Consider the following 224,466-nt stretch of genomic DNA (forward strand, 5'->3'; position numbering starts at 1 on the left):
TCCGGTGACACGCACTTGATCATCCTGCACCTGAGATTTTACTTTCAGTCCGGAGTTTTTGATGATCGTATTGATTTTTTTTGCGTTGTCCTTGTCAATGCCTTGAACAAGCTTTGCACGCTGGCGCACCGTTCCGCCTGACGCGTTTTCAACCTTGCCGTACTCAATGTTTTTTGTCGGTACGTTTCGTTTAATCAATTTGCTGACCAGCACATCTTTCAGCTGGCTTAATTTGAAGTCGTCATCAGAAACGAGGACCAGCTCCTCTTTATCTAATGAAATGTCGCTTTTGCTGCCTTTAAAGTCGTATCGGGTACTGATTTCCTTCAGTGCGATTTGGATTGCGTTTTGCACTTCAGGCAATTCCACCTTGGATACAATATCAAATGAGCTTTCTTTTGCCATATGAAAACCTCCATAACATTTAACTTATGTGTTGATTATAGTAGAATAAAGAGAAACTTCCAACAGAACAAAGAATCAATTTGTGATGATTGGAAAAAATGTTAACAAAATCCGCAGAGAATAAGCGGAACAGGAAGGACGATAGCATGAGACCAGGGCAGCAATTAACCTTGAGTATAGATCACCAAACCGACTTCGGTTACTTTTTAACCGATGGGGAAGATACGATTCTCTTACATAACAGTGAAATGACTGAGGATATCGAGGACAGAGACGAAGTAGAAGTCTTTATATACGTAGACCAGCAGGAAAGGCTTGCGGCCACGATGAAAATTCCGGTCATCAGCGCGGATGAATATGGCTGGGTTGAAGTGGTGGATAAAGTGGAAGATATGGGCGTTTTCGTTGATGTCGGTTTATCGAAGGACGCACTAGTCGCAACTGAGCATTTGCCGCCGTACGAAGATGTCTGGCCGCAAAAAGGGGACAAACTTTACTGTATGCTGAAGGTGACGAACCGGGGGCGCATGTTTGCGAAACCAGCGCCGGAAGATATCATCAGCGAACTGTTTAGCGACGCTTCAGAAGATTTGATGAATAAAGAGCTGACAGGTACGGTGTACAGGCTGATCGCATCGGGTTCATTCGTGATCACGGATGACGGTATCCGCTGTTTTATTCACCCGTCAGAAAGAAAAGAGGAGCCAAGACTCGGTTCAAGAGTCACAGGCCGGGTGATTCAAGTGAAAGAAGACGGTTCAGTCAACTTGTCGCTGCTTCCAAGAAAACAGGATGCAATGTCAGTTGATGCTGAGTGCATTCTAACGTATATGAGAATGAGAAACGGTGCCATGCCGTACAGTGACAAAAGCCAGCCTGACGATATCAGAGAACGTTTTAATATGAGCAAAGCCGCCTTTAAACGCGCGCTGGGCCATTTGATGAAAAACGGAAAAGTGTATCAGGAAAATGGATGGACATACGAGAAAAAATAGCATGAAAACGGCTCGCCTGCAGCAGACTGCGGAGCGAGCCGTTTTTTTATGTCTAGTTTAATTCATCAACCAGCGTTCTGATTGCCATTTCGCGATCCACATTGTCTGAAATCGCAATCGGCGTAATATCAATGGCGAGAATGATCAGAATCAGGGCACCTGCTGCAGCAACATAGGAAACATAATAGAAATAGTTAGCGGTATCAACAGTGTTGACAAGCTCGGCCTGAACTCTGGATGTATCATCCTTGGAAGCGGCGATTTCCTTTGCAGCTTCTACTTTTTCTTCAACGATTTGACCTGCTTTTTTCAGCAGTTCATCCACTTTCAATGCATCTTTGCTGTAAACAGCTTTCTTCAGGTTATCAAAAAAGTCAGCATCCTCTTTTTTAATATCAGCGACAACCTGATTGGCAAAAGCCTTTGCCTGTTTTGTGTTGAGTTTGTCTGTCATCGCTTTATTAAAGACCTCTGGAAGCTGTTTGCCAACTTCCCCTTGGGCAAACACAAAGCCTTTAAAAATTTCCTCACCTGAATACTCAAGCTGCTTTGCCTGTGCCACACTTTCTTGCTGCTTCACCAAAAACACAGTCGTCACCAATACAACCGACAAAAATACTAGAAACGCCTTCTTCAAACTGAAACCTCTCCCTTCTTGTGTTTTTTATTCCACAACAGTCTGCGAATATATGTAAATTGAATCGTGGAATCGATAGGAGTGAGATACAATATCAAAATGCCGGCCATGATAATGGAAAAACTGATAAGGCCCAGCATGATTGCAAAAATCTCATGCATAAAAACAGCGATGATCAAAATCAATCTCCAATGCTTCTTCGGCGCAAACAGCGCCGCGAAGATGACAATTTGAACCAGCAGCGTTCCCCATGTCGGAATCACCACGAACGGACTTGTTACAATTGGCTTCGTTAACGCCTGAAAAAAGCCGTTGAAGCCAATGGTTTTTTCCTGGGAAAAATAATAAACGGCCGTTCCGTCCACCCATTCCTGCTGAGACAGCTTAGCGACGGTAGAGTGAAAATAAAGCACCGCCACTTGGATTCTGATCACAAAATAAGAAATAAAAGCTGTTATTTTTCCAAGTGTTCTTTTGCCCTCTATAGGTCTCGTGCTCCAATGCCATTTTCTCGGATCGGTCAGCGTGATGGGAAGCAATAAAAAGGTCATGACGGCTGCTGCCTGCTCGCCTCCGTCAATGACGATCAGCGATGACTGCAGGCTGTAACTGACATACCAATGCAGAACCCCGGTGATTCTGGGGCGCCAGCCAATGACAACAAGCACCAGAATGGCAATGCAGACCCATCTGAAAAGATTTAACATCATATAGTTATTTTCACCAAGGCAAAAGAGACTGAGATTCATTTTACAAGCTGGATAGCTGCTGATACCGCTGGCTGGCTTCATAATGAGGCTCGGGTGATTGATGAGCAGCGTCAGCAGGCTGGATAGCGCAATGATGCTTCGCGCGAGGCCGTATACATTTGTCCACGGGTTTCTTTCGTCCCATCTGGTGATGGTCTGTTTTATGTTTTCGAGCATGAAATCACAACCTTGACTATGCTTTTTACCTGATAAGACGAAGGGGTGTATTTAGAATAGCTCCAAGGAACAATATCCTCTTTCGTCAAATAGTAGCTGCCACAAAGCAGCGGGCGGGGAGCGGGTGTTTTTAATTGCACGGTTTTGGCTTTGCTTTTGCATGCGCCGAGGTCCTTTTCTTTACATGCTGTCCACTGTTCCTTGCCGACTTGGCTGTAGATCACGCCCATTTCAACGCCTTGTGACCGCCCATACCGATACAGGCCGAATAGGTTGTCAGCCCTCATATTGGGCCATCTGACCTTGGCGCTGGCATTTTCAGCCTCATATAAGCCGATTGCAGTATCACGCGGATTTTTGCTAAAAAAGCCCCAGCCCTGAGGGAGGATGCTGGACATGAGAAATTTGGAGTCCTTTGTCAGCGGAATCGGGGTTGTCCCTAAGCTGCCAATAATAGAAAACAGAAATAGCGAACCCCAAAGGATTGAAAAAATGACAAAAAATGATATCGGTTTCTGCATTCGACTGCTCCTTTTAACCTGAAGAATCGTTTTTACACTTTTCATAATATAAAAACACTTATGTAATAAAAAGGTTAAAAAGTATGAGAAATTCCATTTTTGTTAAAAGGAAAAACAGGACATTTTACACTGCTATATGTGATTGATATATAGTGGTTTTTTCGATATATTTAAACCATGAAAACGAATCAAGTTAATGACCGCTGGATTGTTCAATTTCGAAAAGGGATTTTCGAGCTGGCCATCCTATCCCTTCTGCGTTCTAAACCGATGTATGGTTATGAGCTGACGTCATCCTTAAAAACCACCTCGGCGCTGGCTATTTCAGAGGGAGCGATTTATCCGATTTTGAAACGTATGACCGAGAAGGGATGGATCGAATTTTTTTGGGAAGATTCACTGGACGGCCCGAAAAGAAAGTATTACAAAATGACGCAAAAAGGAGAAGAAATGTTAAAAGAACGGCTGGAGAAATACCTGGAAACCCATCAAGCCTTACTGTCTTTATCGGGGGATTTGCTATGAAGGGACAGCTTATCATTGACCGATACATGGAGGAACTAAATGCAGAGCTGGCGAATATGCCTGATGTAGAGAGAGAAAACGCTATCGACGAATTAAAGGGGCATATCACCGCTTTCGTTCAAGACAGAATCAAAGCCGGCCTTAGTGAAGAGGAACTGCAGAAAGCTGTTGAATCTGAATTTTCTCATCCGAAGGAGCTTGCCGAATTGATGATGGGTGATGGGGGAGAGACGAAAAGGAGGAGGTCTTTATTGGGCAAAAGCTGGCTTTCGTTCCTTCTCATTGTCACGATTATCGCCCTGCCGCTGCTGCCGTCCGACTTCAGACATCTGCCGCTGGCTGTTTATTTAATGGTGCTCGCCGGATATGTATGGAAGCGAAAAAAATTGATGATGTTTGCAGGTGTCAGAAAAAACAAAATGCGCTCTCAAAAGGAGATTGTTACGATTTCGCGAGTCGGTGCGGTTTATCTGCTGTTTTTAGCAGTGCTGCTTCTTTTGAGCCCGTTCCTCAATGCGCTTGTCGTCCTGCTGCTGATTGCAGTAAGCTGTGCCGCTTTTTTTCTTTTTCTTAACATCAAGTAATCTTGTAGGAGGCTGTAAGATGGAAATCAGCATCAATTATCTATTAATTGTCATCGCGCTTTTATTCTTTGTGGTTGCCTATTTTGTCGGAATCAAAAAACAAACCTGGATGCTGGCTGGGTTTAACGAGGCGCGTATACGGGATAAAGATCGGCTGGCCAGAATAGCAGGCTACTTTTTCTTGAATTCCGGTTTGTTCATTTTGCTGAATAGTTTTATCTCATTTCAAGGCCAGGAGCAGCTCATACCTCCGCTTATACTGGCATATGGAGCAGGGGTTATTATTTATGTCAATAAAAAATTAGTAGAGTAGAAAAAGAAGGGCAGAGCGAAATATCTCTGCCCTTCTTTTTTGGGAAAATAAGAACGAAGCACCACATACAAGTTTTTGTATTTTTGATAGGATGAAGAAAAATGATAGATTCCAAAATAGGAAGGATGTGGTGTTTTGCGCAACCTGACCAAGACATCTCTATTACTGGCCGGCTTATGCACGGCGGCCCAAATGGTTTTTGTAACACATGCCTCAGCTGAACAAAGCATCGAATACGACCATACGTATCACACCCCTTCATACATCATCGAAAAGTCACCGCAGAAGCCGGTACAAAACACAACCCAGAAAGAATCGCTATTTTCCTATCTTGACAAGCATCAAATGCAGTTTAAGCTCAAAGGGAATGCGAACAGCCATTTTCGCGTTTCGAAAACCATAAAGGATCCAAAGACAAAACAAACGTTTTTTAAATTAACGGAGGTTTACAAAGGAATTCCGATTTACGGCTTTGAACAAGCGGTCGCGATGAAGGAAAACAAACAAGTGAAAAGTTTCTTTGGAAAGGTGCATCCGCAAATCAAGGACGTCTCCATCACACCGTCTATTTCTGAGAAAAAAGCAATACATGCAGCAAGGCGTGAGCTCGAGGCTTCCATTGGAAAAATCGAATATCTTGATGGGGAACCAAAAGGCGAATTATATATCTATCCACACGACGGTGAATATGATCTCGCCTACCTTGTGAGACTCTCGACATCTGAAACTGAGCCTGGCTATTGGCATTATTTCATCGATGCCAAAAACGGAAAGGTCATTGAGTCCTTTAATGCCATTCATGAAGCGGCAGGTACAGGAATCGGCGTGTCAGGTGACGAAAAAAGCTTTGACGTCACAGAACAAAATGGGCGCTTTTATTTGGCTGACGAAACAAGGGGAAAAGGGATCAATACGTTTGACGCGAAGAACCTGAACGAAACCTTGTTTACGCTTTTGTCTCAACTGATCGGGTATACGGGCAAAGAAATAGTCAGCGGCACGTCCGTATTTAATGAACCTGCGGCTGTAGACGCACACGCAAATGCGCAAGCCGTTTACGATTATTACAGCAAGACATTTGGCCGTGATTCTTTTGATCAAAACGGAGCAAGGATTACGTCTACCGTGCATGTCGGCAAACAATGGAACAATGCTGCGTGGAACGGTGTCCAGATGGTATACGGGGATGGAGACGGTTCGAAATTTAAGCCGCTGTCTGGATCGCTCGACATTGTCGCGCATGAAATCACACACGCAGTCACACAGTATTCCGCCGGTCTTTTATATCAAGGAGAACCCGGTGCATTAAATGAGTCCATTTCTGACATTATGGGCACGATGGCTGACCGTGACGATTGGGAGATCGGCGAAGATGTCTATACTCCTGGTATTGCAGGAGATTCATTGCGGTCATTGGAGGACCCATCTAAGCAGGGAAATCCAGATCATTACTCGAACCGCTACACAGGAACAGAGGATTATGGCGGAGTCCATATCAATTCGTCCATTCACAATAAAGCAGCTTATCTTCTTGCAGAAGGAGGCGTGCACCACGGTGTACAGGTTGAAGGGATTGGGCGTGAAGCAAGTGAACAAATTTACTATCGGGCTTTAACATATTATGTAACGGCATCTACAGATTTCAGCATGATGAAGCAAGCGGCGATTGAAGCTGCCAATGATTTATACGGTGAAGGCTCGGAGCAATCAGCTTCAGTCGAAAAGGCGTATGAGGCTGTCGGCATTCTATGAGCAAACAAAAACAGTCAGGACACAGAGTCTGACTGTTTTTGTTTGCTCATTTTCTTAAAAAGAATATCGCCAATGTACCTGGACCGGCATGCGAGCCGATTGCTGAACTGATTGGATGCATAATGATTTCTTTCGGGTTGAACGCTTCCTCAATCAGGTGTTTCATGTCCGTGGCTTTTTCTTTGTTCGCGGCGTAGCTGATCCCAACGGTTTGATTGCTCCAATCATCCCCGCGCTCTTTCATAAGTTCGATGATCCGTTTGAAAAGTTTCTTCTGTCCGCGGATTTTTTCCAGAGGCACAAGCTTGCCGTCCTCCATCTGAAGCAGCGGTTTAATATTCAACAGGCCGCCGACAAAAGCGGACGTTTTGGATATCCGGCCGCCCCTCGCGAGATATGTTAAATCATCAACGGTAAAAATGTGTTCAAGCTGGCTGCAAAAGTTCTTTACAGACGTTTCAATTTCTTGTATTGTATTCCCGTTGATACAGAGATCGGCAGCATGCCGGACAGCCAGACCGTATCCTAATGAAGCGCATTTGGAATCAATGACCCGCAAATCGAAATCGGGGAATTCCTCCTTCACTTCATTGGCGATCATTACAGCTGTCTGATACGTGCCGGAGAGACCTGAGGAAAAGGCAATGTAAAGAGCGGGATCACCTGTTTCGGCATATTGCAAAAACACATTTTTAATCGTTTGCGGTGAGGCTTGGGACGTCTTAGGCGTTTCTCCATTTTGCATCGCTTCAAATATTTGATCCGCTTGAATTGTGACTGCATCTTCGAATTCTTTATCGCCGAGAGAAACCCTGAGTGGAATAAAGCCAATGCCTTTTTCTTCAAAATAAGAACGAGGCAAATCAGTGGCGCTGTCAGCGATGAGATGAACTGTCATATTGCTTCCCTTCTTTCCGTTATCGCTCGTTATCATGAGAGTTAAGCCAACTATATCATATTAATTTGCCAAAATCGTGTTCAAATATTTGTTTTAAGGGAAAACATAATAAAGAAGAAAGAGCGGAGGAACATGCCATGGTACTAGATCAAACAAAAAAATTACTCATCGTCATCATCGGCGCTTTACTCAATGCTGCCGGGCTGAACTTATTTTTGATTCCGGCAGATGTATATGCCAGCGGATTTACAGGTGTTGCCCAGCTTTTATCAAGCGTCGTTGATCAATATGCCCCCTTTTACATATCGACGGGAACGCTCTTGTTCCTCTTAAACATTCCGGTCGGTATTTTAGGATGGCTGAAGGTCGGCAAATCGTTTACAGTGTACAGCATTTTAAGTGTCGCACTCACTACTCTGTTTATGGGGATCCTGCCGGAAACAAGCCTGTCACATGACATTTTGCTGAACGCGGTGTTCGGCGGCGTCATTTCCGCAGTCGGTATCGGCTTAACATTAAAATACGGAGCTTCGACAGGCGGGCTTGATATCGTCGCCATGGTGCTTGCAAAGTGGAAGGATAAACCCGTCGGCACGTATTTCTTCATTCTGAACGGGATTATCATCTTGACGGCAGGATTATTGCAAGGTTGGGAGAAAGCATTATATACCCTGGTTACGCTGTATGTGACAACGAGGGTGATCGACGCCATTCACACTCGCCACATGAAGCTTACGGCAATGATCGTGACGAAAAAAGCGGACGAAATCAAGGAAGCCATTTACGGAAAAATGGTGCGCGGCATCACAACTGTTCCGGCAAAAGGAGCTTTTACGAACGAACAGAAAGAAATGATGATTATCGTCATCACGAGGTATGAACTGTACGATTTAGAAAAGATCGTCAAAGAAGTTGATCCGAAAGCATTTACGAACATCGTTCAAACGACAGGGATTTTTGGTTTCTTTAGAAAAGACTGACGAAAGCAGGTGGAAGTCGTGAAACGGCTGCTTGTGATGCTCCTCCCCGTGCTGCTTTTGATAGGCTGCGGGAAAGATGAGCAGACAGAACCCGATAAGGAGGTATCAGGCGGAATGGAGAATCAAGAGGTTGTTTTATCTATTGACGCAATTCAGGAGCCTGAACAAATCAAGTTTAACATGTCGCTGAAGAACCAAAGCGAACGTGCTGTCGAGTTTCAATTCAGCACAGGGCAAAAATTTGAACTTGTCGTGTATGATTCTGAGCACAAAGAAAGATACCGTTATTCGAAAGACAAAATGTTTACGCAGGCTTTTCAAAACCTGACGCTTGAATCTGGAGAAACATATGATTTCTCTGATGTGTGGAAGGAAGTCCCTGAGCCCGGAACCTATGAGGTCAAGGTGACATTTAAGGGCAGGGCGGAAAATCTCAAGCAGGTTCAGGCTGTTCAGCAGTTTGAAGTCAAATAAGAGGCTATGGCGAGTCGCCATAGCCTTTTTTTATTGCAGTTTGTCCAGCTGATTTTGAAATTGATGCAGCTGTTGACGTTCCGCATCTGTCGAATTGGCATACGCAGAAGATACAGCATTTTTGGCTCTCAGAATCGCTTGCTCCTGATCGCCTTCCTCAAAGCCGTTTGTCACCATGACCGCCTGTTGAACAAATGATTTTGCCTGCTGAAACAGTTCATTTCTCATTTAATATTCAACCTGGCTTTCGGCCGAGTCTCGTGCCGCGGCATGCTGGTGAGCTTCTTCTAAAGTAGACCGATATGGAAATCTTGCGGCGTGTAGCCCGATGGAGTCTTTACCCTGCTGAATAAACCTTCTGGATTTGCTTCGTTTACCCATTTTGAGACTGCCCCCTTCCATACTTTGACGAGATGAGTCGTCTTCAATAGTATGGTGGGGTAAAGTAAGGTTTATGAGTGGGAAAAATTAATACGGACCTTCTTTAAAGTGAGAAATATTCTTTCAAAAACCTTGCCACGCCGTCCTCTTCATTTGTGGCCGTAGTTCGGTTGGCAATCTGCTTGACCGCGTCAATTCCATTTCCCATTGCAACGCCGCAGCCTGCAAATTCAAGCATTTCCAAATCGTTATCCTCATCTCCAAAAGCAATGATCCGCTCCCTAGGCACGCCGTAATAATCGCTGATTTTCTGCAGGCCGACCGCTTTATTCATGCCGCTTTTGATAATTTCAATGACATGCCACGGAGCGGCCCATCTTCTATGGTCGATCACCTCGGCATGCACATCCGATAAATATGAGCGTATTGCCGGCACATCCTCTTCCTTTGCATGTATGAGTACGGACGTCACATCTTCACCAAGATTTTCCCGCAAGTCTCCGACCGTTACATTTGTTGTGTTCATGTTAAAGGCATCTATCAGGTGCTCATCATGGTAATGAAAGTATACGTCGTCAATCACTTCAGCAAGCACGTTATGTACGTTGTAGCTCTCGCTGATATCCACGAGCTGTTTGACAACATCAAGCGGCAGTGACGTATGATGCCGTCCCCAGCTGTCGTCCTGCGGATGATGGACAAATGCTCCGTTAAAATTGACAATTGGCGTTGTCAGCTCCATCTGCTGGTAGTACATGGAACTTGAACGATACGGACGGCCTGTTGAGATGCAGACATAATGCCCGTCATCTTTTAGGCGCTGTATCGTCTGAAGGGTGTTTTCAGATATGGTTTTATCATCCTTTAATAATGTTCCATCTAAATCTAATGCGATTAAATAGGGTTTTGTCTCCATGAAAAGCTCCTTTAACCTTAGATTTTGCTTGTTTTGCCTTACTTACAGTGTAGCTTTTTACCATCTTTATTGTCTACATGTTACACTTATGATTATGGTTATCCTAAGGAGGGGCACATTGTGATACAAATTGAGAATCAAACCGTTTCCGGTATTCCGTTTTTACATATTGTAAAGGAAGAGAACAGGCACCGCGCTGTTCCTCTCGTGATCTTTATACATGGTTTTACAAGCGCGAAGGAACACAACCTTCATATTGCTTATCTGCTTGCGGAGAAGGGTTTTAGAGCCGTTCTGCCGGAGGCTCTGCACCATGGGGAACGGGGAGAAGAAATGGCTGTCGAAGAGCTGGCGGGGCATTTTTGGGATATCGTCCTAAACGAGATTGAAGAGATCGGCGTACTTAAAAACCATTTTGAAAAAGAGGGCCTGATAGACGGCGGCCGCATCGGTCTCGCAGGCACGTCAATGGGCGGCATCACAACGCTTGGCGCTTTGACTGCATATGATTGGATAAAAGCCGGCGTCAGCCTGATGGGAAGCCCCAATTACGTGGAGCTGTTTCAGCAGCAGATTGACCATATTCAATCTCAGGGCATTGAAATCGATGTGCCGGAAGAGAAGGTACAGCAGCTGATGAAACGTCTCGAATTGCGGGATCTCAGCCTTCAGCCGGAGAAACTGCAACAGCGCCCGCTTTTATTTTGGCACGGCGCAAAAGATAAGGTCGTGCCTTACGCGCCGACCCGGAAATTTTATGACACGATCAAATCCCATTACAGCGAGCAGCCGGAACGCCTGCAATTTATCGGAGATGAAAACGCTGACCATAAAGTCCCGCGGGCAGCTGTGTTAAAAACGATTGAATGGTTTGAAACGTACTTATAAAGCACTAAGTTATTAACAAGAGCTGAATTTACGTTATACTGTAGAAAAAAGGAGTGAGGGAACGTGGAAGAAGCATTAAAAGAAAACATCATGGGCGCCTTGGAACAGGTTGTCGATCCAGAGCTTGGCGTTGATATCGTGAATCTTGGCTTGGTATATGACGTTGATATGGATGAAGACGGCTTAACGCACGTGACGATGACACTGACATCAATGGGCTGCCCTTTAGCGCCGATTATCGTGGATGAAGTGAAAAAAGCGTTAGCGGACATTCCGGAAGTAAAAGAGACGGAGGTTCACATTGTGTGGAATCCGCCATGGACAAGAGATAAAATGTCCAGATACGCAAAAATTGCGCTTGGCATTCAATAAAACAAAAGAGGACAGCCTGACATGTGAGGCTGTCCTTTTTTACAGCTGAAAGGAGTGAAAGGAAATGATGTACCTGCTGGCAGTTTTATGCCCGCCGCTTGCTGTTTTGTTTTCGGGAAAACCGTTTCAGGCCTTGCTGAATCTCATATTGACCTGTATCTTTTGGCTGCCGGGCGCGATTCACGCCTGCTTTATCGTCGCCGACCGCCGTGCCGAAAAACGGGCTAGAAGATAATTTGGAAAAATGAGGACGCAGTCATGGTATAATGGTCATAAAAAACAGCAGGGAGAGCACTATGAAAAAGAAATTGCTTGCATTCGCGCTTTGTACTGGCGCGTATGCGGCCCTGTTTGCGTACTCTGTGAACCCAGAGCAAAAAACAGACACAAGCGAGATGACGGATGTCAGCCGCCTGATGCCTGTAAAAATAAAGCAGACAGTGAAAGGGCAGGAAGAGGAAACGCTCATTGACACAGTCAAAGAGGCAAATCGAAAAAACATAAAAATTTCAATCGCTGGGGCCCAGCACTCCATGGGCGGCCATACATATTATGAGGACGGCATCGTTCTCGACATGACGGGCTACAACAAAATCCTGTCACTCGATCAAGAGAAGAAAACCATCAGGGTGCAAAGCGGTGCAACGTGGAATGATATCCAGAAATACGTGAATCCATACGGACTCGCGGTAAAAGTCATGCAGTCACAAAACATTTTTACAATCGGCGGATCTCTCAGCGCAAATGCACACGGGCGTGATATTCGCTACGGCTCGCTGATTGATACAGTTAAATCATTCCGGCTTTTAAAAGCTGACGGGACGATTATCACTGTCACTCCAAAAGATGATTTGTTTACGGCGGCCATCGGAGGGTACGGCCTTTTTGGCGTGATTCTTGATGTAACGCTTGAACTGACAGATGATGAGCTGTATGTCATGAAGACAGAAAAAATGAATTACAGCAAATACGCAGACTATTTTTCAAAGCATGTAAAAGGAAATCCAGATGTCCGAATGCATCTGGCGCGAATTTCAACAGCGAAAAAAGGATTTCTGAAAGACATGTATGTCACAAATTACGTATTGGCTGATCACCAGGATCAACTGCCATCATACAGCGATCTCAAAGAAGATGAGTATACGGGAGCCACAAAGTTTGCACTCGGTTTGTCAAGACGGTATGAATGGGGCAGGAATTGGCTGTGGGACACACAGCAATCCTATTTCCTGAGCCAAAACGGCACAGAGATTTCACGCAATAACGTCATGCGGTCCGAATCTAAGTTTCTTGAGTATGAAAACAATGACAACACAGATGTTTTGCAAGAATACTTTGTGCCCGTGAAGGAGTATGGGTCCTATATTGATGACCTGAGACAAACGCTGTCGGACGAAGATCTGAACCTGCTGAACATTACGATCCGCTACGTGCAGAAAAATGAAAAGGCCGACCTTTCCTATGCGAAGGACGATATGTTTTCGCTCGTGCTATTAATAAACGAGGGCTTTTCAAAAGAAGACCAGGCGGATACTGCCCGAATCATCAGGCGCATGACAGACGTTGCCATCAAGCACGGCGGCAGCTATTATCTGCCTTATATGACCTACCAGACAAAAGCGCAAATGAGGCAGGCATATCCGAAAAGTGAAGCGTTTTTTCAGAAAAAACGAACCTATGACCCGGATGAGCGCTTTATGAATTACTTTTATCAGAGGTATAAATAATGGGGAAAAACAAATTAAAATGGCTGACATTATCACAAAGCAGCGTGTTTTTCGCAAGCAGCTTAATCTTTCCGTTTTATATTCTGTTTGTGAAAAATATCGGCTCAAGCTACACACAGTTCGGTTTTTCCTACGGATTGTTCGGGTTGAGCGGAGCGCTCATTTACCCGCTCCTCGGACGGCTGTCTGAAAGGTTTGACAGCCGTTATTTTCTGCTTCTGAACTCGTGGGGGATGGCTGTTCTGCTTTTATATGTCCCGCATATCGGAAGCGTCGTTCAAGTGTATATCGTCCAAGTGCTGTTAGGGCTCTTTGGAGCGATGCAAAAGCATGGAGAAAAAGTGCTGATCGCTAATTTTACAGACAGCGGAGAGCGTGGAAAGAAGATTGGGAATTACCATTTTTGGACAGCTGTCTTTTCAGCAGCAGCCATTATGCTCGGGGGCTTTCTCGCGGACTTTTTTACAGTGCAAATGATTTTTTATGCAAGCTCTATTCTATATTTTTTGAGTGGATTGATGATGATGAAAACAGGCTGACGCGGTCAGCCTGTTTTTTTATGCGGCTGAAATGCGGCGCCGCATCAACGTTTTTGTGCTGGAGTCGTGCTTATTTTTTTGAGCGGAATTTCCATTGAACAGAAAATTTATAAATGAATAAAAATATTAAATATACGATTGAATTAATTTTTATTCATGTTATAATGTTAAATAATTTCACAAAGACCAAGAGGGTGAACTTGTTTTGAAAATAGGAATTGTAGGTGCTACAGGATATGGAGGCACCGAACTTGTCAGGATTCTCTCGCATCATCCTCATGCAGAGGAATGCATACTTTATTCATCCAGCGGAGAAGGGAATGTCTATAGCGAGGGTTATCCTCATCTTACCGGCTTAGCGGATCAGAAGCTGAAGCCGATTGATATGAATACGATCAAACACGAAATAGATATCATGTTTCTCGCTGCGCCGCCCGGAGTCTCAAGTGAATTGACTCCAAAGCTAGCAGACGCGGGAATTCCGGTTATTGATTTGTCAGGTGATCTGAGGATACAAGAACCGGCTGAATATGAAAAATGGTATAAACGGACAGCGGCACCTAAGGCAGTGATTCAAGAGGCGGTATACGGTCTGGCAGAACTGAATCAACAGCAAATTCAACAGGCGAAACTCATTGCCAATCCCGGCTGTTTTCCAACAGCTGTTTTGCTTGGCCTCTCGCCTTTGGCTCAAAAGAAACTGCTCGATGAATCTTTCGTTATCGTTGACGCGAAGACGGGTGTTTCCGGAGCGGGAAGAAAAGCATCCATGGGAACCCATTTTTCTGAGCTGAACGACAATTTTAAAATTTATAAAGTCAATGAACATCAGCACACGCCGGAAATTGAGCAGGCGCTGAATGAATGGCAGCCAAGTCTCGGGCCCATTACATTTTCGGCTCACTTGGTTCCGATGACAAGGGGCATCATGGCGACGATGTATACCAGATTAACCGGTGATCTATCCGCAGATGACCTGCATGATCTATATTCGGAATTTTACCAAGATTCATATTTTGTGAGAGTGAGGCCAAAAGGTCAGTACCCGCAAACGAAAGAAGTGTACGGCAGCAATTTCTGTGATATCGCCGTGACCCTCGATGAGAGAACGAACAGAGTCACGATCGTCTCGGTAATCGATAATTTAATGAAGGGTGCCGCCGGTCAGGCAGTGCAAAACTTTAATTTGATGAATGGCTGGAATGAAGAAACTGGACTCACCATCACGCCAATTTATCCATAGAACGGGAGAGAATCGAACCATGATTCAGTTAAGTGAAGATCAAATTGTAAAAGTAACAGGTGATGTATCCTCGCCAAAAGGGTTTGAGGCAAAGGGTGTGCATTGCGGGCTGCGCTACTCGAAAAAAGACCTCGGCGTCATTATCAGCGAGACACCGGCTGTGAGTGCAGCAGTTTATACCCAAAGCCACTTTCAGGCTGCTCCGATCAAAGTGACACAAGACAGCTTAAAGCACGGACCGACACTGAAAGCCGTCATCGTCAACAGCGCCATTGCCAACGCCTGCACGGGAGAACAGGGCTTAAAGGACGCATACACAATGCGGGAGAGCTTTGCTTCACAGCTTGGCATTGAGCCGGAGCTTGTCGCTGTTTCATCAACGGGTGTCATCGGCGAGCATTTAGACATGGAAAAAATCCACGCGGGGATCGAGCTGCTGAAAGAAACACCTGCGGGATCAGGCGATTTTGAGGAAGCGATTTTAACAACTGATACGGTGATCAAGCAGACGTGCTATGAACTGGAAATCGGCGGAAAAACAGTCACGATCGGCGGAGCGGCCAAAGGCTCAGGGATGATACATCCGAACATGGCCACGATGCTGGGATTTGTGACAACTGACGCGGCAATTGAAGAAAAAGCGCTGCAAAAGGCGCTTCGGGAAATCACTGACGTTTCATTTAACCAAATCACAGTTGACGGAGAAACATCCACGAACGACATGGTATTAGTTATGGCGAATGGCTGCGCCGAAAACGAGTGCCTGACAGAAGACCATCCAGACTGGCCGGTCTTTAAAAAAGCGCTCTTGCTCACTTGTGAGGATCTGGCTAAAGAGATTGCCAGAGACGGAGAAGGCGCGACAAAACTAATTGAAGCCCAAGTACAGGGAGCGAAAAATAATCTTGATGCAAACGTCATTGCCAAAAAGATTGTCGGCTCAAATCTTGTAAAAACGGCAGTATACGGAACAGATGCCAACTGGGGGCGGATCATCGGAGCCATCGGACACTCCGCAGCTCAAGTGACGGCAGAAGAAGTAGAGGTTTATCTTGGCGGCCAATGCCTGTTTAAGAATAACGAACCTCAGCCATTCTCTGAATCCTTCGCCAAGGAATACCTTGAAGGAGATGAAATCACCATTGTCATCAAGATGGATGAAGGGGACGGAAACGGGAGAGCGTGGGGCTGTGACCTGACCTATGACTATATCAAAATTAACGCGAGCTATCGCACGTAATAAAGGGGAGCGAAATGAAGAAAACAATCGTTTTTAAATGCGGGGGAAGCGTCATCCGTGAGCTGTCGGAGGAATTTTTTCAAAATCTGAAAGAGCTGATGGCGTCAGGCTGGAAGCTGGCGATCGTACATGGCGGGGGACCGGAAATCACGAATATGCTGAAACGGTTAAATATCAAGACAGAGTTTTCGGGCGGACAGAGGAAAACAACGAAGCCGGTGCTGGAAGTGGCGGAAATGGTTTTATCCGGTTCTGTCAATAAATTTTTCGTTGCTGAGCTTGCCAAACACGGACTGCGAGCCGCAGGCATTTCTGGTAAGGATGGAGGTCTTTTGGAGGCTGATTATCTAGATCCGGAAACATACGGAGAAGTGGGAGAAATCAAAAAAGTCGATGCGTCCATGGTGAACGCGCTGATGGAAAATGGCATCATCCCCGTTATTGCGCCGCTGTCTATGACAAGCGACTGCAAAACGCTGAATGTAAATGCTGATCTGGCTGCTTCAGCAGTCGCCGGAGCGCTTGAAGCCGATAAGCTGATGTTCGTCACGGATGTCGATGGAATCATGAAGGAAAAGCAGCGTCTGGACGTCCTGACCCCTAAGGAGATTCAGATGCTGATCAAGCAGGAAGTGATCACAGGAGGGATGATCCCGAAGGTCAATTCAGCCTTGTCAGCTTTATCAGATCAGGTGTCTGAAGTCATGATCGTAAACGGAAAAGGATCATTCTTCGCAGAACAAACCTTTCAAGGGACAAAAATCGTCAAAGCAAAGGAGGCTGTTTCATGAGCAGCTTGTTTCAAACCTACGGCCGTTGGGATATTGACATCAAAAAAGCAAAGGGAACGTACGTTGAGGATCAAAACGGCAAAACGTACCTTGATTTCATTCAGGGGATTGCGGTATCAAATCTAGGACACTGCCATGAAGCGGTGACAGAGGCAGTCAAAAAACAGCTTGACAGCGTATGGCACGTATCCAACCTGTTTCAAAACAGCCTCCAAGAGCAAGCAGCGCAGAAGCTGGCGGCGCATAGTGCGGGAGATCTTGTCTTTTTCTGCAACAGCGGCGCGGAGGCGAATGAAGGTGCGATAAAGCTTGCCAGAAAAGCAACTGGAAAAACAAAAATCATCACTTTTCTTCAGTCGTTCCATGGCCGCACGTATGCAGGGATGGCTGCGACCGGACAGGATAAAATCAAAACAGGCTTCGGCCCGATGCTTGAAGGCTTTCACTACCTGCCATACAATGATCCTTCTGCTTTTAAAGCTCTTGGGGAGGAAGGCGATATTGCCGCGGTGATGCTTGAAACAGTGCAGGGAGAAGGAGGAGTCAATCCGGCGAGCGCTGAATTTTTATCAGCCGTACAGTCGTTTTGCAAGGAAAAGCAAGCTCTTCTCATCATTGATGAAATCCAGACCGGCATCGGACGGACGGGAAAAGGCTTCGCATATGAGCACTTCGGACTCTCACCAGATATCATCACAGTCGCCAAAGGATTGGGAAACGGCTTTCCGGTCGGCGCTGTCATCGGAAAGAAACAGCTTGGAGAAGCGTTTACCCCTGGTTCTCACGGAACGACTTTCGGAGGAAACATGCTGGCGATGGCTGCTGTAAATGCCACATTGCAAATTGTATTCCAGCCTGACTTTTTGCAAGAGGCTGCTGACAAAGGGGCGTTTTTAAAAGAACAGCTTGAGGCGGAGCTAAAGAGCCCTTTTGTTAAACAAATCCGAGGTAAAGGATTAATGCTTGGAATTGAGTGTGATGGCCCGGTTGCTGACATTATTGCTGAATTGCAGACATTAGGCTTGCTTGTATTGCCGGCCGGCCCGAACGTGATTCGGCTGCTGCCGCCGCTCACCGTGACTAAGGATGAAATAGCAGAAGCCGTCAGCAAGCTGAAACAGGCAATCGCTCATCATTCCGCTGTAAACCAGTGATTTTTTTTCGATATAAAGGCATAAAAATTCATTTTTATAATTAATTATTCATCAAGAGGTGGGCTGTTAGATGGAAGGTTATTTAGTGTTAGAGGATGGGACATCGTTCAGCGGCGAGCTGGACGGTCATGAAAACTGTACGGGAGAAGCTGTTTTTTTCACAGGAATGACAGGCTACCAGGAAGTGCTGACAGATCCATCATATAAGGGACAGATTATTGTATTTACCTACCCGCTGATTGGCAACTACGGCATAAATGAAAAGGATTTTGAAAGCAAGAAACCGCAAGTAAAAGCCGCGGTTGTCTATGAGGCGTGTGATCACTTTTCTCATTATGAAGCGGTATACAGCCTCAAGGAGTATTTACAGAAATGGAACATTCCGCTGTTAACCCATGTTGATACGAGGGCTGTCGTGAAGAAAATCCGGGCAAACGGGACGATGGGTGCGACAGTCACAGCCTCTAAAAAAGGAGCTGAGATTGCCCTTCAACCAGAGAATGTGGCAGAGCAGGCTTCCGCCCAGGAAATCAGCACATTTGGCGACGGGAATAAACATATCGCTCTCATTGATTTTGGCTATAAAAAGTCAATCGCATCATCACTTGTCAAACGAGGCTGCAAGGTTACCGTGGTGCCATACCAGCAAATGGAGGCCGTATACAACATCAAACCCGATGGCATTGTGCTATCGAACGGACCTGGAGATCCGAAAGCAATCCATCCATATTTAGGAAAGATCAAAAGCATCATCAGCCGCTTTCCGACTCTAGGCATTTGTCTCGGACATCAGCTGATCGCGCTCGCGTTTGGAGGGAATACTTTTAAGCTGCCATTCGGGCACAGGGGAGCTAATCATCCGGTCATCGACCGTGAGACGAAACGGGTCTTTATGACAAGCCAAAACCACAGCTATGTGGTTGATGAACAGTCGATTAATGAAGAAGAGCTCACCATCAGGTTTCATCATGTCAATGATACGTCAGTTGAAGGGCTTGCCCATAAAAAACTGCCTGTCATGAGTGTTCAATTCCACCCGGAAGCCCATCCCGGACCTGCGGAAAGCGAATGGATTTTTGATGATTATCTAAAGAATGTGATACCAGCAAGGAGAGAAATCGCGCATGCCTAAAGACACCAGTATTTCAAGCATATTAGTAATCGGCTCAGGCCCGATCATCATCGGGCAGGCGGCAGAATTTGATTATTCAGGCACTCAAGGGTGCATCGCGCTGAAGGAGGAGGGCTACCGGGTCATTCTCATCAACAGCAATCCGGCGACAATTATGACTGATGAAGCCTTCGCTGATGAAATTTATTTTGAGCCTCTGACAGCAGAAAGCCTGACAGCCATCATTAAGAAAGAACGGCCTGATGGGCTTCTTGCCAATTTAGGCGGTCAGACCGCGTTGAATTTAGCGGTGGAGCTTGACGAAACGGGTGTTTTAAAAGAGCACGGTGTCAAACTCCTCGGCACATCCGTTGAAACGATACAAAAAGGAGAGGACCGGGAAAAATTCCGTTCGTTAATGAATGAATTAAAACAGCCCGTGCCGGAGAGTGAAATTGTTGATAACGAGGCCGATGCCCTCCATTTTGCGGAATCCATCGGTTTTCCTGTTATTATCAGACCAGCTTACACATTAGGCGGAAAGGGCGGAGGAATCGCCCCTGATAAAGAAGCCTTTACAGCTATGATTAAGCAGGCGCTATTAGCAAGCCCGATCAATCAATGCCTTGTCGAAAAAAGCATTGCCGGTTTTAAAGAAATTGAATATGAAGTCATGCGTGACAGCAATAACACATGCATTACCGTCTGCAATATGGAAAATATCGATCCGGTCGGCGTGCATACAGGTGACTCTATCGTTGTGGCGCCGTCACAAACATTGACAGACGAAGACTATCAAATGCTGCGGACAGCAAGTCTGACGATCATCTCAGCACTTGATGTTGTAGGCGGCTGCAACATTCAATTCGCGCTTGATCCATTCAGCAAGCAATATTACGTCATTGAAGTGAATCCGCGTGTAAGCCGGTCATCGGCTCTCGCATCTAAAGCGACCGGTTATCCGATTGCGAAGATGGCCGCGAAACTGGCAGTCGGATACACCCTTGACGAGCTGAAAAATCCTCTCACAGGCTCGACTTACGCAAGCTTTGAACCGGCACTGGACTATGTGATCGTCAAATTTCCGCGCTGGCCGTTTGATAAATTCAAAAACGCAGACCGCAAGCTTGGCACAAAAATGAAAGCCACCGGTGAAGTGATGGCGATTGAACGGAATTTAGAAGCGGCGATACAAAAGGCAGCCGCGTCGCTTGAATTAAAAAATATCGGGACACACCTTCCAGAGCTCAGCGGGTTGTCAATTGATACGCTATGGGATTTGGCAATCACTCCGGATGACCGCAGATTTTTCGTTGTCATGGAGCTGTTGAGCCGCAGCGTCTCGATTGATGACATCCATGAAAAAACAAAAATTGATCCGTTTTTCCTTCATACCTTTGACAACATCATCAAATTGGAAAACCGCCTGATGGAAGCAGGGAGCGATCTCTCTTTTGAATTATTGAAGAAAGCAAAGGAAAAGGGATTCTCAGACGCAACGATTGCCTCGCTGATCGGCAAAACAGAAGAAGAGGTGCGCGCGCTTCGCAAGGAGATGGGCATTACGCCTTCCTTTAAAATCGTAGATACATGCGCGGCAGAGTTTGATGCGAAAACAAACTATTTTTACTCCACATATTTCGGAGAGACCGATGGAGACATCAGCCGCAAAGAGAAAAAACGCGCGCTCATTATCGGATCAGGCCCGATTCGGATCGGCCAAGGTGTTGAATTTGATTACAGTGCTGTTCACGGTGTGCTGACACTGCAAGAGCTTGGATTCGAAACCATCATGATTAACAATAACCCGGAAACAGTCAGCACCGATTATGAAATTGCGGACCGCCTGTATTTTGAACCGATGACAACGGAGCATATTGTAAACGTGGCGGAGCAGGAAAATATTGATTTTGCAATTGTGCAATTCGGCGGCCAAACTGCAATCAATGCTGCTGAAGCACTCGAAAAAGCCGGCATTACCCTTCTCGGCACTTCGTTTGAAACGCTCGATGTGTTAGAGGATCGGGATCAATTCTATCAGCTTCTTGACGAGCTGGGAGTGAAGCATGCAAAAGGAGAAATTGCCTATACAAAAGAAGAAGCCGCTTCAAAAGCGAGTGAGATCGGCTATCCGGTGTTAATCCGCCCATCTTATGTTATCGGCGGAATGGGCATGATCATTGTTGACTCGCAAGCCCAGCTTTCTCAGCTGCTGAATGATGAGGACAGCATGCCATACCCGATTTTAATTGATCAGTATGTGTCTGGAAAGGAAGTCGAAATTGATATGATTTCCGACGGCGAGGATGTCTTTATCCCGACATATACCGAGCATATTGAACGGGCGGGTGTCCATTCAGGGGACAGCTTTGCCATTCTTCCGGGACCGTCCATCACAAGCGGGCTGCAGCAGGGCATGAAAGATGCGGCACAAAAAATTGCCCGAAAACTTTCATTTAAAGGCATCATGAACATTCAATTTGTGATCGACAATGGAAACATACTCGTTCTTGAAGTGAATCCGAGAGCGAGCCGCACGGTTCCTGTCGTCAGCAAAGTAATGGGCGTTCCGATGATTCCGCTCGCCACACGTCTGCTGGCGGGAGCGTCCTTAAAAGATCTAAATCCGGCAGTTCAAAATCATCATGGAGTTGCCGTGAAGTTCCCTGTTTTTTCTTCTCATGCGATCCAGGATGTGGATGTCAAGCTTGGGCCGGAAATGAAATCAACGGGAGAAGGCATGTGTGTCGCATATGATGCTAACAGCGCCTTGAAAAAAATCTATACAAGAGTCTGGAGTCAAAAAGGCAGCATTTATTTGCAAAACGTTCCGGAAGATGTGAAGGAGTTAGCAGAAAACGCAGGTTTTACAATACATGAAGGAACATTTGCCTCATGGATGGAACAGGAAGGAAAATCGCTCCACATTAATCTGAGCGGTTCTGAAGAAGCACGCAAAGAACGTTTGGAAGCCATGACGCACGGCATCCCCGTCTTTACAGAAGAAGAAACTGTGCGGGCGTTTTTACAAAGCGGTTCAGGCCATCCGCAGCCTGTATCTCTCAAAGACCTCTATAAAAAGGAAGTGGCATCATGCACACAGTGACGCAAACCAGTTTATACGGAAAAGATTTATTAACGTTAAAGGACCTTAGTGAAGAGGATATAAACGGCTTGCTCGCAGAGGCCGGTGAGCTGAAACAAAACAAAATTCAGCCTATATTCCATGGCAAAACCTTGGCGATGATTTTTGAAAAATCATCAACGCGGACACGTGTTTCATTTGAAGCGGGCATGGCGCAGCTCGGCGGGAACGCCCTCTTTCTAAGCCCGAAAGATCTGCAGCTGGGGCGCGGTGAGACTGTCGCTGATACGGCAAAAGTGCTGTCAGGCTATGTGGATGCCATCATGATCCGGACCTTTGAACATGAAAAGGTGGAGGAACTTGCCAAAGAAGCTGACATTCCGGTGATCAATGGACTTACCGATAAATACCACCCATGCCAGGCGCTGGCGGATCTCTTGACGATTAAGGAGATAAAAGGGAAGCTTAAAGGCATAAAAGTCGCATACATCGGTGACGGAAATAACGTGGCGCACTCCTTGATGATCGGCTGCGCGAAAATGGGCTGTGATATCTCGATCGCTTCACCAAAGGGATATGAAGTGTTAGATGAAGCAGCTGAAGCGGCAAAGACATATGCACTTCAATCAGGCTCTTCTATCACGCTGACAGATGATCCGATTGAAGCTGTAAAAGACGCGGACGTGATTTATTCTGATGTGTTTACAAGCATGGGGCAGGAAGCGGAAGAGCAAGAACGTCTTGCTGTCTTTGCGCCTTATCAGGTGAATGCGGCGCTGGTCAGCCATGCCAAACCTGACTATACATTTTTACATTGTCTCCCTGCGCATCGTGAGGAAGAAGTGACTGCGGAGATTATTGACGGGCCGAACTCTGCAGTGTTCCAGCAGGCGGAAAACCGTCTTCATGTGCAAAAAGCACTGCTGAAGGCCATTTTATATAAAGGGGAATCATCAAAAAACTGCTGAGCCAAACTCAGCAGTTTTTTTGATGGCAACATATTCACAGCCGCTTAGGCGCATACTACAGCAAAAAGGAAAAGGAGGAAAAACAGTGGGACAGCAGCACCAATTCCGGCCCGGACAGAAAGCGCCTAATAACGGTGTCTACGTAGAAATCGGCGAGACAGGGAGCATGGTTAAAAACCCTCAAAAGGTCCATCTGTCAGCAGGGGAAATGTTTCCCGAAACATCAAACCACAACCGGCTGTGGACCTACAAAAGAAAGCCGTGACCACTAAAAAACCCAAAACAATAAATGTTTTGGGTTTTTTGGCTTTTTAATGCTGGCTTGCATTTTTGTTCATAGGCATGATTTCTGCTAAAACCATGATTAAGACATACAGTACAACAGCAATGACAGATGATGTTTTGAAATTATACGTAACGCTGTTCATGCTTGCAACCAAGTAGCATGCCATATGTGATAAAAGGAACGTCCAAATAAAGGCAATAATATATCGCACGTTTCCACCTCGTCCTTCTCATTCTATTCTAAAAGTTATCATACCATACAAAAAGCGAAGGGGGAATCCAATTTTAGCAGAAAGTGAGGTGACAAAAGAGTCTGATTCGTCACACTTTAATGGTAAAATATAAAACGTCAATCAGTATAATAGCCAAAAATGTAAAAGGCTAGGACTTTACCTTATTCGTTTCTTTTCTATTTACATAAGATAGCGTGAGATGAAGTGTGAAAGGAGGCGGGCAAGCGATGGGAATAACGGAAAGATACTTTCAACTGGGAACGGAGCATAATGTCATTCATCTGCCCTATCGCCCGAACGGCTTCGGCATCTTTATCTTGGGGGACAGAACCCACTTTGTCGGACATGATTCAAGCTTTTGGCAGCAGCATTATGGCAGAAATCAGCTTCTGAGCATGTTGATGAATGAAGGATACACTCTTTTTAACAGCAATCTGTTCGGAAGGCATTGGGGGGCGGAAAAAGCAGTCACCTATGCCAAACAGCTGATACATTCTGTGCTGAAGCAGGAAATCCTCAATCCGAAGATTCATATTTTAGCAGAAGGCATGGGTGCTCTCGTGGCCGATGAACTGCTTCGTTTTTCCCCGGATCATATCCGCTCAGCCGCAATGTTGAATCCTTGTCTCGATCTTCAGGCACATTATGAATCGGAAAAAGAAAATAAATTTTTCTATAAGCAATTTTTGAAAGAAGTTTCGAAAAGCTACGGAATTTCTGAAAAAGAAGCGGAAGCGCTTCGTTATAAAACAATTCAAAGCTACCCGAGCGGCGTACCGGTTCATATATGGCAGCGTATGACCGGAGCTCCATATCCCTACAGTGTACATGCGGAAGTTTTCAAGGAAAAACAGCAAAAGCAAGGCTCACCGGTCGACATGACATTTCATTTATTTGAGCATCCAAGCAGAATTTATGCATCAATTTGCAAATTCTTTCACAGTCATGAAAAAGAATTATAGAGAATATAATGACAACAGCCTTCTCTTTTGCGGAGGCTGTTTTGTTTTGGGAAATGAAAAACCGGAAGGGCGGCAGATGCAATGGAATCAACGCTGATTGTAGGTGCGGACGAATTTTTCGGCCTTTCATTATGTGAGCGAATGATGGATGAAGGCATACATGTTGACGTTGTTCTGGCGGAAACAGAAGATAAAATGAGACAAATGTACTTAGAAGAAAGACTCATGTGGCTTGGGAGAAATGAACTCTTTCGCCAGCTTGAGCACATTGGAGATCAAAAGTATGATACAATTTGTATCCAGTTCGGAAGTTTTTTGCCTTTAGACCAATGTGATTCTCCTTATATTTTAGTATATGAAGAAGACCGAAAAGAATGGGAAAAACGTGAAAAAACAGGCTCGGAAAAAACCGTGATCCTGCCGAAAATGTATGGGCCATGGAAAGAAGAAACAGAGGAAAAAGGCTATTACACAAACGACGTGGCTGACGAGTTGCTGAGATTCCTGTTAGAACCAAGCCGTCATAGCAAAGATCAGCTTTTTGAATTGCAAGTCACAGAGAAAACCTCAAAAGAAGAAGCAAAAACAAAAATTATCGAGTGGAAAAGACAATTTTCATCAATTTTCGACAAATATTAAGAAAAACCTTCCATGTTTCGAGTTTTCTAGATACAATAAACGTATAAAAATAATACATGTTATAGCTTGTCAAAAGGAGTTGAACATGACTTGATCACAAGGCTTGTCATGATCTTTTCTGTCCTCCTTTTATTGAGTGGATGTGGACAAACTCCGTTCAAAGGAAAAATTGAGAAGGTCGGCATGCTCTTTCCTGATACGATTAATGACCTCGTATGGGGCACAAAAGGGTATAAAGGATTACTGAATATACAATCCAAATACAATGTGGACGTCTATTATAAAGAAGGCGTTAAAACAGAAGAAGATATCATAAATGCGATTGAGGATTTTCATAAGAGGGGCGTCAATCTGCTCTACGGCCATGGGAGTGAATATGCTGAGGTGTTTAACTTGGTCGGCGAAGATTATCCAGATATGGAATTCGTCATTTCCAATGCGAAAGCGAAAGCTGATAATGTAACGAGTGTCCATTTCAGCGGGGAAGCAATGGGCTTTTTTGGAGGAATGACTGCTGCCCATATGTCGAAAACGAATCAGGTCGGTGTAATTGCCTCCTTTACGTGGCAGCCTGAGGTTGATGGTTTTATCAAAGGGGCCAAGTATGAAAATCCGGATATAGAGGTAAATACGAAATATACGGATCATTGGGATGATGATACAACAGCAGTAAAGCTTTATCAGAAAATGAAGAACGAAGGCGCGGATGTTGTGTATCCCGCCGGAGACGGGTATAATGTTCCTGTTATTCAGCAAATCAAAAAAGACGGTCTTTATGCCATTGGCTACGTCACAGATCAATCGGATCTGGGCGAGAATACCGTATTAACCAGCACGGTGCAAAATGTGGACAAGGCCTATGAAATCATTGCTGAACAATTTAACAAAGGCACCCTTGAGGGCGGCGATCATTACTACGACCTGAATACGGGAGTCGTTGAGATGGGAACATTCAGCCCGCTCGTCGACAAAGACTTTCAGCAAAGAATCACCAAGCTGATCAAAACATACAACAAAACAGGCGAGCTGCCAAAAAACGAGTAATGGAGTGACGTCACATGCAGCACGAAAAATCACTTGAATTCTTGCAAATTGCCATGAAATATCTCCCTGAAGCGAAAGAACAGCTTGAGAAATCAGGCATTGAGCTCTCAATGGAGGCCATCCAGCCGTTTATGAATCTATTTACAACGGTAATGGCGGAAGCTTATGAGCTTGGCAAGTCTGACGCTAAATCTGAAACAGAATAAGAAGAAGCCACTTTTTTGAAAGTGGCTTTTCACATGATTTTCTTTTTAATAGCGGAGAGCATGGGCGCAAGCTCCTTTAAAGCGGGCTTGATTTGATCAAGAGAGTTCATAATTGAACCGATTTGGTCCATAATATGCATGTAATGAATCGTCTCTTCGTCGTTTGTCTGAGAAACCTCCTCTTGCTGTTCCTCCTTCTCTTCTGTTGGTTTTGCTGCATCGCCGAACATCATTCTTGAAAACACATCCAACTGCATACGCCTCCTTTCCATATACCATACTCTATGAGTAAGATGAACTGATAGTTTAGACGAATATATTGCCATGTGAAAAAAAATAGGATAGAATTAGTACCTGATACTAATAATTGATCACAACCTGATTGATCTTCTAAATTTAAGATATAAAGGAGTCTTCCCTTATGAAAGCTGGAATACTTGGTGTTGGACGTTACATTCCTGAGAAGGTTTTAACAAATCATGATCTTGAAAAAATGGTTGAAACTTCTGACGAGTGGATTCGTACAAGAACAGGAATAGAAGAAAGAAGAATCGCAGCAGATGATGTGTTTTCATCACATATGGCTGTTGCAGCAGCGAAAAATGCGCTGGAACAAGCTGAAGTGGCTGCTGAGGATCTGGATATGATCTTGGTTGCAACTGTTACACCTGATCAGTCATTTCCTACGGTCTCTTGTATGATTCAAGAACAGCTCGGCGCGAAGAAAGCGTGTGCTATGGATATCAGCGCAGCTTGTGCGGGCTTCATGTACGGGGTTGTAACCGGTAAACAATTTATTGAATCCGGAACCTACAAGCATGTTCTAGTTGTCGGTGTAGAGAAGCTCTCAAGCATTACCGACTGGGAAGACCGCAATACAGCCGTTCTGTTTGGAGACGGAGCAGGCGCTGCGGTAGTCGGGCCAGTCAGTGATGACAGAGGAATCCTTTCATTTGAACTAGGAGCCGACGGCACAGGCGGTCAGCACTTGTATCTGAATGAAAAACGACATACAATCATGAATGGACGAGAGGTTTTCAAATTTGCAGTCCGCCAAATGGGAGAATCATGCGTAAATGTCATTGAAAAAGCCGGACTTTCAAAAGAGGATGTCGACTTTTTGATTCCGCATCAGGCGAACATCCGCATCATGGAAGCTGCTCGCGAGCGTTTAGAGCTTCCTGTCGAAAAGATGTCTAAAACTGTTCATAAATATGGAAATACTTCTGCCGCATCCATTCCGATCTCTCTTGTAGAAGAATTGGAAGCCGGTAAAATCAAAGACGGCGATGTGGTCGTTATGGTAGGGTTCGGCGGAGGACTAACATGGGGCGCCATTGCAATCCGCTGGGGCCGATAAAAAAAGGTGAGGTGCACACAAGATGACTAAAAAAAGAGTAGTTGTTACAGGACTTGGAGCATTATCTCCACTTGGCAACGACGTCGATACAAGTTGGAATAACGCAATCAACGGTGTGTCCGGAATCGGTCCGATCACTCGTGTTGACGCTGAAGAATATCCGGCAAAAGTTGCCGCTGAATTAAAAGATTTTAATGTTGAAGATTATATGGATAAAAAAGAAGCCAGAAAAATGGACCGCTTTACACAATATGCGGTTGTGGCTGCGAAAATGGCAGTTGAAGACGCAGATCTTAACATTACCGATGAGATCGCGCCGAGAGTTGGTGTTTGGGTAGGCTCCGGTATCGGAGGACTTGAAACACTAGAGTCTCAATTTGAAATCTTCTTAACAAAAGGCCCAAGACGGGTAAGCCCGTTTTTCGTGCCAATGATGATTCCTGACATGGCGACAGGCCAGATTTCTATTGCATTAGGAGCAAAAGGGGTGAACTCTTGTACGGTTACAGCATGTGCTACAGGAACGAACTCCATCGGTGACGCGTTTAAGGTTATTCAGCGCGGTGATGCAGACGTGATGGTCACAGGCGGAACAGAAGCACCGCTGACAAGAATGTCATTCGCCGGCTTTAGTGCCAACAAAGCGCTGTCTACTAATCCAGATCCGAAAACAGCGAGCCGCCCGTTCGATAAAAACCGTGATGGCTTTGTCATGGGGGAAGGTGCAGGGATTATCGTTCTTGAAGAACTTGAGCATGCCCTGGCCCGCGGCGCTAAAATTTACGGAGAAATTGTCGGCTACGGCTCAACCGGAGACGCTTATCATATCACAGCGCCGGCCCAAGACGGTGAAGGCGGAGCGAGAGCGATGCAAGAAGCCATTAAAGATGCAGGCATTGCACCTGAGGAAATTGATTACATCAATGCTCACGGGACAAGCACGTATTACAACGACAAATACGAAACAATGGCGATTAAGACCGTTTTTGGCGAGCATGCGCATAAACTTGCGGTAAGCTCTACAAAATCGATGACAGGCCACCTCTTAGGAGCAGCCGGCGGTATTGAAGCCATTTTCTCTATCCTGGCCATTAAAGAAGGCGTGATTCCGCCGACAATCAATATTCAAACACCTGACGAAGAATGTGATTTGGATTATGTGCCTGATGAAGCCCGCAGACAGGAACTTAATTATGTTCTCAGCAACTCATTAGGATTCGGCGGACACAACGCAACATTAATCTTTAAGAAATATCAATCATAATCAAGCCAAACCGGCTGCCATTAAAGGGTAGCCGGTTTTTTTTGTGTGCATAGGATTAAAAGAGGAGGCGATCACATGAGTGTAGAACAAACATATAGCTGGCTCAGGAAGGCTGATTCAATAGATGATTTGGCGCATTACATTATCCCGCTTTTTTCAGGTGCGAAGAAAAAGAACTGGAAGGGCATTCTGGGGCACCTTCAGTATCATGGGATGTTTAAAAACATAAAAGAGGGTATTCAGACTGTTTCCAAGCTGAAGGAAAAAGGTTTTTACGGTCATATCCAAAAGGAAGAACAGTACCTCAAAAACAAATGGCAAGGTCCTGATGTACCAATTGTCACGCTGCCGGTTGATGAACGAAACAGGAAAATCCGTTTAGAATTCGGATCAAAATCAGGACTCGCCTTTCAAGACAAAATGTTCCTTTTTCTTTCGTCAGATTTAGATTTTGGGTCGGTATCGGCCCTTATGACGCATGAGTATCATCACGTTTGCCGGTTAGGTCATCTGACAAAAGAGGAAAAGGATGTCACATTACTTGATACAATCATCATGGAAGGGCTGGCGGAATATGCTGTTTATGAGAGGTTCGGCCGAAGTCAAACGGCTGAATGGACGACTTGGTATACACCGGAGCAGCTTCAGGCTTTATATGAAAAAAAGATTGCGCCCCATCAGGATATCAAACGGGATAATCGATTATTCCCCCAGCTGTTATTCGGCAAAGGATATCAGCCAAAAATGCTTGGATACGCAGTTGGATTCAATATTGTAAAAAAATATTTAACCGCCAGCAAGGCAAGCACCGCAGACGGGCTGTCCATTCCTGCTGAAACCTTTTTGGATGCAATGCTTTAAAAGGATAAAATAATGGAATTTCATTAATAATATTACAATTATCCTAAAAAATTCTTGATTTTGCAAAATGATTGTAATAATATACAACTATAAAATTTTGATAATTCAATATTATTTATTATTTCTGAATAAGGGGATTGCTTTCTCTTGAAAACGTTTGACAACAAGAGGGGGGAAAGGGGAGCTAGCATGAGCACACTTTTAGAAGTGAATAATTTAAAGACTTATTTTTTCAGGAAAAAGGAGCCGATCCCTGCGGTTGACGGAGTCGATTTTCACATCAGCAAAGGCGAAACCGTCGCGCTTGTAGGTGAATCGGGCTCCGGAAAAAGCATTACTTCTTTATCAATTATGGGCCTCGTCCAAAGCTCAGGCGGAAAAATCATGGACGGCTCTATTAAACTCGAAGACAAAGACCTCACCTCATTCACTGAAAACGATTATTGCAAAATCCGCGGTAACGAAGTATCCATGATCTTTCAGGAACCAATGACCTCCCTTAATCCGGTGTTAACAATCGGAGAACAAATTACCGAAGTGCTGATTTACCATAAAAACATGAAGAAAAAAGAAGCCCGTCAACGGGCTGTTGAACTCTTGCAGATGGTCGGTTTCTCCCGGGCGGAGCAAATTATGAAAGAGTACCCGCATCGGCTGTCCGGCGGTATGAGACAGAGGGTGATGATTGCCATCGCACTGAGCTGTAATCCTAAACTGCTCATTGCCGATGAACCAACGACAGCGCTGGACGTGACAATACAAGCCCAGGTGCTGGAGCTCATGAAAGATCTCTGTCAGAAGTTCAATACATCGATTCTTCTGATCACACACGACTTAGGTGTCGTGTCTGAAGCTGCCGATAGAGTGATTGTCATGTACTGCGGACAAGTCGTGGAAAATGCTACCGTTGATGACTTATTTTTAGAACCGCTTCATCCGTATACAGAAGGCCTGCTTACGTCAATTCCTGTTATAGATGGAGAGATTGATAAATTAAATGCAATTAAAGGCAGTGTGCCTACACCGGATAATCTGCCGCCGGGGTGCCGTTTTGCCCCAAGGTGCCCGAAAGCTATGGATAAGTGCTGGACAAATCAGCCTTCGCTTTTGACACACAAAAGCGGAAGAACGGTGAGATGCTTTTTATATGAGGAAGAGGGTGCCGAACAATCATGACAGCAGCTAATCAAGAAACAATCTTAGAGCTTCGTGACGTAAAAAAATACTTTCCGATCCGGTCAGGCCTTTTTCAAAGAAAAGTCGGTGATGTAAAAGCGGTGGATGGTGTTTCATTTTCGTTAAAAAAAGGAGAAACACTCGGAATCGTTGGAGAGTCGGGCTGCGGAAAATCGACTGCCGGCAGAACGATGATCAGACTGTACAAACCGACAGAGGGCCAAATTCTTTTTAAAGGGCAGGATATTTCCAATCTGTCAGAGGAGAAGCTGCGGAAGAGTGTCCGCAAAAATATTCAAATGGTTTTCCAAGATCCATTTGCTTCGTTAAACCCGAGAAAGACCCTGCGTTCCATCATAAAGGAGCCGTTTAATACGCACAACATGTATACCATGCGTGAACGAAACGAAAAAGTTGAAGAGCTGCTTGCAAGAGTAGGGCTTCACCCGTCGTTTGCCAGCCGTTATCCCCATGAGTTTTCAGGCGGCCAGCGTCAGCGGATCGGCATTGCCAGAGCACTCACTTTGAATCCAGAGCTGATCATTGCAGATGAGCCGGTTTCCGCACTTGATGTATCCATTCAGGCCCAAGTGATTAACTTGATGGAGGAATTACAGGAAGAATTTAATCTTACGTATCTATTTATCTCTCATGATCTGAGTGTCGTCCGCCATATCAGCGACAGAGTCGGAGTAATGTATCTTGGCAAAATGATGGAACTGACCGGCAAGCATGAGCTTTATGACAACCCGCTTCACCCATATACCCAAGCGCTTTTATCCTCCGTTCCGGTTACAAGAAAAAGAGGATCTGTCAAACGTGAACGCATTGTCCTGAAGGGAGAACTGCCTAGTCCGGCCAACCCGCCAAAAGGCTGCGTATTCCACACAAGATGTCCTGTTGCAAAACCGATATGCAAGGAACAAATACCAGAATTTAAAGAAGCTGCTCCCAGCCACTTTGTGGCTTGTCACCTTTATAGCTAATGTTGCCCGCACAGCTTTGAGAGGGGGTATGCACACTACATAAACAACAGCTGAGAAGAACGAACATTTCAAGAGGGGGAATATCTAATGAAAAGACGGAAAACCGCACTGATGATGCTAAGTGTATTGATGGTTCTGGCCATCTTTTTATCAGCCTGCTCGGGATCAAAATCGAGCAACAGCAGCGAGAAAAAATCCACAGGCAAACCGCAGCAAGGCGGGGATTTGGTTGTTGGTTCAATCGGAGAACCCACACTTTTTAACTCTCTGTATTCTACGGATGACGCAAGTACGGATATTGAAAATATGCTGTACAGCTTTTTAACGAAAACGGATGAAAAACTAAATGTGAAATTGTCACTCGCTGAAAGTATTAAAGAATTAGACGGCGGCCTTGCATATGATGTGAAAATTAAAAAAGGCGTTAAGTTTCATGACGGAAAAGAACTGACTGCAGACGACGTCGTATTTACGTACAGTGTCCCTTTAAGCAAAGATTACAAGGGAGAACGCGGTTCAACATATGAAATGCTGAAATCCGTAGAAAAAAAAGGCGATTACGAAGTCTTGTTTAAGCTGAAATATAAAGACGGTAATTTCTACAACAATGCGTTAGACAGCACAGCTATTCTGCCGAAACATATTCTCGGTAATGTTCCGATTGCCGATTTAGAAGAAAATGAGTTTAACAGAAAGAAACCAATCGGTTCAGGACCATTTAAGTTTAAGGAATGGAAACAGGGCCAATATATTAAGCTCGAAGCGAATGATGATTACTTTGAAGGAAGACCGTATTTAGATACTGTGACGTATAAAGTCATTCCTGACGCAAATGCTGCCGTTGCTCAGCTGCAGGCAGGCGATATTAATTTCTTTAATGTGCCCGCCACTGACTACAAAACGGCTGAAAAATTCAACAACCTAAAAATCGTTACTGATTTGGCATTAAGTTATGTGTACATCGGGTGGAATGAAAAAAATGAATTATTCAAGGATAAAAAGGTTCGTCAAGCGCTGACAACCGCTCTTGACCGCGAGTCAATCGTCAGCCAAGTATTAGATGGAGACGGCGAGGTAGCTTACATTCCGGAAAGCCCTTTATCTTGGAACTATCCTAAAGATATAGATGTTCCGAAATTTGAGTACAACGAGAAAAAAGCGAAACAGATGCTTGCAGAAGCCGGCTGGAAAGATACGAACGGTGACGGCATTCTGGATAAAGACGGAAAGAAATTCTCGTTTACCCTTAAAACGAACCAAGGAAACAAAGTCCGTGAAGACATCGCTGTCGTCGTTCAGGAACAGCTGAAAAAAATCGGCATTGAAGTGAAAACCCAGATCGTTGAATGGAGCGCTCTCGTTGAACAAATGAATCCTCCGAATTGGGATTTTGATGCAATGGTCATGGGATGGAGTTTATCCACATTCCCGGATCAATATGATATCTTCCATTCAAGCCAGATTAAAAAGGGTTTGAACTACGTTTGGTATAAAAATGCCGAAGCGGATAAACTCATGAAAGATGCAAAATCAATCAGTGACAGAAAGCAGTATTCAAAAGAATATGAGCAAATCTATCAAAAAATTGCGGAAGATCAGCCGTATACGTTCTTGTATTATCCTAACAACCATATGGCAATGCCGGAAAATCTTGAAGGATACAAATATCATCCGAAACGTGATTTGTATAATATTGAAAAATGGTGGCTTGCAAAATAAATTTCCCTTAAAGGGGAGGGAGAGCGTTTTCTCCCTCTTCTGTTTTTAATAAGGAAAGTAAAGGGGGACAAGTATATGGCTGCATATATTATCAGAAGAACCTTAATGTCTATCCCGATTTTATTGGGAATTACGATTTTATCATTTGTTATCATGAAAGCCGCGCCCGGAGATCCGATGACATTAATGATGGACCCGAAAATCAGCCAGGCTGACAGAGAGCAGTTTATTGAAAAATACGGTCTGAATGATCCTCAGTACGTTCAATATTTAAAGTGGCTAGGCAACATGGTGCAGGGTGATTTCGGAACGTCTATTGTCAGAAAAGGAACGCCTGTTTCAGAATTGATTATGGCAAGACTACCCAATACGCTCCTGCTGATGCTGGTTTCAACGATTTTGGCTCTTATGATTTCTATTCCGTTCGGTGTCCTGTCGGCAAAGCGGCCGTATTCAAAAATCGACTATGGCATTACATTTACCTCGTTTATAGGTCTGGCTATTCCAAACTTTTGGTTTGGATTAATTTTGATTATGGTGTTATCGGTAAATCTCGGCTGGTTTCCAACCGGGGGTGTCGAGACGCTGAATACCGAATTCAATATATTTGACCGGATTCATCATTTAATTCTGCCTGCATTCGTTCTAGCTACAGCTGACATGGCCGGACTGACGAGATACACGAGATCCAATATGCTTGATGTATTAAATCAAGATTATATTCGCACAGCGAGAGCAAAAGGATTTAAAGAGAACAGAGTGCTATTTAAACATGGATTAAGGAATGCATTATTACCCGTCATTACAATTTTCGGTTTGATGATTCCTTCATTTATCGGCGGATCTGTCGTTGTCGAACAAATTTTCACTTGGCCGGGATTAGGAAAGCTGTTTGTCGATTCAGCATTCCAGCGCGATTATCCGGTTATCATGGCAATGACTGTGATCTCGGCGGTTCTTGTCGTTGTCGGAAACCTCATTGCAGACATCCTTTACGCGATTGTTGATCCGCGGATCGAATATTAAAAGGAGGGAAACAGAGATGTCAGAGCTGCAAACAACTCCCTCGCCGGAGATCAGGCTGAAAGAAAATATTTCGAAAAAGCCAGAAACAATGACAAAGATTTTCTGGGAAAAATTCTCGAAAAACAAACTGGCCATTTTAGGTGCCGTTATTCTTTTTATCATTATTATGTCTGCTGTTTTCGCCCCTTTAATTGCACCTTATCCCCAAGAGCAGCAAAGCCTGCTTGATAAATATAAGGCGCCGGGCCTTGAACATCTGATGGGAACGGATAAATTTGGACGTGATATTTTCAGCCGGATCCTATATGGAGCGCGTGTCTCTTTATTGGTTGGATTTGCGTCCGTAGTCGGTTCGATTTTGATCGGAACGGTTTTAGGAGCATTAGCCGGATATTTCAGAGGAATAGTGGATGCTGTCATTATGCGTGTAGTTGACATTGTGTTATCCATTCCTGATATTTTCTTGTTGATCACGCTGGTCACCATCTTCAAGCCGGGTGTGGACAAACTGATTTTAATTTTCTGTCTCACAGGATGGACCACAACAGCACGATTAGTAAGGGGAGAATTCTTGTCGCTCCGTTCAAGGGAATATGTTCTTGCTGCTAAAACAATTGGAACAAAAACGCACAAAATTATTTTTTCTCATATCCTGCCCAATGCGTTAGGGCCGATTATCGTGTCAGCTACGCTGAAAGTAGGGTCTGTTATTCTAGCTGAATCGGCGCTAAGCTACTTGGGCTTTGGAATCCAGCCGCCAATCGCTAGCTGGGGGAACATGCTTCAAGACGCACAGAATTTCACAGTAATGATTCAAGCATGGTGGTACCCGTTATTTCCCGGGCTATTTATTTTAATGACCGTTTTATGCTTCAACTTTGTCGGTGATGGCCTGCGGGATGCGCTTGACCCGAAAAATATTAAATAAAAATGAATATCATATCTGTTATAAAATATCACCAAATCAGAAAAAAAGCAGATCTCCTTTTGTCAGAAAATATACAAAGAGATCTGCTTTTTGTGATTCTTGCATAAAACCAGTGATTCCAGATTTCCTCAATCTCTTGGAATAATTTCTCTATCCCTTGCCTATACTGTGGACAACAGTTTTTATAAAAGTGAGGGGTTAGAGATGTTATTTCTTCATGATGTGTGGGTCAATTGGTTTGAAGGGGAAGAAAATGGCTACAATGTATGCCACTTTCACGAATGGCGCAAGGAAGATACGGTTGAGCTTTTGGATCAGGTGCCGCTGTTAAGGGTGCCGTCAGTACTGTTTCATTACATAGAAAACGATTTGTCAGAGCTTCCGAAAGGTTTGCTTGAAGACGTACATCAGAAATCGTACATTCGGAAAAATCATGAGCGGACAAAGCTTGAGTATTGTTTTGTCGTAACAGATGGAATCGGCATTTTGGCTGTCGACACGATCGGCTACACGATCCCTGTCAGGAAAAGCCGTTTAATCCCAAGACAGGAGCAGCTCGTTTATGAAATGGTAAAAGATGTAGAGCCTGAAGCATATGAATTTGAGCCAAAGAAGCTGGAATCCTCCAAGGAATATCACATCTTATCATTAGCACCAGAACATGTCAGAGGACTGACGAGAAAAGAACGGCAAATCAAGCAGCTGATGTTTATGGCGCTTGACCAATTAAAAGGGCTGAAAAACCGGGCTGAAATCGGCTACTGGTACACAGAGTGGAATCCGCATATGTATGAACAAATCAAAAGGATGAGCTTTGAAGAGATTTGGGACATGCTGTATAACGAAACAATTGAAGGCTGGTCGGACAAGCACCTAGCTTTTTGCGAAAACCTAATAAAAGGACAGCCTTTTTTCGAAAAGTTATGGGAAATGGAAAACGAATCAAAGGTCAACTAAAAAAACCGCTCTTTGCAAAGAGCGGTTTTTTGATTAGCGTCTTTTTCTTCCAAGACCCATGGCATTCTCCATTTTTTTCAGCATTTTGTTTGCTGTCCGGTTCGCTCGTTCCGCGCCTTCATCAAGAATCCGGTCTAATTCTTCAGATTCTATCAGCTCGTAATAGCGGTCCTGGATCGGTTTTAATGCGTTCACCACGACTTCTGCCAAATCACCTTTAAACTCGCCGTAGCCTTTTCCTTCGTACTTTGCTTCAAGCTCTTCAATTGTCGTATTGCCGAGGATTGAATAAATTGTAAGAAGGTTTGAAACGCCCGGTTTGTTTTCCTTATCAAATTTCACAATGCCTTCAGAATCCGTTACAGCGCTTTTGATTTTCTTTTCAAGCTGCTTCGGCTCATCCAGCAATGTAATATAAGCTTTCTGATTCGGATCAGATTTGCTCATTTTCTTCAGCGGATCATTCAGAGACATGATACGTGCACCGACTTTTGGAATTTTCACTTCCGGAATCGTGAAGATGTCGTTGTATTTTTTGTTGAAGCGTTCTGCAAGATTCCGCGTCAGCTCAAGGTGCTGCTTTTGATCCTCACCGACAGGCACAAGATCCGTTCCGTACAGCAGAATATCAGCGGCCATTAGCGGCGGATATGTTAACAGGCCGGAGACGACAGCTTCATTGCCTTTGGATTTGTCCTTAAATTGAGTCATCCGCTCAAGCTCGCCGATATATGCGACACACTGCATCATCCATCCGGCCTGCGCATGCGCGGGGACCTCTGACTGAATAAACAATGTTGCTTTTTCTGGATCAAGTCCGACAGCTAAGTAAAGCGCCGCGAGATTGCGGATATTCTTTCTAAGCTCAAGCCGGTCTTGAGGAACAGTTATCGCATGCTGATCGACGATGCAAAAATAGCTGTTATAATCATGCTGCAGTTCGACAAACTGCTTCATTGCACCGATATAGTTGCCGAGCGTCACTGAGCCGCTTGGCTGAATGCCTGAAAAAATCGTTTGTTTCATGAAAACATCAACCTCATTTCTTAAAACATAATAAAAAAGGCTCATTCATCCCCTGTAAAAAAGGGACGAATGAACCGTGGTACCACCCTGATTATTCCATTAAAATGGAATCACTCTGACGTTTGTAACGGAGACTGCTCCGGCTGAGCCTACTTTTTTCCAGTTCGGTCAGCTGCTCCAAAGTCCATTCCACATTGCCCGTTATCTGCTCCCAGCACCGCAGACTCTCTTCAAACAGGTGAAATGTGTACTACTCTTTTTCATAGCAAGCTTTTCTTTTGATTGCTTCATTATAAATCAATTATAACCAATTGTCATCATGAAAAAACATTCTTTTTTCCAGTAAAATTGTAATAATATAAATAACACGAGTGCTGTAAAATCCTTAAATGATAACTGCTATCAGCGTAAAAACAGGCAGATATTATATGTAAAAAGCAATATGGGCAGAAAACACATGAAAAAGTTTTTAATCAATTTATGCTTTAAATGGTAGAAGGATATTATGTTCATGGAAGAAAAACTAACGAAGTTTAAATATTTTAAATTGATAAAATAATATTGCAATAAATTATTTGTTTCATTATAATGAACTTGTTCACTCTATTGTTACAGCTTTTTTACAAAAATAATCAGAAAAGACGGAACAGAATAAAAGTTGTGGAAACTCAGGTTCATTTGTCTGATATTTCTGAGGATTTAGCCGTAAGGAGCTGAAAATTATTATTAGGGGGTTTGCGAATATGAAAAAACGTTGGTCGATTGTCACGTTGATGCTCATTTTCACTCTCGTGCTGAGCGCGTGCGGCTTTGGCGGCAGCGGATCAAACGGTGAAGGGAAAAAGGACAGTAAAGGAAAGACGACACTTAACATTAATATTAAAACTGAGCCGTTCTCCTTACATCCGGGATTGGCAAATGATTCAGTATCAGGCGGTGTCATCCGTCAGACTTTTGAAGGATTGACACGTATCAATGCAGATGGTGAGCCTGAAGAAGGCATGGCTTCTAAAATTGAAACGAGCAAGGACGGAAAGACATATACATTTACCATTCGTGATGGTGTGAAATGGTCTAATGGAGACCCTGTAACAGCACAAGATTTTGAATATGCTTGGAAATGGGCGCTTGATCCTAATAACGAATCACAATACGCTTACCAGCTCTACTACATAAAAGGTGCTGAAGCGGCGAATACCGGCAAAGGCAGCCTAGATGATGTGGCAGTAAAAGCTGTGAATGACAAAACGCTGAAGGTTGAATTAAATAACCCGACTCCATATTTCACTGAATTAACTGCGTTCTATACGTATATGCCGATCAATAAGAAAATTGCAGAGAAAAATAAAAAGTGGAATACAAATGCCGGAGATGATTATGTATCAAACGGGCCGTTCAAAATGACGGCATGGAAACACAGCGGTTCTATTACTCTCGAAAAAAATGACCAGTATTGGGATAAAGACAAAGTCAAACTGAAGAAAATCGATATGGTTATGATCAACAATAACAATACGGAACTGAAAAAATTCCAAGCTGGCGAACTTGATTGGGCCGGTATGCCGCTCGGACAGCTTCCGACAGAATCTCTGCCGACCCTGAAAAAAGACGGTTCTTTACATGTTGAGCCGATTGCAGGTGTGTATTGGTACAAATTCAACACTGAAGCTAAGCCGTTAGACAACGTAAATATCCGTAAAGCTCTAACATATTCGATTGACCGTCAGTCGATTGTTAAAAACGTTACACAAGGAGAGCAAATCCCGGCAATGGCTGCAGTGCCGCCTACAATGAAGGGATTTGAGGATAACAAAGAAGGATACTTCAAAGACAATGATGTCAAAACAGCAAAAGAATACCTTGATAAAGGCCTAAAAGAAATTGGCTTAAGCAAGGCGTCTGATTTGCCAAAAATCAAATTGTCTTACAATACTGATGACGCACATGCGAAAATCGCTCAAGCAGTACAAGAAATGTGGAAGAAAAATTTAGGTGTTGATGTTGAGCTTGATAACTCAGAGTGGAATGTCTATATTGATAAGCTCCACAGCCAAGATTATCAAATCGGCCGTATGGGCTGGCTCGGCGACTTCAATGATCCTATCAACTTCCTTGAATTGTTCCGTGACAAAAACGGAGGAAATAACGATACAGGCTGGGAAAATCCAGAATTCAAAAAGCTTCTGAATCAGTCACAAACTGAAACAGATAAAACAAAACGTGCAGAGCTGCTGAAAAAAGCAGAAGGTATTTTCATTGATGAAATGCCGGTTGCCCCAATCTATTTCTATACTGATACTTGGGTACAGGATGAAAACCTAAAAGGTGTTATCATGCCAGGTACTGGTGAGGTTTATTTCAGAAACGCATATTTTAAATAAGGCTACGTCTGAAAATAAAAGACCTCAAGGTATATGGGGAGAAAAGCCCCATATACCTTTCTTACTGATGGAGTATAAAAATGTAAAAACCATGGAGGTGTTCCCCCTTGCTAAAATATATCGGAAGACGTTTAGTCTATATGATTATCACACTATTTGTGATTGTAACTGTGACATTCTTCTTAATGCAAGCAGCACCGGGCGGGCCATTTTCAGGTGAGAAAAAGCTTCCGCCTGAAATTGAAGCAAATTTAAATGCGCATTATGGCTTGGACAAGCCGCTGTTTGTACAATATGTCAGTTATTTGAAATCAGTTGCAATGTGGGATTTCGGACCGTCATTTAAATATAAAGGTCAGAGTGTTAACGACCTGATCAGTTCAGGTTTCCCCGTTTCATTTACTCTTGGAGCAGAAGCTATTCTCCTCGCTTTAGCGTTAGGTGTATTGTTTGGGGTCATTGCAGCCCTTTACCATAATAAGTGGCAGGATTATACCGTCGCGATTTTAACGATATTTGGTATTTCGGTTCCGAGCTTTATCATGGCGGCTGTTCTGCAATATGTGTTCTCCATGAAGCTTGGGCTGTTTCCGGTCGCGGGGTGGGATTCCTGGGCATACACCTTTTTGCCTTCAATCGCACTTGCTTCCATGCCGATGGCGTTTATTGCCAGACTTTCCCGTTCAAGCATGATCGAAGTGTTAAACAGTGATTATATCCGCACAGCGAAAGCGAAAGGGCTGTCCCGCCCAGCGGTTACAGTGCGGCACGCCATTCGAAACGCGCTTTTGCCGGTTGTTACATATATGGGCCCGATGGCCGCACAGGTCTTAACGGGGAGCTTCATTATTGAAACCATTTTTGGGATCCCGGGGCTTGGTGCACACTTCGTCAACAGTATTACAAACCGTGATTATACGGTCATTATGGGTGTAACGGTGTTCTTCAGTGTCATCCTGCTATTGTGTGTATTAATCGTAGATGTGTTATACGGCATTATTGATCCGAGAATCAAGCTTTCCAAAGCAAAGAAAGGAGCCTAGGCCATGCAGAACATTCCGAAAAACATGTTTGAACCAGCCGCAGCGAATGCCGGCGATGCAGAAAAAATAAGTAAAAAGAGCCTTTCCCTCTGGAAAGATGCGATGCTTCGCTTCCGCAGCAATAAGCTTGCAATGGTCGGGCTTATCATTATCGTACTTATTATCCTTATGGCTATTTTTGCGCCGATGTTCTCAAGGTATGATTATTCAACTACTAATCTCTTAAATGCGGATAAGCCGCCTTCAAAAGATCACTGGTTCGGAACAGATGATCTTGGACGGGACATTTTCGTCCGTACATGGGTAGGGGCGCGAATCTCAATCTTTATCGGTGTTGCAGCTGCTGTTCTCGATTTGCTGATCGGCGTCATTTGGGGGAGCATTTCAGGCTTCCGCGGAGGCAGAACGGACGAAATCATGATGCGTATCGCTGATATCCTTTGGGCAGTTCCTTCATTATTAATGGTTATCTTACTGATGGTTGTTCTTCCGAAAGGTCTATTTACGATTATTATTGCCATGACGATTACAGGCTGGATTAATATGGCCAGAATCGTGCGCGGACAAGTGCTGCAGCTGAAGAATCAGGAGTATGTGCTTGCTTCACAGACACTGGGTGCAAAAACATCCCGTCTTCTGTTTAAACATATCGTGCCAAACGCAATGGGTTCTATTTTGGTCACGATGACACTGACAGTTCCTACTGCGATTTTCACAGAAGCCTTTTTAAGCTATTTGGGACTTGGTGTTCCGGCTCCGCTGGCAAGCTGGGGAACGATGGCTTCTGACGGATTGCCTGCATTGACCTATTATCCGTGGCGTTTATTCTTCCCTGCCGGATTTATCTGCATTACAATGTTTGGCTTTAACGTTGTCGGCGACGGATTAAGAGACGCATTGGATCCTAAGTTACGTAAATAAGGGAGTGATACGGGTGACACGCCTATTAGAAGTAAAAGATTTAGCAATTTCATTTAAAACATATGGCGGAGAGGTCCAGGCGATCCGCGGAGTGAATTTCCATCTGGATAAAGGGGAGACGCTGGCCATTGTTGGAGAATCAGGTTCCGGAAAAAGTGTAACCTCTCAAGCGATTATGAAGCTGATTCCAATGCCTCCGGGTTATTTCAAACGCGGTGAGATCCTGTTTGAAGGAAAGGATCTGGTGCCGCTGTCCGAAAAAGAAATGCAAAATGTCCGGGGAAAAGAGATCGGCATGATATTCCAAGATCCGATGACCTCTTTAAATCCAACGATGAAGGTCGGTAAACAAATTACGGAAGTGCTTTTTAAACACGAAAAGATCTCGAAGGAAGCGGCTAAAAAACGCGCGGTTGAACTGCTGGAATTAGTCGGTATCCCAATGCCGGAAAAGCGGGTGAACCAATTTCCGCATGAATTTTCAGGCGGGATGAGACAGAGGGTTGTCATTGCCATGGCGCTTGCAGCGAATCCGAAACTTCTGATCGCCGATGAGCCGACAACTGCTCTTGATGTAACGATTCAAGCGCAAATTTTGGAATTAATGAAGGATTTGCAAAAGAAAATTGACACGTCCATCATCTTTATCACACACGATCTTGGTGTTGTGGCTAACGTTGCTGACCGGGTCGCTGTCATGTACGCGGGACAGATTGTAGAAACCGGTACGGTAGACGAAATCTTCTACGATCCGAGACATCCGTACACTTGGGGGCTTCTTGCATCCATGCCGACACTGGAAAGTTCAGGAGAGGAAGAGCTGACTGCAATTCCGGGCACGCCGCCTGATTTGACAAACCCGCCAAAAGGAGATGCTTTTGCCCTGCGGAGTCCTTACGCGATGAAAATCGATTTTGAACAGGAGCCGCCAATGTTTAAGGTATCCGATACTCATTATGTCAAATCGTGGCTGCTTCATCCTGACGCGCCAAAGGTAGAGCCGCCTGAAGCGGTAAAAGCGAAAATGCGTAAACTGGCAAACACGTTTGAAAAACCTGTCTTAGTGAGAGAAGGTGAATAAATTGACTGAAAAACTATTAGAAATCAAACATTTAAAACAGCACTTTGTCACGCCGAGAGGAACGGTTAAGGCTGTAGATGATTTATCATTTGATATCTATAAAGGTGAAACATTAGGGCTGGTTGGTGAATCTGGCTGCGGTAAATCGACAACAGGCCGTAGCATTATCCGGCTGTACGAAGCAACCGATGGTGAGGTGCTGTTTAACGGTGAAAATGTGCACGGGAGAAAATCGCGGAAAAAGCTGCTGGAATTCAACCGCAAAATGCAGATGATTTTCCAAGACCCCTATGCATCCCTGAATCCGAGAATGACAGTTGCTGATATTATTGCTGAAGGCCTTGATATTCATAAGCTGGCGAAAACGAAAAAAGAGCGGATGCAGAGGGTTCATGAACTATTGGAAACAGTTGGTTTAAACAAGGAACACGCGAATCGCTATCCGCATGAATTTTCCGGCGGCCAGCGCCAAAGAATCGGGATTGCCAGAGCGCTTGCTGTTGATCCGGAATTCATTATCGCGGATGAGCCGATTTCCGCTTTGGATGTATCCATTCAAGCGCAGGTCGTGAATTTAATGAAAGAACTGCAAAAAGAAAAAGGGCTCACATACCTGTTTATTGCCCACGATTTATCGATGGTCAAATACATCAGTGACCGCATTGGCGTCATGTATTTCGGGAAACTGGTTGAGCTTGCGCCGGCAGATGAGCTTTATGAAAATCCGCTTCACCCATATACAAAATCATTGCTTTCTGCGATTCCGCTTCCTGATCCGGACTATGAGAGAAATCGCGTCCGCCAGAAATATGATCCGTCCGTCCATCAATTAAAGGATGGGGAAACGATGGAATTCCGTGAAGTCAAACCGGGACATTTTGTGATGTGCACGGAAGCCGAATTTAAAGCTTTTTCATGATTCATCAATCCTTCAAGAGATTTCTCTTGAAGGATTTTTTTGCGTCCTCATAGAAAGTGAGAATGATAACATTTACAATTAGAGGAAAAAGCGGAGGCGAAATACGATCCAATTTCTGCATAACAAAAATGTTTTTGTGCTATTGCTGTCTCAATCTTTTCAATCTTTAGCAGGAGTCCTCGTCACAATCGTTTTAATGGTCCGGGTCTATCAAATGACTGACTCCGTTTTTTTGGCGGGCCTTATTTTATCGTTCATGTCGTTTGCGAGTATAGCAGCAAGCTTTTGCGTCTCTCCGGTGCTTCGCATTCTCGGTTTTAAAAAGGTGCTTGCGGGAGCGAATCTGCTGAGAGCGGTCTTTACAATACTGATGGCATACAGCGTCACTCATCACGGACAGGCATTCTTTTGGATTACGCTGCTGTTTGTGTTTTGTTTTTCCTTCGCGGGCGCTTTTTTTCAGCCGGCAAGATTTGCGCTGCTGCCGATTATTGTTCCAAAGAAGCAATATGTAAAAGCGAATGGTGTGATCTCCCTCTCGAATCAATTGTTCTTAACAGCAGGCTGGGGCCTTGGAGGCCTTCTGACGTACGCCGTCCCTTTTGAACTCGTTGTCGGCGCTGCCATTTGCCTGTTAGTTCTATCGGGAGCTTCCATCAGTGTGCTGCATGTAAATGAAGAAGAGGCTGTAGGAACTGCTGAAACAGCATCTGTCAGAAGTATATGAAAGGATTTAATGATCATCCCTATTGTAAGAGACATTACTGTAATGGACATGATAGAAGCTTTGGCGGGTTCCGTATGGTCATCTGCTATTCTCCTCGCATTTACTGCGGCTGTTTTGCATGAAACAGAGGTGTGGTGGGGGATGTTTAACGCTTCCTATTTTATAGGCGCAATTGTCGGCAGTGTGATTGCCATTCGTTTTTCTTCTTTTTTTGAGCGGAATATGGGTTATGCCATTATGTTCAGCTCGCTTGTAATGTCGGCGCTGACCCTTTTGTTTTCATTTTCTCCAGTCCCATTTGTATGCGCTCTGGCTTGTGCTGCAATGGGGCCTTTTTATCAGGTGCGTGATATTTGCCAGGAAACCATGCTGCAGGAGGTTATTCCCGAGCAGAAACGAATCGGAATCATGGCTGCAAAAAATGCGATTTTGACTCCTTGGTCAGGCGTCACCTACTCCATTATGGGGCTAGTGGCTGATGCTGCTGGTGCGAAAATAGCTTTTATCGCGGCTGCTGCATTATATATCATGACATTTCTGATTGCACTGGCGCAGCCCCGCCTGATTCATTACAGGCGGGAAAATCGAGTTCAATGAGAAACACTTCAAAATGAACGGAGCAGCTGGCTCCGTTTTGCTGAAAAAAAAATGAAACCATGGCGGAAGTTCGCACGTCTTTATAGATGTAAGGCTGTTTAAACAAGAAGAAATGGGGTATATCTAAAAGTATGAAGACAACGAACTCATAAGGAGCAAATCAATGAACTGGTATGAAAAGCTTAGCGAGTACTTTCCAATTGAAGAAATGAAATCAAAAGCGCATATGGAAGCTCTTCTGAAAGAGCGAAGCGATATTTATCATAAAGATGAAGGCAAACATCATATTTTAATGTTTGCGGAATTCGATTCTTTTATCTTCGTTGATTATCTGTATGTGTCTAAGGATGCAAGAGGGCAGGGGCTTGGCGGCAAATTGATCGCGAAGCTGAAAAAGAAAAATAAGCCCATATTGCTCGAGGTGGAACCTGTGGATGAAGATGATACTGATACAGAAAAACGCCTGAGGTTTTATCAAAGAGAGCATTTCAAGCATGCTCAGTCAATTGGGTACCGGCGCCGGTCATTGGCTACGAATGAAGTAAACAAGATGGAGATTCTGTACTGGTCACCAAAAACAGAATCCGAAGAAGAAATTCTTGAAGCCATGAAACAGACATATGAAAACATTCATACTTATAAAGACGAGAAATGGTACGGGGAATCGTACGAAAAAACGGATGAAGTCCTGAAACTCATTGATGAAGAAAAACAAAAAAATATTTTCGATCAGTTAAGCTAATTGAGAATTAGAACATATCATGGACATTAAAAATTTGCTGGATTGACACATTTTTTTCTTAGGATACTGTTCACACTTACTTTTTTATAGTATAATACCTGTAAAGATTCCTTTTTTAGAGTAATTTCAATTTAAGAATAAAATAGATGTTCATCCTACTAATTAGAGGAGTGAAGATGAATGGTTACACTATACACATCACCAAGCTGTACTTCATGCAGAAAGGCGAGAGCGTGGCTCGAGGAGCACGATATTCCATTTGTAGAAAGAAACATTTTCTCTGAACCTTTATCAATTGATGAAATAAAACAAATTCTTCGAATGACTGAGGATGGAACAGATGAAATCATCTCAACCCGTTCAAAAGTATTCCAAAAACTGAATGTGAACGTTGAATCTATGCCGTTGCAAGATTTGTACCGCTTGATCAACGAGCATCCAGGGTTGCTTCGCCGTCCGATCATCATTGACGAAAAACGTTTGCAGGTCGGATATAACGAAGACGAAATCAGACGTTTCCTGCCAAGAAAAGTTCGCTCTTTCCAATTAAGAGAAGCACAGCGTTTGGCAAACTAATAGATCGTATCATCAAAAGAAGGCTGAGTCATCAGCCTTCTTTTATTTTTCAACCTGCTGGTAATAAATGCTCGCAAGGATGACAAACGCAACCGTCAAAATGGGGAGGAGCGTTTCAACTGTGCCGTGCTGCGCCATAAAAAGAGACAGCTTTTTGTCTCTGACAATCATTTCTCCGCCAGTATAAGCAAGCAGCCCGCTTCCCGCGTAAATCAGAAGCGGTATTTTCTCTAGTGCAATATGGATGAGTTTGCTGCCCCAAATAATAACCGGAACCGATACACACAAACCTATAACAACGAGAGAAAACTCACCGTGTGAAGCTCCCGCAACTGCGATGACGTTGTCCAGGGACATAAAGAGATCTGCAAGCACAATCGTTCGTATCGCTCTCCACAGGGAGGTGCTGCTTTTAATGTGCTTCGTGTCTTTTTTTTCAATCAGCAGCTGATATCCTAAATACAGCAGGAAAATTCCGCCGGCGCACTGCAAGAACGGAATGTTCAAAAGATATACAGCTGCACTTGTTAATCCGATTCTCATGGCAACGGCAATAAATGTTCCGAGAATAATGGCCTGCTGTCTTTGCTTGTCCGGCAAATGTCTGCTGGCCATGGCAATAACAACCGCATTATCTCCGCCGAGGATCAGGTCAATCCCAACAATGACAAGCAGAGAAATCAGATAGTCATGCTCCATGAAGCGGCACCTCGCTTTCAGTTCTTCGCTTGTACTACTACTATATGAGACAGGTCGTATTTTATGATATCAGCCGCCTGAACTGCCATTTTTTAGGCAAAGGTGCATTTTTATTTCTTTTGTGACTGTTTTATCATAAAATAGAAATACAAAGGAATTCACACTGGCCTTGGTTAAGGTTAAGATGTGGACGGAATGGGTAAAGTGTAGTAAAGTACAATTAATCGGGAGCTTAGATGTCCCTTCAACATCTTATATAGAAGGGAAGGTTGGCAAATGGAAATTGAAAGAATTAACGAGCATACAGTAAAATTTTATATGTCTTACGGAGATATTGAAGATCGCGGTTTTGACAGAGAAGAAATTTGGTATAACCGTGAGCGCAGTGAAGAACTTTTCTGGGAAGTCATGGATGAAGTTCATGAAGAAGAGGAATTCGCTGTGGAAGGCCCACTTTGGATTCAAGTTCAGGCACTGGACAAAGGATTAGAAATCATCGTCACAAAAGCCCAGCTTTCCAAAGACGGACAAAAGCTCGAACTGCCGATTCCTGAGGATAAAAAGCAAGAACCAGCATCTGAGGATCTTGACGCCTTGCTGGATGATTTCCAGAAAGAAGAGCAAGCCGTCAATCAGGAAGAGAAGGAGCAAAAGCTTCAATTTGTCTTGCGATTTGGCGATTTTGAGGATGTTATTTCTCTATCTAATTTGAACGTTAACGGAAGCAAAACGACTTTATATTCGTTTGAGAACCGATATTATTTATATGTAGATTTTTGCAATATGACTGATGAAGAGGTTGAAAATCAGCTAAGCATCCTGCTGGAGTACGCAACTGAATCCTCAATCAGCATACACCGTCTTGAAGAGTACGGCAAGCTGATTATTTCAGAGCATGCTCTAGAAACGATAAAAAAACACTTTGCATCATAGCAAACCGATTTCCTTCCGGAAATCGGTTTTTTTTATGCACGAAAATGCCATTTTAGAGATGTGAAAAATCAAAAACATATAGACAAGCAGAAAAAACAGCGAACAGGAGTTGATCATCTTTTCCAGAAAGTATACTTCATCTGGAAAGGAGAGATGACAATTGTTTAGTGCTGTGACTGAAGACGGCCAAATGTTTCACCTTCTAGGCGCTCAGCAAAACCAGAAATTAAAGCGGAGACGGTTCTTCTGTCCGGTATGCGGAGGAGAGCTAGCTGTGAAGCTCGGACTTCAAAAAGCGCCGCATTTTGCCCATAAACAGAACAAGTCCTGCTCCATAGCCATCGAACCGGAAAGCGCCTACCACTTAGAAGGAAAAAGACAGCTGTATGTATGGCTGAAAACACAACGGGCTTCACCAATATTGGAGCCGTATATAAGGACAATCAACCAAAGACCGGACGTCATGGCAAGAATCAAGGAGCATATGCTTGCTGTTGAATATCAATGCGCCACTATCGCTCCAGATGTCTTTCAAAAGCGGACAGAGGGCTTCAAACAAGAAGGAATCATCCCGCAGTGGATTATGGGTTACAGCCGCTTAAAACGGACTGCTTCGTCCTTTTATCAGCTTTCAGCTTTTCATTGGCAGTTTATCAATGCAAGTCCATACAGAGAACTGATATGTTATTGTCCTGAAAGGCGCTCTTTTCTCCGGCTCAGCCACATCATTCCATTCTACACAAACCATTCTTATTCCTCAGTCCAAACGATCCCTATCCATCGGGCAGGTGTAGGCGATCTTTTTTTCACTGAACCGAAACCCTCAATTCAATATTCAGGCTGGACGAAAGCGATTCACCGTTTTCGCCATAAACCCCATCGGTTTAACTCAAAGGAAACAAATCGCCTTAGGCTGCTGTTTTATGAGAAGCGGCAGACGCCTTTTTCTTTTCTGCCGACTGAAGTGTTTGTTCCTGTTAGAAAAGGGGCAGTTTTTAAGAGTCCGGTTTTTGTGTGGCAGGGGTTTCTTTATTTGTTTATGACGGATCTTGGAGATAAACGTGCGCCAATTCATTTTTCAGCCGTTTTGCAGCAGTGCAAACTGCACATTCATAATAAGAACATTGCACTCAGGTTTGAATGCAGCGAAGAGTGTCTTTCAGAAGCGGTTAAACAGTATATTGATTTTTTGTGCAAGAAGGGATTTTTAAGGGAGACTCAGAAAGAAGTATATGTGCTGAATCAGCCTGCAGGCGGCATACACACAATGCAGGATCTCATAGAAAGAGACCGCAGCTGGTTTATAGAATGAGTTTGTCTTATTTGGCTCACCCTAAGACAAAGGTGGTGGGCAGGCTGTGAAAGGCACAAAAGGAAAGGTTTTTCGTGTTTTTACTGCTTTTTTGGCATTCGTTCTCTTCATTACTGCATATGATTTGACAAAAGGCAGTGAAAAACCGGAAGATATTCACAACACAAGTTTATTGAGAAACAGCTGTTTTTTCAATTGGCTTGAATCAAAGAAGACGAGGGGGATCACCATGGCTGAGGAAAAAAAAGCAAACCAACTGCCTGACAGAAGTGAGGTAAAGGCAGAAGACACATGGAGACTTGAGGATATTTTTCCTAGTGATGAGGCCTGGAATAAAGAATTTCAAGCTGTAAAAGAATTAATTCCGAATTTATCTAAGTATAAAGGAAAGCTGGCAGATTCAGCTGATCATTTATACGAGGCTCTTACGTATCAAGATAAAGTGATGGAGCGGCTGGGTAGGCTGTACACATATGCGCATATGCGCTCTGACCAGGATACTGGGAACTCCTTTTACCAGGGGCTGAATGACAAGGCGGGAAACCTGTATACACAGGCCGCAAGCGCGACAGCTTATTTGGTTCCGGAGATTTTATCCATAGAAGAAGACAAACTTCAGCAGTTCATTCTTGAAAAAGAAGAATTAAAGCTGTATTCTCATGCGATTGAGGAGATTACAAAGGAACGTCCGCATGTGCTGAGCGAGAAGGAAGAGGCACTGCTTGCTGAAGCCTCCGAGGTACTGGGGTCATCTTCAAATACATTCAGCGTGTTAAATAACGCAGATATAACGTTTCCGTCCATTAAAGACGAAGATGGGAATGAAAAACAGATCACTCACGGCAACTTTATTAATTTCTTGGAAAGTGAAAACCGTGAAGTCCGCAAAAATGCGTTTGACGCAGTGTATAAAACGTACGGACAATATAAAAACACAATGGCCACGACGCTTAGCGGCACTGTGAAAAAGGACAACTTCTACGCGAGAGTGAAAAAGTACAAGTCCGCGCGTGAGGCTGCGCTTTCTAACAACAGTATTCCTGAGGAAGTATACGATAACCTTGTTAAGACGATTAATAAGCATTTGCCGCTCCTGCACCGCTATATTGCGCTAAGAAAGAAAGTGCTTGAGCTTGATGAAGTGCATATCTATGACCTGTATACACCGCTTGTGAAAGATGCTGGGATGAAGGTGACATACGAGGAAGCCAAAGATTACATGCTGAAAGGCCTCGCACCTTTAGGGGAAGAATATGCCTCTATCCTAAAAGAAGGACTGGAAAACCGCTGGGTGGACGTTTACGAAAATAAAGGCAAACGCAATGGGGCTTATTCATCAGGAGCTTACGGCACGAATCCGTATATTTTGATGAACTGGCATAATAACGTCAATAATCTCTTTACGCTCGTGCACGAGTTTGGACATTCCGTACACAGCTACTATACGAGAAAGCACCAGCCTTATCCATACGGCAATTACAGTATCTTTGTCGCGGAAGTTGCCTCTACGACAAATGAAGCGCTCCTTGGCGAATATTTGCTGAACAATTTAGAGGATGAAAAACAGCGCTTATATATTCTCAACCATATGCTTGAAGGCTTCAGGGGAACGGTTTTCAGACAAACGATGTTCGCTGAATTTGAACATCTGATCCATACAAAGGCGCAAGAAGGCGAGCCGCTTACACCTGAGCTTCTGACAAATGTCTATTACGACCTGAATAAAAAGTATTTTGGAGACGGCATGGTGATTGATAAGGAAATCGGCCTTGAATGGTCGCGTATTCCGCACTTCTATTACAATTACTATGTGTATCAGTATGCGACAGGGTACAGTGCTGCCCAAGCATTAAGCAGCCAGATTTTGAAGGAAGGAAAGCCGGCGGTTGACCGTTATATTGACTTCCTGAAAGCGGGAAGCTCACAATACCCGATTGATGTCCTGAAAAAAGCGGGTGTTGATATGACGTCTCCAGAGCCAATCGAAGCCGCGTGCAAAATGTTTGAAGAAAAACTTGATGAAATGGAAGAGCTGCTGATGAAAGTCAAGCAGTCTTAAAAAAGTAAGCCTGTGCGGAAATGACGCACAGGCTTTTTTAAAACCCTTTAAAGGTTTTCCGGTGATTCAAGCGGTAGAGGGTAAACAAAATAGACAGAAACAGCAGAGGAGAGGTAATATAAAGCGGCAGCATATGCATCATGCCTAAGATATTCAAGCAGAAAAAAACAGCAATGCACACAATTGAGATCAAAGTAGACATCATGGCGGTCCTCCTCGTCCTTTTTCCATATAAGGATATGAGTGAATGCACTTCGTTATGTTTTGTGACAAAAATATGAACATTAAGCATAGAGGTTGTCAAAAGTCGACATCTTTTGTTATCATAAGGATGTGAAATTGATCACAAACAAACATTACCCCTTTGTTTGACCGTGAAAAATTTCTCCCATCCCCTTTGTTGTCGTTAAGACATATGAAACCGCGCTTATCCCGGCGCGGTTTCTTTAGTGCTAAAAACGGAACGTACGTTTGGTTATGGCGTAAAAAAACAGCCTCAAGCATATGCACGCCTGCGGCTATTTTTCACATGATTGATATTCATCAGAATAAGTGCTGAGAGACTTCCAAAACATTCCGTGTTTGGCTTCCACTTTGGCAACCTTTTTAGCAAATGCCAGTTTTTTCATTTCTTTTTCTACCTCTTCAAGGCTCAGGTCATATACAAGAGCAATTTCCTTCGAGGCAACGAAGCGGAAATATTCAATAAAACATTCTAAAGGCGGTGTTTCCGACGGCTTCGGCTCGTCGCCAAGCATCTCAAATAAAATTTCTTCATATACATCATATGAGTAGCTGCCAGGAACTTTAAGCCCTTCATCCTCATGCTGCGTATTAAAAAACGTCAGTGTCGGATTAACAGAAACATCCATCTCAGCAGCAATTTTCATGTCACATTGAAGCGCCTTGACCGCGCTTTGAGAATGCAGATCTTTTTTGAATTCTTCAAGATCGAGACTTGTATTTTCAGCAATCTCCAAAAGCACGTTTTCATCCGTAATATTTTTCTTTGAAACAAATAGGCTCTCCTGCATATTTCTGAGAAATTGCATGCCGGCTTTCCGTCCTTGCAATTCGGCTGCTTTAAAAGCGAGAGCAGCCATATAAGGCGATGAAAGCGGCTGATCCTGTTCGAACCAGACATTGCCGTCACATGACATGCCAGAGCGGCTCGCGATCTTTTCCCATGCTTCTGCGAGAAGATGCTTTTTTCGCTTTTTATTTAAAGCGGTAAGGCTTGCGGAAGCGATAATGCGTAAGGTGAAAAAACGTCCGTATCTGATTTTTAGCTTTTTGATGACGGGCTCTAAGGACCAGCATTCAGGACATAAAGGGTCTACAAACATATAAATTTCAAGCGGTTTTTTTGGATGACCGTGGCAATGGGCGAAGTATAGCTCATGCTGATAGTTTGTCAAGATGATCGATCCTCCGCTTCCGTTTGATTCACCATATGCCTTGCTGTCAACTCCAGCCGGCCAAACAAAAACTCACGAATTTCGCCCTCCAGCCCTACATGGTCCATTGCGTCCTTCATACAGCTGAGCCACGCATCAGCTCTCTCGTTTGTAATTGGAAAGGGAAGATGCCTTGCTCTGAGCATAGGATGGCCGTGCTCCTCAGTATAAAGAGGAGGCCCGCCTAAATACTGAGTTAAGAATTGCTTCTGTTTCCTGGCGGTTTCTGTCAAATCGCTTGGAAAAATCGGCTTCAGCAAAGGATGAGACGCGACACGCTCATAAAAAGTATCAACAAGTTGCGATAGAAGTTCCTCTCCAATCGCTTCATAAGGTGCGTTAAACGATTGTCCCATGTTGACTACTCCTTTAAATATGGCTAATAGGAATCATAAATCCTATTGCAAAAAGTAATTTTCTGTATTTCATTGTTTCATCTAGATTTATTTTAGCAACAAGGCATCATTTCTACAAACAAACTGCCTTTTATGCGTTTGATGACTCATTTCGGCTGACAGCCGGGGTTTGTATTTCATATCATATCACATAAAAATCAGGAATGCGTAAGATTTCACTTCGCAAAAAAACCAGAGGGAAAGAGCACCTCTGGTTACGCGTAATAAGCTGAAGTTATTTTTTTTACATAGTTTTGCGTTTCTCGGAAAGGAGGAATGCCTCCGTATCGGTCAACATTCCCCGGTCCGGCGTTGTAAGCCGCTAATGCCATAGACACATTGCCGTCGTATTTATCCAGCATTTGTTTTAAATATTTCGTTCCGCCCTCCACATTTTGCTGTGGATCAAGCGGATTGGAAACGCCAAGTGAGCTTGCTGTTGACGGCATCAGCTGCATGAGGCCCATCGCACCTGCTCCGCTGACCGCTTTTGCATTAAAGCCTGATTCCTGTTTGATGACGGCACGGATCAGTTTTTCATCAACGCCATATTTATCAGCGGCTTTTTTAATCGCACTGTCAATAGAGAAGTCTCCCGAACTGATCTGATTTGCTTCATGTTTGTTTGAAGCTGAATCTGCAGCAGCTGTTTCAGTGCTTTCTGCCGCTTTTGTGATTGAGCCTGAATTGCTGCTCGTATATGAGTTAAGCCCATACGCTGAAAGCAGTGACGGCGCTGTTGTATTCGCGCTGTTCAGCATGCTGAGCGGGCTTGGCGATGAAGAAGGTGCTGATTGTTGAGATGTCAGACCGTTTGTATATTGGCTGAGCAAAGAACTGAAACTTGAAAGCGGGCTTTCCGTATTCTGAGTGTCCGTGCTGCTGCGTGCATTAGATATGGACTGTAATGCCTGAAGCTGAAGTAATGCTGCCCAATTCGTTACATTCACGATGTCATTCCACCTTATATAGACTTTCGTTTTTCTTCATAAAAACGCAGAATTTTATTTTTGGTTTCGCGCTGAGGAATGCTGAATTGCTGAAGCAGCTTTTCGAAGGCTTGTCTGCCCTCATGCCAATCCGCAGCCTCAAATTCAATTTCATAGTCCTCTTTATTTAAATATCGGCTGTGGTCTAAAACTATTAAGCCTTTTTCTGTTTCTTTTTCCGCACGGTTTGTTGCTAAAGATCCAAAGTATTGAATGGCATCCGTATCGATCTGAAGCTTGTGCAGCTGGTCCTTCACAGGGCCCTCGGGAACTGAAAATCCAGCGAGATCTGATACCTCTGAAAGCTGCTGGTGCGTTTCCAGAAGTCCCACATCAGCCGGCTCCTTTAATGTAAGGACATACTTTCCGTTTTTTCTGCGGATACGAAGCGCAGCTTGTTTTTGTTTCAGCGCGAAGCTGTCTGTATCAAAATAATGATTCTTTTGATCTGTAAAATCTTTTTCTGTCAGCTGGAGTGCCGCTGCTATGTTTTTGAATTCTTGTTTGGTCAGCATGTTTTTAAATTCGATTTCAATTTCTTGGCTCATGATGCTCTTCCTTTCCGCCCTGTAAATCTTATTTTTACTATTATCTCTTTAGATGTTAGGTTTATCAATATCGAGCTCGATATGATAAAATGAATCTGTACTTTGTTTAAAAAAGGAGAGCATTATGCAAAACAGAATCGAAATTTTGAATGTAACATTATCGGATGATCAGCTTCGCCTTGCCTGTCAGACAGGAGGAAACGAAGCGGAACGCAAGCCGTCAGGTCAAATGCTTGTTGATTCTGACCACTTTGCTTTTGTATACATACTTGAATTAGCTGATTCTTTTGAATATGTCATTATAAAGGAACATGTATGGCCGGAACTGAAGCAGGCCCATGCACACAAAACACCGGTTGTTTTAGAGGCAGGAGACCAAACAATTGAACTGGCAGGCCTGCATGAGGAGCTGGAATATCTTTTAGAAAATATAAAAGATAATGCAAACTATGGAGAAGAAATGGAAGAAAAAGTGAAACGCGTGTTTTTATAGAAACTGGTTCGGAATTGGGGGATGTATGATGGATGACAAACAATGGGAGCGTTTTTTAGTGCCGTACCGCCAGGCTGTCGAAGAGTTGAAAGTGAAGCTCAAGGGGATCCGCACACTATATGAATACGAGGACGACCATTCACCGATCGAATTTGTGACCGGACGCGTCAAGCCTGTGGCGAGCATACTTGAAAAAGCGAGACGGAAAAGCATACCGCTGCATGAAATTGAAACCATGCAGGACATTGCTGGCCTTAGAATCATGTGCCAATTTGTCGATGACATCCAAATCGTAAAAGAGATGCTTTTTGCCAGAAAAGATTTCACCGTTGTGGATCAGAGGGATTATATTGCGGAACATAAAGAGAGCGGATACCGGTCATACCATCTTGTTGTGCTGTACCCTTTGCAGACGGTATCCGGAGAAAAGCATGTTCTCGTGGAAATCCAGATCCGTACACTGGCGATGAATTTTTGGGCGACCATTGAGCATTCATTGAATTATAAATACAGCGGAAACATTCCTGAAAAAGTAAAACTAAGGCTTCAGCGCGCTTCTGAAGCGGCTTCCCGGCTTGATGAAGAGATGTCGGAGATCAGGGGTGAAGTACAGGAAGCTCAAGCTGCCTTTTCAAGAAAGAAAAAAGGAAGCGAGCAACAATAGGTAAAGGGGAAGAAGAGCATGAAATTTGCCGTATCATCAAAAGGAGATCAAGTTTCTGATACGCTGAAAAGCAAAATACAGGCGTATTTATTGGATTTTGATATGGAACTGGATGAAAATGAACCGGAAATCGTTATTTCAGTCGGAGGCGACGGAACGCTTTTGTATGCTTTTCACAGATACAGCGACCGCTTGGACAAAACAGCATTTGTCGGCGTTCACACAGGTCATCTGGGTTTTTATGCCGACTGGGTTCCTCATGAAATTGAAAAACTTGTTCTTGCCATCGCGAAAACGCCGTATCATACAGTCGAATATCCGCTTCTCGAAGTCATTGTGACCTATCACGAAAACGAGCGGGAAGAAAGATACTTAGCTTTGAATGAATGTACGATTAAAAGCATCGAAGGAAGCCTTGTTGCTGATGTGGAAATCAAAGGGCAGCTCTTTGAAACCTTCCGGGGCGACGGCCTCTGCCTGTCAACTCCGTCAGGCAGCACAGCCTACAATAAGGCGCTGGGCGGAGCGATTATCCATCCGTCTATCAGGGCGATCCAGCTTGCGGAAATGGCTTCAATTAATAACCGCGTGTTCCGTACGGTCGGGTCACCTCTGCTTCTCCCATCCCATCATGATTGCATGATTAAGCCGAGAAACGAAGTTGACTTTCAAGTGACGATTGACCACTTAACCCTTCTCCATAAGGATGTAAAGTCGATCCGCTGCCAAGTTGCATCCGAAAAAGTGCGGTTTGCGAGATTCCGTCCGTTTCCATTTTGGAAAAGAGTCCAGGATTCGTTTATTGGAAAAGGTGAATAGAAAGAGGACATATCGTGGAGCATTTTTTTATCAGAAAGAACATTACTTCCGCTGAGGACGGGATGACTGTAAAGGAATATGCCAGTGAACTGGGAATTTCAAAACGTCTGCTGACCGATATTAAGTTTGGCGGGGGCGACCTGCAGATTAACGGTGAGCATGTGACGGTCAAATACGTTTTGAAAGAGGGAGATCTTCTTATCGTGAAGTTTCCTGAGGAGCAGGTGAGCGAGACGCTGTTGGCAGAGCCTGTTCCGCTCGATATCCTTTATGAGGATGAACATGTGCTTGTGATAAACAAGCAGCCGTATGTGTCATCAATCCCTTCGAGAGAGCACCCCTCCGGCAGCATTGCCAATGGAATTATTGATCATTATCAAACAACCGGAGTGAGGGCGACAGTTCATCTTGTCACCCGGTTAGACCGGGATACATCAGGTGTCATGCTTGTTGCCAAGCATCGATTTGCCCACTCCATTTTATCGTCTGCGCAAAAAAACGGCCTTGTGAAACGCCGGTATGCGGCAGTGGTTCACGGGCGGATGGCACAGATGGAGGGAACAGTCGATGCTCCGATTGGCAGACATCCTGACAGTATAATTGAACGGACGGTAACGCCAGACGGCCAGAAGGCTGTTACGCATTTTTACGTCACATGTGCAAATGACGATATGACCTCGGTGACGTTGCAGCTTGAGACTGGACGAACCCATCAAATTCGTGTTCATATGAGTTATCTCGGGCACCCGTTGTGCGGCGATACACTGTACGGCGGAACGAGACAGGAAATTGGCCGGCAGGCTCTGCACAGCGAGCGTCTTTCGTTTATCCATCCGCTGACACAGAAGAACATGACGTTTCATGCTCCACTGCCTCAGGACATGAGAAAACTGATAAAAGGAGAGAATCATTGATTCTCTCCTTTTTTATATGGGGCGAAATCTTGATTCGTCGTAAGGCAGGGAGCTTGGAACAGAGACGGTTTCTATTTCTGGAAAGCGAAAGCCTGTCAGTTGATTTCCGAACACGCAGCCTGTATCAATGTTGATGGTGCGATTGACCTTCCGAGGCTCTTTCACAGGTGTATGACCGTATACCACCCAAGCCTTTCCGTTATAGGCTGCCGCCCAATCACGTCTGATGGGTCTGCCGTCCGGATATGTTTCACCCGTCACGTCACCGTAAAGCACAAAGTCCTTCACTCTGCGGGTATATTTGCCGATATCGTCAGCTCTTATGCCAGCATGGGCGACAACTAATTCTCCATTATGTAAGATGTCGTAAAGCGGCGCTGTTTCGTACAGCTTCATAAACTGTTCGCTGACTGATTTTCTCTCATCTTTGGAAAGTTCCTCAAGCTCTGCCGCTGTTGTTTCGAGACCATGCATCACTTTTACCGGATTTCCTTTTAAGTAACGATATAATTTATTGCAATGGTTTCCCGGGACATAACGCACAGCGCCTTTTTCGTAAGCGCCGGCTACAAATCGGATGACCTCTATCGATTTGGGCCCTCTGTCAGTTAAATCTCCGGCAAAAACAAGCACTCTGCCTTCTTCATGGACAGGTACTCCATTTTTGATTGTATAGCCAAGCTTTTGGATTAATGCAGTCATTTCGTCATAGCAGCCATGAATATCGCTGATGATATCGTAAGCCATGCGGTATCCTCCTTACCGATTGTTTTATTTATTATGAAGCAAAGTGTTGTGAGTCATCACAAGCTTTTATGTGCAAATTATAGAAGAAGAATCATTTTCTAAACAGGATTAAGACCTTATCACTTTATTTTTCATCATCACCCTTGTTAAAATCGCGTTATGTTTTTTAAAAATGAGGTTTTGTTCTCTGAGTGAGAACTAGCATAACCCTGACTTAAAAAGGAGGTTCTGATTATGGCGCATACATCTGTCGCATCTTTAGTTGTTGTACTTATCGTTGCATTTTTGACACCCATCCTTTTGCATCGGTTTAAACTCAGCATCCCGGTTGTTGTTGCTGAAATCATTATGGGGCTGATTATTGGGAAAAGCGGCCTTAATTTAGTTGTGGAGGGTGACACCTGGCTCCAGACACTCTCTATGCTCGGATTTATCTTTTTAATGTTTTTAAGCGGGCTTGAAATTGATTTTTCGTCGTTTGAGAAAGGAAAGAAAAAGCAGTTCCTGCCGAATGGCAAGGAAGCGCCGAATACGTTTGCTGCGGCATCTGTTATTTTTGTCGGTATTTTTATTTTATCATTGCTCTTGTCCTATGGGTTCGTCTTGGCCGGATTTATCCAAAATGCTTTTTTGATGACCCTTATTATTTCAACGATTTCATTAGGCGTTGTCGTTCCAACATTAAAAGAAGAACGGATCATGAATTCGAATATCGGGCAGATTATTTTGCTTGTTGCTGTTATTGCTGATTTGGCCACGATGATTCTTCTTGCTGTTTTTTCTTCTTTATACGGAGAGGACAGCGGAAACATGTGGCTCCTGATGATTCTGTTTGCGGCTGGAGTGGTGCTTTACTTTTTCGGCCGGGTCTTCAAACATCGCTCTTTTGTTCAATCCATGTCAAAAGGGACGATCCAGATCGGGACGCGTGCCATTTTTACGTTAATCATTGTACTCGTTGCCCTGTCTGAATCACTTGGGGCGGAAAATATTCTCGGCGCTTTCTTAGCGGGGGTTCTCGTTTCCCTGCTTTCGCCAAACAAAGAACTTGTTCAGCAGCTGGACTCATTCGGTTATGGGTTCTTAATACCGATTTTCTTTGTGATGGTCGGTGTGAAGCTGGATATTTGGACTCTTTTTCAGGATAAAACAATTTTAATCATGATTCCGCTCCTGCTGCTGGCGCTGTTAGTCAGCAAAATCATTCCTGTCATGTACTTAAAGAAGTGGTATGATAACCGAACCATTTTCGCGTCTGGTTTCCTGCTGACATCAACGCTTTCGCTCGTGATTGCCGCTGCAACAATCGGCCAGCAGCTTCACGTGATCAGCGCAAATATGTCAGGAGCGCTAATTTTAGTAGCCGTCATTGCAAGTATTTTTACGCCGATCTGTTTTAAAAAGTTATACAAACGGGAAGAGCAGCCGGAGGAGAAAAAGACGATTACGTTCATTGGCGCCAATCAAATGACTTTGCCTGTTACACTTGAATTGCCAGAGGAAGAGTATGACGTGCGTGTTGTACACGTCTACCAAGAGAATGCGGAGGAAAAGCTGTCAGAATCAGTGTTTGCTGTTGAAACAATTTCTGACTATGAACACGAGACGCTTGAATCACTCGGCATTTTTGAAACGGATATCCTCGTTGTGGCGACAGGAAATGAAGATATGAATGCAGACATTGCATTACTTGCAAAAGAAAAAGGCACAGAAAGAGTCATTGCAAGCGTAGGATCACCGGAGCATGAAGCAGCCCTGAAGGAGCAGGGAATCAGCATCTTTTCTATTCTGCTGTCGACAAAAACGCTGCTTCGCGCACTGATTGAAGCGCCTGGCGTCATGAAGCTGCTCACGAACCAAGAGTCTTCGCTGTATCAAATTAATATGGAGAACAGTAAATATGATGGTGTCATTTTACGGGAATTCCCTTTAACAGGTGACGTCATCTTTGTCAGGATCTTCAGAGGTGTGGACAGCATCGTTCCTCATGGGGATACAAGGCTGAAACTTGGAGACCGTTTAATTGTCACCGGATCTCGGGGGTACGTAACGGATCTTAAGAAAACATTGGAAGGATAAATCTTGACCAAATAAGGATTCGTGTTAATATAGAGGTGCAGAACAATTCAATATGTATTCGTTTAACCACTAGGGGTGTCCTTCATAAGGGCTGAGATAAAAGTGTGACTTTTAGACCCTCATAACTTGAACAGGTTCAGACCTGCGTAGGGAAGTGGAGCGGTATTTGTGTTATTTTACTATGCCAATTCCAAACCACTTTTCCTTGCGGGAAAGTGGTTTTTTTATTTTCAGAGGGGGAATGATTTGTGAAGTTTTCAGAAGAATGCCGCAGTGCAGCCGCAGAATGGTGGGAGGGGAGCTTTGTCCATCCGTTCGTTCAAGGAATCGGTGACGGAACGCTTCCGATTGACCGTTTTAAATACTACGTACTTCAGGATTCCTATTATTTAACGCATTTTGCAAAGGTGCAGTCATTTGGCGCCGCTTATGCGAAGGATCTTTATACAACGGGGCGGATGGCAAGCCATGCCCAAGGTACATATGAGGCGGAAATGGCGCTTCATCGGGAGTTTGCCGAGCTGTTGGAAATCAGCGAGGAAGAGCGTAAGGCGTTTAAGCCGTCTCCTACTGCGTACTCTTATACATCCCATATGTACCGTTCGGTTTTGAGTGGGAATTTCGCAGAAATCTTAGCGGCCTTGCTGCCATGCTATTGGCTCTATTATGAGGTTGGTGAGAAATTGCTGCATTGTGATCCGGGGCATCCAATTTATCAGAAGTGGATTGGCACATATGGCGGTGATTGGTTTAGACAACAGGTCGAGGAGCAAATCAACCGCTTTGATGAGCTGGCGGAAAACAGCACGGAGGAAGTGCGTGCCAAGATGAAAGAGAATTTTGTCATCTCCAGCTACTATGAATATCAATTTTGGGGAATGGCCTATCGAAAAGAAGGCTGGTCTGACAGCGCCATAAAAGAGGTGGAGGAATGTGGAGCTTCACGCCATAACGGATGACAGCAAGCCGGTAGAAGAGCTAGCGAGAATCATCATTACGATTCAGAATGAAGTTGATTTTATTCATATTCGGGAACGCTCAAAATCGGCGGCGGATATTTTGAAACTGCTCGAGCTTATTTTTGAAGGCGGTATAGATAAACGAAAACTGGTGATGAACGGGCGCGTGGATATTGCACTTTTCTCTACTATTCACCGCGTGCAGCTGCCAAGCGGCAGCTTTTCACCGAAGCAGGTCAGAGCCAGATTTCCACACCTTCATATCGGGAGGTCGGTGCATTCACTGGAGGAAGCGGTTCAAGCAGAAAAGGAAGACGCGGACTACGTGCTGTTCGGCCATGTGTTTGAAACGGATTGCAAAAAGGGTCTTGAAGGCAGAGGAGTATCTTTGCTGTCAGATATCAAACAGCGGATTTCCATCCCGGTTATAGCCATCGGGGGGATGACGCCGGACAGGTTAAGAGACGTAAAACAAGCAGGAGCAGACGGCATTGCTGTTATGTCAGGAATTTTCTCTTCCGCTGAGCCCTTGGAAGCAGCCAGACGATATTCCCGCAAGCTAAAGGAGATGCGCTATGAAAAGGCATTATGAAGCAGTGGTGATTGGAGGCGGAATTATCGGTTCCGCGATTGCTTATCATTTGGCAAAGGAAAACAAAAGCACCGCATTGTTTGAAAGCGGAACAATGGGCGGCAGAACGACAAGTGCCGCTGCCGGAATGCTGGGCGCCCATGCCGAATGCGAGGAACGTGACGCGTTTTTTGATTTCGCCATGCACAGTCAGCGTCTGTACAAAGGTCTTGGAGAAGAGCTTTATGCATTATCCGGTGTGGATATCAGGCAGCATAACGGCGGTATGTTTAAGCTTGCATTTTCTGAAGAAGATGTGCTGCAGCTGAGACAGATGGACGATTTGGACTCTGTCAGCTGGTATTCAAAAGAAGAGGTGTTAGAAAAAGAGCCGTATGCGTCAGGTGACATCTTTGGTGCATCTTTTATTCAGGATGATGTGCATGTGGAGCCTTATTTTGTTTGCAAGGCATATGTGAAAGCAGCAAAAATGCTTGGAGCGGAGATTTTTGAGCATACGCCCGTCCTGCATGTCGAACGTGACGGTGAAGCCCTGTCCATCAAGACCCTTAGCGGAGACGTATGGGCTAATCATGTTGTCGTTGCCAGCGGGGTGTGGAGCGGAATGTTTTTTAAACAGCTTGGACTGAACAATGCTTTTCTCCCTGTAAAAGGGGAGTGCCTGTCCGTTTGGAATGATGATATCCCGCTGACAAAAACGCTTTATCATGACCATTGCTATATCGTACCGAGAAAAAGCGGCAGACTGGTTGTCGGCGCTACAATGAAGCCGGGGGACTGGAGTGAAACACCAGATCTTGGCGGATTGGAATCGGTTATGAAAAAAGCAAAAACGATGCTGCCGGCTATACAGAATATGAAGGTGGATCGTTTTTGGGCGGGACTCCGTCCGGGAACAAAGGATGGAAAACCGTACATCGGCAGACATCCTGAGGACAGCCGTATTTTATTTGCGGCTGGCCATTTCAGAAATGGGATCCTGCTTGCTCCCGCAACGGGCGCTTTGATCAGTGATCTCATCATGAATAAAGAGGTCAACCAAGACTGGCTGCACGCATTCCGAATTGATCGCAAGGAGGCGATTCAGATATGATCCTACAGCTGAACGGTAAAGACGTGAAGTGGGAAAAAGACACAGGTACAATTCAAGACCTGCTGGCGTCGTATCAGCTTGAAAATAAAATCGTTATCGTGGAAAGAAATAAAGAAATAATCGGGAAAGAACGCTATCACGAGGTTGAGCTTTGTGATCGTGATGTCATTGAAATTGTCCATTTTGTAGGAGGCGGATGAGCATGTTAACAATTGGCGGAAAATCATTTCAATCAAGATTGCTGCTGGGCACGGGGAAATACCCATCGTTTGACATTCAAAAGGAAGCAGTAGCTGTTTCTGAGTCTGATATTTTAACATTTGCTGTAAGGAGAATGAACATCTTTGAAGCATCTCAGCCGAATTTTCTGGAACAGCTTGATTTATCCAAATATACGCTTTTGCCGAATACAGCGGGCGCCAGCACTGCTGAAGAAGCGGTTAGGATTGCAAGGCTGGCAAAAGCGTCAGGCCTTTGTGACATGATTAAAGTTGAAGTCATCGGATGCAGCCGTTCCTTGCTGCCTGACCCTGTTGAGACATTAAAAGCGTCTGAACAGCTTCTTGAAGAAGGCTTTATTGTGCTCCCGTACACGTCGGATGACGTTGTGCTGGCGAGAAAGCTGGAAGAGCTCGGCGTTCATGCCATCATGCCGGGTGCATCTCCGATTGGATCGGGACAAGGAATCTTAAATCCTTTGAATCTGTCATTTATTATTGAACAGGCGAAAGTGCCGGTCATCGTGGATGCGGGAATCGGCTCGCCTAAAGATGCGGCATACGCAATGGAGCTTGGAGCGGATGGCGTACTGCTCAATACGGCTGTATCGGGCGCTGACGATCCTGTGAAAATGGCTCGTGCCATGAAGCTCGCGGTGGAAGCAGGACGCCTTTCTTATGAGGCGGGCCGAATCCCGCTTAAGCAATACGGAACGGCAAGCAGTCCGGGAGAAGGTCTTCCTGTATGACAGGCAGGTATTCAAGGCAGGAGCTGTTTGCTCCGATCGGACCATCCGGCCAGAAAAAATTGAAAGAAGCGCGCGCCGTGATTATCGGCGCCGGCGCGCTCGGAACAGCCAGTGCAGAAATGCTGGTGAGAGCGGGAGTCGGCTCTGTGAAAATTGCCGACAGAGATTATGTTGAATGGAGCAACCTCCAGCGCCAACAGCTTTATACAGAAGATGATGTCAAAAAAGAAATGCCGAAAGCAGCCGCTGCGGAGCGCCGTCTCCGTTCGATTAACAGCGATGTTGATGTGACCGGACTTGTCATGGATGTGACAGCAGAAAATATCTTCGAGCTGATTAGGGATGCATCGATTATTGTGGATGCGGCTGATAATTTTGAAACCCGCCTGATTGTAAATGATGCTGCGGTAAAGGAAGGGATTCCTTTTCTTTACGGTGCCTGTGTAGGGAGCTACGGCCTCACCTTTACCGTGGTGCCGGGTTCTACTCCTTGCCTGCATTGCTTGCTCGATACACTTCCGATTGGCGGAGCAACATGTGACACAGCCGGCATCATCAGTCCGGCTGTTTTGCAGGTAGCAGTCTTTCAGGTAACAGATGCACTGAAGCTGCTGACGGGAGAGGAGTGCGAGCCGGTGCTGCGCTCCTTTGATTTGTGGAAAAACGAGCGGTCAGAAGTGAGAGCGGCCAGTCTCAAACATGACGCATGCCCAAGCTGCGGCACAAAGGATTTTCCGTTTTTGTCATATGAAAATCAAACAAAAGCGGCTGTATTGTGCGGCAGGAACACGGTGCAGATCAGATCATCCATTACGAAAGAAGCGGATCTTGAAGCGCTTGCCGGTCAGCTGAGGCAGGCCGGGCTTGAAGTAGCTGCGAACCCGTATTTAATTTCCTGCCGCTCGGATGATATGAAAATGGTGCTGTTCCGGGACGGCAGAGCTTTGATCCATGGAACAAATGATATTGCCCGGGCAAAATCTATTTATCATAAATGGATCGGGTAATAAAAGGAGTGTAGTGTAATGAGTATATATAAAGCATTGACAATCGCCGGATCAGATTCAGGCGGCGGCGCAGGGATACAGGCTGATATTAAAACCTTTCAAGAGCTTGATGTATTCGGAATGTCTGCGATTACAGCGGTAACCGCTCAAAATACGCTTGGCGTTCATGGGGTGCATCCGCTGACTGTAGAGGCGTTGAGACAGCAAATTGACGCTGTTGCTGAGGATTTGAGACCGGATGCAGTTAAAACGGGAATGCTCTGGAATGCCGACATGATTAAAGAAGTGGCAAGAAAAATTGACGAGTACGGATTCAATCGTGTAATTGTTGATCCGGTTATGATCGCAAAGGGCGGGGCATCCTTGCTGCGTGATGAGTCAGTTGCCACCTTAAAGGAGTTGCTCATTCCAAGAAGCTACGCGATTACGCCGAATGTCCCGGAAGCAGAAACGCTGACAGGAATGACAATCAGCTCGCTGGATGACCGAAAAAAAGCAGCGGAGCAGCTCGTCAAGATGGGTGCGCGGCATGTCATTATCAAAGGCGGGCACCAGCCTGAGGACAATCACATTACTGACCTTCTTTTTGATGGAAGCATGTTTATGCAAATCACCCATCCTTATATCGATACTAAGCATACGCATGGCACAGGCTGCACCTTTGCTGCGGCTTTAACAGCCCAAACGGCTAAAGGAGACAGCATCCATCAGGCATTTGAGGTTGCGGCCAACTTTGTCCGCGAAGCGGTGGAAAATACGCTTGGCATCGGGTCGGGACACGGGCCGACAAACCATTTCGCTTTTAAACGAAACAGCTTAAATACAAGCCGATGAGATCACCAGCTGATGGTGATCTCTTTTGCGTTTGCTACGGTATGCGCTTTTCATCTGGACAAGGTTATGATATGATAGGAATTAAGATCAGGTACTAATACTATGTCTTTATTAAATATAGGAGGCTTTATACATATGAATTTTTCACTTGAAGGCCGTAACATTGTTGTGATGGGGGTAGCCAACAAACGCAGCATCGCCTGGGGCATTGCGCGTTCTTTACATGAAGCGGGTGCACGTTTGATTTTCACATACGCTGGTGAACGCCTGGAGAAATCCGTTCACGAGCTTGCTGGAACATTAGACCGCAACGATTCCATCATCCTCCCTTGCGATGTTACAAACGACGCAGAAATCGAAACTTGCTTTGCAAGCATTAAGGAGCAGGTCGGTGTAATCCACGGTATCGCGCATTGTATCGCGTTTGCCAACAAAGAAGAGCTTGTGGGCGAATACTTAAACACAAATCGTGACGGCTTCCTTTTGGCTCATAACATCAGCTCATATTCTCTGACTGCTGTTGTCAAAGCGGCACGTCCGATGATGACTGAAGGCGGAAGCATTGTCACTTTGACGTACCTTGGCGGAGAGCTTGTGATGCCAAACTACAACGTCATGGGTGTAGCAAAAGCTTCTCTTGATGCAAGTGTGAAATATTTAGCTGCTGACTTAGGAAAAGAAAATATCCGCGTTAACAGCATTTCTGCCGGCCCGATCAGAACATTATCTGCTAAAGGCATCAGCGATTTCAACTCTATCTTAAAAGACATCGAAGAGCGTGCACCGCTTCGCCGCACGACAACACCTGAAGAAGTGGGCGATACAGCTGCGTTCTTGTTCAGCGATATGTCCCGCGGGATTACAGGTGAAAATCTTCACGTTGATTCAGGTTTCCATATCACTGCCCGCTAAGCAGGATCTATATCAAGCAATCCCGAATAGGGATTGCTTTTTTATTTCTTCTGATTTTCAGCTTTCTGTCATATAGATAGAATATGACACAATCGGAGGGATGAAGATGTCTAATAAGAAAAGAAACGCGGATAAAAAACCGCTCATGTATATTGTTCAGCCGGATTATGCAGAAACTACAAGATCATCCATGCAGGAGATTGTCATCAAAAGAAAGGCCGACAAACCCGCTCCGCCAAAAGCTGAGGAAAAGCCGGCTTACCATGAGAATCAGCAGGAGGAAGCCGTGGCACAGGATGTCCTGCAAGAAGACCAAAAGCCTGCAGCCGAACCAGTGAGTCAGCAAACACAAGAGGCGAGAGAGCCAGAGAACATAAAAAGCCAAGAGGAACAGAAAGCAGAGCCGCAGGCCGTAGAAGAAACCGTTGAACACGAGCCCCCGAAAGCAGAAAAAAAGGAAGAGCCTGCACTTGAGACCCGGAAGCCTGAGAAAGAACCGGAAGCTGTCCATAGTGCTGATAAAGCGGAGGAAAAAGCACCGCCGGCACGAAAGGTGAAAAAACCGATGAGCAAGATGACGATCCACGAAAAAATTGATTTTTTAACAAAGCTGCCTCATAACATGCCGAGAGCGCTTTGTTTGATTGAAGCCAATGGAAGAACGTACAGGGGCGTGATTGTCGGAAGAAGAAATGATTCCGTCCTGCTTCGAACAACCGGAAACGGAGCCCCAACCGAACTGGCAATCGATGATATTACCTCTTTGCACCCGCTCGGTTTTTAACGAAAAAGAAAAAAGCTGCCCGGCTGATGTTGCCGGACAGCTTTTTTACATAGAGAAAAGCCTGCAGGCCTGCAAGCTTTTCCAGCTTATGATTAATGATGATGATGTGTACGATTGATTAATCGAGGATTTAAGCAGTTGATTGCGCAGAAGCAGTCTAAGTCCACTTCAATACAGTAGTTCGTTTTTTCAAGTCGGAAGACTTCACACACCGTATCTTTATCGGTGAAGTCCAAAATGTGTTTGTGTTCGTCAAATGCGATTAATAATGACAGTGTTGCGCAGCTTCCATGCACTCTTTCGACCCTGAAAAATACTGTATTAAAGCAAGGGCCGTTATCGAGTTCGCCGACATTTCCGAAGGCGACTAATGGCGTTGATTTTGATGTAAATATTGCAAAAGGCACTGTGTCGCCTAACGAATGGCTTACAGATAAAAGCTTAGAGTGGCAGCCGGTTGGGCAGTCCTCTTCAACAGCGTTTTGCAGTTCTTCAATATTTTCTACAGCTTCACGCACGCAGCTTGATGTTTTCTGGCTCATATTATCCCTCCTGCCTTATAAATTTGAGACTGGCGAAATGATGGAGAGTCAGCTGCCTCACGCTGGAAGCAGCTGAATGATTTGCACCTGTAATAGAGTTTGGAAGGGGATTCCTCTTTACAAGTGTTTATCCATTGTGATGATGCTTTTTATCTTTATGAGGCGATGTTCTGTCAACTAACTCTGGTGATAGGCATTGAATCGCGCAGAAGCATCCGAGATCCACTTCAATGCAGAAATCTGTTTTTTCTAGCCCGAAGAAATCCGGGTCGCAAGGGTGGCAAACACTTAAGGTATCGCCTTTGACATCGACCGGGCGTAAAATAGAAAGTGTTGCACAGCAATCGCATAATTTTTCGACGCGGAAGAAAATGGATTCAAAGCATTGCATATCATCCACAAATCCCCCCACGTTTCCGAATGTGGAGAACAATCCGCCTTTTTTATCAAAAACGAGAAACGGAATTGTGTCTTTTCCAGCAATCGTAGGGTTTAAAAGGTTGGTATAGCAGCCAGTCGGACACTGTTCTTCAACTGCCTCCTGCTCTGCTAAAATCTTTTCCACTGCATCGCATACACAGTTCTCATGCCGGCCATGGGTTTTTCCGCAGCTCATTGATTTCAGCTCCTTCTTTATAGGGTATTTGACTTTAGTCCTTAACAACATATGTACCCGTGCCCCACTTGGTGTGGGTGAACGTCTATATATTCATCATATGCTTAGAAAATAAGAAAAAGCAGAGCGTTTTTAGCTCTGCTTTTAGGTTCTAAAGGACAAGAGTGATAACTAGGATGGCTACGAGTGTATTTGTTGCTGTAGAGATAAGGGTTGCGATATCGGCATCTACTGTTGTGACGTTTACGCCGCGGGAACATTCGATGAGAAGCTTTTGGCGATTTACTTGTTTGTTGGCTGTAAGCTGTAACAAATCTTGTGCGACTAATTCGGCAATTACGCCGTCTGCAATGGATGTCAGAGTTGCCGTTACGACAGCGGCATTAAGTGCTGTTACAACTGATGTTACGGCTTGAACGTCTGTAGATGTAACATTGATGTCACAAGAATCTCTAATAATAATCGTTTCATCTGAAACTTGTTTGTTGAGATTTGCTTGAGCTAGATCTTGGTCGATGAAGGCATTGTCGTTGCCAAAAAAACCATTGCCATTACAGCAAACGTCGCAATGACATTTTCTTTCGTGTTTTTCTTTATCTTTCTCTTTGTCATCTAACGGATGGTCACAGTCAGGATCAAGTGCAACCCAAGAATATGGTCTGCTTTCCATATCTATTCCTCCTTTTCTTTTACTGTTATTAAATGAGCGAGCCTCTTATTTTGACTGAGTCATATATCCTGATGAAGAACCCTATTTTTTTATGATTGGCTAATTGTTATCGTTTTTCCGTCTTTGTCTGATCTGTTCAATGAGCTGCTCTCTGCGGCTTAATGGTTTTGTGTTCTTTTGCTCTTGCACGGCTGCTTCTTCTTTTTTCTTCTTTTGGTTTTCTATTAGCGCTTGTGATTTAGCTTGTAAGTCTTTCACAAGATTTAGGAGCATTTCTTTTTCTTCGTCTGATACTTTTTTCATTTTGTCTTTCGTGACACCATGTTTAGAAAATATATTTTGGACCAGCATTTTCGTCATTGGATCAACTTCTGGAAGCTTTGCAAGCTCTTCTTTGAATTTATCGTTATCTGACATTTGTTTTCACCTCGTCTTTTAAGTTTGTGAAAAAGAAAGGGTTAAAGGACGTCAAGTTCACTGAGAATGCTGTTTAACACCTGAAGCAAGATTTGTACAAAGGTTATTATCTCGTCGGCAGACAAAGTAATTTTGATGTTGCGGCTGTTGATAATTTTAATGATGGTTCTTTTTTTGATTTGGGAGCTATCGAGAATAAGAATTTCACTTGCCACTGCGTCAGCCAAATCCTCGTCGGCGATGACGAGCTGAGTCGCCACGATAATCATGGTTGTCACAAAGGCTTGTATAGAAAGGGCAGCTGTTATATGTGACGTGTCAATTGTGATATTTTCGCAATCAATCACTTCGATCTGCTGTTCGAATTCGCTTGATAATTGCTCAAATATTGCAGGGTGCAGGGATTCGACTTTTTCTTCAAATGACATAACCTTCACTCCTTTCTTATCCATACTCTATATAATGCAAATGGGGTGCCGAGCGGAATAATAAAAATAACCAATTTTCTGCCGGACAAGATACAATTCATGAAGAATAGGGTTTTCGCATATATGTGAAGGGATCAGGATTGGCAAAGGAGTGAACGAGTGGTTATAAATGGGCTGACAATTGTTCTTCTATCGCTTGCGGTCTTTCGGCTCGCCCGCCTGCTGGTGTTTGACACGATTATGGCGCCGCTTCGCAGTCTGTTTCATGAAGAGAAGGAAGAAAAGGATGCGGACGGGAACATTGAAACCTATATCGTGATTAAAGGAACCGGTGTCAGGGCGTTTATTGGTGAATTGCTGAGCTGCTATTGGTGCACAGGCGTGTGGTGTGCCGGCTTTTTGATATTATGCCAGGCGTTGATCCCGCAAGCGGCGCAGTGGCTGATTTTACTTTTGGCGATCGCCGGCCTTGCCGGCATCATAGAAACGCTCGTATCAAAATGGCTGCAAGAATAAGGCGTTACCACCAGCAACTTTCTGTCAGAATACGCATAAAGTAGCATATATGACATAAGGAAAGGAAGGGGACAAAAATGAATCAACATAATAAACCTTCCCAAAAATCTCCATATACAGATTCATCGTATCAATCAAAAAAGATAAAAAAGAAAGGCTGCGGGTGCGGAAATAAAAAGAAAAAGCCTCAATAGCCTGGCAAAGAAACCGGAGAACTCCGGTTTTTTGTTTTTTTAACGGGGCGGCCTCGCTCAGCATATATCATAAGCGGGGGGATAAAAGTGAATGAGTTTGAAAAATGGATAGAAGGAAGATATATACCACACGAACAAAAGCAAAAAGAGCATGAAAACACGATGGGCAGTATCAGAAAAGACTTGGATGCATTTGATAAAGCCGGTCTGGAATTTGAAGATGAGATTGAAGAGCTGGCTGAAAAAACGGAGGCCTTACTTAAAAAACATCAAGCTCAATATGATCAATCGTAAATCCGCAAACGCCCTATGCGAATATCCAAGCCGATCCAAGCAGCTCACATAGTGTATAGAGAGTAAAGGAGGTGCTTATCTATGGGCTTTGGATACGGATTCGGCGGCGGCTACGGCGGCTGTTATGGCGGTTATGCTGGCGGTTACGGCGGCGGCTATGGTTCAACATTTGTTTTGTTGGTCGTATTATTCATTCTCCTCATCATCGTAGGTGCATCTTTCTTTTAAGATGTATTGAGGAAGTACGGGTTATAACCCGTGCTTCCTTGCCTTGTGTTTATTTTTAAAAATGTTGGAAAAGCACATTGTATTATGTGCATTCATACAATACCGTATTACTCCGCCAAAAGGAGGCGCATTATGGATAATCAATTTTTTAAGAATATCGAAAAGAAAACAGGTGTGAAGATGCAGGATGTAATGAATCTTGCCGGATCACTCCAAAACGCTAATTTTAAAGATGAAAATACAGTGCGCAGTGTGATTAACCGCGTAGCACAGATGGCAAACAGACGCGTGCCAAAAGAATTAGAAGATAAAATTGTGGAATCTATTACAAGCGGAAAAGAAAAGCTTGATTTTGGCACGATTTCTAAAATGATGGATAATAAATAAGTGGATGGCCTGGCTGACTCACTGCAGCGGGCCTTTTTTTACAGTAAAAACCCGGCAGTTATCTGCCGGGCTGTTAATGATGCAAGGGCTGTCTTGCTTTCTGTAGCAGGGGATACAAAAATCTTGAGCGATTGGCTGTTTTGCCGCGCCTGTTAGCGGGGCAAGACAAATATAAATGCTGTTTCGCCCGGGTCATGGCTACATATAAAAGGCGTCTTTCCTCCTCAAGAGCGGCCTCGTCTCCTTTTCTTGCCGTTTCTAATGAGAAATCGTGCGGAATCGAGCCGTCTACAGTGCCTAACACGTAGACTGTTTTGAATTCAAGGCCTTTTGACCGGTGAATGGTCATCAGCTGAACGCCATGTTCATCCGTTCTGTTTTTCTCAGCGGCCCTCATATGGTCTACGTGGGCAAGAAAGTCAGGAATCGTTTTGAACTTCTTGGCGACAACCTTGATGTCGCGCAGGTCATCAGAGCCTTTTTCCAGCTTGTTGCCCTCATTGCCCCGCTTTTTTAAATACTCGGAGAAGCCCATTTTTCCTTCTGCAAAGGTGATGGCTTCTACGGGCTTCATCGTGCGGAGGCTTGCAAAAAACGGTACGATTTTCTTGATTTTGTCCAGCTGGAATGGCTTCAGATCAGGCAATTTGGCCAGCGCTTTGATCATGGTACAGTCCTCTGTAATCGAGAGCGCCTTCAGCGTATTCAAAGCGGACTGTTTTAAAAACAAGGCGGGAAGCAAGTGTTTAATCGCTTCGGTGTCATCCTCATTTTGGCTGGCATACAAGTAGGCGAGAATCTGGCGGACGATCCGTCTGCTGTAAAACGATTGGACGCCGCGGTCAGCTGTATACGGAATTGACGATTGATGAAGCCTCTCATATATAGCACGGCCTCCGCTGTTTGTACGATAAAGAACCGCAAAGTCATCTGGACTGGCTCCATTTTGAATTTTTTCTTTGATATCGGAAACGACCATTGTGGCTTCTTCCTCTTCATCATAGGGATAAAACAGCACAGGGACCTGAATGTCATCGCGGGCCGCTTCAAGCGTTTTGGCATATCTGTTTTTGTTCTTTTTCACAACGATATCAGCACTAGAGACGATCGGGTGCGTAGACCTGTAGTTCGCAGTTAAATAGATCGTCTTCGCTCCCGGATAATCCTTTTGAAAATCAAGAATGAAAGACGGATTGCTTCCGCGAAACGCGTAGATGGACTGGTCATCGTCTCCGACACAGCACAGGTTTTGCTCCGGGCTGGCGAGCATTTGCATGATTTTGTATTGAACCGGATTAATGTCCTGAAACTCATCAATTAAGATATACGTAAACCGAGATTGATATTGTTCCAGAAGGTCAGGCCGCTCGATAAACAATTCATAGCAGGCTGAAGCCATGTCATCAAAATCAAATTGGCTGTGTTCTTTTTTCTGGCGTTCATAATGTTCATATAAACGATAAACTTGTTTTTCCCACTCATCTTTTAGAGGGATGCGTTCATTTGGGACATAAGTGTTTTTCCAAAAACCGATCTGCTGCAGAGCTTGGTCAACTGGGAATTCTTTCTCATCGATGCCCTCTTCATAGAGTGCTTTTTTGATATATTGTTCCCGCTGCCACTCCATTTTCAGCAGATGCTCACCGTTCCATTTAGCAGAATTAGAGTGATACAAGATCTTATAAAACAGACTGTGGAATGTTCCTGTCACAAGTCTTCTGACTTTTGCCGGCTGTAATCCGTACTGGTTCGCCATACGCTCTTTCATTTCAGCGACAGCTTTTGTTGTAAAGGTGACAAGCAGCATATTTTCAGGCGGTATGCCTAAGTGTTCGATCATGTGGGCGGCACGGGCTGTCAGCACCCGTGTTTTTCCGCTCCCCGCACCTGCAAGCACGAGCAGCGGGCCCTCTGTTTCCGTGACAGCTTTCAGCTGATCCGTGTTTAAACCGACAGACGGAAAAAGGTTTGTATCGGGTTCTATTGTTTTTGGCACAAATGGTGTTTCTGGTTTAATGCTTCTAGGACGGTGCCATTCCGTAACAGCTGGGGACGGGTCAGCGGCGATCGCTTTTCCCTTGGGTAAACGAATGACACCAGATTCCTGATCGTCTTCTTTTTTTTCCTCTTTAGAAGGCTTCGGTTCGCACGCCTCCTCACATGCCGGAAAATCGCCTGGCTGGCGATGGATAAACTCTGGCGGATCGGCGATGTTAAGCCGTAACAAAACGGGCTTTCCGCAATGAGAACAAAATAAATGTCCTTTTATTCCCTCTTCAAAGAGGAATTGATAATGTTCTCTCGAATATGTATGTAAATGTATGATTCTATCATTCAGTCGGGCGCATTTCAAAAAGGGGTCCTCCCTATCAAAAGGTGTTCATTACAGACAATGACTATCATATCAAAAGAAATGTGTTTCAAAAAGTAAGTTTAAGGGAAAAGAGACAGCAGAGGGGTGGGTATTGTATGATATATGCAGGTCAAATTCAGAACCAGCAATACGCTCAATATGCTAATAGAACGATTGGACATAAGCAGGATTATGCTGGAACCGAAAAAATCAGCTATGTCCCGTTTCAGCGGGTATACAAAGAACTGGAAAAGCAGCAGGAGAATCAAACGGCAGCTGAAAGAAAAGTAAACGAGATGAAACGTAAGCGCTCTCTTTATAAGAGATTGCGAGAAAAAGGAATGGGCACATATATTAATCGATATGTATAAAAAACCGTTCATACGAGAGAACGGTTTTTTTATATGCAGTAAAAATCCGGATCTCAAAAGATCCGGATGCGTTCAGTCCTTCATCATTTGTAAGTGCGGAATGCCGGCATCGAGGAATTCTTTTTCAGAAAGCACGCGATACCCGTGTTTCTTGTAAAACGGCACAGCCTGTGTTTGCGCGTTTAAAATGAAACCGGAAGCGCCTCCGTCTGCCGCGGCTTTTTCGAGCGCTTTCATAATGATGCCGCCGACACCGGCTGAGCGGTGACTTTTCAGTACGCAAATCCGCTCTAACTTGCCGTAGCCGTCCTTCATGCGCCATCTTCCGGCACCGACAGGCTTTTCACCGTCATACACGACGATATGCTCTGACTCATTTTCAAGTTCGTCAATTTCTTCTTCAGCAGGCACGTTTTGTTCTTTGACAAAGACTTCTTCTCTTACATAGAATGCATCTTTCAGTTGTTCTTCATTTTTTGCGATAACTGCTTTCAAACATTATTCTCCTCTGCCTAGCAAGAAGGTTTCATATACTGTCCACGATCCGTTTTCCAGCTGGTAAAGCAAGTGGAAACGGTCAACGATTTCTTCATGCGACACTTCCTGCATTTTTAATTGTCCCAGCACATCTGAATGCTCATCGTCGGAAAGATTTTGGCCGACCGTCACATGCGGAACGAAATTATATTCCTGTTCTCCTGCCAACACACCGGTGTATAGCTTTTCATTGAGTGTTTTTAACTCTTCCGTCGGTTCTGCTTTGATGTAAATGACATTATTGACAGGCGCAAATGAGCTGTATTTTGTCATTTTGAGAACGAGTGGGTGGGACTCTTTTGCGATGTTTCTTAAATGTGATACGAGCTGATCCGCTTTCTCCTCCGCGCATTCAAAGGATGCTCTCAGCGTCAAATGAGGCGGGATCAGAGAGTAGCTTGGGTCATAGCGCTTTCTGTAAGAGTTTGCAAGGTCTTGGAGCTTTTTTGATGGAAATAAAACGATTCCATATTTCATATTATGTCCCTCCTGGAAATAAAGTATGATAGAGTGTTAAAGCATTTTTTTCAGCGCCGGGGTGATGAGCGGCTGCCAGTATGTCCATTTGTGGTCTCCGTCAAATGGCTCGAAATCATAATCGGAAAGCTTTTTCTCCAGCAGCTGCTTCAGCTCCTGGTTCGGTTCTGTAAAGTCCAGAATGTTCCCGTCTGTCGTGTGGACGTCAGTTTCTTTTGTTCCGATTTGGTGATAAATAGAGAGGTGTTTGATATCGTCAGACTGTTTCACGGCTTCTAGTACATGTTTGTCAACATAGGGAGACTGCATGATGATGTTGCCAAACATATTCGGATAATCAAGCGCTGTCATAAGTGACACGGTCGCTCCGAGCGAATCACCGATCAGCGTTCGGCCGTAACCGATCTGATAGGTTGGATACTCATCATCTGCAAAAGGAACGAGTTCATGGGCGATGAACCGTTTATACGCCGAAAATTTTGAACCCTCCGGATGATAGGTGTTTCTGCGCTCTTTTACATCCTTATAAGGAACACCGATAATAATGCTCCGGTCTATTTCGCGTTTCGACAGCAATTCCTCAACCTGTCTGCCAATTCTCCCCAGCCTGAAATAATCGTGGCCGTCCTGCGCGATAATGACATGGTATTTATAAAGCGGGGAGTAGTTGGACGGCAGATAAACAAGCAAGGTCATTTCCTCGTTAAGCTCTTTTGAAAAGAATTTCTTTTCTTGCACTGTGCCGTTTTTCGGTGCCATAAAAACATTCCTCCAGGACATCACTATACTTTCTTGCATTTTCAATTATTGTACCATGAATTATTAGAAATTTCTCTCTTTAAACGGTTCGGCATACGAAGAAAAAAGTGTTGAAATAAACTGTGAATTGCGCTAATATAAAACAATCAGAAAATTGAAATCGATATTTCTTATCGTGAGAGGTGGAGGGACTGGCCCTTAGAAACCTCAGCAACCGGCTTGTTTTGCATGTGCAGACCGCCAAGGTGCTAAATCCAGCAAGCGTTTTTTATGCTTGGAAGATAAGAAGAAGCGTTAAACCCCTTCTTCTTATGAAGAAGGGGTTTTTATTTTGAAAAGGGAAGGTGTCAGCTATATGTCACAGCACGTTGAAACGAAATTAGCCCAAATTGGGAACCGAAGCGACGAAGTCACGGGGACAGTGAGTGCTCCTATTTATTTATCAACAGCATACCGCCACAGAGGGATCGGAGAATCTACCGGATTTGATTATGTCCGCACAAAAAATCCGACACGCCAGCTTGTTGAGGACGCGATCGCTAACTTAGAAAACGGCGCAAGAGGGCTTGCCTTTAGTTCGGGAATGGCTGCTATCCAAACGATTATGGCGCTGTTTAAAAGCGGAGATGAACTGATCGTTTCATCGGACCTATATGGCGGCACGTACCGTTTATTTGAAAATGAATGGAAAAAATACGGATTGACTTTTCATTATGATGATTTCAGCGATGAGGACTGTTTACGCTCTAAGATTACGCCGAATACAAAAGCGGTGTTTGTGGAAACGCCGACAAACCCCCTCATGCAGGAGGCGGACATTGAACATATTGCCCGGATGACAAAGGAGCACGGTCTTTTGCTGATCGTAGATAATACATTTTATACACCGGTCTTGCAGCGGCCGCTTGAGCTGGGAGCTGACATTGTCATTCACAGCGCAACCAAGTATTTAGGCGGGCATAACGATCTGCTTGCTGGACTTGTCGTGGTGAAGGATGAGCGGCTCGGAGAGGAAATGTTTCAGCATCAAAATGCGATCGGCGCCGTCCTGCCGCCATTTGATTCGTGGCTTCTGATGAGAGGAATGAAGACGCTGAGCCTCAGAATGCGTCAGCATCAGGCAAACGCGCAGGAGCTTGCGGCGTTTTTAGAAGAGCAAGAAGAAATTTCGAATGTGCTGTATCCCGGAAAAGGCGGCATGCTGTCCTTCCGTCTGCAAAAAGAAGAATGGGTCAATCCGTTTTTAAAAGCGCTGAAGACCGTTTGTTTTGCAGAAAGCCTCGGCGGGGTGGAAAGCTTTATTACATACCCTGCGACCCAGACGCACATGGATATTCCTGAAGAGATCCGCATCGCAAACGGAGTGTGCAATCGTTTGCTGCGCTTTTCTGTCGGAATTGAACATGCGGAAGATTTAAAAGAGGACCTAAAACAGGCATTATCTCAGGTCAAAGAGGGAGCTGTTTCATTTGAGTAATCACAATTGGACGCTGGAAACCCAGCTCGTGCACAATCCATTTAAAACAGACGGCGCAACCGGGGCGGTCAGTGTGCCGATTCAGCACGCCTCGACTTTTCACCAATCTTCATTTGAAGAATTCGGGGCATTTGATTACAGCCGCTCTGGCACGCCGACAAGAACAGCTCTCGAAGAAACAATTGCCGCATTGGAAGGCGGAACAAGAGGATTTGCTTTCAGTTCAGGCATGGCTGCCATCTCAACAGCATTTTTACTGCTGTCACAGGGTGATCACGTTCTTGTGACAGAAGATGTATACGGCGGAACCTTCCGTATGGTGACAGAGGTGCTGACCCGGTTTGGCATTGAGCATACGTTTGTCGACATGACGGATCGTAATGAAGTGGCGCGGAGCATCAAGCCGAACACAAAGGTCATTTATATGGAGACGCCATCAAATCCGACACTTGGGATTACGGATATTAAAGCAGTTGTTCAGCTTGCAAAAGAAAACGGCTGCCTGACCTTTCTGGACAATACATTCATGACGCCGGCACTGCAGCGTCCGCTTGATCTCGGCGTGGATATTGTACTTCACAGCGCGACAAAATTCTTAAGCGGACACAGCGATGTGCTCTCAGGTTTAGCTGCTGTCAAGGATGAAGAGCTTGGGAAGCAGCTGTATAAGCTGCAAAACGCGTTCGGCGCCGTCCTTGGCGTGCAAGATTGCTGGCTCGTGCTGCGCGGCTTAAAAACGTTGCAGGTCCGTTTAGAAAAAGCGAGCCAAACAGCGCAGCGGCTTGCGGAATTTTTCCAGAAGCACCCGGCGGTCAAGCGCGTGTATTATCCGGGACTGGCTGATCATCCCGGCGCTGAAACCCATAAAAGCCAGTCAACGGGAGCGGGCGCCGTACTATCTTTTGAGCTTGAAAGCAAAGAGGCCGTTAAGAAGTTAGTCGAGAATGTGTCACTGCCGGTCTTCGCTGTCAGCCTTGGCGCCGTGGAATCGATTTTGTCCTATCCGGCAACGATGTCTCACGCGGCAATGCCTAAGGAAGAGCGTGAAAAACGCGGTATCACTGATGGCCTGCTCCGTCTGAGTGTGGGAGTCGAACATGCAGACGATTTAGAACACGATTTCGAACAAGCGCTGAAAGAAATTGCTCCAGTTGCGGTTCGTTAAAAAAGAAGCCGGGGATGGCCCGGCTTCTTTTATTATTGTTCGTCATCAGGATTCAGAATCGCGAGGACTTGATGATCCTCCCAAACGCCATTAATTTTTACATTTTTTCGGGCGATGCCTTCTTTATGAAATCCCGCTTTTTCTAAAACACGCATGGACCCGAGATTACGGGGCATCACACCGGCTTCAATCCGATGCAGTTTCAATTCGTGGAACGCATAATCAACAACCAATCTGACTGCCTCTGTCATAATGCCCTTTCCATTATGGGCTTTGTCTAAAAAATACCCAATGAACGCAGTTTGCAACGCTCCACGGATGATTTGAAAGAGCGAAACCGTCCCGATTAATCTATCGTCTGGCGTTGTAAAGATGCCAAAATGATATTCTTCATCTTTCTCAAGTCTTTCCTGATACTCGGTTATTCGTTTTCTTTGCCCCTCAACCGTATAGTAATCGTCTGCGCGTATCATAGAAAACTGTTCGGAAAAATCCCGATTTTCGCTTTGCAGCCGCAAATTTTCTTCGGCATCCGTTACTTCTAAAGGTCTAACATAAATGGTTTTTCCTTTTAACATACAGTGATCTCTCCGTTCTCATGTCAGCATTCCTCTTACATTATTCTCAGGGGAAAGCAACTATCCTTTTTATAAGAAGGAATAAAACCAATTTCCCATAAAAGTGCCAACATAGTTGCCGATTAAGTAGCCGAGCGTACCGACAAGCATGATCGGGGCGACAAGCTCCCGCCATCCCTTGGCAATTGCCATCGCAGCCGCAGTCGTCGGTCCCCCGACAGTAGCGTTGACGGCGAGCAGAATTTCTTCAAGCCGCACCCGGAACAATTTTCCGGCAGCTAAGGAAACTGCTAAATTGCTGATCGCAATGATAAACACGAATAATAGAATAAGAGGCGCATTGGTGACGATTAAGCGCAGATCTGCAGGAATGCCGATCACCACAAAAAATAAATAAATCAAAAAGGTTCCAAGTTCCTGAGATCCATTGAGCCTTTCAAAAAAACGCGGAAAAAGAAAAATGATAAGAACAGTTAAAGACGTAAGCACCAGGTACTGATCGCCAAGCGTACCGGTCAGCAGGGGATGAGAAAAAATGCTTTTAAAATAACCGGAAACCTTCATACTTACCGCAACAAGCGCGAAAGCAGCACCGGCATTAAATGCGATATCCTTTAAGGAAATATCCTTCCGTTTCCAATAGCTTTCAGCACTGTTTCCGCTGTTTCCATCGGCTTTTACCTTCTCTTCAAACGGCATGGCATAATGCCGCTGAAACCATTTGAGTGCAGGAATGCTGATTAAAATAAAAAACAAAAGCGCCATCATAAAATTATCAGCCACAACGGTAGCCGACACATATTCACCAGGCGTCTCAAATTTTGCCGCCATCGCCGCAAAGTTGACCCCGCCGCCGATATAAGAGGCGCTGATCATCCCGCCGATTTTATCGAGATAGGGAATATGCTGTATGAGTAGAAAAAAAGCCAGGATACTGCCAAGCACTGTTCCAACGGAGCTAATCAGAAAAATAAACAGCAAACGCCTGCTTTCCTTAAAAATTTGCCGAACATTGATCTGAAACAATAAAAGTGGTATCGCCAGTGGTACCACATAAGACCACACAGTGTCATACACAGGCGACTCAACAGGAAGCACTCCTACATTTGTAAACACCATAGCACCTGCAAGGGCGATAATAGCGCCCGACACAGTGGACGCCCACTTAAAGCGCTGCTCCAGCCCGATGCTCACTGCCGCCCACACCGCAATAAACCCCCATAATACCCAAACATCATCGGAAGAAATCAAAGAATGCAAAACCCCATCACCTCTATTGTTAGAAAATTAAGACATATTATAATAGCCGGGGAACGGAACAGCAAGTCCAAAAAAAGTTTTTCTAAAAAAGCAGTTGACGAATAGAAGGGAAGGTTATATAATAGAACTTGTCAGAAAGATAACAACATACCCAGCAACACATACATATCATGATTCCGTAGCTCAGCTGGGAGAGCGCTACCTTGACAGGGTAGAGGTCGCTGGTTCGAGCCCAGTCGGAATCATAGCTTAAACCCTTGCCTAGCAAGGGTTTTTTATTTTGCTTATTTATTGATTTTGTCATCATTCATCGAGTTGGGGACGAATTGGGAGCGGAAGTTTTTTTAAGCTGATTTTGAAGTGATTCAAAATCAGCTCTGTTTCTATGCTAGGTTTAATGGATTATAAAGTTTCAATATTCTTTTCGATTTTTTGAATAACTTGTTCGAGCCATATGATTGGAGATACGCCGTAACTAAGAACGTCCACTCCGTCAGCAGCTTCATCGATAAAACCATTCTTTTCTTCATCCGAATAATCGCTGTTAATAAAATCTTTCAATGCAACTATATCAGTTTCTTGTCTTCTTTTGGAATCTCTTCTAAGTATTCGCCCAGTGCTGACTCTGGAGCTTCTATATCTTGATGAAATATATCTCCTAGAAATTGAAATAAAGGTTCAGATATTTCGATTTCAATCATTACTTATCACCACCAAGAAATGTTAACTTCAAATCTGGGAAATGGTGCGTATCTTATTCTATATAACTTTCTGCTATATCAATATCATTTGTCATTTCTAAGTCAGGGTATTTTTCATCTAATTTTCTTAAACAATTAATAAGTTCTTTACTTTGTAAACTTTCAGCTAAATCTTCAAATACTTCACTGATCCAATATAAATCTTCTTTATTACAATTTTCTAGATAGCTAATTGTATTTTCTTCATTTTCTGAGAGCACTTCAATTATTTCATCCCAACTATTTTGAATTCCATAGTCATCATTAAGATTAAGTTCTTTTCTTTTAATTAATATAGCTTCCATTTTTTTCTCTAAGTTCATATTGATTCTCCATACTTTGTCTATGGTTGTTTAGTGACATCTGGGAAAATGGTTCCTATTTCTCCATTTGTTTTAATAACTCCAATCCTAACACCTTTATACTCTCCGAATATAGTCACACCATTTTCTGCATTAGTGAATTCGGGTGTTTCAGCAATCTTTGCACCAGCAATATCAGACTCTGTCCAACTTTCGGGAAACCAAGATTGATTGGAGCCTGATCTTTTTTTGCTAAATTAAAAGCACTTGGCGGCAAAACATCAAGTAAAAAATAACTTCATGGTTTTTAATCTGCCTTCGAGCATTTTCAAAGTGAAAAACCCATTGATGCACAGCGGCTGTTGAGCAGATCCAAACAGCGTTGGCGGCATTGCGTTTCTATCCAGATAAGCAAGCCAAAAACTTCGGTATCGATGGCTATTATGAACCAGCTACAAAAGCGAAATTGAAGTAATATAAAAAGGCCCTCTTAAAATGGGGGCCTTTCAGTGTTTCTTTTAAATAGCTTCTTTTAGTTTTTCTATTACACTTTTCAACCATTCTATAGGTGGTAATCCAATTGTCGGGAAATATATTTCTGCATTACACTTTATAATGTCTTCCTTTTCTTCTTTAGTTAGATCGCTATTTAGAAACTCTTCGCAAAACTTAACTGTAAATAGCAAACCTTCTTTACTAATTTCCTCAATAAATTCGTCTAATGCGTGTTCAGGGGATCGGATATCTTGATGAAATGTTGCACCTAAAAAATTTTCTAATTCGTCTAAGAAATCATAACTTTCATCCATGATACTTCCTCTCTTTCTATTTGGTTGGATATCCTGTAAGAATAAAGTTACCGTTGTTATCTTTTTTGAGTATAATTTTTGCGTTTGTAACGTTTTCTACTAGTTCTGAATTTCTTGATACACTTCTGCCGATTATTTCTCCATCGCCTTTGTATTTTAACATTAATTTAGGTTTTTTAGGATCATCAATCCAATTTTCGATTTTCTTTATATTTTTTGGATCGTTTAAGACTGAATTAGCAATTCTCTCAGCGGTAGCCCTATCTTTAAAAGTAGATGAAGCTGTAATATGTGGGTTAGGATCAGTTCTCAGTCTTTCTATTAATTCTTCGTCGGTCTTCCCAACATGTCTTTCTATAAGATGCCCGCCTTTTGCTTCATGAGCAGCTAATCCGCCGCCAGGTGCGAGAGGGGTACTATCACCTTGTTCGACATTACCTATTCCCGTGTTGTTAGAACTTTCAGATCTTCTGAGAACACTCTCTTTTTTATCTTCCGCAATACTTTTTAGCAGCGGAGTATTTTTCACGTTAATGGTTTTCTCAGCATCTTGAAGGATTCCTTCTAATGCAGGAGTATACCGATTGACAGGAGATTTGACAAACTGTTTTACAGACTTTCCGCCTTTCTTAATTGTGCCACTAGCTGCTTTCCCAACTTTAGCAAGGTCTTTCGAGCCTGTTGAGACAGAGGACTTTCCACCTTTCAATAACAGAAGACTTCCGCCCAAATAAGTAACATAGTGCAGCCGTGTGTATGCATCCCCGTGAATCATTTTTGTATCCCAATTATCCTTCAATGTGTCAACCATACTTTGAAAGGCAGCTTGATAGTCGTATTCCAAAACGGTATCCAGCACTTTTTGAGGATCCTTGTTTAAGTTATCAATCGTCCAACCGATATTCCATCCAAATTGAATGGCTCCTTCACCGGTATCCTTGGCAAGATCGTATATACCAACAATCGCACCCTTGGCGCCATCACCTATGATTTGCAACACTTCTTTTCCGTTATCCATGAAAGCTTTACGCTGTTCAAGAAATGAAACAAATTCAAGCTGTTCAGGGGTAAGATTCTCATAGCCGACCTTCTTGGCAATTTCTAAGTATTCATCCGGATCCGTCACTCCGTCAGCTAGCTTCTTCTTTAAATCTTTGATTTCTCGTTCTTTCGCTTCATCTTTCTTGATCTTCAAATAAGCTTCAGTCTGTTTCTCAATATCGCCTTTTTTCTTATGTATGTCACTTTCACGGTACGCCTTGGCGTTGTAGTGAATGGGTGTGGCGTTCTTCCCTTTGCCTGTGGATTCCTCAAGCTTTTGGAAGTCCTTCTTGATGAATTGCTCGTTTGTCTCTGACTGGGCATATTCAGTAACAAGTGCTTTGTCCACGCTACCTAGTTTGTCGACTGTTTTTTTGCGTTTGTCCTCCGCATCGGCGAGTTCGTCTTTAAAGTCCTCAGTTGAAAACAGATCAAGCGGAAGGATATCGTCGATATCATGTAAGATATCTTTCATGGCTTTCTTTTGTTCAGACATAATAGATTTTGATTTTGTGTAGGCGTTAGCCAGCTCGTGTTCTAAGAAGGATTCTTCTATATAAGCATCAGATAAGCTGGCGTCCTCTAGAGTGCCTGAAATGCTTGTCAAGAAAGCAATTTTCATATCAAGTAAGTCAATCCAATTGTCAGCTACACCTGCATGGTCTTGATAAAATGCTTTAATGTTGTCAGCACCTTTGCCGGAAAACTCACTGTCATCTAAATCAGCTACAGCTTTAAAAGCCTTTTTTAGATTGACCATCTGACTTCTTAATTCTTTGTATTCCTTTGCACGTCTATCTGCTTCTGAAAGCAGTGATTTGGCTTCAAATACTTTCATGTTCATATCCTTTCATTTATGATCAACAAGATTTTACCATGGGAAAATGAAGAAACAGACAGCGATGTGATTCAAAAGTATGAAATGAATAATTTGATCTGTGTCAATTTACCTTACCTATTCGGATTATTTGTTTGGAAACTGATGACGCAGTAAGACGATTCCAGCTGATGAATGGTTTAAATCCTGATGGCATTTATGGACCGAAAACGAAAGCGAAACTGGAAGCATTGTTAAAATAGTAATAAAAACCCCTTCTAAGAGGAAGGGGTTTTTAAACATGTTCGAATATTCTATATCGAGCTTTTTTAATTAATTCTTTTCGTTTGTTCTTTTGTTCATCCAAGAAGCTCGCTTGTTTTTCAAGTCTTGCTAACATCAGTTCCAACTCTTCTTTGGTAATTTTTTCGTCCGAAAAAAGGTTTTTAAGTGCTGTTTTTTGGAGTGCAATTTTGCTGTTCAATCTCATCAACTCCCTAATTAAGATTCAACATTTACAGCAACTTCATCTTCACTAATTAGACTTTGTTCAAAAATAGCACGACTATCTTCAGCCTGCATAAATTCGTAAAGTTCACCTAAAAAGCCACTGATAATTGAACAATAAAGTTGTGCTATTTGTAATGTATTATCATTCATTTCACGTTTTGCGTCAATAGTAACGACTCCCCAATCTTTTATCGGAATACAAATTAGGGATTTGTATGTGTTGGAGGAATCAGATTCTGACCAATCAACATCTGTGGTTACATCAGCGACATTAATTATCTGAGATTTTCTAAAGCATCTTCCAGCAATAGAATCATTTATCGGTAATTCTCTACTGCTAGTATATTCTTGCGGGAATCCAGAACTACCACAAATTAGTCTAAGACTTTCTTCATCAGCTGCCCAAAATCCGCATCTGTGTTTTTCACCAATGTCAGTTTTAATATCAGCAGCTAGTCCGTCCAATATTTTTTGAATGCGGTTGAGTACACCTTCGGTAGTTGTTGGATTCTTTTGTATGTAAACCAGCATATCTACAAAACTCTTTGCATTTGTGATAACTACAGACAGTTGCTCAGAAACTAGGTTAGTATGCAGATTTTCATTTTTAAGGTTATCCCTTTCTTCTAAAACCTTAATAAGCTTGTTTTCCTTAACTGCATTGTCAGCATATCGTTTTGCAGCTATAGACACAAAAACTGCAATAACAATGAGTATAAAAATAAGGATGATACTAGAAAAAATAAAAAACCAAGGTGGACTTTTGTCCAAAAAGACGGAAATAATATCTGCCATAACTTGTTTACCCTTCTTTTTTTCTCCATTATAACATTATTTGGACAAATTCTTGGGGAGAAATTCACTTTGTTTTATTTAGAATTAACGTCAACCACATTAGAAAGATTAATAAAATTTGTATCACCTTTTAAATTCTTCACGTGCAGCCTCTGTTTAACTTCATCTATGTAATGAACATGTCCTGTAACTTCTTCAATAAATCCGTCTCTGTGTATACCGATGACCAGAACCTAGTTGAATTCCATCGCTTCGCAAATAGTGCGTACTATATCTTCCAGCTGGTATTCATCGAGAATGGGTTTTTCGATCTTCTGGACTTCTTTCTTCCTATTCAACAGTGCAGCTTTTTGCTCAGGTAATATGAATTTTTGTTCCCATCTCTTGTCGTAAATTCCTTGACTCATTCCGATCATCTCCTTGATTAAATTATAAGAGAACAAATGTTCCTTTGTCAGTGGAGAAAATAATGGAGTATCAGGTCCCATATTTGAGGTCTGGTTTAATTAAGGAAGAATATTATAATGCCTTTTGGGGACAGATGGGGACGAATTGGGGACCAACTTGTTCATTTTTAGTCAAAACAGAAGACTTTTTATCAGAAACATTTGTCAGAAAACCCTATAAAATAAGGTTTCGAAATAAAACATCCGTTCGTGTCAGAACATAATCGTTACCTTGACAGGGTAGAGATCGCTGGTTCGAGCCCAGTCGGAATCATAGCTTAAACCCTTGCGTAGCAAGGGTTTTTTACTTTGCTTTAATAAAGCCGGTTTATCAAATTTGCAAGTTGTTGGCAAACTTGATTTTTGGCGAAGTAAAAAAGGTCCCTTGAATTTCCAAGGGGCCTAAAGGATTAAAAGCCTCAATAATACTTTTAAGTAGAGGAGTATTTTTGGCGTTATACGTATTATCGAAGTCGTAGGCAATCCCGACAAGTGCAAGATCATTCTTTTTTTAATGAAAAAATTGATATAGGTTTTTCCGCAGCTATTTATCAAGGCGAGGAGCTTTTCACGAAATTACAGGGTTACTTAAAAGCACTTTATGTCGATGCAGTGGACCAACAAGGGGTTAATAAAACAATAGAATACTTAGAAAGAAACAAAAACTATTCGTATGTAGAAGACGTTGCCTATGAGACCGCAGCTGCTTACGCAAACTCTAAAGAATTTGAAATATTCTATGTTTATCATCAGAAAATGATTGCTCAAACGCAAATTCAAAGGGGAGAATGCCAGTATTGACTTTTAAAAAGAAGGTATGTCTTATCCTAGGGTTGTCATTCGTTTTCTATGTGGGTTTGGATCCAGCTTAACAGAAAGTCAAACTTAAAATTCATTTCAAATTACATCGGATCGTCTTCAAACATAAGCATCATCAATCTAGAAAGCCCTTTAAATAGAGGGCTTTTATTTATGTGATAAACAGACAAAAACGAATCGAATGAAATAAAGATATTACAGATCAAAAATCGCAAACGCGGTTAAACGGTTCCAACTGATGAATGGTTAAAAGCTAACGGTATTTATGGACCTAAGACTAAAGCGAAACTTGAAGCGAAATTATAAAAAATTAAACCCCTTCTGTTGTAGAAGGGGTTTAAAATTCATTTATCAATTTTCTTGTGGAGCAATCTTTGCCACTGGAGCACCACAGAGTAGGAAGAATGCAAATACTGCTGGTGGGGAAACTGCTAAACCTATAGTTCCTAGAAATCCTACAACAGTCAACCAATCTCCGTTTTGAATGGCTTTTTGAACTTGATTCAAAGCACCTTTACTTAAGTTAAGTGCATCTTCTAAACATCCTTGAACACTATTGATTTTGACATCGGTATAATTATATTCCTTATTCATATAATTAGCGAAAGCAATCATGCCCTCTTTTTGAGCTGGAGGATAAGGAGCTTTTTCAAGCTCGTCCTCATTGACTGTATATCCCGTCTCTTTGTCAAAAACTAAAATTTTAGTAAAGATGTACTCAACTTCTGCAACAGATTTTTCAATTTGTTCTTCAGTTAAGCCATCTAAACCGTCCTCGGGATTCAATTGTGTTGCTGAAGCTGCTGGTGCTATTGTGGCAATAGCAAGAAAGAAAATCGACGCCAGAAAAAACAATCTTTTCAACATGTGTGAACTCCCCCTTTTTTGAAATGGTAAAGCAATTCAATAGTAACATACATTTTTTCAAGAAAAAGGGAGTTTTATTTAGAATTAAGCAAATTAGACATAATAAGTCAAATATCGACAGAAGATTGTTACCACAAGTGCAAAGCAAGAAACGAAAGTGCCCATGCAAATATCCCGAACATTACAAAGAATCTAAGAAAAGTTTCGTATTTTGTAAGTTTTCGTTCTTTTTTTGTTTTACCTAATCTCCAGTAAAGGGCGTAGCCGGAGAATAATAAAATTATTTGTCCTAGTTGAGACACGGACTCTAAAAACTCTATACCATTCATTGATTTCACCTCTTATTTAATTATCGCAGACGGAAAAACCGTTTCCAACAGTTATATAAAAATTGAGCAATCCGTAATATGTCTAATGGTATATGAAATGATGTTTCCCTTATCCAGCAGACCATAAGTGTATAGTGGTAGCAGAGTTACTCGGGGTTAAGCGGGGATGTGCAAGCCAGCTTATCAGCTTAATGTTAGAATATAATCGCTACCTTGTGACAGGGGGAGAGGCCCCTGGTTTGAGACCAGTCGAAATCATAGCTTAAACCCTTGCGTAACAAGGGTTTTTTATTTAGTTATATTTGTTAGCTTTGTGTCTACATAGGGACGAATTGAGGACGAAAATTTTTTTTGCTGATTAAGAAGTGAATTCAAAATCAGCCCTGTTTCTATGCTAGGTTTAATGGATTATAAGGTTTCAATATTCTTTTCTATTATTTGAATAACTTGTTCGAGCCATACTAATGGAGATACTCCGTAACTAAGAATGTCCACTCCGTCAGCAGCTTCATCTATAAAATCATTCTTGTCTTCATCCAAATAATCACTGTAAAATCTTTTAATGCTACTATATCAGTTTTTTGCTCTTCTTTTGGAATCTCTTCTAAGTATTCGTCCAGTGCTGACTCTGGAGTTTCTATATCTTGATGAAATATACCTCCTAGAAAATGAAATACAGGTTCAGATAAGTTTGTATCTATCATGATATCATCTCGTTGGCTAGCCAGTTAATATAAAGATACCTTTTCAATAAATTTTAGCAATTGTTAAATCAGTAATTGTATCTTCTCCCTTGGGTATTTCTCTTCTTAAATCTTCATTTCCTTTATAGGAGTATAAAGGCTTGTTCTTATCACAATTTAACCATTTTTCTATCTAACTTTAAATTAAGAGTACTATTAACAGCTCTTTCTGTAGTGCTTTATTTTTAAATGATGATGAACTGGAAATCTTCTTGTTACTCATTTTGCTTTTAGCTAGTCTTTGAATCAGTTCTTCGTCTGTTAATATTCCCATACCCCCACGGCTAAGTCTTTAACACCAAATATAGTACCGTCAATCGCATTCATTACTCTACTATTACCCCTTAAATCGCTGCCTTAATGTCGAGGTTGTTTTTATTTTTCAAGAAAATGTTATAATGAAAAGCCATAAAATGATGGGAGGGGGAATTTCGATGCATTACATAACGGCATGTTTAAAAATCATCAGTGATAAAGACCTTAATGAGATAATGAAGGAATTCAAAAAACTTGAGGAAGAAACGAACAAAGAAGAGGGTTGTATTACATTCCATGCTTATCCGCTTGAGCCATCAGAACGTAAAATAATGCTTTGGGAGATTTGGGAAAACGAAGAAGCTGTGAAAACCCATTTCACGAAAAAACACACAATAGACGTTCAAAAACAAGAATTAACGGAAGTAGAATGGTTAATGAAAAGCAATGTGAATGATTGAAAGGTTCTTTAAAAAGAGACATTCAATGACTTAGTATCAGCCACTTGTGATTAAGTAGTAAATTGTTGTCCAACTCTTATTTTTTTCTATTTAATATTTTTTGAGCTGATTTTGAAATGTATTCAAAGTCAGCTCTGTTTGATTTCATGGATTATATTCTTTGGATAGCTTGTTACCATCATAATGGAGATACTCCGTATAAATTGGAGGTTAAAATAATGAGTCATTCTCAAGAAAAAATTGCACTAATTACAGGAGCAAGCAGTCAAGGGGATATTGGTACGGCTATTTGTCGTAAGTTAGCCTCACAGGGTATACATATCTTCTTTACTCACTGGAATTCTGATGCGGGCTGGATAGAAGAATTTCAACAAGAAATTTTACATATGGGTGTCCGCTGTGAGGCAATGAAAATTGATTTATCAGATGCACATGCTGCATTCACAATACATGAAAAAATTTCAGATAAATTAGGATATCCTTCCATCCTTATTAATAATGCAGCTCATTCCGCAAGTGATAATTATGTATCGTTAGATGCTAAATCACTTGATGATCATTATGCGGTTAATATGAGATCGAATTTTCTACTTTGTGTTGAATTCGCCCGTCGGTTTAAAAAATCTAATTTAATATCAGGAAGAATCATCAATATGACATCAGGGCAGGATTTAGGTCCTTTGCCTGGGGAGTTAGCGTATGCAGCTACTAAAGGAGCTATTTCTGCCTTTACTAGGTCGTTATCACAAGAACTTGCACCATTGGGCATCACTGTTAACGCTGTAAACCCAGGTCCAACAGATTCTACATGGATGACAGATGAAATAAGAAATTTTCTTTCACCTAAATTTCCAATGGGGCGTATTGGCACACCAGATGATGCAGCACGAATGATTGCTTTTCTTGCAAGTGATGAGGCTGAATGGATAACTGGACAAATTATTCATTCAGAAGGTGGATTTATTCGGGGCTAAGCTAATGAAACACAATATACACCAATGTATGATGTATTCCCAAAACTAAATCTAAACTTGAAGCGCAATTGAAATAAAATAAGGTCCCTTCTCTTTTTAGAGGGGGACCTTATTTTATTCATGCATGTTTTGCATCCAGAAAATCTGGCGGATAAGAGATTAATAAACCGTTACATATACTTTTCCGAATACTGCAGTACCTTTAAACAAAGTAATCGTGGCTTTCCCTTTTGATTTAGCCGTCACTAAACCATTTTGATCGACTTCAGCAACTTTTTGGTTATCAGTCCAATAACGAGTAGCTGAATTATTTTTAACAGAATAGGTTTCTCCAACTTTTAGAGGTAAATTATAGTCTTGAATCTTGATAACATGTGTAGGTGAAATAGAAATGTTCTTTACTTCAGTAGGTGTGGAGTTTATTTCATGAGCTGAAGCTACCCCACTGACCGACAGAGCTAACGCAGAGATCGATAAAGCAGAAACAACAGTTTTTTTGAAATTCATTTTGAAACACTCCTTTAAAGTTTTTTGTCTTGCACTATAACAATTCAGCAAAAGTAATTATTTTCCTTGTAAATAAATGTTAATAATATGTGAACGATCAACTGATTTGAGCTAAGACTATTGTGTGCCCTGCACAGAGTTTGTATTTATGATAGAAAATTGCTGAGAGAGAATGGCCATCCTTAAAATGTTAATAGCACACATTTGATGGTTATTAGTTTGTTGAGCGTGTGGGAATTTTGTTACCTGCACTTTATCCCCGAAGATACCAAATCACTTTTCTTCATCATGTTCTTACTTTCGTACTCATACATTAGAAAATCTTCGTTCTAAATAGCTGAAGAATTGGAGTATTTTTATGAATTTCTGCTGAATAACGATAAAAAATACATTACATAGCAAACTCAAAGAATATAAAAATCGCATTTTTCCGGAAGCTTCGGTAAAAAACGAAACTTTTGTCTCTATGATTTTATTTTATAATGTAAACGGTTTCTTATATAGTATACTTATACTATCAATTTGCTCAAGTAGATACTGACAGGAAGGATAGAAAAACAGATGGAATACATAAATACAAGGCAAAAAGAGATTTTGTATCTGTTGTTATCTGAACCTGATGACTATTTAGTTGTGCAAGATTTCGCAGATAGGGTACAGTGTTCTGAAAAAACAATCCGAAATGATTTGAAAGTGATCGAGGATTATCTCAATGAGCATTCTCATGCACAGCTTATTCGAAAACCAGGGTTGGGCGTTTATTTACATATAGAAGAACAGGAGAGGACCTGGCTAAACCAGCAATTACATACTGAACATTTTTCTTCTAGGCAGCGGAGCGATGAAGAAAGAATGCTGCACATTGCTTATGACTTATTAATGAATCCGAAGCCTGTTTCCGCAAAAGAAATTGCCGCTCGGCATTTTGTCAATCGATCTTCCATTAAAAAGGATTTATACGCAGTAGAAGAGTGGCTGAAGCGTTTTGATCTCACGCTGGTTTCTAGGCAGCGGCTTGGATTAAAGGTTGAAGGGAACGAAAGAAATAAAAGAAAGGCATTGACAAGAATATCTGATTTGATCCACAATACAGCGTTTACCAGCCAATTTATTAAAAGTAAGTTTTTACATTATGAAGTAGACTTTGTGACGAAAGAAATCAAATCACTACAAAAAAAGCATTCCCTCTATTTCACAGACGAAACGTTTGAAAGTTTGTTGCTGCATACATTGTTAATGGTCCGCCGCATCAAAATGAAGCAGCCGATTTCATTGTCCCCAAAAGAAATGGCGGCAGTAAAAAAGAAGAAAGAATATAAATGGACATTTGCTTGTTTACAGCGGCTTGAACCGGTTTTTGCAATCCGCTTCCCTGAAGAAGAAGCCGTGTACTTAACATTACATATATTAGGCGGTAAAGTTCGTTATCCATTGCAGACAGAAGAGAACTTTGAAAATGCTGTGCTTCCTAAGGTTGTTGGGCATTTAATCAATCGTGTTTCAGAGCTGAAAATGATGGATTTTCATAAGGATCAGGATTTGATCAATGGTTTGAACATTCATCTCAATACTGTGCTACAACGGCTGAGCTACGATCTTTCTGTAGCAAATCCTATGCTCAATGACATCAAAAAGATGTACCCTTATTTGTTCCACCTCATCATTGATGTTTTGGAAGATATCAATCAAACTTTTGATCTTCAAATTCCTGAGGAAGAGGCAGCATATTTGACATTGCATTTTCAGGCAGCGATCGAACGGATGCAGTGCAGCAGCGAGACACATAAAAAGGCGATTATCGTCTGCCACATGGGGATTGGGATGTCACAATTGCTGCGGACAAAAATTGAACGGAAATATCACCAAATCGCTGTAATGGCTTGTATTGCAAAGGCCGATTTAAAGGATTATATCAAAAAGCATGAGGATATTGATCTTGTCATATCCACCATTGCGCTGGAGAATATAACGGTTCCCCATATTGTTGTGTCTCCGCTTTTAGAGCCTGGCGAAGAGAAGAAATTAAGTGCGTTTATACGTCAGATGGGCGAATCACACCGCCAAAAACAAAAAACGTTTCAGATGCTGAACAATACGACTCCTTTTTTGGTTTTTTTGCAGCAGGAGGCGGAGCATCGCTACAAGTTAATCGAACAGCTGGCGACAGCTCTGTTTGAGAAAGGCTATGTTGATAAGGACTATGCGGTTCATGCGGTGATGAGGGAAAAAATGTCGGCGACAAATATTGGGTCAGGCATTGCCATTCCTCATGCAAACGCTAAATTTATTAAACAATCAGCAATCGCGATTGCCACATTAAAGGAGCCGCTTGAATGGGGAAATGAAAAAGTTTCGCTCGTTTTTATGCTGGCTGTCAAACACGAGGATCAAACCATGACAAAGCAGCTGTTTAGCGAGCTTTCATATCTTAGCGAGCAGCCGGCCTTCGTCCAGAAGCTGACGAAAGAAGCCAATGTCATGACATTTTTATCTCATTTGGATTATTAAAAGCAGGGATTATTCCTTGCTTTTTTTTGTTATAGGGAAAAATGCCTTTATTACCGGAACCTATGGTAAAAAAAACGATTTTAATGAGCTGATTTCGGTATACAGTTGAGACAAGATCTTATTATTCACACTTTAAAGGAGGTTTCCTATGAAACTGTTAGCGATTACATCTTGTCCAAATGGAATCGCCCATACGTATATGGCAGCGGAAAATCTGCAAAAAGCTGCTGACAGACTGGGCGTTAGCATCAAAGTTGAGACCCAGGGGGGAATTGGTGTCGAAAATAAGCTAACCGAAGAGGAAATTCGCGAAGCGGACGCAATCATTATTGCTGCAGACCGCTCGGTAAACAAAGACCGGTTTATAGGCAAAAAACTGCTGTCTGTGGGGGTACAGGACGGCATCCGCAAACCGGAAGAATTGATTCAAAAAGCTCTTAACGGGGAGATACCGGTCTATCGTTCCGCTACAAAATCGGAATCCGGCAATCATCAGGAGAAGAAACAAAATCCAATTTACCGTCATTTAATGAACGGCGTTTCATTTATGGTTCCTTTCATTGTTGTCGGCGGATTATTGATAGCGGTTGCATTAACGCTTGGAGGGGAGAAAACACCTAAAGGCTTAGTTATTCCGGATGATTCCTTCTGGAAAACGATTGAACAGATCGGCAGTGCTTCATTTTCATTTATGATTCCGATTTTAGCCGGCTATATCGCCTATAGCATCGCTGATAAACCGGGGCTTGTGCCAGGGATGATCGGCGGTTATATTGCGGCGACTGGAAGTTTTTATGACAGCGCAAGCGGCGCCGGTTTCCTCGGCGGAATCATTGCCGGATTTTTGGCCGGATATGCTGCACTTTGGATCAAAAAATTAAAAGTTCCAAAAGCTATTCAACCGATTATGCCGATTATTATTATTCCGGTGTTTGCATCTTTGATAGTAGGTTTAGCATTTGTATTTTTGATCGGTGCGCCTGTAGCTCAAATTTTCGCCTCTTTAACAGTTTGGCTGGCGGGGATGAAAGGGTCGAGCTCGATCCTTCTGGCATTGATTTTAGGGGCGATGATCTCATTTGATATGGGCGGTCCCGTAAATAAGGTGGCGTTTCTGTTTGGATCGGCAATGATTGGAGAAGGAAATTATGAAATTATGGGACCAATTGCTGTCGCCATTTGTATCCCCCCGATTGGCCTTGGCATTGCGACGTTTTTAGGAAAAAGAAAATTCGAGGCATCTCAAAGAGAAATGGGGAAAGCGGCATTTACGATGGGACTCTTCGGCATTACTGAAGGAGCGATTCCATTTGCGGCGCAGGATCCTCTTCGAGTCATTCCGAGTATTATGGCAGGCTCTATGACAGGTTCTGTGATAGCCATGATTGGCAATGTGGGAGACAGAGTGGCGCACGGCGGACCTATCGTTGCAGTGCTTGGCGCAGTTGATCATGTCTTGATGTTTTTTATTGCTGTGATTGCAGGATCTCTTGTCACTGCTCTGTTCGTCAACGTACTAAAAAAGGATATTTCGGCGCCTCCTGTGCTCAGTGAAACTGCACCGCCCTCCGCGCCAAGTGAAGCTGCGGCAGCAAACGAAATAAAGCAGCCAATTCAAGTCGAAAGGCAAAAAGCTGAGATGGCGGAGATAAAAAAATTGACAGACATTATCAGCCCGGAATTAATTGAACCAAATTTATCGGGTGAAACGAGGGATGACATCATTGATGAATTGATTCAGAAATTGTCCCGCAGAGGTGCGCTGCTTTCAGAGAGCGGGTTTAAACAAGCCATTTTGAATCGTGAACAACAGGGAACAACGGCGATTGGCATGAATATCGCGATTCCGCACGGAAAGTCTGAGGCGGTCAGGGAGCCGAGTGTTGCCTTTGGGATCAAACGATCAGGCGTTGATTGGAATAGCCTGGATGGATCAGAAGCTAAATTAATCTTTATGATTGCTGTACCGAAAGAGAGCGGGGGAAACCAGCATCTCAAAATACTGCAGATGCTATCTCGAAAGCTAATGGATGACAATTATAGGGAGCGGCTGCTCTCCGTGCAAACAACAGAAGAAGCCTACAAGCTGCTAGAAGAAATCGAATAAAGCGGGGGATTTTCATGACGACTGAACCGTTATTTTTCAAGCCTGTTTTCAAAGAAAGAATTTGGGGCGGGACCGCTTTAGCTGATTTTGGCTATACCATTCCGTCACAACGAACAGGGGAGTGCTGGGCTTTTGCCGCGCATCAAAATGGTCAAAGCGTTGTTCAAAACGGAATGTATAAGGGGTTCACGCTTAGCCAATTATGGGAACATCACAGACATTTATTCGGACAGCTTGAAGGGGACCGTTTCCCGCTGCTTACAAAAATATTAGATGCTGACCAGGACTTATCTGTTCAGGTGCATCCGAATGATGAATATGCCAACATACATGAAAACGGTGAGCTTGGAAAAACAGAATGCTGGTACATTATTGATTGCCAAAAAGATGCCGAGATTATTTACGGCCACAATGCAACAACAAAGGAAGAACTAACTACCATGATAGAGCGTGGAGAATGGGATGAGCTCTTGCGCCGTGTAAAGGTAAAGCCGGGGGATTTTTTCTATGTGCCAAGCGGTACTGTTCATGCGATTGGAAAAGGAATTCTTGCTTTAGAGACGCAGCAGAACTCAGACACAACCTACAGATTATATGATTATGACCGAAAAGATGCAGAAGGCAAGCTGCGCAAGCTTCATCTGAAAAAGAGCATCGAAGTGATAGAGGTCCCGTCTATTCCAGAACGGCATACAGTTCATCATGAACAAATTGAGGATTTGCTTACAACGACATTAGTTGAATGCGCTTACTTTTCGGTGGGGAAATGGAACTTATCAGGATCAGCAAGCTTAAAGCAGCAAAAACCATTCCTTCTTATCAGTGTGATTGAAGGGGAAGGCCGTATGATCTCTGGTGAGTATGTCTATCCCTTCAAAAAAGGAGATCATATGTTACTACCTCATGGTTTTGGAGAATTTAAACTCGAAGGGTATGCAGAATGTATCGTCTCCCATCTGTAACATGGCAGGGCTTGAGAAATAAATTTGCGAGTGAAGACGCCTATTCTCCAGCGATGATCTAAATCAAATAAGAGTTTAATAGTCGGAGAAGAAGTGCTATACTATTTTCTGTATATGGTAAAGAATGAAAAAACACGATTCGGTTGGTAGTCCGGATGCATGATTGATCATGTCAGTAACCTTCCCCTCCTCGGGATGTCCATCATTCTTTCGTATCTTTTATGAGGAGGGAATCGTTATGAAATTAACGGTTTACTATGATGGTCAGTTTTGGGTAGGCGTTGTTGAAACTGTGAACAATGGAAAGCTAAGAGCCTTTCGTCATCTTTTTGGCACAGAGCCGAGGGATTCTGAAGTATTAGAGTTTGTTCATAACCAACTCCTGAATATGTTGGCCAAAGCTGAGCAGGAAGGAGTTCGATTACAAGGCAGACGTCAAAAAAAGATCAATCCAAAAAGATTGCAGCGCCAGGTTTCAAAAGAATTGAAAAACGCCGGAGTAACTTCTAAAGCTCAAGAGGCGATAAAGCTAGAGCTTGAAGCGAGAAAGCAAAAGAAAAAACAAATAACGAAAGAACAACGAGAACATGTAAAAGAGCAGAGGTATATGCTCAAAAAGCAAAAAGCGAAAAAGAAGCACAGAGGTAAATAATCAAAACAAAAGCAGGCGCAGTGCCTGCTTTTTGTAATCAAGGACTCTACTTTGTAACATATATCCAATGCATATAATCCGCTGATTTATGATCTAATATAAACCCTAACTTCTCCAAAGTTTTTTGTGAACCAACATTATCATGTTCGCATCTTGCGGTGATCCGGTTTACTGTTTCTTGGCTGAATGCCCAGTTTATTAGTTTTTGGGCGGCTTCCACACAATAACCGTTGCGGCGATGACTTTTATTTGTCGCAAAACCGATTTCAATCATGCCATTCTCGTCTGGATCACCTAAAAACCCGGTTCCTCCAACAATTTCATGATTGTCCTTCTTTACAATAATCCATGAATCAAATCCTTTTGTTCCATTGTTTTTGACTAAAATCTCGCGGAAATAAGGTATCGCTTCAAAAAAATCAGAATTTGGCCATTCACCATTTGTTTCATAACCTAAGTCTTTGATAGCCTGATGATCTTGTTTAGACGCGGCGTCAAGAAGGGGAATATCAATCGTTTTTAATCGTAATCGATTCGTTTCAAGGAGAACCATATATCTAATCCTCTTTTCCTTTTAATGGGAATAATGATAACATATAACAATTTTCTCTGATACCTTGGCAGTAGAGAAAGATGAAGAAATTGGGGGGAATTGAAAGAGTGACAGGTGAGAGTTTGCCCAGACCAAAAACGGGTAGGAAAATGCCGATGTTAATGTGTCCCTACCCGTTTTTCTGTTCCTGAATGCAGGGTTTCTGATAACATGTTGTGCTACCTTTTCGCAATCAAATAAAGCGATATGGCTCTTTGGGTTTGAACAGGATTATGAATGATAATGACCCATTGGTTTCTTCGTCTTGGAAAGCTTGCTACCGCATACAATGGAGCAGTATCGCGCGGAGTGAACCCACCATTTATCACGTTGATATCTCTTCCTTCAAGATGACAAACTAAGTATTCACCTGGATTGATGACCTGTTGGTTCGTCCATGCGTAAGAATAAAAGCCGTCTCCAAGATCTTCGGTGGAAGATGGGGGGACAAAGCCATCTACAGTCAATGTGATTTCTCTTCTTCGCTGTCTTTCTGAAAAGTCTGGACTTCTTTGAGGGTTATGAGTATGTGAAAAGTAAGGAATTAACGCAGGGCCATAAAAGTAATGATACAAAGCAACCACTCCTTTATTTTCCATTCATACAAATTGTATGTGGGAGTTATTTGTTCATTCCTGTTTTGTTCCATGTAGACTAATAATGGGCTATAGGCGTCCAAGGTAATCAATTTGTCCTTTCGTTGATTCAATGCTAGTAACCTTGAAAATGCAGGTTAGGATGATAGAATTTACATATTACTGCAAGAAGTTAGACCATACATCATTTTGATAGTGGGTGAAAACAATGGCGAAAAAAATGGCAAAAACAAATGCGGTTCGTCTGATAGAACAGCAGAACATCTCTTATGAGTTATTAGGGTATAAAACAGACGGCCAGCCTGTAGATGGCATCTCTGTTGCGGAAAAAATCGGTTATCCTTTGGAATATGTATATAAAACGTTGGTGGCAGCAGCAGGAACAAATCATTATTATGTCTTTGTTGTACCCGTTGCAGAAGAGTTAGATGTAAAAAAGGCAGCAAAGGTGACAGGGGAAAAGAAAATAGAAATGATTGCAATGAAGGAGCTATTAGCGGTAACTGGCTATCTTCGCGGCGGCTGCTCGCCAATTGGCATGAAAAAATTGTTCCCGACCTATATTGATGCATCTGCAGAAACGCTTGATTTTATCATTGTCAGTGCAGGGGAAATCGGTATGCAGCTAAAGTTGGCGCCACAAGATTTAGCCAAATCATGTGATGCCGCATTTGCAGAAATTGTATAGATGCAGATATAGGGGAACGAAAAAGCTTAGTCATATCGATTAAGCTTTTTCCGCATCTCTTTCAAATATGATTTCAAAATAAGCAGCTGCCCCATACCCATCTATACTGGGAGCGAAAATCTGAACGAATCTCCAGCCTCTTTTCGCATAATCTTGGATGATTTGCTGGTAGTCTTCTTTAGGCCTTCTTCTCATCGTACTCAGCTCAACTCTTACGAATTCATATTCTTTCATCGTTTGATCCCTCCTATTAAGGTATACGCATAATTGAGCAAGAAGTTCCAAAAACCTAGGTTAAGGTCTGCCTCTCTAAACACAGGAACATCTTGAAGAGTTAAGGGGCTATAAAAACGAATTTTACCGGGTCAGCAGTCTAAATGAATCTCTTGCTTATTGCATTTGACTGAGTATATAAGTAAAAAAAGAGCGGCCAGAACATATAAGAAGGAGATGATCATTAACGCACTCATGACAGGGTAATGTTTAGCGGAGTAGATGAAAAAATCAAGCTGTGAAATTTGTTTGGGGCTGCTGACGGCATCAATTCCATTTAGCAGTTTTGAGAGTTTAGCAGAATAGTTCCAATCAAATCGATCTGAAACAAGCTCGCTTCCTTGATACCAATTAACAGCAGCTAAAAACAGAAATACCATAATAGAAAATCCAAGCTGAACAACTAAAAATATTCCCTTCACTTTTGTATGACCTCCAAATCTATGAATATGGGAAAATCAAACAATATATTACCACCGTATGGGTTATTCTTGCAATTTCACTTTCATACAACTCAAACGCAAGTCTATTTTTTTGTTTGTTTTTGGCTTATAATACCTGATGGTGGATAAAGAGTGTGGGTTTATAGATTAGAGAAACAAATGTATTTCTTAGCATTTTTTATTTGTGGTGAGAGTATAGAAGCATTCGATTAGATCTGCTTTTTCACAGAAACGGTATTCATCTGTTTGCCTGAGCTTTACAATTGGCTGGCAAAAAAACAATGATTTCTTTCAATCAAAACATGCAACGATGCGACACATTTTATTTCTTGATGACTTATCTCATTGCCTTTAAGTCATCCTATCGAGAAAGCGATGGTATTTTATGAACAAAGAAACCCTAAAAAACATACTCATGATTTTTTCAATATGCGCAACCCTCCGAGAAACCGATGGTATGCGCATAGCTGATAGCAGGATTTTGAGTGAGATTATACGATTTTTGATTTGCATGGTTGTGTTTTTTGCCGTGACATTTCTATTTGATGCTGTTTTTCCAAACAAAAAAGAGTCACATTAATGTGTGGCTCTTTTTGCATCATCTGATCAGAAACATCATAAATGAATCGATCATCATGATGAAGAACAGCAAGCAAAAATAAATAAGCGAGTAGACAAACATATCCTTTGCCCACTTCACGTCATCGTCTGTTTTGAATCCTTTGATGCTTTTTTTGATCCATATGCCTCCGAGAACCAAGGCGGCTAAGAAATAAAATGGGCTTATATGGCCGGTGCCGAGAGAGAAAGGAAATAATAGCGTGACCGGCACCAGGACGGCAATATATTGCATCATTTTTATTTTTGTTACACGGTTGCCTTTGACTACTGGCAAGAGCGGAACGCCAGCGGCACGATATTCCTCTTTGCGTCTTATCCCAATCGCCCAAAAATGCGGCGGCTGCCACAGAAACATAATCGTGTACAACAGCACTGCTGTCATACTGAAGTCACCGGTTACGGCACAATACCCCATCAATGGCGGCGCAGCTCCTGGGAAGCTCCCGACAAATGTGCTCCACACAGACGTTCGTTTCACCCATACCGTATAGATGATCGCATAAAAAATAAAGGCGGCCAGTCCGAGAAAGGCCGTTAATGGATTGAGGGAATAAAGCATGGCAAGACCTGCGATTCCTAACACAGAGCCATATGTTAAGATCATGGCTGGCGGCATTTTCCCTGTGACCGAGGCCCTGCTGCGAGTGCGTGCCATTTTTGCGTCCATATGCCGATCAAAATAGTTGTTATAGACAGTGCCGGAAGCCATCACAAACGCGGTTCCCAACATTGCTGTCACCATTGTCATCAAAAAAGCCATTCCGGTTAACGTTTTTTCTGCGCTTGCAAACGCGATCCAAAATCCGCCGAAGGCTGCTATCGAGTTTGATATGATAATGCCGGGTTTTGCAAGTTTGATAAAATCGTAAATGGTTACCCGGTTCGAAGCTTTTATGTATTTCGTTTCAGATATGGCTGCAGAATCTCTTGTATTCTCTAAAAATAGACGCCTCCCCCTAAAACTGCATGCTTTTGTTATCGTAACAAGAGGGGGGCGGAATCACAATTATTTCCTATATTTGTCATGATATTGTCATTTTTAAAACAAAAAAATGGGGAGCTGGACTGCCCCCATTTTGATATGCGGTGACTAGTAACCGTAACCTCCGCCATATCCTCCGCCATAACCGCCGCCGTAACCGTACCAAGGGTAATAAGGCGGGCGCGGGCGCGGGTAGTAATAAGGCGGGCGCGGATAAAACGGATAGAACGGATAATACGGTCTTGGATAATAATAAGGCGGATAAAATGGCGGTCTCGGACGCGGATAATAATAAGGCTGTCTTTCATCATAAGGGGTAATTTGTTCAAATGGCTGTTCATTCAAAGGATAATCCAAGAGGAAAACCTCCCTAGCTTTTTTTATTCCTTTTACCATATTCTTGATGCTTAAGTTGGGTGTATGTACATTCATGAAACTCGGTTTTTTTTATGATGAAATTCCTTAAAAAGGATTGACATGAACTTCTAAATCTCATAGTATTACAAATGTGAAATAAATGTTACTACAATGTTACAAAAACATTTCTAAATAGATACAGTTCCAACTGATGAAGAGTAAATCGAAATGGCTACGAAAGAAGGAGTTTTTGTTGTTAGCAAAAAGAATCAAATGGTTTCATGTATTAATAGCAGTTGTATGTGTGGTGGGCCTTATCGGCTTTTTCCATAATCATTCATTGAAAAAAGAAACGGTCATGAATAAAGTAAGAACGGATTCTCAATATGGGAATGTTGAAATCGCAACACTTGTGAATGACGGGAAAACTTTTAATTACGCGGTTAACTATCCCGTTTTCAAAAATGAAAAAATGGATTCGGCATTAAAAAGATTCGCAGAAAAAGAGGTTCGTCAATTTCAAAAGGAAACAAAAGACGTTGACCAAGACCATACGACAAAACGCAACGAATTAAATGTTGATTATAAAATTGTCCATTATGCCAAACAGACAGTGGCGATTGTATTTAATGAATATAAATACATCGGCGGGGCACACGGGCAAACCGTGAAAAAAACGTTTAACTATGATTTTAGTAAACAAGCGTTTCTTTCCATTGATGATATTTTCAAAGAGGACGCTGACTACTTACATAAGCTTTCGTTAATCGCTTATCACGAGCTGAAAAAGAATAAGGACATTGCCGCGGACGATGCACTGTTAAAGGAAGGGACGGCTCCGAAAAAAGAAAATTTCAGCCGCTTTGCCATCAAGGAAGATTATATCGAACTTTACTTTGACACATATCAGGTTGCAGCAGGCTATCTTGGAGAACAATCGATTGCCATTAAAAAAAGTCTTTTGAAAGACATTCTGAAAGAACAATATATTGATAAAGCAAAAAATAAAAATAAAATCAAAGAACAAAAGCCGAAGCATGAAGTGATTTCTTTACCCAAAGAGGAAACGGTTGATCCAAATCAAAAAGTCATTGCGCTTACTTTCGACGACGGCCCGAATCCTGCGACAACAAATCAGATTCTAGACTCCTTGAAGAAATATAAGGGTCATGCCACGTTTTTTGTTTTGGGGAGCAGGGTTCAATATTATCCGGAAACGCTAATAAGAATGCTGAAAGAAGGAAATGAGGTGGGGAACCATTCATGGAGCCATCCGCTTCTCACAAGGCTTTCAGTGAAAGAAGCGTTAAAGCAGATCAATGACACGCAAGACATCATTGAAAAAATAAGCGGATACCGCCCGACGCTTGTAAGACCCCCATACGGCGGCATTAATGACGAACTGCGGAGTCAAATGAAAATGGATGTTGCGTTATGGGATGTTGACCCGGAAGATTGGAAAGACCGTAACAAAAAAACAATCGTTGACCGTGTCATGAGTCAGGCGGGAGATGGAAGAACCATTTTAATTCACGATATTTACCGCACCTCTGCTGATGCGGCCGATGAAATTATGAAAAAGCTCACAGATCAAGGATATCAATTGGTGACGGTTTCTCAGCTTGAAGAGGTTAAAAAACAAAGAGAAGCGAAATAAATTACAAAAGGCTGTCCGTACGGACAGCCTTTTTTCTATTTAATAAGAGCCTGTGGTGGCCCAAACATTTAAGTTTGGTCCTGAATACTTGCCGAAAGCGTAAGAAGTCCTTGGATCTAAATCATATACCATCGGTGTATAGCAAGATTTTTGGCCGGCCACCGCTTTTCCATTGCCGCCTGCAGAATCACAATTATATCTCTTTCCATCCGTGTTTCGGGTAATCTCCGCATTTGCTTCAAAGCCAGACGTCAAAGTATTATTCATCGTGATTTTTGCCCAAGCCGTTTTACATGTACTGCTGAATTTAAGCTCGACTACTCCGATGACTTGATTGCTGGCATTCACTAAGTTTGAGGATTTTTTTGTAGAGCCGGTGGACGCACAATCATTGTAATAAGGGCTTTTTCCATCGTAGGCATGGGTTTCCGCATTGGCGGGTACTCCTTTGACGGCAAAAACAAATACTACTGCGAATAACACCAATGAAGCCTTCGTAAACAGTCTTTTCATATCCTTTTGACCTCCTTAATATGGCAAACAATAAATCATACGGAGGAACAATCAAAACATGCATGCTTTTTTGTGAACAATAAAGGCGGCCGGGAGGATGGAGTTATTGGCCGCCTTTGGTGTGATATTAAGCTTTTACATCAATGGTTTGTCCGAGAGTCGGATGCTGAATCATCTTTAAGGTTTGATCGGCATTTTGCTGGGCGGTGTCCAGCATTTTTTTCGTTAAAGCGATATTAACATTCTGGGCAAGGGATGCTTGATGCATTGCAACTGATAAAGCAGGAATATCCATCGTTCCACCTCCTATGCCTTACCTATCGGCGGGTTTGTATGATTTTACAGTGAAAAATGGCTTAATTTTCGCTGTTGACCCTTACGCTGCGGCATATCGTATGTTTTTGACAAGGAGGGAATCAGGATGAATCTAGTAATGGAAAAGACCTTTGAGCAATACGAAAAGCTGTTTTCAATGGAAGAACAGAAAAGAGAAGATGAATTTCGGTATACGATGATGAGGCCGTTTGAAAAGATGTGGACCGCCATCCAAGTTCCGCTGAAAGCGAAGGAGCCAAACGGCTATGATGTGATCATGGCCGCGAAAATGCTGGGCTATTTGGATGTCCGTGATACTGAAAGCGGCCAGAAAGCACTGCAAATACTGAAAGAATCATATGTTTCAGAGACAGCTGAATCTGCACTTCGGCAATGCATATTTTTTGCTGAGCGCGAACAGCTGCGGATGAATGCAGAGGAGATCAAATTCGGCCTTTATATCGCTGATCCAAATAAACTTCAGCTGCAAAAAGGCTGCTGCGGGTTTGGCGGGATACCGGGCTTTATTCATGTATGGATTGATCCGAACCGTTATAACCTGCCAAGGATTCCTTCAATTATTGCTCATGAGTTTCATCATAATGTGCGGTTTTCGTATATAGATTTTCATCATGGCTCTGTAAGTGTCGGGGATTATCTTGTGATTGAAGGATTGGCGGAATCATTCGCCAGAGAGCTGTTTGGCACGGAACGATTGGACCCTTGGGTAACTCGTTTTGATCATGAAGATTTGCAATATTCCATTGATGTGATCAATGAGGTGCTGGTTGTGAAAGGATTTTCGGAAGTCAGCCGTTATATGTTTGGTGATCCAATTGCTAACGACCAAGGCTTTAAGCCTGCAGGTTTATCGGCTTTTGCAGGTTATGCGGTTGGATATCATGCCGTTCAGTTATTTATGAATCAACATCATATCACGATAAGCGAGGCCACACGTTTGGATGCGAAGACCATTCTTTCTCAATGCGGGCTGTTTTCTACATGAAAAAAGCGTCACATACAGCGGCGCTTTTTGATTCCCAAAACCAGCAGTTCTATGGCGGCACAGGCGGCAATTCCAATTGTATATGCTTCGATATCGCTCCATAAAAAACCGTACCCCAGTACAAGCCCGCCAAGAGAAGTATCCCTAATCTGGTCGATCCATTCGGCATGATAGAGCTGGCTGAATTCAATGACAAAACAGAAAGAAAGACTGATAATGCCCGTTATCATTGTCTTCAGCTTCCGAAATAGAAATCCGCATCCCGTAAAGATCATGGCGGCCCACAACGAGTCCCCAAGATAAGTATTGAGGGTATCAGGAAGAACACTGGAGTATGCTCTGGATCCAAGCCCCAGCCCAATGATCAGAAAGGTGAAAACTGCATATATCCAACGATTTCGCTTCATTGCGAATTGATACCCCGTCTCTGCTTCATCTCCCTGTATTGTAAGGAATATAGCTTTTATTTGTCCACTAAAAAAGCGGCTGAATAGCCGCGTAGGGTGTTTATTTTGCTTTTAGGTTTACATGGTCGGCTGTCTGATCCGTGCCTATTACAAAATGGAGTTCATAGCGGCCTGTATCATATACATAATCGATTTCATCGGTAAACGGGACGGTTAACACCCGATTTGCTGGCCCTAATTGCTTCTGCAGCACTTCCGGCGTAACTCCGCCTAAATTCAGCTGCCGTTCCACACCGGTTCCAAAGTAGCGGATTTCTGAAATTGTCATGTCTTTATGATAGGAAAATCCGTAGCCCGGCTGTCCCATATTCCAGTGATATAAATCAAATCGATTGTCTCCCCCGACGGGTCTTTCCGGTTCCCCAAACGCAGCGTGGACATCCCCTTTTGTGCTTTTGTTAATGGTAAGGCCTTGCGCCTGCTGAGGCATTTCCCCTTTATAGGCGGTGTTATAGAGGTTTTTGACAAGCTCGGCGGCTGATTGATTCGTGTTTTCTGAGAGCGTGTTTGTTTGAGCTGCGGCCTTTGCCGGTGCTGAAAAGGACGCAGCCCCAAAGCCGGTAAAACAGCTTGTTACTGCTGCCGCAGCGGTAATAGCAGACATTGTCTTTTTCATGTTGATCCCTCCTTATTGATCTACCATCCCGTTTCCCGGTGTTAGTGCAATAAAACATGTGAGTGCGCTTTGTATGTTTTATTGAGTTGTTGTAAGGGAACTGAAATAGGTAATTCGGTATATAAAGCAAGAAAGGGGAATGGAGATGGCTGGCAAGAAAAAAATCACAATAAACGGCGTTGAAATGGAAGCGTCCGAGGAACAGACGGTGCTGCAGCTTTTGAATAACAGCTCGATTGAAGTGCCGCAAGTTTGCTATCATCCAAGCTTAGGGCCGATTGAAACATGTGATACGTGCATCGTCAGCATCAATGGTGAGCTGAAGAGGTCGTGCTCCGCTGAATTAAAGGATGGGGATATCATTGATACGCTCTCACCTGACGTGAAAAAAGCGCAGGTCATCGGGATGGACAAGATTTTATATAATCATGAGCTTTATTGTACAGTTTGCGATTACAACAACGGGGGATGCGAAATACATAATACGGTGAAGGAAATGAAAATCAATCACCAAAGCATCCCGTTTGATCACAAGCCCTACCACAAGGATGAATCCCATCCGTTTTACCGCTACGATCCGGACCAATGTATTTTGTGCGGCCGCTGTGTCGAAGCGTGCCAGGATGTTCAGGTAACTGAAACACTGACCATTGACTGGGAGCGGAAACGCCCGCGCGTCATTTGGGATAACGATGTGCCGATCAACGAGTCGTCATGTGTGTCATGCGGCCACTGTTCAACCGTCTGTCCATGCAACGCGATGATGGAAAAAGGAATGGAAGGGGAAGCCGGATATTTAACAGGCATCAATAATGAAACCCTGCGTCCGATGATCGAGATCACAAAAGGCGTAGAGACAGGCTACGGCTCGATTCTTGCCATTTCTGATATGGAATCGGCCATGCGTGATGAACGAATCAAAAAAACGAAAACCGTCTGCACGTATTGCGGCGTCGGCTGCAGCTTTGATGTCTGGACAAAGGGAAGAGACATTCTGAAAGTAGAGCCGCAGGAGGAGGCGCCAGCCAACGGTATTTCTACCTGTGTAAAAGGGAAGTTCGGCTGGGATTTCGTCAACAGCGAGGAACGCCTGACAAAGCCGCTGATCCGGGAAGGTGACCATTTCCGTGAAGCAGAGTGGGAGGAGGCGTTATCGCTGATCGCCAGCAAGTTCACGGAATTAAAAGAGGCGTTTGGCCCGGATTCTCTCGCTTTTATTACATCTTCTAAATGTACAAATGAAGAATCCTATCTTATGCAAAAGCTGGCCAGAGGGGTCATTGGCACAAATAATGTGGACAACTGCTCTCGCTATTGCCAATCTCCTGCGACTGCCGGCCTGTTCCGGACAGTCGGCTATGGCGGTGATTCAGGATCAATTACAGATATCGCGCAAGCGGACCTTGTTTTGATTATCGGTTCGAACACGTCTGAGTCGCATCCAGTCTTATCCACTCGCATTAAACGGGCTCATAAGCTGAGAGGGCAGAAAGTGATCGTCGCGGATATCAGAAAACACGAAATGGCAGAACGCTCCGATTTATTTGTCCAGCCGCGTGCCGGATCGGATATCGTCTGGCTGAATGCGATCGCCAAATATTTAATAGAAAACGGCAAGGCCGATGAACGATTTTTGAGAGAAAGAGTGAACGGACGGGATGAATATGTAAAAAGCCTCGCGCCGTACACACTTGAATATGCTGAGGAGAAAACCGGGATTGATCGAGAAACCCTTATCCAAATGGCAGAGATGATCGGGCAAGCTGACAGTGTGTGCGCATTGTGGGCGATGGGCGTGACACAGCACATTGGAGGAAGCGACACGAGCACGGCGATCTCTAATCTGCTGCTTGTGACAGGAAACTACGGAAAACCGGGAGCAGGTTCTTACCCATTGCGCGGCCATAATAACGTGCAGGGAGCAAGTGACTTCGGGAGTATGCCTGACAGAATGCCAGGCTATGAAAAAGTGACGGATGAACAAGTCCGCCAAAAATACGAGCGTGTGTGGGGTGTGCCGCTGCCGAAGGAGCCGGGTATGACCAACCACGAAATGATTGAAAAAATCCATTCCGGACAGTTGAAAGCGATGTATGTAAAAGGTGAAGAAATGGGCCTGGTGGATTCCAATATCAATCATGTACACGCCGCATATGAAAAGCTTGATTTCTTTGTGGTGCAGGACATTTTCCTTTCACGTACAGCGGAGTTTGCTGATGTGGTTCTTCCTGCGAGCCCAAGCCTTGAAAAAGAAGGAACGTTTACAAACACAGAACGCCGGATTCAGCGTTTGTATCAGGTATTTGAACCGCTGGGTGAATCAAAGCCGGATTGGCAGATTATTATGGAGGTTGCCAATAAGCTTGGCGCCGACTGGCACTATAAGCATCCTGCAGACATTATGGAGGAAGCAGCCAAGCTGTCGCCGATTTATGCCGGTGTCACCTATGAACGTCTTGAGGGCTATAATTCCCTGCAATGGCCTGTAAACGCTGATGGAAAGGATTCGCCTTTACTCTTTACAGAGCGCTTCCCTTTCCCGGACGGCAAGGCCATTCTCTACCCTGTCCAGTGGACAGAGCCTAAGGAATTCGGTGAGGAATATGATATCCATGTCAACAATGGGCGGCTCTTGGAGCATTTCCACGAAGGGAATCTGACTTACAAATCAAAAGGGATTTCGGAGAAAACACCGGAAGTGTTCTTAGAAATTTCTCCTGAGCTTGCGGCAGAACGAGGGATTCAGGACGGAACCCTCGTCAGACTCACATCGCCTTTCGGAAATGTCAAAGTGAAGTGCCTGATTACTGATCGAGTCAAAGGGAAGGAAGTATATCTGCCAATGAACGATTCAGGGGAAGCGGCGATCAACCTGTTAACAGGCAGCCATGCCGATAAGGATACCGATACGCCTGCTTACAAAGAAACATCGGCCAAGATGGAAATTTTGAAGCACGACGGAATCAGCCCGCTGCCTAAGATCAACCACCGCAACGGCAATCCGCAGCCGCAAATCGGTGTGCAGGTTCAAAAGAAATGGGCGCGGAAGGATTATATTTTCCCTGGTGACGCTGTGAAAAGGGGGATGGGCCATAATGGCTAAAGCGATTAAACGAATTCAAAAAATCGAGGTAACAGAAGAAGATCAGCGAAAGCGTGATTTGCGGGAAATTGAAGATGCTCTAGTTGATCACAAAGAAGCGATTCTCGAAACCTTGCATATGCTGGGCCATATGAACGAGCGCGGTGTCCTGCCGTTGCTCCGCGGCCTTTTTGGCCAAGGGGATAAAGTTCTTGATATTCTGGTGAAAAAGGCAGATACAGAGGAAACAGCCAATACGCTGAAAAATCTGCTTCTTCTGTTTGGAACACTCGGCATGCTGGACGTGAAGGAGCTGGAGCCTCTCATTTTGAAAGTGAATGCGGGTGTGGCAAGCGCTGTAGAGCAGAAAAACAGCGAAGAAAAGACAGGTTATTTTGATATTATCCGCTCGCTAAAAGACCCGGAAATCAATAAATCAATTACACTGCTCTTTTCCTTTTTAAAAGGAATGGGACAAGATACAAAGGAGCTGGAACGCACGACGCAGCCTCCGGAACACCAAAAACATCATCAGGAACCCCGAGAGAAAAGAGGAATGAACAAGCGAGATTGACCTCCCGCCCGAGCCGGCTTCAGCCAGCTCGGGTTTTTTTATGAGATGAGTCTTGGGAACTAGGATGAAATATCTAATTCAGAAACAAGACAAAGTAGCTTTGATTTTGGAAAAATGAAATGACAGCATAGGCCCGTCCAGTATTTTTTCAGTAGAGGATAGATATCTATATCATTGGCTGACCTATAATATGACTGGAAATGATAGAGGAATTTGTTACTTTGTTCTCTGTTAAGAAAAGGAAAAGCGTGATTATAATAGAAAACGATTACTTTAGATGGAGGAACAGCAATGAAAAAAGCATTATTCATTTTGTTTGTGCTAGCGATTGGCTTTGCGCTTTCTGCGTGCAGCAAGTCAAGTGATGCGTCAGCTGAGCAAAAGACAGCAAAGAAAGAAGCAACAGCAACGGAAAAGAAAACAGAGGAAAAAAACGAAACCAAAACGGATGAAAAGGTGCATAAAGTAGGCGAAACTTTTAAAGCTTCCAGCACAAATTTCTCGGTTAATAAAGTATATACGACGGCAGAACAAGGTGAATATAAGGCGAAAATAGGAGATAAAGAAAAAACAATAAATCAAAAGGAAGAATTTTTAATAGCTGAGGTAACGATCGAAAATACAAGCGACAAGCCTTTCAATTATACGAGTGGCGGTTTTGAATTGAAAGACAGCAAGGATCAATCGATCAGAGCAAACATAGTATCTACTGCTGACCTGAAAACAAGCCTAAAATCAGGGAAGTTAGCCTCGGGTAAAAAGGTAACAGGCACAGTCAGTTTTGTGATTCCAAAAGGAGAAAAAAACCTTACTCTATCATATAATCCATCATTTTTAAATTTTGAAACAGAGGATATTACATATTTGGTAAAATTGAATTAAGGTACTTTTGAGCATGTCACCGGAAGATCGGAGCATGCTTTTTTTATTTTAAAGAGACTTATGGTATAAAATGGTAGTGAGGTGATCGATTATGCAAACTAAATGGCTGGAACGGGCACAGCGGATTCGGGCGATCGCACAGGCGGGGCTTGCTTTTTCCAAGGATGTGTACGACAGGGAGAGGTACGAAGAGCTAATGAAGCTCAGTGCAGAAATGATGGCGGATTACTCACAGACGAACATTGAAGTTATCACTGATTTATGGAATGGGGAGAGCGGCTATCCAACACCGAAAGCGGATGTGCGCGGCGCAGTATTCCGAGAGAATCAGATTTTGCTTGTCCGGGAGAAGCATGATGAGCTGTGGTCGCTGCCGGGTGGATTTTGCGAGATTGGTTTATCCCCAGCTGAAAACGTCGTCAAGGAGATCAAAGAAGAGTCGGGGTATGATACAGAGCCGTCTCGATTGCTGGCCGTGCTAGACAGCCAAAAACACTCTCATCCCCCTCAGCCTTATCACTATTATAAAATCTTCATCGCATGCAGCATTACGGGCGGGCAGGGGGAAACAGGGATTGAGACGAATCATGCCGCTTTTTTTCCGGAAGACAGCCTCCCGCCGCTTTCTCCCAAACGAAACACACCCTCACAGCTTAGCATGCTGTTTGACTTTTTGCGCCATCCGGACAAGAAAACGATATTTGACTAAAAAAGAAAGAGCCTATGGGCTCTTTCTTTTTTATAATGTAATGTGTTTTTCGTTGGCGAGTTTCAGAAGGGTCAAAATAGAATCGGCTTGTTTATGGCCGAGTTTTTGCTTTAATTTGTTTTCTTCAACTAATCGGCTGCCATAAATTTTGACAGAGGCTTTGTCGACGACAGTATGCCAGTTTTCCTGTTTTTTTCCCTCAACAAGCGGTTTTTCATGTCTCTCAGAAAAAGAGAACACAAACAGTACGAATGCAAGTGAAAGTAGGATGCCGACAACTTGTTTTTTGTAATCAGTCTGTGCTGCCACGTTGTTCTCTCCTTCACCTTTTACCTTCTATTTAATCATAGAATCAGCTTATTTTACATAATGGGAAAGTCATTTTTGGAGTTAGTGCATTTGGTTGAAAACAGAGACGTTTTTTGAGCGGAGCGGTGCAATTGAATCCATATTGGCTTTGCGTGCTTATGCCTAAGGTCACGTTGTGAGCCAAAACAGCAGTGCAGAATAGAAAAAAATTGAAAGATTATGGTAAGATGAACGAAATTCGAGGGGGAATATATGATGCCTGCATCGAACATCGTGATCGCCTGCCTGCTGTTATCAATTTGATTATATGTAGTAGTCCCTCTCTTTTTCGAAAGCGGGAGGTGAAGTGGAACATTCATTGCTGAATTTTTTCAAGGGAGTGACCATAATGAGTGTGTTAAACCGCCGGCAAGCCTTGCAGCGAGCGCTGCTCAATGGGAAAAACAAACAGGATGCGTATCATCCGTTTCCATGGTACGAATCGATGAGAAAGGATGCGCCTGTTTCCTTTGATGAAGAAAACCAAGTGTGGAGCGTTTTTCTTTATGATGATGTCAAAAAAGTTGTTGGGGATAAAGAGCTGTTTTCCAGTTACATGCCGCAGCAGACAAGCTCTATTGGAAATTCCATCATTAACATGGACCCGCCGAAGCATACAAAAATCCGTTCAGTCGTGAATAAAGCCTTCACTCCGCGCGTGATGAAGCAATGGGAACCGAGAATTCAAGAAATCACAGATGAACTGATTCAAAAATGTCAGGGGCGCAGTGAGTTTGACCTTGTTCACGATTTTTCATACCCGCTTCCTGTTATTGTGATATCTGAGCTGCTGGGAGTGCCTTCAGCGCATATGGATCAGTTTAAAGCATGGTCTGATCTTCTGGTCAGTACACCGAAGGATAAAAGTGAAGAAGCTGAAAAAGCCTTTTTGGAAGAACGAGATAAGTGTGAGGAAGAACTGGCTGCGTTTTTTGCCGGCATCATAGAAGAAAAGCGAAACAAACCGGCACAGGATATTATTTCTATTTTAGTGGAAGCGGAAGAAACAGGCGAGAAGCTGTCCGGTGAAGAGCTGATTCCGTTTTGCACGCTGCTGCTGGTGGCCGGAAATGAGACCACTACAAACCTGATCTCAAATGCGATGTACAGCATATTAGAAACGCCAGGCGTTTACGAGGAACTGCGAAGCCATCCTGAACTGATGCCTCAGGCAGTGGAGGAAGCCTTGCGTTTCAGAGCGCCGGCCCCGGTTTTGAGGCGCATTGCCAAGCGGGATACGGAGATCGGTGGGCATCTGATTAAAGAAGGTGATATGGTTTTGGCGTTTGTGGCATCGGCAAATCGTGATGAAGCGAAGTTTGACAGACCGCACATGTTTGATATCCGCCGCCATCCCAACCCGCATATTGCGTTTGGCCATGGCATCCATTTTTGCCTTGGGGCTCCGCTTGCCCGTCTTGAAGCAAATATCGCGTTAACGTCTTTGATTTCTGCTTTTCCTCATATGGAGTGCGTCAGTATCACTCCGATTGAAAACAGTGTGATATACGGATTAAAGAGCTTCCGTGTGAAAATGTAATAGATAAGGAGACTGGAGATTCATGAAAAAGTACCATATTTCGATGATCAATATCCCGGCGTACGGACATGTCAATCCTACGCTTGCTTTAGTAGAGAAGCTTTGTGAGAAAGGGCACCGTGTCACGTACGCGACGACTGAGGAGTTTGCGCCCGCTGTTCAGCAAGCCGGTGGAGAAGCATTGATCTATCATACATCCTTGAATATTGATCCTAAGCAAATCAGGGAGATGATGGAAAAGAATGACGCGCCCCTCAGCCTTTTGAAAGAATCACTTAGCATTCTGCCGCAGCTTGAGGAGTTATATAAGGATGATCAGCCTGATCTGATCATCTATGACTTTGTTGCGCTGGCTGGTAAATTGTTTGCTGAAAAGCTTAATGTTCCGGTCATTAAGCTCTGTTCGTCATATGCCCAAAATGAATCCTTTCAGTTAGGAAATGAAGACATGCTGAAAAAAATAAGAGAAGCAGAGGCTGAATTTAAAGCCTACTTGGAGCAAGAGAAGTTGCCGGCTGTTTCATTTGAACAGTTAGCTGTGCCGGAAGCATTAAATATTGTCTTTATGCCGAAGTCTTTTCAGATTCAGCATGAGACGTTCGATGACCGTTTCTGTTTTGTCGGCCCCTCTCTCGGAGAACGGAAGGAGAAAGAAAGCCTGTTGATTGACAAGGATGATCGCCCGCTTATGCTGATTTCTTTGGGTACGGCATTTAACGCATGGCCGGAATTTTACAAGATGTGCATCAAGGCATTTCGGGATTCTTCATGGCAAGTGATCATGTCGGTTGGGAAAACGATTGATCCAGAAAGCTTGGAGGATATTCCTGCCAACTTTACCATTCGCCAAAGTGTGCCGCAGCTTGAGGTGTTAGAGAAAGCTGATTTGTTCATCTCTCATGGCGGGATGAACAGTACGATGGAAGCGATGAACGCAGGTGTGCCGCTTGTCGTCATTCCGCAAATGTATGAGCAAGAGCTCACTGCAAATCGGGTTGATGAATTAGGCCTTGGCGTTTATTTGCCGAAAGAGGAAGTGACTGTTTCCAGCCTGCAGGAAGCGGTTCAGGCTGTATCCAGTGATCAAGAGCTGCTCAGCCGCGTCAAGAATATGCAAAAGGATGTAAAAGAAGCTGGCGGAGCGGAGCGTGCGGCAGCTGAGATTGAAGCGTTTATGAAAAAATCTGCTGTCCCGCAGTAAAAACATAAAAACCGAAATCAATTTGATTTCGGTTTTCTGTTTAAATATTTTTTTTCATCCCGCATCTCCGGCATTCTCTAAGAAATTTTCCGCCTTTTACAGAGCTTTTGAACAGTGTGTAATCACAGTTGTCGCAGCGCCCGCTGCGGGCGTCCGGATATTCATTGAATTCGTAAACAATCGATGTATCGTAGCCTTTTGTTTCATATCCTTCTTTTTTTGTATCCATGTCGATCCTCCGTTACAAGACGTGTCTGCTGTTTATCTTACAGCAAGCTTCCGGCTTATTCAATGGATTTTAGAGGTTTGGGGGTTATCTTGATTTCTCCCTTGGTTTGCGCCAAAATAGCTTTATTAAGCTTATATACATAAAAAGCCTATGCAAAGAGGAGAGGAAACGGGTATGGGAAAAGGGTTACTTGGAAAACGCGTGGCAATCGGTGGCTCACGAAAAACGGAAGAAATTAGTACAATCATTGAAAAACAGGGCGGAATACCTGTCATCCGGTCTCTCCAAGGCACGGTTTACTTAGCAGAGAAGCAGGTGGAGCCGGATTTGCGGACGTTTGCGGAAGAAAAAGCTGACTGGGTCATTTTCACGACAGGCATCGGGTTGGAGACTCTTGTCGATATGGCAGAGAAAATTGGACTGAAAGTTGAGTTTCTGCAGGCCATTCGCCAAGCGAAAGCGGCATGCCGGGGATACAAAACGCTGTCTGCGTTGAAAAAGCTTGGAATCACACCGGAAGCTTCGGATGAAGACGGGACAACAAGAGGCTTAATCCGTTCTTTGGAGCCTCACAACTTTTCAGGAAAAACAGTCATGGTGCAGCTTCATGGCGAAAAAGCGCCGGCTCTCATGGCATTTCTTGAAGAAAAAGGCGCGTCTGTCCTGCCGATTCTGCCTTATCAGCACATCCCGCCGGAGGAGGAAACGGTGGAGCGGTTATGCCGAGAGCTGATGAACGGTGAGATCGATGCCGTTTGTTTTACAACGGCCATTCAGGTTCGTTCCCTGTTTGATTTTGCAAAGGGGCGAGGTTATATCAATGAAGTGAAGAAGGTATTCGAAGAACGCGCCATCGCAGCTGCTGTCGGAAAAGTGACTGCTGAAGCACTGCGGGAAGAGGGCATTACGAGACTGCTTGCGCCAGAGATTGAGCGGATGGGTGCAATGATTGTTGAGCTGGCCAAGTATTATGAAGAAAAGGAATAACAAGTACAAAAAGCCGCTTTTCCCTTGGAAAGCGGCTTTTGTCTGTCATTCATTCTGCTTCAGCTGCTGATGAACGGTGAATAATGATGGGTATGTCAGCACGCTTAAGATTACACAAGTCAGCGCGGCTGAAGCCATCGTTGTAAACACGATTAAGAGCTGAAAGCGTACTGCCTGAATCGGGTCCGCGCCGGCTAGAATCTGGCCAGTCATCATGCCGGGAAGCTGGACAAGACCCAGTGTTTTCTGGCTTTCGAGTGTCGGGATCATACTCATTTTCATCGCTGAAGTAAGAATGCGCTGTATGGATTGCTTCGGTGTGCCGCCAAGTGACAATATTAATTGAATTTCTTCTTTGCGAACGCCGACTTCTGAGTTAATCCGGTTTAGAAACAAACTTGAGAGCACCATCGAATTTCCGATGACCATCCCGCTGATCGGAATGACATATCGTGCCGTAAGCGGAATGATATGAAGAGACAGCAGAATTCCCTGCGTCACAATTTCTACGATTGCTAACGCGGCAAACACCCTCCAAAACGAACCGATAGTATTTTTCTTTCGCTTGATGACATTTTGCGCCGCCACCGCGAGCATTAACAGCACCATCAGCAGGATAAAAACAGGGTGGTCTCCGCGAAAAATCAGCGACAAAACATAACCGATGATAAGCAGCTGCACCGCGGCCCGGATGGTGGCGATGATCATGTCTTTTTCTACACCGGCTTTAAAGGATTTTGATAAAAACAAGGCGATCAAAACAAAGATCATCGTTAAAGAGAGAGAAAGGTAATCCATTACCGAGTGCCTCCCTTCAAAAATTCTTTCGCTGCTTCATGCTGCGGAGCGGAGAAAAATGTTTCGGTTTCAGCGATTTCAAGCAGCCGGCCATCTGCCATAAACCAAATGGTATCGGCTATTCGTTTTGCCTGCTCCATATTATGAGTGACCCACATGACTGTCCATTTTTTCTCTGGATGCTGACGTTTGATCAGTTCTTCAATCTCAAGAGCAGAAACCGGGTCCAAGGCCGATGTGATTTCGTCCAACAATAGAATGGAGGAAGGATTTGAGAGAGTTCTGGCCAGTGACAGTCTTTGCCGCTGCCCGCCCGATAAGTCTCTGGCGCTTCTGTCTAACAACTCTGGCGGCAGCCCTGCAAGCGAAGCCAGCTTTTCAGGAGAGTACAGCTGGGATTGATGCAGCCTTTGTACAAGACTTAAATTGTCACGCACTGTCCCGTCGAGCACGGGAGCCGATTGAAACGCGAGGGCTGCCGTTCGCCTCAGCTCATTGACATTCCATTCTCTGACTTCCTTTCCGTATATGTTGACTTCGCCGCTGTCAGGCGTTCTCATTAAATTACACATAGAAAGGAGGGTGCTTTTGCCTGAGCCGGAAGGACCTAAAACGGCTACGATTGCGCCCTGTTGAATGTCTCCGGTGACATCCTGCAGCACATCATAGGTTTGTCCATCTTGTTTATAGCTTTTTCTGACTGATCTGAAGGAGATGGCTGGTATGTTTTGTGTTTGATCGTTTGCTTCCATTACAATAATCACCTTTCAATATAAGTAGGCTGACATTATATTTAACTATAACGTGAAACAGATTCCTTTTGGTAGCACAAATAAAGGAGAACAGGCTTTCACCCATTCTCCTGCAGATGCTACGCAGTCAGATTTGACTGTGCTTTCTTTTTCGGTTTTCTCGGCTGTGAAGCGAAGGTATGTAACATCATCCCCGCTATTATAATGAACAAACCGGCAAATGATAAAAGAGATGGGAAAACGCCTGACAGCAGAACAATTTCACCAAGCAGCGCGAAAATCACTTCACCGGATTGAGTGGCTTCAACAGCTGCGAGTTTTTGCGGATTGTCTCTTACCATATCAGTGGCCCAGAAAAATAAAACCGTCGCAATGATGCCTGAGCTGACGGCAACGATAAAGGATTGAACGGTTTGACTTGCTGTTGGAAGGCCATCTGACCACCAGCCGTAAGCTGCTAATATAAGCCAGAATGGAAGGCTTGCCAATGTCATTCCAAGCACGCGCTGAAATGTATCAAGCCGGCCTCCGTATTCTTCGAGCATTCTCCTGTTTCCTAACGGATAGGCAAAAGCCGCAATGACAACCGGCAGCACACTGAAAAGCAGCATCCTCCCAGAAAGCGATTCTGCATGCTGAAGCTGAATCAGAGCCGCTCCAATCAGGATGATCATGGAAGTGCCAAGTGAAACCAGGGGAATCTTTTGGCGAACGAGCTGCGGACCGCCCGGCATATCTTGTTTGACATAAAACAAAGGAGATAAGAGCACCCCGGCTACAATTGTAATTTGCCAGGTTCCGGCTATGAGCCACCCCGGACCGTATGCAGCCGCAAATGTAATCGGCGCGTAAAAAAGCACGAAGCCGACGAAGCTCCATTTGATCCAATAAAACGGCTTTTTCCTCATCTCTAGTAAGAGAGGCGTGAATGTCCCTCTCATGATGACAATCAAACATAAAAACGGCACCATAAAAATAAAGCGCAGCGAAGAGCTCCAAAGCCAGCTGCCTCCTGATAACTCCATCGCTCTGTTTAATATAAAGGTAACGGCGAAAAAGAGTGAAGCCAATATTCCGATAACGATAGCTTTCATGATATCCCTCATTCTGGCATTATTTTTTTATACTATACTATTCGGTATCATGCAGATCAATGGAATCATGAGAAAAACATCATGTTTTGCGAACCGCTATGTGTGGAAGACAAAAAAGGGAGGTGAAATTGATGGAAAAAGAGACACAGACATACTTCTTTCCGGATGACGGCAGGATTCCGAATCACCCTGATTTTCCGCTCGTGGTGTATCAAAACGCGCTTAAGGACACCGGACTGGCAGAGCGGATCGTCATCCGGCATGGCTGGTCAAACAGCTGGTCAGGGAGTGTTTTTCCATACCAGCATTATCACAGCAATACGCATGAAGTCCTGATTGCCCTTAGGGGAGAGGCTGTGATTCAGTTTGGGGGAGAAAAAGGGGCTGCCATCCCTTTCAAATCAGGCGACGCAGTCGTGATTCCAGCCGGAGTCGGACATAAAAAGCTCAGCTCAAGTCCCGATTTTACTGTCCTTGGCGCCTATCCCGGTGGCGTTCAGTATGATATGAAGACGGGGAAACCGAATGAGCGGGAGGAAGCGCTCAAACAGATTAAGCAGGCGGCGTTGCCGGCGAATGATCCGATCACAGGAAAAAGAGAGCCTCTATTGGAAATATGGGTAAAGTGAAGGGGAGAAATTGCTGGATTGTCAATAACTAGTGCCGCAGAAACGATATGACATGAGCTCCATATAAATTAATTTCATAATCGAAGCAATTCACGTTCAAATTTTGTTCAAAAAGTGTTATCATATAGAAGGTAATCGAATTGGAGTTTTTTGTGTTTGCTATTTTCAGAGAGAGTAAAGGATTTTGACTTATTCAATTGTTTATTTTTAGATAAAAATAATACTGAATATGGCAAGATGAAAAACTGGGTAGTAAACATTTATTTTTGTAAATGATTGTGCACGAATTCACAATCCTTATTCTTATGCCTTAAAAGCGTGAGACAGGGAGAGGCACTACCCTTTCCAAAAAAATCAGCAAACTGCTTATAGTAAAGGAGAATTGGATATGCCAGAAACAATCGATCAAACAAATGCGTCTGTCAGCCAAAGCCAGCAAGATCTTATTGATCAGCTATTAAAGCCAGAAGTTCAAGAATCATTGACTGTTTTAGTTGACCAGCTTCCGAAGCTGACTGAGTTAGTGAATATTTTAACGAAGTCTTATGATTTCGCTCAGTCTGTAGCGACTGACGAAGTGTTAAAAAGCGACACAGTCGGTGCGATCACTGAAATTCTTGAGCCTGTAAAAGAAACAGCGAAAGAAGTAGCTGCGACTGCGATTGAAGCAAAAGACCGCGCGGAAGCAAGCAACGAAACAATTGGACTTTTCGGCCTTCTTCGCATGCTGAAAGATCCTCAAGCTCAAAAGCTGTTCCGTTTTGCTAACAGCTACCTTGAAGTCATGAACGAACGCGAAAACCAAAAATAATCTCAGATTCAAATTGATATAAAGGACGGAGGATATACGATGTCAAAACATATTGTCATTCTAGGCGCTGGTTATGGCGGAGTTCTTTCTGCTCTAACAGTTCGCAAACATTACACAAAAGAACAAGCACGCGTGACAGTGGTAAACAAATACCCTACTCACCAAATCATTACGGAATTACACCGCCTTGCTGCAGGCAACGTGTCTGAAAAAGCGGTTGCTATGCCATTAGAAAAACTTTTCAAAGGCAAAGACATTGATCTTAAAATTGCGGAAGTAAGCTCTTTCTCAGTTGATAAAAAAGAAGTTGCGCTTGCTGACGGTTCTACATTAACTTACGATGCGCTTGTAGTAGGTCTTGGTTCTGTAACAGCTTACTTCGGCATCCCAGGTCTTGAAGAAAACAGCATGGTGTTGAAATCTGCTGCTGATGCGAACAAAGTCTTCCAGCATGTTGAAGATCGTGTGCGCGAGTACTCTAAAACGAAAAACGAAGCAGACGCAACAATCCTTATCGGCGGCGGCGGCTTAACAGGTGTTGAGCTTGTTGGTGAGCTTGCTGACATCATGCCGAACCTTGCGAAAAAATACGGCGTAGACCATAAAGAAATCAAATTAAAACTTGTTGAAGCAGGTCCGAAAATCCTTCCTGTTCTTCCGGATGATCTTATCGAACGTGCGACTGCAAGCCTTGAAAAACGCGGCGTTGAGTTCTTAACAGGTCTTCCTGTTACAAATGTAGAAGGAAACGTAATTGATCTGAAAGACGGATCTAAAGTTGTTGCCAACACATTTGTTTGGACTGGCGGCGTACAAGGTAACCCATTAGTCGGTGAATCAGGTCTAGAAGTGAACCGCGGACGCGCGACTGTAAATGACTTCCTGCAATCTACATCTCATGAAGATGTATTCGTTGCTGGAGACAGCGCAGTTTACTTCGGTCCAGACGGCCGTCCATACCCGCCAACTGCACAAATCGCATGGCAAATGGGTGAGCTGATCGGTTACAACCTATTCGCTTATCTGGAAGGCAAAACGCTTGAAACATTCAAGCCAGTAAACTCTGGTACACTTGCAAGCCTTGGACGCAAAGACGCGGTTGCCATCATTGGTGCTAATTCTACACCGCTTAAAGGTCTTCCTGCTTCCTTGATGAAAGAAGCAAGTAACGTACGTTACTTAACACACATTAAAGGACTTTTCAGCCTGGCTTACTAAGACTTTTAATGAATCTGACATTGCCAAAAGCGTTCCTTACCGAGTGCTTTCTGGCAATGTCTTTTTTTATGTTTATGACAGCGTTAACATTTCATTTTCAAAAAAGAGATTGATCCCAGAGGAATATAAAGGTAAAATAAAAACAAATCAAAATGTTAACGTTAACATTTTGAAATAGAATGAAAGACGGTGAGGACATGGAACCCTTCATGGGCGAAAACTTTTTATTGAAAAATGAAACCGCTGTCAGCCTCTATCATAATTATGCGAAAGACATGCCAATTATTGATTACCACTGCCACTTAAGTCCGAAAGAAATCTATGAAAATAAGACATTTCAAAACATCACGGAAGCCTGGCTGTATGGTGACCATTATAAATGGCGCATCATGAGAGCCAATGGAATTGAGGAGACATACATCACCGGAGATGCGCCTGATGAGGAGAAATTTATGGCTTGGGCGAAAACCGTGCCGATGGCGATTGGCAATCCGCTCTACAACTGGACTCACTTAGAATTACAGCGTTTTTTTGGCATTTATGAGATTTTAAACGAGAAGTCCGGGCCGGCTATATGGAAACGGACAAATGAACTGCTCAAAGGAGAAGGCTTCGGGGCAAGGGATTTAATTGTGAAATCAAATGTAAAAGTTGTGTGCACCACAGATGACCCTGTTGATTCTCTTGAATACCATCTATTATTAAGAGAAGACAAAGACTTTCCTGTCAGCGTGCTGCCTGGATTTCGGCCGGATAAAGGACTTGAGATCAATCGTGAAGGCTTTCCTGAGTGGGTGCAGGCGCTTGAAGATGCCGCCGCCATATCGATTACAACCTATGATGAGTTTTTAAATGCGTTGGAAAAACGAGTGCGATTCTTCCACTCAGCCGGCGGCAGAGTTTCTGATCACGCGATAGATTCAATGGTATTTGCCGAAACAACAAAAGAAGAAGCTGGACGGATTTTTTCTGACAGATTACAAGGAACAGAGGTTTCTTATGAAGATGAGAAGAAATTTAAGACATATACGCTTCAGTTTCTTTGCGGTTTGTATGCGGAGCTTGATTGGGCGATGCAGTTTCATATCAACGCTTTAAGAAACACGAATACAAAAATGATGAAAAGGCTCGGACCTGATACAGGCTATGATTCAATGAACGATGAAGAAATTGCTAAGCCTTTATACAAGCTGCTGAACTCAGTTGAGATGAAGAACCAGCTGCCGAAAACGATTTTATATTCATTGAATCCAAATGATAACTATGTCATCGCCAGCATGATCAACAGTTTTCAGGACGGTATTACCCCGGGAAAAATACAATTCGGCACAGCCTGGTGGTTTAACGATACTAAAGACGGGATGCTCGACCAAATGAAAGCGTTATCAAACGTTGGCCTTTTCAGCCGTTTTATCGGCATGCTCACCGATTCCAGAAGCTTTCTTTCGTATACGCGTCACGAATATTTCAGGCGGATCGTCTGCAATTTGATTGGAGAATGGGTGGAAAACGGCGAAGTGCCGCGCGATATGGAGCTTCTGGGAAGCATCGTTCAGGGGATTTGCTATGACAATGCGAAACACTACTTTCAATTTCAAGAAGAGAAAGCAAACGTGTAACAAAGTGTCCGCTCAGTATCGCTGAGCGGATCACTATCCGAAAATTCTTAAGACACAGAGGTGGAACATGCGAACTGAACTGGCAAATAAGGTTGTGTCGGTCGAAACGGAAAAAAGGCTTTCATTGAAAGAGAAAATGTCCTATGGTTTTGGTGATTTTGGCAACGGTTTTATGTTTGATCTCGGCCAGATTTATTTATTGAAGTATTTCACTGATGTAGCGGGAATCCCCGCTGCGATGGCCGGCGGCATTTTTTTAGTCAGTAAGCTGTTTGCAGCGATAACAGATCCAATTGTCGGCTCATCAATCGATTATCGCAAAAACATCGGCAAACGGGGGAAATTCAGGCCTTATCTATTAATCGGCAGCATCGTGCTTGCGGTGCTTACTGTTCTTATTTTTCTGTCTCCCAATGTATCAACGACCGGAAAACTGATATATGCATATGCATCCTATATGATTTGGGGCATCGGCTATTCGTTTGTGAATATTCCGTACGGCTCATTAGGGGCAGCGATGACTCAAAATTCTGAGGACCGGACCTCCATTTCGACGTTCCGCCAAATCGGATCACTTGGCGCCTTGTTTATCACAAGTGTTGCCGTGATGCCGCTGCTCGTCAAGTTTGATAATCCGAAGGTCGGCTACCCGGTGGTCATGGGCTTGTTCGCCGCGCTCGGTGTGTTTTGGTTTTATATTTGCTACCGCAACTGCAAAGAGCGCATTGTCATATCGGAAGCACCCAAAGAAAAATTAACACTCTCATCTGTCGTCAAAACATTTATTACAAATAAACCGCTGTTAACCCTTGTCCTGATGACGATTTTTTCAATTTCCGCATACAACATTAAATCCGCCATGCTCGTCTATTTCGCACAATATAACCTGGGCAATGTTGAATTAATGGCTTATATGAACTTTATCATTATTGGTTCTTCCTTTTTGGGCGTCGTATTCCTTCCAAAGCTCGTCAAGATGTTTGGAAAGAAACGAACGGCAATGATCGGCTTCGGCATCAGTGTGGCCGCGGATCTGATCAACTTTATGCTTCCATCTAACGTTTATGTGTTTACAATTCTCGCCAGTATCGCCTTTATCGGAATCAGTATCCCAAATGGCATCACGTGGGCTCTTGTCTCCGATATTATCGACTATGGCGAATGGAAATCCGGTGAACGGAAGGAAGCAACGACATATTCACTTTTTAATTTCTCAAGAAAGCTTGCTCAATCTTTGTCTGGCTTTCTCTCGGGGATCGGTTTGGGGATTATCGGCTATGTGCCGAATGCAGTCCAGACAGCACAGGCGCTGATTGGCATCAAAGCGCTTCTGCTTCTGTATCCGGCCATTGCTTTGGCATTAGCGATGATCATTATCGGCTTTCTATATAAACTCACAGACCAGCAGCATGCTCAGATCGTTCAGGATCTTCATCAAAAGAGCTGACAATATAATATAAAGAATATTTAAAATAATTTGTAAATAAAATGTGTTTGTAGGGGTTTCGCTAGGAGAGTGCCCAAAAAACTGAAAAGGAAGGAGGCACTTGTTTGAAAACGATAACAATTGCAGCTGAAGAAGCAAAGGGACTCGTTCGGCAAAAGCTGGCCGGTGCCGGTTTGAATGAACGAGATGCTGAAAAAGTAGCAGGTGTTCTCGTGCACGCTGATTTGCGCAATGTACATTCGCATGGCGTGCTGCGCACAGAACACTATGTGAACAGGCTTTTAGCGGGAGGGATCAATCCTGGGGCACAGCCTGTTTTTAAAGAGACGGGGCCTGTGACCGGGGTGCTTGACGGAGACGATGGTTTCGGTCATGTGAATTGCGACATGGCGATGGACCACGCAATTGACATGGCGAAGAAAAACGGAGTCGGCATGGTCACTGTCGTAAACAGCAGCCATTGCGGAGCGCTAAGCTATTTTGTGCAAAAAGCGGCTGACGAAAAGCTGATCGGAATGACAATGACGCATACAGACAGTATCGTTGTCCCGTTTGGGGGGAGGACTCCTTTTTTAGGGACAAATCCGATTGCTTACGGTGTTCCGGCTAAGCATAAAAAACCGTTTATCCTAGATATGGCGACATCCAAAGTGGCTTTTGGGAAGATTCTGCAGGCCCGTGAAGAGGGCAAAGAAATTCCTGAAGGATGGGGAGTCGATGAAAACGGAGAAGCAGTAACTGATCCTGACAAGGTCGTCTCACTTTCAACATTCGGCGGCCCGAAAGGCTATGGACTATCGATTGTGGTGGATGTATTTTCCGGATTGCTGGCGGGCGCGGCTTTTGGCCCTCATATTGCCAAAATGTACAGCGGCCTTGATCAAAAAAGAAAGCTGGGGCATTACGTTTGCGCGATCAATCCAGCCTTTTTTACTGACTGGGATACGTTTTTAGAGCAGATGGATGCCATGATTGATGAACTGCAGCAATCACCGCCGGCTGTTGGATTCGAAAGAGTGTATGTGCCCGGCGAGATCGAGCAGCTGCATGAAGAAAGAAATAAGAAAAACGGAATTTCTATCGCCCGGAGCGTGTATGAATTCTTAAAAAGCAGGTGAGTAAAATGAAAGCGGTTCAAGTGCGAAAAGCGTATGATCTGGTGACAGCGGAGGTGAAGAAGCCAGTTCTTTCGAAGGATGATGAAGTGCTCGTGAAAGTCAAGCGAGTCGGCATTTGCGGTTCAGACATGCACATTTATCATGGAACGAATCCGCTTGCTACCCTCCCGAGAGTTATCGGACACGAGGTAACGGGACAAGTGGAGGCAGTTGGTGCGAATGTACAGAGCCTAAAACCCGGTGATCATGTGGTGATTGAGCCGATTTCTTATTGCGGATCGTGCTATGCCTGCCGCAAAGGGCGGCCGAATGTTTGCGCCAAGCTTTCTGTATTTGGCGTACATGAGGACGGAGGCATGCGGGAATATATTGTGCTTCCGGAAAGGCAGCTTCACGCAGTCTCAAAGGACTTGCCTTGGGAGGAAGCAGTCATGGCCGAGCCTTATACGATAGGCGCCCAGGCAGTGTGGAGAGGCCAGGTGGAAAAAGGTGATACCGTCCTGATCCAGGGAGCAGGGCCCATTGGGATCTGTGTGTTAAAAATGGCAAAGCTGGCGGGCGCTGCTGTCATGATGACTGACTTGAACAACGAGCGGCTGGCATTTGCGAAAGAAAACGGCGCCGATGCTGTTGTAAATGTCCAAGCAGAACATGTTGCCGAGCGGGTCCTTGAATGGACTGGGAATGAAGGAGCAAACGTGGTCATTGATGCTGTTTGCCTGCCGGAGACTTTTACACTTTCAATTGAGGCTGTGTCACCGGCGGGACATGTGGTTGTGCTTGGATTTGATGAAAGAGCTGCTCAGATTTCTCAGCTGCCGATTACAAAAAAAGAAGTCACGATAACCGGATCCCGATTGCAGACCAATCAGTTTCCAAAAGTAGTAGAGCTTTTGAATGGAGGCCGGTTAGTGCATAACGGGCTGGTGACCCATACATTTTCAGTTGATGACGTTCATCACGCATTTCAGTTTATTAAGGAGCATCCAGATCAGGTGCGGAAAGCCGTCATCACGTTTGATTAAATGACTGAATCCGGAGGTGCAAGCATGAATATGACATTCCGATGGTATGGACGAGGCAACGATACAGTCACACTTGAACACGTGAAGCAAATTCCCGGTGTCAAAGGCATCGTTTGGGCTCTCCATCAAAAGCCCGTCGGCGACGTGTGGGAAAAAGAAGAAATCAGAGCCGAGACCGAATATATTCAATCCTATGGTTTTCATGCTGAAGTTGTAGAAAGCGTGAATGTTCACGAAGCAATTAAACTTGGGAACGAAGAACGCGGCCGGTATATTGAAAACTACAAGCAAACGATCCGCAACCTTGCCGGATTTGGCGTGAAAGTGATCTGCTATAATTTTATGCCGGTTTTTGACTGGACACGCACGGACATGTTCCGGCCGCTAGAAGATGGATCGACCGCTCTGTTTTTTGAAAAGGCCAAGGTGGAAAGCCTTGATCCTCAAGAGCTGATTCGGACGGTGGAGGAAGCATCTGACATGACACTGCCGGGGTGGGAGCCCGAAAAATTGGCTCGGATCAAAGAGCTTTTTGCTGCCTACAGAACGGTCGATGAAGAAAAGCTATGGGACAATTTATCATTCTTTTTGCAGGAAATTCTTCCTGTTGCTGAGGCCTATGGTGTTCAAATGGCCATTCATCCGGATGACCCGCCGTGGCCGATTTTCGGACTGCCGCGCATTATCACAGGAGAGGCAAGCTATAAGAAACTGCGGGCGATATCAGATTCACCGTCTAATTGTATCACCCTTTGTACAGGCTCAATGGGAGCCAATCCCGCTAACGACATGGTGGAGATCGCTAAAACGTATGCCGGCATCGCTCCATTTTCACATATTCGCAATGTGAAAATTTATGAGAATGGCGATTTTATTGAAACATCTCATTTAACAAAGGATGGTTCGATCAACATTCAAGGCGTGATGGAAGAACTGCATAAGCAGGATTACGAAGGATATGTCAGACCGGATCATGGGCGACATCTTTGGGGCGAGCAATGCCGCCCGGGATATGGCTTATACGATCGGGCACTTGGCATCATGTATTTGAACGGGCTGTGGGACGCCTATGAAGCAATGGCAAAAAAAGAGGTGGGCGTATGATCCCGCTGCATGAGAACCTGGCTGGTAAAACGGCTGTCATCACTGGCGGCAGCGGCGTGCTTTGCTCTGCGATGGCACGGGAGCTAGCCCGTCATGGCATGAAGGTGGCGATATTGAATCGGACGGCTGAAAAAGGCCAAGCGGTCGTGAAGGAGATAACGGCGGCTGGCGGCACAGCGTGCGCTGTTGCTGCGGATGTGCTGGACAGGATGTCACTGGAGCGGGCAAAGGAAGACATCCTCGGCCAATTTGGCGCTGTTGATCTGTTAATTAACGGGGCTGGCGGCAATCATCCTGACGCGATAACCGATGTGGAGACTTATGAAGAAGCGGGAGAAGGCCAATCCTTTTTTGATATGGATGAGAAGGGCTTTCTAACTGTATTCTCCACCAACTTCACCGGTGCGTTTCTGGCCTCACAAGTGTTTGGAAAAGAACTGCTGAAGGCAGATTCACCCGCGATTATCAATCTTTCTTCGATGAGTGCTTATTCACCTATGACGAAGGTTCCGGCATACAGTGCCGCCAAAGCATCGATCAATAATTTTACGATGTGGATGGCTGTTCATTTTGCCGAAACCGGGATGCGGGTCAATGCGATTGCCCCAGGCTTCTTTCTGACAAAACAAAATCATGATCTGCTGATCAACCAAGACGGAACGTTCACCAGCCGATCTCACAAAATTATTGCGGGAACACCGATGAAGCGCTTCGGAAAACCCGAGGATTTGCTCGGTACGCTTCTTTGGCTGGCGGATGAAGCCTATTCCGGTTTTGTCACTGGGATCACCGTTCCTGTCGATGGAGGATTTATGGCTTATTCAGGTGTGTAACGAAAGCGGTGCAACAGAAACTGAACCAACATAGGGGTGAGGTTGAGATGTTTTCAAAAGATAAGCTTCCCGTTATCCTTTTTTTGTTCCTGGCAGGGGTGATTAATTACCTGGATCGCTCGGCGCTTTCCATTGCAGCTCCTTTTATTCAGGATGATCTCACATTGTCTGCCACGCAAATGGGCTTGATTTTCAGCAGTTTTTCGATTGGTTATGCGATTTTTAATTTTCTTGGGGGCGTGGCATCCGACCGCTATGGGGCAAAGCTGACCTTGTTTGTCGCGATGGTTGTTTGGTCGCTGTTTAGCGGAGCAGTCGCCCTCGCTTTTGGCTTTGTCAGCCTGCTGATTATACGCATTCTCTTCGGAATGGGAGAAGGCCCGCTTTCGGCGACCATCAACAAGATGGTGAACAACTGGTTCCCGCCGACCCAGCGGGCGTCCGTTATCGGTGTAACCAACAGCGGCACGCCGCTCGGGGGAGCCATTTCCGGCCCGATAGTCGGCATGATCGCAGTGGCGTTCAGCTGGAAGGTATCCTTCGTTCTCATTATGATTATTGGATTGATATGGGCAGTGCTCTGGTTCAAGTTTGTCAAAGAAAAGCCGCAAGAGACGATCAAGGAAGCACCGGCAATAAAAGCAGAAACGTCTCCCGGAGAAAAAATTCCGCTCACCTTTTACCTGAAGCAAAAAACGGTCCTGTTCACGGCGTTCGCTTTTTTCGCTTACAACTACATCCTCTTCTTCTTTTTGACATGGTTTCCGAGCTATCTTGTCGACGAACGGGGATTAAGTGTTGAATCGATGAGTGTCATCACGGTCATACCGTGGATTTTAGGATTTATCGGGCTGGCTGCGGGGGGATTTGTTTCTGACTATGTGTACAAAAAAACGGCCCGAAAAGGTGTGCTATTCTCGCGCAAGGTTGTGCTTGTCACGTGTTTGTTTTCATCAGCTGTCCTGATTGGTTTTGCCGGGCTTGTGGCAACGACTGCGGGGGCTGTCACTCTAGTCGCTCTGTCAGTGTTCTTTCTTTATTTGACCGGTGCTATCTATTGGGCTGTCATTCAAGATGTGGTTGATCAAAACAATGTCGGTTCTGTTGGCGGCTTCATGCATTTCCTCGCCAACACGGCAGGAATTATCGGCCCGGCTCTAACCGGATTTATTGTTGACCAAACAGGCACGTTTTCTGGAGCATTTTTGCTTGCCGGAGGGCTGGCTGTCTTCGCTTCACTTGCTGTGATTCGTTTTGTCCGTCCAATCATTGGCAAGCCAGCAGGAACAGAAGCTGAGAATCCTGTGTCTTATTAATCTGGAAATATAGTGGGAGAGGCGGTATGTTTGATGATACAATATACAGTAAATAATCGCAGCCGGTATGATAAGGAAGGGAATTAGATGGTAACCATAAAAGATATCGCAAAACTCGCAAACGTATCCCACACAACCGTTTCCAGAGCACTCAACAACAGTCCTTACATCAAAGAACATACGAAGAAAAAGATATTAGAGCTAGCAGAGCAGCTCAACTATACACCAAATGTAAATGCGAAGAGTCTGGCGATGCAAAAGTCGCATACGATCGGGCTATTCTTTACAAGCATTACAAACGGAACCTCACACAGCTTCTTTGCAGACACAATCAAAGGCGTCAATCAAGCCATAAGTGAGGATTACAATCTGTATGTGCGCGGCATTGATGATCTGAAACACTATGACTCCGTTACACCGATGAGATATGACGGCATCATTTTAATGAGCCAAAGTGACATTGATAATTCTTTTATTTACCATATTCGCAAAAAAAACATACCGCTTGTCGTGCTGAATCGTGATATTGATGATCGCACCATCACGAATATTTTGTCCAATGACAAGGAAGGTTCTCAAGAAGCTGTAGAATACTTCATTCAGTCCGGACATCAAGACATCGCCATCATCGAGGGGATCAAAGGCTTTAAATCCTCCCAGCAGCGAAAGGAAGGCTACTTATCTGCACTGATTCAACATCATATTCCGATCAAGCATGAATACAGTGTCAAAGGACAGTACGATATGGAAAGCGGATTTCAAGCGATGGAGCGGCTGCTGGCGCTGCCGAATCCTCCAACCGCTGTTTTTTGTTCGAATGATGACATGGCAATCGGAGCGATGAATGCAATATTCGCAAAGGGCCTGCGCGTTCCTGATGATATTTCGGTGATCGGGTTTGATGATATTGGGTTTTCACAGTACATCACGCCAAGGCTTTCCACAGTAAAGCGCCCAGTGGAGAGAATCAGCGTGCTCGGTGCGCAAAAACTCTTGTCGCTGATCAGCGAGCCCGAAACAAAAGCAGAAAAAATCTTGGAAAACACAGAATTCATGGTGCGTGATTCAGTCAGACGATTGACGACGTGATGTCCCGTTTTTCAGCGGGCATTCTTTATACAGAAAAATGTTAACGTGTGCATAAAGTGAGAGGGAGGCAATACGGGTGCAGAAGCTGAATAAAAATGTGTACGATCACTATACTCAGTATCCAGAAAAAATTCTCCAGTTCGGAGAAGGAAACTTTCTTCGGGGATTTGTCGATTGGCAGATTGATCAATTGAATCAACACACTGATTTTAATGGGAGCGTGGCAGTTGTCCAGCCAAGAGGCTCAGAAAAAATCAAACGATTAAATCAGCAAGATGGATTATATACGCTTTTTTTACAAGGAATGAAAGACGGAGAAGCGGTAAACGAGCATATGATTATCAACTCAATCAGCCGGGGAATTGACCTGTTTTCTGATTATGAAGCATACGAAGAATTGGCATCAAGCGAAGGGCTTCGGTTTATCATCTCCAATACCACTGAGGCTGGGATTGTATGTGATGAAAAAGATCGTTTAGAGGATAAGCCGCAAAAAACATTCCCTGGGAAATTAACAGCATTTCTCTACTTCCGTTATCAGGCTTTTAAAGGAGATCAGACAAAAGGGTGTGTCCTAATCCCATGTGAACTGATTGAGAACAACGGCGAAAAGCTGAAGGAAACGGTTCTTCATTATGCACATCTGTGGAAGCTGGAGGAAGGATTTACACAGTGGATTCATGAGGCCAATACATTTTGTAATAGTTTAGTCGACCGGATTGTCCCGGGTTTTCCCGTCGACAGCATTGATGAGATCACGGCGGATCTTGGCTATCAGGATGATTTGATAGTTGTGGGAGAGCAATATTATTTATGGGTTATCGAGGGGCCTGATTGGATTGGAAAAGAACTTCCCTTTGCGGCTGCAGGGCTGCATACAAAGATCGTCAGCGACCTCACCCCATACCGGACTAAAAAAGTAAGAATTTTAAATGGCGCTCATACAGCAATGACGCCAGTGGCTTTATTATACGGCTTAAAAACTGTTAGGGATGCTGTCGAGCATCCGGAAGTTGGGCAATTTATAAGAGAGCTGATTGACGACGAAATTCTTCCTGTTTTAAAAATGGAAGGTCTTTCTCAGTATGCTGACGATGTGCTGAACCGTTTTAAAAACCCGTATATTAAGCATTACCTGGAAAGCATTGCATTGAACTCCGTTTCCAAATTCAAAACGAGAAACCTGCCGACTCTTAAGGAATATGCTGGACAAAAGGGACAGCTTCCTGAACGCTTGGTGTTTTCTTTCAGCGCTCTTCTGTATTTTTATCATGATAACGAGACATTGCAGGATGATCCGGCAGTTCTTCAATTTTTCAAAGAGGTTTGGTGTCAGGAGGATGGCGACATGCTTCGGATTGCATCAAGAGTGTTAGGCGAACAGCGGCTGTGGGGGGCAGATCTCAATGAGATACCGAAGCTGACTGATAGAGTCGCTGTTTACTTGAATCTTATTCATGAGCTGGGCATGCAGCGGGCTCTTGAACAATACTGCATACAAGGGGGAGAGGTACGTTGAAGTCGTTTATAAAGATTCATAAGCAAGATAATGTCCTTCTTGCTCTGCGGGATATCCAAAAGGGAGAGAGGCTGCATGCGGACGGCGTGTCGATTGAAGTAAAGAATGATATAAAAAGAGGCCATAAGATTGCATTGCAGCCTATTAAAGAAAATGACAGCATCATTAAATACGGGTTTCCAATCGGTCATGCATCACAAGATATCTCGATCGGAGAGCATATTCATGTCCATAATACGAAAACAAACCTGTCTGATATCCAATCATACAGCTATACACCGAGATTTGATGAAAATCCGTATTCTAATGAGAACCGGACGTTTAAAGGTTTTAGAAGAGAAAACGGAGATGCGGGTGTACGCAATGAATTGTGGATTGTCCCAACTGTCGGCTGTGTCAATGGGATAGCAGAAAAAATGCTGCAGCGTTTTGTCAGAGAAACAGGGGATATCGCTCCATTTGATAACGTACTGGTGTTAAAGCATCAATACGGATGCTCGCAGCTTGGCGATGATCACGAAAATACGAAGCAAATCCTGCTGAATGCCATTCGCCATCCAAATGCCGGCGGCGTCTTGGTGTTAGGGCTTGGCTGTGAAAACAATGAGCTGGCAAGAATGAAGGAAGCACTGCAAGATGTGAACTTGAAGCGGGTGAAGTTTCTGGAATCCCAGTCGGTGACCGACGAAATGGAGGCAGGCGTTGCTTTGCTGAAGGAAATTCATGAAGCGGCCAAAGGAGATAAGAGAGAAGACATTCCGCTGTCTGAACTGAAGATCGGGCTGAAATGCGGAGGTTCGGACGGTTTTTCCGGCATAACCGCAAACCCGCTGCTTGGACGTTTTTCAGATTATCTCATTGCACAGGGAGGGAGTACTGTGCTGACGGAAGTACCGGAAATGTTCGGCGCAGAAACCATCCTGATGCAGCGGGCTGCCAATGAAGAAGTGTTTCATAAGATAGTCGATTTAATCAATGATTTTAAACAATACTTTATTAAACATGATCAGCCGGTGTACGAAAATCCTTCACCGGGCAACAAAGCGGGCGGCATTTCTACACTTGAGGATAAATCGCTGGGCTGTACGCAAAAAGCGGGGATTTCTCCTGTCACGGATGTCTTGAAATACGGTGAAGTGCTCAAGACAAGAGGGCTGACGCTTTTGAGCGCGCCAGGCAATGATTTGATCGCCTCCTCCGCATTGGCGGCGGCCGGCTGCCAAATTGTCCTCTTTACAACGGGGAGAGGCACGCCGTTTGGCACCTTTGTCCCGACGGTGAAAGTAGCGACAAACACCGAGCTGTATGAAGCGAAGCCGCATTGGATTGATTTTAACGCAGGCCTTTTAGCAGAGGATAATGTTCATGAGGAATATGTGCTGCGTGAGTTTATCCACTATATGGTTGAGGTGGCAAGCGGCCAGCTTGTGAACCATGAAAAAAATGATTTCAGAGAACTCGCCATTTTTAAATCGGGTGTGACGCTATAATAAGAAAAGGCTATCCTTCAAGCGGATAGCCTTCTTCATTAAATCAATTTTAAACCGCTGACTAAAATAATGGACGCCATAATAAATTGCAGTGGACGCGGGGAGAATCGAGGCGAAAGATGGCTTCCGATCAGCACGCCGGGAATTGAACCAATGAGCAGATTAGCTGCCAGCATGTAATCCACGCTTCCGAAGCTTGCGTTCAAAATGCCTGCTGCCGTAACAAGAAGAAAAGCATGCGCGATATCGGTTCCGACAATCTGTGACGCTTTCATGTTAAATAAGTAAATCATGGCAATTGCAAATAATGAGCCGGAACCGATTGATGTTAATCCGACGATAAACCCAAACACAACACCAATAAGAATTGTCAGCGCCCTCTTATTTTCAAGCGGCATCAGCTGCCAGCGGTTGGGACGAAGTTTTCTATCCAAAAACAAACGAACGATGATTGAAATGGCAACCAGCGTTAACACATATCCTAGAGCGTGCTTAATAATTTCTTCCTGATGCTGGTGAAAGGCGGGGAACAAATGCAATATGCCAATGGCTAGCGAAGCACTCGGAATACTGCCGATGGCTAAGTATTTTACCAATTTAAAGTTAATCGTTTTCTGCCGCCAATGGGAGGCAACGCCAAACAGCTTTGTGATCGAGTTATATACAAGATCTGTACCGACCGCGATGGAAGGATTAATTCCAAGCACAATTAAAAGAGGAGTTAATAAGGCCGCTCCACCCACTCCCGTCAATCCGACTAAGGCTCCGACAAACAAACCCATCAATATGATGCTTACACTCATGATAAAGGCCTCCTGAAAACCCGACTATTTTTATCAGATTATATATGATTAGGACGCGTTAATCAATTAAATTTTTTGAATTTTTGCACGTTAGCTGCTTGAAATTTTGGTATGCTCAATATCTCTATTCATTTGCCCTAAAATGAGTGTCTGGACGAAATCGAGAAGTACTAAAGGCGCAAAAAAAAGATACCTCTTAACAGGTATCTTTTTTCTTGTTTACGCTACATGCGCTGCTGATAGAAAGGAAGCTCAGTGTGACCCATTTCCCGCACATACACGAACAGGTTGCCTTTATGGTGAATTTCATGCTCCATTGCAAGCTGAAGCAGCGCGCGGCCTGTGACTTTTCTGCCGAAAGCGGATGTCAGATCAATTTCTCTGTCCAGCTGCTCTTCAGTCAGCTGTTCAAGGATAGCGACCGTTTTTTCTGTATATGTTTTTGCCAGAACATTGAGATCTGTTTCTGTTTCTTCCTGCTTGTTTTGAAATGGTGAGGCATTGCCTTCCTTAATGACATTTGCGAACAAGTGGAAAGACGTAAGAATGTGTTTGACCAGCTCTTCTGCTGACATTGATGTTTCTGCCGGTTTGTAGCTGTAATGGTCTTTGCTGATTTTTTCGGCAAGCTCATTGGTCACGTTTCGATGGGATAAAAAATGGCTGACAATTTGATTGGATTGGCTCATTATGATCTCCTCCATATGTAAAAATAAATGGTGCAATGAAATCCTATATCAACGGTTAGCAATTCACAAGTAATATGCTGTGGGTGAAACAAAATACTGTGTGAGGAAGTTCTCCATTTATTCATTTTGTTGCGGTTAGCCGAAATTCGACAATTGCGGTTATTTTGCGTTCTTCTTTTTCTTGTAAATATGATAAAATATGACATATCTCGGGTAACTCAAAAGGGGGGATTAATTGAGGATGAAGCAGACGATTCCGTCCTCATATGTCGGGCTTAAAATTAATGAATGGTATACTCATATCCGGCAGTTCCACGTCGCTGAAGCCGAACGGGTCAAGCTCGAAGTAGAAAGAGAAATTGAGGATATGGAAGAAGACCAAGATTTGCTGCTGTATTATTCTTTAATGGAGTTCAGGCACCGTGTCATGCTGGATTACATTAAGCCTTTTGGAGAGGACACGTCGCAGCTAGAGTTTTCAGAATTATTAGAAGACATCGAAGGGAATCAGTACAAGCTGACAGGGCTTCTCGAATATTACTTTAATTTTTTTCGAGGAATGTATGAATTTAAGCAGAAAATGTTTGTCAGTGCCATGATGTACTATAAACGGGCAGAAAAGAATCTTGCCCTCGTCTCGGATGATATTGAGAAAGCCGAGTTTGCTTTTAAAATGGCTGAGATTTTTTACAATTTAAAACAAACCTATGTTTCGATGAGCTACGCCGTTCAGGCATTAGAAACATACCAAATGTATGAAACGTACACCGTCCGCAGAATCCAATGTGAATTCGTTATTGCAGGTAATTATGATGATATGCAGTATCCAGAAAGAGCATTGCCCCACTTAGAACTGGCTTTAGATCTTGCAAAGAAAGAAGGCAATCCCCGCCTGATCAGTTCCGCCCTATATAATCTCGGAAACTGCTATGAGAAAATGGGTGAACTGCAAAAGGCAGCCGAATACTTTGAGAAATCTGTTTCTATTTGCAAGTCGGAAAAGTTCGATAATCTTCCGCATTCTATCTACTCTTTAACACAAGTTCTGTATAAACAAAAAAATGACGCCGAAGCGCAAAAAAAGTATCGTGAAGGATTGGAAATCGCCCGTCAATACAGTGATGAATTATTTGTGGAGCTTTTTCAATTTTTACATGCGTTATACGGAAAAAACATTGACACAGAATCGGTCTCACACACCTTTCAATTTCTTGAAGAACATATGCTGTATCCTTATATTGAAGAGCTGGCGCATGATGCTGCCCAATTCTATATAGAAAACGGACAGCCCGAAAAAGCACTTTCATTTTATGAGAAAATGGTGCACGCACAAAAACAAATCCAGAGAGGAGATTGTTTATATGAAATCTAAATGGATGTCAGGTTTGTTGCTCGTTGCGGTCGGGTTCAGCTTTACTCAGGTGATGGTTCATGCAGGTGAAACAGCAAACACAGAAGGGAAAACATTTCATATTGCGGCACGCAATCAAACATGATGCATAAAAAAGACCCTTAGGGGTCTTTTTTACTTCTTCAGCTTCCATTCTTTTATGGTCAGCTCAGAAGATCCACTTGCCACCAGCGGATCCGCATGCCCGATTTCCGCTGCCTCTTCCAGTGAATCTGCTTCGATGACATACGCTCCGCCTGTGGCGTCGCTGAATGGCCCAAACATTTTTAAACGTTTTTCTGCCTGTAAACGTTCCAGAAATTCATAGTGCCCAGCCACATGCTCCTGATTAAATTTCTCCGTCCTCATTGTGAGCATTAAGTATGTATGCATATTCAGCCCTCCCATTGAAATTCAGTTTAACACATTTAACCATATAGCAGTGATAGATGATATGAGCTTTTCGTCCTACGAATGCCACCTATTTATGAAAAAAGAAAAGGAGAGATGATAGGTGAGCATTCCAGTAAAGAAAAATTTGGTTTCTGAGGCGAAATACGCGTTGAAGTGTCCTAATGCAATGTCCGCTGAATACATTACCATTCACAACACGGCAAACGATGCGTCAGCGGCCAATGAAATCAGCTATATGATCGGGAACACAAGCTCGACAAGCTTTCATTTTGCAGTCGATGATAAAGAGGTGATTCAAGGTCTGCCGCTTAACCGAAACGCCTGGCACACAGGTGACGGCACAAACGGTCCGGGAAACCGCAAATCAATCGGTGTTGAGATTTGCTACAGCAAATCGGGAGGCCCGAAGTATGAGGCAGCTGAAGCCTTGGCGATTTCATTTGTTGCACAGCTTTTGAAGGAGCGCGGCTGGGGCATCGATCGGGTGAGAAAGCACCAGGACTGGAACGGAAAGTATTGCCCGCACCGCATTTTATCAGAGGGGCGCTGGGATCAGATGAAGGCGGCAATTGAAAAGGAATTAAACGGGGGCGTATCAGCTAAAAAAGCTGCAGTCTCTTCTTCAGCGTCTGAATATCATGTGAAAAAAGGCGACACATTGTCAGGGATTGCCGCATCACACGGAGTCAGTGTGAAAACGCTGCAAAGCATCAATCATATCACTGACCCGAATTATATTAAAGTCGGACAAGTGATCAAACTGCCTCAGACGGCATCTGCTTCTAAAAGCCATGCCGCATCCTCATATCCGCTCCCATCCGGCGTGATCAAAGTGACAAGCCCGCTGACGAAAGGGACAAAAGTAAAGCAGGTGCAGACCGCTTTAGCCGCTCTTTATTTTTATCCTGATAAAGGAGCGAAAAATCACGGCGTTGACGGCGTTTATGGCCCGAAAACAGCAAATGCAGTGAAACGTTTTCAGTCTGTCAGCGGTTTAACGGCTGATGGGATTTACGGTCCGAAAACAAAAGCGAAGATGGAGGAAAAGCTGTAAATGAAAAGACGGAAGCTGTGAAGCTTCCGTCTTTTTATTTACATACAAACTGCGGCAAGCACCTTTTGAATATCATAAATGCTCTCATCTTTTTTAAACTGCTTTGAGACGGCAGGTAGTTCTGCGCCGGAAATCCAAATTTTCAGCTCTGAATCGAGGTCAAAGCGGCCGGCCGTTTCCACGCTGAATCTGGAAATGCTTTTGTACGGAATCGATTGAAACTCCGTTTTCTTGCCTGTGATCCCCTGCTTGTCCACAAGAATAAGCCGCTTGTCAGTAAAGACAATCAAATCGCGAACCAGCTTAAACGCGGCTTCAACATTCTCACCCTCCAGCAAAATATGGGCAAGCTCTTCTTTCACAGCAGCCGTTGACAGTGTTGACGCATTGCCGAGTAATCCATCAATAAACCCCATCATATACCTCCTCTTCGTATTCTATCAAATCATACTATAAAAAAGGTTTTCATTCATGGATGAGTAGAGTAAACTTGTGCTGACTGGTAAAGGGGGCGTTCAAAATGGAAGATATGTATGACAGCTTTGCAGCCCTTTCTGCTTCTGAGTCGGAGTACCGGATTATTTATGAGGAGAAAAACGGAAGTGAGCTTATCGTCCTCGGTCCTCACGGCGGCAGAATTGAGCCTGGCGTCAGTGAACTGGTGCGGGCATTTTCGGATCGATGTTCCATCTATTTGTTTGAGGGTCTAAAGCAGCGAAACAACCGTTCCTTGCATCTCACTAGCATTCGTTTTGATGAGCCGCTGGCTTTAGAAAAAGTGAATGACCACCATTACGCATTAGCGTTTCACGGGTATTATGATCCGAAAATCCCGCATACATTGGTCGGGGGGGCGGATCGTAAAAAAGCCAAGCTCATTTGTGAGCGTCTGAATGAAGCGGGTTTTAGCGCCGAGCTCACTAATGAGAAAGACCGCCTGGCAGGTGTACACCCAAACAATATTGTCAATCGGACGAAAAGAGAAATGGGACTGCAATTGGAGGTAAGCACGGCACAGCGAAACGCGCTATTCCGCAATTTTGGGTGCCGTGATAAAAGCTACATACAAAACGATTTGTTTGATCGATATGTGGAAGCCGTCAAGCTTGGCTTTTATAAATAAAACTAGACGGGACCTGCACGGTGGGCCTATTCCTTCATACGCTGGGGTTGTGCGAAAGTGTGGGGAGGAATGATTCATGTTTTATCATATAAAAGAGCTTCAATATCAAGCAAAGCCAGCTCATCCTGATCCGGTTTATGCGAAAAAACTTCAAGAGGTGCTCGGCGGCCAATTCGGTGAAATTAGCGTCATGATGCAGTATTTGTTTCAAGGGTTTAACTGCAGGGCGGATGCTAAGTATAAAGATTTGTTATATGATGTGGGGACCGAAGAGATTGGGCACGTAGAAATGCTGGCAACGATGATTTCCAGACTTCTGGACAATGCACCCGCGGATGTACAGGAGGATGCTTATAAAAGCAATCCCGCTATTGCAGCAGTCATGTCAGGGATGAATCCTCAGCACGCGATTGTGTCCGGATTGGGGGCGATGGCATCAGATAGTGAGGGCTATCCGTGGAATGCAAAATACATTATCTCAAGCGGAAACCTGCTGGCCGATTTTCGCGCTAACTTAAATGCGGAGGCCCAAGGACGCCTTCAGGTGACACGGCTTTATGCCATGACCGATGATCCAGGGGTAAGAGATATGCTGTCATTTTTGATTGCAAGGGATACCTATCATCAAAATATGTGGTACGCGGCCATTAAAGAGCTGGAGGAAAGAGAACGGGATATTGTCGTCCCGACGACGTTTCCGCGTGAGCTCGAAAAGCAGGAAGTCTCCTATGACCTGTTTAACTTTTCCAGGGGAGATGAAAGCTCACAAGGAAGATGGGCACATGGGGAAGCCTTTGACGGCCGGGGTGAATTCAGGTATATCCCGGCTCCGATTGCGTTCGCATCTGCGCCTCATCTTAAACCGGCGCCCATGTGGCTGCATAATACAGTTCCCCCAATGTCGAAATGTTAGGTTCTCTTCTGGGCTGAGGAATATATCCTCAGCCCGTATTTGATCAGATGTTTTTGCCAATATGATATAACGCTTTTTCCTCAGCGACCTGCAAGTGCTGCTGATCGCCTTCCTCGTACGCATGTGGCCGCTTGTGAGATAATAAATAAGCGAGCCGCTTCTGAAATTGAATACCTGCTTTACGCCGTTCAAACATGTCAAGCCTTTTATCAGCAAATTCCTTTGTTACCCGGAATACCGCCGCAATTGTGGCGAGTGCCTGGCTTCTCCATTGCGGCAGTTCCATCTGCAACAGCATAAAGGTTGGCACACAGAAGTGGTACATAAATTGATTTGCCTGGAATTCCTGAAGCTCTCTGAAGAGCTTGTTCATCTGAAAATGATTGCCTGCATGCTTTAACACGTGGCACAGCTCATGGCCAAAATCCTCCCATTGCTCTTCCCGTGACTTTTTTTGGTTCAATACGATACTGTACATGCCGTCGCATTTCACCATCATGCTCCCCATATCCTCAAAATGCACCCAAATATCCAGATCCTTTGCGATTTTCAGCATGTCAATGTGATGAGGGGATGTGATGCCCAGCCGGCCGTATAAATTTTTAACGTATTCCTCCAGATGTGATAAGTAATCGCCCAATTGAATACTCCCTTTCGAACATTTGTTCTGTTTTTAGCGAGAAAGAAAAGCCCGTATAGGACTGGAAAGTAGTGTAGAAATCTTTCCCTTTTCTTTAAAAAATAAACACTTTTTTCTTTATATCGGTCTACTTTTTATATGTTTTAGAGAACAGAGAACGATTTATTTATTTTTCGGTTTGCGGTTTTTCTCTTTTTCTTTTAAATAGTTGATAAATTCGATGGCCTGCTGTTTGCTTTCTGGGGAAAAATCCTGCATATCGCGGTATGCAAGCTGCAGGTCCGGATCTGAGAACACATCGTCATCGGATTTTTTGTCTTTTCCCGTTAATAAGTAATCAGTCGTTACTTGAAAGTAATCAGCCAGCTTTTGGAGTGTGTCGTAATCAGGTTCGCTTCGCCCATTTTCATAGTGGGAATATCGTGCCCGTGACACACCGATGTGTGATGCGATTTCTTCCTGTGTCCTTTTCCCTCTGAGACTCTTCAATCTGCCGCCTATCATACTATGACCTCTCTTTTTTAAACTCCCTACGTTACTTATGATTATAGATACAATATGTATCAAAATAAAGTTATGATAAAAAAAGTATCAAAAATAACTTGATGATACAGTTCGTATCGTTTATACTTGGTAACAGTTGATACGAAATGTATCGAAAACAAATCAGGAGAGTGATCACATGTATCCAATCCAAATTGTTTTTAGTGAAAATCCCATAGATCAGCGCCATCTCGGACAATCCGGCGGCACCATTTCGTTTACCGCTTGCGGACTTCCGGTGTTTCACTTTGAAACGCAGGAACAGTTTCAAGCATACATGATGTTAAAAGGAGAAGCGGCGTACAATGAAAAACGATAAAAGCTATCCTTTTCCGACGTATTCAGGCTTACTGAATTCAGAACATTATGACAAAATCGGCCCGGCGCTATGGCTGTTTCTCTGGTTTATCAGCTCAACAACAAAAGAAATCGAAAAAGACGGGGTAAGCTGGGGCATCGTCCTCGGCCATAAGCCGTTAAAAGCGAGAGAAATGGCGGCAGTCTTCGGCGTAAGTGAAAAAACCGTCAGAAGATGGCTGGAGCTTCTCGAAAACCATGATTACATAAAGGCCGTCCGTGCGCCATACGGACTGATGATTTCGGTCAAGCATTCCAAAAAATTCAGCTTCAGATCGGACAATACTGTACACGGGAGTCTAAAAGAACGGCCATTTTCGCCGCAGACACCGGACACAAACGACCGTACAGATATAGATAAAACAAACAAATATACTGCTGCTGATGATGCAGTGGATCACATTGCGAAGCGGTTTACACAATTACGGTCGGCTCAAGAAGGACGCACCGTGTATCCTTCCTCAAGAGATTATCAAGCCATCGCCCGCATTGTTGCCATCGGCGTTCCTGTCACGCAAACAATCAAATGGCTTGAAGAATGCTTTCAGGCTTTTGAAAACCGGCGGACCGCCGCTTCTGAAACAATCAAGGCTTTTCGCTACTGCTCGAAATTCATTGAAGATCGATTTTTCGCGCAGCAAGCCAAAAAGAATGCCGCAATTCAGCATGAGAGGATGAAAAAACATGACAAAACGAACAATCGAACAGATTTTGGACGAGCTGAGAAGAGGGAGACGTCCATTACTGGCGGACAAACCGGCCGAATCAGACGCAAGCAGGTATGATTGCCTGCGCTGCAAGGATCAGGGAGGCTATCTCGTCAGGCAGAATGGCCTGGAAGTCTGGACGATGTGCAGCTGCATGGCAGAACGAAAAGTGAAGCGGCTGCTGGGTGCAAGTGAGATTACCCACGCTTTCAGACAGCTCGGCTTCAAGGAATTCCGCACGGAGGGAAAGCCGCAGGCCATAAAAGACGCATTTGAGTGTACAAAAGAGTATGTTGCCGATTATGAACAAATCAAGGATTGCCGAAAAAACAGCATTGCCCTTTTAGGACAGCCCGGATCAGGGAAAACACACCTTTTGACTGCCGCTGCCAACAAATTAATGAGAACATGCTATGTGCCTGTCATTTATTTTCCGTTCGTGGAAGGCTTTACTGATCTGAAAAATGATTTTGCCCTATTAGAAGCGAAGCTGAACCGGATGAAGCAGGCGGATGTGCTGTTCATAGATGATCTGTTTAAACCGGTTAACGGCAAACCCCGCGCTACAGATTGGCAATTAGAGCAAATGTATTCGGTACTCAACTATCGCTACTTAAATCATAAACCGATTTTGCTTTCGAGCGAGCTGACAATTGAAGCACTTGTACGGGTCGATGAAGCGCTCGGCACGAGAATCTATGAGATGTGCAGTGACTATTTAGTGATTATCAAAGGAGCAGCCTACGAGCTTAACCATAGATTGGAGGGCGTCAGATAATGTGTAAGCTTTGTCAAACAAAGAAAGTCATTGTGGAACATACCGGTATTGGAGTCGTTTTTCATCCGTGTCCGAACTGCCGGTCCGGCACTGACTTAACGCCTGTCATTCAAAAGCTGGAGCAAATGCTGACAGCGGGAAAAGCGAGGCTGAATATCTATGATTAAACAGCTGACTGCACTAATCGCTTTGCTGTTTCGGGCAAAGCGAACAGAAAAAAACATTGAACAATGGTATAAGGACGACGGGAAGTGAAAGTGTTGGCAAAGACAAAACAGGCAGAGAAAAGCCCTGCGCCGTGGCGTGCTGTCCCGTGTGGGGATACGAAACCGATCTATATTTATTCAGCTTACAGTGAAGAAGAAAAAGAAAGATTTCCGTACTCAAACGGGCGGCTGATTGCAGCTGTATTTGACCTCAGCTCTTATTCGCAAAAAAGCAATGCCGTTTTGATGGCCGCTGCGCCTGAATTGCTGGAAGCGTCTAAAGCAGCACTTGATTTTCTGAAAGGAAATTCTGTTCATTCAAAGGAGCGCATCATTCAGCTATTAGAAAAAGCCGAAGCAAGCGCTGCACTGAAAAAGGGAGGAAATAAAACATGATTCATCCTAAAAAACTGCTGCATATTGATTCCATCACGCTGGAGAGCCAGCTGGAAGACGGAAAAATCCGTGTCATTATTGTGGACGGGATCAAGCAAGAAGCATGGATTGCAGAAGCGCCGGAGCATGGAAAAACGCTCGTCGAAACAAGAAAGGGCGACCTTGCCCGTGTGGAATTTGAAATCGGCTACAAATTAAATTAAAGCGAAAACAGAATACGTCCAAGACGGAAAGCCTGCGGACACTGATCAACTGCACAGCATTTGTGCGTTGATTGGTGTCCGTTTTTTATTTGCCAAAAATGAGGAGGATCATAGAATGCAAGACTTACTATTTGAATATAAACGCACGCTCAAACAAACAAGAATACAATATAAACCGCTCGCTGAGGCAGATGAATCCGTGCTCTCAGCTGAAGAGCTGAAGGATAAAAAAATCATCAGAAATATGATTACTGATCTTGAATATGTAACAGAATGGCTTGAAAAAGGAAGGCAGCCCGGCATCAGACGGGCGATTGACCGGCGTGATGCCTACCAGCGGCTGATGATCAAGGACCCGAGAATCATCGAATCATTTTCCAGCGCTATGATGTTTGAGCCGGACGGACAGGTATCAGAAGAAGACAGAGAGAGAATTCGAGAAGCATTAGCCCTGTTAACGGACAGAGAAAAGGAAATGTTTTTGCTGCATAAGGTAGAATGTTTTTCTTATGAACGGATCGCCGATCTTCTCGGCGTGAAAAAATCGACAGTGCAAACGACGATTAAACGGGCGAGTTTAAAGATGCAAAGAAAGCAGGAAGAAATGAATCGATCACTTGCCTGAAAGCTTGTCATACGTTTGCCACCTATAAGTGAATAGAGCATGACACATAAGCGGCTGGCTGATCAGCCGCTTTTATGAATAAACAACCATGCTGGAGGTGGCGGTGATGCCGTAGCATGAAAACACAACTTCGCGAACAAGCATTATCAATCTATCAACAACATCAAGGAAAGATCACAAATCGGGCGATTGCGGACACAATCGGTGTTTCCGCGAAAACAATCGGCATCTGGAAAAAACAAGACAAATGGAAAGAGGCGCTGTTTTCTGCGTCCAAAAACGAACAAAAACAGCGCCCTATAGACAACGATGAATTAAATGAACGCCAGCGGCTGTTTTGCCTGTATTACGTCAAAAGCTTCAATGCCACACAGTCAGCAATCAAAGCGGGCTATTCTCCGGACAGCGCTCATGTGACGGGCAGCCGGCTCTTAAAAAACGAAAAGGTCGCTGCTGAAATCAGGCGCATAAAAAAAGAAATGGTCAATGAGATGTTTATTGAAGCGATGGATGTGCTGCAGGTTTATATCAAGATCGCGTTTGCGGATATTACGGACTATGTGACCTTCGGAAAAAAAGAGGTCCAGGCTGTCGGGAAATCGGGGCCGCTGTTTGATGAAGATGATAACCCGATTATGAAGGAAATCAGCTTTGTCGATGTCAAAGACTCCGGGCTCGTTGACGGCACCATTGTAACGGAAGCAAAGCTTGGCAAAGAAGGCATTGCCATCAAGCTTGCAGATAAAATGAAGGCGCTTGAGAAGCTGTCCTTATATTTTGATTTGTTTCCAGATCAATTTAAACAAAAAATTGAAAATGAGAAATTGAAGCTTGCCAAACAAAAAGCGGAGAAAACAGATGACAGCCAGGAACCGATTGAAATTATGATCAAACGAAAAGAGGGCAAGTCATGATTGTAAAAGAAATCAACCCTCATTTCGAAGATTACGTGTTCAATTGGGAGCAGACGTACCAGTTTCTCGTCGGCGGCTACGGCTCATCCAAAAGCTATCATACGGCATTGAAAATCGTGCTAAAGCTGCTGAAGGAAAAACGGACGGCCCTTGTGATCCGGGAGGTGTTCGATACCCATCAGGATTCGACCTTCGCCTTGTTTCAAGAGGTGATCGAAGAGCTCGGTCTCACAAAGGCTGTGGCATCTCTTTCTTCCCCGCTGCAGCTGCGATTTCACAATGGCAGCCGGATCATGTTCAAAGGAATGGACAATCCGGCAAAATTAAAATCGGTTCATAACATTTCATTAATATGGATTGAAGAGTGCTCAGAGGTGAAGTATGAGGGGTTCAAGGAGTTAATCGGACGTCTTCGCCATCCTGAGCTGAAGCTTCATATGATCTGTACCACCAATCCCGTCGGCACCTCCAATTGGACGTATAGGCATTTTTTTCGGGATGAACGCAAGAAACGGTTTGTGCTGGATGACAGCGAACTTTACGAAAAGCGGACGATTGTGAAGGGAGATACGTATTACCATCATTCCACCGCTAACGACAATCTTTTTCTCCCGGAAAGCTATCTGAAACAGCTTGACGGACTCAAAGAGTATGATCCCGACCTGTACCGGATTGCCCGCAAAGGACGATTCGGCGTCAATGGGATCAGGGTGCTGCCGCAGTTCGAGGTACTCCCGCATAATCAAGTAAAAAAATGTATCGCAGCCATCAGCAAGCCAATCTTTCGTACAGGCATGGATTTTGGATTCGAGGAATCCTATAATGCCGTCGTCCGGCTTGCTGTAGATCCTGAAAAAAAATACCTCTACATTTATTGGGAGTATTATCAAAACAAAATGACAGATGACAGGACGGCTGATGAGCTGCGTGAGTTTATTGAGACACAGGAATTGATCAAAGCCGACTCGGCTGAGCCGAAAAGCATTCAATATTTCCGCCAGCAAGGCTTTCGGATGGTTGGAGCCAGAAAGTTTCCCGGCTCTAGGCTTCAATATACCAAAAAGGTAAAACGGTTCAAAAAAATCTTCTGTTCGGATCGCTGTGAAAATGTCATCTATGAGCTCAAGACACTTACGTATGCCAAAGATAAAAACGGAGCTCTGATTGAGGATGAATTCACGATTGACCCGCATACGCTTTCTGCCATTTGGTATGCGCTTGATGATTATGAGGTTGCTGATATGAAAGAGACAGCACACAAACGAATCCGGCCGAACCGAGAAAGGAGGAGGTCATAAATCATGCACAATCAAACAGTCAGAGCAACTGTATTTAAAGCCAATGCCGCGGCTCCTCAGACAAAGCAAATCTATGAAGATGACTTTTCTGAGCTGTACGGAGAGGACATTATCGCTCCGCCCTACAATATCATCGAGCTCAAAACCATTGCCGAATACTCGACTATTCTTCAGCAATGCATTGATGCGTACAGAGTGAATATTACAGGCTTTGGATTCGATGTTGAGTACACATTTGATGTCAACGCAAGTGATGTCGATCAGGCAAAAAAGAAAAGAGCGGAAAAAGACTGGGCCAGACTCGAAGCCTTTTATAAATGTCTTCACTTTGATGAATCAGCTGAAATGATTTTAGGCTATGCCATCGAAGACAGAGAAAAAACAGGCAACGGATTTATGGAAGTGCTTCGCGACGGGGCGGGAAAACCTGCCGGCATCGAATATTTAGATGTGAAATATATGCGTGTATGCGGAGCAGGCGAGCCTGTAGAGGTTTCATTCGTATATGAAGAAAACGGGAAAATGAAAAGGATCAAAAGGCAAAAACGCTTCCGAAAATATGTGCAGATGATCAATGGAAAGAAAGTATTTTTTAAAGAATACGGCGATCCGCGAAAAATGGATATGCGCACAGGTGAATATGTAAACACATTGGCAGAGAAGTATCAAGCAAATGAAGCCATTCACCTCAAAATCGGAAGCGGCGTATACGGTGTACCCCGCTGGATCGGCAATATTGTCAATTTATACGGGGCCCGAAAAGCAGAAGAGCTCAATTTTATGTATTTTAAGCAGGGACGTCACGTCCCCGCTGCGATTACAGTGGAAAACGGGATGCTGTCTGAAGCTTCTTACCGGGAGCTGCAGGAATACATGAATGATCTTGAAGGTGTTGAAAACGCCCATAAATTTCTCCTGATAGAAGCGGAAGGAATCGCAAAAGAAAAGGATCTCCACGGAGGCGAGGATATTACGCCGGTTTCCGTGGAAATCAAATCCTTGGCTGAAATTCTCCAAAACGACGCCTTGTTTCTTGAATACGATGAAAAAAGCAGAAATAAGCTGCGTTCCGCGTTCCGCCTCCCGCCGCTGTATACAGGCGAGGCCCAGGAATACAACCGGGCGACAGCTGATACGGCTAGAAAAATTACGGAGGAGCAGGTTTTTCAGCCGGAGCGAAAAACGCTCGTGAATAAACTGAATACGCTGCTTTTGCCGGAGCTGAATATCCATGACGTCAGGCTGACATTAAAAGGACCAGACTTTCGTGATCCGCTTGAGATTGCGAAGGTGCTCGGTCCTTTTATTACAGCAGGAGCAGTCTCGCCGAATGATTTACGCGACCTTGCCGGACGGGTGCTTGGCAAAACACTGGAGGAGTGGCCGGAGGACATTTATAAACGGCCTGCAGGACAGGATGCGGAAAAGACAAACCTGACTGCGCTCATGCAGGAGTTGAAAGAAAGCATCGAAGATATCAAAACGTCCTGAAGGGAGGTGAATCAAGCAGGTGGCGCGAGAATTAAGAAATGCCAAAATCAGCTTTGTCAGTTATGTGGACAAGGCGGCTAACCAGACAGAATTTTTCTTTACGAAGTCAGCCGAACCTCCGTCATTTGAAAAAAAGGTTCGGCTGTTTACAAAAAGTGAGCAGAATGAACAAAAGCTCGTGTACGGAATCGTGTATGAGCCTGATGTTCCTGATGCCCACGGCGATTTTATGACCGCCGAGGAAATTGAAAAAGCGGCGCACGGTTTTCTCGCGGAGGCACGGGAGATTGATATCAATCACAGCTTTGAGGGCGGAACCGGCGTCGTGGTCGAGTCCTATGTGGCGCCCGATGATTTTATGATCGGATCAAAGCGGATTACAAAGGGCTCATGGGTACTCGTGACAAGAGCGTCTGACGAGGTGTGGGAACAGATTAAGGCTGGAATTATCACCGGCTACAGCATGGCGGGCACTGCAGATGTGTATGAAGAAGAACCGGTCGAAAAAGCAGGGTTCTTCAGTGTATTCAAGCAAATGCTTGCTGACAAAACAGGGAAGGAGACTGAAGAAATGAGAAAAGAAGACATGAAAGAATCATTCGAGCATGCGCTTTACCCTCTGCTCAAACGGCTTGAGCGGATTGAAAAAAACACAGACACGGAGGAAAAGCCGGAGCAGACGGGTGATGACGAGCGTCTGAAAAAGCTCGTTGAAGACATGCTTGCCCCGCTGATCGAACGCATCGAGGCTTTGGAAAAAGCGCGAGGCGCGTCTAAGCAGACAGCGGACGATACGGGCGGCAATACAGAGCAAGTCAAAAAATCAATCTGGAGCGGACTGCTGTAAAACCAGTCAAGGAGGAGGAAATCAATTGAGAAATCAAGAGATCATTCGGAAAGCGGAAATGTCGCTTTCTGCTTTAAAAAGCGGCGGGCTTATGAACCCTGCGCAAGCATCGGCTTTTATCCGCATGGTGCAAAACACGCCGACCATTTTCAGTGAATCCCGCGTGATTCAAATGGAAAATGACTCGCAAAAATTTGAGAAAATCGGCTTCGGCCAGCGTATTCTGCGGGCTGCGCAAGAAGGGAAAGCACTGTCAAACGACGAGCTGACAGTTCCAACGACAAGCACTGTCCAGCTGAACACGAAGGAAGTCATTGCGGAAATTAACATTACGTATGACACACTTGAAAACAATATTGAAAAAGACGGCCTGCAGCAGACAATCATGCAAATTTTAGCAGAGCGCGCAGCAGTTGATATTGAAGAGCTGATTGTTAACGGCGATACTGCATCAGCTGATCCGTATCTGGCACAGCTGGACGGCATCCGCAAACAGGCAGTTTCCCATATCGTTGACATGAACGGTGAAGAACTGTCCAGAGCGACATTCAAGAAAGGCTTAAAGGCAGTTCCGCCAAAATATTTGCGCATCCCTCAGGAATTCAGATTCTATACGTCTCACGGCTTAGAAGTTGAATGGAAGGACCGCGTGGCAGACCGCCAGACAAACCTTGGGGACCAGGCTGTTCAGGGCGGCTTGTCAACAGCATTCGGCGTACCGGTCAAAGGGGTATCCAATATTCAGCCGTACACAGTCGGTGAGGGAGACGCGCAATATGACGCTTCTGATATCATTCTCACACATCCGAAAAATATCATTCTCGGCTTCTCCCGCAATATCCGAATTGAAGTCGACAAAGACATCCGCTCCCGTAAATTCATTATTGTCTTAACGGCCAAGCTGGACAGCAAGTTCGAGGAAGAGGATGCCTGCGCGAAATTAATTAACGTAAAAGAATAATAGAAACGAGGTGGTCAGCTCATGCTCATTGAACCGACTGACGTAGCCTCCTATTCGGTCTATGATCGGGTGAAAAACAGGCCGGAAGAGCTGCTGGCGCAGGATATCATCGAGGCGGAAGCAGAAGCGGCTCTCATCACGGGCCACCGCTTTGAAGACAGCTTGTATGATCCGCTGCCCGGCAAGGTGAAGTTGGCTTTAGTAAAGCTTGCCCAGTATTTTGCGCTTGTCAACAGCGATGAATCTGCCTCATCAAGCTATCAGTCTGAGAAAATGGGGGATTATTCCTACACGGTTTCCGGAGAAGGCGGGATTCAGCGGCCTGAGGTGTATCATTTGCTCGAAGAGTTTATCACGCCGGGCTACGTCCCTGAATCCTCCAGACTGAAGGTGAGATCTTTATGAGCTACAAGCAGATGCTCATTCACCGTTGCGACATTTATCATGAAGCAGCCCAAGCGCCGTCTGCAGGCCGATTTGGGATTCCGGCAGACAGGCTGCAGCCGATGATTTCATATCCGGATACACCCGATGAACAAGATGTCCCTTGTTATTTTACCGAAAAAACGCAGCAGCTGAATCAGGAGAAGCCGGATCAAACTGTATATCATAGCTTTCTCGTCCATTTTCCGTTGTCAGCGGACATCCGCGTGAACGATAAAATCATTCGGGAGAATCATAAATATATACTAAAGCTGCCGAAAAGGATCAGGCATCATCATTGGGAGGTCGTCGCAGTCAGGGATGAAAGCCTATGAAAATAGCGGGATTGAAACAGCTGAACACGGCATTAAAAGAAGCGGCTTCAGGCGGTTTTTCCAGACAGGCGTCCCGGTGGCTTGAGGAGTGCGGGCAAGATTTTCTGGAGATCGTCCAATCTGAACTCATCAGCACACAAACGATTGATACAGAAAAACTGCTCAGTTCCTTTGAGAAAGGCGCAGAGGACAATCTCTGGATTGTGCAAAGCGGCGGGCTTTCGCTTGAGGTGGGGACACAGCTTGATTACGCCTCATTTCTTAATGACGGCCATTGGACGTCAAAACAAGATGTGAGATGGGTGCCGGGGCGTTTTCAAGGCTCACGGTTTATTTATGATCCAGCGGCTTCAATGGGAATGGCGCTTAAGAAAAAATGGATACCAGGCACGGGCTACTGGGATCATGCACTGCTTTTATATGAACAGCTGTTTGAAAAATCGCTGGAAAGCAAACTGCGCCAGTGGCTGAAGAAGCTGTAAAGGAGGAGCAGGATGAACAGTGAAACAGGATCGATCATGGCGTTTTTGTACAGCCGGTGGTCTGTTCCCATTTATGAACGCGAGCTTCCTGATCACTTTCAGGTGCCGTCGTTATACGTCCCGCCACCATCTGTTTTCGAGGAAACAGATACGGTCTCCACATTTAAAAAAACCTACAGTCTCAATGTAAAACTGTTTCATCTGGACTCCGTTCAGGCGCTGGATGAAGCGGACAGGCTCGCGGATGCCATCAGAGAAGCGAGAAATATGATTCCGCTGCTGAGTGAATCCGGCGAGAAGACGGGGGATATGGTTCGCATCTCCCGAATCGAGACAAGGGTAGGAGACAGGGGCGAGGCGGCCATGGTGATCAGGTGGAGCAGCCGATATTATTATCACAAAACAGAACAGCATGTCTTACAGGATATCGACATGAACAGCGGGGTGAAATAAACGGTGTCAAAGGACAAACAACACAAGAAGGCTGTACATACAAAGAGCCGGGAAGCTCTATTTGATACAGCGGATTTGATTAAGCACGCGAAGGAACTGTTCGGCGTTAAGCCGGATATTCTTCAGGGGGCTTTATTTGGCGTGGATCAACCACGTATGACGAAATCAAAAGCCAACCAATTGATTCAAACATTTCTAACCAAGGAGGTCATGTCATCATGAATGGCGGAACATTTACAACAGGCAAAGAAAAAGAACGTGCAGGCATTTATTTTAACTTTAAAACGACGGCACAGGAGCGGGTATCACTCAGTGAACGGGGAACAGTCGCACTTCCGGTCGCATCAAGCTGGGGCGAAGCGAAAACGTTCGTCTCCATTTCCAGTGTTGAAGACCTAAACAAAAAAGTGGGCCTCAGCATCGATGACCCGTCTTTATTGCTGCTGCGTGAAGCAAAGAAAAATGCGAAAACGGTATTAATGTACCGACTAACCGAAGGTGTCCGAGCGTCTGCTGATATTGCTGAAGGCGTCAAAGCAACTGCAGTATATGGCGGAACAAAAGGAAATGACATTATCATCCGCATCAATCAAAATGTGCTGGATGCTAATTCTTTCGATGTGACAACATATATGGACGAATCAGAGGTTGATAAACAGACTGTCAAAAAGGCTGAAGAATTAACAGCTAACGGCTATGTCACTTTTACCGGAACAGGCGATCTTTCTTCAACGATTCCTCTCACTGGATCAGAAGGAGACACTGCAGCTGAGACGCTGAATGCATCCGCGGGCATCCGTTTATCCGGCGGTACAGATAAAGCCCCTGTCAACTCCGACTATACAGATTTCTTAGCCGCGGCTGAAACGGAGAGCTTTGATGTGATTGCGCTGCCTGTTGCAGAAGGTGACCAGTTAAAGGCGACGTTTGCTGCTTTCATTAAACGCCTGCGCGACGGCCAAGGACAAAAAGTGCAAGGCGTCACAGCCAATTATGCCGGTGATTATGAAGGCATCATCAACGTAACCGAGGGTGTGCTGCTTGAAGATGGCACGGAAGTTACACCCGACAAAGCAACAGCTTGGGTAGCTGGAGCGAGTGCAGGAGCAACCTTTAACCAATCACTTACATTTGTAGAGTACGAAGGCGCAGTTGATGTGTTACACCGCCTCGACCACGATACGATTGTTGAACGTCTGGGTAAAGGTGAATTTTTATTCACATTCGACGCCCGTGATAAATCCGTCAGCGTAGAAAAGGACATTAACTCACTCGTGACGTTCACAGCTGAGAAAAACAAGAAATTTGCGAAGAACAAAATCGTTCGTGTCCTGGATGCTGTGAATAATGATTTAACACGCGAGCTGAAAGCCTTAATTAAATCAAGAAAAGGCAGCGGAAGCGATATCCCGGCATCTGAAGACGGACTGCAGTATGTAAAAACGATGATCACACAATACATGACAACGCTTCAGGATGCAGGCGGCATCACTGGCTTTGATTCCGATGAAGATATCACAATTTCAATGAATGAAGATCGTGACGGCTTCTTGATTGACCTGGCTGTACAGCCTGTCGACGCAGCAGAAAAATTCTACTTTAATGTGGAGGTAAACTAATATGGCATTAAAAGCACAAAACACAATCTCAGGAAAAGAAGGCCGTTTATTCCTCGATGGCGAGGAAATGGCGCACATCAAAACATTTGAAGCAAACGTTGAGAAAAACAAATCTGAAGTCAACATTATGGGCCGCCGCATGACAGGCCATAAAACAACAGGGGCAAATGGAACAGGGACCGCGACGTTCTACAAAGTCACATCAAAATTCGTGCTATTGATGATGGACTATGTCAAAAAAGGCAGCGACCCTTATTTCACGCTCCAAGCTGTGCTGGATGATCAATCCTCCGGCCGGGGCACAGAGCGAGTCACGCTGTACGACGTCAACTTTGACTCTGCCAAAATCGCAAGCCTTGATGTCGATTCAGAAGCGTTAGAGGAAGAAGTTCCATTTACATTCGAAGACTTCGACGTCCCTGAAAAGCTATCTGACACGTTTTAATCAAAGCTGAATCAGCCCATACGCAGACCTTTCTCAGAAAGGTCTGTTTTTAAAAGATGAAACCAAACAATAGACAAGGGAGTTTTTTACATGAGCGAGAAGAACGAAAACGTATATGATCTTTCCTTTTTTATGCCGGGAAAAACAATTGAAGCTGAGGAAATCAAAGTGCCGATCTCAAAGCGTTTTGTTGATAAAAAAGGGAATGTCATTCCGTTTATTTTAAAACCAATTACTACTGAACGGATTGATGAATTAGAGAAAGAAAACACGACATTTAAAAATGTGAAAGGCCGCGGCCGCGTCAAAGATTTAGACTCCCAGCGCTTTTATGCGAGAATTGCCATCGAATCTACTATTTATCCTGATTTTCGTTCAAAAGATTTAAGGGAAGCATACAAAACTGCGGATCCGGTAGAAGTTGCCAAACGTGTATTATCTGTTGGGGGAGAGTATGCGAACTGGCTGAATAAAGCAATTGAAATCAATGGTTTTGAAGATGATCTTGAAGATCTAGAAGAAGAAGCAAAAAACTAGTAAAGGATGGCGATAAGGAAGCTGTGTATTTGTACTATGCAATGCATGAGCTTCATTACTCGCCATCCCAACTTCTTGAATTATATGAAGCACCAAAACATTTTAAAGCTCTTTTATTTGGGTTGATAGGTTATAAGCTAGATCTATTAGAAAAAGAATCAAGGAGAGGAGGGAACTAATATCGCAAAATTAACAGCTCGTTTTGATCTCGAAGACAAGGTATCTAAAAAACTAAAACGGATACATAAAGGATTCCAAGAGGTCGAAAAAAAAGTCAAAACCATTAATCGGCAAATCAAAATCAGTATCAGAGCGGAAGATCAGGCATTTTACCGGCTGAGAAAAATAAACGACTATATCATTTTAAAATTCGCGAAATCGCTTGAAATTAAAGTTATACTTGATGACCAAGTCACTTCAAAGCTTGATGCAATTGAAAGAAAATTTAAACGGCTGCCGAAAGAAACGAAGCTGACTGTCTCTTTGGTAGACCGGACAACAGCTGCGTATAAAAAAATAAAGAAGATGCTATCTAATCAAAAGCTATCATTCCTTTTGATTCCAGATGACAAGGTTACTTCTACAGTTAAAAGGATTATCGGTTATATTAAGAAAAATTTAAAAAACGGATACACAGTAAAACTAAAGGTCATCGATGAAATCACCAAAACAGTTAATCGATTAACAGCACTTCTAAGGAAATTTGAAAAAACCTATTATGTAAAAGTGGTTGTTAAGACAAGAATATCAGACAAAATCAATAAAAAAGAAAGCCCGATTAACAAAGAAACTTCTAAGAAAGAATCAGACAAATCCTCAGATAAAGGCTCTGATAAAAGCTCAGATCAAAAACCTGGATGGGTCGGAAAAATAAAAGGCTGGCTGAAGGATTGGTGGACAAAATCAGCTTGGCCTTGGATTAAAGATACACTCAATGAAATAGGCAAAGCTTTTTTGGATCGTTTCAAAGAGAGATTGATAGAAAAGCTGAAAAATGATGTGTTTGATAAGATCATTGATAAAATTCTAGGACCACAAAAAAAGGACGATTCTGGTGAAAATTCTGACACAGATAAAAAAGTCCTTAACCGTAATACAGGAGGAAATTGTTGCTGCGACTGCTGTGAAGGCGGCGGCCTCAATCCGAGCACTAAAAATAAAAAAACCTATAGAAAAAAGAAAAGTCCCACAAAGGCTCCAAACAGAACACTCAAGGTTCCTGGAGAGGTGATAAGAAGACGCCAAAGCGGCACACCTGCTGAAAGTGCACCTAGGACCTCGGGTTCCAAGTTAAAGAACTGGCTTGGAGGCTTAAAATCGCTAGGGAAGGATTCATCCAAACTAGGTAAAGCGTTCAGAGGAATGGGAAAGGCTGTTCCATACGTAGGATCTGCTTTAGCAGTGTTTGATTTAGCTGGAATCAATAAAGATAATGCTGGCGAAAAGGTTGGTTCAATCGGAGGACGCATTGCCGGAGCGGAAGCTGGTGCAACAGCCGGAGCGGAAGCTGGTGCAACGATTGGATCCTTCGTTGGTCCGGAAGGTACAGCAATCGGCGGCGCAATCGGCGGAATTGGCGGTGGATTAGTAGGCGGAATCGGTGGCGAAGAAGCAGGTAAGAACATTGGTAAGATGTTTGATACTTCTAAGTTAAAGGAGAGCATAAGCAATTCACTATTTAACAAAGAGTGGTGGAGTGGAAAATGGAACTCCATTTCTGATACTGCCAATGGGGCCATTACTTGGATTGAAGATACATGGAGTAAAGTTTCAACTTGGTTTGACCAGTATGTGTTTACACCTATTTATAATGTTGCTGTACCTGTAATTAATTTTATAGTAGGATTGTTTGCCTATGCATGGGATGGCATATTGGCAGTATGGAACATTGTCTACCCGTGGTTTAAGGATAACGTGTGGGATCCAATAAGCGGAGCAGTTACTAATGTTGCTACAACGATATGGACTGGATTGTGCAACGCCTGGACGGTTATTTCAGGCATATGGTCTACTGTTTCAACATGGTTTATGGACAATGTGTGGAATCCTGTAAGTGAAGCCGTAACCACTGCGGCAACATGGATTTGGAGTAAGATCAATGATGCATGGACAATAATTTCCAACATTTGGACGGGTGTGTCGAATTGGTTTTATAATAATGTATGGAACCCGATCGTCACAAAAGTAGAAGATATTAAAACTTCAATAAAAGAAAAATTCGATGATGCAAGGAAATTTTTTGAGGATGCATGGGATGGAATTGAAACTTGGTTTAATGAACATGTGAAAGATCCATTGGTTAAAGTATCAGAGAAAATTGCTGAGAAATTTCAATGGCTATTCGATTTAAAAGATTCAGTTGGAGGTTTCGTTGCAAAAGTAATACACAGGGGGGAGGAAGTTACTCACCTCAAGAAAAAACCAAGCAAAAAGGATTCGAAAGAGAAAAAAACTAGTTCCAAAACAACTACTAATAACATTTTTGCTCAATCTCCATCAAATAATAATATGACTGTTTTTCAACAAGCACTGGATCAGAACGCCACAGGCGGCTACATCACCAAACCAACCATCTCGTGGATCGGTGAAGCCGGCAAGGAATTCGTTATCCCGGTCGATAACAACCGAGGCCGGGGGAAGATGCTTCTTTCACAAGCGGCGTCTAAGCTGGGTATGCAAGTTGTAGACGACATGGGAGCAGCTTCGTCTTCTGGCGGAAGTCCAGCATCTATTTCAGGAGGAGCAGCTGTCAGTCCTTTATCAGGCTCAGCCTCCCCAGCAATGAACACTGCAAATCTTACAGGCCAAGCGTCCACACTCGGACAGCAATTTTCAAAAGGCTTTGACAAGGGAATAAACAACCAACCTGTCAAAATGGAAGACTGGAAAAAGAAAAACATCAATACGCCATTTACACAAATGATTTCTGCTTCACCAAATTACGGTAAACAAATGGTAAGCGGGTATGCCAAGGGCCAAAACAGTACAGCAACCGGAACGGACGGCTTTTTGCAATCAAAAGTTAAAACGCCGTATCAAGCCACTGTGAACAAATCGTCTTCATGGGGCACAGGAACGGTCAAAGGCTTTGCGCAAGGACAAAATTCAACCCAAACAGGGACTGCACAGTATGTGAGTACACATGTTGACAAACCGTTCCTGCGTTCAAAAGACACATCGAACAGCTGGGGCTCCGGTTTGATCGGAAACTTTGTGACAGGCATGAATTCTAAATCCAGTGAAGTAAAACAAGCAGCAAAGGATATGGCCAAGAGAGTGGAGCAGGCTTTCCGTGAGGAGCTAGATATTCATTCACCTTCCCGTGTCATGATGAGCTTGGGGCGTTTTGCTTCAATTGGTGTTGTCAAAGGCCTTGGCTCAGTAGATGTAAAGAAATATGCTGAAAAACAAGCCGGATCACTGGCGGCTGCCTATTCCGGAATGGGAGCCATGGGCGGGAACGTAAAACAATGGATTATGGCTGCTCTCATGGCCACCAAGACACCGATGAGCTGGCTACCGGGACTCATGACGATTGCGCAGCATGAATCCGGAGGCAATCCGAATGCAATTAACTTGTGGGACAGCAACGCAAAAGCGGGGCATCCGTCACAAGGGCTGATGCAGACGATCCCAAGCACCTTTAATGACCATAAAGCACCGGGTATGGGTAACATTAAAAACCCGATTCACAACGCAGCTGCTGCGATCGGCTACATTAAAAGCAGATATGGATCAATCAACAATGTGCCGGGTATTAAAAGCTTGAATCATGGCGGACCGTATGTCGGTTACGCAAACGGCGGGCTGATTACAAAAGAACAAATTGCCCGTGTCGGAGAAGGAAACAAGCGGGAATGGATCATTCCGGAGGAGCGAGGCATCCGCGGCCGCTACCTCCTTCAGAGAGCTGCGCAAGCTCTTGGTATGGAAGTGACAGATCCGTCTCAATCCCAGCAGTCTGAGCTTTCTTCAGGACAAGTTTCAGCAGTTACATCCGGTACACGGCAAACGATACAAACAGCCGGAACGAAAGAAATAAAGATTGAGTTTAACGGAGACCAGCACTTCCATAATGGACAGGACGCTGAAAGCCTTGCAGCGAAAATCAAGCAGGCGCTTATAGATGAACTGCAAAAGGATATCAATATTGGAACGAAGGGAGTCGTTGCATTTGACTAAATCCGTATATGAATTTTGGATTTCACAAGGGAAGGACAAGCTGCGGCTCCCCGTTCTTCCCGACCAGCTGAATATTTCAAATACGGTTCAGAATGAGACGGTTAAAGTAGCCAAGTTCGGTGACCTTACATTTATTGACGAACAGGGAGCAAAAGAAATTTCGTTCTCTTCGTTTTTTCCGAAGAAATACAGCCCAATAGCTGAATATCAAACCTTCCCGTCGCCGGAAAATGCGATAACAAAAATTGAAAAATGGATGAAGGCCAAAAAACCGGTTCAGTTTTTGATTACGGGAACTAAAGTGAATTTAACATGCAGCATTGAAGGTTTTTCCTATAGCGAAGGCCAGCAGGATATAGGTGATCGCACCTTTGATATTCAATTAAAAGAATACAAAACCGCTTCCCCGCGGAAAATCAAGCAGAAGAAAAAAACAAAGGCAAAACGTCCGTCGAAGGCTGCGCCGAAGACGTACACAGTGAAAAAGGGAGACACGCTATGGGACATTGCAGGCAGATTTTACGGGAACAGCACCCAATGGCGCAAAATTTGGAACGCCAATAAAACAGCAATGATCAAACGAAGCAAACGGAACATCAGGCAGCCGGGCCACTGGATTTTTCCCGGCCAAAAATTAAAGATACCGCAATGAAACAGGTGATGTATGATGATAGAACTGTTCGTCATTAAAGACACAGAGTGGCTTGAGCTGGTTGCAGAAAGCGTATCGCTTGAAGGCCATCGTTATCAGGCGCCGCGTTCTATTGAAGCGACCATCGTCACCAAGCAGGGCGACCAGACGTATTACAGTGTCTCAGAAGGAGATACGGTTTTGTTTAAATGGAAGGGAAAAGAGCTGTTTCGGGGCATTGTTTTTGCAAGAACCCCGGACGAGCATACACTTGCCTTCAGCGCTTATGACATGCTTCAGTACCTGGTCAAAAACCAGGATATGTACGTGTTTTCCAATCAGCGGGCCGACCAGATCATCAGAAGGATTGCCAGTGACTTCCAGATACCGACAACCTCGATCGCAAACACAGGCCATACGATCAAAAGTCTTGTCATTAAAAATGATACGACATTGTATGACATCATATTAAAAGCGCTGAAACAGACGAAAAGCCAGACAGGACGACATTACCAGCTGTATTCGGAAAAAGGAAAGCTCGGTCTGCGCGCTTGGCCAGATCCGTCAGAAGTATGGGTGCTTGAAACGGGAGTCAATATCACGGGCTACCAATACAGCACTTCTATAAACGACACTGCTACTCGGGTGGTGCTTCGCCGGCAGAAGGACAATAAGACATATAAAGCCTCTGCCAAGGACAGTTCAGGCTTAAATAAATACGGTGTGCTTCAATATACAGAAACGGTCACAGATGACATCAACCAGGCACAGCTTCAGCAGCGGGCTGATGTACGCCTTGCTGAAAAAAAGAGCGTGAAAAAAGAACTGAAAAATATTCAGGCAGTGGGCATCCCGGAAGTGCAGAGCGGCTTGCCTGTCTATATTTCGATTCCGGAGGCCGGCATCAAGAAAACCTATTGGGTAGATACGGACCGGCACGAATTTAAAGGAACGAAACATACGATGACGATCGATGTTGTCGAAAAGAATACGATGCCGGAAGGAGTTTCCTGATGAGATTAAGTGAGGCTATCAAACATTTGGCAGTCGGCGCAGTTGACGCTGAGTCTCCGGTAGAACTGCTCCCGGCTGAAGTCATTTCGGTTTCTCCTGTGGAAATCAAATTAAAAGAAAACAGCAAACTGATCATACCGACTGACGCCATCATTATCCCAAAACGAATGCAGTCCGGAGGAGACGATGCACTCGAGCCGGGGGATCGCCTCATGACCGCGGCTCTGACTGGCGGGCAATCGTTTTTTATTTTAGATAAGGTATAGACAAAACCGCTTCAGTACGAAGGGGTTTTTATTTAGCATGTAAAAGGAGTGGGCATCATGGCCCTGACACCAGAAGTGGAGTTTGAAGATATTGAAGATGAGAGTGAAATCATTGAAACCTCGCAAACGTACAAAATAGATTTTGAAAACGGAAGAATTACGAATGAGCTGATTACCGGGCTTGAAGCGATCATGCAGTTCGTGTATATCGCCTTACAGACTGAACGCTATGCGTATTCCGTATACAGCCATAATGTCGGAAACGAGCTTCAGGACGTGCTGACAGATCATGAGACGACTGATGCGTATAAAAAGATGGAGATTCCGAGGCTGATAGAAGAGGCGCTGGTTTATGATGACCGGATATCGGCTGTAACAGATTTTGAGATTGAAAAACAAGGCGATGCGTTTCATGTATCCTTTGTGGTGGAGACTGATGAAGGGACGCTTGAGATTGAGGAGGTGATTGGCGAACATGTTTGAAGATCAGACCTTTGAAAATATTATGGAGCGAATGCTGAACAGCATTTCCGCAGATATTGACACAAGAGAAGGCAGTGTCATTTATAATGCGTTAGCCCCGGCGGCAGCCGAGCTTGCGAAGTCTTATATATGGCTGGATACTGTGCTTGAGCTAGTCTTTTCTGATACCGCACAAGGCGAATTTTTAGACAGGCGTGCAGCGGAAGCGGGAATTGAAAGAACTGCCGCGACAAAGGCTGTCAGAGCGGGAGAGTTTACATCTGGAGTTACTATTCCTGTCGGCTCCCGCTTTTACGTGGATAATCTTTATTTTCAATATACGGCAGAAGGGACGCTCATCTGTGAAACACCTGGTGAAGCGGGAAACGCCAATCTGACCGGACGCAATTTACTGTCATTGGATACCATTCCCGGTTTAGAAACGGCCATTGTCAAAGAAATCCTGATTCCGGGGCGCGAGGAAGAGGGAGATGACAGCTTGCGAGAACGGTATTTTACAAGGGTTCGGCGTGAGGCCGTCAGTGCCAATAAAATGCATTATAAAGAGTGGGCTGAGGAAGTGGACGGTGTGGGAAAGGCAAAGATCTTCCCGCTTTGGAACGGTGAAGGCACGGTCAAAATTGTCGTCACCAATGCGAATCTTGAGCCCGCTTCTCATATTTTAATTCAAAAAGTGAAAGATTATATCGACCCTGAACCAGGACAGGGAGAGGGACAGGCGCCAATCGGAGCCGTTGTCACAGTGGAGAGCGCGGTCTGGAAAGAAGTTGAGATTTCTGCCGAAGTGCTGCCTGAGATCAATCACTCAATTGATGAAGTGAAGTCAGAAATTGAGGAAGGCGTTTTAAATCTCTTTAAGAAAATGGCGTTTGAAGATAACGTCATCCGTCTTTCTCAAATTAACAATATCGTCTATAATTCACCGTCAGTCAGTGACTACTCCAATATTCAAATCAACGGCACGTCTGAAAATCTGGTGCTGAGCGACGTGGAAATTCCTAGGCTTGGGCAGGTGAAGATCATTGAGCAAACAAGATGACATGCGAGCTTATCTGCCGCCGTTTCTCACCAGCCTTAAAGAAATGGCTGAGCTGCTGAAAGCGGAAGCGCCTGAGTTTGATAAACAAAATGACAGCATATTTGATCTGACGGATCAGTTATTCGTGCCGACGGCGACATGGGGGCTCAGCCGCTGGGAAAAGATTTTAAACGTACCGCGGGAATCAGGCGACACTGATGAGATCAGACGATTGCGGCTCATTTCCAAAATGTCGAACATCCCGCCCATCACATACAGGGCCATTGAGCAGGCGGTAAACCGTTTCTTGAAAAACCCGTCTGCACAGGTCCGCCTGCTTCCCGGCGAATACCGATTTAACGTCGATATCAATGTTGATGACCTCCAGCACATGAATGAGCTGATCGAAGCGATAGAAAACATGAAGCCCGCTCATTTGGCGTATACGCTCAGAGGCGGATTGAACGAGACACTGCAAATCAAAGACACAGTCATCCTGAATCACCGCAGATACCGAACAGCCAGTGAGCTCAAGGTCGGTTATTCTGTCACTCTTAACAACAATGAGGTGGTCTTAACTTGATTTCAACCATATACAGAGAACGCACAGCGGCTGATCTAAAAAGCAGAATCGATCACGTGCTGCTCAACGGCCAAAAAACAGAAATAGTAGAGCTCGCCATTGACGGTGCTACCGTCACTGTACTGACAAAACGTGAGGAAGACATCAAGCATATCGAAACGGTACAAATTTTTGACGAGCTGGGCAACGTCATCACAGAGAGAAAGACTGACCTGGACGTCAGCGAAAACAGAACACTTGATTTCAGATTTACTTTTGAGGTGGTGTAAACATGGCATACGAAGAAAAAACAGACTGGCTTCCGGACGACCCCATCAACGAAGATGACGTCAACCGCTGGGAAAAAGGCATAAAAGACGCCCACACCGACCTGGCTGCCCACAAAAACGACATGAACAACCCCCACAACACAACAAAGGCGCAAATCGGGCTGGGGAACGTGGATAATGTGCAGCAGGCAGCTAAGAAGGATTTTGAGAAGCATGAGCAAGATCAGGTGCGGCATGTTATGAATGAAGAACGGGTTAAATGGAATGGGGCGCAGCTTTCGAAAATTACGACAGACGATGGATCAATCCTTATTAATATCAATAAAAGTTACGACTTTCATAGTGTTGTCTTAGGGCAAAACAAGACTTTTACTTTTTATATTTCGAGTGATGCTAAAAATGCACCGCCTCGATCGGTTCACGGTATTTACTTGTATTCCTCTTCGACGAACGGAGAAGCAATGGCAATGGCCGAAGACGGTGGATTTTGGAGAAAGTCCCTAATTAATGGAACATGGTCCGATTGGATAAAATTCGAAACTGAAGAAGATTCAATAAAAAGAGTGGCTGCCCATTCTGATAATACAGATATACATGTTACAAAAGACAATAAAGATAAATGGGATGCAGGACAGCTTTTTAAACTAACACAAGATAACGGCAAGGTATTTTATAAAAGCAGTGGTGAGACAACGGATTATAATGAACTGACTGCTACTGGAATGTATTTGATATACAATGCTGGATTAAATGGACCGAGCTTGACTAATTGCTTTCTTCTAGTTATGAGTTACGGGAATACACTCGTTCAATCTGCGTACGATGCTTCAAATGGTTTAAAATCCTTCTATCGAATTCGTAAAAATGATTCTATTACATGGACATCTTGGATTGAGATAGAATCTACAGAGGGAGCTCAAAAGAAAGTCGATGCTCACGCCAAGCTTACTGATATACATGTAACTAAGGCTGAAAAAGAAAAATGGGATGCCAGTCAATTGTTCAAAATAACTGCAGATAATGGCACACAAAAAATCAATTTGAATTCTGGTTCATTTTATGAATCCCTAAAGGATGTAGGCACAGTTTCATTTTATGGAACAAATGCAGTGACAGATAATCCGTCGGGGGTAAGCTTGCGGGGGATGCAACTGGTCGGACAGCCAGGAATAGGTATTGGCTATGCTGTAGATGTGAGAGGCAACGCATGGTGGTTCTACTATAATGCGAATCAAACTGCAATCAATTGGTATCCTATTGAATCAACAGCAGGGGCGCAATCTAGGGTAGATGCCCATGCTAACCAAACAGATATCCACGTAACAAAATTTGATAAAGACAAATGGAATAATGCGCAACTATATCCATTCACAACAGAGAATGGGCAGCGAATTAAGATTGATAATGGAAAGAATCTTTTTGATTATCCAACTGGCTTATATTTCGGCGCGGGAGTTGTGAATCACCCAGGTGATGATGAAGCAGCTTGGTACTATTATGATATTACAGATGTTCCGGCTGACCTTGCCCCGCCTCAAGGTTTAAAGAAGATTGTCGCTACAAGATCTTATGATAATCAAACATGGATTGGGATTTTTCATAAAGAGGGCGATTTCTTAGGATGGAAGCGTCTTATAACCAATGAGGATTTTGAATCAGTAACATGGCGAAATGTCACACTTAAAAACGGAGCAACAAATAGTGACAGACCGTTTCAATATGCCAAGTGGGGGAAATTGCTTTTGCTGCGTGGACACATCACGGGTCCGAGGGAAGTCGTAATAGGGTCTATCCCTTCGTCAATTACACCTAGCAATGGAGCGGTTGTATTAGTGTCAACCTCAGGAATAACAGGCTATTGTAAGCTTATCGTATTTGCTACTGGGGATTTAAAGCTTACTGGATTACAATCAAATGATAACAATGCAGTTACAGGCTATTATATGGACGTTAACCCTATACCATTAGATTAGGAGGTAAATATGTTACAGGTTTATAGATTTGATGAAAATTATATGTTTGCAGAGCCGATTTTAGTCACAGAATTGGACGAAGGAGGGAATTATGTTATTCCTGCTAATTGCACGAGTATTGAATTGCCTGATTCCCCTTCTCTGTTCAAACCAAAATTTGATGCAGAGAAACAGAAATGGATTGAGGCAGCCACACAGGAAGAGATTGATGCAGTTTTAATTTCAGTGGAAGAAGAAGTTTCTGCAATTGACTTTTTGAAGCAGCAAAATGCTTCGCTTTCTTTGCAGATTGCTAAGACAGAGAAGGAAAATGAGGAAAGACGTATGAGGGAAGCGGATCAGGCTTTTGTCATTGCTCAGATGCAAAAACAAATACAAGAATTGAAGGGTGAGTATGAATGGCTAGGTATCCAGAAGTAGCTGACATAAAGCAGTTTTATAAGTGGAAATGCTATACAGATGAAAAAATTCGAGAATACGTTAGGATTGAATGGATTACCAAAGAGCAATACAAAGAAATTACCGGAAAGGATTACCTAACTTCCAGTAAAGATACCTCTGTTGAGAACTAGTGAACTTATTGAGACTTAATAAGGAATGATAAACGCTTAATTTAATAGGGCGTTTTTTATTTTGCCTCAAAGGAGGTGAACAAGATGAAATAATAGGGGGACGCACTGATGTCACAACCGACGGATGTACCTGATGTTAGTATGTTTCAGCAGGATTTAGCAGACATGAAAGGCGAGCACAAAGCACTTGAGCAGAGGGTTTCCGCATTAGAACGCGTGTCTGACCGGCAAGACCAGCAAATCATGACGCTGAACGAAAAATTAAACAAAATTGAAGAAAACACCACGTGGATAAAACGCACCATCACAGGTGCCATCATTACAGCAGTGTCTACAGGCATCATTGGCGGAGCCATCGCCATTATGTACAGCCTGCTGCAGCATTAAAGGGGGATTTTCATGAACACGTTTGACAAGGGCACGGTCATCAGGACGGTGCTTCTTTTAATTGCTTTAATCAACCAGACCATGCTGATGCTCGGCAAATCACCATTGGACATTCAGGAGGAGCAGGTCAATCAGCTCGCTGACGCTCTTTATTCAGCCGGTTCCATCGCATTTACAATTGGAACGACACTTGCCGCTTGGTTTAAAAACAACTATGTAACAGAAAAAGGGAAAAAACAGCGCGACTTGTTAAGGGACAATAATCTGACGAAATAAGGAGAGATGAAAATGGTTAACATTATTCAAGACTTTATTCCAGTTGGCGCAAATAACCGTCCAGGCTACGCAATGACGCCTCTCTACATTACGGTGCACAATACAGCGAATACCGCAGTAGGAGCAGATGCTGCGGCCCATGCCCGCTATTTGAAAAATCCTGATACGACGACAAGCTGGCATTTTACAGTTGATGATACAGAAATTTATCAGCATCTGCCTTTGAATGAAAACGGCTGGCATGCGGGAGACGGAAATGGCAGCGGAAACCGGGCTTCTATTGGAATTGAAATTTGCGAAAATGCCGATGGCGATTTTGCAAAAGCAACAGCAAATGCCCAGTGGCTCATCAAAACATTAATGGCTGAACATAATATCAGTCTCGCCAATGTCGTCCCTCATAAGTATTGGTCAGGGAAGGAATGTCCGCGAAAATTGTTAGATACGTGGGATTCGTTCAAAGCAGGAATTGGGGGAGTCGGCAGCCAAACTTACGTCGTGAAACAGGGCGACACACTTACATCCATAGCGAGAGCATTTGGCGTTACGGTTGCTCAGCTGCAAGAGTGGAACAATATCGAAGACCCGAATCTTATTCGCGTTGGTCAAGTATTAATTGTAAGTGCTCCATCGTCCGCTGAAGAACCCGAGCTCTATCCGCTCCCTGATGGTATCATTCAATTGACAACACCTTATACCTCAGGAGAACACGTCTTTCAGGTGCAACGAGCACTTGCGGCTCTGTATTTTTACCCTGATAAAGGCGCTGTTAACAACGGAATTGACGGCGTTTACGGACCGAAAACAGCTGACGCAGTTGCCCGTTTTCAGTCTGTTAACGGTTTAACTGCTGACGGTATCTACGGGCCTCCGACGAAAGCGAAGATCGCAGCGCAATTAAGCTGATCACAGACCACAAAAATCCCGGAGCTGGTTCCGGGATTTATTTTTTCTTCTTCAACTTTTTAATAATTCCAGCACTGCGCTCCCTCACCCGAAGCGAGTACCCGGAAAGCCCAAACCTTCCGTAATCAACAAACTTCACACGCCTCACCAATTTTTTCACTGTATCACCTGACATTATCCTCTGTTTGTATTTATTATATGTAACCCTTTAAGAAAAGGAATAAGGACAAGAGCTGTTTTCCCTTGTCCTTTTAGTGTGATCATGCTTTTTTTCGTTTATACTCGTCAATCAGCCGTTCGTTTTCTTTGAAGATTCTTGCTGTATGCGGACTGACTTGATAGCTTGCGACACTGGTGGTTGAACGTTTTTTCAGGATTTTAAACGGCTTCGCCGCTCTGGGCTCGCATCTGTTTTGAAACGCACGTTCCATTATCCTTCACCTTCCTCCTCAATTGGCAGCACCAAATCATATATGCTCGTTAATGACGTAAATAGCAAATAATCAAATTCCGTGACAATGCTGTCAGACGTCAGCTTGATGACATAGTTCTGTGTCTCGATGGTAAAAGGGATGAGAACCACTTTTCCGTATTGGTCGTAATAAACATCCTTTCGATCGAGCCGTGTTTGTACATCTGCCGGATCATCCATATGCTCGGTTAACCGGTCTTTATCAGCCTGTGTCGAATAGTGGCAAAGAGAAGCCGTTAAGTTCATTTTATCAGCATAGGTTTTCAGCAGCTTATCAATACCTTCAGCATAAGCATCTATACTTCCATAATAAACATGGATCGGTTCGTTTTTCAATAGGTATTGGTATGTTTTCAGCCGATTGAGGTACATGTGGAGCATTTCGTTGTTTTCTTCAAGAATTTCCCTTGTGTCTGTTTCAAGCTCGCTGCCGGCCAGTTTTTTGACATATGCACTTAAGAAGATAAAAGCATCAATCAAAGCAAAACTGACTGCGACAATGAGATACCGTTCCCAGTGGGTAAATAGGGAAGTGGGCTCATATGTCCAGTATACCATAGCGCCCAGAACAAACAGCAAATACCATGTTTTCCGGATGGCGGACATTTTTTCTTTGACCTTCGCTTCGAAACGCCACGTGGCATACACGTATAGCCCCAGTCCGGCCACGATGCACCAGACCATGATCTGAAAGAATAAAACCATATTCGAATCCCTCACATCTGAAATAGGTTCTGCTTATTGTATTCAAGAGATCCGGATGGTTTTCCTGTTCCATCAAAAAAACCGCTCCTTTGACAGAAGCGGTGTGACATTAAAATATCATATTTAAAATAAAGTAGGCGATGGCACCAAGTGTCGCTGAAATCGGAAGCGTGATGACCCATGTAATGAGCATTCGCTTGGCCGTACCCCAGTTTACGCCTTTTACCCGGTGTGACGCACCGACGCCAAGAATTGATGAAGAAATGACGTGGGTTGTACTGACCGGCAAATGAATAAACGTGGCGCCGAAAATAATGGCTGCTCCGGTTAAGTCAGCGGAAACACCGTTTACCGGGCGGATTTTCATGATCTTTCCGCCAACGGTTTTGATGATTTTCCAGCCGCCGATTGATGTTCCGAGACCCATGGCTGTTGCGCAGGCGAATTGCACCCAGGTTGGGATATCATTAGCAGAAGTATGTAAATTTGCTGTGATGAGAGCCATTGTGATAATACCCATTGCTTTTTGCGCATCATTTGTGCCGTGTGTATACGATTGCAGGGCAGCTGTTACAATCTGCACTCTGCGGAATTGCTTGTTCGTTTTCGCCAAATTGCTGTCTTTGAATATCAGCTTTACGATGGTGTATAAAATATACCCAACGACAAAAGCAAGAATCGGTGAAAGGATCAGTGCTTCAATGATTTTAATGAAACCTTTATAATTTAATGAAGCAAATCCGGCTGCCGCTACTGCCGCACCGGCAATTGCCCCGATGATGGCATGGGATGAGCTGCTTGGAATACCGTAGTACCATGTGATCAGGTTCCAGGCAATCGCAGCGATTAACGCAGCCAAAATCACGACAGAGCCATTTTCCAGCGTATAAGGATCCACAATGTCTTTTGTAATGGTTTTGGCAACACCTGTGAATGTCATTGCTCCGATAAAGTTCATCACAGCCGCCATTATTATGGCATGGCGCGGTTTCAGCGCTTTTGTCGATACCGAAGTCGCAATTGCGTTCGCCGTATCATGAAACCCGTTGATGAAATCAAACGCCAGAGCACAAATGACTATTAGTATCGTTAATATTAATAGAATATCCATTTTTACCCCTCGTTACGCGTTTTTCATAATGATGGTTTCAAGATTATTGGCAACACTTTGACAAGAGTCGGCGATTTCTTCAAGCGTTTCGTATATTTCACGATATTGAATGACTTTGATTGGATCTGTTTCATTTCCGAAAAGATTCTTTAATGATTTTCTGTGCAAGTTGTCACAGCTGTGCTCATACTCTTTAATTTTGATTGCGTGAGGCTGAATATCCTTTAAGCGATTTTCTGCCAGCAGCTCGATCGTAATCAAAATCTCTTTCGCACATTCTCTGATGTATCCGCTGAATTTATCGATATGCTCGTCTGATGAAGTAATTGAGAAAATCTCCATCATGGCAGAGAAATGTTCGATTCCGTCAAGCACATCATCCAAGCTGTTTGTCAGCTGAAGGATATCTTCGCGCTCAATAGGAGTGATGAACGCTTTGTTAAGCTCTTTAATCATGACATGAACATGATTGTCACCTTTTGTTTCATATTCCTTTAACGTATCTGCAAATTCTTTAAGAGTCGTTTGATTAGTGACCTTAAAATTCACAAAATATTCTGCAGTTTCGTCTATGTTCTTTGCAATTTCTGTTAAAAGGAGTGAGAACTTATCTTTTTTTCTTCTTATCATTAAAAACCCTCCATAGTTTGAATGAACAATGCACACATCAAATTATTATATAGCCTTTTGTCGAAAAAAAACAGGTAAAGTCGAAAAAAACGCATCTTGACTTTTTCGATAAATCGTGTCTCCTTATTTTGACCTACTTCGCTTTTAAAAAACGACCCAAGTTTGCAAAAACTTTCTGCTTAACGTAAAAAGTATATCAAAAGTTGTGTTTTTCCTGTCAACTTTTATCTTCTGTTTCACCAAAAAACGGTTCCCTAAACAAGGGAACCGTTTTATCAGCTTGCTTTTCGTTTTTTCATCCCGTAATAAACAGGCAGTCCGGCAAGGCCGATGAGGATGGATAATCCATAATCCGCAGCTCATTGTATCTGTAATGAGTGTGCTGCCTAACACAAAGAAGGAGCCCGCGATTGCCAGAATTGGCATAAATGGATAAAGCGGAACACTGTAGGCGCGCTTTTTTCCCTTTGCTCGCTTGCGGAGAATAAACACTGCAAAAAAGGCCATCACATAAAAAATGTAGATCATGAAAATTGAGATTTCTGAGAGCTTATCAGGGTTGCTGATCAGCATCATAATCAAAGCCAAAGCAATTTGAAAAGAAATCGCAATCCATGGTGTGCGGAACGACGGGTGTACATGTGACAGTTTTTCAGCAAATGGAAGCTGTTTGCGTTCCGCCATCGCAAATGAAACACGCGGGAAAGAAAGCACCTTTCCATTTAAGCACCCAAAGATGCTGACGATAATCCCTACACTGATCAGCTTTCCGCCAATTGAACCGAACAGCATGGTTGCAGCGGTGCTTGTCGCATTTTCACCAAGCGTGACAATTTCGTTCGCTGACAGGATGTGAAGCAATGCAAAATTAATGAAAATATAGATCGCCGTTACAATTAATAATCCGCCCGTCATAGCGCGTGGCAGCAGCTTTTCGGGATTTTTCATTTCTCCGCCGAGAGCGGCTAGGAGAATCCATCCGTCATAAGCAAACAACGTAGCTAAAATAGCCGCCCCGAAGTTCATATCGGAAATGCTTTCGTTTACTGCTGTGAAGATGTGCTGATCCCCTTTCCAAAGGCCAAAGATGATGATGCAGGCAATCGGAATCAGTTTTCCGATCGTTGTCAGCGTTTGGACAAAACCGCCATATTTTGTACCAATAATATTAATGACGCATAAAAAGAGAACTGCTATGATTCCAATGACTTTTGATAGTCCAGATCCCCAGCCGAAAAGATTCGCCATTAAAGATCCAAAATATAAACCCAGCGCGCCAATAATCGCCGGGCCGTAAATGATAATCTGCACCCAGCCGCACAAAAATCCCCAAAACTCGCCGTACACTTCTTCAAGGTACGTATAAAGACCGCCGGTTTTTGGAATCTGCGTTCCGATTTCCGCGATTGTCAAACCGCCCGCCAATGTTAAAATACCGCCTAACAGCCAGGCGAATAGCGCCGTTTTTGAATCACCTGAATAAGCAAGCACAGCGCCGGGCTTCATAAAAACACCAGAACCGATAATGGTTCCGATGACAAGAGTAAGGGCAAACAAGAGGCCTATCTCTTTTTTCAAACCGTTGTCTTCAGTATGCATGTCCTTAACCTCCTATGATGTTGAAGCTTCATGTTGAAGAATCTATTTTTTCATATTGTAAACCCTATTTTAGAAAAGTGAAATAAAATAAATTTTCTGATTTTCGAAATTTGCTTTAGGTACAGCAGATAAAACTGTGGAAATACCTGTTTTAACGATCTATAAACGAATAAAATTCATGATTTTTATTTACAAAGTTCGTGTTTTCTGTATTAGGATTTTAGCCGGTACAGAGGGGAGGTGAGAATTCAGAAAATGAACGAACCTTCGGTGAAGCTGATATGTTGACTTTCTCATGCGAATAAAATACTTTGTTATTAGAACAATAAATATACAATTATGATATGATATCTCGAAATCGAGATAAAATAACCTGGAGGGACAGCATATGAAAGTTAACGGCATTCACCACGTATCGGCATTAACGGCCGACGCACAAAAAAACTTGGATTTCTATAAGAAAGTATTAGGATTAAAGCTCGTCAAAAAATCCGTCAATCAGGATGAACCGACAATGTACCATCTTTTCTACGGAGATGAAGTGGCAAACCCGGGAACTGAGCTGACGTTTTTCGAGATTCCCCGCATTGCACCGTTTCATGCGGGAACAAACAGTATTTCTTCTATTGGTTTGCGCGTCCCAGGCACAGAAGCCCTGCATTACTGGAAAGAACGTTTTGAAGAGCAGCAAGTAACGCACAGCGGCATCTCCAAAAGAGCCGGACGTGACATATTGGCATTTCAAGATCATGAAGGGCAGCGACTTGTGCTGACTGCTGATGAGGAAGGAAAAGGATATGGCCTGCCTGTTAAACAGAGCGGCATACCGGAAGAATTTTCGTTTCGCGGGTTAGGGCCGGTTGAACTGACTGTGCCATATGCTGAACCAACCTTACACGTATTGACGAATATTCTTGGATTTACAGAAATCAGCCGTGAACCAGTCGAAGGGCAAGGAACCGCCGTTATTTTGGAATCAGGAGAAGGCGGTGCTGCAACGGAAATCCATTTAATAGAAAGAAACGATCTTCCGCGCGAGCGTCAAGGCAAAGGAAGTGTCCACCACGTCGCATTTCGGGTAAGAGATGAAGAAGAACTTGCCGGGTGGCACCGGATCATCAGCCGGGAAGGTTTTAGCAATTCCGGCATTGTGGAGCGCTACTATTTCAAGGCGCTGTATTTCAGAGAACCGAACGGCATTTTGTTCGAGTTATCAACAGACGGACCGGGCTTTATGGTAGATGAAAATCTTGATGAGCTTGGCCAAACGATTGCTCTTCCGCCATATCTAGAGCATCGAAGAGCAGAAATTGAAGCGAAATTGAAACCGATCCAATAAATTGTGATTCATTTGCCTTCCGGCGTGCCGGAAGGCTTTTTTATTTTGAGAAAACGCATCGCCGATTACGATTTGGAGAAAGGGCTTGAAACCAGCTGTATATAGGATGATTGGCATGAAATGACCTCGGCAAAAATATTGTCTTTGTTTATTAATAGTTTATTCATATTTGCTTGTTACACTATTTCAAAGTTAGACAAAAAGGAGTGAAAAATAAGTGGAAAAGAAAAAACGCGAGCTGGATATTTTCCTCATCCTCATTTTGCTCGCATCTGCATTCTTAAATATCTATAACATCTGGAATGATGATACGGTGAATCCTTATTACACCGCTGCAGTCACAAGTATGATGCAAAGCTTTCATAATTTTTTCTATGCCTCATTCGACGCGGCGGGGTTTATAACGGTTGATAAACCGCCTATTACGTTCCAGATACAAACCATCAGCGCACTTATATTCGGTATGCACGGCTGGAGCGTCATCCTGCCTCAGGCACTTGCTGGTGTAGGTTCTGTCCTTTTAATGTATCTGTTAATAAAACCGACATTCGGTAAGACAGCAGCAAGAATTGCCTCTTTCATCATGGCATGTACACCGATTGCTGTAGCTGTAGCACGTACAAACAATGTTGATGCATTACTGGTATTTTTCTTATTGCTTGCTACATGGCTTCTCTTTAAAGCGATCAGAAAAGGAAAGCTGATCTGGCTGTTAGCAGCATTTTTCGTTGTTGGAGTAGGTTTCAATACAAAAATGCTGCAGGCTTACATGATTTTACCGGCCTTCCTATTGTTCTATTTGATTGCGGCAAATGCCGCGGTGAAGAAAAAAATCATTTCGTTGGTAAGTGCGTTAGCCGTATTAGCAGCCGTTTCGTTATCGTGGCCGCTCATTGTCGACAATATCCCTGCAAGCAAGCGGCCTTATATCGGAAGCAGCCAGACCAACTCTGTTTTGGAATTGGCTTTCGGCTATAACGGAATCCAGCGGCTGACAGGCCAAAATTCAGGCGGCGGCCAGGGTGCGCCAAACAAAGACGCTTCAAAAGAAATGTCTTCTTCTGATAACACTCAAGCACCGCCTAATCAGTCATCAAGCAGCAGCTCATCAAATGATGACAAATCTTCAAATGGCAATATGGCGGCGCCTCCATCCAATGGCCAAATGCCAAGCGGCGGTCAAGGAGGTCCTCCAAGCGGCGGAGATGGTGGCCAAGGCGGACCTGGCGGAGACGGAGGGAAAGGCGGTACAGGAACCGGTTCGAAAATGCAATCGGGTTCAGGGATGTTTGGAACGGGAACACCTGGTCCACTGCGGCTTTTCCAACAAGAGTTATCTGATCAAATCAGCTGGCTTCTGCCATTTGCGATATTTGGAATCGCAGGCTTACTGATCGCTGGCGCAAGAGAAAGAAGAAGATTATCTATAGAGCAGAAGGAAACGGTGTTCTGGGTTGCGTGGCTTGTACCGATTGCCGGATTCTTCAGTGTCGCAGAATTTTTCCATCATTATTATCTCATCATGCTGGCACCGCCGATTGCGGCTCTTGTCGGTGCGGGATGGGTTGCCCTTGTTCATCTGTATCGCAATCAGACAGGCTGGAAAGCATGGCTTTTGCCGGGAGCAATTATTGCGACAACTGGATTTGAATTGTTTATTCTCAGAAACTACAACGATCAAATCGGTGCAGGCTGGAGCATCGGTGTAGGTGTTATCGGCGTGTTGTCAGCTATTGCTTTGCTGCTGTTTAAACAGCGCCAAAAACCGTTCAGTTATTATGTTTCAATTGCAGCTCTCCTCGCATTGCTGGTGATGCCGATTTATTGGGCAAGTACACCGCTTCTGTACGGAGGCAACAGCTCACAGCCTGAAACAGGCCCTCAGCTCGCATCAATGAGCGGAAAAGGCATGGGAATGTCTGATGCCGCTGTAAATGAAAAACTGATCAAATATCTGGAAAAGAATAACTCCGGAGCTGAATACTTATTCGCCACAACCGATTCGAACACAGCGGCGCCATATATTATTAAAACGAAAAAAGCTGTCATGGCTATTGGCGGATTCAGCGGTTCTGACCCGGCTATCACGCTGACTCAATTCAAAAAGCTTGTAAAAGAAGGAAAAGTGAAATACTTCTTGGCTTCTGGAATGGGAAGAGGCGGAAACAATGACATTGTTGAATGGGTTGAGAAAAATGGAAAAGAAGTAACATCAGAAAAATGGCAATCAAGTTCTGATCAAAAAACAGAAAATACTGATTCAGCTGATACATCAAGCAGCAAGGCTTCAGGTGAAAAAGGCAAAATGGGCGGACCTGGCGGAATGAATCAGTCAGCAACATTATACGAACTACATGCTGATGAATAGGAGGCAAAAACATGAGCAGACATATTCAATATTCAATTGTTGTACCTGTGTATAACGAAGAGCTTGTCATTCATGAAACCTATCAGCGCTTAAAAGAGGTCATGGATCAAACGAAGGAAAACTACGAGCTACTTTTTGTCAACGATGGCAGCAAAGACCGCAGTATTGAGATTTTAAGAGAGCACAGCCTGATCGATCCGAGAGTGAAAATTATTGATTTTTCAAGGAATTTTGGACACCAGATCGCCATTACGGCGGGTATGGATTATGCACAGGGGAATGCAATCGTCGTCATTGACGCCGATTTGCAGGATCCTCCTGAACTGATTTTAGATATGATTGAAAAGTGGAAGGAAGGCTATGAGGTCGTGTACGCCGTGCGGACTAAACGAAAAGGGGAAACCTTTTTCAAAAAACAAACAGCGGCTATGTTTTACCGGCTTCTCAGCGGTATGACAGATATTGATATCCCGATTGATACGGGGGATTTTCGTCTCATGGACAGAAAAGTCTGTGATGAAATGAAGAGATTAAAAGAAAAAAATCCATTTGTCAGAGGGCTAGTCAGCTGGGTGGGTTTCAAACAGACAGCGGTCGAGTACGTACGTGATGAAAGGCTCGCCGGAGAAACAAAGTACCCGCTGAAGAAAATGCTGAAGCTGTCAATGGATGGCATCACGACATTTTCACATAAACCGCTGAAGCTGGCAAGCTATGCGGGGATTTTAATGTCAGGTGCTGGATTTCTGTATATGTTTATCGTGCTGTATCTGAAGCTATTCACAGACAGCACGATTACCGGCTGGTCATCACTTATTGTGATCCAGCTCCTGTTCAGCGGCATTGTCCTTCTGATTTTGGGCGTGATCGGCGAATATATCGGCAGAATCTACGATGAAGCCAAAGACAGGCCGCTTTACATCGTCCAAAAATCGTATGGAATTGAAAATAAAAGACTCTATAGAGACCAGCATATGTCATAACCTCAAACCCCCTGTCCGTAACGGACAGGGGGTTTTTATGCTCTGAGCCCGATCTAAAGCAAAAGATGCTGATAGATATATGGAGATTGGGTAAAGAAGAGATTGTGAGCTTGTACTGCGGTTCAGTCATGCTGAAATAAAAACAGCAAAACTTAAAGATTTCGTCATCGGCTTTGCTACATGTCAGCTGTTAGATTGGGGGGCTTTTAAGAAACGCATGATTAGAGCCGTACCAGTTATGTTTAATAGAGTACTGGTACCCAATACAATTCCCCACGTCAACGTCGATTCAGAGAGAAGAAAGCTCAGCAAAAGAAAAGCCAATCCTGCGCAAATCATACTCAGTCCCACGGTTTTCATGTTCATGCCTCCTAGCAAACGATGTTTCTAACATCTGATGAGAATGATGTCAATCTGTATGATATACGGATATCTCGTCAGAAAGTTTCATAGAGCAATTAGGTCTTTTATCTAATAAAAAGCCTCAGACCGCTTTTGCGGCCTGAGGCATTATGTCTTACGAAGTTTTCTCTTCTTTTTGATCAAGTTTAATTTTTTTCGTCATTTCTTTGCCGTTTCGGAGAATTTTCACTTCAACGGTATCACCGATCTTTGCGTCTTTATATAAGATATTGCGCAATTCACTGCCTGTATCAATTTCTTTACCTTTTAGGCCGATGATAATATCCTCTGCTTTTAATCCGGCCTTTTCAGCAGGAGAGCCTGAAGCGACCTCACGGATGTAAACACCTTTATTCAGCTGGCTGCCGAACAGGCCGAGTGTGCCTTCTTGGTAATTTTGCGGCACTTGTTCCAGATCAAGCATGCTGACACCGATATATGGACGTTCAATTTGTCCTTTAGACAGCAGTTCTTCAGCAATCGGTTTTACGTCATTGCTTGGAATGGCAAATCCGATACCCTCAACATCATCCTCACTGATTTTCATACTGTTAATGCCGACAATTTTGCCGTCTGTATTTAACAAAGGACCGCCGCTGTTACCTGGATTAATTGCTGCGTCTGTCTGAATGACGTTAATGCTCGTTTCGCCGGCTGATGTAGACATTGAAACCGTTCTGTCCACGCCGCTTACAATTCCTTGTGTTACTGTGCGGGACAGATCTTTTCCAAGCGGATCCCCAATCGCAATAACGGTCTCGCCTGTTCTGAGATCAGATGAATCACCGAAGTTTGCCACTTTTGTGACGTGGTCATCACTGATTTGGAGGACGGCTAAATCAGTTAACGAGTCACTGCCCACCAGCTTTGCAGTAACCTCAGTGCCGTCATATAAAGATACCTTCAGTGATGATGCCCCTTCTACGACGTGGTTATTTGTAATGATATAAGCCTTGCCATTCTCTTTTTTGAAAATGACACCTGACCCTGAACCGCTTTCTGTATCTTCGCTGGAATCAGAAGAACTAGAGCCGAACAAAGAGCTGTTTGATTGTGCCTGAAGATTTGTAATACCGACAATCGCTGGTGAAAGGTCTTCTACCATATCTGAGATTTTAGAAGAGTCCTCGCTCTTGAATGCAGATGAACTGCTTGAGCTTGATGAGCTTTTTTTAGATTCGGAGGAGGTGCTTGTTGCTGTAACAGATTGCGTTTGCTGCTGGCTGGATGATTGTTTTGCAGTGTCCTGAGAATCATGGTCGCCAAGCGGTGTAAACGTGTAAATGCCAAGGGCGAGACTGCCGCCGATCACTCCGCCAAGCAACGGTCTGAACCATCCGAATCCTCGTTTTTTCTTCTCCTGATCATGAATGACATTGCGGGCCGAGTAGGAGGCGCTCTGATCGTTCTCTTTCGTTAAAAAGACCTCATTCTCATTACCTTTCGTTCTGTTTTCATCACGATAGTTATCCATCATGTTCACTCCGTTTCTCTATTTTCACATGTCTATTTATATTGATAGGTTTATGACTTGAGTTTATCATAAACAAAAACTGTGGGATAAAAATGAAAAGATTATGGGAAATTGTGAAAAAGTGCGGAAAACGGTACACTTCATATTGTATATGAAAGGACTGAGTCGATGGAACAGATTGGATTGATTGGATATGGCAGCATGGCGGATATGATCGCCAGACAGCTGTTGAAACATGAACAAATAAAAGAGAATGAGCTATTTATTGAGACGAGAACGAAGGGGGAGCGGCTGCAGGCACTCATGTCAGATTATCCAAACGTATCGGCTGATCCGTTGGAGAATTGGGCAAATACGTGCCAATTGATTTTGATATGCGTCCCGCCGCTCCATGTCATCGAAACAATGCGCCGTCTGCACCCGTATGTGAACAGAAATACTCAAATCGTATCCATAGCTGCCGGTGTGCCGCTGCGTCTTTTGGAGGCAGAAACAGAAGCGGGTATATCACGTGTTATTCCAACCATTACGTCAGAAGCAGAAGCAGGAATCTCACTTGTCGTTCACAGTGAAGCATTGGATGCGGAGAAAAAAGAGCATCTGAATGAATTGTTATCGGTTTTCAGCCGTGTCCGAGAAATCAAAGAATCGAATTTAGATGCGGCCAGCAATTTAACGAGCTCGGCACCGGGATTCATAGCTGCAATCTTCGAAGAGCTGGCACTGTCTGCGGTCAGAAACAGCAGCCTGTCCAAGGAAGAAGCCTTTGATTTTCTGATTCATTCGCTATACGGAACTGGCAAGATGCTGATCGAAAAAAATATGTCTTTCGAGGAGACGCTGGAACGTGTTGCAACCAAAGGCGGAATAACGGGAGAGGGAGCTGAGGTGATACGCGCCTCTGTGCCAGACGTTTTTGATGAGGTGTTTGAAAGAACCCTGAAAAAATATGAACTGCTTACAGAACAGGTTGGTAAACAAACATGAATCCTTGAAAGAGGATTCTTTTTTTATCACTGAATGGTTGTAATTTTCCCCAGTTATATTGCATTTTTCCTCTTTTTTTAATATAATTTGTTAGAATATTCATAATTTAGTAAAAAAGGAGGAGCGTTATGAAATTGTACATGTCAGTAGATATGGAAGGTATTTCGGGTCTTCCGGACGATACCTTTGTGGATTCCGGCAAGCGGAATTATGAACGCGGACGGCTTATCATGACTGAAGAAGCAAACTACTGTATTGCTGAAGCGTTTAACAGCGGGTGTACCGAGGTGCTGGTCAATGACAGTCATTCGAAGATGAATAATCTGATGGTTGAAAAGCTTCACCCTGAAGCAGACTTGATTTCTGGTGACGTCAAACCATTTTCAATGGTGGAGGGACTGGATGATACGTTTACAGGCGCTTTGTTTCTCGGTTATCATGCGAGAGCCTCGACTCCCGGTGTCATGTCACACAGCATGATTTTCGGCGTCCGTCATTTTTACATAAACGATCGGCCTGTAGGTGAGCTTGGATTAAATGCATACGTTGCCGGTTATTATGATGTCCCGGTATTAATGGTAGCCGGGGATGACCGGGCAGCGAAGGAAGCGGAAGAGCTTATCCCGAACGTGACGACAGCCGCAGTCAAACAAACCATTTCAAGATCCGCAGTGAAGTGCTTGTCCCCTGCGAAAGCCGGACGGCTGTTGACAGAAAAAACTGCGTTTGCCCTGCAAAACAAGGACAAAGTCAAGCCGCTCACACCGCCTGACAGGCCGGTTCTGAGCATTGAATTCGCCAATTATGGCCAAGCAGAATGGGCGAATCTGATGCCGGGAACGGAAATCAAGACGGGAACTACAACCGTTCAATTTCAGGCGAAGGACATGCTTGAAGCCTATCAGGCGATGCTTGTCATGACTGAGCTTGCGATGCGGACATCATTCTGCTAAAGGGGTGTTTTAGGCTTTGGCGCGATACATGATAAAGCGTTTTTGGGCAATGGCAGCTACGATTTTGGTGATTACCACCCTGACTTTTGTTCTCATGAAGGTCATTCCCGGATCTCCTTTTAACGAGGAGAGAGGCACAAATGAAGCCGTTCAAAAAAATCTCGAAGCCTACTATCACTTAGACGATCCTCTCATTTTCCAATACATTTTCTACTTAAAATCCATCATTACATTCGATTTCGGACCTTCAATTAAAAAACCGTCGGACAGTGTAAATGATATGCTGGAACGCGGATTTCCCGTTTCCTTTGAGCTTGGGATGACGGCGATTGTCATTGCTGTGATTTCTGGGCTGGTGCTCGGCGTAATCGCTGCACTCCGCCGCAATGGCTTTTTGGACTACGCCGCGATGAGTCTTGCAGTGCTCGGCATCTCCATCCCGAATTTTATTCTGGCAACATTGCTCATTCAGCAATTTGCTGTCAATCTCAAACTATTTCCTGCTGCTACATGGACGAGCCCGATTCATATGGTGCTTCCGACCGCAGCGCTTGCTGTAGGGCCAATGGCGATCATTGCCAGGCTGACACGGTCGAGCATGGTCGAAGTTCTGACACAGGATTATATCCGCACAGCAAAAGCAAAAGGGCTTTCTCCGTTCAAAATTATCGTAAAACACGCACTCAGAAATGCACTCATGCCCGTCATTACCGTCCTGGGCACACTCGTCGCCAGCATCTTAACAGGAAGCTTTGTCATAGAAAAAATCTTTGCCATTCCGGGAATGGGAAAATATTTTGTTGAAAGCATTAATCAGCGGGACTATCCCGTGATTATGGGAACGACCGTTTTTTACAGCGTCATTCTGATTATCATGCTGTTTTTGGTCGATTTGGCCTACGGTCTCTTAGACCCGCGCATTAAACTGCATAAGAAAGGGTGAAGCGTGTGAATCTCCCTGTACAAACGGATGAACGCCAGCCAGAACAGCACAATCAAGTGCCTGATGAGTGGTTTGTCTCGAATCAGGAAAAAAATCGGGAAGCCGATTCGGTCAAGCGGCCGAGTTTATCATACACGCAGGATGCCTGGAGGAGGCTGAAAAAAAATAAATTAGCGATGGCCGGACTCTTTATTCTTTTATTTCTTTTTGTCATGGCAGTTATCGGGCCCTTTTTATCGCCCCATAGTGTCGTACGCCAATCGCTGACAGAACAAAATCTTCCGCCCTCAGCCGATCATTGGTTCGGCACCGATGAACTCGGCCGGGATGTGTTTACCCGAACATGGTATGGCGCGAGAATCTCGTTGTTTGTCGGCGTGATGGCAGCACTGATTGATTTTTTGATCGGTGTCATTTACGGAGGCGTTGCCGGCTATAAAGGCGGCAGGATTGACAGCATTATGATGCGGATTATCGAAGTGCTCTACGGACTGCCGTACCTGCTTGTTGTCATTTTGCTGATGGTGCTCATGGGACCGGGACTGGGCACGATTATTGTGGCGCTGACTGTGACCGGGTGGGTCGGCATGGCGAGAATTGTAAGAGGCCAGGTACTTCAGATTAAAAATTATGAATATGTACTCGCCTCGAAAACCTTTGGCGCGAAAACCTTTCGGATCATCCGGAAGAATTTGCTGCCGAATACTATGGGAGCGATCATCGTACAAATGACATTAACCGTACCTGCCGCTATATTCGCAGAATCATTTTTAAGCTTTCTCGGCCTCGGCATACAGGCTCCGTTTGCAAGTTGGGGCGTGATGGCGAATGACGGCCTGCCTACGATTTTATCTGGGCATTGGTGGCGCCTGTTTTTTCCGGCCTTTTTCATATCTCTGACGATGTACGCGTTTAATGTGCTGGGGGACGGATTGCAGGATGCGCTTGACCCTAAGCTGAGGAGGTAGCTGTATGGAAAAAGTTCTGTCAGTCAAAAATCTGCACGTGTCTTTTACGACTTACGGCGGGACGGTTCAGGCGGTCAGAGGGGTGAGCTTTGATTTGTATAAAGGAGAAACCTTTGCGATCGTCGGCGAATCTGGCTGCGGCAAAAGCGTTACCTCCCAAAGCATCATGGGCCTGCTTCCGCCTTATTCGGCGAAGGTGACAGACGGCAGCATTCTATTTAAAAACAAAGACCTTTGCCGTCTCTCTGACAAAGAAATGAGAGGTATAAGGGGAGCCGACATTTCTATGATTTTTCAAGACCCGATGACGGCGTTAAACCCTACGCTGACTGTCGGCGACCAGCTGGGGGAAGCGCTATTGCGCCACAAAAAAATGAGCAAAAAAGCGGCACGGAAAGAGGTGCTTTCCATGCTGTCATTGGTTGGTATTCCAGATCCCGAAGAGCGCCTAAAGCAATATCCCCACCAATTCAGCGGCGGCATGAGACAGCGGATTGTCATTGCGATGGCGCTGATTTGCGAGCCTGACATCTTAATTGCGGATGAACCGACCACCGCCCTGGATGTAACCATTCAGGCACAGATTTTAGAGCTGTTTAAAGAGATTCAGAGAAAAACGAATGTGTCTGTCATCCTGATTACACATGATTTAGGGGTCGTTGCCCAGGTAGCTGACAGAGTCGCAGTCATGTATGCCGGGAAAATGGCGGAAATCGGCACGAGAAAAGATATTTTTTATCAGCCGCAGCACCCTTATACAAAAGGACTGCTGGGTTCTGTCCCGCGGCTGGATTTAGATGGCGCTGAGCTGACCCCGATCGACGGAACGCCGCCGGATTTATTTTCGCCTCCGCCGGGCTGCCCGTTTGCCGCCCGCTGTCCGAACAGGATGGTTGTGTGTGACAGGGTGTACCCGGGCCAGACGATCAGATCTGACTCGCACACCGTCAACTGCTGGCTGCAGGATCAACGAGCAGAGCATGCGGTGCTGTCAGGAGATGCGAAGGATTGAACATGAAAAGGGGGAAGAGGATGAAACGAGTGAAAAAGCTATGGGGCATGGGTCTTGCATTAGGACTTTCGTTTGCGCTGATGGGGTGCACAGCAAATGAACAGGCCGGAAAAGAAGGCAGTCATGATAAGGCAAAAACCAGTGGAGAAAAGGTGCTGTATGTAAATAATGAAAATGAACCGACTTCATTCGATCCGCCGATCGGCTTTAATAATGTGTCATGGCAGCCGTTAAATAACATCATGGAGGGGCTGACGCGTCTTGGCAAAGATCATGAGCCCGAGCCGGCAATGGCGGAGAAGTGGTCTGTTTCGAAAGATAATAAAACCTACACATTTACGATTCGGGAAAATGCGAAATGGACAAACGGAGATCCTGTAACAGCCGGAGACTTCGAATACGCGTGGAAGCGGATGCTTGATCCGAAAAAAGGCGCTTCATCGGCATTCCTAGGTTATTTTATTGAAGGCGGCGAAGCATATAACAGCGGGAAAGGGAAAAAAGACGATGTGAAGGTGACGGCAAAGGATGATCGAACCCTTGAAGTTACACTGGAAGCACCGCAAAAATATTTTCTGAGCGTTGTGTCCAATCCTGCGTATTTTCCGGTAAATGAAAAGGTCGATAAAGACAATCCAAAGTGGTTTGCTGAGGCGGATACATTTGTCGGAAACGGCCCGTTTAAGCTGACGGAATGGAAGCATGATGACAGCATCACTATGGAGAAAAGCGACACGTATTGGGATAAAGATACCGTGAAGCTTGATAAGGTGAAATGGGCGATGGTCAGTGACAGAAATACAGATTATCAGATGTTTCAATCAGGGGAACTTGATACCGCTTATGTCCCTGCAGAGTTAAGCGACCAGCTGATGGATCAGGATAACGTCAATATTGTTGACCAGGCGGGTCTCTATTTCTATCGATTTAATGTCAACATGGAGCCGTTTCAAAATGAAAACATCAGAAAAGCCTTTGCGATGGCTGTGGATCAAGAGGAAATTGTAAAGTACGTCACGAAAAATAATGAAAAAGCGGCGCGCGCCTTTGTATCGCCTGGGTTTACGCAGCCTGACGGCAAAGATTTCCGTGAAGCAGGCGGAGACCTGATCAAGCCTAACGAAAGCAAAGCGAAGCAGCTGCTCGAAAAAGGCATGAAGGAAGAAAACTATAATAAGCTTCCTCCGATCACGCTTACTTACAGCACAAAGCCGGAGCATAAAAAGATTGCCGAAGCTATTCAGCAAAAATTGAAAAATAGCCTTGGAGTCGATGTGAAGCTGGCCAATATGGAATGGAACGTATTTTTAGAGGATCAAAAAGCGCTGAAATTCCAATTCTCTCAAAGCTCATTTTTGCCTGATTATGCGGACCCTATCAGTTTTCTGGAAGCCTTCCAAACGGGAAATTCGATGAACCGCACAGGCTGGGCCAATAAAGAATACGATCAACTGATCAAACAGGCGAAAAATGAAGCCGATGAAAAAACAAGGTTCTCTCTTATGCATCAAGCTGAAGAGCTGCTCATCAATGAAGCGCCGATCATTCCGGTTTATTTTTATAATCAAGTTCACCTGCAAAATGAACAAGTAAAGGGAATTGTCCGTCACCCTGTCGGCTATATCGATTTAAAATGGGCAGATAAAAACTGATGGCGGTGATTGAGGAAATACTGCTTCTTTATGCGAAGGAGCGGTATTTTTTCTCTTTCTTGCACGTATACGTAGGGTGCAGAGCAAATGAAAGGAGTGTTTTCGTTGAATTACAAGCCGAAAGCGCTGAAAAAGGGTGATACAGTCGGAGTGATCGCGCCCGCAAGTCCGCCGGATCAAAAAAAGCTTGACACCGCGCTTTTATTTTTAGAAGAGCTCGGTCTTCAGGTGAAGTTGGGCAAGGCGCTGAAAAACCAGCACGGCTATTTAGCGGGACAGGATGATGAGCGGCTGGCGGATCTCCATGAGATGTTCAGAGACGAGGAGGTAAAAGCAGTGCTGTGCGCATGCGGTGGTTTTGGGACAGGACGTATCGCCGGGGGCATTGATTTCAGCTTGATCCGCAAACACCCTAAAATCTTTTGGGGATACAGCGATATTACGTTTTTACATACTGCCATTCATCAAAACACAGGTCTTGTCACCTTCCATGGCCCGATGCTCAGCTCGGATATTGGACTTGACGACGTTCACCCGCTGACAAAAGCGTCATATAAGCAGCTCTTTCAGGAGACGGAATTCACCTATACAGAAGAGCTTTCTCCGCTGACCGCGCTTGTTCCTGGAAAAGCGGAAGGCGAGCTTGTCGGGGGAAATCTGTCTTTGCTGACGTCTACACTGGGCACGCCATTTGAAATTGATACGAGAGGAAAGCTTCTGTTTATTGAAGATATTGACGAGGAGCCTTATCAAATCGACCGAATGCTGAATCAGCTGAAAATGGCGGGGAAGCTGACGGATGCGGCGGGAATTCTAGTTTGTGATTTTCACAATTGTGTCCCGGTGAAGCGAGAGAAGTCTCTCTCACTTGAGCAGGTGCTGGAAGACTATATTATTACTGCGGGCAGGCCTGCTCTGAGAGGATTAAAAATCGGCCACTGCTCGCCAAGTATTGCCGTTCCGATCGGTGCGAAAGCTGCTATGAATACAGCAGAAAAAACAGTCGTCATCGAGGCGGGCGTTTCAGAAGGGGCGCTGAAGACATGAAAATCATTCGAATCGAAACAAGCCGAATCGCTGTCCCGCTGACAAAGCCGTTTAAAACCGCGCTTCGCACTGTGTATACGGCTGAATCAGTCATAGTAAGGATTACTTATGACAGCGGTGCAGTCGGATGGGGAGAAGCACCCCCGACGTTAGTGATTACAGGAGACAGCATGGATAGCATTGAAAGTGCCATTCACCATGTGTTGAAACCGGCTTTGCTTGGAAAAAGCCTGTCCGGCTGTGAGGCCATTCTGCACGACATCCAGCATCTTCTTACAGGAAATATGAGCGCGAAGGCTGCTGTAGAGATGGCGCTATACGACGGCTGGGCGCAGATGTGCGGGCTGCCGCTTTATCAAATGCTTGGCGGATACCGAGATACGCTGGAAACAGATTATACCGTCAGTGTCAACTCACCTGAAGAGATGGCAGCTGATGCCGAGAATTATCTCAAACAAGGCTTCCAAACGCTGAAAATAAAGGTCGGAAAAGATGATATTGCAACAGATATCGCCCGTATCCAGGAAATCAGAAAACGTGTCGGATCAGCTGTGAAACTGCGTTTAGACGCTAATCAGGGGTGGACGCCGAAGGAAGCGGTAACTGCCATTCGGAAAATGGAGGATGCGGGTCTAGGCATTGAGCTTGTCGAGCAGCCTGTCCATAAAGATGATCTCGCTGGGCTTAAAAAGGTGACAGATGCAACAGATACGCCGATTATGGCTGATGAAAGTGTTTTTACACCGCGCCAGGCGTTCGAAGTTCTGCAAACCCGGAGCGCAGACTTGATCAATATTAAATTGATGAAAGCAGGCGGCATCAGCGGAGCAGAGAAAATTAATGCCATGGCGGAGGCCTGCGGGGTGGAGTGTATGGTCGGCAGCATGATCGAAACGAAGCTGGGCATTACGGCCGCGGCGCATTTTGCGGCAAGCAAGAGAAACATCACACGCTTTGATTTTGACGCGCCGCTGATGCTGAAAACAGATGTATTCAAAGGCGGCATAACATATAGCGGCAGCACGATTTCGATGCCTGGCAAACCGGGCCTCGGAATCACCGGGACTGCGCATTTGAAAGGGGAAAAAGAGCAATGATGCACACTGTCATATCAGCAGTGGCCAACATCTGGACAGCGCCTGATTCACCGCGCCCGTCTGATCAATTCATGCTTCAACCGACTGTAATGATCAGAGACTGGCTGGAGCGAATGACGTATGATGAACGGCTTGGATTATGTACAGACAATGTAATCCAAACTCAGGTTCTCTTTGGCGAAAAGGTACTTGTGACGGCAGAACAGGGGGAATGGGTTTCAGTGATCGCGCCTAGCCAGCCATCCCGAAAGGATCCGCGCGGATACCCGGGCTGGATGAAAAAGAAACAGCTGGAAAAAACAAAGCCCATCCATACACAACACGATGTGATGATCAGCAAACCTGCTGCCTTTTTGTACAGAAGCAATGGGGAAAAGGAGATCGAATTAAGCTTTTTGACGGTTCTCCCCTTCATTGCAAAAGAAAACGGATATTTTAAGGTTTCGACTGTTTTGGGAGAAAGGTTTGTGAAGCAAAGTGATGCAGTGCCTGTCAGCAAACAGAAAGGGACTGCTGAAGACATCATTCAAACGGGTGCGTTTTTCCTTGGCCTTCCCTACCTATGGGGAGGGATCAGCGGGTTTGGGTTTGATTGCTCCGGATTTATGTACAGTATATTTAAGGCGAATGGATACAGCATCCCCCGTGATGCGGGAGATCAGGCTAAGGCAGGGAAGGGTGTCCCGCTTGATGATATGAAAGCCGGTGACCTGCTGTTTTTTGCTTATGAGGAAGGAAAAGGAGCGATTCATCACGTCGGTCTGTATGTAGGCGGAGGGAAAATGCTTCATTCTCCAAAGACAGGGAAGTCAATCGAAATCCTCACATTAAAAGAGACAATCTATGAAAAAGAATTATGTGCGGCGCGCCGCTGTTTTTCAGAATAAGGAGGGAGACAAATGAGGCGACTGCCTTTGTTAGAGGTCAGCCAGCTGAAAATGCATTTTGACGCAGGGAAAAAGCGGACAGTCAAAGCCGTCGACGGGGTCACCTTTCAGATTCGTGAAGGAGAAACGTTCGGGCTAGTCGGGGAATCAGGGTGCGGGAAATCAACCTTGGGGAGAGTGCTGATGCGCCTTTATCAGCCGACAGAAGGAAGCGTGACATACCGCGGCACAAATCTTCATGCACTGAGTGAAAAAGAGCAGTTTGCCTTCAACCGCAAACTGCAGATGATTTTTCAGGACCCTTATGCTTCACTTAATCCGCGCATGACCGTTCGAGAAATTATTTTGGAGCCAATGGAGATTCATAACCTCTACAACACCCATAAAGCACGGCTTCTCGTCGTGGACGAGCTGCTTGAGGCAGTTGGGCTTCACCCCGATTTTGGCAGCCGTTATCCGCATGAATTCAGCGGCGGACAAAGGCAGAGAATCGGGATTGCGAGAGCACTGTCGCTGAATCCTGAATTTATCGTGGCGGACGAACCGATTTCTGCTCTTGATGTCTCGGTTCAAGCGCAGGTGGTCAACCTGCTGAAGCGGCTTCAAAAAGAGAAAGGGCTAACGTTTTTATTCATTGCCCATGATCTTTCGATGGTGAAGCATATCAGTGACAGGATCGGTGTTATGTACTTAGGGCACATGATGGAAATTACAGAGAGCGGCACCTTGTATCGTGAACCGCTTCATCCCTATACAAAGGCGCTTTTGTCCTCGATTCCGATTCTAGATCCTGAATTGGAGGACAAGCGTGAGCGTATTCTCTTAAAAGGAGAGCTGCCGAGCCCGGTCAATCCGCCAAGCGGCTGCGTGTTTCGTACCCGCTGTCCGGAGGCGATGCCTGAATGTGGAGAATCTCGTCCCCAGCTTCAAGAAATCGAACCCGGCCGTTTTGTCGCTTGCCATTTGTATCGAAATGCTGAAACGAAGGAAAAAGTGAGATAAATAAAAAGAGTGGCTCCTTTTTACTAGAGCCACTCCATTTGTTTTATACTTGATGTAAAAACTTTACACAAACCGGGTAAGGGACAGAAACCGTTGATGGGAGGAGTGTCAATCGGCCGGTTTCTTTGTCTCTTTCAAACAAGACAAGGTTGCCTGTTTCTTCATTTGAAGCAACGAGGAACCCTTCCGTTGGGTCAAGAACAAAGTCACGAGGCCAGTTTCCTTCTGTCGACACTCTTTCTACGAAAGCCAGCTCTCCTGAATATTGATTCACTTCAAATACGGCGATACTGTCATGGCCGCGGTTTGCGACATAAACAAAACGTCCGTCCTGCGTGACATGAATTGCGCTTCCCTGGCTGTTATCTGTAAAATCATCAGGGATGGCAGAAACGACTTGGATTTCTCTAAATTCGCCGGCTGTCGGGTTGTATTCAAGCGCAATCACTTCATTGCTTAATTCTGTCATGACATAAGCGTATTTTTCTTTCGGATGAAAAGCGATATGGCGAGGTCCTGCACCGGGAGCGAAGGAATGGCTTCCGGATTCAGTCAATACGCCGTCTTTCAGCTTATAGGTGTACAGCTTATCTATACCTAAATCAACCGCTACCACATAATTGTGTTCAGGTGTGAACCCCGCGTAGTGTGTATGCGGTTTTTCTTGTCTTTCGTGCGGCCCTTTTCCTGTGTGAGCGGCCTCTGAAACAGGTGATTGCAAGCTGCCGTCTTCCTGAACCGGAAAAACGTGTACCTTCCCGCTGTGATAATTGGAAGTCAGGACGAAATGATTTTGATCATCAATGCTTACGTGGCATGGCGAAGGGCCATCAATTAACTGATGATTCAGAAATGTCAATTCGCCGCTGTTTTTATCGATTTGATAGGCAGCAACTCCGCCTTGGCCGTCTGCTTTTTCGATGGAATAAAGGATGGTGTTGTTTTTATTCGGCGCCACATATGTCGGGTTGCCCAGCTTAGCGGCCAGCTTTGGCTCGCTGAGTGCTTTTTTCTCAGTATCAAGCTCAAATGAATAAATTCCTTCGCTTCCGCCTTTTGTATACGTCCCGACATATCCTATGTATTTTGTCATGCGATTTCCCCCTTAAAAATGATGTCACCTCTATATTAACGTATCTTGATAAAATAAGCTGTTCAAAACATGAAAAAGGGGAAGATTCTTCATTCGCCTCGAATCAGCGGCATTGTGCAGCACCTGAAGGAGCCGCCTGATTTAATAATTTCTGACAGGTCAATTTCGATAATGTGATAGCCTCTTTTCGATAGCTGTTGATTGACATGGCGGTTGCCAGGGAGACTGATGATCGTTTTTTTTCCGATTGAAAGGACGTTGGTGCCAAGCGTAAATTGTTCGTCCTCGGGCACCTCAATAAGATCATAACGTTTTGCCAGCATATCGGCTGCATCTGGCTCAATGGCCTGTGGATAAATTAACGCTTCGCTTTCAGATACAATGTTAAATACGCAGTCCAAATGCAAAAATTTTTCATGAAGCTTCACTGGAACGATCGTATATTCAGGAAGTGCCTCTTCCAGCTGGCCGATAGCTGAAATGTCGGTGCGCTGGCTGATTCCGACATAGACAATGTCATCATCGATAATGACGTCTCCGCCTTCAATACTCGTATCAAGCATGCGGGTGTAAGAGATACCTTGGCTGTGAAAAAAATCTTTTATAACGGCTTCTTCTCCTTGGCGAATCGGTTCAGTCATGCTTGACAGAAAGGCTTTTTCTCCGATGACAAATCCTATGTCCCTAGTAAAAACCTGCTCTGGTAGTCCGTCGCGAACGGGTAAAAGGATGACCTCAACGTTGTGTGACCTAAGTGCCTCCACTAAGCGGCTGTGCTGGTCGTTGGCGGTTTTTACATGAATATTGTCATCTTCAAAATGTTTTTGTGTTTCGTTTATAACATCTTTTATGGTCATGTGCTCAGGTTTGCATAAGATCACTTTCTGAAGTGTGCCGTATTCCGTTCGGCATACCGTTTTGTGCTGAGATTTCGGGATGGATACGTCCATTTGTTTTTCCTCCTAAAGTGTGAAGAATACATTTATTATTCCCTCATCATGAAAATCATTAAACCATTTTAAATTTTAGACAAATGGAAGAGAATATTGTTTAATAGGAGAATATAAGTGCATTTAGCTAAAAGATCAGACATCAAAGGGGAGAAAGGTATGGAAACACCGGAAACAAGATTTTGTAAAGAGTCAAAGGTTGTGAAAACCAGCAGGGTGTTCCCGCTTGACACGAACAACCATAATACGCTGTTTGGCGGAAAATTAATGAGCTACATAGACGACATTGCCTCTATTTCCGCGGCGCGCCATTGCAGACGTGAAACGGTAACAGCTTCAATGGATTCTGTAGATTTTTTAAAGCCGATCGGGCAAAAGGATTCTGTCTGCCTAGAGTCATATGTGACATGGGTCGGCACATCTTCCATGGAAGTATTTGTGAAAGTCATTAAGGAGCATTTGATGACTGGCGAACGGGAACTCGCTGCCACATCATTTTTGACATTTGTCGCATTAGATTCAAATGGCAAGCCGGTGCCTGTACCGAGGGTTGTACCGGAAACAGAAGAAGAAATCATGCTTCATAATACAGCAGTACAGCGCGCTAATGAACGAAAGAACCGCAAGAAACACAGCCAGGCGCTTGCAAATGCGCTCGGAACTGATAAGCCTTGGTGAACATTAAACCCAAAACATAAGTTGTTTTGGGTTTTTTTTTGTACTTTTCAATGGTGATTATTACAATGGTTAGTCCGTTTTTGCTAGGGGATTCTATAAAAAAGCAACAAATGTCATGTTAAATTGATAATTTTGTGACAATTTTATTAAAGATTCATTTTAGATATATCTTTTATTCGTAAGATCATGTATTTTAAAGATATATTTTAAATACATCTTTTCGAAAGGATTGTTTATACAATGTTAGATAACAAAACAATCGAAATTATTAAAAGCACTGTACCCGTATTGAAACAGCATGGAGAAACAATCACTGGCCGTTTTTACGATCGGATGTTTCAAGACCATCCAGAGCTTTTGAACATTTTTAATCAAACAAACCAAAAGAAAAAAACACAGCGAACTGCACTGGCAAATGCCGTTATTGCCGCTGCGGCAAACATTGACCAATTAGGAAACATCATTCCGGTTGTCAAACAAATCGGCCACAAGCACCGCAGTATCGGAATTAAGCCTGAGCACTACCCAATCGTCGGTAAATATTTGCTGATTGCCATTAAAGATGTATTGGGAGACGCTGCAACCCCTGACATTATGCAGGCATGGGAAAAAGCGTACGGAGTCATTGCTGAAGCGTTCATCGGAATTGAAAAAGACATGTATGAAAAGGCTGAAGAGCAAGCCGGCGGCTGGAAGGAGTATAAGCCATTCGTTATCGCAAAAAAAGAGCGGGAAAGCAAAGAAATTACATCCTTCTATTTGAAACCGGAAGACGGCAAGCCGTTACCTGAATTCCAAGCAGGGCAATATATCAGCATCAAAGTGCGGATTCCTGATTCTGAATATACGCATATCCGCCAGTACAGCCTGTCTGATATGCCGGGAAAAGACTATTATCGAATTTCAGTGAAGAAAGATGGTGTCGTGTCTTCCTACTTACACGATGGGCTGCAAGAGGGAGATTCAATAGAGATCAGCGCACCGGCAGGGGACTTTGTTTTAGATCATGCATCACAAAAAGATCTTGTTTTGATCAGTGCCGGAGTTGGCATTACACCAATGATCAGCATGCTGAAAACATCTGTTTCCAAACAGCCTGAACGGCAAATTCTGTTCATTCATGCGGCGAAAAACAGTGAATATCATGCATTGCGCCATGAGGTAGAAGAAGCAGCAAAACATTCTGCTGTTAAAACAGCATTTGTGTATCGCGAGCCGACAGAGGAAGACCGTTCAGGTGATCTGCATTTTCATGAAGGACAGATTGATCAGCAATTCCTCAAAGAACTGATTGCCAACACAGATGCGGATTACTACATTTGCGGTTCACCGTCGTTTATTACGGCAATGCATAAGCTTGTATCAGAGCTCGGATCAGCGCCGGAGTCAATCCATTACGAGCTATTCGGCCCGCAATTAAGTTTGGCGCAGTCCGTTTGAACACATACATGAAACTCTTCTCCTTTTTAGAGAAGAGTTTTTTATTGAGATATAAGAAGGTAGACAAGCGCCGGTTTCTACATCCGGACAATCACTGACCCGCCGCCGCCATTTGTGCATACACGGTTTTGCTGTTCTTGCATTGTTCTCAGCAATTCATTGTTTACCTCAATCGCTCTAATTAGTTGCTCCATCCTTAGCTCCAAACCGGCCAGCCTGTCGATTGTTTGCTGCTGGTAGCCCGCGGGTTGGGGAGCCGATGGCAGATCAAAGGGCCAAAGGGTATTCGACTTCTGATTTTTCATATTGCGTATTGCGCCTCCAATCGGTGTCACTTTCTATTATGTTATGTTCAGGCGATGTGCACGTTCGCCTATTTAGACACTGATGCATAGAGGGCCTGCCACGGGGCACAATAGGCTCAATATGACCAGCGGATGGAGGTAAAGATTGGTGTTATGGATGGTATGGGTATTTTTACTGAAGCCAGTTATCGTATTTTCGATTGCATATATTTTATTTCGGCTTGCCGGTAAAAAAGCTGTGTCACAAATGAACAATTTTGATCTGCTTTTGACCTTCGCAATCGGAACCATTATCAGTGAGCCGATCCTTACATCCAAGCTGCCGATGTCAATTTATTATGCGGGTGCTTTTTTGGTGCTTTATCTTATCATGAGCAAGCTCTCTTTATCTAATAAATGGAGATGGCTCCTGGTCGTGAGCCCGACTGTCCTAATCCGAAACGGGGATATTGATGAACGCGGCCTTCGTAAAGAAAGGCTGACTGTTAATGAGCTGCTCGGAAAGCTGAGGGAAAAGGGCTATGCCGACCCGGCTGACATTGATCTTGCTATCATTGAAGAAACGGGAGAAGTAAGCGTCATCCCGAAAGAGGAAGCGAGAGCGGTGCAGGTGCGGGATTTGAATATGGAAGCTGAACGAAATTTTATCCCGATTCCGCTCATACTGGATGGCGAAATCCTTGATCATAATTTGAAATATCTCCAAAAAAACCGATCCTGGCTGTTTGAGAAGCTTGAGGAAAAAGGGTACAGCCCCAAACTGCTGTCTTCGATTACCCTTGGCACGATGAATGCACGCGGTGATATATCCCTTGATTTAAATACCGCTAATGATCCGCAGCATGATCCTTACTTATATAAACCGGGAAATAACAATTAAGATGGCTCTCTCTTGTAATGAGAGCTTTTTTCTTTTTTAAAGGGAATTTTTGTTTGGTGTCAAATGTACCTAGTTAGGAGGGGAACTGAACATGAAGGACTTATCCATAAGAAACGACATGGCGCCAACGGTCAGTTTGCTGTATTCCGCAGTGGAAGAAAACAGTCTCCGTCTGGCTTCCATCGTAAGCCATATGACACACAGTGAACTTTACTATAAGGGGCGCTGCCAAACAAAAAACAGCACGGCTCAGCTTTTGCACCATATCACAAATGTTGATATCAGATGGGTCTGGCGTATCAAGGAAAATCGGATACCGGACCATATTGAACAGGCATACGGCCCGATGACAGATGAAAGCGGACGGCTGCCTGAACCGGTGAATCAGCCAGACTTAGATGAACTCCTGAAAAGACATCAGCATGTAGTAGAGGAGTTGAAATCGGTATGCTTCACTTTAACTGAAAATGCTTTGAACCAGCCGCTTTCCTTCGAAGGTGACACCGCGACGATACGATGGGGAATTTGGCATATGGCAGATCATAACCGCTATCATCAGGCACATATTGAAGCTCTCAAAAAAGAATGGAAGCAGGATGTGGCGAAGTATGAACGCTAAAACGAAGCTTGTGACTGATCGAATTCGTTTGCGCTGTATGGAAGATCGGGATCAAGCCACTTTGTTTGGGCTGCTTTTTAATGATCCTGACGTCATGACATATTATTCCGGTTTAAAAGATAAGAGGAAAACCCGCGAGTGGGTCAATTGGAACCAACGAAATGAAAAAGGGTACGGCGTTAGTCTGTGGATCGCCGAAGATAAGCGGACAGGGGAGTTTTTGGGGCAATGCGGCATCGTTCCCCAGCAGATTGAAAATCAAACCGTAATGGAAATTGGCTATATGTTTGCCCGCCGCCACTGGGGGAACGGCTATGCGCAAGAAGCGGCTCGGGCCTGTCTGGACTATGGCTTTAACGAGCGGCAGTTCGGCAAAATGACGGCTTTGATTGATCCGGGTAACAAAGCGTCCATACGGGTAGCGGAGAAAATCGGCATGCATTACAGCAAAACGATCAGAAAATGGAATAAACCGATCGCGGTATATGAAAGAAAATCTTACAATTGAAAGATAGAGCTGAGTTTAGTATCATGATATCATGTAAAGTTTTCTAGGGTTCCGCATGTCAATTGACATGGACTGGTCCGAGAGAAAACACATACGCGTAAATAGAAGCGCGTATGCACACGGAGGGAAAAAAGCCCGGGAGAGTCAATCTCATGTGAGACGACTGTCCGGGGTTTTTTTGTTTTCGGAGAATCCTAATAGATAGAAAGGAATGACTCAAAATGAAATGGGGATTGGTCGTGCTTGCCGCTGTTTTCGAGGTTGTTTGGGTGATAGGCTTAAAGCACGCTGACTCAGTCTTAACATGGAGCGGCACTGCCATCGGCATCATATTCAGCTTTTACCTTCTAATGAAGGCGACTCACAGTCTGCCTGTTGGTACCGTGTATGCCGTCTTTACCGGGCTCGGCACAGCGGGAACAGTACTTAGTGAAATCGTTCTTTTTCATGAACCGGTTGGATGGCCGAAGCTATTGTTAATTGGCGTGCTCTTAATCGGTGTAATCGGGTTGAAGCTTGTGACACAGGATGAGACAGAGGAAAAAGGAGGCGAGGCATAATGCTGCACTGGATCAGTTTATTGTGCGCGGGCTGTTTAGAAATGGCCGGCGTGGCCCTTATGAATCAATATGCGAAAGAAAAAAGCGTGAAATGGGTGCTGTTGATCATTGTTGGTTTTGCCGCTTCATTTTCCTTGCTGTCGTACGCAATGGAAACCATTCCGATGGGAACGGCTTACGCGGTCTGGACAGGAATTGGCACCGCCGGCGGGGCGCTTATCGGCATCCTCTTTTACAAGGAGCAGAAAGACGCCAAACGGATCTTCTTTATCGCGTTGATTTTATGCTCAGCAGTTGGTTTAAAAATTCTGTCATAAATTGATTTTTATCAAATCTTCAGTATAATGGATAAATAGTTTAGACTTACAAAGATAAGAGGGATTATTCATGAAATCATATATGACTCAGCGGTTGGACGAATACCGTGACGGAAATGAGGATAAAGGGCGGCTCTTGGTCAGCTGCCCCGATCAGCCTGGTATCGTCTCTGCAGTTTCCGCGTTTTTATTTGAACACGGTGCCAATATTATAGAATCAAATCAATATACGACAGACCCTGAAGGCGGCCGGTTCTTCCTGAGAATCGAATTCGACTGCGCAGGCATTCGTGAGAAAAAATCATCACTTCAGGCAGCGTTTGCCTCTGTTGCGGAAAAATTCGACATGACATGGAGCTTAACTTTGGCGAGCGAACTGAAGCGTGTCGCCATTTTCGTTTCAAAGGAGCTCCACTGCCTGCATGAGCTGATTTGGGAATGGCAAACCGGCAACCTGATGGCGGAGATCGCTGTTGTCATCAGTAACCATGAGGAAGCGAGAGAGCTGGTTGAGCGCCTGAACATTCCATTCCACTATATGAAAGCGAACAAAGACATCAGAGCGGAAGTCGAAAAGAAGCAGCTTGAACTGCTGGAGCAGTACGATGTTGATGTCATCGTGCTCGCACGCTATATGCAGATTCTAACTCCTGATTTTGTTTCGGCTCATCCGAATCGCATCATCAATATCCACCATTCATTCCTGCCAGCTTTTATCGGTGCGAATCCGTACAAACGGGCCTACGAGCGCGGCGTGAAACTGATCGGTGCGACATCTCATTATGTGACAAACGATCTTGATGAAGGGCCGATCATTGAACAGGATATTGAGCGTGTGGACCACCGCGATAATGCGGAAGCGCTGAAAAACATCGGAAGAACAATTGAGCGCAGCGTGCTTGCCCGTGCTGTGAAATGGCATTTGGAAGACCGTGTCATCGTTCATGAAAATAAAACAATCGTCTTTAACTAGACTGCAAGAGGCCCGCGCAATGCGGGCTATTTTTGATGACAAAAAACCTTGACAAGTGTCTTTTTTCTTTGCATAATATAAAAAAATCATTGAGCGTTGAAGAGGATTAGTAAGCAGACCTTTCTGTGACAGAGAGCAAAATGAATCGCTGAAACATTTTGCCGCATGAAACCTGCCGAACCTGCCTTGGAGTCCTAGGGGGAAAACCTAGGCGCATAACCTGGCGTTACAGGAGAGCGGAGCGTGCACAAGCGCGTTCAATCAAGGTGGTACCACGGAAACCCATTTCGTCCTTATGAATCAGGATGAAATGGGTTTTTTTATTGTAGAAGAGCCGCGGAGGAGAATAAATGAAAAAACAAAGAATAGTAGTGAAAATAGGAAGCAGTTCGCTCACGAATAGCAAAGGAAGCATTGATGAGGCAAAAATCAGAGAGCATGTTCAGGCGATTTCCGTGTTAAAAAAAGCGGGGCATGAAATGATTCTGATTACCTCGGGTGCCGTAGCGGCGGGGTTTTCCAGCCTGGGTTATCCATCCCGTCCCGTTACCATCAAAGGAAAACAGGCGGCGGCCGCGGTCGGACAAACACTGTTAATGCAGCAATATATGAATCAATTTAAACAATATTCACTGACTCCGGGACAAATCCTTTTAACGAGAAATGATTTTTCGAAAAGAGAACGGTACCGAAACGCGTATGCAACGATAATGGAATTATTGGAACGCGGCGTCATTCCGATTATCAACGAGAACGATTCTACATCTGTTGAAGAATTGACATTCGGAGATAATGATATGCTTTCTGCGTTAGTCAGCGGATTGATTCACGCGGACCAGCTCATGATTCTCACCGACATTAACGGACTGTATGATGCCAATCCAAATGAAAATCCTGAGGCGAAACGATTTGATTATTTGCCAGAGATCACGCCTGAATTGCTTGGATATGCAGGTTCAGCTGGATCAAAAGTCGGCACCGGCGGAATGAAATCAAAGCTGTTAGCCGCACAAACCGCGCTGTCTCTGGGAGTGAAAGTATTCATTGGAACAGGCAGCGGAGAGCAAAAACTTGCGAATATTTTGGACGGCAGGGGAGACGGCACTTATATCGGAGACAAAGAACTATCTTCGGTTAACAACACAAGGCAGTGGATTCAGTTCCACTCGCCGATATCGGGAGAAATTATCATTGATGCGGGTGCCGAGGAGGCGATGATCCATAATGGAAGCAGCCTTTTGCCCGCTGGCGTTGTGGGTGTGAACGGAAGCTTTCCGAAAGGGGCGGTTGTGGAAGTCAGGGGACCGGGCGGCGTGATCGGCAAAGGCCAAACCCATTACTCCTCTGAGGAGATTATGGAGGCCAAAGGCAAACGCAGTGACGAACTTGATTTTGAGAAAACGTTTGAGGTTATTCATAGGAATGACTGGGTCAATGTAAACGACTAGGAGGCGGAAAAATGAGTGAAGTTTCTGTAAAAGCGAAGCTGGCGAAAGAAGCAGCAGCCGAAATGATCATGAAAACAACAGCCGAGAAGGATGAGGCGCTCAGCCTCATTGCAAACGGACTCCGCAAAGAACTTGATTTTCTCTTGGCGGAGAATGCAAAAGACGTTGAAAAAGGAAAAGAGAATGGTTTAACACCGGACATCATTGACCGTCTCACATTGGATGAGAAACGGATACGCGATATCGCGGACGCGGTGGAGCTCTTAATCGACTTAGCGGACCCAATCGGCGACTCTCTTGAAACGATTGAAAAAGAAAACGGCCTGTTTATTGAAAAAATCCGTGTGCCGCTCGGTGTCGTAGGAATGATTTATGAGGCGAGGCCAAACGTCACAGTTGATGCGGCTACCCTTTGCCTGAAGACAGGGAACGCGGTTGTGCTGCGGGGAAGCTCCTCAGCCATCCACAGCAACAAAGCGCTCGTCAGTGTCATTCACAGAGCACTTGAGCAATCAGCGCTTCCGATTCACGCTGTGCAGCTGATTGAGGATACGAGCAGAGAGACAGCAAAAGAGCTCTTTACGTTAAATGATGGCTTAGACGTATTGATTCCGCGCGGAGGCAAGAAACTGATTGATCTCGTTGTGAGAGAATCAACAGTTCCTGTATTAGAAACGGGAGCAGGAAACTGCCACATATTCATTGACGAAACAGCCAAACCGCAAATGGCAGAAAAGGTTGTCGTAAATGCCAAAACGCAGCGCCCTTCCGTATGCAACGCGATTGAATCATTGCTGATTCACAAGGCTTGGGCAAGACAGCACGGGAAAGAATTACTGGACCAGCTGGAAAACGCAGGAGTTGAAATTCGCGGTGATGAATTGGTATGTGAACTCCATCCTTCAAGCAAACAAGCATCAAAAGAAGATTGGGAAACCGAATTTTTAGCGCCTGTCCTCAGCGTAAAGACAGTTGAAAACGTCCAAGAAGCTGTGAAGCATATCCAACAATACGGCACCAATCATTCGGAAGCGATTTTAACTGAAAATGACAAAAACGCGGCATATTTTCAAACGGCTGTCGATGCTGCTGCTGTCTATCATAACGCGTCAACCCGCTTTACCGACGGCTTTGAATTCGGCTACGGAGCCGAAATCGGCATCAGCACGCAAAAGCTTCATGCAAGAGGACCGATGGGGCTTCCTGCACTGACTTCTACAAAATACATCATTAAAGGAACTGGGCAAATCCGTGAATAGCAGGGCAATGTTCAATGAAAAAGCTTATCTCATTAAGAGATAAGCTTTTTTATACGCGAAAAATTGACATTTCAAATTTAATTGTGTACAATTTAATTGTATAAAATATATTGGGGGAATGAAAAATGAGTCAGCCATTATTTACAGCAACTGTTTCAGCGGAAGGAGGAAGAGAAGGAAAGGTCATTTCATCAGACCGCGTTCTTGAGCTTGATGTCGCAATGCCGGGGACACCGAGAGCCAAGAAATTAGAAAAAGCGACAAATCCAGAGCAGCTGTTTGCAGCAGGTTATGCAGCTTGCTTTGACAGCGCCCTGCAGCTTGTCGCAAGAACAGAACGGGTAAAAGTAGAGACAGAGGTTACAGCGAATGTTAGCCTGTTAAAGGATGAAGCGGACCAGGGCTATAAGCTGGGTGTGACGCTGCAAGTAAAAGGAGAAGGAGTCAGTGCATCAGAATTGGAGGCGCTTGTGAAAAAAGCGCACGGCGTCTGCCCGTACTCAAAAGCAACCTCCGGAAATATTGATGTGACACTTGAAGTTGCTGAATAAATAAAAAGAGGATGCCTGTACAAGGCATCCTCAATTTTTTTGATGAAGTGTTTCCAGCAATGTATATAGAGCGGATTTTAACTGTTTGAGATCCTCCCCAGACTGCTTTGAGAGCCCCAGAATTGTCTCTGGAATGTCAACCGCTTTTTCTTTTAATAACGCTCCGTCCTCTGTCAGGCTGATCAACACGGACCGCTCATCCTCTTCAGATCTTTTTCTCGTAATCAAACCCTGTTGTTCCATTCGTTTAAGCATCGGAGTGAGCGTTCCTGAATCTAAATACAGCTGTTCGCCCATTTTTTTGACAGTAAGCGTTTCATGTTCCCATAACAAGAGCAAAGCCAAATATTGAGGGTATGTTATATTCAGCTTATCAAGCAGCGGCTTGTATTGCTTTGTCATTTCCCGCGAACTCGCATATAGCAAAAAACAAAGCTGATTCTCCAATTTCATATGATCAAATTTATTTTCCATTTTGTTCACCAACTCTTTTTTGTCATTCGATTCTATTGTATCTGAAAAACCTCACTTTTCCTATTCTCGGCAAACTTAGCATGTTTAAAAAGATCAGAAAGGGAAATATAACAACTAGATACAAATAAGGAGGTTGGGAAATATGGCACTATTTACAGCAAAAGTAACCGCGCGAGGCGGACGGGCAGGACATATTACATCAGATGACGGTGTTCTTGATTTTGATATTGTCATGCCAAATGCCAAAAAAGAAGGACAAACCGGCACAAATCCGGAACAGCTCTTTGCGGCAGGGTATGCTGCATGCTTCGGCGGCGCGCTCGAACACGTAGCCAAAGAGCAGAATATCGAAATTGATTCGGAGATTGAAGGGCAGGTCAGCCTCATGAAGGATGAGAGCGACGGCGGCTTTAAAATCGGTGTCACACTTGTTGTGAACACGAAAGATTTAGATCGGGAAAAGGCACAAGAGCTTGTCAACGCCGCTCATGAATTCTGTCCTTACTCAAAGGCAACCAGAGGAAATGTTGATGTAAAACTAGAATTAAAATAATGACCGGCATCCTGAGGATTCTCAGGATGTTTTTTGGTGTCGGAGCGGGTGTGATCTTTTCGAGGTCTGAGACATTTCTTATAAATGGATTCAGACTTATATCCATTATGAATTGACGCGGAACGGGGTAGGAGTGGGCACAGATTATTGATAAAACGTCAGAGAAGCGATCACAGCGTTTAAAGCCTGCAAAAGTTACAGATGAAGGGGGCGGCTGGCTCGGTGTCTGCCAAGCTGAATTCCGGCGCGCATGATTGCTGTTTTGTATTTGCACAGGGCATAGCGGCTACTTGGAGAAATAACAAGGACCAGGCCGCACATGCCTGATCCTTTTAATATTTTTTCTTATTGGCGAAGTTCCGCCATGCTTGAAACGGGGATAAATGCTCCATAAGAGTCACTTGATAAAAGGGGATCGTTCTTTCTTCAGCAGGTTTATCAATTTCTTTATAAATGAATGAATCATCAAACCCAGCTTCGGCAGCGTCTGTGTGCTCAGCTGCATAGAAAACGGCTTTAGGCCGGGCCCAGTAGATGGCGCCCAAGCACATTGGGCATGGTTCACAGCTCGTATATAAAATGCAGTCATCAAGCTGGTATGCTCCTAGCACCTTACAGGCTTTCCGAATAGCTGTGACTTCCGCGTGGGCAGTCGGATCATTGCTTGTTGTGACGTTGTTCTGTCCCTCTGCAATAATGGCTCCGTCTTTTACGATAACGGCTCCAAAAGGCCCGCCGATTCCTGCATTCACTCCTTCACATGCGAGAGTGACAGCCCGTTTTAAGAACGTTTCATGATTCATCCCAATCCCTCCTGTCAATAGAGTGTTATTAGTATAGCCGAAAAAAATGCAAAGAACATTCTTAAAAAAGTGCAAAATAAACAAAGTAATTGGGGGATTTGCTAAAATAAGAAACTATTGTGGCTGTATTATAGAAAAAAACCATCTGCCAAATGCAGATGGTTTTTTCAAATTATACTAGCTGTGTCTGCTGTGCTCTTGCCTGTTTTGCAGCTTCAACCATGTTTTTCAATGCTGCAACCGTTTCTTCCTGCTGTCTTGTTTTCAATCCGCAGTCTGGATTTACCCAGAAGCGGTCAGTCGGACAGACGGCAAGCGCATCAACGATAATATTGTACATTTCTTCAGTTGACGGCACACGAGGGCTGTGAATGTCATATACACCAAGGCCAAGCCCTTTCAAATACGGGTGGTTTTTTAAGTAATCTAAAAATCCTCCGTGGCTTCTGCTATGTTCGATTGTAATCACATCGGCATCAAGATCATTGATCGTATCAACGATATCTTCGAAGTTGCTGTAGCACATATGTGTATGAATTTGTGTCTCGTTTTTTACGGAAGAAGTGGTTAATCTGAATGCTTCTGCCGCCCAAGTCAAATACTCATCCCAATCGCGGGTTTTCAATGGAAGGCCTTCACGCAGCGCTGGTTCATCGACTTGAATGATTTGAATGCCTGCGTCTTCAAGCGCTTTAACTTCTTTGCGAAGGGCAAGCCCGATCTGGAAGGCGATTTCTTTCCTCGAGATGTCGTTTCGAGGGAAAGACCAGTTTAAGATTGTAACCGGGCCCGTCAGCATTCCTTTCACATGCTTGGAAGTCAATGACTGTGCGTAGACTGTGTCTTTCACTGTCATCGGTTCAATAAATTCAACATCTCCGTAAATGACTGGCGGGCGGACACAGCGTGAGCCGTATGATTGAACCCAGGCATATTTAGTGAAGGCGAAACCGGCCAGCTTTTCACCGAAGTATTCGACCATGTCTGTCCGTTCAAATTCGCCGTGAACAAGGACATCAAGCTCCAATTCTTCCTGAATATCAATCCATCTTTTTGTTTCCGCATTGATAAAGTTTTGATACTGTTCATCGGACCACTCAGCTTTCCGCCATTTTTGGCGTGCGCTCCGCACTTCAGCAGACTGCGGGAAGCTGCCGATCGTTGTCGTCGGCAAAAGCGGAAGGCCGAGAGATTCATTTTGCAGGGCTAAACGTTCTTCAAACGGAATCGGGCGCTTGAAGTCTTTATCAGTTAATTGCTCAAGCTCTTTCTTTTGTTCAGAATTGGCGCCTGTTGCAAACTGTTTAAGCGCCTGGATATCAGCTTTAGCCTGCTGAATCTCTTCGCTGATCGCCGCTTTTCCTGATACTAAGCCTTCTTTCAAAGCTGTCAGCTCGGCCAGCTTCTCTTTTGCGTAGGATAATCCGTTCAATAGGTCTTTTTCCAAATGCTCATCAGGGTGTTTCGCTACTGGAACATGCAGCAGGCTGCTGGAAGGCTGAATCCACAGTTCATCAACTTTTGCAATGCTGAGAATATCAAGAACGGCATCGAGACGCTCTTCAAGGTCCGCTTTCCAAATGTTGCGTCCGTCGATAACGCCGGCTGCCAGCACTTTGTCTGTCGGAAAGCCATGTGTTTTAAGCTGTTCCAGGTTTTTGCCTTTGTCGTGAACGAAATCAAGGCCAATTCCCTGAACCGGGTAAGAGATCAGCTCTTCATAAGCATCAACAGAATCAAAATACGTCTGCAAAAGCACATTCAAGGATGAAAGCTCACTTGTAATGCTTTCAAATAATTCTTTTGCACCGCGGACATCTTCACTAGAGGCGGTAACGAGCGCCGGCTCATCGATTTGAACCCATTTTAGGCCTTCTTCTTCAAGCTCTTTCAAAAGCTGTACATATAATGGCACAAGGCGTTTTTGGATCGCTTTTGCTTCAGACGGTTCATAGCCTTTAGCAAGCGTAACGAACGTATAAGGGCCGACAATCACAGGCTTTGTTTCCACACCGTATTCCTGTTTGATCCGGCGATAATCTTCGAGCTGTTTGTTTCTTGTCAGACGGAACTCAATGCTCTCGTCATATTCCGGAACGATGTAATGGTAATTTGTATTAAACCATTTTGTCATTTCACTAGATACGGCGTCTTTGATTCCGCGGGCGATAGCGAAGTATGTATCGGTAGCGTCAGTCAAATGTCTGAAACGTTTCGGGATCCAGTTGAAGCTGACTGCTGTGTCGAGTACATGGTCATACTGTGTGAAATCAGAAACAGGCACAACATCAATCTGCTGGTCAATTTGTGTTTTTACTGCGGATAAAAATAGTTCGTCGATTTGCTTCAAAAACGTATCTTTATCAGTACTGCCTTTCCAATACGCTTCAAGTGCTTTTTTCCATTCCCGGTTCAGTCCGATTCTCGGAAATCCTAAATTCGATGTTTTGATGGTTGTCATTGTTTCTCCTCCTTTATATGTAAAACACTCTCTTTAACCCGCGGATACAGGCTGCTAAGAGGTTTTCTCACAACAAAAAGCCTCTTTCCCATGAGAGAAAGAGGCTTTTCTGCGTAAAACACTGCCTCTCTCATCTCTCAGACACAATCTGATGGAATTAGCACCGTGCCTTATGAGACATCAGTCTCGGCGCGAAAAGCAGTGCGCCCCATTTCACAATGGTATTACGGTCGGTTGCTGTTGGGGTCAAAAGGCCAATCCCTCGCCCAACTCTCGATAAGAGAAAATGTTATTAATTTTTTGAAAAGTTGAATCATTTGTTGGTAATCTTAACAGTAATTCAAATTCATTGTCAACATAGAATTTGAAATTTTTATTTATATGATTTGGTGTATATTATATAAGAAAAATAATTTTATAGGGTCAACAAATGTGATTGCTCTGCTTTTTCTGCGAGTTCATCAGGAGCTGTTAAATATAGGAATCCATTGCCTGCCAGCGTTTTTGCAATATCAAGAGGAAGTGTCCTGCGGATTAGCTGTGCGAAAACCTCAGATTCAGAAAGCTTTCTTTGAAATGATTCTTCTTCATAGCTTTTGATTAAAGCAAGCGCACCGCTGACATGAGGGGCAGCCATTGAAGTGCCGGTCAGCTTACCGTACTTCTTGTTGGGAAGGGTGGATAAGATGTTTTCTCCTGGTGCCACAAGGTCAATCTCTTTATTCGCGTTAGAAAATTCTGATAATTCTCGCGCTACAGAAACAGATCCAACTGCAATCACTTCATTATAAGCTGCGGGGTAGGAAAGCTCTTCTGTGCGTTCGTCGCCGTCACCTTCATTTCCCGCTGCACAAACGACAAGCACTCCGTTTTTCACTGCGTTTTTCACTGCTTCTTCCAGCTCTGGCACATCGCTTGGCCCTCCAAGGGACATTGAGATGATGTCGACTTTCTGTTCCACCGCGTAGTTGATGCCGTTAATTATCCATTCGTATTGTCCGCTGCCATTCTCGCCGCCAAGAACCTTCACAATCAATAGGCTTGCCTCTGGCGCGACTCCGGCAATGCCTCCGTTTGAATCATTAGCTGCAATTGTTCCGGCGACGTGTGTGCCGTGTCCGTTGTAGTCGGAAATCGCATCTTCCTTGCCGCCGTCGTCATCCGTGAAGTTCTTTCCGCCGATGATTTGATTTTTTAAATCAGGGTGGCTTGTGTCGCAGCCCGTGTCTAATACAGCAACTTTAATATTTTTGCCTTTTACCCCTTTTGCCCACATTTCTGGCGCCTTAATCACTTTAATGCCCTCAGGAAGCTCGTTTACATCCATGATCTGCTCATTCGTCACATACGGGATCAAGCGGATTTCACCATTCATAAAAAAGCCCTCCTTTTTTATGCTTTCAAGTGGATTCAAGGGTGTTGCCTCATATTATATGAAAAAAACAAGCGCTCGGACAGAGCCATTTGAAGCATTTTGAAAAAATAGGATACACACCAAAGAATTAGTAATCTTCAAAATATTGGATGGCTTCGGCGTGTATGACTGGGATTCAACTGTAAGTCAAGTTATAATAGTGTTGGGGAAAGGAGCAGTGTCATGAAACTGAATGAAAAATTATATGCATTTTTTTCAGAGCATGTGGAACAAATGGCCGAGGAATGGATTGAAACGATGGAGGAAAGTGATCCGAATTCGCTTTACGCCCTACATAATGCAACAGTAACGGAAGAATTGAAAGAGCAGGACAGAGAATTTTACCGGCATCTGAATTACATGTATGTTTTACCGGAAAAACAATTTCTCGAAGAGTTTCAAGAGTGGGTCATTGAGCTGACCAACGATCAAAAACATCTCGACACACCGGTTCAGTATGTCATTCGGGAGTTTATGAGAAACAGGAGATTATATACGAAGTATTTTGAGAAGTTCGCAGAAGAAAATGAATCAGCGTTTGAACCGGGAGAGAAGCAAAAATGGGCAGATTTGATTGTAAAAGTATTTGATTTCACCATTTATACATTCGTTGATCACGCTGAAATGAATGCCAAGCAGCAATTAAACGCCCAAAGAGAAATGATATTGGAATTAAGCTCACCTGTCATTACCCTGAGCAAATCAACAGCTCTGCTGCCGCTTGTCGGTGACATTGATACCGAACGGGCGAAGTTTATTCTGGAAAACACGCTTCAAGCTTGTGCGAAAAGACGTGTGGAGCATCTGTTAATCGATCTGTCAGGTGTTGTTGTGGTGGATACGATGGTGGCGCACCAGATCTTTAAATTGATTGAGGCGCTTAATCTGATCGGTGTCCGGTCAACCCTGTCAGGAATCAGGCCTGAAATTGCGCAAACTGCTGTACAGCTGGGGATTGACTTTTCGAATATTACCATTAAAACCAACCTTGCCCAAGCATTAAACTATCATCAATAAAAAAATCCGCTATCTGTGATAGCGGATTTTTTATGATGCGAAACATAAAGATACGAGAAAGGATCCCGCGAATAATAAGAGGACGAGGCAAAAGAACACCCAGTCGCGCCGGTTCACGCTCAATGTCCTGTAGTATGTCCGGTTTCTGCTTCCTGTAAATCCTTTCGATTCCATCGCAAGCGCTGTCCGTTCCGCTTTTCTGATGGCGCTTGCCAATAGCGGTATGGTATATCGTTTTAACGCACTGATCTTATTAATGAAGCCGCTCTCCGCCGCTCCTCCTCTGATTTTATGGGCCTGCTGAATCAGCTGGACCTCATCCTTTAACAGCGGAAGAAAGCGAAAGCCTGCAATGACACCGTACGCGAGCTTTGGTGAGAGCCTGCACTGCTGGACAAGGCTCAGCATAAATAAAATCGGATCGGTTGTAAAAACAAACATCATCGATAAGGCGGAAAAGCATAAAATACGAAACCCGAGAGAGATGCCGACAGACACATTATCGCTGTTAATTGAGATAGGGCCTGCTTGAAACAAAAAATTATCCGGTGTTGTCGGCACCTTTCCAAAAACTGCGGCTGTCCACACGCATCCGAATGCTAAAATCAAAAACGGAATCGTAAACAACAACCATTTTTTCAATGGGATTCCGGCCGCCAGTAAAACGCCCGCAACGATGATGATATAAAAACATGCCGGAGTGTAAGGGTTGTAAATAAACGACAGCATGACGACACAACAAAAAACCGCCGCCGCTTTCACAGTCGGATTAATGAGATGTAACGGCTGCTTCATCACGCACCTCCTCTTGATATGCCATCCATTCATATAGAAGGGGAAGGGTGAGCTTTGCTTTTTGGACAAGCCCTGTTTCTTGAGAAAACAACTGCTCTGGAGATCCGTCAAAGGTCAGGCCCGTATCGTGAAGCACAAGCACGCTGTCAGCATACGAAGAGACTAGCTCCATATCGTGTGTAATCATAAGGACAGCGGTTCCCTCTGCCTTGATACGCTGAATCATTTCCATGCATTCAGCCGCTGTGCGGGCGTCCTGGCCAAAGGTTGGTTCGTCTAATAATAAAACCTTTACGTCATGCATGAGCATAGTAGCAACGCTCAGTCGCCGTTTTTGCCCTTGGCTGATCGCAAACGGATGATGATCAGCCAAATGCGCAAGACCAAAACGCTGCAGCAGGTGTTGCGCTTTTTTCTCAGTTTCAGCATTTGCTTTCTGGCCGAACAGAAGCTCGTCATACACCGTATCGGTGACGAATTGATGCTCAGGGTTTTGAAAAACAAATCCCATCCGTTTACGCAATTCTTTTTCTTTATATTTCTGCAGCGGCTGATCATAGAGAAGGATTTTGCCGCTTTGCGGTTTCATGAGACGGGCCAGAACTGATAGGAGCGTCGATTTTCCAGTTCCGTTCGGACCGACAAGCGCCGTTAAAGAGCCTTCGCGCAACGAAAAGCTGATGTCTTTGAAAATCGCCTGCTGTCCTCTCGCGAACGAAAGGCTGCTGACTTCAAGCACACTCTCCCCAGAAGGGGCTTTCTTCTTTTTGACATGCCCGGCAGGAATAGGCTCTTTGAACAGCATCTCTTTTGATAAAGTAAACGGCATACTCAGCTTTTCCTGCAGATGACAGACCTTTGGAATGGCGATGCCCAATTTCTTTAGTGTCTCCGCTTCATGCTGAAATAGATTTTTCGTCAGGCCATCCAGCGCCTTTTTGCCTGATTTGTCGAGCACGATCGTTCTCTCAATCCAAGGCGCCCATTCATCAAGCTGGTGCTCAATGACGAGGAGGCTGAAACCTTTTTCCCGCTGAAGATCCTTCATCAGATGAACGAACTCCCGCGCTGAGAAAGGGTCTAAAAGAGAGGTCGGCTCATCTAAAATAATAAGCTCAGGCTCCATCGCCAAAATACAGGCGAGAGCCACTTTCTGCTTTTGTCCTCCTGAAAGGGTTGAGATCATTTTTTCTTTTAAATGGGTAATGCGTAATTTTTCTAATACGGCGTTGATTTTCTCTGTCATTTCTTCTTTTGGAATTTGCAGATTTTCCAGCCCGAACGCTATTTCGTCCTCCACCGTCAGCATGCAGAACTGCTGATCAGGATCCTGAAAAACGACCCCGGCATGCTGAGCAATCGTTTCGGAGGTTTCAGCATCTGTGACCGGCTGTTGAAATAGAAAGACATGTCCGGACTGAATGCCGTCGCAAGCCTCCGGATATAGTCCGTTTAAACAAAGGGCGAGCGAGCTTTTACCGCATCCGCTCGGTCCTAATAATAAAACACATTCTCCTTTTTGAAGCTCAAACGAAATGTCTTGAAAAACCGGTTTCTCGTCTTCTTCATAAGAGAAGCTGAGCTGCTCAACCGTCAGAAGCTCATCAAAGGCTTGCATGTTCTGACGCCCGCTTCCGTTTCTTTTTCAGTTCCTTTCCGAGTGCCATTCCGTTTAACACACCTGTATAAGCGAGAGAGTCGCTGACAGCTTTTCCGAGAAGCCCCGCCAAAAGCGCGCCGGAAATGAGGCGGATCACAAGCATAATGAGCAGATAACCTGGTGAATAGGCTGCATAGCCAGAAACAAAGAGATCATAGATAAAGCTGGCTACTGAAGACCCCATACCGGCCAGCATAAGGACAGGGAGAGAGTATGCTTTCCAGCGTGTTGCAAGAAATACAGCCTCAGCCCCGAGCCCTTGAACAATGCCAATGACGATGACCATCGGGCCAGACGGATTTCCCAGTAGGCACTCAACGAGAGCGGCAATGATTTCAGAAACGAGCGCCGCACCCGGTTTTTGAATCATGTACGCGGCGATCACAGAAACGATAAACCAAATGCCGTAAATCGGTTCATAGGCGATTGGCCCAAACATACCTGCAAGCACGTTTCCGAAATGTGTAAATAATAAATAAACAACGGCAAATACGATACTGATAACGGACATGATGACAATTTCTTTTACTTTCCAGCTTTTCATGTTATCCCTGCTTTCTGTTTTTTCTTGATGGACTGTTAGCCGAAAGATTCACAGTCATGGTGATGTGGTTTGTTTGCTGCTCAGCCATGCGGAAAACGGCTTCCAATGTGCTGAATACGTCATGCGCATCCCCGTCAAGCTCGCTCGCGTAATGGACACCCTGTACGAAAGTGCCTAGGGCTTTTGCAATGTCGACAGCCTTCATAATCAATCCCATATAATCCGGCTCGTTCATTGGATAAAGGGCAAATTGGCACGGCGCTTCCGCCTTCAAGCCTCGGACAACATCATCATTGACACGCTTATCACCTTCGGAAAGATATGTATCCCCCTGTGTGTCACCCGGGCATCCAATGGAAAACGTGCCGTTCATGACGATGTGTTGTTCGCTGTTTGCTGCATGAAGGTAAATGGCTTTTGCAGCATCGAATACATGATCAATCGATCCGCGTAACACCGTACTGATATGGTCGGTTTTCGTCCAAACCTTGGATGTATCTGTTTTTTTCAGCGCAGACTTGATCACACTGATAAAATCATCCGTCATCGGATATAAAGAGAAGCGAAAACCGGCGATTCTGCTTGTACCGCAAATATGCTCCATTTCTCCGACCTCCTGTTTTTTTGGTAAAATAAAAAACTGCATATCCTAAGGGAATATGCAGTCATAGATCGATTAAGCGCACAAAAAAATACACCATTCGGTCAACCTGCACTTCCCCACGCTGGTATTATCCAGATCGGGTCATAAGGGATCAAAGCGCGTTTCTTTCGCGCTTTATCTCAGCCAAAACAGCACCCCTAGTGCTTTCCGTATACAATTTTTTATTTTGACATCATAATAGATGATAAGAATCATTTTGTAAACAACGAAATCATTTTTTTCATATAGGGACGGGAGAGGATGATAAAATTTGGAAAAAGGACACATATTAATTGTGGAAGATGAAGAAAAAATCGCCAGGGTTCTTCAGCTTGAATTGGAATATGAAGGATACAGTGTCACCATCAAACACAATGGCACAGAAGGTCTGGATGCGGCAGCGGAAGGCGGGTATTCCTTGGTGCTTCTTGATGTCATGCTTCCGGGGCTTAGCGGATTGGAAGTGCTGCGCCGCTTGAGAAAAACGGATCCGCAGACACCGGTCATATTATTAACGGCGCGAGACAGTATTCCTGATAAGGTAACAGGTCTGGACATCGGTGCAAATGACTATGTCACCAAGCCGTTTGAAATCGAGGAATTGCTTGCGAGAATTAGGGCGGCGCTGCGGCAAAATGGAACAAAAACTGAAGATATCGGCACCTTTCTTACATATGACGATTTGCGGGTGAACGAAAAAACCCGTGAAGTGAGACGCGGAGACAAAGAGGTGGAATTAACGCCGCGGGAATTTGATCTGCTCGTCTATATGCTAAAGCATCCGCAGCAAGTGCTGACACGGGAGCAAATTCTAAGCTCGGTATGGGGATTTGATTATATCGGTGATACAAATGTCGTGGACGTCTACATAAGATACATCAGAAAAAAACTGGACTATCCTTACGAAAAACAGCTGATCCATACGATTCGCGGGGTCGGCTATGCCATTAAGGGGTAAACGATGAAGCTGAAGACCAAGATTCATCTGTACACATCAATATCACTGTTGATTTTATTAATTTTGGTTCATACCGCAGTATATCTCATTTTTTCGTCTGCCCTGACATCAAAGGATGCATCCCGGCTTGCTGATGAGACGGATAACATTGTCGAAGCGCTGCGTGCCGCTGAAACAGAAGGAGTGGCTTTGCAGGATATGCTGCAGGCCTATCTTCCGGCAAATGGCATGGTGCGTGTAGTGAATGGTGATCAAAAAGCCGTTATGACGATCACAAAAGAAAAAGCCTATAAAGATTTTCCTCTCTCTTTTCATAGCGGAGAAACGGCAGATGTGAGGAAACATGACGGCAAGCTGTTTGCTGAGGCTGCTGTTCCGGTGATTTGGACCGATGGACAAGTGGTGTCTCTTCAGCTGGTTGAAAGACTGGAGAACACAGAAGAGAGTCTGTTTCTGTTGAAAATCATCTTAATCGCTGCAAGTGCTGCTGTCTGCATTGCTTCTTTTTTTGCAGGCAGCTTGCTAGCCCGCCGAATCATCAATCCGATCAGACGATTAATGATCACAATGAAAGACATACAGCGAGACAAAGAATTTAAAACGATTTCTTTAGAAGGACAGTCCAACGATGAATTGTATCAAATGGGGCTGACATTTAATGAAATGGCAATGATGCTGAAGGATCACTATGATAAACAGCAGCAATTTGTTCAAGATGCTTCACACGAATTGAAAACCCCGCTCACTATAATAGAAAGCTACAGCAGCCTGATGAAGCGGTGGGGGGCAAAAAAGCCGGAGGTGCTTGAGGAGTCGATAGAAGCCATTCACTCAGAAGCGGTGCATATGAAAAAACTGACCAATCAGCTTTTGGCGCTGGCCAAAAGCCATCAAGGACTCGAGGTCGATCTGAAAACAATCGATCTGATTGAAGTATCGCGCACGGTCATGCAAACGCTCCAGTCCGTTTATCAGCGTGACATATTGCTTGAAACAGATAAAGAGAGCCTGCTTGTAAAGGCTGATGAAGAACGCATCAAGCAGCTGTTGACCATTTTGCTTGATAATGCAATAAAGTATAGTGAAAAGCCTATTGAGATGTCAGCCGGAACGAGGAATCGACGGCCGTTTCTATCAGTGAGGGATGAAGGCATTGGAATACCTGAGGAGCATATCCCGCATTTGTTCGAACGGTTCTACCGGGCAGATGAGGCACGAAACAGAAAAACAGGCGGAACGGGTTTAGGTCTTTCCATTGCCAAGCAAATCGCTGATGAGCATGGCATTGAGCTGTCTGTCAAAAGCAAGCCGGGACAAGGAACAGCTGTCACCATGCAATTCAGCGAACAGAATGGGGGAAGCCGATGACTAAAACAATAAAAACAGTATCTTTTGCTGCAGCAGCCATTTTAGTTGTCATCATCTGTACGTTTCTCATCATTCGGCAAAACCATGAGAACGTATTGTCAAAGGAGACTGTCGTAAAAAAAGTCGAAGCCTCTTATGAAGGCAAGGTCACGAAAGCAACACAATCAAAGGATAAAAAAACATATGATATAACCCTTGAAAATCCAAAGGGAACTTACTTTGTAAAAGCAGACGCAATATCGGCTGACATTCTTTCAATGAATAGAGTAGAAGCAGTGAATCCATCTGCCATGACAGAAAAAGAAGCCGAGCATCTCGCGCTTGAGCGGGTGCCGGGAACGGTCAAAAAACAAACACGGCAAAGTCGAGTTGCCACTTATACCATACAAAAAGAAGATGGAAAAACATACGAAGTGAAGGTAGACATGCAGGCAAAAACAGTCTTGTCTGCCGATCACATCAGCAGCAAAGATCAACAAAAAACGCCGATTACGAAAAAAGAAGCCAAAACAATTGCAGAGCGAAAAACGGGCGGTACAGCGGATGACGCAGATCTCGAAGAAAGTGAGGGCACTCTCATCTTTGAAGTGGACGTTGATCTTCCTGATGATAAGGAAGCGACAGTGAAAATCAATGCCTACACAGGAAAGGTAGCTAACATTGTGTATGAAGACTGACGGTTTCTCATCAAATTCTCATCTTGCTCTCGTTTTCCTTTCATGTTGAGTGTGTAAACTGTACTCATACAAAACAAAGGAGGACTCACAAATGCTCAAGAAAAGATGGATGGTTGGTCTTTTAGCAGGGTGCCTAGCGGCCGGAGGATTCAGCTACAACGCGTTTGCCACAGAAAACAATGAAAACAGACAGGCTTCTTCTAAGACGGATGCACTCACTGAACAAGAAGCAGAAGCAATTGCTAAAACAGTTGTTGACGGCACAGTAGAAGACATTGACAGAGACCTTTACAACGGCAAAGAAGTCTATGAAGTGGAGATTGAAAAAGAAGGTGAAGACTACGACGTTTATGTTGATATTCATACAAAACAAGCGCTTAATGACCCGTTAAAGGAGAAAGCAGAACAAGTCGTCATAACCAAAGAAGAAGCTGAAGAAATTGCTTTAAAGCAAACAGGTGGAACCGTAACAGAAAGTAAGCTTGACGAAGATGACGGTGCTTACATCTATGAAATGGAAATCCAAACGAAACAAGGAACTGAGACAGAATTTGAAATTTCCGCAAAAGATGGACGCATTATCAAACAGGAGATAGATGACTAATCAGTACCCCCGCTGCAGCGGGGGTTTTTCATGATAAGAAACCTTCTTTTGGACAATCTAAGTAGAAAAGGAGGCGAAACGCATGGAAAAGAAAGAGGAGCAATACATCAATCAGGCTGAATATGTCCCTCATCCGACGAAGGAAGGAGAGTACGCCTTATTTCTTCATGAAACGTATCATTTGCTTTCTGAAGATGACGAGACACAAACAACAGAATAAGGGCTTAGGCCCTTGTTTTGTTCCGTAATTGTGATGTAAGCGCATTTATTACTTTTTTGAGTTGACACAGCTTGTTTTTTTCTGTAATCTCAGTGTGTCAATTCAATTAGGAACTTCGTTAGGTGAGGCTCCTGTATGGAGATACGCTGCTGCCCAAAAATGTCCAAAGACGCCAATGGGTCAACAGAAATCATCGACATAAGGTGATTTTTAATGCAGCTGGATGCTTGTCCTATGCCATACAGTGCTAAAGCTCTACGATTGAAGGCGCCCGCACGCTTTTTTTGCCGTGCTTCTTTCACCTTCAATCCCGAAGGCTTTTTTTATGCCTTTAAAACGAAACCAATCAAAGGAGGTGCGGAGTATGGATTCTCCCCATTCGAGTCAATCTGAAGAAGTACCCATATACTATGACAGCAAGACAATTGATTACACGATGAGGAGACGAACAGCCGCACCTTCTGGCGAGGCCGGCACGTCTCCGTAGAGGAGGTACGAGTCCCGATGGTTCAAAACATGACCTATGACGAACTCATTTTACGCATCATTATTTTACTGCGAGACGGGAAAATCAGGGATTTCAGAAGTGTTATTGATGAGCTTCAGCCCTATGACATGGCATTTATTTTTAAAGAAATGCCGGAAAAACACCGCGCCCGCTATTTATCTTATTTAACTGTAGACGATATCACTGATATGATCGGGGAGCTGGAACGCGAATTTCAGCTTGTCGTCTTAAATAAAGTCGGAAAAACAAAAGCAACACTGGCGATGAACAAAATGGACAACGATGACCTTGCTCAATTGCTTGAAGAAATGGACGAAGAACTGAAGGAACAGCTTTTGTCCAGCATGGAAGCGTCAGAGTCAAAAGCTGTACAGCTCTTAATGAATTACCCGGCTGATTCAGCGGGACGCATGATGACAAACCGGTATGTGTGGATTCCTCAGCATTACACGGTAAAAGACGCGGTCGTCAAACTGAAAAGCTTCGCTGAAATAGCTGAATCGATCAACTACTTATATGTTATTAATGAAAGCAAACAGCTGGTTGGGGTTCTTTCCTACCGCGATTTGATACTGGGTGAACCTGAAGAAAAGGTGCAGGATTTAATGTTTACCCGCGTCATATCAGCAGATGCTCTTCAGGACCAGGAAGAAGTTGCCCGCCTGATTGAACGTTACGATTTTTTGGCAATACCGGTTGTAGAAGAAAATAACGTGCTTGTCGGCATTGTGACGGTCGATGATATTATCGACGTCGTTATTCGGGAAGCTGATGAGGATTACGAAAAATTTGCCGCTTCCGGTAAAGACATCACCTTTGACACAAAAGCTTACGTGGCGGCATACCGGCGCCTGCCATGGCTGATTTTACTCTTGTTTATCGGACTGATTTCAGGAAGCATTATCAGCTATTTTGAAGATGCGCTGAAGCAGGTTGTCGCGCTTGCGTTTTTCATGCCGATGGTGTCAGGGATGACAGGAAATACGGGAACACAATCTCTTGCTGTTGTCATCAGAGGTTTGTCTAAAGAAGAAATGAACAAAAAAACGATTGTGCGCCTGATCTTCCGAGAGTTCAGAACAAGCATTTTTATCGGAGCGGTTTGTTCTGTGCTGATTGCGATTGTCTCCATCATATGGCAGGGGAATGCGCTTTTGGGATTTGTTGTCGCCTCTTCACTGTTCTTAACCTTAATCATCGGCACGATGTCAGGAACGATTATCCCTATTATTTTGCACAAACTGAAAGTAGACCCGGCAATTGCTTCTGGACCGCTGATTACAACGTTAAACGATATTTTATCTTTATTAATCTACTTTGGCATTGCCACTGCATTCATTCACTCATTATAAACGTAAAAAGTCCGTCTCAACTGCGAGCCGGACTTTTATTATTTAACGGTTTTTGTACCGAAAGTGAGCATTAAGCTGCCCCTCCAGCATTTTTTTCCGCACTTGCGGATCGTTTTTTAACATCTGTTCTTTTTTGCGCATATCCTTTAAAATCTCTGCCGTCTGTACGCCGTCTTCACGCTTATTGGCGATATCCATCAGCCGCTCCACATCGGCAAAGGAGTATTTTCTTGTCCCCCTTGAAGAACGCTGCGGGTAAATGAGCTTTCGTTCCTCATAATACCTGATCTGTCTTACGGACAATCCTGTCAATTCACTCACAATTCCGATTGAAATCACTTTTTTGTCTTTATAAGAATGATCTTCTGTGGTCATTTTTCCACCCCTGGATGTCTTTTGATAATAGTATATAAAAAACAAAGAGAAAAAACCTGACGCTTGTCATATTTTCTAACATCAAATAGAAGATTTTTGAAAAAATACGGAAGAAAAATTAACAAGAATAATGCGTAACACCCAAGCGCGTTTTATCCTTTATGTAACGAATCAAACGAGGAGGAAGGATAATCATGGAGGAAGAAAAAGCGGTCTCACTGGCAAAAGAAATTATAGAGTTGGATATCAAGCGTGATGAAATGCTGGAGACGTTTATGCAGCTTGCCGGAGAACAGGCTTTTCAATTATTAAGATCGGTTCAAAACGGACAATACCGAAAATCTTCGTAAACATAAATTCTTTACATTAGATTCATACCACGTTCATTTAAAAAGAGTATCTTTTGTATAGGATACCTCAAAATGAAGGAGGACGCTATGAGTAATTTATTGAAATCCGCTTTAGAAAAAGAACGGAGCCATTATTCTGAAAAACTCTATCAGATAGGGGTTTATAATAAAGAGGTCATGAACAAAATGACGATTTCTGAGCTTCGGAAAGAATACGCTTATTTCTTTCGAAGCATTACAAATCATAAAAATTATCCTTATACAAGATAATGTATAAGGATTTTTTTGCTTTTAGAAGGAATTTCTCGAATTATAGCGAATACGTATAGTAAGGGACTGAACTCTTATTATATGTAAGGGTTTTCATTATTTTTTTATAAAAATCCTATATACGAGGTAGATATGATGAGATTATCGTTTAACGAAGAAGAAGTTGAGCGTGCGATGAATTTGTACAGAGTTTTTGCAAGGGCTTTCAAAAGTGTGTCCGAACATAGTATCCGTGATAGCAAAGAGCACGGTTTTAATCCCACTGAATTTGCTGTACTGGAGCTCCTGTACACAAGAGGCCCGCAAAAATTACAGCAAATTGGGTCGAGACTTCTGCTTGTAAGCGGAAACGTCACATATGTTATTGACAAACTAGAAAGAAACGGTTTTTTAGTAAGGGAGCAGGACCCGAAAGATAAACGCTCTGTTTACGCACATTTAACTGACAAGGGAAATGAGTATTTGGATAAAATTTATCCGATTCATGCACTGCGTATTGCGAGAGCGTTTTCAGGTCTTTCGCCTGATGAACAGGACCAGCTGATCGTCCTGCTCAAGAAAGCAGGCATACACAGCCAGCATTTGCTGTTTCGTTAACTATTCTACACTCTCTGTTTCAGGAGAGTGTTTTTTTGTTTCCATATGATTCTTTTTAAAACATCTTCAATCTTCCTATCAGACATTTCGCCAAGGTATCCATTGACGTGTTTTTTATACTCCTTCATCTGTTCGTTCGATTGAAAAAATGCCGCGATATTCTCTTCTGCTTTCTGCATGTCCCAGTTTCTTATATCTGTGACGAGCTTCCTCTCATGTAGAAGGTTTAAATTCATTTCCTCCTGTCCGGGCAGTGCATGATAAATAAATACCGGAAGCTGCTTCTGTAAGCACTCACTGATGGTCACGCCTCCGGGTTTAGTCATGATGCCTGTCGACTGTTCGTACAAACGGTTCATCTCTGCTTTGCTGTGAAGGTAAGGAATCGCCTCAATCAAGGGGTGGTGTAAACTTTTGACATAGGAGTAGAGCTTTTCGTTTCTGCCGCATAATATTTTGTATAAGATCTTTCCGCCTGGCGACAGTTCCTGCACCCATTTTAAAATCCCACCGACCCCCATACTGCCCCCTGTGATGATGATGGTATATGGCGGGTGGTGCTGCAATGTATCTGCTGATTCCATTTCGAAAATTCGGTGAACTGGAATGCCGGTCAAGTATATGTTGTTCTGATCGATCCCCTCTGATATTAGCTGCTTCTTTACTTCCGTGCTCGGAACAAAATGGTAATCAATGTTCTTCCGTCCCCATAATTGATTCACGAAAAAATCAGTGTATACATTCACAACCGTCAGATTCGGATATTCAGGCTTTAGTCGGTTCAGCAGATAAGAAGGCAGCGCATGTGTGCAGAAGGCGATATCAGGCTGTTTTTCTTGGAGAATGTGCCTCATTTGCTGTGTGAACAGCCATTCGTACATGAAATAGCGTTTGTCATGCTGAAATTCTCCGCAGGCGAGGAGCCTGTAAATGCCGCTGTACGTTTTCGGGAAATATTGAATCCATTTTAAATAAGCCACGGAGGACAATTTTTCTAACCGCCTATACGAATGTGAAAAGATATCAATCTTTTCAGCTGCCAGCCCTTGAGACTCTAATTCAGCCTGCAATGCATCAGCCACATGATGATGGCCGGTGGAAATGCTTAAAAAAGGAAAAATGAGAATGTTTTTCATGACAGTCCTCCTAAAAAATATGGCAACTATATTTTGAGGAGAACGTTCACAAAATATAAGGGTGTTTTTGATTATGAGGAAGGTGAAGAGATGAAAACCTGTTTCCTTTCCATATGGAGAATGGTTGATCCGATTTATTTCTTTTTTTCAAGGCTGACTTTGGTTGACAAAGATCGTAAAAGCGTCTTTCGAGTCAGGCTGACGAAGTACAAAGGACATCATGTCGTGCTTAGCGATGGAACGCATATTAGAAAAAATGATGTGCTCGTTAAAATCCACCTGCATAACATAAAGCTGATCAGGGAGCTGCAAAGCATTGAGAGCGCAGTCAGAAAGGGAATCATTATTTATCAGAAAGTATATCAATCGATGCCGCTTCTTCTTGACTATATCAACAATCATAAAAAAAGCGAGAAAATCAAAGGAATCATTGGGATTACAATGCTTGACAAAGGTGTGGAAAGGCTCGGCTTTGATGTGATCACCCCGGTGAACCCTTTTTACAGATGCTTTAAAAAAGTGTCCCATGTGCCGATTTTATATTTGACTTCAAAGCCTGTGAGCTTGCGGCATTTACCGAATTCATCCTATTTGTTTATCTCAAAAGAAAAGCTGCAGAAAACCTATCAAAAAAAAGACTGATGCCTCGGTCAGCACAGTCTTTTTTGATTAAATCTGATGAAATGTTACTTCAGGACGGCTTCCGACACGGATATTTACGCCGGTTTGTCCCAAGCCCTCGCTGATATAAAATGGTTTATCGTGATGATAATGAAGACCTTTAATCATGTTCATTCGCACGAGCTTTCCCATTTTCACCAAATGATACGGTTTTGGCCAGTGAATTTGCCCGCCGTGAAAATGCCCTGACAGCAGGTAATCATAATGAACATCTTTCATATCCAGAATAATATTTGGGTCATGTGTTAAGACAAGATGATAGCCATTTTCCAGACTTTGATAAGAGCCGGTGATATTACTCCGATTCGTACTGTAATCATCAATGCCGATAATATTGACTGGCCCTGCAGCCGTCTCGATTCGAACATGTTCATTTTGCAGCGTAGTACAGCCGTTTTCCTCTAAAACTCGCTTCAATCTCCGAAAGTCCTCTTCTTTCAATACATAATCGTGGTTACCGAACACCGCGTACATTCCATATGCAGGCTTTAGATTTTGCAAGGCGTTCAAGTAACCTGCCAGCTTCGGAATATTACGTTTCCGATCAAGAAAATCCCCGGTAAGAGCAATGATGTCCACAGGCTGATCTTTTGTTAAATGATACAGCTCCTCAGGTGAGACTGAAATGTTTTCCAAGTGAAGATCTGATAAATGAAGGATATTTAATTTTTTTCTGGCTGGAAGGCCGTCTTTTTGGTCGATTGAAATGGTGTTGACTTTCACATCTTTTGTATTGCGGTTCGCTTTATATAGAAATGGCACAAATACGAGTATGGCCAATGAAAGTAAGATTGTAAACAAAATATATCCCCTCCCTTCTATCAGTATAGTAAGTGATCAAGCCCTATGGATAGCGGGAATTAATGGGTAGAGACAGGTTGAAAAACGGATTGTCATATGATGAATGATTTGGAAGGGAAAAGGGATAATAAATTTTGACACATGAGGCAGAACATGCCGACGGAGTCAGAATAACAAATGGATGTGTAAGCAATGTTACGATTGATGAGACAACAAAAAAAAGAAACATATTATCTCTGGATCGCATTATTTCTTCTTTTATTGTATGTATCCCCGCTTTTTATTTTAAAGGAAGATGCCCATATCCGGGTCCACGATAATTTAGATTCCAACATCGCTTGGTACAAGGTTCTGGCCGATAGCGGAGAAATCGTCGGCAAGATTGACGCTGCCATTCCGCAAATCATTAACGGGCTGCCCCGGGATGCCTTTGGCACCGAGTGGAGCGGAATTGTTTGGCTCCATGCTTTCTTTTCTTCCATGACCGCCTATGCAATAAGCCAGACGGTTACAAGAGTTGTCGCTTTTTTTGGAATGTATGTGCTGCTGAAGAAACATATAATCCCGGAACCAAAAGCGGCTTTCATCCGAATTGGCGTATCGCTTGCATTTGCCTTAACACCGTTCTGGCCTTCGGGAATGCTGAGTACGCTTGGGTATCCTTTGGCACTGTGGGCTTTTTTAAATATCCGAAAAGGGGATATCTCATGGAGAGAGTGGCTGACGCTGGGCTTGCTCCCTCTATACTCAAGCTTTGTTCTAGGCTTCTTCTTTTTCCTGGCAGGGATGGCGTGTTTTTGGCTGTATGATGCCATTACAAAAAGAAGATGGAATTTGATGTTCTTAGGCAGTATTGCATTTATGACGAGTATTTATCTTTTCGTTGAATATCGGCTTGTCTATTCGATGCTGTTTGAGCACGCACCGATGCATCGTATCGAATTTATCTCATCCAGGCATGACGTTTGGCATTCTCTTCGGCTATCCGTAAAAAACTTTGTCTATGGCCATAATCATGTGATGACCGTTCATACCGTTGTCATCCTTCCGATCCTGATGGTCGTATTTGCTGCTCTGCTGTTCAAACGAAATCGGACAAAGCCAGAAAATGTTTATCTGTTTTTATGTGTGCTTAATTATGGATTGTCATTATGGTATGCGTTTTGGTTCAACAAAATTTGGGCTGTTCCAAAGCAGAAATTTGCCTTTTTAGCAGAATTTAATTTTGCTCGTTTTCATTTTCTTCGGCCGCTTGTTATATACGTGAGCTTTGCGCTTGCTTTATATCTCATTTGGCGGATGGGGAAAGGATGGAAATGGCTTGTGTACGCCGCAGTCGCTGCACAGCTGATGGTGTTGGCGCCTTTTAATGAAGAATATACGTATGGCGTTCATTACAACGCACCGACATTCAAGGAGTTTTATGCATCGGAGCAATTCAAAGAGATTAAGGAATATATCGGACGTCCTCAGGATTCGTACAGGGTGGCGAGCATCGGACTGCATCCGTCTATCGCCCAATATAACGGGTTTTATACGTTAGATACGTATAACAATCTGTACCCGCTTTCATATAAATATGAATTTAGGAAAATCATCGAAAAAGAGCTGGAAAAAAATGCTCGGCTGAAACAATATTTTGATGAATGGGGCAGCCGCTGCTACCTTTTTGTCGATGAACTCGGTAAACGATATGATTTCAAAAAGAACTCGAAGAAAACGATCAACAACCTTCAATTAAATACAGATGTATTTAAAAAAATGGGCGGACGGTACATTTTTTCTTCAGTTCCGATCATGAATGCTGAACAAAACCATCTCGCGCTCGTAAAGACGTTTGACCATAAAGATTCCGCCTGGCGCATTTATTTATATGAAACAAGATAAGGAGGATATCGATTGAAACAGTCACATCCAGTATTAACCATCGTCGTCCCGTGTTTCAATGAAGAGGAAGTGTTTCAAGAAACAAGCCGTCAGTTGACAGAGGTTGTAGATGATTTAATCGAAGAAAAATTAATTGCTGAAGACAGTAAAATTCTGTTTGTCGATGATGGCAGCAAAGATCGCACTTGGGCTTTGATTGCTATGGAGAGCATTAGAAACAAGAAGGTTACCGGCTTAAAATTAGCCTGCAATGTCGGCCACCAAAAAGCGCTTTTAGCCGGACTGCATAAAGCGAAGAATAGGTCAGACTGCGTCATTTCGATCGATGCTGATCTTCAGGACGATATCTCTGTGATCCGGGATTTTATGATGAAATATCATGAGGGCTGCGAGATCGTTTACGGTGTACGACGGAGCAGAAAAACCGATACCTTTTTCAAGCGCACGACCGCGTTAGGGTTTTATCGTCTCATGAATAAGCTCGGGATTAAATTAATTTATAATCATGCTGATTTTCGTTTAATGAATAAAAGGTCCCTCGAAGAGCTTGAGCGTTATCCGGAAGCGAATCTGTTTTTAAGAGGTATTGTCCCTATGATCGGCTTTAAATCGGCCGAAGTTTTGTATGACCGCAAGGAACGCTTTGCTGGCAAAACGAAATATCCGCTGAAAAAGATGCTATCCTTCGCTTTTAACGGGATTACTTCATTCAGTGTCGCACCAATTCGATTCTTTACGCTTTTAGGGTTTGTTTTGTTTTTCCTCAGCGCTGTGGCAGGGGTTGGCGCGTTTATTCAAAAGCTGCTCGGCCATACGAATGCAGGCTGGGCGTCTCTCATCATATCCATTTGGTTTTTGGGCGGGCTGCAATTGATGGGAATTGGCATCATCGGAGAGTATATTGGAACGATTTTTTCTGAAGTGAAAAGACGGCCGAAATACGCGATCGATATTGATTTGTATAATGAGCAGCTGAGCCCGCTTCAGCGCCAGGAAAAAGAGCGGTTAGAAAAAAAGTACAGTTAAACGGAAAGAGCTGACTTCATTAGTCAGCTCTTTTTCTTCAACTGATGCAATATGGCGCTAAGCGGTTCGTCTTGCGGGTTG

Annotated in this window: 253 protein-coding genes, 1 tRNA gene, 11 pseudogenes, 6 riboswitches and 2 other annotated features (2 of these 273 running past the window's edge); of the genes and pseudogenes, 180 read left to right on the top strand and 85 right to left on the bottom strand. The window is 44.1% G+C overall.

The features are described from left to right. Positions 1-405 carry the 5' portion of a YajQ family cyclic di-GMP-binding protein gene (locus NYE56_RS05490; protein ID WP_015715659.1) on the bottom strand. Its footprint begins 87 nt before the window's first position, so only the first 405 of its 492 coding nucleotides appear in the window; its start codon is at positions 403-405; its stop codon lies beyond the left edge, outside the window. A gap of 98 nt (positions 406-503) precedes the next feature. Between NYE56_RS05490 and NYE56_RS05495 the strand changes: the two genes are divergently transcribed. Further along, on the top strand, positions 504-1,400 hold the full coding sequence (locus NYE56_RS05495) for a CvfB family protein (protein WP_341283583.1): 897 nt from the start codon (positions 504-506) through the stop codon (positions 1,398-1,400). Between the two features lie 52 nt (positions 1,401-1,452). Here NYE56_RS05495 and NYE56_RS05500 read toward each other — a convergent pair whose 3' ends face one another. The 3 genes from NYE56_RS05500 to NYE56_RS05510 are packed head-to-tail and all read right to left on the bottom strand — an operon-like array spanning position 1,453 to position 3,484. Then, complete coding sequence (locus NYE56_RS05500) at positions 1,453-2,037, bottom strand: sporulation delaying protein family toxin (RefSeq protein ID WP_003244950.1); 585 nt, start codon at positions 2,035-2,037, stop codon at positions 1,453-1,455. After that, the gene (locus tag NYE56_RS05505) at positions 2,034-2,963 is read right to left on the bottom strand and encodes a sporulation-delaying protein SdpB family protein (protein ID WP_341283584.1); all 930 of its coding nucleotides are present in this window, start codon (positions 2,961-2,963) and stop codon (positions 2,034-2,036) included. The genes NYE56_RS05500 and NYE56_RS05505 overlap by 4 nt, the downstream gene beginning before the upstream one ends. Beyond that, positions 2,948-3,484, bottom strand: a complete 537-nt coding sequence (locus tag NYE56_RS05510) for an SdpA family antimicrobial peptide system protein (protein ID WP_341283585.1) — start codon at positions 3,482-3,484, stop codon at positions 2,948-2,950. Before NYE56_RS05510 ends, NYE56_RS05505 begins: the two co-directional genes overlap by 16 nt. 177 nt (positions 3,485-3,661) lie before the next feature. On the opposite strand from NYE56_RS05510, the gene NYE56_RS05515 reads away from it, so the two are divergent. From NYE56_RS05515 to nprB, 4 genes are all read left to right on the top strand, one after another. Continuing rightward, positions 3,662-4,009 carry a PadR family transcriptional regulator gene (locus tag NYE56_RS05515; protein ID WP_003245674.1) on the top strand — a complete coding sequence of 116 codons (348 nt, stop codon included), beginning with the start codon at positions 3,662-3,664 and terminating at the stop codon, positions 4,007-4,009. Continuing rightward, on the top strand, positions 4,006-4,593 hold the full coding sequence (locus NYE56_RS05520; RefSeq protein WP_341283586.1) for an HAAS signaling domain-containing protein: 588 nt from the start codon (positions 4,006-4,008) through the stop codon (positions 4,591-4,593). The genes NYE56_RS05515 and NYE56_RS05520 overlap by 4 nt, the downstream gene beginning before the upstream one ends. Before the next feature lie 19 nt (positions 4,594-4,612). Next, positions 4,613-4,906 carry a DUF3784 domain-containing protein gene (locus tag NYE56_RS05525; RefSeq protein WP_003233021.1) on the top strand — a complete coding sequence of 98 codons (294 nt, stop codon included), beginning with the start codon at positions 4,613-4,615 and terminating at the stop codon, positions 4,904-4,906. Positions 4,907-5,041: 135 nt separating this feature from the next. Further along, a complete protein-coding gene (gene nprB, locus NYE56_RS05530; protein WP_341283587.1) occupies positions 5,042-6,658 on the top strand; it encodes a neutral protease NprB in 1,617 nt (538 codons plus the stop codon). 46 nt (positions 6,659-6,704) lie between these two features. Here the strand turns inward: nprB and NYE56_RS05535 are convergent, their stop codons facing one another. Continuing rightward, positions 6,705-7,556, bottom strand: a complete 852-nt coding sequence (locus NYE56_RS05535) for a DegV family protein (protein WP_268554840.1) — start codon at positions 7,554-7,556, stop codon at positions 6,705-6,707. A 137-nt stretch (positions 7,557-7,693) separates the two neighbouring features. Between NYE56_RS05535 and NYE56_RS05540 the strand changes: the two genes are divergently transcribed. Further along, positions 7,694-8,536 carry a YitT family protein gene (locus tag NYE56_RS05540; protein ID WP_003245017.1) on the top strand — a complete coding sequence of 281 codons (843 nt, stop codon included), beginning with the start codon at positions 7,694-7,696 and terminating at the stop codon, positions 8,534-8,536. A gap of 18 nt (positions 8,537-8,554) precedes the next feature. Beyond that, positions 8,555-9,010: a BsuPI-related putative proteinase inhibitor gene (locus tag NYE56_RS05545; protein ID WP_069322520.1), complete on the top strand. Its 456-nt coding sequence runs from the start codon at positions 8,555-8,557 to the stop codon at positions 9,008-9,010. Positions 9,011-9,040: 30 nt separating this feature from the next. Here NYE56_RS05545 and NYE56_RS05550 read toward each other — a convergent pair whose 3' ends face one another. The 3 genes from NYE56_RS05550 to yitU form a co-directional block, all read right to left on the bottom strand. Continuing rightward, positions 9,041-9,238, bottom strand: coding sequence for a DUF3813 domain-containing protein (locus NYE56_RS05550; protein WP_003245613.1), 198 nt, complete (start codon positions 9,236-9,238; stop codon positions 9,041-9,043). Further along, a complete protein-coding gene (locus NYE56_RS05555; protein WP_017695668.1) occupies positions 9,239-9,391 on the bottom strand; it encodes a hypothetical protein in 153 nt (50 codons plus the stop codon). Positions 9,392-9,494: 103 nt separating this feature from the next. Next, positions 9,495-10,307, bottom strand: a complete 813-nt coding sequence (gene yitU, locus NYE56_RS05560; RefSeq protein ID WP_268554839.1) for a 5-amino-6-(5-phospho-D-ribitylamino)uracil phosphatase YitU — start codon at positions 10,305-10,307, stop codon at positions 9,495-9,497. A 120-nt stretch (positions 10,308-10,427) separates the two neighbouring features. Between yitU and NYE56_RS05565 the strand changes: the two genes are divergently transcribed. From NYE56_RS05565 to NYE56_RS05625, 13 genes are all read left to right on the top strand, one after another. Then, positions 10,428-11,195, top strand: coding sequence for a prolyl oligopeptidase family serine peptidase (locus NYE56_RS05565; protein ID WP_003233006.1), 768 nt, complete (start codon positions 10,428-10,430; stop codon positions 11,193-11,195). Positions 11,196-11,258: 63 nt separating this feature from the next. After that, positions 11,259-11,567, top strand: a complete 309-nt coding sequence (locus tag NYE56_RS05570; protein ID WP_003224525.1) for a metal-sulfur cluster assembly factor — start codon at positions 11,259-11,261, stop codon at positions 11,565-11,567. 64 nt (positions 11,568-11,631) lie between these two features. Further along, complete coding sequence (locus tag NYE56_RS05575; protein ID WP_003232996.1) at positions 11,632-11,802, top strand: YqaE/Pmp3 family membrane protein; 171 nt, start codon at positions 11,632-11,634, stop codon at positions 11,800-11,802. A 61-nt stretch (positions 11,803-11,863) separates the two neighbouring features. Then, positions 11,864-13,294: an FAD-binding oxidoreductase gene (locus NYE56_RS05580; protein WP_341283588.1), complete on the top strand. Its 1,431-nt coding sequence runs from the start codon at positions 11,864-11,866 to the stop codon at positions 13,292-13,294. Next, positions 13,294-13,833, top strand: a complete 540-nt coding sequence (locus tag NYE56_RS05585) for an MFS transporter (protein WP_003232993.1) — start codon at positions 13,294-13,296, stop codon at positions 13,831-13,833. Before NYE56_RS05580 ends, NYE56_RS05585 begins: the two co-directional genes overlap by 1 nt. A gap of 205 nt (positions 13,834-14,038) precedes the next feature. After that, the gene (gene argC / locus NYE56_RS05590) at positions 14,039-15,076 is read left to right on the top strand and encodes an N-acetyl-gamma-glutamyl-phosphate reductase (protein ID WP_341283589.1); all 1,038 of its coding nucleotides are present in this window, start codon (positions 14,039-14,041) and stop codon (positions 15,074-15,076) included. A gap of 19 nt (positions 15,077-15,095) precedes the next feature. Next, on the top strand, positions 15,096-16,316 hold the full coding sequence (argJ, locus tag NYE56_RS05595; RefSeq protein WP_341283590.1) for a bifunctional ornithine acetyltransferase/N-acetylglutamate synthase: 1,221 nt from the start codon (positions 15,096-15,098) through the stop codon (positions 16,314-16,316). 14 nt (positions 16,317-16,330) lie between these two features. Then, positions 16,331-17,107 carry an acetylglutamate kinase gene (argB, locus tag NYE56_RS05600; protein WP_014476417.1) on the top strand — a complete coding sequence of 259 codons (777 nt, stop codon included), beginning with the start codon at positions 16,331-16,333 and terminating at the stop codon, positions 17,105-17,107. After that, complete coding sequence (locus NYE56_RS05605) at positions 17,104-18,261, top strand: acetylornithine transaminase (protein WP_213414410.1); 1,158 nt, start codon at positions 17,104-17,106, stop codon at positions 18,259-18,261. The genes argB and NYE56_RS05605 overlap by 4 nt, the downstream gene beginning before the upstream one ends. A 70-nt stretch (positions 18,262-18,331) precedes the next feature. Then, positions 18,332-19,393 carry a carbamoyl phosphate synthase small subunit gene (locus NYE56_RS05610; protein WP_341283591.1) on the top strand — a complete coding sequence of 354 codons (1,062 nt, stop codon included), beginning with the start codon at positions 18,332-18,334 and terminating at the stop codon, positions 19,391-19,393. Beyond that, entirely contained in the window at positions 19,386-22,478 is a 3,093-nt protein-coding gene (locus NYE56_RS05615; protein ID WP_341283592.1) for a carbamoyl phosphate synthase large subunit, read from the top strand. The genes NYE56_RS05610 and NYE56_RS05615 overlap by 8 nt, the downstream gene beginning before the upstream one ends. Then, complete coding sequence (gene argF, locus NYE56_RS05620; protein WP_133953489.1) at positions 22,466-23,425, top strand: ornithine carbamoyltransferase; 960 nt, start codon at positions 22,466-22,468, stop codon at positions 23,423-23,425. The genes NYE56_RS05615 and argF overlap by 13 nt, the downstream gene beginning before the upstream one ends. Positions 23,426-23,510: 85 nt before the next feature. Next, positions 23,511-23,690, top strand: a complete 180-nt coding sequence (locus NYE56_RS05625; RefSeq protein ID WP_003245356.1) for a YjzC family protein — start codon at positions 23,511-23,513, stop codon at positions 23,688-23,690. A 46-nt stretch (positions 23,691-23,736) separates the two neighbouring features. Here the strand turns inward: NYE56_RS05625 and NYE56_RS05630 are convergent, their stop codons facing one another. Then, complete coding sequence (locus tag NYE56_RS05630; protein ID WP_003245236.1) at positions 23,737-23,922, bottom strand: YjzD family protein; 186 nt, start codon at positions 23,920-23,922, stop codon at positions 23,737-23,739. 248 nt (positions 23,923-24,170) lie between these two features. On the opposite strand from NYE56_RS05630, the gene NYE56_RS05635 reads away from it, so the two are divergent. From NYE56_RS05635 to comZ, 4 genes are all read left to right on the top strand, one after another. Beyond that, on the top strand, positions 24,171-24,905 hold the full coding sequence (locus NYE56_RS05635) for a hypothetical protein (RefSeq protein WP_032721340.1): 735 nt from the start codon (positions 24,171-24,173) through the stop codon (positions 24,903-24,905). Positions 24,906-24,986: 81 nt separating this feature from the next. Further along, positions 24,987-25,544 (top strand): hypothetical protein, encoded by a 558-nt coding sequence (locus NYE56_RS05640; RefSeq protein ID WP_014476424.1) that lies wholly within the window; start codon positions 24,987-24,989, stop codon positions 25,542-25,544. Between the two features lie 90 nt (positions 25,545-25,634). Continuing rightward, positions 25,635-26,588, top strand: coding sequence for a transcriptional regulator Med (gene med, locus NYE56_RS05645; RefSeq protein WP_341283593.1), 954 nt, complete (start codon positions 25,635-25,637; stop codon positions 26,586-26,588). Between the two features lie 14 nt (positions 26,589-26,602). Beyond that, positions 26,603-26,794: a ComG operon transcriptional repressor ComZ gene (gene comZ, locus NYE56_RS05650; protein ID WP_003224559.1), complete on the top strand. Its 192-nt coding sequence runs from the start codon at positions 26,603-26,605 to the stop codon at positions 26,792-26,794. Positions 26,795-26,823: 29 nt separating this feature from the next. Here comZ and yjzB read toward each other — a convergent pair whose 3' ends face one another. Continuing rightward, a complete protein-coding gene (gene yjzB / locus NYE56_RS05655) occupies positions 26,824-27,051 on the bottom strand; it encodes a spore coat protein YjzB (RefSeq protein WP_120027973.1) in 228 nt (75 codons plus the stop codon). 164 nt (positions 27,052-27,215) lie between these two features. Between yjzB and fabH the strand changes: the two genes are divergently transcribed. The 9 genes from fabH (at position 27,216) to NYE56_RS05700 (ending at position 37,071) form a co-directional block, all read left to right on the top strand. Next, complete coding sequence (fabH, locus tag NYE56_RS05660) at positions 27,216-28,154, top strand: beta-ketoacyl-ACP synthase III (RefSeq protein WP_003232971.1); 939 nt, start codon at positions 27,216-27,218, stop codon at positions 28,152-28,154. 22 nt (positions 28,155-28,176) lie between these two features. Then, positions 28,177-29,418, top strand: coding sequence for a beta-ketoacyl-ACP synthase II (gene fabF / locus NYE56_RS05665; protein ID WP_003244890.1), 1,242 nt, complete (start codon positions 28,177-28,179; stop codon positions 29,416-29,418). Positions 29,419-29,493: 75 nt separating this feature from the next. Beyond that, positions 29,494-30,279, top strand: a complete 786-nt coding sequence (locus tag NYE56_RS05670; protein ID WP_327845665.1) for a DUF2268 domain-containing protein — start codon at positions 29,494-29,496, stop codon at positions 30,277-30,279. A gap of 189 nt (positions 30,280-30,468) precedes the next feature. After that, on the top strand, positions 30,469-31,455 hold the full coding sequence (appD, locus tag NYE56_RS05675; protein WP_003232965.1) for an oligopeptide ABC transporter ATP-binding protein AppD: 987 nt from the start codon (positions 30,469-30,471) through the stop codon (positions 31,453-31,455). Beyond that, positions 31,452-32,441, top strand: a complete 990-nt coding sequence (appF, locus tag NYE56_RS05680) for an oligopeptide ABC transporter ATP-binding protein AppF (RefSeq protein ID WP_014476428.1) — start codon at positions 31,452-31,454, stop codon at positions 32,439-32,441. The genes appD and appF overlap by 4 nt, the downstream gene beginning before the upstream one ends. Positions 32,442-32,528: 87 nt before the next feature. Further along, positions 32,529-34,160: a peptide-binding protein gene (locus NYE56_RS05685; RefSeq protein ID WP_335449143.1), complete on the top strand. Its 1,632-nt coding sequence runs from the start codon at positions 32,529-32,531 to the stop codon at positions 34,158-34,160. A 75-nt stretch (positions 34,161-34,235) separates the two neighbouring features. Then, the gene (gene appB / locus NYE56_RS05690; RefSeq protein ID WP_003245828.1) at positions 34,236-35,186 is read left to right on the top strand and encodes an oligopeptide ABC transporter permease AppB; all 951 of its coding nucleotides are present in this window, start codon (positions 34,236-34,238) and stop codon (positions 35,184-35,186) included. Positions 35,187-35,202: 16 nt separating this feature from the next. Then, positions 35,203-36,114 carry an oligopeptide ABC transporter permease AppC gene (appC, locus tag NYE56_RS05695; protein ID WP_003232961.1) on the top strand — a complete coding sequence of 304 codons (912 nt, stop codon included), beginning with the start codon at positions 35,203-35,205 and terminating at the stop codon, positions 36,112-36,114. A 204-nt stretch (positions 36,115-36,318) separates the two neighbouring features. Further along, positions 36,319-37,071: a YjbA family protein gene (locus NYE56_RS05700; protein WP_014663526.1), complete on the top strand. Its 753-nt coding sequence runs from the start codon at positions 36,319-36,321 to the stop codon at positions 37,069-37,071. 33 nt (positions 37,072-37,104) lie between these two features. Here NYE56_RS05700 and trpS read toward each other — a convergent pair whose 3' ends face one another. Further along, positions 37,105-38,097: a tryptophan--tRNA ligase gene (gene trpS / locus NYE56_RS05705; RefSeq protein WP_003245134.1), complete on the bottom strand. Its 993-nt coding sequence runs from the start codon at positions 38,095-38,097 to the stop codon at positions 37,105-37,107. Positions 38,098-38,155: 58 nt separating this feature from the next. After that, positions 38,156-38,370, bottom strand: a binding site (T-box leader). Positions 38,371-38,840: 470 nt separating this feature from the next. Between trpS and oppA the strand changes: the two genes are divergently transcribed. From oppA to spx, 8 genes and pseudogenes are all read left to right on the top strand, one after another. Next, positions 38,841-40,478, top strand: coding sequence for an oligopeptide ABC transporter substrate-binding protein OppA (oppA, locus tag NYE56_RS05710; RefSeq protein WP_341283594.1), 1,638 nt, complete (start codon positions 38,841-38,843; stop codon positions 40,476-40,478). A 107-nt stretch (positions 40,479-40,585) separates the two neighbouring features. Beyond that, the gene (gene oppB / locus NYE56_RS05715; RefSeq protein ID WP_003245554.1) at positions 40,586-41,521 is read left to right on the top strand and encodes an oligopeptide ABC transporter permease OppB; all 936 of its coding nucleotides are present in this window, start codon (positions 40,586-40,588) and stop codon (positions 41,519-41,521) included. Between the two features lie 3 nt (positions 41,522-41,524). Further along, positions 41,525-42,442: an oligopeptide ABC transporter permease OppC gene (gene oppC / locus NYE56_RS05720; protein WP_003232954.1), complete on the top strand. Its 918-nt coding sequence runs from the start codon at positions 41,525-41,527 to the stop codon at positions 42,440-42,442. A 4-nt stretch (positions 42,443-42,446) separates the two neighbouring features. Continuing rightward, positions 42,447-43,523 carry an oligopeptide ABC transporter ATP-binding protein OppD gene (gene oppD, locus NYE56_RS05725; RefSeq protein WP_072173823.1) on the top strand — a complete coding sequence of 359 codons (1,077 nt, stop codon included), beginning with the start codon at positions 42,447-42,449 and terminating at the stop codon, positions 43,521-43,523. A 1-nt stretch (position 43,524) separates the two neighbouring features. Further along, positions 43,525-44,442, top strand: a complete 918-nt coding sequence (gene oppF / locus NYE56_RS05730; protein WP_003245567.1) for an oligopeptide ABC transporter ATP-binding protein OppF — start codon at positions 43,525-43,527, stop codon at positions 44,440-44,442. A 106-nt stretch (positions 44,443-44,548) separates the two neighbouring features. Next, positions 44,549-45,766: pseudogene (locus NYE56_RS05735) on the top strand (MFS transporter). A gap of 163 nt (positions 45,767-45,929) precedes the next feature. Further along, a complete protein-coding gene (locus NYE56_RS05740; protein WP_003224597.1) occupies positions 45,930-46,508 on the top strand; it encodes a GNAT family N-acetyltransferase in 579 nt (192 codons plus the stop codon). Between the two features lie 180 nt (positions 46,509-46,688). Further along, the gene (gene spx / locus NYE56_RS05745; RefSeq protein WP_014476435.1) at positions 46,689-47,084 is read left to right on the top strand and encodes a transcriptional regulator Spx; all 396 of its coding nucleotides are present in this window, start codon (positions 46,689-46,691) and stop codon (positions 47,082-47,084) included. A gap of 42 nt (positions 47,085-47,126) precedes the next feature. On the opposite strand, the gene NYE56_RS05750 is transcribed toward spx, so the two are convergent. Beyond that, a complete protein-coding gene (locus NYE56_RS05750; RefSeq protein ID WP_003232944.1) occupies positions 47,127-47,783 on the bottom strand; it encodes a TerC family protein in 657 nt (218 codons plus the stop codon). Positions 47,784-47,952: 169 nt separating this feature from the next. Between NYE56_RS05750 and NYE56_RS05755 the strand changes: the two genes are divergently transcribed. Together NYE56_RS05755 and mecA are read left to right on the top strand one after the other, a co-directional pair. Beyond that, positions 47,953-48,093: a hypothetical protein gene (locus NYE56_RS05755; RefSeq protein ID WP_119122854.1), complete on the top strand. Its 141-nt coding sequence runs from the start codon at positions 47,953-47,955 to the stop codon at positions 48,091-48,093. Continuing rightward, a complete protein-coding gene (mecA, locus tag NYE56_RS05760) occupies positions 48,060-48,716 on the top strand; it encodes an adaptor protein MecA (RefSeq protein WP_015383354.1) in 657 nt (218 codons plus the stop codon). The genes NYE56_RS05755 and mecA overlap by 34 nt, the downstream gene beginning before the upstream one ends. Here the strand turns inward: mecA and NYE56_RS05765 are convergent. After that, complete coding sequence (locus NYE56_RS05765; protein ID WP_341283595.1) at positions 48,711-48,833, bottom strand: hypothetical protein; 123 nt, start codon at positions 48,831-48,833, stop codon at positions 48,711-48,713. The genes mecA and NYE56_RS05765 overlap by 6 nt on opposite strands. A 73-nt stretch (positions 48,834-48,906) precedes the next feature. Between NYE56_RS05765 and coiA the strand changes: the two genes are divergently transcribed. Further along, a complete protein-coding gene (gene coiA, locus NYE56_RS05770) occupies positions 48,907-50,028 on the top strand; it encodes a competence protein CoiA (RefSeq protein WP_445684730.1) in 1,122 nt (373 codons plus the stop codon). Between the two features lie 229 nt (positions 50,029-50,257). Beyond that, a complete protein-coding gene (gene pepF / locus NYE56_RS05775; RefSeq protein WP_003245178.1) occupies positions 50,258-52,087 on the top strand; it encodes an oligoendopeptidase F in 1,830 nt (609 codons plus the stop codon). Positions 52,088-52,124: 37 nt separating this feature from the next. Here the strand turns inward: pepF and NYE56_RS05780 are convergent, their stop codons facing one another. The 5 genes from NYE56_RS05780 to NYE56_RS05800 all read right to left on the bottom strand — a co-directional run bounded on the left by NYE56_RS05780 (position 52,125) and on the right by NYE56_RS05800 (position 55,476). Next, complete coding sequence (locus NYE56_RS05780; RefSeq protein ID WP_003244944.1) at positions 52,125-52,292, bottom strand: hypothetical protein; 168 nt, start codon at positions 52,290-52,292, stop codon at positions 52,125-52,127. Positions 52,293-52,605: 313 nt separating this feature from the next. After that, positions 52,606-53,505 (bottom strand): protease adaptor protein SpxH, encoded by a 900-nt coding sequence (spxH, locus tag NYE56_RS05785; RefSeq protein ID WP_003245184.1) that lies wholly within the window; start codon positions 53,503-53,505, stop codon positions 52,606-52,608. After that, complete coding sequence (locus tag NYE56_RS05790; protein ID WP_003232928.1) at positions 53,502-53,900, bottom strand: globin domain-containing protein; 399 nt, start codon at positions 53,898-53,900, stop codon at positions 53,502-53,504. Before NYE56_RS05790 ends, spxH begins: the two co-directional genes overlap by 4 nt. A 254-nt stretch (positions 53,901-54,154) precedes the next feature. Beyond that, complete coding sequence (gene cwlQ, locus NYE56_RS05795; RefSeq protein WP_341283597.1) at positions 54,155-54,889, bottom strand: bifunctional muramidase/murein lytic transglycosylase; 735 nt, start codon at positions 54,887-54,889, stop codon at positions 54,155-54,157. Positions 54,890-54,903: 14 nt separating this feature from the next. Then, positions 54,904-55,476: a CYTH domain-containing protein gene (locus NYE56_RS05800; RefSeq protein WP_187954355.1), complete on the bottom strand. Its 573-nt coding sequence runs from the start codon at positions 55,474-55,476 to the stop codon at positions 54,904-54,906. Positions 55,477-55,600: 124 nt separating this feature from the next. Here NYE56_RS05800 and NYE56_RS05805 point away from each other — a divergent pair, with 124 nt between their 5' ends. From NYE56_RS05805 to NYE56_RS05820, 4 genes are read left to right on the top strand one after another with little or no spacing between them, the layout of a single operon-like run. After that, positions 55,601-55,969 carry a UPF0738 family protein gene (locus NYE56_RS05805; protein WP_268554819.1) on the top strand — a complete coding sequence of 123 codons (369 nt, stop codon included), beginning with the start codon at positions 55,601-55,603 and terminating at the stop codon, positions 55,967-55,969. 28 nt (positions 55,970-55,997) lie between these two features. Further along, positions 55,998-56,633 (top strand): GTP diphosphokinase, encoded by a 636-nt coding sequence (yjbM, locus tag NYE56_RS05810; protein WP_003245294.1) that lies wholly within the window; start codon positions 55,998-56,000, stop codon positions 56,631-56,633. 18 nt (positions 56,634-56,651) lie between these two features. Next, complete coding sequence (locus NYE56_RS05815) at positions 56,652-57,452, top strand: NAD kinase (protein WP_003232918.1); 801 nt, start codon at positions 56,652-56,654, stop codon at positions 57,450-57,452. A gap of 14 nt (positions 57,453-57,466) precedes the next feature. After that, positions 57,467-58,366: an RluA family pseudouridine synthase gene (locus NYE56_RS05820; RefSeq protein ID WP_268554818.1), complete on the top strand. Its 900-nt coding sequence runs from the start codon at positions 57,467-57,469 to the stop codon at positions 58,364-58,366. 12 nt (positions 58,367-58,378) lie between these two features. Here NYE56_RS05820 and prpE read toward each other — a convergent pair whose 3' ends face one another. Then, positions 58,379-59,113: a bis(5'-nucleosyl)-tetraphosphatase PrpE gene (prpE, locus tag NYE56_RS05825; protein ID WP_251186929.1), complete on the bottom strand. Its 735-nt coding sequence runs from the start codon at positions 59,111-59,113 to the stop codon at positions 58,379-58,381. A 234-nt stretch (positions 59,114-59,347) separates the two neighbouring features. On the opposite strand from prpE, the gene NYE56_RS05830 reads away from it, so the two are divergent. The 10 genes from NYE56_RS05830 to cotO all read left to right on the top strand — a co-directional run bounded on the left by NYE56_RS05830 (position 59,348) and on the right by cotO (position 68,340). Beyond that, on the top strand, positions 59,348-61,192 hold the full coding sequence (locus NYE56_RS05830) for a monovalent cation:proton antiporter family protein (RefSeq protein ID WP_015715673.1): 1,845 nt from the start codon (positions 59,348-59,350) through the stop codon (positions 61,190-61,192). Between the two features lie 61 nt (positions 61,193-61,253). Further along, positions 61,254-61,362, top strand: a riboswitch (TPP riboswitch). Positions 61,363-61,440: 78 nt separating this feature from the next. Next, entirely contained in the window at positions 61,441-62,151 is a 711-nt protein-coding gene (gene tenA / locus NYE56_RS05835) for a thiaminase II (protein WP_003232909.1), read from the top strand. Further along, complete coding sequence (gene tenI, locus NYE56_RS05840) at positions 62,126-62,743, top strand: thiazole tautomerase TenI (protein ID WP_015715674.1); 618 nt, start codon at positions 62,126-62,128, stop codon at positions 62,741-62,743. The genes tenA and tenI overlap by 26 nt, the downstream gene beginning before the upstream one ends. Further along, complete coding sequence (thiO, locus tag NYE56_RS05845; RefSeq protein ID WP_268554815.1) at positions 62,727-63,836, top strand: glycine oxidase ThiO; 1,110 nt, start codon at positions 62,727-62,729, stop codon at positions 63,834-63,836. The genes tenI and thiO overlap by 17 nt, the downstream gene beginning before the upstream one ends. Further along, positions 63,836-64,036, top strand: a complete 201-nt coding sequence (thiS, locus tag NYE56_RS05850; protein WP_072173897.1) for a sulfur carrier protein ThiS — start codon at positions 63,836-63,838, stop codon at positions 64,034-64,036. Before thiO ends, thiS begins: the two co-directional genes overlap by 1 nt. Continuing rightward, positions 64,033-64,803, top strand: a complete 771-nt coding sequence (gene thiG / locus NYE56_RS05855; protein ID WP_010886483.1) for a thiazole synthase — start codon at positions 64,033-64,035, stop codon at positions 64,801-64,803. Before thiS ends, thiG begins: the two co-directional genes overlap by 4 nt. Next, positions 64,800-65,810, top strand: coding sequence for a thiazole biosynthesis adenylyltransferase ThiF (gene thiF, locus NYE56_RS05860; protein WP_033883575.1), 1,011 nt, complete (start codon positions 64,800-64,802; stop codon positions 65,808-65,810). Before thiG ends, thiF begins: the two co-directional genes overlap by 4 nt. 18 nt (positions 65,811-65,828) lie before the next feature. Beyond that, positions 65,829-66,644, top strand: coding sequence for a bifunctional hydroxymethylpyrimidine kinase/phosphomethylpyrimidine kinase (thiD, locus tag NYE56_RS05865; protein WP_268554814.1), 816 nt, complete (start codon positions 65,829-65,831; stop codon positions 66,642-66,644). Between the two features lie 135 nt (positions 66,645-66,779). Then, the gene (gene fabI, locus NYE56_RS05870) at positions 66,780-67,556 is read left to right on the top strand and encodes an enoyl-ACP reductase FabI (protein WP_003232896.1); all 777 of its coding nucleotides are present in this window, start codon (positions 66,780-66,782) and stop codon (positions 67,554-67,556) included. A gap of 100 nt (positions 67,557-67,656) precedes the next feature. Next, positions 67,657-68,340, top strand: a complete 684-nt coding sequence (cotO, locus tag NYE56_RS05875; RefSeq protein ID WP_341283598.1) for a spore coat protein CotO — start codon at positions 67,657-67,659, stop codon at positions 68,338-68,340. 92 nt (positions 68,341-68,432) lie between these two features. Here cotO and cotZ read toward each other — a convergent pair whose 3' ends face one another. The 5 genes from cotZ to cotV all read right to left on the bottom strand — a co-directional run bounded on the left by cotZ (position 68,433) and on the right by cotV (position 71,013). Then, complete coding sequence (cotZ, locus tag NYE56_RS05880) at positions 68,433-68,882, bottom strand: spore coat protein CotZ (RefSeq protein WP_003239244.1); 450 nt, start codon at positions 68,880-68,882, stop codon at positions 68,433-68,435. A 127-nt stretch (positions 68,883-69,009) separates the two neighbouring features. Beyond that, positions 69,010-69,498 (bottom strand): spore coat protein CotY, encoded by a 489-nt coding sequence (cotY, locus tag NYE56_RS05885; RefSeq protein ID WP_003239243.1) that lies wholly within the window; start codon positions 69,496-69,498, stop codon positions 69,010-69,012. Between the two features lie 151 nt (positions 69,499-69,649). Continuing rightward, positions 69,650-70,168, bottom strand: a complete 519-nt coding sequence (gene cotX / locus NYE56_RS05890) for a spore coat protein CotX (protein WP_003244668.1) — start codon at positions 70,166-70,168, stop codon at positions 69,650-69,652. Between the two features lie 99 nt (positions 70,169-70,267). After that, positions 70,268-70,585 (bottom strand): spore coat protein CotW, encoded by a 318-nt coding sequence (gene cotW / locus NYE56_RS05895; RefSeq protein ID WP_341283599.1) that lies wholly within the window; start codon positions 70,583-70,585, stop codon positions 70,268-70,270. 41 nt (positions 70,586-70,626) lie between these two features. Continuing rightward, entirely contained in the window at positions 70,627-71,013 is a 387-nt protein-coding gene (gene cotV / locus NYE56_RS05900; protein WP_003244871.1) for a spore coat protein CotV, read from the bottom strand. A 159-nt stretch (positions 71,014-71,172) separates the two neighbouring features. On the opposite strand from cotV, the gene yjcA reads away from it, so the two are divergent. From yjcA to spoVIF, 4 genes are all read left to right on the top strand, one after another. Then, complete coding sequence (yjcA, locus tag NYE56_RS05905) at positions 71,173-71,529, top strand: sporulation protein YjcA (RefSeq protein WP_014476457.1); 357 nt, start codon at positions 71,173-71,175, stop codon at positions 71,527-71,529. Between the two features lie 281 nt (positions 71,530-71,810). Beyond that, positions 71,811-72,017 carry a hypothetical protein gene (locus NYE56_RS05910; RefSeq protein WP_335449152.1) on the top strand — a complete coding sequence of 69 codons (207 nt, stop codon included), beginning with the start codon at positions 71,811-71,813 and terminating at the stop codon, positions 72,015-72,017. A gap of 81 nt (positions 72,018-72,098) precedes the next feature. Next, complete coding sequence (gene yjcZ / locus NYE56_RS05915; protein ID WP_015252337.1) at positions 72,099-72,245, top strand: sporulation protein YjcZ; 147 nt, start codon at positions 72,099-72,101, stop codon at positions 72,243-72,245. A 132-nt stretch (positions 72,246-72,377) separates the two neighbouring features. Continuing rightward, positions 72,378-72,632: a sporulation-specific transcription regulator SopVIF gene (spoVIF, locus tag NYE56_RS05920; protein WP_003232870.1), complete on the top strand. Its 255-nt coding sequence runs from the start codon at positions 72,378-72,380 to the stop codon at positions 72,630-72,632. Between the two features lie 73 nt (positions 72,633-72,705). Here spoVIF and NYE56_RS05925 read toward each other — a convergent pair whose 3' ends face one another. Then, the gene (locus tag NYE56_RS05925) at positions 72,706-74,985 is read right to left on the bottom strand and encodes an ATP-dependent helicase (RefSeq protein WP_341283600.1); all 2,280 of its coding nucleotides are present in this window, start codon (positions 74,983-74,985) and stop codon (positions 72,706-72,708) included. A 116-nt stretch (positions 74,986-75,101) separates the two neighbouring features. Between NYE56_RS05925 and NYE56_RS05930 the strand changes: the two genes are divergently transcribed. Further along, a complete protein-coding gene (locus NYE56_RS05930) occupies positions 75,102-75,356 on the top strand; it encodes a hypothetical protein (RefSeq protein ID WP_003232866.1) in 255 nt (84 codons plus the stop codon). A 72-nt stretch (positions 75,357-75,428) separates the two neighbouring features. Here the strand turns inward: NYE56_RS05930 and NYE56_RS05935 are convergent, their stop codons facing one another. Genes NYE56_RS05935 through NYE56_RS05945 form a run of 3 tightly spaced genes read right to left on the bottom strand, consistent with a single transcriptional unit; the run spans position 75,429 to position 77,129 of the window. After that, positions 75,429-75,851 (bottom strand): GNAT family N-acetyltransferase, encoded by a 423-nt coding sequence (locus NYE56_RS05935; RefSeq protein ID WP_003245407.1) that lies wholly within the window; start codon positions 75,849-75,851, stop codon positions 75,429-75,431. Positions 75,852-75,854: 3 nt separating this feature from the next. Continuing rightward, the gene (locus tag NYE56_RS05940; RefSeq protein ID WP_003232861.1) at positions 75,855-76,370 is read right to left on the bottom strand and encodes a YjcG family protein; all 516 of its coding nucleotides are present in this window, start codon (positions 76,368-76,370) and stop codon (positions 75,855-75,857) included. A gap of 36 nt (positions 76,371-76,406) precedes the next feature. Next, entirely contained in the window at positions 76,407-77,129 is a 723-nt protein-coding gene (locus NYE56_RS05945) for an esterase family protein (RefSeq protein ID WP_106073823.1), read from the bottom strand. Between the two features lie 167 nt (positions 77,130-77,296). Then, positions 77,297-77,417: riboswitch (SAM riboswitch) on the top strand. 67 nt (positions 77,418-77,484) lie between these two features. On the opposite strand from NYE56_RS05945, the gene metI reads away from it, so the two are divergent. Together metI and metC are read left to right on the top strand one after the other, a co-directional pair. Then, positions 77,485-78,606: a cystathionine gamma-synthase/O-acetylhomoserine thiolyase gene (metI, locus tag NYE56_RS05950; RefSeq protein ID WP_341284382.1), complete on the top strand. Its 1,122-nt coding sequence runs from the start codon at positions 77,485-77,487 to the stop codon at positions 78,604-78,606. Continuing rightward, positions 78,599-79,771, top strand: a complete 1,173-nt coding sequence (gene metC / locus NYE56_RS05955) for a cystathionine beta-lyase (protein WP_268554812.1) — start codon at positions 78,599-78,601, stop codon at positions 79,769-79,771. The genes metI and metC overlap by 8 nt, the downstream gene beginning before the upstream one ends. Before the next feature lie 32 nt (positions 79,772-79,803). Here metC and NYE56_RS05960 read toward each other — a convergent pair whose 3' ends face one another. Both NYE56_RS05960 and NYE56_RS05965 read right to left on the bottom strand, forming a co-directional pair. Continuing rightward, positions 79,804-80,349, bottom strand: a complete 546-nt coding sequence (locus NYE56_RS05960; protein WP_341283601.1) for a GNAT family N-acetyltransferase — start codon at positions 80,347-80,349, stop codon at positions 79,804-79,806. A gap of 69 nt (positions 80,350-80,418) precedes the next feature. Then, positions 80,419-81,609 (bottom strand): DUF819 family protein, encoded by a 1,191-nt coding sequence (locus tag NYE56_RS05965; RefSeq protein WP_341283602.1) that lies wholly within the window; start codon positions 81,607-81,609, stop codon positions 80,419-80,421. Positions 81,610-81,781: 172 nt separating this feature from the next. Between NYE56_RS05965 and NYE56_RS05970 the strand changes: the two genes are divergently transcribed. After that, positions 81,782-81,854, top strand: a tRNA-Val gene (locus tag NYE56_RS05970). A 157-nt stretch (positions 81,855-82,011) separates the two neighbouring features. Here the strand turns inward: NYE56_RS05970 and NYE56_RS05975 are convergent. From NYE56_RS05975 to NYE56_RS05985, 3 genes and pseudogenes are all read right to left on the bottom strand, one after another. Continuing rightward, a pseudogene (locus tag NYE56_RS05975) lies at positions 82,012-82,310 on the bottom strand (contact-dependent growth inhibition system immunity protein). A 53-nt stretch (positions 82,311-82,363) separates the two neighbouring features. Next, positions 82,364-82,672: a hypothetical protein gene (locus tag NYE56_RS05980; RefSeq protein WP_341283603.1), complete on the bottom strand. Its 309-nt coding sequence runs from the start codon at positions 82,670-82,672 to the stop codon at positions 82,364-82,366. 20 nt (positions 82,673-82,692) lie between these two features. Then, a pseudogene (locus NYE56_RS05985) lies at positions 82,693-82,881 on the bottom strand (EndoU domain-containing protein); the annotation flags it as partial. Positions 82,882-82,902: 21 nt separating this feature from the next. Here NYE56_RS05985 and NYE56_RS21315 point away from each other — a divergent pair. Further along, positions 82,903-83,108: pseudogene (locus tag NYE56_RS21315) on the top strand (peptidoglycan-binding domain-containing protein); the annotation flags it as partial. A gap of 61 nt (positions 83,109-83,169) precedes the next feature. Here NYE56_RS21315 and NYE56_RS05995 read toward each other — a convergent pair. Together NYE56_RS05995 and NYE56_RS06000 are read right to left on the bottom strand one after the other, a co-directional pair. Next, the gene (locus NYE56_RS05995; RefSeq protein WP_029316956.1) at positions 83,170-83,460 is read right to left on the bottom strand and encodes a contact-dependent growth inhibition system immunity protein; all 291 of its coding nucleotides are present in this window, start codon (positions 83,458-83,460) and stop codon (positions 83,170-83,172) included. A gap of 16 nt (positions 83,461-83,476) precedes the next feature. Further along, entirely contained in the window at positions 83,477-85,339 is a 1,863-nt protein-coding gene (locus NYE56_RS06000; RefSeq protein ID WP_341283604.1) for a ribonuclease YeeF family protein, read from the bottom strand. A 137-nt stretch (positions 85,340-85,476) separates the two neighbouring features. On the opposite strand from NYE56_RS06000, the pseudogene NYE56_RS06005 reads away from it, so the two are divergent. Beyond that, positions 85,477-85,581 (top strand): annotated as a pseudogene (locus NYE56_RS06005) (peptidoglycan-binding domain-containing protein); the annotation flags it as partial. Between the two features lie 32 nt (positions 85,582-85,613). Here the strand turns inward: NYE56_RS06005 and NYE56_RS06010 are convergent. The 3 genes and pseudogenes from NYE56_RS06010 to NYE56_RS06020 all read right to left on the bottom strand — a co-directional run bounded on the left by NYE56_RS06010 (position 85,614) and on the right by NYE56_RS06020 (position 87,030). After that, a complete protein-coding gene (locus NYE56_RS06010) occupies positions 85,614-85,802 on the bottom strand; it encodes a hypothetical protein (protein WP_268553730.1) in 189 nt (62 codons plus the stop codon). Between the two features lie 17 nt (positions 85,803-85,819). After that, entirely contained in the window at positions 85,820-86,623 is an 804-nt protein-coding gene (locus tag NYE56_RS06015) for a GAF domain-containing protein (protein WP_341283605.1), read from the bottom strand. A gap of 74 nt (positions 86,624-86,697) precedes the next feature. Continuing rightward, positions 86,698-87,030, bottom strand: a pseudogene (locus NYE56_RS06020) (YolD-like family protein). Between the two features lie 570 nt (positions 87,031-87,600). Between NYE56_RS06020 and NYE56_RS06025 the strand changes: the two are divergent. Together NYE56_RS06025 and NYE56_RS21320 are read left to right on the top strand one after the other, a co-directional pair. Next, positions 87,601-87,870: pseudogene (locus NYE56_RS06025) on the top strand (aspartate phosphatase); the annotation flags it as partial. A gap of 214 nt (positions 87,871-88,084) precedes the next feature. Then, positions 88,085-88,194, top strand: a pseudogene (locus NYE56_RS21320) (peptidoglycan-binding domain-containing protein); the annotation flags it as partial. Positions 88,195-88,239: 45 nt separating this feature from the next. On the opposite strand, the gene NYE56_RS06030 reads toward NYE56_RS21320, so the two are convergent. The 3 genes and pseudogenes from NYE56_RS06030 to NYE56_RS06040 form a co-directional block, all read right to left on the bottom strand. Continuing rightward, positions 88,240-88,755: a hypothetical protein gene (locus NYE56_RS06030; RefSeq protein WP_014476481.1), complete on the bottom strand. Its 516-nt coding sequence runs from the start codon at positions 88,753-88,755 to the stop codon at positions 88,240-88,242. Between the two features lie 128 nt (positions 88,756-88,883). Next, a complete protein-coding gene (locus NYE56_RS06035; protein ID WP_015715692.1) occupies positions 88,884-89,084 on the bottom strand; it encodes a hypothetical protein in 201 nt (66 codons plus the stop codon). 408 nt (positions 89,085-89,492) lie between these two features. Beyond that, positions 89,493-89,788, bottom strand: a pseudogene (locus NYE56_RS06040) (contact-dependent growth inhibition system immunity protein). A gap of 437 nt (positions 89,789-90,225) precedes the next feature. Between NYE56_RS06040 and NYE56_RS06045 the strand changes: the two are divergent. Both NYE56_RS06045 and NYE56_RS06050 read left to right on the top strand, forming a co-directional pair. After that, a complete protein-coding gene (locus NYE56_RS06045) occupies positions 90,226-90,543 on the top strand; it encodes a putative quinol monooxygenase (RefSeq protein ID WP_080009786.1) in 318 nt (105 codons plus the stop codon). Positions 90,544-90,761: 218 nt separating this feature from the next. After that, positions 90,762-91,517 carry an SDR family oxidoreductase gene (locus NYE56_RS06050; protein ID WP_123373400.1) on the top strand — a complete coding sequence of 252 codons (756 nt, stop codon included), beginning with the start codon at positions 90,762-90,764 and terminating at the stop codon, positions 91,515-91,517. A gap of 159 nt (positions 91,518-91,676) precedes the next feature. On the opposite strand, the gene NYE56_RS06055 is transcribed toward NYE56_RS06050, so the two are convergent. Next, a complete protein-coding gene (locus tag NYE56_RS06055; RefSeq protein WP_003232839.1) occupies positions 91,677-92,024 on the bottom strand; it encodes an Ig-like domain-containing protein in 348 nt (115 codons plus the stop codon). Between the two features lie 561 nt (positions 92,025-92,585). On the opposite strand from NYE56_RS06055, the gene manR reads away from it, so the two are divergent. From manR to NYE56_RS06075, 4 genes are all read left to right on the top strand, one after another. Continuing rightward, a complete protein-coding gene (gene manR / locus NYE56_RS06060; RefSeq protein WP_341283606.1) occupies positions 92,586-94,532 on the top strand; it encodes a mannose transport/utilization transcriptional regulator ManR in 1,947 nt (648 codons plus the stop codon). A gap of 148 nt (positions 94,533-94,680) precedes the next feature. Further along, complete coding sequence (manP, locus tag NYE56_RS06065) at positions 94,681-96,639, top strand: PTS mannose transporter subunit IIABC (RefSeq protein WP_341283607.1); 1,959 nt, start codon at positions 94,681-94,683, stop codon at positions 96,637-96,639. Positions 96,640-96,653: 14 nt separating this feature from the next. Beyond that, complete coding sequence (manA, locus tag NYE56_RS06070) at positions 96,654-97,601, top strand: mannose-6-phosphate isomerase, class I (protein ID WP_187954337.1); 948 nt, start codon at positions 96,654-96,656, stop codon at positions 97,599-97,601. Between the two features lie 169 nt (positions 97,602-97,770). Beyond that, on the top strand, positions 97,771-98,253 hold the full coding sequence (locus NYE56_RS06075; protein WP_327810018.1) for a YjdF family protein: 483 nt from the start codon (positions 97,771-97,773) through the stop codon (positions 98,251-98,253). A gap of 46 nt (positions 98,254-98,299) precedes the next feature. Here the strand turns inward: NYE56_RS06075 and NYE56_RS06080 are convergent, their stop codons facing one another. Beyond that, a complete protein-coding gene (locus NYE56_RS06080; RefSeq protein WP_123373405.1) occupies positions 98,300-98,806 on the bottom strand; it encodes a GNAT family N-acetyltransferase in 507 nt (168 codons plus the stop codon). A 218-nt stretch (positions 98,807-99,024) separates the two neighbouring features. Next, positions 99,025-99,420, bottom strand: coding sequence for a hypothetical protein (locus tag NYE56_RS06085; protein ID WP_009967031.1), 396 nt, complete (start codon positions 99,418-99,420; stop codon positions 99,025-99,027). Between the two features lie 229 nt (positions 99,421-99,649). On the opposite strand from NYE56_RS06085, the gene ybaK reads away from it, so the two are divergent. Next, positions 99,650-100,129: a Cys-tRNA(Pro) deacylase gene (ybaK, locus tag NYE56_RS06090; protein WP_341283608.1), complete on the top strand. Its 480-nt coding sequence runs from the start codon at positions 99,650-99,652 to the stop codon at positions 100,127-100,129. Between the two features lie 39 nt (positions 100,130-100,168). Here the strand turns inward: ybaK and NYE56_RS06095 are convergent, their stop codons facing one another. The 4 genes from NYE56_RS06095 to cotT all read right to left on the bottom strand — a co-directional run bounded on the left by NYE56_RS06095 (position 100,169) and on the right by cotT (position 102,805). Then, positions 100,169-100,363, bottom strand: coding sequence for a DUF4177 domain-containing protein (locus tag NYE56_RS06095; RefSeq protein ID WP_072174193.1), 195 nt, complete (start codon positions 100,361-100,363; stop codon positions 100,169-100,171). A 131-nt stretch (positions 100,364-100,494) separates the two neighbouring features. Continuing rightward, on the bottom strand, positions 100,495-100,824 hold the full coding sequence (locus NYE56_RS06100; protein ID WP_341283609.1) for a YjdJ family protein: 330 nt from the start codon (positions 100,822-100,824) through the stop codon (positions 100,495-100,497). Positions 100,825-101,443: 619 nt separating this feature from the next. After that, positions 101,444-102,445 carry a heme o synthase gene (gene cyoE, locus NYE56_RS06105; protein ID WP_341284384.1) on the bottom strand — a complete coding sequence of 334 codons (1,002 nt, stop codon included), beginning with the start codon at positions 102,443-102,445 and terminating at the stop codon, positions 101,444-101,446. Between the two features lie 111 nt (positions 102,446-102,556). Further along, complete coding sequence (gene cotT, locus NYE56_RS06110) at positions 102,557-102,805, bottom strand: spore coat protein CotT (RefSeq protein ID WP_213407698.1); 249 nt, start codon at positions 102,803-102,805, stop codon at positions 102,557-102,559. A 253-nt stretch (positions 102,806-103,058) separates the two neighbouring features. On the opposite strand from cotT, the gene pdaC reads away from it, so the two are divergent. Next, positions 103,059-104,462: a peptidoglycan-N-acetylmuramic acid deacetylase PdaC gene (gene pdaC / locus NYE56_RS06115; protein WP_341283610.1), complete on the top strand. Its 1,404-nt coding sequence runs from the start codon at positions 103,059-103,061 to the stop codon at positions 104,460-104,462. A 39-nt stretch (positions 104,463-104,501) separates the two neighbouring features. Here the strand turns inward: pdaC and NYE56_RS06120 are convergent, their stop codons facing one another. Both NYE56_RS06120 and NYE56_RS06125 read right to left on the bottom strand, forming a co-directional pair. After that, a complete protein-coding gene (locus NYE56_RS06120) occupies positions 104,502-104,975 on the bottom strand; it encodes a YjfA family protein (protein ID WP_014476498.1) in 474 nt (157 codons plus the stop codon). 127 nt (positions 104,976-105,102) lie between these two features. Continuing rightward, positions 105,103-105,270 carry a YjfB family protein gene (locus tag NYE56_RS06125; RefSeq protein ID WP_014476499.1) on the bottom strand — a complete coding sequence of 56 codons (168 nt, stop codon included), beginning with the start codon at positions 105,268-105,270 and terminating at the stop codon, positions 105,103-105,105. 126 nt (positions 105,271-105,396) lie between these two features. Between NYE56_RS06125 and NYE56_RS06130 the strand changes: the two genes are divergently transcribed. Then, positions 105,397-106,296 carry a DUF2268 domain-containing protein gene (locus NYE56_RS06130; protein WP_341283611.1) on the top strand — a complete coding sequence of 300 codons (900 nt, stop codon included), beginning with the start codon at positions 105,397-105,399 and terminating at the stop codon, positions 106,294-106,296. Positions 106,297-106,304: 8 nt separating this feature from the next. Here the strand turns inward: NYE56_RS06130 and NYE56_RS06135 are convergent, their stop codons facing one another. Together NYE56_RS06135 and NYE56_RS06140 are read right to left on the bottom strand one after the other, a co-directional pair. Beyond that, positions 106,305-106,703, bottom strand: a complete 399-nt coding sequence (locus NYE56_RS06135) for a ribosomal maturation YjgA family protein (protein WP_153255928.1) — start codon at positions 106,701-106,703, stop codon at positions 106,305-106,307. A gap of 100 nt (positions 106,704-106,803) precedes the next feature. Further along, positions 106,804-107,379 (bottom strand): YjgB family protein, encoded by a 576-nt coding sequence (locus NYE56_RS06140; protein WP_014476503.1) that lies wholly within the window; start codon positions 107,377-107,379, stop codon positions 106,804-106,806. Positions 107,380-107,524: 145 nt separating this feature from the next. On the opposite strand from NYE56_RS06140, the gene fdhF reads away from it, so the two are divergent. From fdhF to NYE56_RS06160, 4 genes are all read left to right on the top strand, one after another. After that, on the top strand, positions 107,525-110,482 hold the full coding sequence (gene fdhF, locus NYE56_RS06145; RefSeq protein WP_341283612.1) for a formate dehydrogenase subunit alpha: 2,958 nt from the start codon (positions 107,525-107,527) through the stop codon (positions 110,480-110,482). Then, positions 110,475-111,035 carry a DUF1641 domain-containing protein gene (locus NYE56_RS06150; RefSeq protein WP_285299996.1) on the top strand — a complete coding sequence of 187 codons (561 nt, stop codon included), beginning with the start codon at positions 110,475-110,477 and terminating at the stop codon, positions 111,033-111,035. Before fdhF ends, NYE56_RS06150 begins: the two co-directional genes overlap by 8 nt. Positions 111,036-111,326: 291 nt before the next feature. Continuing rightward, positions 111,327-111,917, top strand: a complete 591-nt coding sequence (locus tag NYE56_RS06155; RefSeq protein WP_042974206.1) for a DUF4352 domain-containing protein — start codon at positions 111,327-111,329, stop codon at positions 111,915-111,917. A gap of 91 nt (positions 111,918-112,008) precedes the next feature. Continuing rightward, on the top strand, positions 112,009-112,626 hold the full coding sequence (locus NYE56_RS06160) for an NUDIX hydrolase (protein WP_341283613.1): 618 nt from the start codon (positions 112,009-112,011) through the stop codon (positions 112,624-112,626). A 30-nt stretch (positions 112,627-112,656) separates the two neighbouring features. Here the strand turns inward: NYE56_RS06160 and NYE56_RS06165 are convergent, their stop codons facing one another. Then, complete coding sequence (locus NYE56_RS06165) at positions 112,657-112,935, bottom strand: hypothetical protein (RefSeq protein WP_003232791.1); 279 nt, start codon at positions 112,933-112,935, stop codon at positions 112,657-112,659. A gap of 388 nt (positions 112,936-113,323) precedes the next feature. Here NYE56_RS06165 and yjiB point away from each other — a divergent pair, with 388 nt between their 5' ends. Continuing rightward, positions 113,324-114,514, top strand: coding sequence for a monooxygenase YjiB (gene yjiB, locus NYE56_RS06170; protein WP_086343724.1), 1,191 nt, complete (start codon positions 113,324-113,326; stop codon positions 114,512-114,514). 22 nt (positions 114,515-114,536) lie between these two features. After that, a complete protein-coding gene (locus NYE56_RS06175; protein WP_003232783.1) occupies positions 114,537-115,715 on the top strand; it encodes a glycosyltransferase in 1,179 nt (392 codons plus the stop codon). 40 nt (positions 115,716-115,755) lie between these two features. Here the strand turns inward: NYE56_RS06175 and NYE56_RS06180 are convergent, their stop codons facing one another. Next, entirely contained in the window at positions 115,756-115,944 is a 189-nt protein-coding gene (locus NYE56_RS06180) for a hypothetical protein (RefSeq protein WP_341283614.1), read from the bottom strand. 174 nt (positions 115,945-116,118) lie between these two features. On the opposite strand from NYE56_RS06180, the gene NYE56_RS06185 reads away from it, so the two are divergent. Further along, positions 116,119-116,931 carry a uroporphyrinogen-III synthase gene (locus tag NYE56_RS06185; RefSeq protein WP_341283615.1) on the top strand — a complete coding sequence of 271 codons (813 nt, stop codon included), beginning with the start codon at positions 116,119-116,121 and terminating at the stop codon, positions 116,929-116,931. A 45-nt stretch (positions 116,932-116,976) separates the two neighbouring features. Here NYE56_RS06185 and NYE56_RS06190 read toward each other — a convergent pair whose 3' ends face one another. The 3 genes from NYE56_RS06190 to NYE56_RS06200 form a co-directional block, all read right to left on the bottom strand. Further along, a complete protein-coding gene (locus tag NYE56_RS06190; RefSeq protein ID WP_341283616.1) occupies positions 116,977-117,729 on the bottom strand; it encodes an ABC transporter permease in 753 nt (250 codons plus the stop codon). Continuing rightward, complete coding sequence (locus tag NYE56_RS06195) at positions 117,729-118,481, bottom strand: ABC transporter ATP-binding protein (RefSeq protein ID WP_341283617.1); 753 nt, start codon at positions 118,479-118,481, stop codon at positions 117,729-117,731. The genes NYE56_RS06190 and NYE56_RS06195 overlap by 1 nt, the downstream gene beginning before the upstream one ends. A 119-nt stretch (positions 118,482-118,600) precedes the next feature. Then, the gene (locus NYE56_RS06200) at positions 118,601-119,575 is read right to left on the bottom strand and encodes a DMT family transporter (RefSeq protein ID WP_020425117.1); all 975 of its coding nucleotides are present in this window, start codon (positions 119,573-119,575) and stop codon (positions 118,601-118,603) included. Positions 119,576-119,706: 131 nt separating this feature from the next. Between NYE56_RS06200 and NYE56_RS06205 the strand changes: the two genes are divergently transcribed. The 13 genes from NYE56_RS06205 to NYE56_RS06265 all read left to right on the top strand — a co-directional run bounded on the left by NYE56_RS06205 (position 119,707) and on the right by NYE56_RS06265 (position 134,793). Next, on the top strand, positions 119,707-120,204 hold the full coding sequence (locus NYE56_RS06205) for a cupin domain-containing protein (RefSeq protein ID WP_341283618.1): 498 nt from the start codon (positions 119,707-119,709) through the stop codon (positions 120,202-120,204). Between the two features lie 388 nt (positions 120,205-120,592). Beyond that, complete coding sequence (locus NYE56_RS06210) at positions 120,593-121,015, top strand: DUF1641 domain-containing protein (protein WP_003220510.1); 423 nt, start codon at positions 120,593-120,595, stop codon at positions 121,013-121,015. 39 nt (positions 121,016-121,054) lie between these two features. Continuing rightward, positions 121,055-122,233, top strand: coding sequence for an NAD(P)/FAD-dependent oxidoreductase (locus NYE56_RS06215; RefSeq protein ID WP_003232765.1), 1,179 nt, complete (start codon positions 121,055-121,057; stop codon positions 122,231-122,233). Positions 122,234-122,430: 197 nt separating this feature from the next. Further along, the gene (uxaC, locus tag NYE56_RS06220; RefSeq protein ID WP_341283619.1) at positions 122,431-123,852 is read left to right on the top strand and encodes a glucuronate isomerase; all 1,422 of its coding nucleotides are present in this window, start codon (positions 122,431-122,433) and stop codon (positions 123,850-123,852) included. Between the two features lie 67 nt (positions 123,853-123,919). Further along, a complete protein-coding gene (locus NYE56_RS06225; RefSeq protein ID WP_123373419.1) occupies positions 123,920-125,299 on the top strand; it encodes an MFS transporter in 1,380 nt (459 codons plus the stop codon). A 104-nt stretch (positions 125,300-125,403) separates the two neighbouring features. Beyond that, positions 125,404-126,417, top strand: coding sequence for an ureidoglycolate dehydrogenase (allD, locus tag NYE56_RS06230; protein ID WP_160244007.1), 1,014 nt, complete (start codon positions 125,404-125,406; stop codon positions 126,415-126,417). 5 nt (positions 126,418-126,422) lie between these two features. After that, positions 126,423-127,442 carry a zinc-binding alcohol dehydrogenase family protein gene (locus NYE56_RS06235; RefSeq protein ID WP_268554790.1) on the top strand — a complete coding sequence of 340 codons (1,020 nt, stop codon included), beginning with the start codon at positions 126,423-126,425 and terminating at the stop codon, positions 127,440-127,442. 24 nt (positions 127,443-127,466) lie between these two features. Beyond that, positions 127,467-128,546, top strand: coding sequence for a mannonate dehydratase (gene uxuA, locus NYE56_RS06240; protein ID WP_088325657.1), 1,080 nt, complete (start codon positions 127,467-127,469; stop codon positions 128,544-128,546). Then, positions 128,543-129,379 carry an SDR family oxidoreductase gene (locus NYE56_RS06245; protein WP_341283620.1) on the top strand — a complete coding sequence of 279 codons (837 nt, stop codon included), beginning with the start codon at positions 128,543-128,545 and terminating at the stop codon, positions 129,377-129,379. Before uxuA ends, NYE56_RS06245 begins: the two co-directional genes overlap by 4 nt. Positions 129,380-129,426: 47 nt before the next feature. Beyond that, positions 129,427-130,695, top strand: a complete 1,269-nt coding sequence (locus NYE56_RS06250) for an MFS transporter (protein ID WP_003245531.1) — start codon at positions 129,427-129,429, stop codon at positions 130,693-130,695. 87 nt (positions 130,696-130,782) lie between these two features. Further along, positions 130,783-131,784 carry a LacI family DNA-binding transcriptional regulator gene (locus NYE56_RS06255; protein WP_341283621.1) on the top strand — a complete coding sequence of 334 codons (1,002 nt, stop codon included), beginning with the start codon at positions 130,783-130,785 and terminating at the stop codon, positions 131,782-131,784. Positions 131,785-131,860: 76 nt separating this feature from the next. Next, positions 131,861-133,303, top strand: a complete 1,443-nt coding sequence (locus NYE56_RS06260) for a tagaturonate reductase (RefSeq protein ID WP_341283622.1) — start codon at positions 131,861-131,863, stop codon at positions 133,301-133,303. Then, positions 133,300-134,793 (top strand): UxaA family hydrolase, encoded by a 1,494-nt coding sequence (locus NYE56_RS06265; RefSeq protein ID WP_341283623.1) that lies wholly within the window; start codon positions 133,300-133,302, stop codon positions 134,791-134,793. Before NYE56_RS06260 ends, NYE56_RS06265 begins: the two co-directional genes overlap by 4 nt. Positions 134,794-134,831: 38 nt before the next feature. Here NYE56_RS06265 and NYE56_RS06270 read toward each other — a convergent pair whose 3' ends face one another. Together NYE56_RS06270 and NYE56_RS06275 are read right to left on the bottom strand one after the other, a co-directional pair. After that, a complete protein-coding gene (locus tag NYE56_RS06270; RefSeq protein ID WP_014476525.1) occupies positions 134,832-135,596 on the bottom strand; it encodes a sulfite exporter TauE/SafE family protein in 765 nt (254 codons plus the stop codon). 224 nt (positions 135,597-135,820) lie between these two features. Further along, complete coding sequence (locus NYE56_RS06275) at positions 135,821-136,285, bottom strand: DinB family protein (protein ID WP_015715724.1); 465 nt, start codon at positions 136,283-136,285, stop codon at positions 135,821-135,823. Positions 136,286-136,520: 235 nt separating this feature from the next. Here NYE56_RS06275 and rapA point away from each other — a divergent pair, with 235 nt between their 5' ends. Both rapA and phrA read left to right on the top strand, forming a co-directional pair. Further along, positions 136,521-137,657 (top strand): response regulator aspartate phosphatase RapA, encoded by a 1,137-nt coding sequence (gene rapA, locus NYE56_RS06280; protein ID WP_015252291.1) that lies wholly within the window; start codon positions 136,521-136,523, stop codon positions 137,655-137,657. After that, a complete protein-coding gene (gene phrA / locus NYE56_RS06285) occupies positions 137,647-137,781 on the top strand; it encodes a phosphatase RapA inhibitor PhrA (RefSeq protein ID WP_003245487.1) in 135 nt (44 codons plus the stop codon). The genes rapA and phrA overlap by 11 nt, the downstream gene beginning before the upstream one ends. Before the next feature lie 29 nt (positions 137,782-137,810). Here the strand turns inward: phrA and NYE56_RS06290 are convergent, their stop codons facing one another. After that, complete coding sequence (locus NYE56_RS06290) at positions 137,811-138,068, bottom strand: YciI family protein (protein ID WP_268554784.1); 258 nt, start codon at positions 138,066-138,068, stop codon at positions 137,811-137,813. Positions 138,069-138,189: 121 nt separating this feature from the next. Between NYE56_RS06290 and NYE56_RS06295 the strand changes: the two genes are divergently transcribed. Next, positions 138,190-139,143, top strand: coding sequence for an N-acetylmuramoyl-L-alanine amidase (locus NYE56_RS06295; protein ID WP_341283624.1), 954 nt, complete (start codon positions 138,190-138,192; stop codon positions 139,141-139,143). Positions 139,144-139,181: 38 nt separating this feature from the next. Here the strand turns inward: NYE56_RS06295 and NYE56_RS06300 are convergent, their stop codons facing one another. Then, positions 139,182-139,559, bottom strand: a complete 378-nt coding sequence (locus tag NYE56_RS06300; RefSeq protein WP_014476529.1) for a PH domain-containing protein — start codon at positions 139,557-139,559, stop codon at positions 139,182-139,184. Between the two features lie 104 nt (positions 139,560-139,663). Here NYE56_RS06300 and NYE56_RS06305 point away from each other — a divergent pair, with 104 nt between their 5' ends. Together NYE56_RS06305 and NYE56_RS06310 are read left to right on the top strand one after the other, a co-directional pair. After that, a complete protein-coding gene (locus tag NYE56_RS06305; RefSeq protein WP_015252289.1) occupies positions 139,664-140,266 on the top strand; it encodes a poly-gamma-glutamate hydrolase family protein in 603 nt (200 codons plus the stop codon). Between the two features lie 76 nt (positions 140,267-140,342). After that, positions 140,343-141,179 carry a manganese catalase family protein gene (locus NYE56_RS06310; protein ID WP_003245071.1) on the top strand — a complete coding sequence of 279 codons (837 nt, stop codon included), beginning with the start codon at positions 140,343-140,345 and terminating at the stop codon, positions 141,177-141,179. Positions 141,180-141,222: 43 nt separating this feature from the next. Here the strand turns inward: NYE56_RS06310 and NYE56_RS06315 are convergent, their stop codons facing one another. Next, a complete protein-coding gene (locus NYE56_RS06315; RefSeq protein ID WP_341283625.1) occupies positions 141,223-141,819 on the bottom strand; it encodes an ImmA/IrrE family metallo-endopeptidase in 597 nt (198 codons plus the stop codon). Positions 141,820-141,981: 162 nt separating this feature from the next. Beyond that, a complete protein-coding gene (gene xre / locus NYE56_RS06320; protein WP_017695142.1) occupies positions 141,982-142,323 on the bottom strand; it encodes an HTH-type transcriptional regulator Xre in 342 nt (113 codons plus the stop codon). 178 nt (positions 142,324-142,501) lie between these two features. Here xre and NYE56_RS06325 point away from each other — a divergent pair, with 178 nt between their 5' ends. From NYE56_RS06325 to NYE56_RS06495, 35 genes are all read left to right on the top strand, one after another. Further along, on the top strand, positions 142,502-142,681 hold the full coding sequence (locus NYE56_RS06325; protein ID WP_003232712.1) for a hypothetical protein: 180 nt from the start codon (positions 142,502-142,504) through the stop codon (positions 142,679-142,681). Further along, entirely contained in the window at positions 142,668-143,504 is an 837-nt protein-coding gene (locus NYE56_RS06330; RefSeq protein ID WP_003245799.1) for a phage-like element PBSX protein XkdB, read from the top strand. Before NYE56_RS06325 ends, NYE56_RS06330 begins: the two co-directional genes overlap by 14 nt. After that, positions 143,404-144,204, top strand: a complete 801-nt coding sequence (locus tag NYE56_RS06335) for an ATP-binding protein (protein ID WP_341283626.1) — start codon at positions 143,404-143,406, stop codon at positions 144,202-144,204. The genes NYE56_RS06330 and NYE56_RS06335 overlap by 101 nt, the downstream gene beginning before the upstream one ends. Further along, complete coding sequence (locus tag NYE56_RS06340; RefSeq protein ID WP_003245588.1) at positions 144,204-144,371, top strand: hypothetical protein; 168 nt, start codon at positions 144,204-144,206, stop codon at positions 144,369-144,371. The genes NYE56_RS06335 and NYE56_RS06340 overlap by 1 nt, the downstream gene beginning before the upstream one ends. Before the next feature lie 84 nt (positions 144,372-144,455). Next, positions 144,456-144,806: a phage-like element PBSX protein XkdD gene (xkdD, locus tag NYE56_RS06345; protein ID WP_341283627.1), complete on the top strand. Its 351-nt coding sequence runs from the start codon at positions 144,456-144,458 to the stop codon at positions 144,804-144,806. Continuing rightward, positions 144,803-145,009 carry a phage-like element PBSX protein XtrA gene (gene xtrA / locus NYE56_RS06350; protein ID WP_014663640.1) on the top strand — a complete coding sequence of 69 codons (207 nt, stop codon included), beginning with the start codon at positions 144,803-144,805 and terminating at the stop codon, positions 145,007-145,009. Before xkdD ends, xtrA begins: the two co-directional genes overlap by 4 nt. Before the next feature lie 115 nt (positions 145,010-145,124). After that, on the top strand, positions 145,125-145,634 hold the full coding sequence (locus NYE56_RS06355; protein ID WP_341283628.1) for a sigma-70 family RNA polymerase sigma factor: 510 nt from the start codon (positions 145,125-145,127) through the stop codon (positions 145,632-145,634). A gap of 116 nt (positions 145,635-145,750) precedes the next feature. Continuing rightward, positions 145,751-146,548, top strand: coding sequence for a phage terminase small subunit (gene xtmA, locus NYE56_RS06360; protein WP_341283629.1), 798 nt, complete (start codon positions 145,751-145,753; stop codon positions 146,546-146,548). Next, positions 146,545-147,846: a PBSX family phage terminase large subunit gene (locus NYE56_RS06365; protein ID WP_341283630.1), complete on the top strand. Its 1,302-nt coding sequence runs from the start codon at positions 146,545-146,547 to the stop codon at positions 147,844-147,846. The genes xtmA and NYE56_RS06365 overlap by 4 nt, the downstream gene beginning before the upstream one ends. A 3-nt stretch (positions 147,847-147,849) precedes the next feature. After that, complete coding sequence (locus NYE56_RS06370) at positions 147,850-149,337, top strand: phage portal protein (protein WP_003232695.1); 1,488 nt, start codon at positions 147,850-147,852, stop codon at positions 149,335-149,337. Positions 149,338-149,356: 19 nt separating this feature from the next. Continuing rightward, positions 149,357-150,184: an XkdF-like putative serine protease domain-containing protein gene (locus NYE56_RS06375; protein WP_268554773.1), complete on the top strand. Its 828-nt coding sequence runs from the start codon at positions 149,357-149,359 to the stop codon at positions 150,182-150,184. Between the two features lie 25 nt (positions 150,185-150,209). Further along, positions 150,210-151,145, top strand: coding sequence for a phage major capsid protein (locus tag NYE56_RS06380; RefSeq protein WP_003232690.1), 936 nt, complete (start codon positions 150,210-150,212; stop codon positions 151,143-151,145). A gap of 21 nt (positions 151,146-151,166) precedes the next feature. Then, positions 151,167-151,550, top strand: coding sequence for a protein YqbG (gene yqbG / locus NYE56_RS06385; protein ID WP_040083372.1), 384 nt, complete (start codon positions 151,167-151,169; stop codon positions 151,548-151,550). Further along, the gene (locus tag NYE56_RS06390) at positions 151,547-151,903 is read left to right on the top strand and encodes a YqbH/XkdH family protein (RefSeq protein ID WP_341283631.1); all 357 of its coding nucleotides are present in this window, start codon (positions 151,547-151,549) and stop codon (positions 151,901-151,903) included. Before yqbG ends, NYE56_RS06390 begins: the two co-directional genes overlap by 4 nt. Next, positions 151,900-152,385 carry an HK97 gp10 family phage protein gene (locus tag NYE56_RS06395; protein ID WP_341283632.1) on the top strand — a complete coding sequence of 162 codons (486 nt, stop codon included), beginning with the start codon at positions 151,900-151,902 and terminating at the stop codon, positions 152,383-152,385. The genes NYE56_RS06390 and NYE56_RS06395 overlap by 4 nt, the downstream gene beginning before the upstream one ends. A gap of 12 nt (positions 152,386-152,397) precedes the next feature. After that, positions 152,398-152,838, top strand: coding sequence for a phage portal protein (locus NYE56_RS06400; protein WP_268554770.1), 441 nt, complete (start codon positions 152,398-152,400; stop codon positions 152,836-152,838). Positions 152,839-152,841: 3 nt separating this feature from the next. Then, a complete protein-coding gene (locus tag NYE56_RS06405) occupies positions 152,842-153,060 on the top strand; it encodes a hypothetical protein (RefSeq protein WP_268554769.1) in 219 nt (72 codons plus the stop codon). Then, the gene (locus NYE56_RS06410; protein WP_003245369.1) at positions 153,057-154,457 is read left to right on the top strand and encodes a phage tail sheath family protein; all 1,401 of its coding nucleotides are present in this window, start codon (positions 153,057-153,059) and stop codon (positions 154,455-154,457) included. Before NYE56_RS06405 ends, NYE56_RS06410 begins: the two co-directional genes overlap by 4 nt. Before the next feature lies 1 nt (position 154,458). Further along, complete coding sequence (locus tag NYE56_RS06415; RefSeq protein ID WP_003232677.1) at positions 154,459-154,902, top strand: phage tail tube protein; 444 nt, start codon at positions 154,459-154,461, stop codon at positions 154,900-154,902. A gap of 90 nt (positions 154,903-154,992) precedes the next feature. Next, positions 154,993-155,439, top strand: a complete 447-nt coding sequence (locus NYE56_RS06420) for a phage-like element PBSX protein XkdN (protein ID WP_003232676.1) — start codon at positions 154,993-154,995, stop codon at positions 155,437-155,439. A gap of 29 nt (positions 155,440-155,468) precedes the next feature. Beyond that, positions 155,469-155,618 carry a hypothetical protein gene (locus tag NYE56_RS06425; protein WP_003239113.1) on the top strand — a complete coding sequence of 50 codons (150 nt, stop codon included), beginning with the start codon at positions 155,469-155,471 and terminating at the stop codon, positions 155,616-155,618. Position 155,619: 1 nt separating this feature from the next. Beyond that, positions 155,620-159,621: a transglycosylase SLT domain-containing protein gene (locus tag NYE56_RS06430; protein ID WP_341284385.1), complete on the top strand. Its 4,002-nt coding sequence runs from the start codon at positions 155,620-155,622 to the stop codon at positions 159,619-159,621. Continuing rightward, entirely contained in the window at positions 159,614-160,273 is a 660-nt protein-coding gene (locus NYE56_RS06435) for a LysM peptidoglycan-binding domain-containing protein (RefSeq protein WP_033884962.1), read from the top strand. Before NYE56_RS06430 ends, NYE56_RS06435 begins: the two co-directional genes overlap by 8 nt. Positions 160,274-160,288: 15 nt before the next feature. Further along, positions 160,289-161,266, top strand: a complete 978-nt coding sequence (locus NYE56_RS06440; RefSeq protein ID WP_341283633.1) for an XkdQ/YqbQ family protein — start codon at positions 160,289-160,291, stop codon at positions 161,264-161,266. Next, on the top strand, positions 161,266-161,532 hold the full coding sequence (locus NYE56_RS06445) for a DUF2577 family protein (RefSeq protein WP_268554765.1): 267 nt from the start codon (positions 161,266-161,268) through the stop codon (positions 161,530-161,532). The genes NYE56_RS06440 and NYE56_RS06445 overlap by 1 nt, the downstream gene beginning before the upstream one ends. Positions 161,533-161,589: 57 nt before the next feature. Beyond that, positions 161,590-162,015, top strand: a complete 426-nt coding sequence (locus NYE56_RS06450; protein ID WP_268554764.1) for a DUF2634 domain-containing protein — start codon at positions 161,590-161,592, stop codon at positions 162,013-162,015. Beyond that, complete coding sequence (locus tag NYE56_RS06455) at positions 162,008-163,054, top strand: baseplate J/gp47 family protein (protein WP_268554763.1); 1,047 nt, start codon at positions 162,008-162,010, stop codon at positions 163,052-163,054. Before NYE56_RS06450 ends, NYE56_RS06455 begins: the two co-directional genes overlap by 8 nt. Continuing rightward, on the top strand, positions 163,038-163,616 hold the full coding sequence (locus NYE56_RS06460; RefSeq protein WP_014476551.1) for a YmfQ family protein: 579 nt from the start codon (positions 163,038-163,040) through the stop codon (positions 163,614-163,616). Before NYE56_RS06455 ends, NYE56_RS06460 begins: the two co-directional genes overlap by 17 nt. After that, positions 163,613-163,885 (top strand): hypothetical protein, encoded by a 273-nt coding sequence (locus tag NYE56_RS06465; RefSeq protein WP_003232665.1) that lies wholly within the window; start codon positions 163,613-163,615, stop codon positions 163,883-163,885. Before NYE56_RS06460 ends, NYE56_RS06465 begins: the two co-directional genes overlap by 4 nt. 2 nt (positions 163,886-163,887) lie before the next feature. Beyond that, positions 163,888-165,858, top strand: coding sequence for a pyocin knob domain-containing protein (locus NYE56_RS06470; protein WP_268554762.1), 1,971 nt, complete (start codon positions 163,888-163,890; stop codon positions 165,856-165,858). A 9-nt stretch (positions 165,859-165,867) separates the two neighbouring features. After that, positions 165,868-166,278, top strand: a complete 411-nt coding sequence (locus NYE56_RS06475) for a hypothetical protein (protein ID WP_268554761.1) — start codon at positions 165,868-165,870, stop codon at positions 166,276-166,278. After that, entirely contained in the window at positions 166,257-166,430 is a 174-nt protein-coding gene (locus NYE56_RS06480) for an XkdX family protein (protein WP_041344793.1), read from the top strand. The genes NYE56_RS06475 and NYE56_RS06480 overlap by 22 nt, the downstream gene beginning before the upstream one ends. Positions 166,431-166,538: 108 nt before the next feature. Beyond that, the gene (locus tag NYE56_RS06485) at positions 166,539-166,817 is read left to right on the top strand and encodes a hemolysin XhlA family protein (RefSeq protein WP_069149453.1); all 279 of its coding nucleotides are present in this window, start codon (positions 166,539-166,541) and stop codon (positions 166,815-166,817) included. A gap of 12 nt (positions 166,818-166,829) precedes the next feature. Continuing rightward, positions 166,830-167,093 carry a phage holin gene (locus NYE56_RS06490; RefSeq protein WP_003232653.1) on the top strand — a complete coding sequence of 88 codons (264 nt, stop codon included), beginning with the start codon at positions 166,830-166,832 and terminating at the stop codon, positions 167,091-167,093. A 12-nt stretch (positions 167,094-167,105) separates the two neighbouring features. Continuing rightward, a complete protein-coding gene (locus tag NYE56_RS06495) occupies positions 167,106-167,999 on the top strand; it encodes an N-acetylmuramoyl-L-alanine amidase (RefSeq protein WP_341283634.1) in 894 nt (297 codons plus the stop codon). 37 nt (positions 168,000-168,036) lie between these two features. Here the strand turns inward: NYE56_RS06495 and spoIISC are convergent, their stop codons facing one another. The 6 genes and pseudogenes from spoIISC to steT form a co-directional block, all read right to left on the bottom strand. After that, positions 168,037-168,174: a three component toxin-antitoxin-antitoxin system antitoxin SpoIISC gene (gene spoIISC, locus NYE56_RS06500; RefSeq protein WP_003232648.1), complete on the bottom strand. Its 138-nt coding sequence runs from the start codon at positions 168,172-168,174 to the stop codon at positions 168,037-168,039. An 85-nt stretch (positions 168,175-168,259) separates the two neighbouring features. Further along, positions 168,260-168,430 carry a three component toxin-antitoxin-antitoxin system antitoxin SpoIISB gene (gene spoIISB, locus NYE56_RS06505; RefSeq protein ID WP_003232646.1) on the bottom strand — a complete coding sequence of 57 codons (171 nt, stop codon included), beginning with the start codon at positions 168,428-168,430 and terminating at the stop codon, positions 168,260-168,262. Further along, positions 168,430-169,176: a toxin-antitoxin-antitoxin system toxin SpoIISA gene (gene spoIISA / locus NYE56_RS06510; RefSeq protein ID WP_003244695.1), complete on the bottom strand. Its 747-nt coding sequence runs from the start codon at positions 169,174-169,176 to the stop codon at positions 168,430-168,432. The genes spoIISB and spoIISA overlap by 1 nt, the downstream gene beginning before the upstream one ends. Before the next feature lie 109 nt (positions 169,177-169,285). Continuing rightward, positions 169,286-170,287 carry an inorganic phosphate transporter gene (locus tag NYE56_RS06515; protein WP_014476558.1) on the bottom strand — a complete coding sequence of 334 codons (1,002 nt, stop codon included), beginning with the start codon at positions 170,285-170,287 and terminating at the stop codon, positions 169,286-169,288. Positions 170,288-170,299: 12 nt separating this feature from the next. Further along, positions 170,300-170,917, bottom strand: coding sequence for a DUF47 domain-containing protein (locus NYE56_RS06520; RefSeq protein ID WP_003218470.1), 618 nt, complete (start codon positions 170,915-170,917; stop codon positions 170,300-170,302). Positions 170,918-171,192: 275 nt separating this feature from the next. After that, a pseudogene (gene steT, locus NYE56_RS06525) lies at positions 171,193-172,516 on the bottom strand (serine/threonine exchanger). Positions 172,517-172,904: 388 nt separating this feature from the next. On the opposite strand from steT, the gene NYE56_RS06530 reads away from it, so the two are divergent. The 4 genes and pseudogenes from NYE56_RS06530 to NYE56_RS06545 all read left to right on the top strand — a co-directional run bounded on the left by NYE56_RS06530 (position 172,905) and on the right by NYE56_RS06545 (position 177,206). Next, complete coding sequence (locus tag NYE56_RS06530; protein ID WP_003245086.1) at positions 172,905-173,855, top strand: ring-cleaving dioxygenase; 951 nt, start codon at positions 172,905-172,907, stop codon at positions 173,853-173,855. 64 nt (positions 173,856-173,919) lie between these two features. Beyond that, a pseudogene (locus NYE56_RS06535) lies at positions 173,920-174,065 on the top strand (hypothetical protein). Between the two features lie 7 nt (positions 174,066-174,072). Beyond that, the gene (locus tag NYE56_RS06540) at positions 174,073-176,223 is read left to right on the top strand and encodes a glycosyltransferase family 39 protein (protein ID WP_341283635.1); all 2,151 of its coding nucleotides are present in this window, start codon (positions 174,073-174,075) and stop codon (positions 176,221-176,223) included. Between the two features lie 11 nt (positions 176,224-176,234). Next, positions 176,235-177,206: a glycosyltransferase family 2 protein gene (locus tag NYE56_RS06545; RefSeq protein ID WP_015715747.1), complete on the top strand. Its 972-nt coding sequence runs from the start codon at positions 176,235-176,237 to the stop codon at positions 177,204-177,206. A gap of 517 nt (positions 177,207-177,723) precedes the next feature. Here the strand turns inward: NYE56_RS06545 and htrA are convergent. Continuing rightward, positions 177,724-179,082 (bottom strand): serine protease HtrA, encoded by a 1,359-nt coding sequence (gene htrA, locus NYE56_RS06550; protein WP_041344803.1) that lies wholly within the window; start codon positions 179,080-179,082, stop codon positions 177,724-177,726. A 168-nt stretch (positions 179,083-179,250) separates the two neighbouring features. On the opposite strand from htrA, the gene proG reads away from it, so the two are divergent. From proG to NYE56_RS06600, 10 genes are all read left to right on the top strand, one after another. Beyond that, positions 179,251-180,069, top strand: coding sequence for a pyrroline-5-carboxylate reductase ProG (gene proG, locus NYE56_RS06555; protein WP_341283636.1), 819 nt, complete (start codon positions 179,251-179,253; stop codon positions 180,067-180,069). Positions 180,070-180,197: 128 nt separating this feature from the next. Beyond that, positions 180,198-181,022 carry a D-aminopeptidase DppA gene (gene dppA, locus NYE56_RS06560; protein ID WP_014479576.1) on the top strand — a complete coding sequence of 275 codons (825 nt, stop codon included), beginning with the start codon at positions 180,198-180,200 and terminating at the stop codon, positions 181,020-181,022. Positions 181,023-181,038: 16 nt separating this feature from the next. Then, entirely contained in the window at positions 181,039-181,965 is a 927-nt protein-coding gene (dppB, locus tag NYE56_RS06565) for a dipeptide ABC transporter permease DppB (RefSeq protein WP_003245446.1), read from the top strand. A gap of 5 nt (positions 181,966-181,970) precedes the next feature. Continuing rightward, positions 181,971-182,933: a dipeptide ABC transporter permease DppC gene (gene dppC, locus NYE56_RS06570; RefSeq protein ID WP_014476568.1), complete on the top strand. Its 963-nt coding sequence runs from the start codon at positions 181,971-181,973 to the stop codon at positions 182,931-182,933. 4 nt (positions 182,934-182,937) lie between these two features. After that, complete coding sequence (gene dppD, locus NYE56_RS06575) at positions 182,938-183,945, top strand: dipeptide ABC transporter ATP-binding subunit DppD (protein ID WP_335449188.1); 1,008 nt, start codon at positions 182,938-182,940, stop codon at positions 183,943-183,945. 2 nt (positions 183,946-183,947) lie between these two features. Continuing rightward, entirely contained in the window at positions 183,948-185,597 is a 1,650-nt protein-coding gene (gene dppE, locus NYE56_RS06580) for a dipeptide ABC transporter substrate-binding protein DppE (RefSeq protein WP_341284386.1), read from the top strand. An 87-nt stretch (positions 185,598-185,684) separates the two neighbouring features. Then, positions 185,685-186,644 carry a S66 peptidase family protein gene (locus NYE56_RS06585; protein WP_341283637.1) on the top strand — a complete coding sequence of 320 codons (960 nt, stop codon included), beginning with the start codon at positions 185,685-185,687 and terminating at the stop codon, positions 186,642-186,644. Next, positions 186,641-187,741, top strand: coding sequence for an L-Ala-D/L-Glu epimerase (gene ykfB, locus NYE56_RS06590; protein WP_341283638.1), 1,101 nt, complete (start codon positions 186,641-186,643; stop codon positions 187,739-187,741). Before NYE56_RS06585 ends, ykfB begins: the two co-directional genes overlap by 4 nt. Beyond that, positions 187,738-188,628 carry a gamma-D-glutamyl-L-lysine dipeptidyl-peptidase gene (eepC, locus tag NYE56_RS06595; RefSeq protein ID WP_335449191.1) on the top strand — a complete coding sequence of 297 codons (891 nt, stop codon included), beginning with the start codon at positions 187,738-187,740 and terminating at the stop codon, positions 188,626-188,628. The genes ykfB and eepC overlap by 4 nt, the downstream gene beginning before the upstream one ends. Positions 188,629-188,640: 12 nt before the next feature. After that, positions 188,641-189,630, top strand: a complete 990-nt coding sequence (locus NYE56_RS06600) for an ABC transporter ATP-binding protein (protein ID WP_341283639.1) — start codon at positions 188,641-188,643, stop codon at positions 189,628-189,630. Between the two features lie 43 nt (positions 189,631-189,673). On the opposite strand, the gene pgl is transcribed toward NYE56_RS06600, so the two are convergent. Further along, positions 189,674-190,723 carry a 6-phosphogluconolactonase gene (pgl, locus tag NYE56_RS06605; RefSeq protein WP_268554755.1) on the bottom strand — a complete coding sequence of 350 codons (1,050 nt, stop codon included), beginning with the start codon at positions 190,721-190,723 and terminating at the stop codon, positions 189,674-189,676. An 89-nt stretch (positions 190,724-190,812) separates the two neighbouring features. Continuing rightward, a complete protein-coding gene (locus NYE56_RS06610) occupies positions 190,813-191,673 on the bottom strand; it encodes a dimethylarginine dimethylaminohydrolase family protein (RefSeq protein WP_032725552.1) in 861 nt (286 codons plus the stop codon). 159 nt (positions 191,674-191,832) lie between these two features. Between NYE56_RS06610 and NYE56_RS06615 the strand changes: the two genes are divergently transcribed. Further along, entirely contained in the window at positions 191,833-192,351 is a 519-nt protein-coding gene (locus tag NYE56_RS06615; protein WP_003232595.1) for an acyl-CoA thioesterase, read from the top strand. Positions 192,352-192,579: 228 nt separating this feature from the next. Continuing rightward, on the top strand, positions 192,580-193,791 hold the full coding sequence (hmpA, locus tag NYE56_RS06620; protein ID WP_341284387.1) for an NO-inducible flavohemoprotein: 1,212 nt from the start codon (positions 192,580-192,582) through the stop codon (positions 193,789-193,791). 77 nt (positions 193,792-193,868) lie between these two features. On the opposite strand, the gene NYE56_RS06625 is transcribed toward hmpA, so the two are convergent. Further along, positions 193,869-194,096, bottom strand: coding sequence for a hypothetical protein (locus NYE56_RS06625; RefSeq protein ID WP_335449192.1), 228 nt, complete (start codon positions 194,094-194,096; stop codon positions 193,869-193,871). 148 nt (positions 194,097-194,244) lie between these two features. On the opposite strand from NYE56_RS06625, the gene NYE56_RS06630 reads away from it, so the two are divergent. From NYE56_RS06630 to NYE56_RS06670, 9 genes are all read left to right on the top strand, one after another. Beyond that, entirely contained in the window at positions 194,245-194,976 is a 732-nt protein-coding gene (locus NYE56_RS06630; RefSeq protein ID WP_069704136.1) for a DUF421 domain-containing protein, read from the top strand. 91 nt (positions 194,977-195,067) lie between these two features. Next, positions 195,068-195,595, top strand: a complete 528-nt coding sequence (locus tag NYE56_RS06635; RefSeq protein WP_049139777.1) for a DinB family protein — start codon at positions 195,068-195,070, stop codon at positions 195,593-195,595. Further along, entirely contained in the window at positions 195,585-196,103 is a 519-nt protein-coding gene (locus NYE56_RS06640) for a GNAT family N-acetyltransferase (RefSeq protein WP_341283640.1), read from the top strand. Before NYE56_RS06635 ends, NYE56_RS06640 begins: the two co-directional genes overlap by 11 nt. A 32-nt stretch (positions 196,104-196,135) precedes the next feature. After that, positions 196,136-196,247, top strand: a riboswitch (guanidine-I (ykkC/yxkD leader). Between the two features lie 77 nt (positions 196,248-196,324). Continuing rightward, positions 196,325-196,663, top strand: coding sequence for a multidrug efflux SMR transporter subunit YkkC (gene ykkC, locus NYE56_RS06645; RefSeq protein ID WP_339202524.1), 339 nt, complete (start codon positions 196,325-196,327; stop codon positions 196,661-196,663). Continuing rightward, positions 196,663-196,980: a multidrug efflux SMR transporter subunit YkkD gene (gene ykkD, locus NYE56_RS06650; RefSeq protein WP_015252242.1), complete on the top strand. Its 318-nt coding sequence runs from the start codon at positions 196,663-196,665 to the stop codon at positions 196,978-196,980. Before ykkC ends, ykkD begins: the two co-directional genes overlap by 1 nt. Positions 196,981-197,050: 70 nt before the next feature. Then, positions 197,051-197,953, top strand: coding sequence for a formyltetrahydrofolate deformylase (purU, locus tag NYE56_RS06655; protein WP_003245802.1), 903 nt, complete (start codon positions 197,051-197,053; stop codon positions 197,951-197,953). Positions 197,954-198,040: 87 nt separating this feature from the next. Beyond that, positions 198,041-198,251 (top strand) — a binding site (T-box leader). A gap of 52 nt (positions 198,252-198,303) precedes the next feature. Then, on the top strand, positions 198,304-199,401 hold the full coding sequence (proB, locus tag NYE56_RS06660) for a glutamate 5-kinase (RefSeq protein WP_216999376.1): 1,098 nt from the start codon (positions 198,304-198,306) through the stop codon (positions 199,399-199,401). A gap of 11 nt (positions 199,402-199,412) precedes the next feature. Then, positions 199,413-200,660, top strand: a complete 1,248-nt coding sequence (proA, locus tag NYE56_RS06665) for a glutamate-5-semialdehyde dehydrogenase (RefSeq protein ID WP_120028019.1) — start codon at positions 199,413-199,415, stop codon at positions 200,658-200,660. Positions 200,661-200,785: 125 nt separating this feature from the next. Beyond that, the gene (locus NYE56_RS06670; protein WP_341283641.1) at positions 200,786-201,211 is read left to right on the top strand and encodes an organic hydroperoxide resistance protein; all 426 of its coding nucleotides are present in this window, start codon (positions 200,786-200,788) and stop codon (positions 201,209-201,211) included. A 30-nt stretch (positions 201,212-201,241) separates the two neighbouring features. Here NYE56_RS06670 and ohrR read toward each other — a convergent pair whose 3' ends face one another. Then, positions 201,242-201,685, bottom strand: a complete 444-nt coding sequence (ohrR, locus tag NYE56_RS06675) for an organic hydroperoxide resistance transcriptional regulator OhrR (RefSeq protein WP_014476587.1) — start codon at positions 201,683-201,685, stop codon at positions 201,242-201,244. Between the two features lie 142 nt (positions 201,686-201,827). Here ohrR and NYE56_RS06680 point away from each other — a divergent pair, with 142 nt between their 5' ends. Further along, positions 201,828-202,238, top strand: coding sequence for an organic hydroperoxide resistance protein (locus tag NYE56_RS06680; RefSeq protein WP_003232570.1), 411 nt, complete (start codon positions 201,828-201,830; stop codon positions 202,236-202,238). A 332-nt stretch (positions 202,239-202,570) separates the two neighbouring features. Here the strand turns inward: NYE56_RS06680 and guaD are convergent, their stop codons facing one another. From guaD to isp, 3 genes are all read right to left on the bottom strand, one after another. Continuing rightward, positions 202,571-203,041 (bottom strand): guanine deaminase, encoded by a 471-nt coding sequence (gene guaD, locus NYE56_RS06690; protein WP_341283642.1) that lies wholly within the window; start codon positions 203,039-203,041, stop codon positions 202,571-202,573. 172 nt (positions 203,042-203,213) lie between these two features. Beyond that, positions 203,214-205,502, bottom strand: coding sequence for a 5-methyltetrahydropteroyltriglutamate--homocysteine S-methyltransferase (gene metE, locus NYE56_RS06695; RefSeq protein ID WP_341283643.1), 2,289 nt, complete (start codon positions 205,500-205,502; stop codon positions 203,214-203,216). A 127-nt stretch (positions 205,503-205,629) separates the two neighbouring features. Then, positions 205,630-205,785: riboswitch (SAM riboswitch) on the bottom strand. A 132-nt stretch (positions 205,786-205,917) separates the two neighbouring features. After that, on the bottom strand, positions 205,918-206,877 hold the full coding sequence (gene isp, locus NYE56_RS06700; protein ID WP_014479598.1) for a serine protease Isp: 960 nt from the start codon (positions 206,875-206,877) through the stop codon (positions 205,918-205,920). Positions 206,878-207,099: 222 nt separating this feature from the next. Between isp and rsbRB the strand changes: the two genes are divergently transcribed. After that, positions 207,100-207,933 carry an RsbT co-antagonist RsbRB gene (gene rsbRB / locus NYE56_RS06705; RefSeq protein ID WP_003232560.1) on the top strand — a complete coding sequence of 278 codons (834 nt, stop codon included), beginning with the start codon at positions 207,100-207,102 and terminating at the stop codon, positions 207,931-207,933. A gap of 30 nt (positions 207,934-207,963) precedes the next feature. Here the strand turns inward: rsbRB and thiX are convergent, their stop codons facing one another. The 4 genes from thiX to thiU are packed head-to-tail and all read right to left on the bottom strand — an operon-like array spanning position 207,964 to position 211,536. Continuing rightward, entirely contained in the window at positions 207,964-208,728 is a 765-nt protein-coding gene (gene thiX, locus NYE56_RS06710) for an HMP/thiamine ABC transporter permease ThiX (RefSeq protein WP_123373466.1), read from the bottom strand. After that, complete coding sequence (locus NYE56_RS06715) at positions 208,703-210,346, bottom strand: ABC transporter ATP-binding protein (RefSeq protein WP_268554745.1); 1,644 nt, start codon at positions 210,344-210,346, stop codon at positions 208,703-208,705. Before NYE56_RS06715 ends, thiX begins: the two co-directional genes overlap by 26 nt. Next, positions 210,333-210,932, bottom strand: a complete 600-nt coding sequence (locus tag NYE56_RS06720) for an ECF transporter S component (RefSeq protein WP_029946399.1) — start codon at positions 210,930-210,932, stop codon at positions 210,333-210,335. The genes NYE56_RS06715 and NYE56_RS06720 overlap by 14 nt, the downstream gene beginning before the upstream one ends. Before the next feature lies 1 nt (position 210,933). Further along, positions 210,934-211,536, bottom strand: coding sequence for an HMP/thiamine ABC transporter substrate-binding protein ThiU (gene thiU, locus NYE56_RS06725; protein ID WP_268554744.1), 603 nt, complete (start codon positions 211,534-211,536; stop codon positions 210,934-210,936). Positions 211,537-211,632: 96 nt separating this feature from the next. Continuing rightward, positions 211,633-211,745: riboswitch (TPP riboswitch) on the bottom strand. Between the two features lie 101 nt (positions 211,746-211,846). On the opposite strand from thiU, the gene ykoG reads away from it, so the two are divergent. The 7 genes from ykoG to mgtE all read left to right on the top strand — a co-directional run bounded on the left by ykoG (position 211,847) and on the right by mgtE (position 217,262). Continuing rightward, a complete protein-coding gene (gene ykoG, locus NYE56_RS06730) occupies positions 211,847-212,533 on the top strand; it encodes a two-component system response regulator YkoG (RefSeq protein WP_038428855.1) in 687 nt (228 codons plus the stop codon). Between the two features lie 3 nt (positions 212,534-212,536). Further along, positions 212,537-213,901 carry a two-component system sensor histidine kinase YkoH gene (gene ykoH / locus NYE56_RS06735; RefSeq protein ID WP_268554743.1) on the top strand — a complete coding sequence of 455 codons (1,365 nt, stop codon included), beginning with the start codon at positions 212,537-212,539 and terminating at the stop codon, positions 213,899-213,901. Next, positions 213,898-214,578, top strand: coding sequence for a PepSY domain-containing protein (locus tag NYE56_RS06740; protein ID WP_268554742.1), 681 nt, complete (start codon positions 213,898-213,900; stop codon positions 214,576-214,578). Before ykoH ends, NYE56_RS06740 begins: the two co-directional genes overlap by 4 nt. Before the next feature lie 91 nt (positions 214,579-214,669). Beyond that, on the top strand, positions 214,670-215,182 hold the full coding sequence (locus tag NYE56_RS06745) for a PepSY domain-containing protein (RefSeq protein WP_123373472.1): 513 nt from the start codon (positions 214,670-214,672) through the stop codon (positions 215,180-215,182). Between the two features lie 82 nt (positions 215,183-215,264). Continuing rightward, positions 215,265-215,402: a transcriptional regulator SplA domain-containing protein gene (locus NYE56_RS06750; protein WP_003218541.1), complete on the top strand. Its 138-nt coding sequence runs from the start codon at positions 215,265-215,267 to the stop codon at positions 215,400-215,402. A gap of 107 nt (positions 215,403-215,509) precedes the next feature. Further along, a riboswitch (M-box (ykoK) riboswitch) is annotated at positions 215,510-215,675 on the top strand. A 91-nt stretch (positions 215,676-215,766) separates the two neighbouring features. Further along, entirely contained in the window at positions 215,767-215,889 is a 123-nt protein-coding gene (locus NYE56_RS06755) for a hypothetical protein (protein ID WP_009967087.1), read from the top strand. A 17-nt stretch (positions 215,890-215,906) separates the two neighbouring features. Then, complete coding sequence (mgtE, locus tag NYE56_RS06760; RefSeq protein ID WP_003232543.1) at positions 215,907-217,262, top strand: magnesium transporter; 1,356 nt, start codon at positions 215,907-215,909, stop codon at positions 217,260-217,262. A gap of 42 nt (positions 217,263-217,304) precedes the next feature. Here mgtE and tnrA read toward each other — a convergent pair whose 3' ends face one another. Next, positions 217,305-217,637 (bottom strand): MerR family transcriptional regulator TnrA, encoded by a 333-nt coding sequence (gene tnrA, locus NYE56_RS06765; protein ID WP_003232541.1) that lies wholly within the window; start codon positions 217,635-217,637, stop codon positions 217,305-217,307. A 194-nt stretch (positions 217,638-217,831) separates the two neighbouring features. Between tnrA and NYE56_RS06770 the strand changes: the two genes are divergently transcribed. From NYE56_RS06770 to NYE56_RS06780, 3 genes are all read left to right on the top strand, one after another. Further along, positions 217,832-217,987, top strand: coding sequence for a hypothetical protein (locus NYE56_RS06770; protein WP_003232538.1), 156 nt, complete (start codon positions 217,832-217,834; stop codon positions 217,985-217,987). 87 nt (positions 217,988-218,074) lie between these two features. Continuing rightward, complete coding sequence (gene ykoL / locus NYE56_RS06775) at positions 218,075-218,257, top strand: stress response protein YkoL (protein ID WP_015252233.1); 183 nt, start codon at positions 218,075-218,077, stop codon at positions 218,255-218,257. A gap of 132 nt (positions 218,258-218,389) precedes the next feature. Continuing rightward, positions 218,390-218,854 carry a MarR family winged helix-turn-helix transcriptional regulator gene (locus tag NYE56_RS06780; protein WP_003232536.1) on the top strand — a complete coding sequence of 155 codons (465 nt, stop codon included), beginning with the start codon at positions 218,390-218,392 and terminating at the stop codon, positions 218,852-218,854. 5 nt (positions 218,855-218,859) lie between these two features. Here the strand turns inward: NYE56_RS06780 and NYE56_RS06785 are convergent, their stop codons facing one another. Then, on the bottom strand, positions 218,860-219,990 hold the full coding sequence (locus NYE56_RS06785) for an MGDG synthase family glycosyltransferase (RefSeq protein ID WP_268554739.1): 1,131 nt from the start codon (positions 219,988-219,990) through the stop codon (positions 218,860-218,862). A 90-nt stretch (positions 219,991-220,080) separates the two neighbouring features. Between NYE56_RS06785 and NYE56_RS06790 the strand changes: the two genes are divergently transcribed. Further along, positions 220,081-220,632: a YkoP family protein gene (locus NYE56_RS06790; protein ID WP_268554738.1), complete on the top strand. Its 552-nt coding sequence runs from the start codon at positions 220,081-220,083 to the stop codon at positions 220,630-220,632. Between the two features lie 27 nt (positions 220,633-220,659). Here NYE56_RS06790 and NYE56_RS06795 read toward each other — a convergent pair whose 3' ends face one another. Then, positions 220,660-221,472: a metallophosphoesterase gene (locus NYE56_RS06795; protein ID WP_268554737.1), complete on the bottom strand. Its 813-nt coding sequence runs from the start codon at positions 221,470-221,472 to the stop codon at positions 220,660-220,662. A gap of 192 nt (positions 221,473-221,664) precedes the next feature. Between NYE56_RS06795 and NYE56_RS06800 the strand changes: the two genes are divergently transcribed. Then, complete coding sequence (locus tag NYE56_RS06800; RefSeq protein ID WP_268554736.1) at positions 221,665-223,359, top strand: DUF6044 family protein; 1,695 nt, start codon at positions 221,665-221,667, stop codon at positions 223,357-223,359. A gap of 12 nt (positions 223,360-223,371) precedes the next feature. Continuing rightward, entirely contained in the window at positions 223,372-224,385 is a 1,014-nt protein-coding gene (locus NYE56_RS06805; protein WP_268554735.1) for a glycosyltransferase family 2 protein, read from the top strand. 23 nt (positions 224,386-224,408) lie between these two features. Here the strand turns inward: NYE56_RS06805 and NYE56_RS06810 are convergent, their stop codons facing one another. Further along, positions 224,409-224,466: the final stretch of a DNA ligase D gene (locus NYE56_RS06810; protein WP_341283644.1), read on the bottom strand. 1,778 nt of this gene lie beyond the right edge of the window; 58 of the gene's 1,836 nt are visible here — the last part of the coding sequence; the start codon falls outside the window, past its right edge; the stop codon is at positions 224,409-224,411.

Origin of the sequence: Bacillus sp. FSL R5-0603 (assembly GCF_038050295.1) — a bacterium.
GTDB lineage: Bacteria > Bacillota > Bacilli > Bacillales > Bacillaceae > Bacillus > Bacillus subtilis.

What these genes read in the sequence shown, in the direction of transcription:
- NYE56_RS05495 (WP_341283583.1), top strand. Translation starts at nt 504, where the DNA reads ATGTTAACAAAATCCGCAGAGAATAAGCGGAACAGGAAGGACGATAGC.
- NYE56_RS05505 (WP_341283584.1), bottom strand. Translation starts at nt 2,963, where the DNA reads ATGCTCGAAAACATAAAACAGACCATCACCAGATGGGACGAAAGAAAC.
- NYE56_RS05510 (WP_341283585.1), bottom strand. Translation starts at nt 3,484, where the DNA reads ATGCAGAAACCGATATCATTTTTTGTCATTTTTTCAATCCTTTGGGGT.
- NYE56_RS05515 (WP_003245674.1), top strand. Translation starts at nt 3,662, where the DNA reads ATGAAAACGAATCAAGTTAATGACCGCTGGATTGTTCAATTTCGAAAA.
- NYE56_RS05520 (WP_341283586.1), top strand. Translation starts at nt 4,006, where the DNA reads ATGAAGGGACAGCTTATCATTGACCGATACATGGAGGAACTAAATGCA.
- NYE56_RS05525 (WP_003233021.1), top strand. Translation starts at nt 4,613, where the DNA reads ATGGAAATCAGCATCAATTATCTATTAATTGTCATCGCGCTTTTATTC.
- NYE56_RS05535 (WP_268554840.1), bottom strand. Translation starts at nt 7,556, where the DNA reads ATGACAGTTCATCTCATCGCTGACAGCGCCACTGATTTGCCTCGTTCT.
- NYE56_RS05540 (WP_003245017.1), top strand. Translation starts at nt 7,694, where the DNA reads ATGGTACTAGATCAAACAAAAAAATTACTCATCGTCATCATCGGCGCT.
- NYE56_RS05550 (WP_003245613.1), bottom strand. Translation starts at nt 9,238, where the DNA reads ATGAGAAATGAACTGTTTCAGCAGGCAAAATCATTTGTTCAACAGGCG.
- NYE56_RS05555 (WP_017695668.1), bottom strand. Translation starts at nt 9,391, where the DNA reads ATGGGTAAACGAAGCAAATCCAGAAGGTTTATTCAGCAGGGTAAAGAC.
- yitU (WP_268554839.1), bottom strand. Translation starts at nt 10,307, where the DNA reads ATGGAGACAAAACCCTATTTAATCGCATTAGATTTAGATGGAACATTA.
- NYE56_RS05575 (WP_003232996.1), top strand. Translation starts at nt 11,632, where the DNA reads ATGATGTACCTGCTGGCAGTTTTATGCCCGCCGCTTGCTGTTTTGTTT.
- NYE56_RS05580 (WP_341283588.1), top strand. Translation starts at nt 11,864, where the DNA reads ATGAAAAAGAAATTGCTTGCATTCGCGCTTTGTACTGGCGCGTATGCG.
- NYE56_RS05585 (WP_003232993.1), top strand. Translation starts at nt 13,294, where the DNA reads ATGGGGAAAAACAAATTAAAATGGCTGACATTATCACAAAGCAGCGTG.
- argJ (WP_341283590.1), top strand. Translation starts at nt 15,096, where the DNA reads ATGATTCAGTTAAGTGAAGATCAAATTGTAAAAGTAACAGGTGATGTA.
- argB (WP_014476417.1), top strand. Translation starts at nt 16,331, where the DNA reads ATGAAGAAAACAATCGTTTTTAAATGCGGGGGAAGCGTCATCCGTGAG.
- NYE56_RS05605 (WP_213414410.1), top strand. Translation starts at nt 17,104, where the DNA reads ATGAGCAGCTTGTTTCAAACCTACGGCCGTTGGGATATTGACATCAAA.
- NYE56_RS05610 (WP_341283591.1), top strand. Translation starts at nt 18,332, where the DNA reads ATGGAAGGTTATTTAGTGTTAGAGGATGGGACATCGTTCAGCGGCGAG.
- NYE56_RS05615 (WP_341283592.1), top strand. Translation starts at nt 19,386, where the DNA reads ATGCCTAAAGACACCAGTATTTCAAGCATATTAGTAATCGGCTCAGGC.
- argF (WP_133953489.1), top strand. Translation starts at nt 22,466, where the DNA reads ATGCACACAGTGACGCAAACCAGTTTATACGGAAAAGATTTATTAACG.
- NYE56_RS05635 (WP_032721340.1), top strand. Translation starts at nt 24,171, where the DNA reads ATGGGAATAACGGAAAGATACTTTCAACTGGGAACGGAGCATAATGTC.
- NYE56_RS05640 (WP_014476424.1), top strand. Translation starts at nt 24,987, where the DNA reads ATGGAATCAACGCTGATTGTAGGTGCGGACGAATTTTTCGGCCTTTCA.
- comZ (WP_003224559.1), top strand. Translation starts at nt 26,603, where the DNA reads ATGCAGCACGAAAAATCACTTGAATTCTTGCAAATTGCCATGAAATAT.
- yjzB (WP_120027973.1), bottom strand. Translation starts at nt 27,051, where the DNA reads ATGCAGTTGGATGTGTTTTCAAGAATGATGTTCGGCGATGCAGCAAAA.
- fabH (WP_003232971.1), top strand. Translation starts at nt 27,216, where the DNA reads ATGAAAGCTGGAATACTTGGTGTTGGACGTTACATTCCTGAGAAGGTT.
- fabF (WP_003244890.1), top strand. Translation starts at nt 28,177, where the DNA reads ATGACTAAAAAAAGAGTAGTTGTTACAGGACTTGGAGCATTATCTCCA.
- NYE56_RS05670 (WP_327845665.1), top strand. Translation starts at nt 29,494, where the DNA reads ATGAGTGTAGAACAAACATATAGCTGGCTCAGGAAGGCTGATTCAATA.
- appD (WP_003232965.1), top strand. Translation starts at nt 30,469, where the DNA reads ATGAGCACACTTTTAGAAGTGAATAATTTAAAGACTTATTTTTTCAGG.
- appF (WP_014476428.1), top strand. Translation starts at nt 31,452, where the DNA reads ATGACAGCAGCTAATCAAGAAACAATCTTAGAGCTTCGTGACGTAAAA.
- NYE56_RS05685 (WP_335449143.1), top strand. Translation starts at nt 32,529, where the DNA reads ATGAAAAGACGGAAAACCGCACTGATGATGCTAAGTGTATTGATGGTT.
- appB (WP_003245828.1), top strand. Translation starts at nt 34,236, where the DNA reads ATGGCTGCATATATTATCAGAAGAACCTTAATGTCTATCCCGATTTTA.
- appC (WP_003232961.1), top strand. Translation starts at nt 35,203, where the DNA reads ATGTCAGAGCTGCAAACAACTCCCTCGCCGGAGATCAGGCTGAAAGAA.
- NYE56_RS05700 (WP_014663526.1), top strand. Translation starts at nt 36,319, where the DNA reads ATGTTATTTCTTCATGATGTGTGGGTCAATTGGTTTGAAGGGGAAGAA.
- trpS (WP_003245134.1), bottom strand. Translation starts at nt 38,097, where the DNA reads ATGAAACAAACGATTTTTTCAGGCATTCAGCCAAGCGGCTCAGTGACG.
- oppA (WP_341283594.1), top strand. Translation starts at nt 38,841, where the DNA reads ATGAAAAAACGTTGGTCGATTGTCACGTTGATGCTCATTTTCACTCTC.
- oppC (WP_003232954.1), top strand. Translation starts at nt 41,525, where the DNA reads ATGCAGAACATTCCGAAAAACATGTTTGAACCAGCCGCAGCGAATGCC.
- NYE56_RS05740 (WP_003224597.1), top strand. Translation starts at nt 45,930, where the DNA reads ATGAACTGGTATGAAAAGCTTAGCGAGTACTTTCCAATTGAAGAAATG.
- spx (WP_014476435.1), top strand. Translation starts at nt 46,689, where the DNA reads ATGGTTACACTATACACATCACCAAGCTGTACTTCATGCAGAAAGGCG.
- NYE56_RS05750 (WP_003232944.1), bottom strand. Translation starts at nt 47,783, where the DNA reads ATGGAGCATGACTATCTGATTTCTCTGCTTGTCATTGTTGGGATTGAC.
- mecA (WP_015383354.1), top strand. Translation starts at nt 48,060, where the DNA reads ATGGAAATTGAAAGAATTAACGAGCATACAGTAAAATTTTATATGTCT.
- NYE56_RS05765 (WP_341283595.1), bottom strand. Translation starts at nt 48,833, where the DNA reads ATGATCAACTCCTGTTCGCTGTTTTTTCTGCTTGTCTATATGTTTTTG.
- coiA (WP_445684730.1), top strand. Translation starts at nt 48,907, where the DNA reads ATGTTTCACCTTCTAGGCGCTCAGCAAAACCAGAAATTAAAGCGGAGA.
- pepF (WP_003245178.1), top strand. Translation starts at nt 50,258, where the DNA reads ATGGCTGAGGAAAAAAAAGCAAACCAACTGCCTGACAGAAGTGAGGTA.
- NYE56_RS05780 (WP_003244944.1), bottom strand. Translation starts at nt 52,292, where the DNA reads ATGATGTCTACTTTGATCTCAATTGTGTGCATTGCTGTTTTTTTCTGC.
- NYE56_RS05790 (WP_003232928.1), bottom strand. Translation starts at nt 53,900, where the DNA reads ATGGGACAATCGTTTAACGCACCTTATGAAGCGATTGGAGAGGAACTT.
- NYE56_RS05800 (WP_187954355.1), bottom strand. Translation starts at nt 55,476, where the DNA reads ATGAGCCAAGAAATTGAAATCGAATTTAAAAACATGCTGACCAAACAA.
- NYE56_RS05805 (WP_268554819.1), top strand. Translation starts at nt 55,601, where the DNA reads ATGCAAAACAGAATCGAAATTTTGAATGTAACATTATCGGATGATCAG.
- yjbM (WP_003245294.1), top strand. Translation starts at nt 55,998, where the DNA reads ATGGATGACAAACAATGGGAGCGTTTTTTAGTGCCGTACCGCCAGGCT.
- NYE56_RS05815 (WP_003232918.1), top strand. Translation starts at nt 56,652, where the DNA reads ATGAAATTTGCCGTATCATCAAAAGGAGATCAAGTTTCTGATACGCTG.
- prpE (WP_251186929.1), bottom strand. Translation starts at nt 59,113, where the DNA reads ATGGCTTACGATATCATCAGCGATATTCATGGCTGCTATGACGAAATG.
- NYE56_RS05830 (WP_015715673.1), top strand. Translation starts at nt 59,348, where the DNA reads ATGGCGCATACATCTGTCGCATCTTTAGTTGTTGTACTTATCGTTGCA.
- thiO (WP_268554815.1), top strand. Translation starts at nt 62,727, where the DNA reads ATGAAAAGGCATTATGAAGCAGTGGTGATTGGAGGCGGAATTATCGGT.
- thiG (WP_010886483.1), top strand. Translation starts at nt 64,033, where the DNA reads ATGAGCATGTTAACAATTGGCGGAAAATCATTTCAATCAAGATTGCTG.
- thiF (WP_033883575.1), top strand. Translation starts at nt 64,800, where the DNA reads ATGACAGGCAGGTATTCAAGGCAGGAGCTGTTTGCTCCGATCGGACCA.
- thiD (WP_268554814.1), top strand. Translation starts at nt 65,829, where the DNA reads ATGAGTATATATAAAGCATTGACAATCGCCGGATCAGATTCAGGCGGC.
- fabI (WP_003232896.1), top strand. Translation starts at nt 66,780, where the DNA reads ATGAATTTTTCACTTGAAGGCCGTAACATTGTTGTGATGGGGGTAGCC.
- cotO (WP_341283598.1), top strand. Translation starts at nt 67,657, where the DNA reads ATGAAGATGTCTAATAAGAAAAGAAACGCGGATAAAAAACCGCTCATG.
- cotZ (WP_003239244.1), bottom strand. Translation starts at nt 68,882, where the DNA reads ATGAGCCAGAAAACATCAAGCTGCGTGCGTGAAGCTGTAGAAAATATT.
- cotY (WP_003239243.1), bottom strand. Translation starts at nt 69,498, where the DNA reads ATGAGCTGCGGAAAAACCCATGGCCGGCATGAGAACTGTGTATGCGAT.
- cotX (WP_003244668.1), bottom strand. Translation starts at nt 70,168, where the DNA reads ATGGAAAGCAGACCATATTCTTGGGTTGCACTTGATCCTGACTGTGAC.
- cotW (WP_341283599.1), bottom strand. Translation starts at nt 70,585, where the DNA reads ATGTCAGATAACGATAAATTCAAAGAAGAGCTTGCAAAGCTTCCAGAA.
- cotV (WP_003244871.1), bottom strand. Translation starts at nt 71,013, where the DNA reads ATGTCATTTGAAGAAAAAGTCGAATCCCTGCACCCTGCAATATTTGAG.
- yjcZ (WP_015252337.1), top strand. Translation starts at nt 72,099, where the DNA reads ATGGGCTTTGGATACGGATTCGGCGGCGGCTACGGCGGCTGTTATGGC.
- spoVIF (WP_003232870.1), top strand. Translation starts at nt 72,378, where the DNA reads ATGGATAATCAATTTTTTAAGAATATCGAAAAGAAAACAGGTGTGAAG.
- NYE56_RS05930 (WP_003232866.1), top strand. Translation starts at nt 75,102, where the DNA reads ATGATATATGCAGGTCAAATTCAGAACCAGCAATACGCTCAATATGCT.
- NYE56_RS05940 (WP_003232861.1), bottom strand. Translation starts at nt 76,370, where the DNA reads ATGAAATATGGAATCGTTTTATTTCCATCAAAAAAGCTCCAAGACCTT.
- NYE56_RS05945 (WP_106073823.1), bottom strand. Translation starts at nt 77,129, where the DNA reads ATGGCACCGAAAAACGGCACAGTGCAAGAAAAGAAATTCTTTTCAAAA.
- metI (WP_341284382.1), top strand. Translation starts at nt 77,485, where the DNA reads ATGTCACAGCACGTTGAAACGAAATTAGCCCAAATTGGGAACCGAAGC.
- NYE56_RS05960 (WP_341283601.1), bottom strand. Translation starts at nt 80,349, where the DNA reads ATGTTAAAAGGAAAAACCATTTATGTTAGACCTTTAGAAGTAACGGAT.
- NYE56_RS05980 (WP_341283603.1), bottom strand. Translation starts at nt 82,672, where the DNA reads ATGAACTTAGAGAAAAAAATGGAAGCTATATTAATTAAAAGAAAAGAA.
- NYE56_RS05995 (WP_029316956.1), bottom strand. Translation starts at nt 83,460, where the DNA reads ATGGATGAAAGTTATGATTTCTTAGACGAATTAGAAAATTTTTTAGGT.
- NYE56_RS06000 (WP_341283604.1), bottom strand. Translation starts at nt 85,339, where the DNA reads ATGAAAGTATTTGAAGCCAAATCACTGCTTTCAGAAGCAGATAGACGT.
- NYE56_RS06015 (WP_341283605.1), bottom strand. Translation starts at nt 86,623, where the DNA reads ATGGCAGATATTATTTCCGTCTTTTTGGACAAAAGTCCACCTTGGTTT.
- NYE56_RS06030 (WP_014476481.1), bottom strand. Translation starts at nt 88,755, where the DNA reads ATGTTGAAAAGATTGTTTTTTCTGGCGTCGATTTTCTTTCTTGCTATT.
- NYE56_RS06035 (WP_015715692.1), bottom strand. Translation starts at nt 89,084, where the DNA reads ATGAATGGTATAGAGTTTTTAGAGTCCGTGTCTCAACTAGGACAAATA.
- NYE56_RS06045 (WP_080009786.1), top strand. Translation starts at nt 90,226, where the DNA reads ATGAAAAGCCATAAAATGATGGGAGGGGGAATTTCGATGCATTACATA.
- NYE56_RS06050 (WP_123373400.1), top strand. Translation starts at nt 90,762, where the DNA reads ATGAGTCATTCTCAAGAAAAAATTGCACTAATTACAGGAGCAAGCAGT.
- NYE56_RS06055 (WP_003232839.1), bottom strand. Translation starts at nt 92,024, where the DNA reads ATGAATTTCAAAAAAACTGTTGTTTCTGCTTTATCGATCTCTGCGTTA.
- manR (WP_341283606.1), top strand. Translation starts at nt 92,586, where the DNA reads ATGGAATACATAAATACAAGGCAAAAAGAGATTTTGTATCTGTTGTTA.
- manP (WP_341283607.1), top strand. Translation starts at nt 94,681, where the DNA reads ATGAAACTGTTAGCGATTACATCTTGTCCAAATGGAATCGCCCATACG.
- manA (WP_187954337.1), top strand. Translation starts at nt 96,654, where the DNA reads ATGACGACTGAACCGTTATTTTTCAAGCCTGTTTTCAAAGAAAGAATT.
- NYE56_RS06075 (WP_327810018.1), top strand. Translation starts at nt 97,771, where the DNA reads ATGTCAGTAACCTTCCCCTCCTCGGGATGTCCATCATTCTTTCGTATC.
- NYE56_RS06080 (WP_123373405.1), bottom strand. Translation starts at nt 98,806, where the DNA reads ATGGTTCTCCTTGAAACGAATCGATTACGATTAAAAACGATTGATATT.
- ybaK (WP_341283608.1), top strand. Translation starts at nt 99,650, where the DNA reads ATGGCGAAAAAAATGGCAAAAACAAATGCGGTTCGTCTGATAGAACAG.
- NYE56_RS06095 (WP_072174193.1), bottom strand. Translation starts at nt 100,363, where the DNA reads ATGAAAGAATATGAATTCGTAAGAGTTGAGCTGAGTACGATGAGAAGA.
- NYE56_RS06120 (WP_014476498.1), bottom strand. Translation starts at nt 104,975, where the DNA reads ATGAAAAGACTGTTTACGAAGGCTTCATTGGTGTTATTCGCAGTAGTA.
- NYE56_RS06125 (WP_014476499.1), bottom strand. Translation starts at nt 105,270, where the DNA reads ATGGATATTCCTGCTTTATCAGTTGCAATGCATCAAGCATCCCTTGCC.
- NYE56_RS06130 (WP_341283611.1), top strand. Translation starts at nt 105,397, where the DNA reads ATGAATCTAGTAATGGAAAAGACCTTTGAGCAATACGAAAAGCTGTTT.
- NYE56_RS06135 (WP_153255928.1), bottom strand. Translation starts at nt 106,703, where the DNA reads ATGAAGCGAAATCGTTGGATATATGCAGTTTTCACCTTTCTGATCATT.
- NYE56_RS06140 (WP_014476503.1), bottom strand. Translation starts at nt 107,379, where the DNA reads ATGAAAAAGACAATGTCTGCTATTACCGCTGCGGCAGCAGTAACAAGC.
- fdhF (WP_341283612.1), top strand. Translation starts at nt 107,525, where the DNA reads ATGGCTGGCAAGAAAAAAATCACAATAAACGGCGTTGAAATGGAAGCG.
- NYE56_RS06150 (WP_285299996.1), top strand. Translation starts at nt 110,475, where the DNA reads ATGGCTAAAGCGATTAAACGAATTCAAAAAATCGAGGTAACAGAAGAA.
- NYE56_RS06155 (WP_042974206.1), top strand. Translation starts at nt 111,327, where the DNA reads ATGAAAAAAGCATTATTCATTTTGTTTGTGCTAGCGATTGGCTTTGCG.
- NYE56_RS06160 (WP_341283613.1), top strand. Translation starts at nt 112,009, where the DNA reads ATGCAAACTAAATGGCTGGAACGGGCACAGCGGATTCGGGCGATCGCA.
- yjiB (WP_086343724.1), top strand. Translation starts at nt 113,324, where the DNA reads ATGAGTGTGTTAAACCGCCGGCAAGCCTTGCAGCGAGCGCTGCTCAAT.
- NYE56_RS06175 (WP_003232783.1), top strand. Translation starts at nt 114,537, where the DNA reads ATGAAAAAGTACCATATTTCGATGATCAATATCCCGGCGTACGGACAT.
- NYE56_RS06180 (WP_341283614.1), bottom strand. Translation starts at nt 115,944, where the DNA reads ATGGATACAAAAAAAGAAGGATATGAAACAAAAGGCTACGATACATCG.
- NYE56_RS06185 (WP_341283615.1), top strand. Translation starts at nt 116,119, where the DNA reads ATGGGAAAAGGGTTACTTGGAAAACGCGTGGCAATCGGTGGCTCACGA.
- NYE56_RS06190 (WP_341283616.1), bottom strand. Translation starts at nt 117,729, where the DNA reads ATGGATTACCTTTCTCTCTCTTTAACGATGATCTTTGTTTTGATCGCC.
- NYE56_RS06195 (WP_341283617.1), bottom strand. Translation starts at nt 118,481, where the DNA reads ATGGAAGCAAACGATCAAACACAAAACATACCAGCCATCTCCTTCAGA.
- NYE56_RS06200 (WP_020425117.1), bottom strand. Translation starts at nt 119,575, where the DNA reads ATGAAAGCTATCGTTATCGGAATATTGGCTTCACTCTTTTTCGCCGTT.
- NYE56_RS06205 (WP_341283618.1), top strand. Translation starts at nt 119,707, where the DNA reads ATGGAAAAAGAGACACAGACATACTTCTTTCCGGATGACGGCAGGATT.
- NYE56_RS06210 (WP_003220510.1), top strand. Translation starts at nt 120,593, where the DNA reads ATGCCAGAAACAATCGATCAAACAAATGCGTCTGTCAGCCAAAGCCAG.
- NYE56_RS06215 (WP_003232765.1), top strand. Translation starts at nt 121,055, where the DNA reads ATGTCAAAACATATTGTCATTCTAGGCGCTGGTTATGGCGGAGTTCTT.
- uxaC (WP_341283619.1), top strand. Translation starts at nt 122,431, where the DNA reads ATGGAACCCTTCATGGGCGAAAACTTTTTATTGAAAAATGAAACCGCT.
- NYE56_RS06225 (WP_123373419.1), top strand. Translation starts at nt 123,920, where the DNA reads ATGCGAACTGAACTGGCAAATAAGGTTGTGTCGGTCGAAACGGAAAAA.
- NYE56_RS06235 (WP_268554790.1), top strand. Translation starts at nt 126,423, where the DNA reads ATGAAAGCGGTTCAAGTGCGAAAAGCGTATGATCTGGTGACAGCGGAG.
- uxuA (WP_088325657.1), top strand. Translation starts at nt 127,467, where the DNA reads ATGAATATGACATTCCGATGGTATGGACGAGGCAACGATACAGTCACA.
- NYE56_RS06245 (WP_341283620.1), top strand. Translation starts at nt 128,543, where the DNA reads ATGATCCCGCTGCATGAGAACCTGGCTGGTAAAACGGCTGTCATCACT.
- NYE56_RS06250 (WP_003245531.1), top strand. Translation starts at nt 129,427, where the DNA reads ATGTTTTCAAAAGATAAGCTTCCCGTTATCCTTTTTTTGTTCCTGGCA.
- NYE56_RS06255 (WP_341283621.1), top strand. Translation starts at nt 130,783, where the DNA reads ATGGTAACCATAAAAGATATCGCAAAACTCGCAAACGTATCCCACACA.
- NYE56_RS06270 (WP_014476525.1), bottom strand. Translation starts at nt 135,596, where the DNA reads ATGAGTGTAAGCATCATATTGATGGGTTTGTTTGTCGGAGCCTTAGTC.
- NYE56_RS06275 (WP_015715724.1), bottom strand. Translation starts at nt 136,285, where the DNA reads ATGAGCCAATCCAATCAAATTGTCAGCCATTTTTTATCCCATCGAAAC.
- phrA (WP_003245487.1), top strand. Translation starts at nt 137,647, where the DNA reads ATGAAATCTAAATGGATGTCAGGTTTGTTGCTCGTTGCGGTCGGGTTC.
- NYE56_RS06290 (WP_268554784.1), bottom strand. Translation starts at nt 138,068, where the DNA reads ATGCATACATACTTAATGCTCACAATGAGGACGGAGAAATTTAATCAG.
- NYE56_RS06300 (WP_014476529.1), bottom strand. Translation starts at nt 139,559, where the DNA reads ATGGGGTTTATTGATGGATTACTCGGCAATGCGTCAACACTGTCAACG.
- NYE56_RS06305 (WP_015252289.1), top strand. Translation starts at nt 139,664, where the DNA reads ATGGAAGATATGTATGACAGCTTTGCAGCCCTTTCTGCTTCTGAGTCG.
- NYE56_RS06310 (WP_003245071.1), top strand. Translation starts at nt 140,343, where the DNA reads ATGTTTTATCATATAAAAGAGCTTCAATATCAAGCAAAGCCAGCTCAT.
- xre (WP_017695142.1), bottom strand. Translation starts at nt 142,323, where the DNA reads ATGATAGGCGGCAGATTGAAGAGTCTCAGAGGGAAAAGGACACAGGAA.
- NYE56_RS06325 (WP_003232712.1), top strand. Translation starts at nt 142,502, where the DNA reads ATGTATCCAATCCAAATTGTTTTTAGTGAAAATCCCATAGATCAGCGC.
- NYE56_RS06330 (WP_003245799.1), top strand. Translation starts at nt 142,668, where the DNA reads ATGAAAAACGATAAAAGCTATCCTTTTCCGACGTATTCAGGCTTACTG.
- NYE56_RS06335 (WP_341283626.1), top strand. Translation starts at nt 143,404, where the DNA reads ATGACAAAACGAACAATCGAACAGATTTTGGACGAGCTGAGAAGAGGG.
- NYE56_RS06340 (WP_003245588.1), top strand. Translation starts at nt 144,204, where the DNA reads ATGTGTAAGCTTTGTCAAACAAAGAAAGTCATTGTGGAACATACCGGT.
- xtrA (WP_014663640.1), top strand. Translation starts at nt 144,803, where the DNA reads ATGATTCATCCTAAAAAACTGCTGCATATTGATTCCATCACGCTGGAG.
- NYE56_RS06355 (WP_341283628.1), top strand. Translation starts at nt 145,125, where the DNA reads ATGCAAGACTTACTATTTGAATATAAACGCACGCTCAAACAAACAAGA.
- xtmA (WP_341283629.1), top strand. Translation starts at nt 145,751, where the DNA reads ATGAAAACACAACTTCGCGAACAAGCATTATCAATCTATCAACAACAT.
- NYE56_RS06365 (WP_341283630.1), top strand. Translation starts at nt 146,545, where the DNA reads ATGATTGTAAAAGAAATCAACCCTCATTTCGAAGATTACGTGTTCAAT.
- NYE56_RS06370 (WP_003232695.1), top strand. Translation starts at nt 147,850, where the DNA reads ATGCACAATCAAACAGTCAGAGCAACTGTATTTAAAGCCAATGCCGCG.
- yqbG (WP_040083372.1), top strand. Translation starts at nt 151,167, where the DNA reads ATGCTCATTGAACCGACTGACGTAGCCTCCTATTCGGTCTATGATCGG.
- NYE56_RS06390 (WP_341283631.1), top strand. Translation starts at nt 151,547, where the DNA reads ATGAGCTACAAGCAGATGCTCATTCACCGTTGCGACATTTATCATGAA.
- NYE56_RS06395 (WP_341283632.1), top strand. Translation starts at nt 151,900, where the DNA reads ATGAAAATAGCGGGATTGAAACAGCTGAACACGGCATTAAAAGAAGCG.
- NYE56_RS06400 (WP_268554770.1), top strand. Translation starts at nt 152,398, where the DNA reads ATGAACAGTGAAACAGGATCGATCATGGCGTTTTTGTACAGCCGGTGG.
- NYE56_RS06410 (WP_003245369.1), top strand. Translation starts at nt 153,057, where the DNA reads ATGAATGGCGGAACATTTACAACAGGCAAAGAAAAAGAACGTGCAGGC.
- NYE56_RS06415 (WP_003232677.1), top strand. Translation starts at nt 154,459, where the DNA reads ATGGCATTAAAAGCACAAAACACAATCTCAGGAAAAGAAGGCCGTTTA.
- NYE56_RS06420 (WP_003232676.1), top strand. Translation starts at nt 154,993, where the DNA reads ATGAGCGAGAAGAACGAAAACGTATATGATCTTTCCTTTTTTATGCCG.
- NYE56_RS06440 (WP_341283633.1), top strand. Translation starts at nt 160,289, where the DNA reads ATGATAGAACTGTTCGTCATTAAAGACACAGAGTGGCTTGAGCTGGTT.
- NYE56_RS06445 (WP_268554765.1), top strand. Translation starts at nt 161,266, where the DNA reads ATGAGATTAAGTGAGGCTATCAAACATTTGGCAGTCGGCGCAGTTGAC.
- NYE56_RS06450 (WP_268554764.1), top strand. Translation starts at nt 161,590, where the DNA reads ATGGCCCTGACACCAGAAGTGGAGTTTGAAGATATTGAAGATGAGAGT.
- NYE56_RS06455 (WP_268554763.1), top strand. Translation starts at nt 162,008, where the DNA reads ATGTTTGAAGATCAGACCTTTGAAAATATTATGGAGCGAATGCTGAAC.
- NYE56_RS06470 (WP_268554762.1), top strand. Translation starts at nt 163,888, where the DNA reads ATGGCATACGAAGAAAAAACAGACTGGCTTCCGGACGACCCCATCAAC.
- NYE56_RS06475 (WP_268554761.1), top strand. Translation starts at nt 165,868, where the DNA reads ATGTTACAGGTTTATAGATTTGATGAAAATTATATGTTTGCAGAGCCG.
- NYE56_RS06480 (WP_041344793.1), top strand. Translation starts at nt 166,257, where the DNA reads ATGGCTAGGTATCCAGAAGTAGCTGACATAAAGCAGTTTTATAAGTGG.
- NYE56_RS06485 (WP_069149453.1), top strand. Translation starts at nt 166,539, where the DNA reads ATGTCACAACCGACGGATGTACCTGATGTTAGTATGTTTCAGCAGGAT.
- NYE56_RS06490 (WP_003232653.1), top strand. Translation starts at nt 166,830, where the DNA reads ATGAACACGTTTGACAAGGGCACGGTCATCAGGACGGTGCTTCTTTTA.
- NYE56_RS06495 (WP_341283634.1), top strand. Translation starts at nt 167,106, where the DNA reads ATGGTTAACATTATTCAAGACTTTATTCCAGTTGGCGCAAATAACCGT.
- spoIISC (WP_003232648.1), bottom strand. Translation starts at nt 168,174, where the DNA reads ATGTCAGGTGATACAGTGAAAAAATTGGTGAGGCGTGTGAAGTTTGTT.
- spoIISB (WP_003232646.1), bottom strand. Translation starts at nt 168,430, where the DNA reads ATGGAACGTGCGTTTCAAAACAGATGCGAGCCCAGAGCGGCGAAGCCG.
- spoIISA (WP_003244695.1), bottom strand. Translation starts at nt 169,176, where the DNA reads ATGGTTTTATTCTTTCAGATCATGGTCTGGTGCATCGTGGCCGGACTG.
- NYE56_RS06515 (WP_014476558.1), bottom strand. Translation starts at nt 170,287, where the DNA reads ATGGATATTCTATTAATATTAACGATACTAATAGTCATTTGTGCTCTG.
- NYE56_RS06520 (WP_003218470.1), bottom strand. Translation starts at nt 170,917, where the DNA reads ATGATAAGAAGAAAAAAAGATAAGTTCTCACTCCTTTTAACAGAAATT.
- NYE56_RS06530 (WP_003245086.1), top strand. Translation starts at nt 172,905, where the DNA reads ATGAAAGTTAACGGCATTCACCACGTATCGGCATTAACGGCCGACGCA.
- NYE56_RS06545 (WP_015715747.1), top strand. Translation starts at nt 176,235, where the DNA reads ATGAGCAGACATATTCAATATTCAATTGTTGTACCTGTGTATAACGAA.
- htrA (WP_041344803.1), bottom strand. Translation starts at nt 179,082, where the DNA reads ATGGATAACTATCGTGATGAAAACAGAACGAAAGGTAATGAGAATGAG.
- proG (WP_341283636.1), top strand. Translation starts at nt 179,251, where the DNA reads ATGGAACAGATTGGATTGATTGGATATGGCAGCATGGCGGATATGATC.
- dppA (WP_014479576.1), top strand. Translation starts at nt 180,198, where the DNA reads ATGAAATTGTACATGTCAGTAGATATGGAAGGTATTTCGGGTCTTCCG.
- dppD (WP_335449188.1), top strand. Translation starts at nt 182,938, where the DNA reads ATGGAAAAAGTTCTGTCAGTCAAAAATCTGCACGTGTCTTTTACGACT.
- dppE (WP_341284386.1), top strand. Translation starts at nt 183,948, where the DNA reads ATGAAAAGGGGGAAGAGGATGAAACGAGTGAAAAAGCTATGGGGCATG.
- NYE56_RS06585 (WP_341283637.1), top strand. Translation starts at nt 185,685, where the DNA reads ATGAAAGGAGTGTTTTCGTTGAATTACAAGCCGAAAGCGCTGAAAAAG.
- ykfB (WP_341283638.1), top strand. Translation starts at nt 186,641, where the DNA reads ATGAAAATCATTCGAATCGAAACAAGCCGAATCGCTGTCCCGCTGACA.
- eepC (WP_335449191.1), top strand. Translation starts at nt 187,738, where the DNA reads ATGATGCACACTGTCATATCAGCAGTGGCCAACATCTGGACAGCGCCT.
- NYE56_RS06600 (WP_341283639.1), top strand. Translation starts at nt 188,641, where the DNA reads ATGAGGCGACTGCCTTTGTTAGAGGTCAGCCAGCTGAAAATGCATTTT.
- pgl (WP_268554755.1), bottom strand. Translation starts at nt 190,723, where the DNA reads ATGACAAAATACATAGGATATGTCGGGACGTATACAAAAGGCGGAAGC.
- NYE56_RS06610 (WP_032725552.1), bottom strand. Translation starts at nt 191,673, where the DNA reads ATGGACGTATCCATCCCGAAATCTCAGCACAAAACGGTATGCCGAACG.
- NYE56_RS06615 (WP_003232595.1), top strand. Translation starts at nt 191,833, where the DNA reads ATGGAAACACCGGAAACAAGATTTTGTAAAGAGTCAAAGGTTGTGAAA.
- NYE56_RS06625 (WP_335449192.1), bottom strand. Translation starts at nt 194,096, where the DNA reads ATGAAAAATCAGAAGTCGAATACCCTTTGGCCCTTTGATCTGCCATCG.
- NYE56_RS06635 (WP_049139777.1), top strand. Translation starts at nt 195,068, where the DNA reads ATGAAGGACTTATCCATAAGAAACGACATGGCGCCAACGGTCAGTTTG.
- NYE56_RS06640 (WP_341283640.1), top strand. Translation starts at nt 195,585, where the DNA reads ATGAACGCTAAAACGAAGCTTGTGACTGATCGAATTCGTTTGCGCTGT.
- ykkC (WP_339202524.1), top strand. Translation starts at nt 196,325, where the DNA reads ATGAAATGGGGATTGGTCGTGCTTGCCGCTGTTTTCGAGGTTGTTTGG.
- ykkD (WP_015252242.1), top strand. Translation starts at nt 196,663, where the DNA reads ATGCTGCACTGGATCAGTTTATTGTGCGCGGGCTGTTTAGAAATGGCC.
- purU (WP_003245802.1), top strand. Translation starts at nt 197,051, where the DNA reads ATGAAATCATATATGACTCAGCGGTTGGACGAATACCGTGACGGAAAT.
- proB (WP_216999376.1), top strand. Translation starts at nt 198,304, where the DNA reads ATGAAAAAACAAAGAATAGTAGTGAAAATAGGAAGCAGTTCGCTCACG.
- proA (WP_120028019.1), top strand. Translation starts at nt 199,413, where the DNA reads ATGAGTGAAGTTTCTGTAAAAGCGAAGCTGGCGAAAGAAGCAGCAGCC.
- NYE56_RS06670 (WP_341283641.1), top strand. Translation starts at nt 200,786, where the DNA reads ATGAGTCAGCCATTATTTACAGCAACTGTTTCAGCGGAAGGAGGAAGA.
- ohrR (WP_014476587.1), bottom strand. Translation starts at nt 201,685, where the DNA reads ATGGAAAATAAATTTGATCATATGAAATTGGAGAATCAGCTTTGTTTT.
- NYE56_RS06680 (WP_003232570.1), top strand. Translation starts at nt 201,828, where the DNA reads ATGGCACTATTTACAGCAAAAGTAACCGCGCGAGGCGGACGGGCAGGA.
- guaD (WP_341283642.1), bottom strand. Translation starts at nt 203,041, where the DNA reads ATGAATCATGAAACGTTCTTAAAACGGGCTGTCACTCTCGCATGTGAA.
- metE (WP_341283643.1), bottom strand. Translation starts at nt 205,502, where the DNA reads ATGACAACCATCAAAACATCGAATTTAGGATTTCCGAGAATCGGACTG.
- isp (WP_014479598.1), bottom strand. Translation starts at nt 206,877, where the DNA reads ATGAATGGTGAAATCCGCTTGATCCCGTATGTGACGAATGAGCAGATC.
- rsbRB (WP_003232560.1), top strand. Translation starts at nt 207,100, where the DNA reads ATGAAACTGAATGAAAAATTATATGCATTTTTTTCAGAGCATGTGGAA.
- thiX (WP_123373466.1), bottom strand. Translation starts at nt 208,728, where the DNA reads ATGAAGCAGCCGTTACATCTCATTAATCCGACTGTGAAAGCGGCGGCG.
- NYE56_RS06715 (WP_268554745.1), bottom strand. Translation starts at nt 210,346, where the DNA reads ATGCAAGCCTTTGATGAGCTTCTGACGGTTGAGCAGCTCAGCTTCTCT.
- NYE56_RS06720 (WP_029946399.1), bottom strand. Translation starts at nt 210,932, where the DNA reads ATGAAAAGCTGGAAAGTAAAAGAAATTGTCATCATGTCCGTTATCAGT.
- thiU (WP_268554744.1), bottom strand. Translation starts at nt 211,536, where the DNA reads ATGGAGCATATTTGCGGTACAAGCAGAATCGCCGGTTTTCGCTTCTCT.
- ykoH (WP_268554743.1), top strand. Translation starts at nt 212,537, where the DNA reads ATGAAGCTGAAGACCAAGATTCATCTGTACACATCAATATCACTGTTG.
- NYE56_RS06740 (WP_268554742.1), top strand. Translation starts at nt 213,898, where the DNA reads ATGACTAAAACAATAAAAACAGTATCTTTTGCTGCAGCAGCCATTTTA.
- NYE56_RS06745 (WP_123373472.1), top strand. Translation starts at nt 214,670, where the DNA reads ATGCTCAAGAAAAGATGGATGGTTGGTCTTTTAGCAGGGTGCCTAGCG.
- NYE56_RS06750 (WP_003218541.1), top strand. Translation starts at nt 215,265, where the DNA reads ATGGAAAAGAAAGAGGAGCAATACATCAATCAGGCTGAATATGTCCCT.
- NYE56_RS06755 (WP_009967087.1), top strand. Translation starts at nt 215,767, where the DNA reads ATGGATTCTCCCCATTCGAGTCAATCTGAAGAAGTACCCATATACTAT.
- mgtE (WP_003232543.1), top strand. Translation starts at nt 215,907, where the DNA reads ATGGTTCAAAACATGACCTATGACGAACTCATTTTACGCATCATTATT.
- tnrA (WP_003232541.1), bottom strand. Translation starts at nt 217,637, where the DNA reads ATGACCACAGAAGATCATTCTTATAAAGACAAAAAAGTGATTTCAATC.
- NYE56_RS06770 (WP_003232538.1), top strand. Translation starts at nt 217,832, where the DNA reads ATGGAGGAAGAAAAAGCGGTCTCACTGGCAAAAGAAATTATAGAGTTG.
- ykoL (WP_015252233.1), top strand. Translation starts at nt 218,075, where the DNA reads ATGAGTAATTTATTGAAATCCGCTTTAGAAAAAGAACGGAGCCATTAT.
- NYE56_RS06780 (WP_003232536.1), top strand. Translation starts at nt 218,390, where the DNA reads ATGATGAGATTATCGTTTAACGAAGAAGAAGTTGAGCGTGCGATGAAT.
- NYE56_RS06785 (WP_268554739.1), bottom strand. Translation starts at nt 219,990, where the DNA reads ATGAAAAACATTCTCATTTTTCCTTTTTTAAGCATTTCCACCGGCCAT.
- NYE56_RS06790 (WP_268554738.1), top strand. Translation starts at nt 220,081, where the DNA reads ATGAAAACCTGTTTCCTTTCCATATGGAGAATGGTTGATCCGATTTAT.
- NYE56_RS06800 (WP_268554736.1), top strand. Translation starts at nt 221,665, where the DNA reads ATGTTACGATTGATGAGACAACAAAAAAAAGAAACATATTATCTCTGG.